We start from the raw sequence: 230686 nt of genomic DNA, 5'->3' as shown, positions 1-230686 counted from the left end.
ACTGAATCTGCGCCTTGCGGTTTTGAATCTGGATGGTGTGCGGCGGACAGCTTTCGGCGCATTTTCCGCATCCGATGCATTTTTGTATGTCGATAATCGGTTTTGGAGAAAGCAGATGACGCGCAGTCCAGCGGACAGCCGGCTGTAAAAAGGAAGGCACATTGCCAGAAAAGTCGATGGTTTTGGACTGCGGATGTCGATAATCACGCAGTAAGGTTGGAAGTGCATCTGGATTTAAGATCAAGAGATCCTCGCTTTTATCCGGACAAAGTCCACGTTGGATGGATTCTGCGACCGTAGGTACCTGCTGTGGGGTCATCGCGATCAGGTCACACAGAAAGCGGTCTAAACAGAATGGGTTTTGAGAAGCAATCAGAAATCCGTTTTTTCGTACCGAACCGCCAGAAGGGCCATTTCCCTCCATCGACTCAACTGCATCCATGACGGTCAGAACTGGTGCGACAGTCTGAGCAAGGTCAACAAGCATTGAGCAAAATTCCCGTTTGTTCTGGTAGCGGTAGTGAAGCTGTGGCTTTTGCAGTCCGGGAATACATCCAAACAGATTTTTTACTCCACCGGAAAGTCCGGTCATACAGTGAGTTTTCAATTTTCCTACCGAAACAATGACATCAGCCTTCCGAACGGGGTCAATGAGGTTAAACTCCTGACAGAGTTTTGGGTTTTTAGAAGGAACAGTGCCGCTGCCGGTTTCCAGATTTAAGACGCAGCCGCTTTTTTTGGCAACATCCTCCATCCCACACGCCGAATAGATGGAGCGCAGCTGGGAAGGGGTATATAATCCGCCTGGAGAGTCAGCCAGCACGATTTCAGCAGCTCCAGCACGTTTTATCCATTCGATGATCGAGAGAATAACCTGAGGATGGGTCGTGGTCGCTTCTTCTGGACGGCGGCGCATCAGAAGATTTGGTTTGATCAGAACCTTTTTCCCTTCAAAGAGCGCAGAACTGATAGAAAGTTCTGAAAAAAGGCGCTCTACTGCCTGTGCAATCAAAGCTTCTTCATAGGAAGAGGCTTTCACCATGGCAATCGGCGGAAAGGAAAAGGTGGAAGATTTCATTTGATTTTGCATGGCAGATACTCCTCGTTACATTAAGCGCAGCATACGAGGTTCTCTCTTTTTATAAAAGGCAAAGTGAGAGAAGCCGGCTTCTTTTGCCATGTCGATTGCGACATCCAGTCCAGCGCCAAGATCCTGAGCGCGGTGTGCATCCGAACCGAAGGTAAGCAGTTCTCCGCCCAGTTCCCGGAAGAGTTTTACATATTCCAGAGTAGGGGAGGTTTGTCCAATTTCACGGCGAAGTCCAGCTGTGTTGATTTCCAGCGCAAGGTTTTTATCTGCAAGTGTTTTTAAGATTTCGCGGATAACCTCTTCATAAGGCTTCATATCTACCGGAATCTGATATTTTCCGATGATGTAGCGCAGGGGATAGGTCATATGGGCAAGAGTGTCAAATCCGCCCCACTGGCAAAGTTCCAGCATTTCCTCAAAATAACGCTGAAGGATCAGCTCAACATTGAGACCGGAAAAATCAATGTAGGCAAAGTCGTCCATATCGCGGATGCAGTGCAGAGAACCGATGACAAAGTCAAAGCGATAGCGGTTTAAAAGACGATCCGCTTTCTGGAAATTTCTGGTTGCCTGCCCCAGTTCAATGCCGCTCATGACAAGCAGACGGTTATCAAACGCCTGGCGGGATTTTCCTGTTTCGATAAAGGAATTTCTCAGGCAGATGTCGGCCTGAGCTTCGTTTAGTTCCATCTCATAGTGGTCGGTGATGCAAAGTCCCATCAAATCTTTTTGCTGTGCATTTTCACACAAAAAGGTGATGGAATGCTCCCCATCATGGGAGTTATCGGAATGGACATGGCTGTCAAAAAGGTTTACGTACATATGTTTTCCTCCTTATGATGGTGATATGATTTTATGTTCGTTTCTGAAAACATTTATATAGAAAAGTTTACTGATATTATAGCATCATTTTTCTCCTTTGTCCCCCATTTTGTCAAAGGCAGGGATAGATTTTTTTAATAAATTAAAAATCCCTTTTTGTATAAAGCTTTTTTAGGCGGCAAGACTTTTGATATCAACAAGATGACGGAGGGATTTCGATGAGAAAAACAGAACAAAACTTAAGGTTTATTTATAAGATGTCAGACGTGCTGGAGAAAAACTTTTTTGCGGTGTTTGCAGCAGTTTTTCTGGCAATTTTACTGGCAGTGACGCTTGCAGATCAGGTTGTCTTTGCAAAGGGATGCAGGGAACTTTACGATGGTGTTTTGCGCTTACATATCCTTGCAAATTCTGATACCCAAGAAGATCAGCAGCTAAAATTAAAGGTGCGGGACCGCATTTTGCAGGAAGCACATCAGCTGGGGCTTGGTTCTGGCTGTGAGGATCTGGAGTCGGTAAGTGCTCAGGCAGAACAGATGCTGGACAAGCTGGTAGCTGCTGCCCAGGATGAGCTTTTGAAAAATGGAAGCGAACAAAAAGTGACTGCTTGTGTGACCAAAATGTATTTTGACACCAGAGAATACGAAGGATTTACCATGCCGGCAGGGGAATATCATGCAGTACGATTTACTATTGGAGAAGGAAAGGGGCACAACTGGTGGTGTGTGCTTTTTCCACAGATGTGTTTGCCGGTAGCGTTTGGGGAACCGCTGGATGATTTGGGATTTTCCGATGAAGAACTTCGGGTGTTAAAATCCCGTCCGCAGTATGAGCCGAGGTTTGCCTTGCTTGAGTGGGCTTATTCTATCAGGGAAAATTAGGCGCTGCTCTTGACAAGAAGCTGGGGGAAGGATATAATTTGAAACGGAAAAAGGCGGAGAAAAGAAGAATCCTGACCCAAAACGGCTGACAGAGAGAAACCCACAGGCTGAAAGGTTTTGCCGATCAAAGCAGGAGTGCCATCTTGGAGCCGGCGGCGAGGAGCTGCACGTGATTCCGGCGTTAACGGAAAGACAAAGAGGCAGGGGATATTTATATCCTTCTGCAATTTGGGTGGTACCACGGGAGTTTTGAACCCTCGTCCCAATTGGGACGGGGGTTTTATGTTTTTCTGGGGGTAAAATCCAGTGTTATTTCCACTCTGCCTTGCGGAATCTGTTTAAAGTTAAAAGTTAAAGGAGAAATGAAACTGATGAAATGGACAGGACTTAACGAACTGCGCGAACAGTTCTTATCCTTCTTCGAGAGCAAAGGTCATACCCGTATGCCAAGTGCATCTCTTGTTCCAAAGAACGACAAGAGCCTTCTGCTGATTAACTCCGGTATGGCTCCACTGAAAAAATACTTCCTGGGTCTGGAGACTCCTCCGAACCATCGTGTTACCACCTGCCAGAAATGTATCCGTACTCCGGATATCGACAGCGTTGGCCATGATGACCGTCACGGCACCTACTTTGAGATGCTGGGCAACTTCTCGTTCGGCGATTACTTCAAAGTAGAAGCAACTGCATGGGCATGGGAATTTTTGACTCAGGTTCTGGAAATTCCGGCAGACAAACTGTGGATCTCTGTTTATGAAGAGGACGATGAAGCAGCACAGATCTGGACTGAAAAGGTTGGTATTCCTCCAGAACGTATCGTTCGTTTCGGCAAAGAGGATAACTTCTGGGAACATGGTTCCGGTCCTTGCGGTCCTTGTTCGGAGATCTACTTCGACCGCGGCGAAGGCGTTGGCTGCGGCAGACCGGAATGTAAGGTTGGCTGCGACTGCGACCGTTTCATGGAAATCTGGAACCTGGTATTCTCCCAGTTTGACTCGGATGGCAACGGTCATTATGAACGTATGCCAAAACCAAACATCGATACCGGTATGGGTCTGGAACGTCTGGCTTGCGTTATGCAGAATGTCGGCAACCTGTTCGAGGTAGATACAGTACAGAATATTATGCAGCACATCTGCCGCATTGCAAATGTTACTTATAAGAAAGATCCAAAAGCAGATATTTCCCTGCGTGTTATCACCGACCACATCCGTTCTACCACCTTCATGATCGGCGATGGTGTTCTTCCTTCCAACGAAGGCAGAGGATACGTTCTGAGAAGACTGCTCCGCCGTGCTGCACGTCATGGCAGACTGCTCGGTATCGAGGGCACCTTCCTGCATGAAGTAGCAAGAACTGTTATCCAGGAAAACGAAGGTGCATATCCGGAACTGCGTGAAAACGAAGATTACATCGTAAAGGTTATCAAAGCAGAGGAAGAACGTTTCCAGAAGACCATCGACCAGGGCATGGAACAGCTCCAGCAGCTGATTGCTTCCTTTGATGGTAAGGGCGGCGTTCTCTCCGGTGAGGATGCATTCCGTCTGTACGATACCTTCGGCTTCCCAATCGATCTGACCCGCGAAATTCTGGGCGAACAGAACATCACCATCGATGAAGAAGAGTTCACCCGTCTGATGAATGAACAGCGTGTTCGTGCAAGAGAAGCAAGAAAAGATGTCAGCGGATGGAGCACCGATTCCATCGACCTGACTGCTCTGGATGCAACCGAATTTACCGGCTATCAGACTCTGACTCAGGAAGCTTCCGTTCTGGCAATTGTCCGTGACGGCAACATCGCAGACAGCGTTGAAGAAGGTCAGGGTGCAACTCTGATTCTCAACAAGACCTCCTTCTACGGCGAATCCGGTGGTCAGGTTGGAGATACCGGCGTGATTGTAAACGGCGACAATGTATTCACCGTTGAGGATACCAAGAAAGACCACGAAGGTCACTTCATGCATATCGGTACTGTAACAAAGGGCAGCTTCAATACCGCTGACACTGTTACTGCACAGGTAGATGCACAGCGCCGTCGCCGCATCATGTCCAACCACTCGGTATGTCATCTGCTCCAGCTGGCTCTGCGTCAGGTACTGGGTACCCACGTTCATCAGGCAGGTTCTTACTACGATGAGCATCGCTGCCGTTTCGACTTCAGCCATTTCTCTGCTATGACTGCTGAGGAGATTGCAAAGACACAGGCTCTGGTCAACAAGATGATCCTCGAAGGTCATCCAGTTGTTGTGGAAGAACTTCCAATTGCACAGGCAAAAGATAAGGGCGCAATGGCTCTGTTCGGTGAAAAATACGGAGATATCGTAAGAGTCTGCACCATGGGTGACTCGGTTGAGTTCTGCGGTGGTACTCATGTTCATGACACTGCTGAGATCGGTGTATTCAAGATTATCTCCGAGTCCTCGGTTGCAGCTGGCGTAAGACGTATCGAAGCTGCTACCGGTATGGGCGTACTGGAACTGCTGGACAACGCAGAAAGTGTAATTGGTGCAGTTGCTTCCGAATTTAAAGCAGCAGGTCAGGCAGAGGTCGTTGCAAAAGCACAGTCCGTTGCAAAAGAGCTCAAAGCTCAGGCAAGAGAGATCGAGTCCCTGCAGGCACAGCTTGCAAATGGCAAGATCAAAGAGCTGTTTGAAAACACCGTTACCGTAAAAGGTATCAGATACATCCATGCAGTCCTCAAGGATACTGCTTCTGACAGCCTGAGAACTCTGGGTGATCAGGTGAAAGCAGATGCTCCAGACGTAGTAGCTGTTTTTGCAGCATCCAACGAAGGTAAAGCAAGCGTACTGGCAGTCTGCGGCGCTGATGCAGTTAAAGCAGGCGCTCATGCAGGTAAGCTCATTAAAGAGATCACTGCACAGCTGGGAGGAAAAGGCGGCGGCCGTCCTGACAGCGCAATGGGCGGTGTAGCAGATCTGAGCAAAGCAGAAGAAGTTCTGTCCGGTGTTGCAGGTATGCTCGAAGGAATGTTAAAATAAGAGAGTAAATAAGTTCCCCCTGTCGACTGTGACCAGCCGGCAGGGGCGGCTATTTTCATCTTTTCAATAAAAAATCAAGGGAGGTATTTTGATGTCCGATTGTTTATTCTGCAAAATTGCAGCGGGAGAGATCCCATCCAAAAAACTGTACGAGGACGATAAGATCCTCGCATTCTATGACATTTCCCCAATTGCTCCGGTACATTTTCTGGTAATCCCAAAAGAACACATCCAGAGCGTTGACATGGTCAATGAGGAAAACAGCGCAGTGATTGCCTACATTTTCCAGAAAATCGGTGAGATCGCAAAAGAAGCAGGACTCACAAACGGTTATCGTGTGATTTCCAACTGCGGAGCAGATGCAGGTCAGACCGTACCACACATCCATTTCCATGTACTGGGCGGAAAAGAACTCAACTGGCAGGTATAAGTTTTAACACAGATAACTGCCAAAAAAGAAAGGATGACACAGATGGATACTTATCGTTTGCAGGTAGCGGGACTGGAGCGTGACCTTCCGGTTTGTCCGCTGGGAAATGGTGTGTCGATTGCAGGATTTGTTATGTTCTCTGATGTAGAACTGACCATTGCCTGTGCAACTGAGCTGTTAAAGAAACTGCCGGAACATGATGTTCTTCTGACAGCGGAGTCAAAGGGTATTCCGCTTGCCTATGAGATGTCCCGTCAGAGCGGAAAACGCTATATCCTGGCAAGAAAGAGCAAGAAGCTGTATATGAAAAATGCCGTTGAGGTTGACGTTCAGTCGATCACAACTGCAGGTTTGCAGAAGCTCTATCTTTCCGGCGAGGATATGGAGTACCTGAAGGGAAAACGTGTACTGCTGGTTGACGACGTTATCAGCACAGGCGAGTCTCTGCGTGCACTGGAAAAGCTGACCGAAAAAGCCGGCGGCATTGTAGCAGGCAAAGCAGCAGTTCTGGCAGAGGGTGATGCATCAAAACGTGATGATATCATCTTCCTGGCACCGCTTCCATTGATTCACGAATAATATAATAAGATAAAGAAAAAGGACTCCGTATGGAGTCCTTTTTCTTTGTTCGGATATCATTAGGAAAGTTCGAGAGCACCGGTATAAAGCTGATAATAGGTGCCTTTTTTGGCGAGCAGTTCTTCGTGGTCGCCTCGTTCGATAATGCGTCCGTGCTCCAGAACCATGATTGCGTTGGAATTTCGGATGGTGGACAGACGGTGTGCAATGACAAATACGGTACGTCCGTACATCAATGCATCCATACCGCGCTGAACGATTGCTTCGGTACGGGTATCAATGCTGGAAGTAGCTTCGTCCAGAATGAGTACCGGAGGATCGGCAACAGCGGCTCTTGTGATGGAAAGCAACTGGCACTGACCTTGTGAAAGTTCTCCGCCATCTCCGGTGATAACGGTGTTGTAGCCATCCGGGAGACGTCTGATAAACTGGTCAGCATTTGCCAGTTTTGCAGCCGCATAAACCTCTTCGTCGGTTGCATCCAGATTACCATAGCGGATATTTTCCATGATAGTTCCGGTAAACAGGTGAGTATCCTGCAAAACGATGCCGAGGCTTCGGCGCAGGTCCGCTTTTTTGATCTTGTTGATGTTGATTCCATCGTAGCGGATTTTGCCATCCTGAACGTCGTAGAATCGGTTGATCAGGTTGGTGATGGTTGTTTTACCTGCACCAGTTGAACCAACGAAAGCGATCTTCTGACCTGGTTTTGCGTACAGTGTAAGGTCATGCAGAACCATTTTGTTTTCGTCGTAACCAAAGCTCATATCGTAGAAACGAACGTCACCTTTTAACTGGGTGTAGGTGAGGGTGCCATCATGATGTGGATGTTTCCATGCCCAGGTTCCGGTACGTTCTTTGCATTCATAAAGGTTGCCGTCATGGTCAAATGCGGCATTGACAAGGGTAACATAGCCGTCGTCCTTTTCCGGTTCCTCATCGATTAAGCGGAAGATACGTTCCGCGCCGGCAAGCGCCATAACAATCGAGTTAAACTGCTGGGAGATCTGGCTGAATGGCTGGTTGAAGCTTCGGGTCATCTGCAGGAAGGTTGCGATGGTTCCCAGTGTCAGCGGCGCAATACCGGTAATGGCAAGAAGACTTCCGATCAAAGCGGTTAGAACGTAGTGCAGGTTGCCAAGGTTGCCCATAATCGGCATCATGATGTTTGCGTATTTGTTTGCGCCGGTTGCGCTTTCACAGAGTTTTTCGTTTAATACGTCAAACCCGTCTTTGGTCTGCTGCTCATGGCAGAATACCTTGATGACCTTCTGACCGCTGAGCATTTCTTCAATGTAACCGTTGACAGTACTGAGGTCATTCTGCTGGGCAATAAAGTATTTTCCGCTCTTGCCGCCAATTTTTTTGGTAAGAACGAGCATGACCAGCACCATCAAAATGGTAATCAGTGTCAGGTGGACACTCAGAGTCAGCATGACGATGAATACAGTAATGACAGAGATCAGTGCTGCAAAGGTCTGCGGGATGCTCTGGTTGATCATCTGACGCAGGGTATCGGTATCGTTGGTGTACAAACTCATAACTTCACCATGAGGGTGAGTGTCAAAAAAGCGGATTGGAAGAGTCTGCATGTGAACAAACATCTCGTCACGGACACGTTTGAGCACGCCCTGACCGATATTAACCATCAGTCGGTTATAGATATAGGTGCAGAGAACACCAACATAGTAGATAACTGCAAAAATAGCAACAGCATATCCAAGTGAAGTAAAGTCAGGATTCTGCTGACCAATCATTGGTGTGATAAAGTCATCGATCAAGAACAGCAGGAACAAAGGACCTGCCATACCGGCAATCGCACTGATAATAATGGCGATTACAACGATCAAAAACTGCAATTTAAAGGTGCTTGCCACATATTTCATCAGGCGAAGCGCTGTTTTTCCGTAGTTTGGTTTATTTGGTTTTTCGTTTCTCATTCTTCTTTTGCCCCCTTAACCTGCGACTGGTAAACTTCCTGGTAGATTTTGTTGGTTTTCAGCAGCTGCTGTGGGGTATCAAACGCATCGATGTGGCCGTCATCCAGAACGATAACTCGGTCAGCGTCCTCGATGGAAGAAATACGCTGCGCGATGATGATCTTAGTGGTATCCGGAATTTCTTCACGGAATGCTTTTCGAATCAAAGCATCTGTCTTGGTATCAACGGCACTGGTGGAGTCATCCAGAATCAGAATTTTTGGTTTCTTTAACAGTGCGCGGGCGATACAGAGACGTTGTTTCTGACCACCGGAGACGTTGGTTCCGCCCTGTTCAATATAGGTGTCATATCCATCCGGGAAGCTGCGTACAAATTCGTCTGCCTGAGCAAGCTTGCAGGCTGCAACCAGTTCTTCATCCGAAGCATTCGGATTACCCCAGCGAAGGTTTTCTTTGATGGTGCCGGAGAACAAAACGTTTTTCTGAAGAACTACCGAAACCTGATCACGCAGGCTTTCAATGTCGTAATCGCGAACATCCTTGCCGCCGACACGAACCTGACCGGTTGTGGTGTCGTACAGACGCGGAATCATCTGAACCAGTGTGGTTTTAGCGCTTCCAGTTCCGCCGATGATGCCGATGGTCTCACCAGAATGGATATGGATGTTAATATCTTTCAGTGCAGATTTGTCCGGATCATTTACGTAGCTGAAGCTTACATTATCGAAGTCGATAGAGCCGTCCGCAACACTGTTGAGCGGATGTGCAGGGTTTTTTAAATCGCTTTCTTCATCCAGAACTTCGACGATTCGGTTTGCGGAGCTTTCTGCCATGATGATCATAACAAATACCATCGAGAGCATCATCAAGCTGGAAAGAATCTGGGTGGCATAAACGATCATGCTCATTAACTGACCGGTTGTCATGGTGCTGCCCACAATCATCTTGGCAGCCATCCAGGAGATCAGCAGAATTGCAGTATACATGGTAAACTGCATCAAAGGAGCATTGAGTGCGATAATTTTTTCTGCTGTGCGGAATTGATGATATACTTTGTCTGAAATGTTGTAGAATTTTTTATCCTCAAAATCTTCTCGGACATAGGCTTTTACAACACGGATTGCACTCAGGTTTTCCTGAACGGTATTGTTTAATTCATCATAGGTGCGAAATACCCTTTCAAAGTAAGGGTGAGCTTTAATAGCAATGAAGAACAGTCCAATTCCCAAAAATGGGATCGCAAAGAAAAATACCATCGACAGTTTCATGTTGATGCCCATTGCCATGATCAGGGCGAAAACCAGCATCAGTGGTCCGCGAATGAGGACACGAATGACCATCTGATAAGCGTTTTGAACGTTGGTGACATCGGTGGTCAGTCGTGTAACCAGGCTGGCAGGGGAGAACTTATCAATGTTGGAAAATGAAAAGTCCTGAACATGATGAAACATGTCGTGACGGAGATTCTTGGCAAATCCTGCCGAAGCTGTCGCTGCATATTTTCCGGAAAGTGCACCGAAGCACAGCGAGGCGATAGCGGTAATAATCAGGATAACACCAAGGCGTACGGTATAGGAGAGATTGTTTTGCTCCAGTCCCATGTCAATAATCCTGGACATAAAGAATGGAATCAATACCTCCATGATAACCTCAAGGGTTACAAAAATCGGGGTCAGCAGAGAAGCCGTTTTATATTCTCGTACCGACCTTAACAGTTTTTTTATCATGAAAAAACCTCCTCTATTTTAGGAACCTAAGTATTAGAAAAACACAATCTGCAAAATTCTCAGATTCCCAATTGGCATTTGATGATATTATTTTATTATATTTAAAATTCTAATTAGAAACCTAATTAGCTTCCTAAGTTATTAGGCAAATTTGTCCATTATCAGGACAAATTATTCAGCATTTGTTCCACAACGCGATAGAAAACTTTCATATCTTCAGGTGAAATGCCGTGTGTCAATTCCTCTTCAAAGCAGGCAAGGTCATGGGTTACCCGATTTTTGTACTGGAGTGCTTTGGGCAACAGAACGATTTTTTTTAGGCGTGCATCATAGCTGACTGGTTGGCGGGAAATCAAACCATTTTGCTCCATTTTTTTCAAAATTTCGCTGGCTGTTGGAGGACGCAAAGAAAATGCTTCTTCAATATCCCGCTGAAAAACATCTTCGGATTGTGCGAGTATAAAGTGAAGAATTTTTCCCTGAGCACCACTAAATTCACCGTTAAAATTAAAAGTATCCATTCTGCGGCGGATTTTGTTGGAAAGCTGGCCAAGATAACGACCGGCGGAAGGAGAGGTTTGCATCTGTATGCCCCCTTTCATTACTTAGGTTCCTAAATAGTGTACTGTGTTTTAGACAAATTGTCAAGTAGGGAATTTGTTAACATTTAAAGAAAAAGCGGGAATTGTGTTATAACAATTCCCGCAAAAAATTTACAGTGTATTGTGTACGATTTTTCCATCAATGATGGTCATGCGGCAGAGACTTAAGCTGCTGAACGGGTGACCGTCAAAAATTGCAATATCCGCATCTTTTCCAACTTCCAGAGAACCAACGCGGTGATCAAGCTTGAGTGTTTTGGCAGGATTGATGGTAATACCTTCAAAAGCTGCCTGTTCGCTCAATCCGTGACGCATCAGCATACCGATGGTTGCAGGGAGAATGGCGGTTTGGGAGCCAGTATCAGCAGTCAGGGAAATGGTTAGACCAGCTTCAGACAGGATGCCAGGATTTTCCAGTTTCATGTTCCAAATTTCCTGCTTGGATGGATGCCAGAGATACGGACCGATGGTGCAGCGAACATTTCTTGCCTTGAGTGCATCGGTGATCATATAGCCCTCGGTACAGTGTTCGATGGTGTAGTCCAGATGGAATTCCTCTGCAACGCGGATAGCGGTCATGATATCGTCCGAGCGGTGCGCATGGATGCGGCAGCGCATCTCACCACGAACAACCGGAACCAGTGCCTGAAGCTGGAAGTCTGGTTCTGGAGCTTTGGAAGGGTCCAGCTCAGCAGCTTTCAGGCGATCAGAATAAACCTTTGCTTTAAACAATGTTTCGCGCATCAGCGAAGCCAATCCCATACGAGTCATTGGATATTTGCGGTCGGTACCATAGCAGCGCTTTGGATTTTCACCCATTGCAAATTTCATCTGCTCGGTTCCCGGAAGAATCATTTCTTCGGCGGTCTGTGCATCACGAAGTTTGATGACAATGCCGGTGCCACCGATGACGTTAGCAGAACCTGGCAGAATGCAGACAGTAGTAAATCCGGCATCCCTTACCTTGCTGATAGCATAATCGTGTGGGTTAACTGCATCCATGGCACGTACCTGAGGGGTGATTGGACTGCTCATTTCGTTGCCGTCCAGTGGGATAGATGGATTGGTACTCGGTTCATTGAAGTTGGAAATATGAGTATGGCAGTCGATCAGTCCCGGAGTAACCCAGCAGCCAGAAGCATCGATCACCTGTGCATCGGAAGGAATCTCGATATTTTCACCGACAGCCAGAATTTTTCCATCCTCGATCAGGACAGTGCCGTGTTCAAAAGTTTTATCGGTAACAGTAACAACTTTTCCGTTTTTAATAGCAATCATCTTTGCTCGCTCCTTTCCTTACAGGGTGTTTTTGTAGATCTCGCCATCGATCATAACCAGACGGCACAGACTCATGCTGTCAAATGGGTTACCGTCAAATACAGCAATATCTGCATCTTTGCCTGCTTCCAGGGAACCGATGCGGTCATCCAGCTGCAATACTTTGGCAGCATTGATGGTGACACCTTTGATTGCATCCTCAAAGGAAAGTCCGCGGCGGATAAAGAAGCCGATTGTCATTGGCAGAACAGAGGTCTGAGAACCGGTGTCAGCGGTCAGACAAAGAGTGATGTTTTCTTCCTTGCTCAAAATACCAGGATTATCCATGGTGCGGTTGTGGATTTCCAGTTTGCTTGGAGAGGTCAGATGAGGACCAACAACACATTTTACGTGTTTTTCGTTTAAAACGTCCTTGATTTTGAAGCCTTCGGTGCAGTGCTCGATGACATAGTCAAGGTTATATTCTTCTGCGATGCTGATGGCAGTCAGAATATCGTCCGAGCGGTGTGCATGGATGCGGCAGCGCATCTGTCCGCGTACAACAGGGACAAGAGCATCCAGTTTAAAGTCTGGTTTTGGTGCTTTGGAAGGATCATCTTTTGCTGCAAGAAGAGCATCGGAATAGATTTTTGCGTTGTACAGGGTTTCGCGCAGAATAGCGGCGATTCCCATACGGGTCATTGGCATCTGTTTACGGTTTCCATAGTTGCGTTTTGGATTTTCGCCAAAGGCAAATTTCATCTGCTCGCTGCCTTTGATTGCCATTTCTTGTGGAGTATGGCCGCGCAGTTTGAGTGAGATGCCGGTACCACCGATCACGTTGCCAGAGCCCGGGGTGGAATAAATGGTGGTAAATCCAGCCTCGCGAACCGGAACGATAGCATAGTCGTCTGGATAAACGGCATCCATTGCACGTACCTGTGCCTGGATTGGACCGCTCATCTCGTTGCCATCGTACATGCCGGGCAGTGTACCTGGTTCGTTAAAGTTGCAGATGTGGGTATGACAGTCAATCAATCCCGGGGTGACCCAGCATCCTGAAGCGTCAATGACCTGTGCGCCTTCTGGAATTGTAAGATCGGTACCGATTGCCTTGATTTTTCCATCTTCGGTCAGAACGGTTGCTTTTTCATAGGTCTGTCCGGTTACGGTGATGACCTTTCCGCCTGTAATCGCTGTTATCATAAAAGAAACTCCTCCTTCTCATAAAAGAATGATGGATAATTGTTTTATCATGAAAAAACCAACTGTATCATAGCACAACAGGATATAAAATGTAAATAATGAAGAATAATTTTCATGGTTTAGACGTATTTATTGTTTAAAATAAATAATTTTCCTTTCTGATTTTTGAAAGACAGTCGACATATCCAAACCAAAGAAAGAATAGGATAAAAGAAAGGGGAGGGAAAGCAAAATGGGCTATTCATCACGTGACAAAAAGAAAAAAATAGAAAAAGATGACCGCTTTTTCTCAATGTTGTGTTTTCAGATCAGTGTCTGTCTGGTAACGTTAGCGGTTTTCTTCTGTGCAGTTCAGATGGGAGGAGAAAATAAGGCAGCAGCACAGGAATCTGCAGCCTTGCTTTGTGGGGAGCAGGCAGAAACTTTGGTGGAATGGGAAGGGCTTTTTAAAAAGCCAAAGCAGTATTGCAATATGGCTTGGGAATCGGTAAGTCATTTCTTTTCGGGAGGAGCTTCCGAAATACTGGAAAAACTAAAAGATTTTTTATCCGAACAGATTGTTCCGCCGGAAAAACTGCCGCAGGAAGACCTGCCTCCTGTGGTCGGAGAGAGCGGAGCAGGAGGGGAATTTCCTTCTTCTGACTTGAGAAAAGCAGCAGAAGGAACGACACTTGCGCCCTATCAGCTGACAGCGCAGATGATTTCTCCGGTCAGCGGACTGGTGACCTCGATGTTTGGATGGAGAGAACATCCGGTCAGCCATCAGGACGACTTCCATAAGGGGGTCGACATTGCAGCTGCGATGGATACTCCGATCTTGGCGGCTCTGCCGGGAGTGGTGGAAGAAACCGGATATTCCGAAAGCTATGGAAATTTTGTGGTACTGCGTCATTCAGATCGGCTGAAAACCACCTATAATCATTGCAGCAAAATTCTCGCTTCGCAAGGGGAACAACTGGCAAGGGGAGATCGAATAGCGCTGGTTGGCAGCACAGGAATTTCGACCGGACCACATCTCCATTTTGAAGTGGTAATAGAGGGACTAAAAGCAGATCCACTGCTCTCCCTTGAGGTGGAAGAATATGAGGCATAGATGTTTTCCGAAAATTGAAATGAGCTTCTGGTTCTTTTTGGGATTAAGCTTATTTTTGCTTTTTGATCAGGGAAATCTGGGGAGCATGTGTGTAGCGGCAGTTTTGCTGCATGAGCTGGGGCATATAGCAGCTATGACACTCTTGGGGGTAAAAATCCAGAGAATCCGGTTGACGCCATTTGGAATTGACCTGGAGCGGGGAGAGGAAGGATCAATCCGGTCAGAGCTGATGATTCATCTATCTGGTCCTCTTACAAACCTTTGTTTGGCAGTTTTGCTTGCAGGAATGGGAAAGTTTCATTTTTCTGCGGTTAACTGTGCTTTGGGATTGTTCGAGCTGTGTCCTCTGCCCACGCTGGATGGAGGTCAGGCAATTTTTTGTCTGATCCAGCAGCTGTTTTCTTTAGAAAAGGCACAAAGATGGAGTAGCATATTAGAAACAACCAGTTTTGTTCTGATTTTCACTTTAGCTGGAATCTCATTTTTTATGAAGCAAAACCTCACACTTTTATTTTTGTTGTTTGGCATTTCGGTTTCACTGTTTCAGAAAGAGTCAGGAATCAAAGGAAAAATCAGAAAAGGAAAAAGGCTGTAAGAATTTCTTACAGCCTTTTTTATCTAGCAGTATTAAACTTTCTTTACAGTCAGGACTTTGAGCACATCGACAGCGCCTTGAATATCTTTTACGCGGTCGTTGATTTCGTTGACACTCTGGAATTTTTCCAAAGTATTTCTCTGTCCGTCAAACAGTTGACGCATTTCCTGCTGAATATCGTTTTCCTGAATACTCTCCACCTTTTTCAGGCGCTTTTCTACAGCATCCAGAGTTTGTGCCAGTCCTTTGATGTCTTCGCGTCCGGTTTTAACCTCCGCTTTCATCTCGCGCACTTCATCCTTGATTTCGCGCACTTCATCCTTGATTGATTTGATCTCATATTTGATCGGGCCAAGTTCGTTTGTCAGCTTGACATCCAGAAGCTGGCTGATCGCGTCCATCAGTTCTCTGTCAATCATGATTTGTATTCACCGCCTTTATGGTTTATTATACCTGATTTGGAAGTTGTTTGCAAGAAAGAAAGCATTTTTTCTTACAAACAGAAAATTTCATTTGGATTCCATCAGGTCGATGATGCGGTAAAGGGCGAGCAGAATGAAACCAAAAAGGCACAGGAAAAGCATCACATAAGTTTCGGGTTGATTGAGATTAAACAATATCCCGCCTAAAATCTCATGGATTCCCAGTGTAACTGTGAAAACAAAACAGAGGAGGGATACAACAAAAATGATTTTGGAAATGTGTTGTTTTATTAAGTGTTCTTCTGAAAAGGAATGGTCTTTTTCACAAAGATATAGGAATTTATTTTGTCCGAGTAGCCTTCTTCTATAAATCCAAGTTTTTTTAAGAGGGAAATACTGGGGATGTTTTCCTTTTCCACCAATCCGACAATATCCATTCCTGAATATTGTTCTTCGATGGCACAAAGTACCTTGTTCAGTATCTCGAAAGCATATCCCTGACGCTGAAATTGATAGGATATGGTATAGCCCAGTGTAAAACAGGGGTCATGCTTATTATAGAAACAGGAAAGATCCCCGATGAGCTGGTTGTCTGTCAGGCAGATGGCGTAGTGCTGTTCTGGCTCTTTGGAAAGAAAAACAGACTGATGAAACTTTTGAATAAAATCTTTGAGATACTCTCTGGAAGTGTTTTCCCAGTGCTGATATCGTGCACAGTCAGCATTGTTCCGATACAGATAAAGGGTATCTAAATCATCTGGGGACAGATTTCGAAGAATCAGCCTGTCAGTCTGCAAAAATGTTGCCATGAGTCTCATTCCTTTCTGTAAAGGGGTCTTGCCTTAATTTTATTCTACAAAATTTTGGGCATTTTTACAAGATTTATTGGGAGGGACAAGCCTGCGATGGACGTTGATTTTTTAGGAGAAATCATGTAAACTAAAAAGATGAATAAGCCGAAAACAACGAGAGTTTTAAGATTTTGGAGGATCCTAGATGAAACGAGAACAGCTTGAGCAGATTTTGCTGGATGTACAAAAACCTGCACAGTATATCGGCGGAGAACTCAACAGCGTGATGAAGGACAAGAGCAAGGTTGATTGTCGTCTGGCTTTTTGCTTCCCGGATAAATATGAGGTGGGAATGTCCCATCTTGGCATGAAGATTTTGTATTCGCTGTACAACCTGCGGGAAAACTGGTGGTGTGAGCGTGTGTTTGCACCGGATGCAGATATGGAACAGCTGATGCGTGAAAAAAATATTCCGCTTTATGGTCTGGAAAGTCTGGACCCAATCAAAGATTTTGATTTTGTGCTGTTTACCTTGCAGTACGAGATGAGCTATACTGCAATCCTCAACATGCTTGATCTGGCAGGACTGCCGGTTCGTGCAAAGGACAGAACCGGCCTGTCCCCAATCGTAGCGGCAGGCGGTCCATGTGCGTGCAACCCGGAACCAATTGCTGATTTTATCGATCTGTTTATCATCGGTGAAGGCGAAGAGGTCAACATCGAAATCACCGATCTGTATATGCAGGCAAAAAAAGAAGGTTGGAGCAAACAGCAGTACTTAAAGGAAGCTGCAAAGATCGGTGGTGTCTATGTTCCAAGTCTGTATGATGTTTCCTACAATGAGGACAACACCATCAAAGCAGTTACCCCGAACTGTGAAACTGCACCGGTAAAGGTGAAAAAGCGCATTATTGCAGATCTGGACAAGGTGTTTTATCCAGATAAATTTGTTGTTCCGTTTATCAACATCGTTCATGACCGCGCAATGCTGGAAGTACAGCGCGGATGTCTGCGTGGATGCCGTTTCTGTCAGGCAGGATTTATCTATCGCCCGCTGCGCGATAAGCACTATGACACCCTCAACAAGGATGCACACGGTCTGTGCGACACCAGCGGTTATGAGGAGCTGTCGCTGACATCTCTTTCCACCAGTGACTATAAGGAAATTGAACCACTGCTGGACGATCTGCTCAACTGGACAACTGATGAAAAGGTCAGCCTTTCTCTGCCGAGCCTTCGTGTGGATAACTTCTCCAAAGAGCTGATGGAGAAAGTATCCAGACTGAAAAAGAGCGGCCTTACCTTTGCGCCGGAAGCTGGAACCCAGCGCCTGCGCGATGTTATCAATAAAAATGTAACCGAAGAAGAACTGATGAATACCTGCCGTACCGCATTTGAGGGCGGCTATACCTCGGTAAAACTTTATTTCATGATGGGTCTGCCGACCGAAACCATGGAAGATATCGAGGGAATCGCAAACCTTGCACAGAAAGTAGTCGATCTGTATTACAGCCTGCCGACCCGTCCAAAGGGCAGGGCAGTAAGCGTTTCCATTTCCTGTGCATGCTTTGTTCCAAAGCCGTTCACTCCATTCGAGTTTGAGGCACAGGACAGCATGGAACTGCTGAGAGAAAAGCAGAAACACCTGCTTGCAAGCGTAAAATCCAAAAAGATCAGCGTCAGCTATCATGATGCGGATGTCAGCTTTATCGAAGCGGTGCTGGCAAAAGGTGACCGCCGTCTGGGTGATGTGATTGAAGCTGTCTGGAAAAAAGGAAGCCGTCTGGATGGATGGTATGAGTACTTTGATCCGCAGAGATGGTATGATGCAATGGCAGAACTTCAGATTGATCCTGCTTTCTATGCAAATCGCCGCAGAGAGTATGATGAAGTAATGCCTTGGGATCACCTGGATTTCTGCGTCAGCAAAAACTTCCTGATTCGGGAAAACAAGCTGGCGAGAGAAAACGTTACTACCCCACAGTGCCGTGAAAAATGTTCGGGCTGCGGTGCAAGCCAGCTGATTCAGGGTGAATGCTGCAGCGATAAAGTGGTTTATGAAAGGGAAGTCCTTCCAATCGAACCGCCGCGGCCAAAGGTTGACCCGGCACTGCTGCTGGAGCAGCCACAGAAGGTCAGATTGTTCTTTACTAAGCTTGACCGTGCAAAATATATCTCCCATCTGGATATGAACCGCTGTATGAGCCGTGCATTAAAGCGTTCGGGACTTCCAGTTTGGTATACCGGTGGATTTAACCCACACATGTACCTGACCTTCCCGCTGCCGCTTTCGCTGGGCTGTGAGAGTGTTTATGAGTGCGTTGACCTCAAGATGACACAGAAGGTTGATTTTGACACCATTGCACAGAAGGTCAATGCCTGCCTGCCGCCGGACATTCAGGTGTTCGCTGCCGGTGAACAGAAGATGGACCAGAAGGAAATTGCTTGGGCAGATTATGAAATCTGCTTTGACGCACAGGACGGCTTAAAAGAAAAGCTGGAAAACTTCTTTAATCAGGATGAAATCAAGGTAATCAAGAAGACCAAGAAGGGCGAAAAGGAGATCGACCTCAAGCCGCATTTCTCCCTCCTTTCGATGGAAGAAAAAGATGGTGTCCTGACTGCTATGATGCGCTTTGCAACCGGCATCGAGCTCAACATCAATCCAACACTTCTGCTGGATAACGCACCATTTGAACTTCGTGTTCAGTCGCTCAAACGTCTGATGGTCTATAATAAGGAACTCAAATCTTTCTGCTAAGACCACAAAAGCAGGAAGATAGGTGGATTTTGGATTGTGCAAACCGGGGAAAATGGCGGAATAAGCGGCGTTGTAAGAAAAAAATCTTGCAATCGCGGATAAGTCATGATATAATACTCGGGTATGCAACAGTTTCCGTCTGGAAAAGGGGCTTTGCTTCTTATTCAAGATGAGTGTTGATGCACAATCTGCAATATGAAAACTGTTAAGGTTTGAAAAGATTGCGACATTCAAAGTGGATATTCCTCTGCAACAGAGCAACAAGCCAGCATGAATATCTGAAAATTTAAGGAGGAAAAGATCAATGGACGCATTACAGAAAATTTCCCAGTCTTGCATGAAAAACGAACTGCCATCTTTCGAAGTAGGTGACACTGTACGAGTACAGGTTAAAATCAAAGAGGGCGACAAAGAAAGACTTCAGGCTTTCGAAGGTACTGTTATCGGTATCAAAAAAGGCGGAATCAACTCCACCTTCACCGTTCGTCGTATTTCCCACGGCTGCGGCGTAGAAAGAGTATTCCCAATGCACTCTCCTAACGTTGCTGAAGTTGTTGTTACCAGAAACGGTAAAGTTCGCAGAAGCAAACTGTACTACCTGCGTGACCGTGTCGGCAAAGCTGCAAAAGTTAAAGAACAGATTCGCTAAGTTCGCGCAAAAAAGGGACAGTTTCTTCTGTCCCTTTTTGTTTTTTATTCGGAAAGAAAGCGTTATTACGTTTTTCTTTTGTTTATGATGATAATACTACTGCCTGAGGGAATATCCACAAGGCAGATCAGATAGAGGAGGACACCGGATGGAGAACCAAAACAAAAAAAATATCCCTGCACAGCCGGAATTTTCTGGGGAATTATCCCCAGAATACAACATGGGGGAAAAAGATAGCAAACAGAAAAACAGAGTGAAGGAAATTTTGGAGTATGCCGAATCCCTGACGCTGGTTTTTGCTGTGATGCTGCTGATTTTTACTTTCATTGCCCGTCCGGCAACAGTAGACGGAACCTCGATGCTTCCAACCTTGGAAGATCAGGAACGCCTGGTGATTTCCAATCTGTTTTATGAACCGAAAGCAGGAGATATCGTTGTTTTGTGCGGAGAGGCGGACAAAGAAGAGGGCCGCACTCTGATCAAACGAATTATTGCGACCGAGGGACAGACGGTAGACATCGATTTTGAAGCCGGTGAAGTTTATGTGGACGGAGAAAAGCTTTCCGAGCCATATATTCTGGAACCGACCTATCTGGATGAAGGAACAGAATTCCCTCTGACCGTACCGGAAGGAGAGATCTTTGTCATGGGTGATAACCGAAATGGTTCCCGTGACAGCCGCTCCACCACCATTGGCACCGTCAAGGAAGAATATATTGTAGGAAGAACTTTATTCCGTTTCTTCCCGTTTGACCGCTTTGGAAAAATCGGCGATACCGGAAGACTCAATATTGTTTCCGCAGAAGAATAAAAAGAGTAGTCAGGGCAGAATGAAGATTTTGCCCTGATTGTTTATCAGGAACTTTTGAAACTATATTTTGTAGTCAAAACAGGAGGAACTATGCAGAAAGAACAGCAGACAGCTCCGGAAATGGAAGAGGAGCAGGAATATCTGACCCAAACGCCGAGTATTCAGTGGTTCCCGGGACACATGGCAAAGACCCGCCGCGTGATGAAGGAAAGCCTGGGACTGGTTGATATCGTGGTAGAACTGCGCGATGCCAGAATTCCAAAAAGCAGCCGCAATCCGGAAATCGAAAAAATTATCGGTGATAAACCACGTCTGGTTGTCTTTAACAAGGCAGACATCGCAGACCCTGCCGTTACCAAAGAATGGCAGGAATATTATAAAAGCCATGGAGTGCGGACTCTGGCACTCGATTGCCGTTCGGGCAGAGGGTTAAAGGAACTGGTACCTGCAGTAAGGGATACCTTGTCTGACCTTCTGGCAAAAAGAAAAGCAAAGGGAATGGAAAGCCGTCCGATCCGCATGATGATCGTAGGTGTTCCAAACGTTGGAAAATCCTCCCTGATTAACCGTCTTGCAGGAAGCAAGCGGGTAAAGGTAGAGGACAGACCGGGCGTTACCCGTGGAAAACAGTGGGTTCGTCTGGAAAGCGGCATCGAACTTCTGGACATGCCAGGTGTTCTGTGGCCAAAATTTGATGATAAGCAGGTTGGAGAACGTCTGGCTTATACCGGAGCAATCAAGGATGACGTTTATGATCTGGAATGGGTTGCAATGCGCTTTTTGGACCTGCTTCGCAACCGCTATCCAAAACTTCTGGAGGAACGCTTTAAGGTGACACCGAATGACTCGGAAGGTTTGGAGCCTTATGATTTGCTGGAGTTGGTCGGCAAAAAACGCGGTATGATGATGTCGGGCGGTGTAGTTAATACAGAACGTGCTGCTATTACCGTTTTGGATGAGTTCCGTTCCGGTAAAATCGGACGCATTTCGCTGGAGCGTCCTCACACTGCAGTACAGGATTCCTCCCAGCAGCTGTAAAGGAGAAACAGATGCAAGCAACACAAACAGCAGCATTGACCGCCTTTCTGATCGCTGCAGTTGCAGCGATCATGTCTGTACGCGAAATTATCAGGCTGTACAAAGAGCCACTGCCGGATTATGTGAAATCGGTTGTGGAACAATCGGAAGATCAGACTGCATGCCGGCGTTTTCTAGTGCGGGAATACACGATTGCCTATCTTTTCTTTTTGTTTACAGCATTGTGTATTGCGGGAAGTTTTCTGGTTCCGTTTGGATTTATGGATCTTTTGGTTCAAATTGGACTGATTGCGGGAGTGCTGTGGCTTGTTTCGGTGCGCTTTCGTCAAAGGCGGTTTATCAAACAGGAGGAGTCAAAATGACAGAAAAGCCGGATTTATTTTTGTTTGACCAGCAGGTGCGCGAGGAAGGCTTTTTGACGGTATGCGGAGTGGACGAAGCCGGAAGAGGTCCTCTGGCAGGATCAGTGGTGGCAGCGGCAGTTATTCTGCCGCCAAAGGAAGACCTGCTGGAAAAATGTCCGCTTCTTGCCGGATTAAATGATTCCAAAAAGCTTTCAGAAAAGAAGAGAGAAGCCTTGTTTGAACCAATCAAGCAATATGCACTGGCATACGGAATTGGTGAAGCAAGTGCACAGGAAATTGATGAACACAATATTTTGCAGGCTACCTTTCTGGCAATGGGACGCGCGGTGGAAAACCTAAAGGAAAATTTTAAGCTCCAGCCGGATATTCTTCTGGTGGATGGAAACCAAGACCCTAAAATCATGGACAACACCCGAACCGTAATCAAGGGGGACGCAAACTCTGCTTCCATTGCAGCAGCATCTATTCTGGCAAAGGTGACAAGGGATCGGGAGCTTGTAAAGCTGGATGAGATTTATCCTCAGTATGCTTTTAAACAACACAAGGGCTATCCAACCAAGCTGCACTACGAACGAATTTCAGAATATGGAATCAGTCCGGTTCATCGCCGCAGCTTTTTAAAGAAGATTTTAAATGGATAACAAAAAAACAAAAAGATCAACCGGTCAACTTGGAGAACAAGCAGTGATTGAATATCTCTTAAAGAAGGGATATACTATAGTTGACCATAATTATCACGCAAAGTGCGGCGGCAGGGAAGAAGTCGATATTATAGCCTGTGATGGAGATGTTCTGGCTTTTGTGGAAGTAAAGACCCGCAAAAAGGATTCGTGGCTTTCTGCCATGGATGCACTGACACCACAAAAACGAAGAAGGATCTTTACGGGAGCACAGAATTTTCTGATGACCCAAGAAGGCTATGAACGGTTTCAGCCGAGATTTGATGTCGCGTGTGTGACAACAGAGAATGGAATGGTCACATCGGTTGATTATTATGAAAATGCTTTTTCACTTTGTGACATTGAATATTAAGTAGGGAGGAATGAGTAAGATGAAATTGTTTGACCTGCATTGTGACACAATTGAAAGAATGGAAGAACTGGGAGAGAATATGCTCACAGATAAAACACAGCTGAGCTTAAAATATCTTCCAGAGATTGAGAAATGGTGCCAGACTTTTGCAATCTTTATTCCGGACAGCAAAAGAGGAGCAGATGCTGTGGAATATTATGAGAGAGTTCGCGCTTATTTTCACAAGATGCTCAAAGAGCACCATGGTATCGTAGAGATGGTTAACACTCCTTCTGACATCGAAACAATCACCGCAAAGAAAAAGTGTGCTGCAATCCTTTCGGTAGAAGGTGCAGCAGTGCTGGACGGCAAGCTGGAAAATGTTGAAAAGCTTGCAAAAGACGGCGTCAAGATGATGACTCTTACCTGGAATGGAGAAAACGAGCTTGCTTCCGGTCACAAAAATCCGGAGATGGGCTTTACCGATTTTGGCAGAGAGGTTGTCAAAGAGATGGAAAGACAGAACATCATCGTGGATGTTTCCCACCTCAATGATAAGGGCATGGAACAGCTGATGGGCGGTATCGCAACCAAGCCGATTATCGCAACCCACTCCAATCTACGCTCCATCTGCTCCCACAAGAGAAACCTCACCGAAGAAATGTTCCAGTACATTGTGGAGCACAAGGGTCTGGTTGGTTTGAACCTGTTACATAATTTCGTGTCCGACAATGAAATGAAAGATTCCAAAGCAGAGCTGTTCTGCCATGTATACCGTATGCTGGAGCTGGGCGGCGAAGATGTCATTGCCTGCGGCAGTGACTTTGACGGCGGTATCGAAAGCCAGATGGACAATCCGGCAAAATTTGCATCGTTTGGAGAGTATATGCTGGAAAACGGAATCAGCCGCCGCATTGTAGACAAAATCATGTTTGAGAATGCGCTGCATTTCTTTGAGGAAAATGTCAGATGATGAGAAATAAGGATTATTTTAAAGAAATGGGACTGGACCCGGCAAATCTGGGAAAAAGCCTGGATGCAGCCAGCGACCGCATTTTTATGTTCAATCGTTTTTCAGAGGAAGAAACCTTATTCCGCTTTAAATCCCGCAAGGTAAAATACCGTGTGGTATCCCAGCAGAAAAGGACAGAGAATACCATCAGTTACTAGGAGGGTATTCATGTTAGTGAATCGGAAAATCGTTGATGAATTTTTGGAAGGAAAGGATATTTCCAGAGAGTGGATTTTCTCTGAAATCCAACAGGGCGAGTATCTGTTCGACCTGTCAGATCTTAACGACAAACAGGAAGAGGTTAAAAAGCTCACAGATAAAATTTCTGACATGTTGGCTCATTTTAAACCAGATAATGAAAAATTTTATCGACAGCTGTTTCCTGATTTTGAAAAAGAACTGGCAGATTGTGAAGTTATGCTGACAGTCGGTGTTCCGGCTCCTTATGACGCAATGGTAATCGAACGAAACGACAGCAAGATCATTGTGTTTGATATGGGGCGCTTTTTGAGCTATAAGGACCCACAAGGATTTGCGCAACAGATGATGACCCATGAAACAGCACATGCCATGCTCCATAAAAAATGGCAGCTGAAAGAAACGGCTTCCTATCAGGAACAGCTTCGTTTTCTGTGCTTTGATGAGGGATTTGCACATCTGCTTGCCTGCGGCAAAGAAATCGCTTCCTTCGATGCATCAATGTGGATACAGGAACATTATGAGCCTGCCCTTGCACAATTGCATCAGGCACTTACCTGTGAAGACGAATCACAGCAGGAAGAGTGGCTGTATCGGGCTCAAACTGGACGATATTGGGATAAGTTTGCAGCAATTGCCGGAAAGCTGTATCTGATCAGCCACCTCGATGAGTTGGAGAAGATTTATCTGGAAGGTCCGCAAAAGTTTATGTCCCCAATCTTTGACACTTTGGAAAGGAACTGATACATGTCGCTTTTTGTGATCGGAGATACCCACCTGTCCTTGTCGGTCAACAAGCCGATGGACATTTTTGGCGGCTGGAAAAACTATATGCAGCGTCTGGAAGAAAACTGGCGGGCGATTATAAACAAGGAAGATACCGTTGTGATTCCGGGCGATGTGTCCTGGGGCATGAGTCTCGAAGAAGCCCGGGCAGACTTTGCTTTTCTGGATGATCTTCCGGGAAAGAAAATCCTGATGAAGGGCAACCACGATTACTGGTGGACCACCAAGGCGAAGATGGATGCTTTTCTGGAACAAAACGGATTTTCCACCCTGACCATCCTGCACAATAACAGTATCAGTGCCGAGAGGATCAGCATCTGCGGTTCCCGAGGCTGGATGTTTGAGCAGGGACAGGCGCACGACAAAAAGATCATCTCCCGTGAAGCCGGCCGCATCAGAGCTTCCTTGCAGGACTCACAGCGTTTCAGCGATCAGGAAAAGGTTTTGTTCCTCCATTATCCGCCGATCTTTATGGAGGACAGCATTCCGGAATTTCTGGAAGTGATGAAGGAATTTTCGGTAAAACGCTGCTATTATGGTCATATCCATGCACAGGGATGCCGTCACGCTTTCCGCGGAGAGTGGGATGGGGTCCAAATGGAGATGGTTTCGGCAGATTTTCTTGGATTTTGCCCGAAAAAGATTGGATAAATCGCAAATAATTCCCTTTAATAGGTGGAATTTCTAAAAAGAATATGCTATAATTGTTTGGATCATTCTGCAAAGAAGATTCTTTGACAAGAATAAAATTGTGCCGTTCTTTTTTGAAGATGGGTCTGTTCCGATGAAAGGATGACCAGGGAGTGTGTGAATAGCATCGCCTGGGTCCCAAGCTGCTTGGCAGCCTCGGTATAGGAGGGACCCTTGCAGTCGGCGATGTTCATTTAAGACAGCTTGATTCGGATTCGGCACAGAAAAAGAAAGGAATGTATATAAAATGAGTTTGACTTCTGTAAACAAACTTGAGAACAACACAGTAGAACTGGTAGTAAGCGTTAGCGAGGAACAGTTCCAGGATGCGCTGAACAAAGCGTATAAAAAGAAAGTAAAATCGATTGCACTGCCAGGCTTCCGTAAAGGTAAAGCTCCAAAGGCAATGATCGAAAAAATGTACGGTAAAGAATTCTTCTATGACGATGCAATCAACATGGTATACCCATCTGCATACGAAGCAGCAGTAGAAGAAGCAAACATCGAGCCAGTTGACCGTGCAAACGTTTCTGACCTGCAGGTAGAACAGGGCAAAGGCTTCAGCTTCAAAGCTACCGTTACTGTAAAACCAGAAGTTACTGTTAAAAACTATAAAGGCATCAAAGCAGAAAAAACTGTTGAAACCATCATGGCTGCTGACGTAAATGCTGAGCTCGACCGCATGAGAGAAAGAAACTCTCGTCTGACCAACGTAGAAAGAGCTGCTAAGAACGGCGATACCGCTCTGATCAACTTTGAAGGCTTCAAAGAAGGCGTTGCTTTCGAAGGCGGCAAAGGCGAAAACTTCCCACTGGTTCTCGGTTCCGGTCAGTTCATCCCTGGCTTTGAAGAACAGGTTGTTGGCCATGCAGCAGGCGATGAGTTCGATGTAAATGTAACCTTCCCAGAAGATTACCATGCAGAAGACCTCAAAGGCCAGCCAGTTGTATTCAAAGTAAAAGTAAACGCTGTTCAGGAAAAAGAACTGCCAGCTCTGGACGATGAGTTCGCTAAAGACGTAAGCGAGTTCGATACTCTGGCTGAACTGAAGAAAGACGTAAAAGAAAGACTTCAGAAAGAAGCTGACAATAAAGCACAGGTTGACATGGAAAACAGCCTGATCTCCACCGTAATCGAGAACATGGAAGGCGAAATTCCACAGTGCATGTTCGAAAACAAGATCAACGAGATGGTTAACGATTTCAGCTACCGTCTGCAGTCCCAGGGTATGAACCTCGACCTGTACCTGCACTACACCGGTTCTGACATGAAAGCATTCCGCGAAACCTTCAAAGAATCCGCTGAAAGACAGGTTAAGATCAGACTGGCTCTGGAGAAGATCGCAGAAGTTGAAAACCTGACAGCTACTGCTGAAGATATCGAAGCTGAGTACGAGAAGATCGCTAAGAACTACGGTATCGATGCTCAGAAAGTAAAAGGCATCCTGCCAGAAAAAGAGATTGCAAAAGACGTTACTGTTAACAAAGCAATCGACCTGGTAAAAGAATCTGCTGAAGTTACCGAGAAAAAGGTAAAGAAGACAGCTTCTAAATCCAAGAAAAAAGCAGAAGGCGAAACCGCTGAAGAAGCAGCTGACGAAGAATAATTTTTCGACAATAATCGGATGAATTATCCGAAACGGGTCTGATTTTTAAAAATCGTTCATAAAATATACAACAACTGTCTCACAGTATCGTGTATAATGAGAAACGATAAAGAACAGCCGTTTGCGGCCGGCAGAAAACGCCGGTCGCATTTTTTATGAAAAACTTCGATTAGACGGAGAAGAAATCGGCAAAGCTCTAGTTGACTTTACTTTTGGACCAAAATCTGTAAAATTGGTTTTGAGTCAAAGGATCACGATATTTTGTTTTTGACAGAGAAAGGGAGGTTTTGTCAAATGGCATTAGTACCATATGTAGTAGAGCAGACCAACCGTGGAGAGCGTTCTTATGATATTTTTTCCCGACTGCTCAACGATCGAATCATCATGTTGTGTGATGAAGTAAACGACGCGACAGCAAGTCTGGTTGTTGCACAGCTGTTATACCTGGAAGGCCAGGACCCAGATAAGGAAATCAGCCTTTATATCAACAGCCCAGGCGGTTCGGTAACTGCTGGTCTGGCAATTTATGATACCATCCAGTACATCAAGTGCGATGTTTCCACTATCTGCATGGGTATGGCTGCATCGATGGGCGCATTCCTGCTTTCTGCAGGAACCAAAGGCAAACGTCTTGCCCTGCCAAACTCCACCATCATGATTCATCAGCCATCTGGCGGTGCACAGGGTCAGGCAACTGATATGCGCATCCACACTGAATGGATTCTGGATACCAAGAAGAGACTGAACAAAATGCTTTCGGAAGCAACTGGACAGCCACTGGAAGTAATTGAACGCGATACAGAACGAGACAACTTTATGACAGCACAGCAGGCGCTGGAATATGGATTGATCGACAAAATTATTGATAAACGATAAGGATCGGTGTTGCGGCAATGCCAAGGAATGATGACAAGATATTAAGATGCTCGTTCTGCGGAAAATATCAGGACGAGGTAGAGCGTATGATTGCCGGTCCGGGCGTATGTATCTGTAATGAGTGCATCGAGCTGTGTCAGGAAGTGCTGGACGGGGAAAAATCCCGCAGCACAGAGCCAAAACAGAAAAAAGAAGCAGCAACAGATACCGTTCCAATGCCAAAGCCACAGGATATCAAAAAGGTACTGGACGAATATGTAATCGGACAGGACCGCGCAAAAAGAGCTTTGAGCGTGGCAATCTACAACCACTACAAGAGAATATTCTTAAAAGATAATGACGACAGCGTAGAAATCACCAAGAGCAATGTTCTTTTGGTTGGACCAACCGGTGTTGGTAAAACAATGCTCGCACAGACGCTGGCTAAGACCATGAACGTTCCGTTTGCAATCGCAGACGCGACCACTCTGACCGAAGCAGGTTATGTTGGTGAGGACGTCGAAAATATCCTCCTGCGACTGATTCAGGCAGCAGATTGGGATATCGAACGTGCACAGACCGGTATCATCTACATTGATGAGATCGATAAGATCGGCAGAAAATCGGAAAACACCTCGATTACACGAGATGTCAGCGGTGAAGGCGTACAGCAGGCTCTGCTGAAAATCATCGAGGGAACCGTTGCAAATGTTCCACCAAATGGAGGCAGAAAGCATCCAAATCAGGAATTTTTGCAGATCGATACCTCCAAGATCCTCTTTATCTGCGGCGGTGCGTTTGACGGAATCCAGAAGGCAATCGAAAGCCGTGTTGCAAAATCTTCTCTGGGCTTCGGTGCACAGATTCAGGATAAAAAACTGGTAGAGCAGGATGTTCTGCTTGCTCAGATCACCCCTCAGGACCTTGTAAAATTTGGCCTGATTCCGGAGCTGGTTGGTCGTCTGCCAATCATTGCAACCCTGACTGGTCTGGACAGAGAAACTCTGGTTAGAATCCTGACCGAGCCAAAGAACTCTCTGGTTAAACAGTACAAGAAGCTGTTTGAACTGGAAGGAGTACAGCTTGACTTTGAACCGGATGCTCTGGAACTGATTGCGGAAAGAGCAATCGAGAGAAAGACCGGTGCGCGTGGTCTGAGAGCGATTATGGAAGAAGTGCTGGATGGACTGATGTTTGATTCTCCATCTGACCCGACCATTACCCGAATCGTTGTGACCAAACAGGGAATCGAGGACAAAACTTCCTTCGATTATGAACATGACCCATTTAAGAAGCCGGTCCGCATGATGATTCCGGTTTCTCACGAAAAGGAAAAAGCTTCCAAAGGTCACAAGACATTTGCTTAATAAAACTTGTTTTCTATGCAAAAGGAACGTCTGCTGCTTTACACAGACGTTCCTTTGCTATATAATAAAAAGATAAGGTTTCAAAAAAGATATGCGGACAAGCCGTAAGGGCGGTGCGTCCGTAACAGATAAGTTTATGATTTGCAGATAGATAGAAAGAGAAAAGCCCTTTTGGGAGAAAGTCTTTCCTCTGAAGAAGAAAGGTGATAAGAATGACCCAAGAACAGATTCAAGTGACCGAAGTGCAGACCCTGCGCCTGCCAGCGATCGCGATCCGTGGTCTGGTCATGTTTCCAAAAATGGTGCTCCACTTTGATGTGGCACGCCAGAAATCCATCCTTGCACTCAACAAAGCGATGCAGGGCAACCAGAAAATCTTTCTGGTAACACAGAAAAACAGCCGGATCGAGCATCCGAAAAAAGAAGATCTGTACACCGTCGGTGTAGTGGCAAAGGTAAAACAGATTCTGAAAGCGCAGGGCGAGGTTGTCCGTGTGGTGGTGGAAGGTGTTTATCGTGCTCGTATGTGCGAGCTGATTACCGATGATCCGTTTTATGAGGTAATGTGCGAAGAAATGCCGATGGAGCCGGTGCAGGAATCCAAACAGATGACCATCGATGCTTATATGCGCATTGTGAAGGATCTGTTTGAAGAATACTGCTACTATGCACCCAAAATGCCGAAGGATCTGATTGTCAATATTATCGGTTCGGAAGATCCGGTTTATGTCAGCGAGTATCTGACCCAGAATCTGGGATTCTCGCTGGAAGACAAGCAGACCATTCTGGAAGAGTCCAGCATCCGCAAACGTCTGGAAATCCTGTCCACCCTGCTGCGCAAAGAAAATGAGATTCTCTCCATCGAGCGCAGCATTGCAGAACGGGTAAAGGATCAGATTGACCGCAATCAGAAGGAGTATTACCTCAGAGAGCAGCTCAAGGCAATCCATGCGGAACTGGGCGATGACGATGAGGGCGATCGCGAGATCGATAAATACCGTGAAAAATTAAAAGAGATTCATCCGGATGAGGAAACCGAGAAAAAGATCAGTGAGGAGATCAACAAGCTTTCTAAGATGATGTTCAATAGCCAGGAAGCGATGGTTTCCCGAAACTATCTGGACACCTATTTTTCTCTGCCATGGAATGTCATGACCGAGGACAAGCTGGATGTCAATGCGGCAAAGGAACGTCTGGATGCAGACCATTATGGCTTGCAGAAGGTTAAGGAAAGAATCCTGGAAATCCTTGCAGTAAGAAAGCTTGAGCCAAATATTAAGGGACAGATCATCTGTCTGGTTGGCCCTCCAGGTGTCGGAAAAACATCCATTGCAAAGTCGATTGCAGCGGCAATGGGAAGAAAATATGTCCGCATGAGCTTGGGTGGTGTGCGCGATGAGGCAGATATCCGTGGTCACCGCAAGACCTATATCGGTGCAATGCCGGGAAGAATCGTCTCTGCTATCAAGCAGGCAGGAAGCATGAATCCGCTGATGCTGCTCGATGAGATCGATAAACTGGGCAGTGACTACAAAGGAGATCCATCCTCTGCACTGCTTGAGGTACTGGACTCCGAACAGAACTTTGCTTTCCGCGACCACTATCTGGAAGTGCCGATGGATTTGAGCAACGTGCTGTTTCTTGCAACTGCAAACGATCCTTCCGGTATTCCGGAGCCTTTGTATGATCGTATGGAAATCATCAACCTCTCCAGCTATACCAGAGAGGAAAAATTCCAGATTGCAAAGCGTTATCTGGTTCCAAAACAGGTAAAACGTCATGGATTAAACGGACGAACCTGCCGTTTTAACGATGAAGCGCTGTACAACCTGATCGACCACTATGTGCGGGAAGCAGGCGTACGTACCCTCGAGCGAGAGATTGCATCTATCTGCCGTAAGAGTGCAAAAATGATTGTGGCAGGCGAGAAAAAGAGCTGTCATATCAGCAGCAAGATGCTCGAATCGATGCTCGGTCCACAGAAGTTTAAAGACGACGATCTTCAGAAGGAAAATCTGGTTGGTGTTGTCAACGGACTGGCATGGACCGCAGTCGGCGGTGAGATTTTGCAGGCAGAAGTTGCAGTTGTGGATGGAAACGGCAAACTGGAACTGACCGGTTCGCTGGGCGATGTCATGAAAGAATCAGCCAAAGCTGCGATTACCTGTGTTCGTTCCCTGTGCGACCAGTACGGAATCGACAAGGATTTTTACAAGAACAAGGATATCCATATCCACTTCCCGGAAGGAGCCGTTCCAAAGGATGGACCTTCTGCCGGTGTTACTATTACCACAGCACTGGTATCGGCGTTGGGACAGATTCCGGTACGCCATGATGTCGCTATGACCGGCGAGATCACCCTGCGCGGAAGAGTTCTTCCGATTGGCGGACTGAAGGAAAAAACTATGGCAGCTTACCGCAACGGTATCAAGACAGTAATTATTCCAAAGGCAAATGAGCCGGACTTATATGAAGTAGACCCTGTTGTTAAGGAAAACATCCGCTTTGTGACAGCAAAAGAAATCAGCACTGTACTGGAGACTGCACTGATTCCACTGCCTGCACAGTGCCTGGAAGAAAAAAATCCACAGCAGGAAAGCGCTGCACTGGTGGAAAAGGCGGTTGTTGCAGAACATCCGTGTCTGAACGCATAAAAACAGCGGCTGCAACAGCAGCGTTACATACAGAAAGGAAAAGGCACGCATGAATTATCATAACGTAGTCTTTGAAACATCTTTTGGTAAGGCAAGTCAGCTGACCAAGTCGGACCTTGTCGAGATTGCTTTTGCCGGCCGTTCCAACGTCGGCAAATCCAGTCTGATCAACAAAATCTTTAACCGAAAAGCGCTGGCACGCGTCAGCGCAGTTCCGGGAAAAACCGCAACCATCAACTTTTTTAAACTGGAAAATGTCCGCTTTGCAGACCTTCCGGGCTATGGATATGCAAAGGTTTCCCACGGAGAAAAACAGCGTTGGTCTGATCTGATTGAAACTTACTTTAACAGTGATCGCAGAATCGGCCTGGTTTTCCAGCTGGTGGACATGCGTCACTCGCCGACCAAGGATGACCTGATGATGATTAACTTCCTGATTGAGAATGAGCTTCCATTTGTCATCATCCTGACCAAAAAGGATAAGCTCTCCAAAAAGCAGCAGGACGAACGCCTGCAGGCACTGCAGAGCGAGATCCCGTTTGCTGACCAGATCCACATGATTCCATTTTCAGCAATCAAGGGAGATGGCGTGGAGGAAATCAGGGAAATCATCGATGAGATTGCAAACGATGCGCTTGCAAATGACGAGCTGGAAGAAGAAAACCAGCAGCAAGAGGATGAATTGTGTTAATATGCCTATGGCAGAGGCAGTCTGTGGATAGGCAAAACAGGAAGCTTCCTGTTTAGTAGAGGATTGTGGAAAGGAAACTGTGTATGAAACAGTCAGATTGTTTAAAGGTAAACGGACAGGGACATCTCACCATCGGTGGATGCGATACCGTTGAGCTTGCAAAGGAATATGGCACACCGTTGTATGTCCTGGATGAATCAGGAGTTCGTGCAGCATGCAGAAGCTATCGTGATTCCATCGACCGCTTCTATGGCGGAAGAGGCAGAGTTTGCTATGCAAGCAAAGCATTTTGCTGCAAGGAAATTTGCCGTATTATGGACAGCGAACAGATGGGTCTGGATGTTGTATCAGAAGGAGAACTGTACACTGCACTGGCAGCGGGTTTCCCGGCAGAAAGAATCTGCTTTCATGGAAACAATAAAACCGATCACGAGCTTTGCTATGCACTGCGGGAAGGTGTCGGTCTGATCATTGTGGACAACGAATATGAGCTGATGAGACTGGATCGTTTTGCAGATGAGCTTGGCAAGAAAGTTTCGATTGCATTTCGCATCAAGCCTGGCGTAGATGCGCATACCCATGATTTTGTGCGCACCGGTCAGATTGACAGCAAGTTTGGTGTGGCACTGGAAACAGGTGAAGCGATGGAGATCGTGAAAAAGGCACTGACACTCCAGAATGTTGTGCTCAAAGGGGTACACTGCCACATTGGTTCCCAGATTTTTGAGCTGGAACCATTTGAGCTTGCAGCTCAGAGAATGATCGAGTTTATGGCACAGGTCAGAGAAGAGACCGGATATACCATTGAAGAGCTGGATCTTGGCGGCGGCTTTGGTATCTGTTACACCGAAAAGGATGCTGCACTGCGCTATGACAGCTATATGGAAAAGGTATCGGTTGTAGTAAAAGAAACCTGTGAACGCCTTTCCTTTCCACAGCCATTTATGATGCTGGAGCCGGGACGTTCCATTGTTGGTTCTTCCGGTATTACTCTGTATACCGTTGGTTCCATCAAGGAAATCCCAAATATCCGCACCTATGTTGCAGTGGATGGTGGTATGACCGATAACCCACGCTATGCGCTGTACCAGTCGGAATATGAGGCAGTTGTGGCAAACAAAGCAGATCAGCCAAAGACCATGAAGGTAACTCTGGCTGGAAAATGCTGCGAAAGCGGTGACCTGCTGGGCGAGAATATGCCGATTCAGCAGGTAGAGAGCGGTGATCTTGTCGCAGTTCTTTCTACCGGTGCTTACAACTATTCGATGGCGTCCAATTATAACCGTCTTTGCCGTCCAGCAGTGGTAATGGTTAAAGACCATGCTTCCAGAGTGATCGTCAAGAGAGAAACGATGGAAGACCTTGTTTCAAACGATTTATAGTTTTCATCTTTGCCATGACAGGAGTTTTCCTGTCATGGCTTTGAGATTTTACAGATCATTTTTAACTTCCAGCGACTTTTGGTGCTGTTTGTACAAAAAGAAAGCACTTTCTAGAGCTAACTGGATAATAATTTTTTATGTTCTGTAAAATGTTATTCTTTGTTCTTTACTTTAGTATCATAAAATGCTAAAATTGGTGTTGACATAAAGGGCAGGAGGACATGGAAATGAATTCTAAACTAAAAGAACTCAATGTGGAGTTTCTGTTCCAGGCAATTTTAAAGCTGGAAACAATGGAAGAGTGCTATCAATTCTTTGAAGATCTGTGTACTGTTCCGGAGCTCAGAGCGCTGTCCCAGCGTCTTTTGGTGGCAAAGATGCTCGATGAGCACAGAGTATACAGTGATATTGTAGCGGAAACTGGAGCCAGCACAGCAACGATCAGTCGTGTCAATCGTTCACTCAACTACGGCTGCGATGGTTACCGTATCGTCTTTGAAAGGTTAGAGAAGGATCATGAGTTATAATACCTTTGCAAACTTTTATGATGGTCTGACCGGAAATGTAGACTATCCAAGGCGGGCAGCCTATTTTGACAGCGTGATTAAAAAATATAATCCGGATGCGTCGATTCTGTTGGATCTGGCATGTGGTACCGGAACGCTGTCCATCGAGCTTGCAAAGCTTGGTTATGATGTGGTGGGCACTGATGCCTCTGCTCAGATGCTTTCAGAAGCGATGCAGAAAAAGGCCTGCGCTCTGTACGGAGAAAATTTTGAGCGCGAAGAACCATCCGATCCGCATATCGAAAAGATTTTGTTCCTTTGTCAGCCGATGGAGGAACTGGACATGTATGGTACGATTGATGCAGCGGTGTGCGCACTGGACAGCATCAACCATGTAACCGATGAAAAAACGGTGCAGAAGATTTTTGACAGGGTAAGCCTGTTCTTGAATCCGGGCGCCGTGTTTGTTTTTGATGTAAACAGCGTCTATAAGCACAGAGAAGTGCTGGGCAACAATGTTTTTGTCTTTGACAGGGACGAGGTTTACTGTGTTTGGCAGAACAGCTATCAGGAAGAAAATTTTCAGGTTCAGATGGACCTGGATTTTTTTGAGTACGATGAGAGCACCGACACCTATACCCGCACCAGTGAGAGCTTTTGCGAGCGAGCTTATACAGATGAACAGGTTCGCGAATTTATTCAGAAAAGCGGATTAAATCTGGTGGCAGTGTATGCAGAAGACAGCTTTGATCCGGTGCAGGAAGATACCCAGCGTATCATCTATGTAGCACAAAAACCAGTACAGAAAAAATAAGATAAACGAGGAACAAAAATGGGAAAGATTGTAAGGACAATTTCGAGAGACGGCATGGTAATGTGCTGTGCGGTGGACAGCACTGATGCGGTTGCACGTATGGAGCAGATCCATAAGACCTCGGCGGTAGTCACTGCAGCGGAGGGCAGACTGCTGACAGCAGCATCCATTATGGGCACCATGCTCAAGAGCGCCAACGATTCGGTGACTCTGCGTGTGGAAGGAAATGGACCAGTTGGTATGCTGATCGCTGTTTCGGACGGAAGCGGCAATGTAAAGGGTTATGTTGGCAATCCGATTGTAGAAATTCCGCTCAAGCCATCCGGCAAGCTGGATGTTTCGGGTGCAGTCGGAGAGGATGGCTTTTTATATGTCATCAAAGATATGGGCATGAAGGAACCATACGTCGGTCAGGTTCCAATTGTTTCTGGAGAGATTGCTGAGGATATCACCAATTACTATGCAACCAGCGAACAGATCCCAACAGTTTGTGGTCTGGGCGTTCTGGTTAACCCTGATCTGACCGTTTCGGCAGCAGGCGGCTATCTGCTCCAGCTGCTTCCAGGTGCGGATGAGGAAATTATCAGCCATGTGGAAGAAAATATCAAAAAACTTCCGCCAGTTTCCTCAATGATCAGCCAGGGAATGACTCCGCAGCAGATCGCGTTTGCAGCTTTGGACGGCTTTGAGCCAAACGTGATTGACGAATATGAGATGGGTTATGTCTGCGATTGCTCCAGAGCAAGGGTAGAACGTGCCCTGATCAGTTTGGGACAGGCAGAGTTAAAAGAGATTGAGAAAGAAGAGAAAACAATCGAAGTGGGCTGCCAGTTCTGCGATAAAAAATATAACTTTACCCAGAACGATATCCGTAATCTGATCAAAGCAATTCAGAATAAGTAAAAAAAAGACCTCCGGGAAGATCCGGAGGTCTTTTTTAAAAAATTTTTTATATCAGGAAACATTTGAGAAATGGCAGCATAGAATGAAAATGTAAACGATAAAAAACAAAATAAAAACGATGACAGCAGCAAATTTTTTCTGAAATATCTGTTTTAATCCTTGAAAAACCGGCATAAAATGGCTTAGTTAAGCGAAAAACAAGACTTTTTTAAAAAATGGAAATTTTTTTCAAAAAAGTGTTGACATTTTCGAAATCTCATAGTATAATAATCTACGTTGTCAGGACAACAACGGCGAACGAAACGCCGAAGGGCTGATAACGAAAAATGTGGGAGCTTAGCTCAGCTGGGAGAGCATCTGCCTTACAAGCAGAGGGTCACAGGTTCGAGCCCTGTAGTTCCCACCATATGGCCTGGTAGTTCAGTTGGTTAGAACGCTAGCCTGTCACGCTAGAGGTCGTGGGTTCGAACCCCATCCAGGTCGCCAGCCTATTTTAGGTTATGCCTTTGTAGCTCAGTTGGTAGAGCAGAGGACTGAAAATCCTCGTGTCGTTGGTTCGATTCCGACCGAAGGCACCATTTGCGGGTTTAGCTCATCTGGTAGAGCGCCACCTTGCCAAGGTGGAGGTAGCGAGTTCGAGCCTCGTAACCCGCTCCATATGGCGACATAGCCAAGTGGTAAGGCAGAGGTCTGCAAAACCTTTATTCCCCAGTTCAAATCTGGGTGTCGCCTCCAAAGACCGATTCCGATTGGAATCGGTCTTTTTTTTATACCTAAAAATAACTGATCTCTTTTGTAAGATCAGTTTTAAAGCAAACAGAAAAAATTACATCACCAAAGAATTTTCTGGAAGTTGCAAGAAAAAGTACCAACCCGAAAACAGAAAAAATATTGTGCAAAAGACAGTTTTTGACAGAAATCGACATTGTTTTTGAATAAGATTTAATTAGAAATCAAAAAACTTTAAAAAATCATGAGATTCTGGCAAAGAATCCACCGGATACTCTTGCAAAGGGTCAGAAAATATGATAATCTATTTCCAGAAATTTCCAATTATTGGTAAATGTTGGAAAATAATATTGAGGAGGAAAAGTTTATGGAATCTAAATTGAAAATCTTAATTTCTGACGATGATAAAGAATTTTGTGCGAGATGTACGGCAACTCTTCGTTCTTCCGGCTTTGAAACAACCATTGCACCAAGAGATGGACAGCTGATGCTTCAGATGATTCGTGACTATCAGCCGGATCTGGTATTGATGGATGTGTTTATGCCATATTATGATGCAATCGGCGTGATCAATCAGGTGAAAGAATCGGGAATGCGCATGCCGATTTTTATGGTAATTTTAAATTATAACAATGTGATGCTGGAACGGGAATTGGTAAATTCAGGTGTTGCTTATTGTTTCTTAAAGCCGATCGATCCACAGTTGGTAGCAGAGAGAATCTTTCAGCTGACCGGAAGAAATGGGGCAGAGAAAGCCGAAACACCAATGATACCAACAAACCGTCCAAATCTGGAAGTGATGGTTACCGAGATCATCCATCAGATCGGTGTACCTGCCCATATTAAAGGATATCATTACTTACGAGATGGCATTGTTCTGGCAGTTAAAGATCACAACATGATTAACTCTGTAACCAAGCTTCTGTATCCGACCATTGCAAAGATGAACAATACCACTTCCAGCCGCGTAGAGCGAGCAATCCGTCATGCTATTGAAGTTGCATGGGATCGCGGTGATGTAGATGTGCTTAACTCCTATTTTGGTTATACCATCCGCAACAGCCGTGGAAAACCGACCAACTCTGAATTTATCGCAATGATTGCGGACAACTTGAAGCTCCAACTGAAAAACGATCAGAAATTTGGGAAATAATCCACAAAGATATCTTGCTTAAACCTCCTCCTCAATCAAAAGGGGGAGGTTTTTTAGAGGATTTTTCCAAAATAGTTTGCAAAACAACCGGGATGATATAGACAAAACGCGGAGAAACGGCTATACTGGGAAAAGTGAATTTTTTATCAAACTCATACAGGGGGTTTTTAGGATGAATAAACCAGTTTTGGTTGTTCTTGCAGCGGGAATGGGAAGCCGTTACGGCGGATTAAAACAGATCGATCCAATGGGAAAAAATGGAGAAAAGATTCTGGATTATTCGGTATATGATGCAAAGCGTGCAGGCTTTGAAACGGTTGTTTTTGTAATCAAACCAGAAATGGAACAGGAATTTGAAGAAGCAGTTGGAAAACATCTGCGCAAACATATCGAGGTAAAATACGCGTTCCAGTCTTTGGATAAACTCCCGGAAGGATTTTCTTTGCCGGAAGGAAGAACAAAGCCGTGGGGAACCGGACATGCGGTTCTTTGTGCGGCTGATGTCATTGATGCACCGTTTGCTGTCATCAATGCAGATGACTACTATGGTCCAAAAGGCTATCAGCTTCTGTTTGATCTTCTGAGCAAGGATGGGGAAAGCTGCGCAATGGTAGCTTATCCTCTGTGCAGTACTGTTACCGAAAACGGACATGTTTCCCGTGGTATCTGTGAGGTAAGCGAAGACGGATATCTCAAGACAGTCACCGAGCGGACCTGGATTGAATCGGGTAAGGATGGAATCGGATACAGCGAGGATGAAGGAAAGACCTTTACCGCGCTGGACCCTCAGGTTCCGGTATCGATGAACTTCTGGGGATTCCCACAGAGCGTCTTAAAGCAGGCTAAGGAAGGTTTCCCACTTTTCCTGGAAAAGGCACTCAAAGAAAATCCGATGAAAGCAGAATATTTCCTGCCATCCATCGTCAGTCGCATGATCGAAAAGGATGGAGCAAAGGTTCATGTGTTAAAGAGCAGTGACCGTTGGTACGGTGTTACCTATCAGGAAGATAAGGAAACGGTTGTAAAGGCATTTGAACAGATGACTAAGGAAGGCTTATATCCACAGCCACTCTGGCAGGAATAAGCGGGAAAAGGCAGAAAGGGAACGACAGATGGAGAAAGAAATCATTGAGCAGGCACTGAAGTCCTGGAAAAAAATCGGTGAAGTAGTGGAGTTCATTCCGTACGGAAGCGGACATATCAACGATACCTTCCTTGTGACAACCAAGGAAAAGCAGTATATCTTGCAGCGCATCAATACCAATACCTTCCGCGATGTGGATGGTTTGATGAGCAATATCGATGAGGTAACCTCCTTCCTGCGTGAAAAAACACTGGAAGAGGGCAAAGACGCTGACAGAGAAGCAATGAGCGTTGTCCGCTGCGACGATGGGGCACGCTATACAAGAGATGATCAGGGAAATTGCTGGAGAATGCTGTCCTACATCGAGCACAGTGTCTGCCTGCAAAAAGCAAGAAATGAACAGGACCTGTTTGAGTGTGCTGCTGCATTTGGAAAATTCCAGTATCTACTTACCAGCTTCCCAGCAGAGAAATTAAGCGAAACTATTCCTCAGTTTCATGATACTGAAAACCGTTATCGCAACTTTGAACAGGCAGTTGCAGAGGATAAAATGAGAAGAGTGGCTTTGGTACAGCAGGAAATCGAGTTTTTGCGCCAGAGAAAAGAAGACTGTTCCTATATGGTAAACCTGCAGAAGAGTGGTCAGCTTCCTCTGAGAGTAACTCATAACGATACTAAGCTCAACAATGTTCTGCTGGATGAAACCACCATGAAAGGTCTTTGCGTAATTGACCTGGATACCGTTATGCCAGGACTTGCTGCAAATGATTTTGGAGACACCGTTCGTTTTGGAGCAAACGACTGTAAGGAAGATGAAGAGGATCAGAGCAAAGTTCACTTCCTGCTGGATTTATACAAGGTTTGTGTCAAGGGATTTTTGCAGGAAGCAGGTCCAATCCTGACCGAGAAGGAAATCATGACCCTGCCATGGGGTGCAAAACTGATGACATTGGAGTGTGGTATGCGTTTTCTGACCGATTATCTGGATGGGGACCACTACTTTAAAATCAGCCGCACCCATCAGAATCTGGATCGTGCACGCACCCAGTTTACTCTGGTACGCCAGATGGAAGCATGCTGGGACGAAATGGTAGGAGCTTCAAAAGAGTATCTTGACGCAAAAAATCAGTAACCACTTTGCAAAAGGCAGAAAAAGGATTATACTGAAAGAAAAAGCGAAAAGAGGTCTTGTCTATGCGGTATGATCAGATTATCTACTATCCACCTTTTGAGCGGCATTCTCTCCTTTTGCAGGTTACCTGCGGATGTTCGTATAATCAGTGCGCTTTCTGCAACATGTATAAGACAGTCGATTTTGAAGTTATTCCACTTAAGCAGATTATTGCAGATTTAAAGGATGCTTCCGGCTACAATCCTTACACCGAGCGTGTTTTTCTGGTCGGAGGAGAACCACTCTGTCTGCCTTTTGAGCAGATGAAGGAGATTTTGACACAGATTAAAAAATATCTGCCATACTGTGCGTGTGTGTCGATGTACGCTTCGATTAAAAATCTGCGTGATAAGACGGTGGAACAGCTCAAAGAACTGCATCGTCTGGGACTGGGATTTTTATATATCGGTTTGGAAAGCGGAAGCGACCGCATTTTAAAGCAGATGAAAAAGGGACATACGGCTGCCGAGGCAGTGGAGCAGCTTAAAAAGCTTAATGAAGCACAGATCCCATTTAATTCGATTCTGATTTATGGTCTGGGTGGAACCGGCTGTGCAAAGGAAAATGCAGTGGAGAGCGCAAAAATGCTCAATCAGGTTCGTTCTGCCAACATCATCATGATGAATCTGACGGTTTTTCCGGATACGGAACTGGAAAAGTGGTGCAAGGACGGAAGTTTTGTGCAGGCAAGCGGCAGAGAGCGCATTGAAGAACTGGCTTATCTGCTGGAAGCACTGGAGCTGACCACACCGACAGGATTTTCCACAAGCCATGTCACGAATCCGGTCATGATTACCGGTACACTGCCTTATGATAAGGAAAAGATGCTGGAAGGCGTATATAAAATGCTGGGCAGCGGCAAAGAAAGCGATCTGCATGGCATTGTTTCAATCAGTGATGCAGCAATCGAACGATAATTGTTTTTGATAAGAAGAAAGAGGCATTCCGATGGGGGATGTCTCTTTCTTTTTTATCGTTAAAAGGTAAATTTTTACAGCAGCGTAAATTTCTGTAAATTGGCTGGTTCTCTCTGGAATCTGTGGCAAAATCATGTTATACTGACAATATCCGGCAAAAGTGGGGACAGGTGATTGGGCAGACAGCACAGGAAAAAGGCTCAGGATTTCGTTGCCGGATAGGGAAGGATGTTTTCATGCAGAAAAAAAGTGCAAACAAAAGATTAAAAACAGCAGGATGTGCTGTTTTGATTGCAGCATCGCTGCTTTCTGTACCATGCTATGCTGTCAGGGTACAGCCAATCGCGCAGGACGGCGTGGTCAATCAGATGTACGGGACAGACGAGCAGGAAATGCAGTTGTACCGGGCGGTCAGTCAGGCGGTCAGCGAAGGAAAAAAGACACTGGACTATACCTTTAAGACACCAATCAAAGATAAGGATACCTTCATCGAACTGTGCCGTCAGGCAGTTTATCAGGTGCGTCGGGACTATCCGGAAAGTTTTCTGGATAACCACACCGATTTCATGTATTACTACGATCAAAACGGCTATAACCGGGTTGTATTTGAGTTTGGCTATTTAAATCTCAGCAGCAAGCAAAAGCAGGAGCTTTTGGACGAGGTAGATCGTATTGTAGCACAGGGAAAAGAAAAGACCAGCAATACAGTAGAGCTTCTCCAATATTTTCAGGAGACCCTGCGGGCAAAGAACGAGTATGACATGCAGGCAGCCAAAAGCGATTCAGATCATTACCCGACAGCTTTTCATGCCTATGGAGCACTGATAGAGGGAAAATCGGTTTGTCAGGGATATGCTTATGCGTTTAAAATGCTCTGTGATAAAGCACAGATTCCATGCTGGATTGTGACAGGATACTACCGCGAGCCGCACGCATGGAATTATGTCTGGCTGGATGGAGAGTACTATCAGGTCGATGTGACTTGGGACGATACCAATAATCGTGCCAGCGATTCTCCTTATTTCCTGGCAGGTCAGGATTATGCAAAGGACTATGTAGTCGAAGATAACAGCGCTCCGGGAGTTCTGGCGGAACATTCTTATTTTGAACAGAACAAAACCCAGATACAGAAAAAGGACACTGCGGGACAGGAAAAGGAATCATCCCGTTCCCAAAGCCTTTCCTCCAGTGCCAGAGCATAGATAATGCAGGAAATTTGACAGAAAAGAAGGGGTCAACATGTCGCAGAAAAGAATTAGGGACTATGGCGTTATCGTAGGAGAGCTTCCAACCGGAAAGCTTAACAAGATCACCGATGTCAAAGGGGTGCGTGTGGGACATTGTACCATTGACAACGAAGAGCACAAAACCGGTGTGACCGTTATTATGCCGTGCGAGGATAATATCTTCGCTAACAAGATGCTGGCATCCAGCTTTGTCTGGAATGGTTTTGGCAAAACGGCGGGCCTGGTCCAGATTGAAGAACTGGGAACACTGGAAACGCCGATTGCTTTGACCAATACCCTGAACGTCGGTCTGGTCCATGATGGTTTGGTGGAATATATGGTTCAGCGGTGTGAGCGGGATGGTGTAACCATGAAGAGCATCAACCCGATTGTTGGAGAGTGTAACGACAGCCACCTGAACAATATCTGCAAACGGGCGGTAAAACAGGAGCATGTTTTTGAGGCAATTGAGTCTGCAAGCGAAGATTTTGCCATGGGGGATGTCGGTGCCGGAAAAGGAACCATCTGTCATGGATTAAAGGGCGGAATCGGTTCAGCTTCTCGTGTGATCGAGATTGATGGAAAGCAGTACACCATCGGATTTTTGGTACAGTCAAATCATGGCAGACTGGCAGACCTTACGGTACATGGATGCAACATCGGAAAGAAGATTGCAGAACTTGCAGATGCTCCGAAAGGCGAATCGGATAAGGGAAGCATTCTCATGATTGCAGCGACTGACCTGCCGGTCAGCGAGCGTCAGCTGCATCGAATCCTCAAACGTGCCAGCGTAGGTCTGGCAAGATTGGGAAGTTTTGTCGGACATGGAAGCGGGGAAATCATGATTGGATTTTCCACAGCGAACAGAATCCGCTTTGACGAGCAGTCGGTTCAGACCAGAGAGGTAATTCCGGAAGGAAAGATTGATCTTGCATTCCGCGCTATTGCAGAATGTGCAGAAGAAGCGGTTCTGGACAGCATGTACTGTGCAAAGGAAACAACTGGATTTGAAGGACATCATGTAAACAGTCTTGCGGACTGGTTAGAAGATAACCGAATCAAAGAAATGTTATAGCAGCAAACAAGAAGGGTGGTTTCACCCTTCTTTTGTTATAAAAGGGGGTCGAAAAACCAGTTTTCCGGTTGCCGCATCTTTCGTTGGGTGCTATAATAAAGAAAAATGATTTTTGTCATGCACAGTATAAAATGTGTGTGGAATGAATAAGAAAAGTGGGAGAGAGCGAAATGGCGTTTGTGGAATTTCATAATGTGAAAAAGACTTATCACACCGGTGAAATCAGCATTGACGCGCTGCGCGATGTTAATTTTCAGGTGGAGAAGGGCGAATTCTGCGTTGTAGTAGGCGCTTCCGGTGCCGGAAAAACGACCATTCTCAATATTCTGGGAGGCATGGACAGTTTAAGTGAAGGCTCTGTTTTTCTGGATGGAAAGGAGATCTCGGCATACAATAAACGCCAGCTGACCGAATATCGCCGTTATGATATTGGGTTTGTGTTCCAGTTTTACAATCTGGTGCAGAATCTGACTGCGTTAGAAAATGTGGAACTGGCAGCGCAGATCTGTAAAAATCCTTTGCCGGCAGCTCAGGTTTTGGAAGCAGTAGGGCTTAAGGACAGGATGGGAAACTTTCCGGCGCAGCTTTCCGGCGGTGAGCAGCAGAGGGTTGCGATTGCAAGGGCACTTGCCAAAAATCCAAAGCTTTTGCTCTGCGACGAGCCTACCGGTGCGCTTGACTATAATACCGGTAAGGCGGTACTGAAACTATTACAGGATACCTGCCGCCAAAGCGGTGTGACCGTTATTGTTATTACGCACAACCAAGCGATTACTGCGATGGCAGACCGCATCATTACCGTCAAGAGCGGTACGGTCGTAAGCGAAGAAATGAATTCACACATTATACCGGTTGAGCAGATCGAATGGTAGAATCTGCTGAGCAAAAGAGGGGGATCGAATGGGGTCTTCAATGACAAAGACCACCCTGCGCGAGATACGGCAAAGTTTGGGCCGTTATATTGCGATTTTGGCAATTGTCGCGCTGGGTGTCGGTTTGTTTTCGGGACTGAAAGTTACCCGAAGTGCAATGGTAAAAAGTGCCCAGCAATATTTTGATGATACCAATTTTTATGATGTGCGCCTGTTGTCCACCATCGGTTTTGATACGGATGCAGCAAGGGAACTTTCCAGAGGAGAACGGATTTTGGACGCACAGGGGGCAATCTCTACCGATGCCCTTATTATGGATGAACAGGGATCGCAGAACGTTCTGAAGGTACACAGTTTGCTGGATAATCAGAATACGCCGGTACTGGTTCATGGCAGAATGCCGCAGTCGCCGACGGAATGTGTCGTGGATGCGCAGGCTTTTGGGGAAGAGTCGATTGGCACCATTCTGACCTTATCGGAAGAAAATGATGAAGATACCGATGAGATGTTTGAGCAGAAAAGCTTCCGGATTGTTGGAACGGTCAACTCTCCATACTATGCAAACTATGAGCGAGGAACTACTTCGCTTGGAAATGGTACTATCCAGGGATTCATGCTGATTGAGCGTGAGGCATTTGACTGTGACTATGATACGGAGATCTTTGTCCGGATCAATACAGGAGATGCTCAGATTTATACGGATGAATATGATGATGCTATTGACTCGATGGAGGATTGGCTGGAAGAGTTTGCACAGCAGAAAGCGGATGAGCGATATGACCGGCTCAAATCAGAAGGAGAACAGCAGCTGGTAAATGCTAAGGAACAGCTTGCAGAAGAGGTAAGACAGGGAGAAGGTCAGCTGTACGACTCCAAAACAGAGCTTGACAGTGCAAAAACGGAGATTCAAAGCAGCAGAGCCCAGATTCAAAGCGGACAAATCGAACTGGATAACGGAAGAAACCAGCTCAATCTTCAGGAACAGGATCTTCTTTCCCAAAAAACAGATCTGATTTTAAAGAAGCAGGAAGTGCTTTCTGGACTGGATCAGGTTGCAGCTTTAAAAAACCAGGCACAGTATGATGCTTCTTCTTATGCACAGGTCTTAGCGCAGGAGCAGGAACTAAAAGCCAGCCTTCTGGAGATTGAATCGGGACTAAATGAGATTGAAGCTGGTCTGGCACAGATTGAACAGAGCAGGCAGGAATTAAACGATCAGCAGGCACAGCTGACCGATTCCAGTATGCAGGTAGATCAGGCGCAGCGGGAGTATGATGCAGGATATCAGGAATATCAGCAGGGTATTGCCGATCTTAATACCAGTACAGAGGATGCGCAGGAAGAATTGGATGATGCACAGGATGACCTGGATGAGATGGAAGAGCCGGATGTTTATGTTCTGGATCGCAACACCAATATTGGTTATGCAAGTTTTGATAACGACTCCGCGATTGTAAACGGTATTGCAAATGTTTTCCCAATCTTCTTTTTCCTGGTAGCGGCTCTGGTCTGCATCACGACCATGAACCGAATGGTAGAGGAACAGCGAACCCAAATTGGTGTACTCAAAGCGCTGGGTTACAGCGAAGGGGTCATCATGGGAAAATACCTCTTTTATTCCGGAAGTGCTGCAGGACTGGGATGTCTGCTCGGATTTTTTGGCGGCTCCATTATTTTCCCATTTGTTATCTGGCAGTCCTATGCGATTATGTACACAATGGGAGATATCCTGTTTGTATTTGACAAAAAACTTGCACTGATTTCGATGGCGGCATCGATGCTTTGTTCCATGGGTACCACCTATTTCAGCTGTCGATATGAGCTGGCAAGTGTTCCGGCACAGCTGATGCGTCCAAAAGCACCAAAGGCAGGAAAACGAATCCTTCTGGAATACATTCCGATTTTGTGGAATCAGCTATCTTTCCTAGTAAAGGTTTCGATCCGAAATGTCCTTCGCTACAAAAAGCGTTTCTTTATGATGGTCGTTGGTATCAGTGGTTGTACAGCATTGCTGGTAACAGGATTTGGTGTCAAGGACTCAATTGCTGATGTAGCGGGACAACAGTTTGGTGAAATCCAGACCTATGGTATGAGCGTTTTGATGAATGAAGACTACACGCAAAGTGAGTGGGAAGAAGTGGAAGACTATCTGCGGGAAGAAACCCAAGGATATACCCGGGCGGCAGAACGTTCGATGGATGTTCAGCTGGAAGATGGAACGACAAAATCCATCACTTTGGTCATGCCGGAGAATGTCTCTCAGATTTCTGATTATTGGAACCTTCATACAGAAGATGGCACACCAATTGCATATCCAGAGGAAGGTCAGGCGGTACTCAATCGTGAATTTGCCCGTCGAAATGGAATTGAAATCAACGATGTAATTTCGCTGAGCGATGAAGACGGACACGAATTATCCCTGCGGGTAACCGGTTTGAGTGAAAACTTTGTTTACAACTATCTGTATCTGACAGCAGAAAGCTGGGAAGCTCAGACAGGGGAAGAGGTAGAATACCGCAGCATCTATATCAATACTCAGGGAGTAGCGGATGAACATGTACTGCTCGCTCGTCTGATGAACTTTGACGCAGTCAGCAGCGTTACCGTCAATGCAGACACTCTGGATAAATTTAACAGTATGATGTCAAGCCTTGACTATATCGTGCTGCTAATTATTATCTGTGCAGGTTCTTTGGCATTTATCGTTCTTTACAACCTGACAAATATCAACATTACCGAGCGTATCCGTGAGATTGCAACCATCAAGGTGCTGGGATTTTATCCGACTGAAACGGCATCTTATGTATTCAGGGAGAATATATTCCTGACAGCAATCGGAGGAGGAGCAGGCCTTTTGCTGGGTAAGTGGCTGCACTGGTTTGTTATGGAACAGATCAATATTGATATGGTAAGTTTTGCACAGGTGATTCGACCACAGAGCTATCTTTACAGTATTGCACTGACCTTTGTCTTTGCATGTATTGTAAACCTTGTCATGTTTGGAAAACTCGAAAAAATCAACATGGCAGAGTCGCTCAAATCGATTGAATAATGAAAAAAACAGGCAGGAAATATCCTGTCTGTTTTTTTATGCATAATCAAAAAAACATTCTGAAAAATGCGTGAAGTTTGTTTAAATTGTTGTAAAAATAACAATGACGGAATTCTTGTAAAAAAATGTATATTTTCTATTTTTAGCAATAAAATGAAAGAAAACCTGTAATACTTTGTAGATATAGTACATTTTAAAACAGAAAAATATAACATATAGATAAATCCTATCGAAATTTGGCATTAATTGATAATTTTTATATTTATTGATTTTAAAAATAATTTTAGTTATATTGTTACAGTAAGTGGAAATTTCCTGCAGGAATCAAGTTGCCCAGTTTCCTCATTGGCCAGAGGTTATCAGGGGTTGTTATGCTTAAATTTTTAGGGGGATCTATTTATGAAAAAGAGACTGCTCAGTATCCTGTTGTGCTGTGCAATGGCTGTTTCCATGATGACCGGCTGCGGTAATGTGGATTCAGAAGAACTTGCAAAATCGCAGGCAGCAGCATCCGGAACAGAAACCACCACTGCAGCAACAGAAGAAAGCAGCGAGGGTGAAAAAACAACAGCTTCCAATACATTCACAATTGCGATTGAAGCAGATACCGGAAATACACTCAATCCATTTACCTCCACAGACCGTTATGGATTGATGACAAACAACATGCTCTTTGCACCTCTGGCAAGAATGAACACCGATGGCAGCATTGATTATGTTATTGCAGACAGCATTGAAACATCCGAAGATGGTCTGGTTTATACTGTTAAAATTAAGGAAAACCTCAAATGGAGCGATGGCGAACCACTGACAGCAGAGGATGTTGTTTACAGCTACAATGCTGAAAATGAGGCAATGCAGACCTTCTATGTAAACGGAGCACCGATTACATTTGAAAATCCAGACGATCTGACTGTTGTTATTACACTCCCAGAAGTAAGTGCAAATGCAATGGAACTGCTGACTTCGGAAAACTTTGTTCTCCCAAAACATGTTTTTGAAAGCAAGGGTACTTTTGACATCAACCTGCTTCAGGATGAAATCGTTTGCAGCGGACCATATACTTTGAAAGAATACCAGGCTGGACAGCATCTGTATTTTACCAAGAATCCAAACTATGCTCTGGGTGAGGCAAAAACAGAGAATGTTGTCTTCAAGATCATTGAAAAAGCAGATACTGCATCTCTGGCTCTCCAGAATGGCGATATCAATGCGTGGATTGGTCTTCCAGACACCATTGGTCCTTTTGAAGATAACGAAAATTACAACATCAACAACTACAGCGAAGGCCGTGTTGCTTACATCCGTCTGAACACAGCTTCGGAAAATATGCAGGATATCAATTACCGTAAAGGTATCCTGAAAGCGCTGGATCGTGAAGAGATCATGACCGCTGCTTACACAGATCCTGAATTCTTTGTACTGGGATATTCTTTCCTGCCAAAAGGTAATAAGTATTACACCGAAGATCTGGAAAAATATGAGCAGAACATTGAAGAAGCAAAAGAGCTGACTGCAAACGGTCCAAAAGAGTTGACCATTACCTATGTAAGAACCAATGCAACAGAAGAAAAAATGGCACTGGCAATTCAGGCTGAGCTGAAGGAAATCGGAATCAATGCTCAGATCGAGGGTGTAGAGCAGGCAGCATTCATGGATGTTGTTCTGGAAAGAGAAAACAGCCCATACGACATTATGATTGGCGGATATGTTATGGGTATTGACCCTTATGCTTATGCTTCCCTGTTTGTATCGGATCAGGAAGGCATGATGAACATGATGAATTACGACAATGCAACAGTCAATGAATTGTTTGTAAAGGGTAATGCTACACTGGATGAAACCGAACGCCAGGAAATTTATACACAGGCACAGCAGGCAGTTATGGAGGATGCAATCTTCTATCCTCTGGGAACTAACCTGAGAACCCTGGTTACTACATCGAATGTAGGTGGAATCGACGAGGCAAAACTGGTTCCAATTTATACCTTTAGTGATCTGTCTAAGCTGACGATGGAATAATATTGGATAAAAAGGGATTGCCGTGCATCAGTCACAGCAATCCTTTTTTTATGATCAAAATCTGGGAGGAAAAGATATGCTCAAGTATATAGGGAAACGGATTTTGCAGGCAATCCCGCTTCTCTTTGTGATCACGGTGATCTGCTTTACTTTAATTAATCTGGCTCCATACGATGCGGTGGATTCCATTATTACACCGGATATGACACAGGAAGAAATTGAATATCGAAAAGAAGAATACGGGCTGAATGATCCGGTTGTGGTACAGTACGGAAAATGGCTTCTGAATCTGCTGCAAGGGGATATGGGTTATTCTCTGGTTTCCCACACCAGTATTAAATATGACCTGATTATCCGGATTCCGGCCACAATTTCTCTGGTTCTTCCTTCCTACATTACAGCATTTCTTCTGGCAATTGTGCTGGGATTGGTTGCAGGAAGCCACAAAAATCGTTGGCAGGACAAACTGATTGATGGATTTTGCTCGATTGGTATTGCAACACCAACCTTCTGGTTTGCAATGATTTTGATGTACTTGCTGGGTTATAAATGGAAGCTGCTTCCGTTGATGGGAATGCACACCATTGGTATGGAAGATTCTTTTGCTGATTTTATCCAGCATTTTATTATGCCATATATCGTTTTGACCATCGGATTTTTGCCGGACCTGACAAGATATGTTCGTGGTTCCACCATTGGACAGCTCAAAGAGGACTATGTTTTGGTTCAGCAGGCATTCGGAGCTAAGAAAGCAGAGATTTTGTTTAAGCACGTCAGCAAAAACGTACTGCTCCCGCTGATTACCAAGCTGGGTATGGCGTTGCCGATGCTGGTAACCGGTGCTGTTATTACCGAAACTATCTTCTCCTGGCCGGGAATCGGTCCTTACTTTGTTAAGGCAATCCAGTCTTTGGATTATCCAATCGTTATGAACATTCTGGTTTTATCCGGTACATTGGTTATCCTGGGCAATCTGTTATCCGATATTTTATACTGCCTGACAGACCCACGAATCAAGTCGATGAAATAAGGGAGGACTCAAACCATGAAGAAGAAAAACAGACGTTTGGAAAACGTCCTCTATGAACTCAGACACAACAAACAGGCAATTTTTGCGGCAACGTATCTGCTGGTTATTATTTTAATCAGCATCTTTATCGTGTTTGTCAATGTGGACCCGGATGCAATCGATGTAACCAATAAACTTCAGGGCCCTTCTGCTGCACATTGGTTTGGTACCGATGAAATGGGCAGGGATTATCTTGCACGTGTACTGTATGGCGGCAGAGTATCGCTGCTGGTTGGTGTATTGGCAATGCTTACTTCAATTTTCCTTGGTGTCAGCATTGGCATGACAGCGGGTTATTTTGGCGGTTTGGTCGACAATATCCTGATGCGACTGGTTGACATTTTTTCCTCCATTCCGTGGATTATCATGGTAACCGTTGTTGGACTGTTGTTTAAAAAGGGACTGTTTTCCATCGTTATTGTAATTGGTTTGTTCAGTTGGATGGAGATTGCAAGACTGGTGCGGTCGGAAGTGCTTTCATCCAAAGAAAGAGAGTATGTTCAGTACGCAAAATTTATTGGGGTTAATCCTTTTTCCATTATGATAAAACATGTTCTTCCGGCAGTGTTCCCAACCATCATTACAGCAGCAACAGCAATTATTGCAAGCGCAATTATGACCGAAAGTTCGCTGAGCTTTTTGGGATTGGGTGTTCAGCAGCCAATGTCCAGCTGGGGAAGCCTGCTGCAAAGTTCGCAGCAGTACCTGCAAAAAGCACCTTATATGGCGATCTTGCCAGGCATCCTGATTATTTTGACAGTATATTCGTTTAATAAACTTGGAGACGTTCTGCGTGTATTTGTAGAACCAAAGATTACGGCAGGTGAGAAGAGTGAATAATAGTACAATTTTGCAGGTGGAAAATTTAAAAACTGTATTCAGTAGCCGTGGTCAGGAAGTTCAGGCAGTCCGTGGCGTCAGCTTTGAGGTAAATAAGGGAGAAATTGTTGGTCTGGTTGGAGAATCCGGAAGCGGAAAGAGCGTTACCATGAAGGCAATTCTTGGAATCCTGCCGGAAAATGCAAAAACGAGTGCGGATGTCCTGCGGTTTCAGGATAAAGACCTGCTTTCGTTAAACGAAGAAGAGTACCGTAAAATGCGCGGCAAAGAGATGACGATGATTTTCCAGGACCCGATGACCGCATTAAATCCTTTAAAGAAGATTGGAGCTCATCTGGAAGAAGTAATCATGCGTCACAGCAGCTGCAGTAAGACAGAAGCAAAAACTAAAGCAATTGAGATGCTGCGACGTGTTGGAATCCCAATGCCAGAAACCAGAATGAATCAGTATCCGCACGAGTTTTCTGGTGGTATGCGTCAGAGAGTTCTGATTGCAATGGCGTTGGCATGTGAACCAGAACTTCTGATCGCAGACGAGCCAACTACAGCGCTGGATGTGACGATTCAGGCACAAATTCTGGATCTCCTGAAAGAACTTGAGGAGCAGTACAATACGTCGATTGTTTTGATTACCCATGATATGGGCGTTGTAGCAAATGTCTGCACCAAGATCGCGATCATGTACGGCGGTCTGATTATGGAATGCGGAACAACAGATGAAATTTTCTATGAACCAAAGCATCCTTATACCAAAGCGTTGCTCCGTGCAATCCCGTCGCTTGATCTGAAAGAAGGAGAGCGGTTAAAGTCGATTGAAGGTTTGCCGCCGTCCTTGATTAACCCTCCAAAAGGCTGTCCGTTTGCAGAACGCTGTGAATTTGCTCAGCCAAAATGCTTTGAACAGATGCCTGAATATCAGAACTTTAGCCAGACACATCGGGCAATGTGCTTTTTGTGTGAACAGGAAGGGGAGGAAACAAGGTAATGAGCCAGCAAGTATTGATATCGGCCCAAGACCTGAAAAAATACTTTCCGGTCAAGGGATTTTTAGGTGGTAAAACAAAGTATCTGAAGGCAGTGGATGGTGTTACTCTGGATATTATGAAAGGGGAAACATTTGGTCTGGTTGGAGAATCCGGTTGTGGAAAATCTACCTTAGGCAGAACACTGATCAGAATGTATGATGTAACCGGCGGAAAACTTTCCTATCAGGGAAAGGATATCACCAATGCCAAACCATCTGAAATGAAGGAATTCCGCAACAAGATGCAGATTATCTTTCAGGACCCGTATTCTGCGCTGAATCCATTCTGGAATGTGGAAGAAATTTTGAGTGAGCCTCTTGCACAAATTGGGATGGGTGCAGGAGAGCGAAAGGAACGAATTGAATATCTGCTTAATAAGGTTGGCATGAAGCCGGATGATATGCTGAAATTTCCATATGAATTTTCCGGCGGCCAGCGTCAGCGAATTGGAATTGCTCGAGCTTTGAGTGTGAATCCGGAATTTGTTATGTGTGATGAGCCGATTGCTGCCTTGGACGTTTCCATTCAGGCACAGGTGGTTAACATGTTGGAAGATTTGCAGCATGAAATGGGCTTGACCTACCTGTTTGCTGCACACGACCTGTCGATGGTACGCTACATCAGCACCAGAATCGGTGTTATGTATCTGGGAAATCTGGTAGAAGTGGCAAAGAGTGACAATCTATATGATCGTCCGTTACATCCATATACACAGGCACTTCTTTCCGCAATCCCGATTGCAGACCCACGTGCAGCAAAGACAAGAAAGCGTATCAAACTGCAGGGAGAATTGCCAAGCCCGATGGATGTGCCGCAAGGCTGTCGTTTTGCACCGCGTTGTCCTTATGCGACCGAACAATGCAAAACACAGCGTCCAGAACTGCGTGAACTGGAAAGCGATCATTTTGTGGCTTGCCACTACGCAGAAAAGTTTGCAGATTAAAATAAGATATTTGTTTGATAGCAAAAGTAAAAGCCTCCATAGTATGTGAAATGACTATGGAGGCTTTCTTGTATTGGAAAGAATGGTATGATATATTGTTTGATAGAAAGAGTGTGCAATAAAAAAGTTTTAATCAGGAAATGGGGGAAACGGTGTGAAGATCGCAGTAGTGATGGATTCCTTTAAAGGAAGTATTTCTTCTCTGGAAGCAGGACATGCAGTAAAAAAGGGAATCCTGAAGGCTGATCCGGATGCACAGGTCGAGGTACTGCCAATTGCTGACGGCGGAGAGGGCACAATGGAAGCACTGGTGCTGGCTAAACAGGGGAGCTATCGTACCCTGCAGGTAAGCGGGCCGCTGGGAGAAACGATAAGTTGTCTGTATGGGTTGATAGATGCTCAGACAGCAGTGATTGAAATGGCACAGGCAGCAGGACTTCCTCTGCTTCCAGAGTCCAAAAGAAATCCGATGAACACAACAACTCGAGGTGTGGGTGAGATGATTGCGGATGCAATCAAACTTGGCTGCCGCAATTTTATTGTTGGAATTGGCGGAAGTGCCACCAATGACGGCGGTGTTGGAATGCTTGAGGCTTTGGGTTTTGAGTTTCTGGATGGTCAGGGAAACGAAATTCCCATGGGAGCAAAGGGGCTGGAATTTCTTTCAGAAATTCAGCTGCAAAACCAATTGCCCAAACTCAAAGAATGCAGATTTCGTGTAGCCTGTGATGTAAGCAATCCTCTGTGTGGGGAAAATGGATGCAGTGTCATTTACGGGCCGCAAAAAGGTGCAGATCAACGGGAAATTGCGCAAATGGATCAATTTTTAAAACAGTATGCTAACCTTGCAAAGAATAAAATCCCTGATGCAGACGAAACAGCACCGGGTTCAGGCGCGGCAGGTGGTATGGGGTTTGCTTTTAGAACATTTTTAAGTGCAACATTGGAACCGGGAATTCAGATCGTAATGGATGAACTTAATATAGAAGAACTTTTTAAAAGCAGTGACCTTATCATCACCGGAGAAGGAAGATTAGATGGACAAAGCTTGATGGGGAAGGTCCCGATTGGAGTGGCAAACCTGGCAAAGAAATACCATAAGCCGGTTGTTGCCTTGGCGGGGAGTGTGACAAAAGAAGCAGGAAACGGCAATACCTGTGGGATAGATGCATTCTTTCCGATTGTCAGAGAATGCATTACACTGGAAAAAGCGATGGAAAAAGAGACTGCAAAAGAGAATTTGGCATTGACCGCAGAGCAGGTCATCAGATTGTGGAAAGCAGCTCAAATTAGGGGATAAAAATACATGCAAGATAGTCTATGCTTTTTTGCAAGGATAGCGGTTAATGCAAGGAACGATAATCGCATTTCTGACACTGCATTAGGGTATTTTCATTTTCTTCTCGATGATAAGCACCAGCCCAACGGCAAATGCTTTGTAAAATAGGAACGACGGATAACCCTTTTTCCGTCAGGGAATATTCCACATGGGGTGGAATTTCATCAAAAGAGGTGCGTTTTACAATATCATTTTTTAATAATATTTTTAATGTGGATGCCAGAACAGCATCAGAAATGTTGACCATCTCTATTCGAAGCTGACTGTAACGTAGGGACTTCTTCTCGGCAAGAACGCAGATAATGCGCGAATTCCATTTACCACCAAATATTTCCAGTCCATATTCCAACGGACACCGAATATCTTTTTCCAATTTGGGTTGATACATATAAAAGTTCCTTTCCAATTTGTTTTATATTGATTTTATTATAGAGAGAATGCTTTCTCTTTACAAGTTACTATGAAATTTATTAGTAACTTATAAACTTCTTTCTGTATTTACCTGGGCTGTTCAATCTCTTATGATAAAAATAACCTCAGAAGATGAGAGTACAAAATATTGAAATGGAGGAACAGAATATGTTAAACGAAAATGTGGTAAATTTATTAAAAGAACAGCTTTGGTATTTAGGAACTTGTGATGGGGATATACCGAATGTCATTCCTGTTGCGTTTAAAGATGTGACAGAAGATGGAAAGCTTATTGTTGGTGATGTTTTTCTGAAAACAACTCTTCAGAATATTCGAAAAAATGAAAATATTGCAGTATCGGTAAGTAATGGAATGACGCTTGAAGGATACCAAATCAAGGGTAAGGCAGAATATTTGGAACAGGGAGATATTGTAGAAAAATTTAAGACGATGGTAGAGGACATGTTTCATGGTGCAGCGACAGCAAAGGGAGCTTTGGTAATCACACCGGAAAAGGTGATCGTAACAACACCGGGAGACAATAACAATAAGGAGCTGTAAAGAAGGAGAGAAGGATGCTCAGATTGATTTTGCCAGGTTTGGCAGATAAGTCCAATGTCATGGATTTTCGAGAAGAGTTTTGTAGCCGGGGAGAACGAATCAGTGGAGGAGTTGGATTAGAGCAGGCGGAAGACTACGCGAGATGGCTTCGAAAAGAGTATATTCCCCATTATGGAAAGGTGGAGGAACTTGTTTTTCTGGCATTGAATGAGAAGGGTAGAATGGTTGGGATTTCAGATATTAGACTGCAAAATAATGAGTTTATTCTACATTATGCAGGACAAATCGGGTATAGTGTTCGCCCATCCGAGAGAGAAAAGGGATATGCGACTGAAATTTTGAAGCTGACCCTTCAAAAAACAAAAAAATTGGGATGGAAAAGCGTACTCGTTACCTGTAATGAACCAAATCTGGCTTCTGCCCATGTGATCGAAAAAAATAACGGTATTTTGCAAGAAATTGTGCCGCATCCAGGCTTTCCAAATGTTAGAAAATATAAAATAAATATTTAGAAATAAGATAAAACAGGAGTGTCCTTTCAAAGATACTCCTGTTTTGTTGTTACAAACTTTGGTCTATTGAAAAAGAATTTGTAGCGCGATATAATAATCAAAGAAAGCAGTGGAAGTTTTATAAAAGATGACCGCTGCTTTTATTTTGCAGAGGATGAGGTGAGCTGGTGGCTTATCAGATTGCAATATGCGATGACAGTGACAAGGATGCTGCCTTCGTACAAGAGATCCTGACACAGTGGGCTCAGGATCGGCAGATCGAAATTTTGGCAAGACGCTTTCCTTCCGCGGAAAGTTTCCTGTTTAAATATGAAGAAAATAAGGAATATGACATTCTGTTGCTGGATATCGAGATGGGGCAGATGGATGGTGTGACCATGGCAAAGCAGGTGCGGAAAGATAACGAAGCAGTACAGATTATCTTTATTACCGGTTATTCTGATTATATTGCGGAAGGGTATGAGGTAGCGGCACTGCACTATCTGATGAAACCGGTTAACCGGGAGAAACTGTTTACAGTGCTTGACCGCGCACTGGATAAAAGAAAACAGCAGGAACGTTGTCTGAATCTGGAACTGTCCGGTGAGATGGTGCGAATTCCCTTTTATGATATTCGTTATCTGGACGTAAGGCAAAACTATGTGACCGTTCACGCAAAGGAAGATTATACCGTAAAACGTCCACTGGGAGAATTTGAAAAGGAACTGGATCAGCGCTTTTGCCGGGTGGGCAGGGCGATGATTTTAAATTTAAAGTATATCCAGAGGGTAACCAAAACGGAGGTCCGTCTTTCCGATGGAACAGTTCTCCCGCTTCCAAGGGGAGCTTATGAACCGCTTAACCGCGCTATTATTGCGTATGCGTAAAGGAGAATCAGCATGTCCTTTTTTTCAAAACAGATCGACAAACGAATTGCTGTCTACCAGCGGGAACTGATCGAAACGCATTATCGGGAAGTGGAAAACATGTACCGGCAGATGCGTGGCTGGCGGCACGATTACCGCAACCATATCCAGACGATGAAAATTCTGGCGGCAAACGATGATTTGCAGGGGCTCAAACAGTACCTGGATGAGCTGGATCATGATCTTAATACACTAGATCTGGTGGTAAAGACAGGAAACGCAATGGCAGATGCGATATTAAACAGCAAGATTTCTCTGGCACGTGCAAAGGATATCAATGTTCATGTAGATGCGCACATTCCAGTCAAACTCAAGATGTCTGAAATTGACCTGTGCTGCATCATTGGTAATCTTTTTGACAATGCCATCGAAGCAAGTCTTGCGCTTCCGGAAGAGGAGCGGATGATCCGTGTCTATATGGATATGAAAAACACCCAGCTTTATATTTCATTTACCAACTTTACCGCTACCAAAAAGCTCCAGAAGGTGGGAAAGGGATTTCATACCACAAAGGGAGAAGGTCATGGTTTTGGCTTGGTGCGTATCGACAATATTGTGGAACGCCTGGACGGATATCTCAGCCGTAACAGCGAAGACGGCGCTTTTACCACCGAAATATTGATCCCGCAGGAGTGATTTTTGCAATTCGTCACCCAATTTGAACGATTCGTCCCCGAAATGAACCGGGGGCGAATTTTTGTGTTAGACTACAGTCAGAGGTGAGAAGATTGAAAGAAACAAAAGAGATCAAAAAATCAAAGTACAATATGTGGCAGAATACCGGTTTTATGCTGGGGATTGCCTGGAAGTATGACAAGAGTGTTATCTGTTTGTGTATCGCGCTTGCGATGGCAACAGCAGGTGTGACCATCACAGAGCTGCTGATTGCACCGATGATTCTGCAAAAGGTGGAAACGCAGGCACCGCTGGGACAGCTGGTTACAAGCATTCTGGGATTCAGTGTGGTTCTGATGGTTCTGTCGGGAATGAAAGCATATCTGACAGCAAATACCTTGTTTGGCAGGGTAGGTCTTCGAACAAAGTTTATGATGATGATTTCCAGAAAGGATGCGCAAACCTCCTTCTCGAATATACTGGATACCGATTTTCTCCAGATGGAGGACAAAGCGATGCGTGCCTGTTCCAGTAATGGAGAAGCGACCGAAGCTATCTGGACAACATGGACTGATATCCTGACCAATGTTCTGGGATTTGTGGTTTATCTGGCTCTGTTATCTAATTTAAATCCGGGACTTATCCTTGTGGTGCTGGCAACAACAATCATAGGATATTTTGTCAACAAACGCATCAATGAGTGGGGATACCGCCATCGCGAAGAAGAAATCCAGTATAACAAAAAGATGAATTATGCATATCACACATCGGTCGATCGGGCCTTTGCAAAAGATATCCGTATTTTTGGCCTGCGAACCTGGGTGGAAGATGTCTGGAACAGCGCATACTCTCTGTATCGGGCGTTTTTGGAAAAAAGAGAAAAAATTTATCTCTGGACCAATGTGATTGATCTGATGCTGGCGTTTGTACGAAATGGAATTGCCTATGCCTATTTAATTGGATTAACCCTCAATCAGGGACTGCCGGTATCGCAGTTTTTGCTCTACTTTAATGCGGTCAGCGGTTTTACCCAGTGGGTAACCGGAATTCTCGATCAGTTTTCTATCCTGCACAAGCAGAGTCTGGATCTATCCACAGTAAGAGAGCTGTTGGAGTGGCCGGAACAGTTCCGATTTGAGGACGGAGAGCCTCTTGCAAAGGATCTTGATAAAGAATATGAGATCAAGCTGGAAGATGTATCCTTCCGTTATCCAAAAGCAGAAAAGGATACCATTTCTCATATTAATTTAACCATTCATCCAGGAGAGAAACTCGCGATTGTTGGTTTAAATGGAGCCGGCAAAACCACTCTAGTAAAACTGGTCTGTGGATTTTTGGACCCGACTCAGGGAAGGGTGCTGCTCAACGGAGAAAACATCCGCAAATATAACCGCCGTGACTACTATAAACTGTTTGAAGCAGTTTTTCAGGATTTTTCCGTTTTGGAGGCAAGTGTTGCCGAAAACGTTGCTCAGCGAGTAGAAGATATCGATATCCCGAAAGTGTGGAGCTGTTTGGAAGAGGCAGGATTGACCGAAAAGGTACGTTCTCTGCCAAAACAACTGGATACCAAGATCGGACGCAGAGTGTTCGAGGATGGCGTGGAACTGTCCGGCGGTCAGACTCAGCGCCTGATGCTGGCAAGAGCACTGTACAAAGATGCACCGTTGCTGGTGCTGGATGAACCAACCGCAGCGCTCGACCCAATTGCAGAAAATGACATTTACATGAAATACAGTGAAATGACTCACGGAAGAACCTCATTGTTTATCTCCCACCGTCTGTCATCTACTCGATTCTGTGACCGCATTCTGTTTATGGAACACGGTAAAATTGCAGAAGAAGGAACCCATGACCAGTTGCTGAAACTGGGCGGAGGATATGCAAACCTGTTTGAGGTACAGAGCCAGTATTACAAAGAAGGGGGTCATCATGATGAGCAGCATCAAGATGAAAAATAATCATTTTCGTCTGGCATGGGAAAGAAATCTGCGCACATGGAAAATATGGTGGAAGCTTTGTCCGAAATTCTTTGTTTCCTGTACATCATATTCGGTATTCAAAGCACTGAGTCCTTATGTTACGATCTGGCTTTCCGCGCAGATCATCAATGAACTGGCGGGAAGTAAAAACCCGGAACGTTTATTCCAATTGGTTTTGATTCAGCTTGTATCCGCAGCTCTGCTTGCCCTCTGTACTGGTATGCTTAACCGTTGGTTTAACTGCGAAACAGACAGTATGAGAAGAAAATACGACCGAATCTGGATGGAAAAGATGATGAAGCTGGATTATGCAGATATCGATCGTCAGTATGTTTATGAACTCTACTCTCAAGTAAAGCAAAATGAAAATTGGGCCGCCTGGGGATTTTATAAGAGTACCGACATTTTTCAGAAGATGGTGCTGGCGACACTTCGGATTTTCGGCGGTATTGCTCTTTCGGTCAGCCTGTTTGTTCTGCCAGTTCCTGCTGGCAGTGGAGCACTGACCCTGCTCAATCATCCTCTTTGTGCTTTGTTGATGATTGTATTCATGCTGGGCATTGCTTTTCTTTCCCCAATATGTGCCAATAAGAGTGATGCGTACTGGAATAGATATGCTTCAGAAGCAAGATTTGGAAATCGTTTGTTTAATTTTTACAGCTTTTTAGGAGAAGACAGAAAACGCGAACCAGATCTGCGTATCTATCAACAACAGGAAAATGTCTGTGAAAAATATTTGGAGCAAAATATTAGTTTTTCTAAAGCTTCTGCAATCTCAAAAGCAGCACGTGGACCGATGGGCTTGTGGATGGCAACCTCTCGGGCAATCTCAGTTGTTTTGACCGGCGTAGTTTACCTGTTTGTCTGCCTGAAAGCCTGGGCAGGTGCATTTGGTGTCGGTTCGGTTACACAGTATGTGGGTGCAATCAGCAGCCTGTTTCTGGGAATCTCCGACCTGCTTGAACAATTTGGAACCATGCAGGCAAACTCGGAATTCTTGAAAACCGCCTTTGAGTTTCTGGATATTCCGAATAAGATGTACCAAGGCAGCCTGACCACCGAAAAACGCTCCGATCGCCAGTATGAAGTGGAATTTCAGGATGTATCCTTCCAGTATCCTGGTACCGAAATCTGGGCACTGCGCCACGTCAGCATGAAATTTAAAGTAGGGGAACGCCTTGCTGTCGTAGGCATGAACGGTTCTGGTAAAACCACCTTTATCAAACTCCTTTGCCGCCTGTATGATCCGACCGAAGGAAAGATTTTGCTCAACGGCATTGATATCCGAAAATATAAGTATGAGGATTATATCAACATCTTTTCCGTTGTATTCCAGGATTTTAAACTGATGGCACTGACCCTTGGCGAAAATGTGGCGGGAAGCAAACAGTACGACAGGGAAGCGGTAACGTTGTCGCTAAAAAACGCCGGATTTGCAGACCGCATGGAACGGATGCCAAAGGGCCTGGAAACTTATCTATACAAAGATCTGGAAAAAGATGGCGTTGAAGTTTCTGGCGGCGAAGCACAGAAGATTGCGATTGCCAGAGCACTTTACAAGGATGCTCCATTTATCATTCTGGATGAACCGACTGCTGCCCTCGACCCGATTGCGGAGGCAGAGATTTACAGTAAATTTAACGAGATTGTCGGCGACAAGACCGCAATCTATATCAGCCATCGTCTTTCCTCCTGTAAGTTCTGCGATGAGATTGCGGTATTTCATAATGGAAGCGTGGTCCAGCAGGGTACACACGAAAGTCTGGTAGCGGATGAATCCGGCAAGTACTATGAACTGTGGAACGCACAGGCGCAGTATTATACCGAAGAAGAAACCCAAACAGCATAAGAGAAAGGCAGGTGAAATTCACCTGCCTTTTATGTTTTACTTTTGCGAGGAAAGTTTTTTTGCCAGACGATAATCTTCCGGCGTGTTCATGTTAAAGAGAATGTTATCGGAAAAGTCTTCCGGAAGCTTGGCAACAGCATAATTTGTTTTTTGTACAAAATCCATCACCTTATACTGATGGCTGCAAAGTGACTGCTCAAGCTGCGGCAAAATCCGTTTTCGATAAATTCCGCACAGAGGATGAATTTTTCCAGTGTGATCCTGACAGATCAGCACATCTATCTGCTCACAGAGCTGCTCTGTTAGAAAAGAGATAAGCTCAGACGAGAAACATGGAAGATCGCAGGAAACGCAGAACAAAGCCTCTTTTTGGGTTTTGCTTAGTGCAGCATGGATTCCTGCCAGAGGACCGCAATCGTCAAAAATATCCTGTACCAGCTCAAAAGAAGGAAACAAAGTGGGAAGTGGCTGATTAATCGAAAGAAAGATTGGCTCAAAACGTGAAAGCTCCCGACATAATCTCGAAAGGATGGATTGACCATCCACTTCCAGCAAAGCCTTGCAGCTTCCCATTCGTTTGGATTGTCCACCGGCAAGAATTACCGCGGAACATTGCTGCGTTAAAATGGACATGATTTCTCCTTACAGATTCGTTTTATCTTGGATTTTTTCCACGCGGCAAGGAACCGATTTGATGGTGAGAAAGCCGGTGATTGGGTCGTGGTATTCCAGACTGCACAGATCATTGACGTTGCCTTCTTTCCATGGCTTTGTCATATAAGAACTGCCGCCGCCATGTGGAATATGGATGGCGTGACGTGCCATACCGCAGATTTTTGCCTTATATTTTCCAGAGCCGAATGGGGTGGTTACCAGTGCCATTTCGCCGTCTTGGATTCCCAGTTCCTTGGCATCTTCCGGGCTGATGTCCATCAGCGGATAAGGTTCCACTGCTGCAACAAAAGGATGGTTTGCACCGATTACACCCATTCTGAAGTTGCTGCGCGCGCCGCTGGTCAGGGTAAATGGAAGGTCAGGACGGTTTAGTTGTGGGATGCTGCGAATGTCCGAGTATACCGGGTAAGGACTGTATCCGTTTTGTTCCAAATAAACCGAACAGATTTCCAGTTTTCCGGATGGCGTTGGGAAACCGGGCTGACCGTCAGCACGCAGGTCACCGGTTTTGTATTTTTCATACTTTCTTTCCTTTTTGATTTTACTGCCAAGATGGACCGTAGTAGGAATCGTACCCTGCTGCAGCCAGCTGCAAAATTCCTCTTCAGTCTGCGGATATTCTTCCCCAAATCCCAGGCGTTTAGCCAAAGCGGAAAGGGTCAGAACATCGTTGCGCGCTTCTCCAACAGGAGCGATAACCGGCTGCTGGATTTGTGGACCGTTTGGCGTGGACACCAGCATCGGACATTCGTACATAGTACAGGAAGGGAAGACAACATCAGCATAGCGGCAGTCCTCGGTCAGGTTGCGTTCCAGAACGATCAGACAATCGAGCTTTTTGTAAGCTTCCCGCCAGGTGTTGCTGTCAGGATAGCTTAGAATTGGAGAACCACCGATTAACAGCAGGCTGCGGACCGGATAAGGATCATCCTGTAAAACTGCTTTAGGAAAACAGGAAAACTGTCCTGCACCCATAAAGCGATAGAACATTGGAAATTCCTTTACCCCGATGGCAGGGTTATCTTCTGGAATATCCTTGAGCTGGAAGGTCGGTAGCTTTTCAGCGTTGAGATAGATGCCGCCCTTGACATCCAGTTTTCCAGTGATTGCCCAGAGAATAAAGATAGCGCGGCTGTTTTGAATGGCGCTGAGCTGATATTCCAAACCGGTATAGGAAACCAGAGAAATTTTCTGAGTGGAACAGAACAGGTCGGTCAGTTCTGCAATCTGTTTTGTCGGGATGCCGCACCAATCAGACAGTTGCTCAAGAGACAGAGAGCTTAAATACTCTGCAAATGGGTCAAAGCCGCGGGTATAATCTCTGACAAAGTCGTGGTCGTATCTGCCGCTTTCCACAATCAGTTTGAGCATTGCCAGAGCGAGGGCACCATCTGAGCCAGGTGTAATGGGAATCCACTGGTCGGCAATTTCGCCCAGTCCAGTGCGGCGGGGATCGATGACAATCAGTTTTGCTCCTCGCTTCTGTGCAGCCTTGATGCGCTGGAGCATGAGCTGAGGTCCGTCATCGGTAAAGGAGTTCTTTCCCCAGGCAATGATATAATCGCTGTGTTCCACATCCTGCACCATCTGATAGGTGTACATGCCAAGAACAGTGATTGGGGTAACTGTGCTGGAAGCGATGTTGCAGATGGAAGCGGTACACATATCATTTGGGGAGCCAAGGTGAGCAAAGAATGGGGTCTTGGCAGAAGTACCCATACGGGTGACCGGAAGCCGCAAAACACCGCGTCCGAAGTAGGAGGCAAGTGCCCGGGCACCGTAGGTCTGCTGTACTGCCTTGAGTTTTTGAGCAGCAAAGTCCAGCGCCTCTTCCCAGCTTGCCTCACGGAATTTTCCTTCTCCTTTTTCGCCTACACGGATAAGCGGCTTTTTCAGCCTCTGTTCTCCGTACAGGATATCCGGCGCGTGAACCCCGCGAAAACACGCTCTCCCGCGAGGCGATTCGCGGTCAGGTTCTACTTTTACGATTTTTCCATCTTCTACTGTCAGAACAACTTTACAGTTTCCCTGACAGATACCACAGGTTGCTTTTACTTGCATAAAATCCCTCCAGAAAAGCTATTGATAAAAATTATAGAATATCCATGGGAAAAGTCAATCTGTATAGATTTTACTGATAAAAGGGAAAAAGAAGATAGATAAAATCATTTCAATTTAAGACGAAAGGAAAGATGTTGTTGCAGTAGCTGTTTCTTTAAAAATATGCTACAATAGGAAAAAACATAAGGAGGAAAGTTATGAGGATTATTATTTCTCCTGCTAAGAAAATGAATGTGGATACCGACAGCCTGCCCCAACAGGGATTGCCGGTGTTTTTATCAAAGACAAAGATCCTTTTGCAGGAGCTGCAAAACAAGGATCTTCCGGAACTGAAAAAACTTTGGAAGTGCAGTGACAAACTGGCACAGACAAGCTTTGAGCAGCTTTGGAAGATCAAGCTTGAGGGCGTGCTGACTCCAGCAATCTTAGCCTATGATGGAATTCAGTACCAGCATATGGCACCTGCGGTGTTTAATGATCAGGAGCTTTTGTACATTCAAAACCATCTGCGCATTTTGTCCGGATTTTATGGAGTAGTGCGTCCGATGGATGGGGTTTCTCCCTATCGTCTGGAGATGCAGGCAAAGCTTGCGGTACAGGAAAGTCGGGATCTTTATGATTTTTGGGGGGACAGCATTGCAAATGAGCTGTTTTCTCAGACAGATACCATCATCAATCTTGCTTCTCAGGAATATAGCCGATGTGTCAGCCGTTATCTGAAAGAGGGAATCCGTATGATTACCTGTACTTTTGGGGAAGAGATTGACGAAAAGGTGATAGAAAAAGGAACACTGTGCAAGATGGCACGGGGAGAGATGGTGCGTTTTATGGCAGAAAACCAGATCGAACAGCCAGAAAAACTGCGTGAATTCTCCCGAATAGGATATTGTTTTTCCGAAAAATATTCGGATAGTACAAACTATGTTTTTTTAAAAGTAAAATAAACATGAGATAGAAAGGGGTATTTATTATGCTGGAACCAAACACCAAAGCACCTGATTTTACCTTACCAAATCAAAACGGAGAGATGGTGAGTCTGTCTGACTTTTTTGGGAAAAAGGTAATTTTATATTTTTATCCAAAGGATAATACACCGGGCTGCACCCGTCAGGCATGCGCTTTTGCAGCAGCCAATGCAGAGCTGGAGGAAGCTGGAGCTGTTGTTATCGGAATCAGCAAGGATTCGGTTGCATCCCACCAAAAGTTTGTGCAGAAACAGAATCTTCCGTTCATTCTGCTGTCTGACCCGGAGCTTCAGGCAATTGAGGCTTATGGAGTATGGCAGGAGAAAAAGCTGTATGGCAAGGTAAGCATGGGCGTTGTGCGCACCACCTACCTGATTGATGAGCAAGGTATGATTGAAAAGGTGATGCCAAAGGTAAAACCGGATACCAATGCTGCTGAGATTCTGGAATATTTAAAGCAGACAAAAGAATAGTTACAAGATAAAAAAGGAGCAGTCAAAGACTGCTCCTTTTTGCTGCATTATTTTTCATGGGAAGAACATTGCGGATTGGTCATCTCAAAGCGGTCATCAATGTTTTCTGCTCCCCAGTCGCACATTAGTTCCAGAATAGGAGAAAGGGAACGTCCCTTAGGAGTGATGGAATATTCGACCTTGGGAGGCACTTCGGCAAATACTCTTCGTTCGATCAGACCATCGTTTTCCAGCTCCCTAAGCTGATTCGTCAGGGTGCGCTGGGAAACCTGTGTAATCTGTCTCATCAATTCACTGAATCGTTTGGTTCCGTCACGAATCAGACAGTCCAGAATCAAAGGCTTGCATTTACCGCCGATCATTTTTAAGGTTACTTCCATCTCGCAGGTTACCTGTATTTTATCCATAATCCCTCCATGGTGAAATCAATTTCACTAACTACAAAAAAAGTGCGTTCTTGTTTAGATTGAGTAAAAAGAATATAATAACAGTATAATCGTTTTTTAAGACTTTGTAAATATCAAGGATGAGAGGAAGAGGTAAATGGAAGCAACACAGCAACGAATGACCGAAGGATCGATTTGGAAAAAAATCACTTTTTTTGCATTACCGATCTTTTTGGGAAATCTGTTTCAGCAGATGTACAACACCGCAGACTCTTTGATTGTGGGAAACTTTTTGGGCAGCAACGCTCTGGCAGCAGTCAGTTCTTCGGGAAGTTTGATCTTCTTGCTGATCGGTTTTTTAAGTGGTATCGCCATTGGAGCCGGCGTTGTCATTTCCCGATATTTTGGTGCAAGGGATGATGAGAACGTACAAATTGCAATTCACACCACCGCAGCTTTTGGTCTGGTTGCAGGTGTGCTGATGACTTTGGTGGGAGTTCTTCTTTCACCACAGATTCTGGTGTGGATGGGAACACCGGATGCAGTTATGGATGAATCGCTGACCTATCTGCAAATCTATTTTATGGGTTCTTTAGGGTCAGTTATGTACAATATTTTTGTTGGAACGCTGCAGGCAATGGGAGACAGCAAGCATCCGCTTTATTATCTGATTGCTTCTTCTATTGTCAATGTTGTGCTGGATATTTTGTTTATCGCTGTTTTTCATGCAGGAGTAGGAGGAGCTGCACTGGCTACCATTATCTCCCAGTTCCTCAGTGCATTTTTGTGCATGTTCCGTCTGATGAAAAATAAGGGATGTGAGAAACTTTACCTGCGAAAAATCCGTTTTAACTGGGAAATGCTCAAACAGATTGTTCGATTTGGTCTGCCTTCTGGTATACAGAACTCAATTATCGCACTTGCCAATGTAGTGGTACAGTCCAACATCAACTCGTTTGGCGAGATGGCGATGGCAGGTGTCGGAGCCTTTTCCAAGATTGAAGGGTTTGGCTTTTTGCCGATTACCAGTTTCACGATGGCAATGACCACCTTTATCAGCCAGAATCTGGGTGCAAAACAGCATGAGCGCGCAAAACAGGGCGCAAGGTTTGGGATTTTCATGACAGCACTGCTGGCGGAGCTGATCGGTGTTGTGGTATTCATTTTTGCACCACAGCTGATCGCTGCTTTCGATTCGAACCCGGCAGTGGTGGAAATCGGTGTGGAGAAAGCCCGGACATCGGCACTGTTTTTCTTCCTGCTTGCTTATTCTCATGCGGTATCTGCTATTTTAAGAGGAGCAGGAAAGGCAGTTGTCCCTATGATGGTTATGATGATTTTCTGGTGTGTCGTCAGGGTAGCATTTTTGATGATAACAGTGCCGCTGACACACAGCATCCAGATGCTTTACTGGGTTTATCCATTGACATGGGGCTTAAGCTCTCTGGCATTTTTGTGGTATTACAAGAAGGCAGATTGGCTGCATGCCCTGGATTAAAATATGTTATAAAATATATGCCGATTTTTAACGGCAGGAACAGGCGGTAAAAATGAAATACAGAACACTGGGAAGAACCGGACTGAAAGTAAGTGAAGTTGGTCTGGGAGGAGAATGGTTTAATGGATTAAGCGAAGAGGAGAGCATCCGTATCGTAGATGCGGCGGAGCAAAACGGTGTCAACTATATCGACATCTTTATGCCGCAGGCTCCAACCCGCGATCATCTGGGAGCAGCTCTCAAAGGCAGAAGAGAGAAATTTTTGATACAGGGTCATCTTTGTACCGTTTATGAAGATGAGCAGTACACCCGAACCCGTGATATTGAAAAAACCAAACGCTCCTTTGAGGATCTGCTGCACAGATTGCAGACAGACTATATCGATGTTGGAATGATTCACTATGTGGACAGCGAAGAAGATTTCCAGACTGTGTTTGGCGGGGAAATTATAGAATATGCAAAGGAACTTAAGGAGAAAGGTATTGTCCGTTATCTTGGAATGAGTTCCCACAACCCGCATATTGCTAAAAAAGCAGCAGAGACAGGGTTGATTGATGTGCTGATGTTCAGTATCAATCCTGCCTATGACCTGGAAAGCCCGGAGACCGACATCAATGATCTGATGGATTTTAAAGGTATGGGTGAAAACGGCTGGGTTGTGGATGAAGCAAGACAGGAGCTTTATTCTTACTGTGAGTCTGCTGGAGTGGCAATCACAGTAATGAAGCCTCTGGCTGCAGGCACACTGCTGAGTGCAGAAGCCTCCCCGTTTGGTGTGGCAATGACCGTTCCGCAGTGTATTCAGTATGCACTGGACCGAAACGGAGTGAAGTGTGTAATTGTAGGCTGCCACAGTGTCGAAGAAGTTCTGCAGGCAGTTTGCTATGACCAGCTCAGCGAACAGGAACGCAGCTATGCCCACATTTTTGCTTCGGGAAATCAGATTAACATGACAGGAAGATGCATGTACTGCAATCACTGCCAGCCTTGTCCGGCACACATTGACATCGCAGCAGTTACGAAGTTTTTGGATCTGGCAAGCAGCCAGCCGGAGGTACCGGAAACGGTGATGCAGCACTACTGGTCGTTGAATGCGACAGCAGCAGATTGCCTGATGTGCGGAAGATGTGAGCCAAATTGCCCGTTTGGAGTAAAAGTTCGTGAGAATATGAAAAAGGCAAGAGAGCTGTTTGCAAGATAACAGAATTTGAAAAAAGCCGGAAACACAATTTGTGTTTCCGGCTTTTGTTCTTATAAAGTAACAACAGATTCGCAGCAGCGATAATCGGTATCGAGCTGATTTGCAATCACTCTTGCCTTGAGGTTTCGCTTGGTACAGATACTTCCTTCTGGGTGTTCATCGGGATTGAGATCTTCTGGCAGCACAAATTTGATACATTTGAGCTGAACATCCCGACATCCCGGTCCATCATGAGATGGAATTGTAAAGGTTTTCATGCCGCGCTGATATTCCATGCCTTCCTCATCTGTTTCGGTCAGGATGATGGCAGCCGCGACACGTTTGCCGGGACAGATATTTTTGATGGTCGCGCTTACTTCAACGATTCGTCCCAGAGATTCCATATAGGTTTCCCCAAGGTCAACAATGGAAGCGTCACGGCAGTTGTCTACTGAGAGGTCAACCGGTTCGGGACATTCTTCCGGATAGATCACGATATCACAGTCGACCATGACAGAAGGGTCCGGGAAGATGACGACGTTGCCTTCATTGTCAGTATAGGTGATGGACTGATTTACCTTCTTTAATCCGGCAGTATTGGTGATGTGGCGAATACCAAAATCCAGCAGCGCACTTTCGGTTGTGGAGACACCCAGTTCCGGAATGGTCCAGATGATGGTTTGGGGGTCACTCATCGAAACGGTACCTTTGTTTGGCTGGCCGATATCGGTGATGGAAAAATCACTGTTGAGCACTTCGTCAATACGAATGTTGGTAGCACCGGTTTTGCTGATATTGGCAGCAAGTTCGGCAAACAGTTCTTCCAGATCTGCCGCATCAGGTGTAACAGCGACGTGGGTGGCGTCGGGGTCACTTGCCCAGGCATTCAGGACACTGACATCGATGCCGTCCGAACCAATCAGGCCGATGCAGTAGATAACGATGCCGGAAGCTTTTGCAGCCTCTGCGACCGGCAGCGGAGGGGAACCAGAGGTGGTTTTACCGTCGGTGAACATGACGATAACCTTCTGGCTGGAAGAGGGGATGGTGAAGAGCTGGGATGCCTGGAAAAAGGCATCAGCATGGTTGGTGGAGCCGCCGGCAACCAGACTGTCTACAGCGGATTTCAGGTCAGCGACCGATGTGATAAGCGGTGCATTGACCGTAGCGGTGTCCGAAAAGCTGACAATACCGATGCGGCTGCCAGAGCCGATCTGTCCATCCTTGTTCCCATCAGTTGCTTCATCAATGATATCGATGAAGGTTTTGGCGCCTTCCTTCATGCTGGCAAGCGGAGTTCCGCTCATGCTGCCGGAACGATCCAGCACCAGAACGATGTCGGCGGGATTTTCTAAAATATCAGGTGCGGCGGTGATAGCAAGAGAAACTCTGGCGGTTCCGTCACACTTCATGGTATCAACGTTAATTTTTTTATTGGAACTAATGATGCCCATAAGATTTCCTCCTAATGGTATTAAACCAAATGGTTCAATCTATCTTATGCGGCAAAACGGAAAAAGGTGGATGATGGGGAGGGTAGAGAAGTTATCGTTTTTAGTTTTGAAAGCGGAGTATCAGCTTTGTAAAAGGGCTGTTTGCAAAGGGAGTTTATAGATTTTTGATGGAAACAGAAATTTTTCTGCTGACAGTATCAGACTTGTTTTTCTCATACATACTTGCAGGAATACTAAATATAAGAAAACCCCCGATTATCTGTCGGGGGTTTTACATAAAGGAGAGTAAAATAAGAGAGTATAAAGTAATGTACGAAAGAATCAAAGAAATTAGTCCATTTTTCCGCCGACAACGGTTGGAACAGCGTCATCCGGAACAGGACAATAATAACCGCCTGCTGCACGTTTTTCAAATTCCTCTTTTGCCTGTTCCAGGTAACGAGGATTCTCAAACAGCTCAATTGCTGTTGCAGCCAGTACCTTTCCAGCAGTAAGCAGACCCTTGTGACCGATGGAGGTCTTTCCACAGGAGACATTCTGCCAGCTGTGACCAGGTGCTTTGGAAGGGAAGGTAACAACATTGATCTGTGCGGTTGGGACCAACCAGCTGACATCACCAACATCGGTGGAACCCATTCTCTGACGGGTGCTGAAGTGGTATGGGATCAGGAAGTTGTTGAGCGGAATGGTTGCATGCTGGCTTACCTTGTCGACCCATGCAGCGATCTCTTCGCTTTCGTCGCAAGCGTCGCCAGGGAGGTCGTCGTTTGTCATTTCATAAGAGGAGATAATTGCTTTTGCATATTCTTCTTCCTCTTTAGTATAGGTAGGAACACCAACTTCATTGAAGTTTTTCCAGAGCAGAGTTTCCAGAACCATGTTTGGAACGGTGTTGGAACATCCATCAATAAAGCGTTTCTTTACGCTGGTTTCTGTCATCAGGGCAGCGCCTTCTGCAATTTTGTCCACCCGTTTTTCCAGTGCTAGTGCGTCTTTTGCAAGCTGGGAACGAACCATGTACAATACCTGAGCGTGTGGCTGAACTACGTTTGGAGAGTTGCCGCCTGCATCAGTGATAGCGTAATGGATTCTTGCACTGTCCGGCATGTGTTCACGCAGGAACTGTACACCAACATTCATCAGTTCCACAGCGTCCAGTGCTGAACGTCCCAGTTCCGGTGCACCGGATGCATGGGAAGCTACGCCGGTAAATTTATATTCTACCTGGATACAGGTGTTGCAGGTTCCCGAAGTAACCTGATTAACACTGCTTGGATGCCAGGTCAGAGCAGCGTCCAGTTCTTTCCAGATGCGGTCACGTGCCATAAATGCTTTGGCTGCGCCGCCTTCTTCACCAGGACAACCATAGAAGATAACGGTTCCGGAATGGCCGTCTTCCAGATATTTTTTGACAGCGAAAGCAGCTGCCATAGCGCCTGCACCCAGCATATTGTGACCGCAGCCATGACCACAGCCGTTTGGAACCAGTTCCTTGCGCTCGGTAGCTCCGCCGATCTGAGAAAGACCGGACAGAGCATCATATTCAGCCAGAATTCCGATAACTGGCTTACCGCTGCCGTAGATTGCTTTAAAAGCAGTCTTGATGCCGGCAACCGGTGTTTCTACTTTGAATCCGGCATCCTTTAATACTTTACAATAGAGTTCTGCCGACTGAAATTCCATCAGGGAAAGTTCGGCATATTCCCAGATTTTATCGGAAACATCGGTAAACAGGGAAGCATTTTGATCGATGACATCCAGATATTTTTTGTTGTCCATTTGGAAAACCCCCTAGTACAGAACCTTGCTCAAGAATTCCTTGGTTCTTGGATTTTGTGGATGGGAGAAGATTTCGTCCGGAGAACCTTTTTCAGCCAGAATACCGTCATCCATAAAGAATACACGGTCAGAAACTTCTCTTGCAAAGCCCATTTCATGTGTTACGATTACGGTGGTCATACCATCTTTTACAAGGCTTTTGATAACGTTTAAAACTTCACCAACCATCTCAGGGTCAAGTGCGGAAGTTGGTTCGTCAAACAGCATTACGTCCGGTTCCATTGCCAATGCACGAACAATGGCAAGACGCTGTTTCTGACCACCGGAAAGGCGCTGTGGGTATTCATCATACTTGCTGGAAAGACCAACTTTATTTAACAGTTCTTTTGCCATCTCGACAGCTTCGTTCTGTTTTTTCTTTCCCAGCAGAACAGGAGCCATTGTGATGTTTTCTCCCACGGTCATGTGTGGGAAAACATTGAAGTGCTGGAACACCATGCCCATCTTCTGACGATGGAGGTCGATGTTGACGCCTTTTGCAGTGATGTCTTCACCTTCAAAAAGGATTTTACCGCTATCAGGAATTTCCAGGAGATTCAAGCAGCGAAGGAAGGTACTCTTGCCGCCGCCGGATGGTCCGATGATGGAAACAACTTCTCCTTTGGAGATATGTTCGCTGACACCCTTGAGAACCTTGAGTTCACCAAAACTTTTATGTAAATCAGAAACCTCAATGAGGTAATTTGGATTAGTCACTTGTTTTTAATCTCCTTTCCAGAACAGCAATTGCTTTCGAAAGAGTAAAGGTCAGTACGAAGTAGATAACGCCAATGATGATCAGAGGCTCAATCGAGAGATAGGTAGCGCCGTTGATGGTCTTGTACTGGGTCATCAGGTCACCAACAAAGAAGGTGGATGCCAGGGAAGTTTCCTTGATAACCGATACAAACTCGTTGCACAGTGCAGGAAGAATGTTTTTGATTGCCTGTGGGAAAATAACCTTCATCATGGTCTGACGGTAGTTAAGACCCAGAGAACGTGCAGCTTCGGTTTGACCTTTATCCACCGCACTGATGCCGGCACGAATGATTTCGGCAACATATGCACCAGAGTTTAAACACAGCGCAAGCAGGATAGAAAAGGTTTTGTCGATAGAGAATGATGGAATCATCATCGGCAGCAGGAAATAGAAGAAATATAACTGCAGCAAAAGTGGTGTTCCACGGATGATTTCAACATAAATGGTGGCAATCAGATTAAGTGGTCTGCAGTTTCCAACTTTCAGCTTGCTGATTCTCATCAGAGCAAGCAGGGAACCGATAATGATACCAAGAAAAACAGTGATTGCACTGAGCAAGAGGGTGTTTCCGGTGCCGACCAGGAAAAGGTTCCAGTACTTTTCCAGCAGTCGGCCTATGTTATTAATAATATCCAAGGTGATTTCCTCCCAGTAAAAACACTTATTCGTTTACTTCGATGCCGAGAGATTTTGCAAGCTCGGTTGCTTCAGCTTTCCATTCCAGGTACAGGCCCTGTTCGTTAACTTCTTCGATGATCTCGTTTACAGCTTCCAGCAGTTCGTCTTCGCCTTTCTTAACAGCAGCTACGTTGCCTTCGCTTTCCCACTCGAACATGAAGTCACACAGTGCGATGTCATCATAGTTTTCCATCAGGAGTTTTGCGTTGCTGCCGTCCGAAGCCAGTGCATCGATTTTGCCGGTCTGGAGCATCAGTACGCCGTCGTTCAGGCTGCCGATTGGCTCAACGTTTACATCCTCAGGAAGCTGGGAAGTTACCAGATTCTGCTGCAGAGAACCGTTCTGAGCACCAACTGTTTTGCCGGAGAAGTCTTCTGCAGAGGTGTATTCACTTGCTTTGTCTGCAGGAACCAGAAGGCCCTGACCGTTGTCCTCATCATCCATACCAAATGGAGTGGTCAGTCCCATGCTTTCCTCACGTTCTGGAGTTTTAGCAAATCCTGCGATTGCGATGTCTGCCTGACCGGAAGTGATTGCTGCCTGAACAGCACTGAAGTCCATTGCCTGAATTTCCAGCTCTACGCCAAGTTTTTCAGCGATATATTTTGCAAGCTCGATGTCACAGCCAACATATTCTGTTTCACCGCTGCTGATGTTTTCAAATTCCAGTGGAGCAAAGTCCGGGCTGGTTGCCAGTACCAGTTTGCCGGATTCTTTGATTTTATCGAGTCGGCTCTGGGAAGAACCACATCCGGTCATAGTAGCTGCTGCCAGTGCTGCACAAAGAAGTGCGCTGATTACTTTTTTCATGTTTTTCATTGTTATGTCCTCCTCAGAAGTTCGATCTCGGAAGATCGATGTATTTTTATTAAAAAGTATGTTATTATTATACATTTTATTTCAAAAAAGTAAAGTGAAAAAATGCATAAAGAAACCTAACTTTTTCATTATTTTCTATAATTTATGCATAATTACTGATAAAATATGCAAAATAAGCAGAGAGAAAAGAATAGAATATGCAAATTTATAAATGGATTTTAATACATTGTATGGTATAAAAAAAGAGGCATCTGTTTTCACAGATACCTCTTGCTTATAATTCCTGACGACCTTCCAGAGCCCGGAACAGGGTAACTTCATCGGCATACTCCAGATTGCCACCCATCGGAATACCAGAAGCCAGTCGTGTAACCTTTACACCCAAAGGCTTTAACAGGCGAGCAATATACATTGCGGTTGTTTCTCCCTCCACGGTCGGGTTGGTGGCCATGATAACCTCCTGAACACCGCCCTGCTGAATACGGGCAAGGAGCTGGCGAATAGTCAGATCATCCGGACCTTTCTGGTTCATCGGGGAGATCAGACCATGAAGCACATGATACAGTCCCTGATATTCACGTGTTTTTTCGATAGCCATTACATCGCGGGGACCTTCCACCACACAGATCATGCTGTGGTCACGAGCCGGATCAGAACAGATCTGGCAGACCTCACGGTCGGTCAGATTCTGGCAGACCGAGCATGGCTTAATCTTTTCGTGTGCTTCCAGGATGGTGTCGGCAAATTCCTTTGCCTTGTCGTGCGGGAGATTTAATACATAAAAGGCAAGCCGCTGGGCCGTCTTTCTGCCAATGCCCGGCAGGCGGGCAAACTGTTCAATCAGGCGGGTCAGCGGCATTACATCATACTTCATCGATTAAAAAATACCTGGCAGGGAAAGACCGTTTGTGATCTTTTCCATCTCGGTGGTGTGGATTTCTTCCACTTTGCGGATTGCTTCGTTTACAGCACCGATGATCATGTCCTGCAGAATTTCAACATCTTCCGGATCAACTGCTTCCTTTTTGATGTTGAGGGAAACAATTTCTTTCTTGCCGTTGATGGTGCATTCTACCATACCGCCGCCTGCAGAAGTGGTGTACTCTTTTTCATTGAGCTCTTCCTGAGTTCTTTCCATCTCTTCCTGCATCTTCTGAGCCTGTTTGATCATGGACTGCATATTCTGTGGACCGCCGCCCATACCTTTTGGAAGTCTAGCTTTCATTTTTTGTTCCTCCTATTTTGTTTTAAGCGTACCTCAAATTAAGATTGCTTAAATTTTGGATTCTATTTTCCAAAAACAGAAAAGCTGTTTTTGATAACAAATTAATTTTCAATCGAAATATCCACCCCAAGATTCTGTGCGGTAGACAGGATGTCCTCCAGAGGATCATCCTTTTTTGCTTCATACTGATCCTTCTTAAACGGACCGATGCGCCAGTCTCTGCCGCTGCCTGCAATCAAAGCCTGATGAATGGATTTTTTCGCGTACTCATTGGTACGGATCATTTCCAAAAATAATGGATTGTCGCAGTCAATCAGAATGATTTCCTGATATCGGTAAGCAGTGGTGTTGATTAAAGCACCGTGCAGGGCATTATTGGTATGCCGCAGAGCATCCAGCACCTGAGGCCACTCCTCAAAGATGCTTACCTCTTTTTTGGATGGAGAGGGGAGAGGCTGAATGTCCGCGGAAGGAGCTGTTGAAGTAACTCCTGGAGCAGCCACTGGCTGTGCGGTTTGATTTACTGTGTCTGCAGAAGGCTTCTCTACCGATACCTGAGCGGTTTGTGCAGCAGAAGAAGCGATGGAAACCATACCGCTTTTCAGTTGATTTTCCAGTTTGCTAAGCCTAGCAAGAATGGCATCGACCGAACGATCAAGGGAAGGATTGGACAGCTTGATGACTGCCATCTCCAGCTCGGTTCTTGTCTGTGAGGTCTTGCTCATACGGGAAAGAGTATCCTGCAAAACGGTCAGCGAGTAGAGAATCTGTCCCATCGAGTAGCGGGAAGCCTGTTCGGTCAGCGCCTGAATGTCCTGTGACAGTCCCGGTACAAAATCAGCAGGGGATTTTAATGCCTTTGCCATCATCAGTCCACGATAATGGGAGATCAGCTGTACACACATCTTTTCAAAGTCAATCGAGTTTAAAAACATGGTGTCAATCTCTTTTAATATCGCCGGAACATCCTGTTTTAATACAGCATCCGCAATTGAGAACAAACAGTCAGACATGGCAAGTCCCGCACTGGAACGAACATGCTCTGCGGTGATGTGTTCCTGCTGATTTTCCGGATTTCTGGCATTGCTGCGGCAGACATCCAAAAGGGAAAGCGCATCACGCATGCCGCCTTCGGCAAGACGGGCAATCAGGGAAGCGGCATCCTCATCAATCAGGATGTTTTCCTGCTGGCAGACATATTTGACCCTTTCGGCGATGACCTTAGGGTCAATGCGGCGAAAATCAAATCGCTGGCAGCGGGAAAGGATGGTTGCCGGAATTTTGTGAACTTCGGTGGTTGCGAGAATAAAGATAACATGCTCGGGTGGTTCCTCCATGATTTTAAGCAGTGCATTGAAAGCACCAACACTGAGCATGTGGGTTTCGTCGATGATATAGACGCGGTATTTGGTAACAGCAGGAGTAAAGTTTGCTTCTTCGCGCAGCTGACGGATGTTGTCCACACCGTTGTTGCTGGCAGCGTCGATTTCGGTGACATCCAGAATGGAGCCGTCGTCGATCCCTTTGCAGATGTCGCAGACACCGCAGGGATTGCCGTCCTGCTGATTCGGGCAGTTTACTGCTTTGGCAATGATTTTGGAGCAGGTTGTTTTGCCGGTTCCGCGTGAACCGGTGAACAGATAGGCATGTCCAACCCTGCCGCTGGAAATTTCCTGCTTCAGAGTCACAGTAATATGTTCCTGACCAACAACGTCATCAAAGTTTTTTGGCCGGTATTTTCTGTATAGTGCCTGATACATCCTTTCTGCCCCCAATAATCGATTATTCGAAAAAAGCAGGACGCACCAAAGCTGAAAACATGTCCTTGATCACACGGAAATGCAGGTTACCTGCGGCGCACAGAAGTTGCCACTTAATGCTGCTCGGTTCCCCGCCTGACATGGTTCATGGAACCCTGTCGCACAGGACCAACATTTCCGCATGATAAAAAACACGTTTCGCCTGACGGTACAGCCCTGCCACACGAATGAGCGGTATTATTAAATCATGCTTTTGTATTATACTATATATTTTCCAAAAAGGCAAGAACATTTTTTAGAAATTACGGTAGGGAAATTGCAGGGAGAGAGAAGCTGTAGTAAAATGAAAAAGTATAAATGGAGGGAAAGACAATGGAGTATATGGGAAATCGAAACTTTTGGGAGCAAAAATTTTTGTCAAGGTCAGACTCTCAGCTGCCGCCGGAAGCACTTTTAATTGAAGATGCTGCCTTTTTTAGGGAAAAAGGTTCTGTATTGGATCTTGCCTGCGGAGATGGAAGAAACGCACTCTTTCTTGCAGGAAATGGATTTGAGGTAACGGCGGTCGACTTTAGTGAAGCTGCGCTCAATCGGCTGAAAAGGTTTGCAGAGAAGGAAAGACTTACTGTATATACACAGCAGATGGATTTGTGCTGTGAGGAAAATTTTGATTCCTTGGGAAAATTTGATATGATTGTGTGTAATCACTATCGATTGCTTTCTAAGACAGCAATGCAGTTAAAAAAGCATCTGACTAAGAATGGAGTCCTCTGGATCAATGGTTTTGCAGAATGTCCGCAGGATAACCCGGCGATTCGTCAGAGTGACCTGATTGTGAAAGAGGACTATCTGCAAATTGGGTACCAGCTAGAAGATGAAAAAGAATATCAGGTGGGAGAATACAAGTTTATTCGCCTGATTTTAAAAACAGAAGGTGCGGATTGTTAAGATAACATACCAGCAAAGAAAGGAAATCACGATGCGGATTTGTTTTTGTGATGATGAAAAAAGTTTTCATGCAGTAGTGGAGAATATGATTCAGAAGTGGTCCGGGGAAAAAGGAGTTTTGTGCGAGGTTTTTCATTATGACAGCGCGGAACAGATGCTGTTTGAAAATGAACAGAATTTTTCGTTTGATTTGATCCTGCTCGACATCCAGATGGGAAAAATGGATGGTGTAGAACTGGCAAGAAAAATCCGAGAGCGGGACAACCATGTAATGATCGCCTTTTTGACAGCAGTTGGAGACCATGTCTTTGAAGGATATGAGGTGCAGGCGGTGCGCTATTTGATGAAGCCTTTGCAGCAGGAGAAGTTGTCGGAACTTTTGGAACTTACTGCCAAGGCTTCTCAGAACAACCGAAAGTATCTGATTCTGGAAGTGGGCGGAGAAAAGGAAAAGATATATCTTGAGGATATTTTAGCAGTTGAATCTCAGGGGCACTATTTAAACTTTCATACGATGCGGGGAAATCTGGAACAAAAAGGAACTTTGGCAACAGTGGGTGAAAGGCTGGACGACAGCTTTGTGCAGAGCCACCGCAGCTTTTTTGTAAACCTTTCACACGTGGTTCGGATTACGAAAACAGAATGCAGCCTGGATAACGGGGAAACAATTCCGGTATCCAGAGGAGCCTACAAAAAGCTCAACGAGGAGTTTATTCGTTTTTATCGGGAGGCGATTTTGTGATCTGGACAATCTTAAACCTTCTCTGTCTTGTTTTGGTGAGCGTTTATCTTGCAGTTTGCTTAATCAAACAAAGGGGAATCAAATGGGGAGCGATTTTGCTGCTTCCAGTTTTGGCAAGCGGTGTGCTGTTCTTTTTCCATTTCACCACCTGGTCTATTCTGCTCCTTGCAGGGGTGGGTTTTGCCATGCTCCATCTGGGAAATCAAAAGGTATCGTGGATATTTTTGTGCCTGTTTTATCTGGTGGAACTTGGATTTTGTGGACTTGGACTGCTTTCGCCTCAGCTTGTACCACAGCTGGGACTGATGATGACTTTGGTATTTTTCCTTGCAGAAAACAACCAGCGCTTTTTGCGCAGAAGCTATGAGGAAAGTATGATGGAATACCAGAATCAGGTAGTCAAAAAGCAGGTAGAGGAGGTGCAGAACCTTTACCTTACTATGCGGGGATGGCGGCACGATTACCACAACCATATTCAGGCACTCAAAGCCCAGCTCGGGATGGGGCAGTATGAGCTTGCGACAGAATATCTGGGAAGGCTGGAGGAAGATCTGGACGATATCCGCCAGATGGTGGAAAGCGGCAATGTATCGCTGGATGCAATCCTCAACTCTAAACTTTCTTATGCAGAGAAAAGGGAAATTTCCCTTAACTTTAAAGCGACTGTTCCGCAGAAACTCACAGTCAGTGACATCGACCTGTGTGTCCTGATTGGAAATCTGATCGACAATGCGGTGGAAGCCTGCGAAAAACTGCCGGTGAAGGATCGATTCCTGCGGCTGTATATCGGAGTGTTCCGCAAACAGTTATATATTTCGGTGACCAATGCCACCAATGAGCTGGTGCGGAAGCTCGATGACGAATATATCACAACCAAACGCGGCAATCATGGACATGGACTCAAGCGAATTAATAATACCGTAGAAAAGTACGGGGGATTTATTAACCGCAAAAATGAACCGGGCGTCTTTGCAACCGAGATCATGCTGCCGCTGTAACCCCTGTCCGGATACAACCATGCAATTCGTGCACGAAAAACGACCATTCGTGCACGAATTGTGTTTTGTACGCAATTTTATGCTAGGATAAAGGCAGAGAAAGGAAGGGGAAAGAATGAAAGCAAAACAGCAAACCACTTCACAAAATAAACAATACAATATGTGGCAGAATATGATCTATGCTTATCGCAGGGTAGCAAAAGTTTATCCGATGATGATTGTGTTTACGATACTCAGCATTGTGTTGTCTGTTCTTCTGCCGGTTATCAACAATGTGCTTCCGGCTCTGGTAGTGGCAATGATCGAGCAGGGAAGCATCCGGCGATTTTTGCTGATGCTTGCCATTCTGGGGGTTGTGACCGCTGGTGGAAAATGGATGTTAAATTACTCCAATCGGGAAACGGAACAATATATCACCTCTTTTCGATTTCAAACGATGATTCTGGAGTTTTATGATAAGGTCATGCGGACTGGATACCACAACGTTGAACCACACCAGAAACAGATTGATTTTCAAAACGCATTTTCTGCTTTAAATGGAAATAACTGGGGAATCGAACAGATTTTCAGAAAAGCCCCCTTGTTTTTCTTCCATTTGATTGGCTTAATTATGTATGCAGGAATCCTTTCTACCATCGACTGGAAAATCCTTCTGGTGCTGTTTGCCATGACTGTTTCCTGTCTGATTTTTGAGCGAATTTCCTATCGCTATCAGCAAAAGACAAGGAAAGAAGAGGGAGAATATCATCAGGCAACCTATTATCTGGGGGAGTACTGTTCTGCGCTGGAAAACGCGAAAGATATCCGCCTGTATGGAATTGAAAACTGGTTCCCACAGCGTTTTGAGCAGTTAAACCAGAAAATCAAAAAGCTCAGCGCAAACATCTGGGGCAGGATGAAGCTGATGGATATTTCCAACAACCTCTTTTTGGTTGTTCGTGACCTGCTTGCCTATGGGATTTTGATTGGACAGGTACTCGATCATACGCTCAGTGTGGCGGAATTTACCTTCTATGTAGGAATGATCGCCGGATTTACCACCTGGCTTACAGGACTGGTGGAGAACTACGGTTATCTGAGAAAGGCAAGTTTGCAGCTGGGATACCTGAGAAACTATATGGAGATGGAAGACGGAAAGCGGGAGAAAAGCGGTACAGGTGCTCCGCTTTCTTACCCACTGTCCATTGAATTTAAAGATGTTTCCTTTACCTATCCTCAAACAGAAAAACCGGTGCTGGAACACTTAAATCTTACCATCAGACCCGGGGAAAAGATTGCGCTGGTTGGACAAAATGGTGCAGGCAAAACAACGCTGGTCAAGCTCCTGACCGGATTATATCAGCCAAGCAGCGGAGAAATTTTGCTGGGCGGAAGAAATATCCAGTCCTTTTCCAGCGATGAATATTTTGAGCTGATCGGAACGGTATTTCAGGATCCGTTTTTGATGGCATTTTCCATAGAACAGAATATTGCCTGCTGCGACGAAGAAAAAATAGATCATCAGAGGGTGAAGGATTGTCTGAAGCGTGCGGGACTCTGGGAAAAGATCGAGTCTTTGCCCAAAAAGGAAAAGACCCCTTATTCCAAGGATCTGTATGCTGACGGTGTGGCCCTTTCCGGCGGTGAGATTCAAAAGATGATGCTTGCACGCGCTCTGTATAAGGATGCTCCGGTCATGGTGCTGGATGAACCGACTGCTGCACTGGACCCTCTGGCAGAGGCAGATATGTACCAGAAATACCATGAACTGACCAAAGAAAAGACCTCTGTGTTTATCTCTCATCGTCTTTCCAGCACACAATTCTGTGACAGGGTGTTCTATCTGGAAAATGGAAAGATTGTGGAGGAGGGAACCCACCAGCAGCTGATGCAGCAGGGTGGACAGTACGCAAAAATGTTTGCCTATCAGGCATATTATTATCAAAAGAAACTGGGGGCGAAACCAGATGAAGAATAAAACAGCAAATCCATTGTGGCAAAAGATTGTTAGTCCGGAAGCAGTTGCACTGATGAAACTGGTTCATTCCTTTCATCGTGGAATCCTTCCAGCAGAGATTGGAAAAAACATGCTGGAAGCGCTCAAGCCATTCATCAATATCGTTTGTTCGGCGCTGATTTTGGATGGACTGATTGCAGGTGAAAGTGTAGCATCGGTGATGAAGATTGTCTGCTGGATGGTCAGCTTAAATTTGATAACGGCACTGCTGATTGCTTTGTTGGACTGGCTGCGGAAAAGCTATCTGGATGTCTGGTGCATCTCGCAGAAGAAGTTTTCGGAGCGTGCACTGCAGCTTGACTATGAGCGTCTGGAAGAAACCGAGACCCGGGACATGATCCGCATGCACGATGAAACCAGAAACATGTACGGTGGAATACCCGGCTTTTGCGAGGATGTCGGAAGAACGGTCAAGAGCTTTTTCTCAATTGTTTATTCATTTGGCTTGATGCTGCCATTTTTCTTTACCAGAACGGTGCAGGGAAAAGGAATGGTCGCCTACCTGTTTACCTCTCCAGTTTCTTCGGTTCTGGTACTGGCTGTCCTGACTGCTTCCATTTATTTTTCCCTGATATTCTTTAAGAAAAAAGAGAGAAAAGTAAAGGAATACTGGGAATACTCTCTGGATTTTACCAGAAAGTTTCGGTATTATCATTTTCTCATCAGCAAGTATCAAAACGGAAAAGATATTCGTTCGTATCACATGTCCGATTTACTTTATAAAGGATTTCAAGAAGTCGGAAAGGGATGCAGCGCCTTTCTTTCCAGACAGGCAAAGCTGGAGGAAAGAATTGGCGGAAATATCATTATCATCAGCCAGATTGCAGTACCATTGTTTTATATTCTGGTAGGCATGAAAGCACTGTTTGGTGCCATTACAGTCGGCAGCATTTTGCAGTATGTCGGTGCGCTGAGCAGCTTTTATGAATCCTTCACCTCTCTGATGACCGATCTGACCGAGATGAATATCTGTGCTAACTATTCAAAGTGTGAGATCGACTTCTTTTCCATCGAGAACAAAAAGTATGAGGGACAGCTTCCGGTAGAAAAGCGGGACGACAATGAATATGAACTGGAGTTTCGGGATGTTTCCTTTGCTTACCCGGGAACAGAGAAAAAGATTCTTGACCACGTTTCTTTTAAATTCAAAGTAGGCAGCAAGCTTGCACTGGTGGGAAAAAATGGTGCTGGAAAAACGACCTTCATTAAGCTGCTGTGCCGCTTGTACGACCCGACCGAAGGACAGATCCTGCTCAATGGCATCGACATTAAAAAGTACGATTATCAGGAATATCAAAGCCTGTTTTCCGTGGTGTTTCAGGATTTTAAGCTGTTTTCCTTTGAGCTGGGTCAGAACGTAGCGGCAAGCGTTGACTATGAGGAAGAGCGTGTCTGGGACAGTCTTGATAAAGCAGGAATTGGAGACCGTGTCCGCAGGATGAAAGAGGGATTGCAGACCGTACTGTATCAGGCAGGGGATGACGGCGTTGAAATTTCCGGCGGTGAGGCACAGAAAATTGCGATTGCAAGAGCTCTTTACAAGGATGCTCCGGTGATTATTCTGGATGAGCCAACTTCTGCTCTTGACCCGATCAGTGAATATGAGATTTATTCCAAATTTGACACACTGGTTTCGGATAAAACTGCGATTTACATCTCACACAGGATGTCCAGCTGCCGATTCTGCGATAACATCGCAGTGTTTGACAACGGTACCGTGCGGGAAATGGGAAGCCACGAGTCCTTGATGAAGAAAAAAGGATTGTATTATAAAATGTGGGAATCCCAGGCAAAATATTATAGTGAAAAACAAATGGAAGAGGTTCCGTCGTTTGCCGGATAATTTTGAAAAAGTGCTCGAAAGGCTGACAGCTTTTTGGGCACTTTTTTATTTTCCTTTGAAAAAACAGCATCATGTTAAAAAAATATGAACTCTTTTTAGCGGTATTGACAATAAGAGGAAAGAAGAATAGAATACTTAGGTATGATAATTAACTATCATAATTATGGAAGTTAAATAATTTGTCGGAAAGGAGAAAAGAATGCAGGAACATAACCGCGCAATGCGGATGTTTAAAGCGATGGACCGCATGCGAAAAGCATGGGGAAGTCTGGCGCCATCGCAGATCAGCAAATCCCAGATGGGAACTCTGCTTACCCTCCGTCATGGGGGAACGGACCCGATGAAGGAAACCGACCGGGACCCATTTGAACCGATGACCCTTTCCGAGCTTGCCGCTGTCATGGGACAGAGTATGCCGGCAGTCAGCCAGCGAATCAGCAAACTCGAACAGATGGGCTATGTTCAGCGCATACCGGATGAAAAGGATAAGCGCACGACCTGGATCAGATTGACCGAATCCGGTGTTGATTTAATGGAACGTGCCTGTCAGGGCATGGTAAAACGACTGGATACGATCATGAATCAGCTGGGCCAGGAGGATACCGAGACCATGTTCCGTGTACTAGACAAACTGGCTGAAATTATGGAACAGTCGGTTGACCAAGACACAAAATAACAACCGCCTTTTTCTTTCCGGAGACTGTGGGAACAGAAAACAAAAATCGGAAAGAGCGAGATAAAACAATAGATGAGTAGGAGGAAATCAAACAATGCTGAAACTCAAGCGATATTTAAAACCGTATATCGCGCTGTTGCTGGCAGCAGTAGTGCTCCTGTTCGGGCAGGCAATGCTGGAACTGACACTGCCAAACTACATGAGCGATATCGTTAATGTCGGTTTGCAGCAGGGCGGCATTACCCAGTCTGCACCGGAGGCAATTGACCAGCAGAGCATGGCAATGATGCAAATCTTTATGTCTGAAGAGGATCGCGAAACCGTTAATGGAGCTTACAGAGAACTGGAGGAAGGAGAGGAGCTTTCCGAACTTCAAAAGACCTATCCAAACCTCAAATCTGGAGATTACGTTTTGATTGAGCAGCCGGCTGAAGGAATTGATGGAGCATTTTCCCGCGCATCCTATGCGCTGGTGAGCCTCATTGAAGAGATGAATGCTCAGCAGGAAGGCAGCGGCGATATGCAGCAGGTAATGTCCAATCTGGCAACCATGATGCAGCAGCCGGAAGGAATGCAGATGATTGAAGATGCCATTGCAGAAGCTGCAGTTACACCGGAAAGCATGATTTCCCAGACCGGTCCGGTTATGGTTAAGAGCTTCTATCAGCAATTGGGAGCAGATACAGATGCCATCCAGACAAACTACATTATTAAAGATGGACTGAAAATGCTGGGATTGACCATCCTTCTGACCGGATGCGCAATCGGTGCAGGTTTCTGTCTTGCCCGTCTGGGTGCTGGCGTCGGCAGAGATCTTCGCCGCGATGTTTTTGCAAAGGTTACCTATTTTAATAACAGTGAGATGGATCAGTTCTCCACTGCAAGCTTGATTACCCGTTCCACTAACGATATTACTCAGATTCAGAACTTCTTGAGTATGGGATTTAGAATGATGTGCTTTGCTCCAATCATGGGTATCGGCGGTATCGTGATGGGACTTTCCACCTGTGTAAGCCTTGCATGGGTGCTGGCTCTGGCTTTGATTGTAATGCTGGGCCTGATTATGACACTTTTCAGTGTTGCACTTCCAAGATTTAAAAAGATGCAGACTTTGATTGATAAGTTAAACCTTGTCAGCCGTGAAGAACTTTCCGGTATCATGGTTGTGCGCGCGTTTGCAAATCAGAACTTTATGCAGGAACGCTTTGACAAAGCAAACAAAGATTTGACCAAGAATACCCTGTTTGTAAACCGTGCAATGGCTACTATGATGCCAGCCATGATGTTTGTTATGAACGGTATCTCGCTGCTTATCGTTTGGTTTGGCGGCAAACAGATCGCACAGAGCAATCTTCAGGTTGGCGATATGATGGCATTCATTCAGTATGCAATGCATGTTATCATGAGCTTCCTGTTCATCAGCATGATGTTTATTATGGTGCCAAGAGCATCGGTATCTGCTGACCGTATCAGTGAGATCCTGACCACCGAAAACAAGGTTGCAGATCCGGAAAAGGGAACAGAAAAACACCTTGGCCAAAAAGTGAAAGGTGTTGTTGAGTTTAAGAACGTTTCCTTCCGTTATGATGGTGCGGACGCAGATGTTTTGGAAAATATCAGCTTTACAGCAAAACCGGGTGAAACAACTGCTTTTATCGGAAGTACTGGTTCAGGTAAATCCACCCTTATTAACCTGATTCCTCGTTTTTATGATGTAACACAGGGCAGCATCACCATTGATGGTGTGGATGTCCGCGATTTGAGTCAGCATGAGCTGAGAGAAAAAATTGGTTATGTACCACAGAAGGGTCTGCTCTTCAGCGGCACCATTGCAACAAACTTGCGATACGGTGATGCAGAAGCTTCCGACCAGACACTGCAGGAAAGCGCAGAGGTTGCACAGGCAACAGAGTTTATCAGTGCGCTGGAAAACGGATTTGATACTGAGATCAGCCAGGGTGGTACCAACGTATCGGGCGGTCAGCGCCAGAGACTTTCCATCGCAAGAGCGCTGGTTAAGAAAGCACCAATCTATATCTTTGACGATACCTTCTCCGCACTGGACTTTAAGACCGATGCGAAATTGAGAAAAGCGCTGAAAGGATATACCGAAAACTCGACCGTCTTTATTGTTGCACAGCGTGTTTCCACCATCATGCAGGCAGAACAGATTGTTGTTCTGGATGAAGGTAAGGTTGTCGGTATCGGAACACATAAAGAGCTGCTGGAAAATTGTGAAACCTATCGAGAAATCGCACAGAGCCAGCTTTCAAAGGAGGAATTGGCATAATGGCAGGACCAAGAGTAGGAGGTCGTGGACCTCATGGAATGATGCCTGGCGAAAAAGCCAAGGACTTCAAGGGAACGATGGGAAAACTGCTTACCTATCTGAAAAAGTTCCTTCCAAGCATTATCCTGGTGCTTGTCTGTGCAGCAGCCAGCACCATCTTTTCCATCTTTGGACCAAAGATTTTGGGTCAGGCAACAACCAAACTGTTTGAAGGTTTGATTGCAATGCTGACCGGAACCGGAAGCATCGACTTTCATGCAATCGCTCAGATTTTGATTTTCCTTGCTTGCCTGTATGTAATCAGTGCGCTGCTTTCTTATGTACAGGGATGGATTATGTCCGGTGTGGCAACCAAGCTGAGTTATTCGATGAGAAAGGACATCAGCGAAAAGATCGATCGGATGCCGCTTGCTTACTTTGACCGTGTTCCGCACGGCGAAGTGCTCAGCCGTATCACCAACGATGTCGATACCATCACCCAGACACTCAACCAGAGCCTTTCGCAGATCGTGACTAATATTACCATGATGATCGGCGTACTGTGCATGATGCTTTCCATCAGCCCGGTTATGACCTTGATCGCACTGTGTATTTTGCCGCTGAGCGTTGTGATCGTCAGCATTGTTGTCAAGAACAGCCAGCCTTTCTTCCGGAAACAACAGGAATATCTGGGTCATGTAAACGGTCATGTAGAAGAGATGTACGGCGGTCATGTCGTTGTCAACGCTTTTAACGGTCAGGAAGAAAGTATTGCTACCTTCAAAACCTTAAATGAAAATCTGTATCATGCAGCATGGAAGAGCCAGTTTCTTTCCGGTATGATGATGCCTCTGATGAACTTTGTCAGCAACCTGGGCTATGTTGGCATCTGTGTGCTGGGCGGATTTTTGAGCCTGAACGGCTCCATCACTGTCGGCGACATTCAGGCATTTACCCAGTATGTTCGTCAGTTTACCCAGCCAATCACCCAGATTGCAAACATTTCCAACGTCCTGCAGCAGACAGCGGCAGCAGCGGAACGTGTATTTGCATTCCTGGAAGAGGAAGAAGAACCGGCAGATCCAAAAGATTCGCTCCCATCCGAAGCAATCGACGGTTCGGTTTATTTTGCACATGTTCACTTTGGCTATGTGCCGGAAAAAACCATTATCAATGACTTCTCCGCTATCATCAAGCCGGGAACCAAGGTGGCAATCGTTGGTCCGACCGGTGCCGGCAAGACCACAATGGTAAAATTGCTGATGCGTTTTTACGATGTCAGCAGTGGTGCTGTTCTGCTCAATGGATATGATGTTAAGCAGTTCAGCCGCAAAAACTTGCGTGACTCCTTTGGTATGGTACTGCAGGATACCTGGCTGTACAATGACACCATCCGGGAGAACATTCGTTTTGGCCGTCTGGATGCTACCGATGAAGAGGTAATTGAAGCGGCAAAAGCAGCTCAGGTTGACCACTTTGTTCGTACCCTGCCGCAGGGTTATGACACTATCCTCAATGAGGAAGCAAGCAACGTCAGCCAGGGTCAGAAACAGCTTCTTACCATTGCCAGAACCATCCTTTCTAATCCAAAGATCCTGATTCTGGACGAAGCAACCTCCAGCGTTGATACCAGAACGGAAATTATGATTCAGCGTGCAATGGATAAGCTGACCGAAGGAAGAACCAGCTTCATTATCGCACACCGTCTGTCCACCATTCGCGATGCAGATGTTATTCTGGTTATGAAGGACGGCGATATCGTCGAAACCGGAAACCACGAAGAACTGCTTGCAAAAGGCGGATTCTATGCAGAACTGTATCAGAGCCAGTTTGCAGATATGAAAGAAGAATAATGTTTGGCAGAGCTGCTTTCCAGAAGGAAAGCGGCTCTGTTTTTTACGTGAAATTTTTAACAAAACCCTTGACAAGCAGGCGTTTTTTCGATACAACATAAAAGAGATGATAAAGATCATCAAATCAGATCGTTGTCTTCTTTAAAGTTAAGAAGAAACAGCGAAGAAAGGAAGATGAAGGATGGAAATACTTCATTTGTTGGAAAAGCTCACCCAGAATTGCGGCGTTGCAGGTTATGAAAAACCAATCGCTAACCTTCTGGAAGATGAAATAAAGGATATCGGTCCGGTGCGCCGTACACCGCTTGGCAGCCTGATCTGCACCGTAAAACAGGAATCACCTGACAAACCGCATGTTGTGCTGGAAGCGCACATGGACGAGATCGGTTTGATGGTATGTGATATTGACGACAGAGGATTTTTGAAAGTTACCCGTTGCGGCGGTATTGACCGCAGAGTTGCAACAGCATCTACGGTCATCATTCACGGAAAGAATGGGGATCGCCGCGGTATCGTTGCTTCGGAAGAGCAGAATCCGGCAAAGAACCCGACCTTGGAACAGCTTTATGTTGACGCAGGTGTAAGCCGGGAGCAGGCGGAGAAAGAATTCCCAATCGGAACCCGCATTTCCTATATCGGAAGCTTTAAACACCTTCTGGAAGGCAATGTGTCCAGCAAAGCGCTGGATGACCGCTGTGGATGTGCAGCGATGATCACTGCAGCAAGAATGCTCAAGGATATGGATACCGACTGTTCGATTACCCTGCTGCTGAGCGTTATGGAAGAAGTTGGTGGTATGGGCGCTGCGACCGGCGCAAACGCTCTGCAGCCAATCACCCACTGTATCTCGGTAGATGTCAGCTTCGCGCTCACACCGGAGCTTCAGACCCATCAGGGCGGCAAGCTGGGTGATGGACCAATGGTAGGACATAACCCGATTCTGAGCCGTGAGGTCTCGGAAGATATGGCACAGGTCGGAACAGAGCAGGGAATTACCCACCAGGTAAAAGTATATGCTGGCTATCGCACCGGTACGGATGCTGACGGTATTATCCTTGCCGGAGCTGGCGCGAAGGGCGCATGTACCTGTATCCCACTGCGTTATATGCATACACCGGTTGAGGTTATCAACGCGGCAGATATGGAAAATACCGCAAAACTTGCAGCAGCTTATGTTGCTCAGAAAGTTCGTCCGGAAGGGGGATGCAGATAATGAATACAACTACCTTGATTGAAAAACTTTGTATGGCAGACGGCATTTCCGGAAGGGAAGAGCAGGTAAGAGAGCAGATTATTCAGGTGATTGACGGACACTGTGACTGGAAAGTGGACGCAAGGGGAAATCTTATCTGCCACAAAAAGGGAAACAAACAGGCAAAGAAAAAAGTTATGATCACCGCTCACATGGATGAAGCTGGTTTTATGCTGACCGGTATCCGGGAAGATGGACTTCTTTCCTTTGCTAATGTCGGTGATATCGACAGCCGTGTTGTACTGGGCAAAGCTGTCCGCATTGACAGCAAAACAATCGGCGTCATCGGAACAAAGCCGATTCATCTCCAGACCAAAGAGGAACAGGACAAGCCAATGCCGCTGTCTGAATTGCTGATCGATATTGGTGCATCCAGCAAACAGAGTGCAGAATCAGCAGTTTCTCTCGGTGCACAGATTACCTTTGCAGGAGAAGGCGTTGCAGAGTTTGGAGACGGCTATCTGACCGGAAAGGCAATGGAAACACGCTGCGTTTGTGCAATGCTTGCTCAGATGTTGTGCGAAGACTGGGAATATGATGTGGATGTCGTATTTACAACCAGTGCACTGACCATGACTTCGGGTGCAGCAAATGCTGTATTTGCATTAAAGCCAGATGCTGCATTGGTTCTCCACAGTGTACAGGCAGATGATGTGCGCGGCGGAAAATCTTCCTGCTGCCTCAAAAAAGGCCCCGTTGTTTCGCTGAGCGAACAAATGGCATACTACGATCTGGATTTGTACAATAAATGTATACAAACAGTAGAAGAAAATAGCCTTGTTTGTCAGAAGATGGAGCGCAATACTGCTAAGACAGAAAGCCGCTCGGTACAGACCTCCTGTCAGGGTGTTCCAGTTCTGGCTCTCGGTATGCCTTGCCGTTATCCATATTCCATCTCGGCAATGATTGCAAAAGAGGACCTTGAGCATACCCGTAAGCTGATTTTCTCTTTGCTCAAAACAATAGAAGAAAAATAAAATTTCCGGGGAAATGAAAAACAGGAGCTGTAAACAAGGCAGCTCCTGTTTTTTTATGCAGAATCTATTGATTTTCTGTATTGTGTAACAAGAGAAAAAAGAGAGAAAAAGGGGATAAAAGTAGAATAATAGAACAAAAAGAAAGGACTAAAAATAGTAAATCAGCACAAAAGAGAAAGATTTTATCTATAGAAAAAAACAATTGATTTATTTTTTGAATTTGATTTGACAAAAAAAGATGGCTAAAATTACATTGTGACAAAAAATATGTGAGTGTTTTATTGCAAATACAATCACATTACTTGGGATCGGGGATGCAGGAATGGAAAGTCTGTTGGAAGTCAAAAATCTGAAGGTATCTTATCATAGCTATGAAGGAGAAATTCAGTCAGTCCGAGGGATTTCCTTTACTGTAGACTTTGGTGAGACTATTGCGATTGTCGGGGATGCAGGATGTGGAAAATCTGTTGCGGCAAAAAGTATTCTGGGGCTGATTCAGAAACCCTCCGGTGAGATCAAACAGCAAAGTGAAATCTGGTTTAATGGAAAGAATATTTTATCCTACACACCGCAGCAGTGGCAGGCGTTGAGGGAAAAAGAGTGTGGCCTGATTTCCCGGGAGCTGTTTTTATCGCTCAATCCTGATTTGCCGGTAGGCCGCCAGCTCGTCGAGCGAATCATGGCACAGACAAGAAAACCCAAACGGGAAAGCTGCATTGAGGCACAGAATCTGTTTAAACTGGTGGGAGTTGATTTCCCAGCAAAGCGCCTGAAACAATACCCTCGCGATTTTTCGGGAACAATGCGTCAGCGGCTGATGATTGCCTTTGCATTAATTTGCAAACCAAAGCTTCTGATTGTGGATGAGGCGGCAGATGTGGATACCAAGCAGATGAACGAACTGCTGAAAAATTTGCAGCGGGAGCGGAAAATGGCGGTGATTCTGATTACCAACCATATCCTTTCTGCTTTTGAGATGGCCTCAAAAATCTTAGTGATGCATGCAGGCAAGGTAGTAGAAGCAGGAGACCGGGAAAATGTGTTTCTTCACCCGCGTCATCCGTATACCCAGATGCTGATCAGTGGAAAAGAAGAGATGCCGAACCGAACAGGAAGCATGGAAGAAAAACCGTTTCAATGGATAGACCTGCCAAAAGGATGCAGCTTTCATAACAGATGCAGTCGATGTATTCGGATCTGTACCCTGCACGAACCGCCAGTTTTTGAATTTGAGGATGGACACACTGCCTCCTGCTGGCTGTATCATCCTTTGGCAGAGGAAAAAGATATGAGATGAACAAAAAGTGCCGGAAATATCCCGACACTTTTTTCTTTATCTTTCTTTGTGTGAATGTTTGGAATGTTTTGCAGCCTGTTCCAAAGCGGCTTCCAGTGTTTCGGTCAAGAGGCGCAGTGTTTTGATGCGGGCATAATACTTGCAATTTGATTCAATGATATGCCATGGAGCATAGGTTGTGCTGGTCTTTTGCAGCATTTCATTGACAGCAACTTCGTACTGATCCCACTTTTCACGGTTGCGCCAATCTTCATCGGTAATCTTCCACTGCTTGTCTGGATTCTGCTGACGTTCCTGAAAACGAGCAAGCTGTGTATCCTTGTCGATCTGAACCCAGAATTTCAGGATGACAGCACCCCAATCGGTGAGCTGCTTTTCAAATTCATTGATTTCGGTGTATGCGCGCTGCCAGTCATTTTCCTTGCAGAAGCCTTCCAGACGCTCTACCATCACCCTTCCATACCAGGTGCGGTCAAACAGGACGATGTGTCCACGTTTGGGCAGATTCTGCCAGAATCGCCACAGATAGTGGCGGGCAAGCTCATACGGCTTTGGAGCAGCCACCGGGATTACCTGATAACCGCGCGGGTCCAAAGCGCCGGTAATGCGTTTGATGTTGCCGCCTTTTCCAGCGGCGTCCCAACCTTCATAGGCAAGGATTACCGGAATCTTCCAACGGTAGATCTGGTCATGCAGCTTCGCAAGCTTTTTCTGATAGAATTTCAGCTGTTTTTTGTATTCTTCCCGGCTCATTTCCTGATCAAGCGGAATGTCAGCAAGCAGCGGCATTGTGACGAGAGGGAAGGTTTTAAGCTTAGGGTCGTATTGTGGGTCAGTCTGGCTGATTGGCAGAATGCCGGCTTCTTTTTCCATCAAAGCCTGTTCGATGGAGGAACAGAGGATTTCCAGACAATCAATTTCGGACTGTTTGCGATGGGTCGAGTCGATGACATGCCACGGGGCAAACGGAAGGTTTGTTTGTTCCATGAAGGACTGAAAATCTTCCAGACAGGTGGAATAATGATGATTCTGCCAGAAATCATGCTCGCTGACCCGCCAGCTGGTGTCTGCATTTTTTCGAAGATGCTCCAGGCGCTCCTGCTGCTCTTTTTTATCGATATGCAAAAACAGCTTTACTAAAAGATATCCGTTATCGCAAAGCTGACGTTCAAAGATTTTAATTTCTTCCAGTCGATCCAGATATTGCTGGACACAGATGCGTCCAGCTTGGAAATCCCGAATCGTTTCATCCATCCATCCGGAGTCCAGGAAGATAAATTTTCCATTTTCCGGAATGTTTTTCATGTGGCGGTATAAAAACGGTTTGGCAAGTTCCTCTTCGCTGGGGGAAGAAACAGAGATGACCCTAAAAAACCTAGGGTCCAACTCCCGAATCATCGAAGAAATTCGGCTGCCTTTACCGGAAGCTCCCCAACCTTCTACCAAAACCAGAACAGGAAGCTTTTGCTCCTGAATTTTCAGCTGCAATTCTCCCAATTTTGCGCGAAGCGTCTTGATTTTTTCCTTTTTCTCCTCACCACTTAATGGAGAATCAGGGGAAGAAAAGTTCTTTAAATTAATATTTTGACTGGACATAAGCACCCTCCTGTTAAATGGAAATAAAAACCGCGTAATGTATGATTAGAACATATTGTTATCATGAGAAAAGAGTGGTATACTTTAGTAAGGTTTAAGTTTATTCTACGCTTAGAAAGAAACAGTAAAACCAACAAATAGAAAACATTTTATGAATATGTGGAGGTTATTATGGGTAAGAAAGTAATGGTAAGCTTTTTGGCAGCACTGATGATCGCATCTTCTTTTTCCACAACTGCGTTTGCAGCTCTGGGAAAAACAGATACTGTAGCAAAAACACAGCAGGAGCAGCAGGAAACAAAGAAGAAAGTGGTAAAGAAGAAAACTGCATCCAGCAAAACAACCACAGATGAAAAAGAGACCGACTGGAAAGAAGAAATGCTGACTCTGGTAAATGCAGAGCGCAAAAAAGCAGGACTTTCTGCGCTGAAACTGGATGAAAAAATGTGTGAAGCTGCTCAGGTACGTGCAGAAGAATGCCTGAAAAGCTATTCTCATACCCGTCCAAACGGAAAAGAACTGACCACTGCATTGGATGAAGCAGGGGTAAAATATAGCTACTGGGGCGAAAACATCCATGAAAAACAGACCTCTGTAAAAGGAGCAATGGAATCCTGGATGGACTCCGAAGGCCACAAAGCAAACATTCTGGGTAAAAACTTTAACAGCGTTGGTTTTGGTCGTGTAAAAGACAAAAACGGCAAATATTATATGGTTCAGATGTTTGCAAAAGTAAAATAAGTCAAAATAAAAAATAGACGGATATTTGGGCTGATTGTGGAAAAAATAAGCCAATAATGCTGATTTTGTCCGGATGTGACGAGAAGATGACGAAAAAAGAACAGGAAATTTTGCATTATTTGTAAACATTTCTAAACGTTTTTTCTTTTCTGATTGACAGACGCTCACTAAGATGATAGGCTTAAAACAGTGAAAAGAGCAATTTCATTTTCCTTAAGAAAGGTTGTGTTGAAATGAACTGTGTAAAAATTTCCGAAGCCGAATATCCGTTAATGGAGTATATCTGGGAGCATGCACCAATTTCCGCATCTGCTCTGGCAGCATATTCTCAGGATGCATTTCACTGGAAGAAAAATACAACTTATACTGTCATTAAAAGATTGACTCTGAGAGGGGCTCTGGAAAGACAGGAACCAGGTTTTATCGTAACCCCATTGGTTACCAAACAGCAGGTTCAGCAGTCTGAGCTGGAAAACCTGTGCAATCGTATTTTTGCCGGTTCTTCCAAGGATTTCATCCTTTCCTTCATCTCCAGAGAGAATGTAAGCGAAGAAGAACTTGCTCAGATTAAGCAGACAGTAAACGAATATCACCGCTAAACAAAACCCGGTGATAGACCATGGAATGATAGACCATGAAATGGTCGGAATATTTTATTTAAAACTCACAGGTAATTTATGTTGCAAAAAGGCCTCACTACTGGATAAGTTCCAGCGGTGAGGCTTGTTTTTTTACTCTTCATGATGTTGTGGATGAGGGCGGCGCTTGAGCAGAAGCTGGGCCACTGTAGCTAAAAGGGCGCTCATGTTGGCAACTACCATCAATACAGTGAGGATCAGCTCGAAGAAGATCCATCCTTTTACTTCAAAGATCATAATGAAGGCCTGTGCCAACAGGACAAGTGTGTTGAAGGTCAGGCGCATTGGATGGAAGTGCATCGGGATAAATCGTCTGGTATCGATGACGCGCAGAACAAAAACGACAAAGTAGCTCAGGAAGGTTGCGAAGGCTGCACCGTTTACACCGAATATCGGGATAAAGAGGAAGTTTAAAACGACATTGATAACGGCACCGATACCGGTTGTAATAAAGTTTAGCATACTCTTCTTTTCCACCATGTAGACGCTGCCCAGGAAGGTGGACATACAGGAAAAGATAGTGGAGAGGAGCAGAAGCGGAATGTATTTCCAGGACTCATAGAAGGAATCCGAAACCAGAATCATGGTGATTACCTTGGAGAACAGGATCAATCCGGAAGCGGCAGTGCAGATCAGAGATTGATAGAACAGGAAAACGCGGGTAAAGAAGGAAGCGCGCTTGTCCGGTGAATCGCTGACCGCAGACATCTGCCAGGCATCCATAAAGATGTTGGACATCAGTACGATGATGGTTGGAATTTTATAGGCAACTGCAAACAGACCGTTGTATTCTTCTCCCATAAAGTAGGCGATCATATAGCGGCTTGCCATATTGTTGACCCACCAGAAGATGGAGTTTGGAATCATCGGAATGGAATAACGCAGCATTTCCCGGCTGGTGGACAGATTCAGTCCCCGGATATGCAAATACCGGCGCAGACCAGCGACATAGAACAAAAACAGGGTGGACAGGGTGTCAGCCGAGATCATGGCAAGCATGTATCCATTGATTCCCCATTTCAGAACAACCAGATACAGCACGTTAAAAAAGATGGTTGTCGCGGTGGAAAGCAGACCATCAATTGCATACAGTTTAACATAGCCTTTAGCGCGGACAAACTGGGAACAGAGGGAGCGCATTGAGGACATCAGCACGAAAACATAGATCATCATGGTGTTTTCGTTGAGATATGGAACATGAACCAGGATCGGTTCCAGAATCAGCAGGATTATAAAGCCAAACAGAATGGTCAGGAAACCGGTCGTGAATACATCACGTTTCTTATAATACTTGTCCAGTCCAAAGCGGATGATTCCGTTTACAATACCGCATGAAACTAATGGAAGCAGGAAATTGCCGACCTGCACCATCAGGTCGACCGTTCCGTACTGGGCTTCGGAAAGCACTTTGGTGTAAAGCGGCATCAATAAAAAGACCAGCACCTTTGAACTGAAAGTGCCGATTGCAAAGATAAAAGTATTGGATATAAGATTCCGATATTTATTCAAAATAATTCTCCTGACATCTGGAAATAAGTTTAGTGGAAATATCTGTCAACACAGCGCACCTATTATAGCATTTTTTTATTCAAAAGAAAATGGTCGGAAAGATAACTTTCGTTTTCTTGTGCAAATATGCAATTTATCGGAAAAATGTTTTTCTATTTTAGGGAAATTTTCAGAGAAATCTCTTTTTTTCAAAAAAATGATGGGAAAGAAAATGTGATTATGTTATAATACATTCGCTTGAAGTTATTTTCTGGATCTGGAAGAAGAGATTTCCGGGTCAGTTTTATAGAAAAAGTATACTGGTTTGGATGTAGAGGAGATGGGATGATGAACAATGACCAGCTGTTGGAAATAACGACAGAGATCGGCTGGAAGCTGCTAAAAAGCGGAGCAGAGATTTATCGTGTGGAAGAATCGATTCGAAGAATGCTGGCTGCGTATGGTTTTCCGGAGGCGGAAGTGTTTTCAATCCCCTCCTGTATTATTGTAACAATCAATGATGAAAACGGACATGCCCTGACCCGCTTAAAGCGAATCCACGGTTCTGCACTTGATTTTGACCGGATTGATCGGCTGAACAATCTGTGCCGGCATATCTGCTCAGAAAAACCGGATTTAGAAACCATCCGAACTTCGCTGGATGAGATCATGGGAAAGAAGGACTATTGCTTCTGGACCAATATGTTTTTTACAGCTTCCATTTCGGCATCCTTTACATTATTTTATGGAGGAGCATTCCGCGATTCCTTTGTTTCGTTCTTTATTGGAATCATGCTTTTTCTGCTTCTGTCCATGCTGGGACGTTTTCACACCAACAGCTTTTTCCAGAACATTTTAGGAAGCGCACTGGTGGCAGGATTTTCCCTTTGGACAACTGCTTTGGGATGGACCATCCACTATGATAAAATGATTATTGGTACCCTGATGAATCTGGTGCCGGGAATTGCCATTACCAACGTGATGCGTGATATCTTGGGAGGCGACCTGATTGCAGGTATCATCAAGCTGGTGGAATCTTTGATGGTAGCAGCCGGCATCGCACTGGGAGCCGGTATCGCAATCTCTACGCTGCGGTTCTTCTTCCCGGGTATTTAGCAAAAGGAGGGAAAGATGATGATTGAAAATATACCGGTATTTATCTATACCTTCCTTGCCTGCTTTTCTTTTTGTTTTATCTTCAAATTTCACAAGCTGTCCCATATGATCGCGGCAGCAACGGGAGGAATGCTCAGCTGGGTGTTCTATGTTGCGTGTGCTCCTCTGGGAAATGACCTTGCACAATATTTGATTTCTACCATTATTGTTTCTGCCTATGCAGAGGTAATGGCGAGGGTGTTTAAAGCTCCCGTTACAGGATTTTTAACGATAGGAATTCTTCCGCTGGTACCGGGAGGCGGTATCTACTACACCATGGAATACTGTGTATCCGGAGAGACTTCCCAGTTTATTGAAACAGGTATTCACACTTTTGCAATTGCAGGTGCTTTGGCGATTGGCGTACTGGTTGTATCGTCTCTGGTCAGACTGTTTCATATGATGAGATTATATCCACGGATCAAAGCAAAATTTGTTTTTCTGTCAAAAACACTTCATCAGAAAAAAGAAAAGTGACGAAAAAAGACTTCGGTGATTGTAGGAATTTTATATTTCTGTTTGTCGAAATGCTGATAATTTTTCCTAAAAAGCCGAAATGTGAGTGAAATGTAAATGATTTTAAAAATTCTCTATTGTTTTTTAAAATATCCATGCTATACTCTATAAACGTATATGTATGAATATTTTGTAAAAAGATATGGAGAGTTATTGTGATGGAAGATTGTATTTTAAAAATCAACCTTATTGTGTTCATTACTTTGACGATATTCTATCTGTACCAGTTTATTTATGTCGCGGTTGTACTTTTTAAAAAGCACAAGGAGCGGCAGCATACACTGTGTCCGTTTCATCGTTACGGTGTTGTTATCGCAGCAAGAAACGAAAGCATGGTCATCGGAAATTTGATTCGCAGTATACAAAATCAAACTTATCCGTCAAAGCTGATCGATATTTTTGTGGTGGCGGATAACTGTACAGACAACACAGCACAGATTGCACGGCAATTGGGTGCAGTGGTGTACGAACGCTTTAACAAGGAGCAGGTTGGAAAAGGCTATGCTCTGGATTTTGCGTTCCGCCACATTGCGCAGGATTATGGCGCAAATTACCATGATGCTTATCTGATTTTTGATGCGGATAATCTGCTTGATTCCCACTACATCGACGAGATGAACGTGGTGTTCAGTCAGGGATATCAGATTATCACCAGTTACCGCAACTCCAAAAACTTCAGTACCAACTGGATTACTGCCGGTTACTCCCTGTGGTTTTTGAGAGAAGCAAAGTACCTCAACAATGCCCGCATGATGCTGGGAACAAACTGTGCGATTTCGGGAACAGGCTTCCTGCTCAGCAGTAAAGTTGTTCAGAAATACGGCGGCTGGAAATTCCACCTGCTGACCGAGGATATCGAATTTTCGATTGTCAACGCAATCGAGGGAGAACGTATCGGTTATTGCGGCAAAGCAATTTTGTACGATGAACAGCCAACAACCTTCCGTCAGTCCTGGACACAGCGTCTGCGTTGGTCCAAAGGATTTTATCAGGTTATCTGGAAATATGGAACTTCTTTGATTTCCAAACTGGTCAAAGATAAGCGTCATCCATTTTCCTGCTATGATATGTTCATGACCATTGCACCAGCAACCCTGGTATCTCTGGGCTGTCTGATTTTGAACATCATATTCTTGATCATTGCAATCATTCAGCCACATTATTTGGGTGATGCAGTTGCGGTGGCATCCAAGGCGATTTTGTTCTCTTTTGTAAACTTCTATATCGTCCTGTTTGCAATGGGTGCTTTGACTACCATTACAGAATGGCACCAGATCAAAGCCTCCACAGCAAAGAAAATTTTCTATACCTTTACCTTCCCGATCTTTATTTTTACCTACATTCCGATTTCGATTGTAGCGTTGTTTAAAAATGTACAGTGGACACCGATTGTACATACCGTTAGCAAGTCGGTGGAAGAAATGAAATAATAACAGGGAACCCTGTAAAATGAGCCTTCGGTCTGTTGCGGACCGAAGGCTTTATTTTTTGCGTTATGGCAGCTCAGCGGTTTTGTCCGAGACCAAAGCTGATGGACAGGGCGTGGTTTACCTGGGACATGGAATTTGCATCCAGGCTGCCCATTTTTTCCCGCAGTCTGCGTTTGTCGATGGTGCGGATCTGTTCGAGCAGTACGACGGAATCTTTGGAAAGGCCACAGTTTTTGGAGTCCAGCTCAATATGGGTGGGAAGCTTGGACTTCTCTTTCTGGCTTGTGATAGCCGCCGCGATCACAGTAGGGCTGTACCGATTGCCAACATCGTTCTGTACAATAAGTACTGGACGCACGCCGCCCTGCTCTGAACCAACTACCGGACTGAGATCCGCATAATAAATGTCTCCTCGTTTCACAATATCACGCTCCGACGTTTTGTTTCATTTGACTTCGTCTTTATTGTAACCGGAAAATTCTCCGGTTAATCATCCCCATAAAATTTTTCTGTCCATACTATCCTATGGCAGATACAGAAAAATGTTCAGAAAAATCAGGACAAAATACAGCCGCTCTGCATATACTGATTGCCGTTTTTGAGATGGACAGGAATTTCTGAAAAGATTACAGTACTTTTTTGATGTTTTATCTGATTTTTGCCTTGGGGATTTTTTTAACAGGGGAGGGGTGAGAAGTTTTGTTCTTTATGCTTCTGGCAATTTCCTCCGTCAAAGAAAGAAGACTGCCAGTTTTGGAAAAAGCGGAGAAAGGATTCTGCCAGATGTTTGGAGAAAAGAACGGCAGTTTTTAGAATATTAATAAAATGAACAATAAATAGGTTAATAATAAGACAAATATAATCAAAATATATAAAAATCAATGAAAAACTGGAAGAAACATCCGCTTGAAAAAGAGCTTGCCGCCCACTATAATAGCCTCAGGACCTAACGAAAAGACAAACGTAAAAATTAAAATTCTCAGGAGGCAACTCAAAAATGAAAAAATTTGTATCCATGTTTTTAGCAGTATGTGCTCTGTCCAGCATGAGCGTCAACGCATTTGCACAGCAGGCAGACGCAATCAACGTGACATCGGACGAAAAGCTCAAACTTTCCTTCGGTGAGGAAACTTTCAGTGAGCTTCTTCTTCCAGGAGAGACCTATACTTATCCTCTGTACATCGAGGAAGACGGTAAGGTAGTTCCGCTGACCGATGAACATCTGGAAAACGTAAGAATCCGTACCGAGATGAAGAATGGTAAAAACGCGGTAGCATCCTTCAAGGTAGAGGAAGAAGACGATGTTTACCAGCTGGAAGTGACCACAGAAGCTGGATGGCCAACCAAACAGACCGAAGTAGAGGGCGCTGTAAAAGCAGTAAAACGCTCGAATGGTCAGGTTGTAGGCAGTGCAGAAGCTGAACTGACCGTTGGTTACCCAACAATCAGCGAGGAAGCACTGGAAGCTGCAAAAGATGGCGAGTACATCTTTGTGGAACCAGCAACACCGGTTATCACAACCGAGCAGTTTGCAACGATCGACGAGTATGCAGATGGTGACAAAGTGACCTTCACAAACGGAATGTGGAGATATGAAGTGCGTGTATCCGGTCAGGAAGGCGTAAACATGCTGTACAATGAGCGTGCAATCAAAGAGATCTCTTCCAAGTTTGAGGATCAGAACTTCAAATATGTTTCCTTCCCAGGTGGCCCGGCATTTGACTTTACCGGCACTATGACCATCGATGTTTCGGATGAGATGGAAGATTTCGGCGGAAACTTCTATGTTTACCGTTACCTCAGAGGCAAGCTGGAGAGAATCGATGCAACCATCAACAGCGATGAGGAGACTGTATCCTTCGAGACCAAGAATCTGGGCAGATTTGTGCTGACCGATAAGGAAATCGCAGACGGAACCATCGTAGATGAGAGCTTCGTATCCCAGCCGGAAACAAAGCCAGAGTCCAAACCTGAAGCAGATCAGGATGAAAGTCACATCCCAAACGAAAGACCAACTGAGCGCCCATCCGGCAATGTTTCGGAAAGCAATGACTATCAGTCCGGTACTTCCAGCGAGAGCAACAAGGTAAACCCAGATACCGGTGCAGAAGATTTTGTTTCCCTGGCAGCAGGTGCAGCAATCCTTTCTGGTGCAGCAGCAGTTGTTCTGGGCAAAAAGAAACGCTAACCAGTTAATTTAAGAATAGAAAAGTCCATCCTGTGAGTCAGAGCCGCACCAGAAATGGTGCGGCTCTGCTCGTATTGCAAAAAGATATTCTGATGGGAAAATCAGGAAGGATCATGAAGCAGCGGTTGACATCGGGTGACAAAACTTTTATAATGAAGTTGGCTCTAAGCTGTCAATTTTTAACGGGGCAAGCGTCCCTTAAAAGCATAGTTTTGTTCAGAATATGAAAATACAAAGGGAAAGGATGTCTGTTATGGCTTTAGAAACTGTTCACGAATTATTTGATTTTATCGAGAATTCCCCAAGCTGCTTCCATGTTATTGATAACGTGAAGGCAGAACTGAAAAAAGAAGGTTTTGAGGAACTTTGCGAAAACAAAAAATGGGAGATCAAAGAGGGCGGAAAATATTTTGTAACCCGCAACCTTTCTTCTGTTATCGCATTCAAGGTTCCTACCAAAGATTTCAAATCTTTCCACATTGTGGCAAGCCACAGTGATTCCCCAACATTCAAAATTAAAGACAATCCGGAGCAGTCTGTCAAAGGCAAATACGTTCAGCTCAATACCGAGCGTTACGGCGGCATGATCTATTCCACATGGTTTGACCGTCCGCTGTCCGTTGCAGGCCGCGTTATGGTAAAAACTGAAAAAGGTGTACAGACCCGTCTGGTCAACATTGACCGCGATCTGCTGGTAATTCCAAACCTGGCAATCCATATGGACCGCACTGCAAATGATGGCATGAAATACAACCCACAGACAAACCTTCTGCCGCTGTTTGGTGATGCAGCTTCCAAAGACACCTTTGACAAGCTGGTTGCAGAGGCTTGCGGCGTAAAAGAAGAGGACGTTATTGCAAGCGATCTGTTCCTGTACAACCGCACAAAACCAGTTGTATGGGGCGGACACAACGAGTACATGTCCTGTGCAAAACTGGATGACCTGGAATGTGCATTCTCTTCGATGAAAGCATTCATCAAGGGCGGCAGCAAAGAAAGCGTATCCGTATGTGCAATCTTCGACAACGAAGAGGTTGGCAGCAGCACAAAACAGGGTGCAAATTCCACCTTTATGTATGATGTACTGCGCCGCATCAACCAGAATCTGGGCAGAAGCGAAGAGGATTACTACACTGCAGTTGCATCCAGCTTTATGCTTTCTGCTGACAATGCGCATGCACTGCATCCAAACCATCCAGCAGTTACCGACCCAACCAATCTGGTATTCCTGAACGAAGGTATTGTTATCAAACACAATGCAAACCAGAAATACACCACCGATGCGGTTTCTTCTGCATTATTCCAGAGCATGTGCAAAGAGCATCAGGTTCCGGTACAGAACTTTGTAAACCGTTCGGACATTGCAGGCGGTTCCACACTGGGCAACATTTCCAACTCTCATGTATCGCTGAACACCGTTGACATCGGTCTGCCACAGCTGGCAATGCATTCCAGCTACGAGACTGCCGGTGTACTGGATCTGGACTACATGATTTCCGGTATGGAAGCATTCTACAACAGCACCGTTATTGCAAACTGTGACGGAGATTACGAAATCAGATAATATTGCGGGGAAGTATCCCTATATCAAAACGGGTTTGGAACAGAGGTTCCAGACCCTTTTTTTACAAAGGGGGAATGTGACCGTGTGGGCGGCACAAACCCACAAAAGAGGGTAGTTTGTTATGTGGGGTTATGCACCCCACGCCCGCACATCCTTTCTTTTTACGAAGAAAGGATGCAAAGACGTATCAAAGAGGAAGTGTCCTCTTTGAAATCACCTCGGGGGGAAGTTTCCCCCACAGTTACTTCGTGACGTTCCCCCTCCGTTTATCACAAAGCTTTGATGTATCACTGGGGGAGTCGAGAGGGGGCAATGCCCCCTTTCTGTCGGAGGTCAAGGAACCAAGAGGTTCCTTGTGTGTCTTTGGTAACTTTCTTCACATAAGAAAGTTACCGCGGTGTGGAGCGCGTAGCTCCACAAAATAAAAAAGCTTTCAGAAATTAGGTTTGAGGCAGAAAGTAAAAAGCAAAAAGAAAGAGCTTCCGTTTTTATTCGGAAGCTCTTATTTCATACGTTCGAATAGTTTTAAAAAAAGGCTGGCATCTTCATCATACATACAACGAATATAATTAATTGCTTTTTGCTGTGGTGTAGTATTTTCACAATCTTCGTCAAAAAATTCTTGAGGAGTAACACCGAGATATTCACATATATATAAAAACTCGCTCATAGAAGGAAGTGCTTTTCCACAAGCAATGCTATGAATGTAACTGGCACTGTGTCCTAAATCTAAACTCATTTTTCTTTCAGAGATATTTTTTAACTCACGAAGTTGAGTTATTCTGTCGCCAATAAATCGCTCGTCGATGTCTGCCACTCCCTGTTACGTAAATTTCTAATAAATATAATAAACCTCATCAGAAGAAAAAACAGACGATTATAATATTAGTTTTTATGAAAATAGAGAATTTAATCGTCTATTTTTCAGATGTTAGAGTTTATAATAGGAATCAGAAAATGTTAGATAAAAGAGAGGAAAAAGAGCATGAAAATCGACTATCAGGCAATCTATGAAAAATTGGCAAAACAAAATGGTGTGACCCCTCAACAGGTGAGGGAAGATATGGCACAGGCAATCCGCCAGGCGTATGAAAACCCAAAGGATGAAGAAACTAAATGGTTCCAAAAACAGGTTCCCTGTAAGGGACAAATCCCGACACCGGAGGAAATGATGGACTTCGTCTCGCAGTGCTGCTCCGAAAACGAAAATCAAACCTTCTTCGTTAGCTGAAATAAAAAAGGTGGGTGCTTTTGGCACTCACCTTTTTACGTTAGGAAACAATTGCAAATTTTTCTGGCTGACCTTCCTCTTCTTTCAACTTCTGGTCAATTCGGGTAAGCATTTTTTCTTTGTCATCCGGTAGGGTTCCGCGGATGCGAAGCTCTAGAAAATCGTGGAAACCATCATAAATAAGTCCCGGTACATCCAGTAACTCGATTAGATGACGGTCTTCAATCAGATTGTCAACCTCGCTTGCCGGGGTAAAGCGTCCCGCTTCAAAATCTTTGTATAGAGGAGCACGCTTGTGTAAGAATAACGAAAAGTTTGTGATTCGCTCCGGATGGGTTCGGTTAAAAAATTCTGCGGTCTTTTCCGCGTTCTCGATACCGCGGCCTTTTCCGGCAATGCCGGTCATGATGTGCGCGTTGAAAATAAGCCCCGCATTCTGCATTCGCTCAATTTCCCGGTATGCCTGTTCCAGCGTGTGGTCCTTTTTGGTAGAGGCAAGAACATCGTCTAAGCCGCTTTCGATACCTAAGTATAGCCGGCGAACGCCTTCACGGTATAATAGCTTTAATTCTTCGTCCGACTTGTTGTGGATGTTGGTGACAGTGGCATCCATGTTGACCATCTCGCAGCCCGGAAAATAGCGGTGAATCAGCGAGAGGATGGATAAAAGGTGAGAGGTTTCGAGGCCGAATGCGTTGCCATCTCCGAGGAATATCTGTTTAGGATTTCCACCGGCTTGATGAACACGCTTGATTTCGGCTTCGACCTGCTCCAGCGGCAGCTGTCGATAGCTCAAATGTTTAAACAGGGTGCAGAATGTGCATCGATTATAGGAACATCCTACCGCAACGGGGAGCATAAATGACGATTTTTCCATTGGCGGACGGCAAATTTGACCTTCATATTCCATACAGAAACCTCCTTTTTTACTTCTCTGATTGTTTTTATTTTATCACGAATGGGCAAAGATAACAAGAAGCCGCAGTCGCTCCTCCTATTGATAATCTGAATAGAAATTTCTGTATGAAAAAAGCGCACCGGAAAACCGATGCGCGTCTTTTTATGGTTTAATTTTTCTACATTCCAGATAGAAGCGTTTGTCCATTGCCTGACCCATCGAGAAGGTCTTGCGCGGCAGGATGCCATCGATGAGGATGGTCTCAAACAGCGATTCCTTTGGAATGGATGGGAACAGGATGCCCACATTGTCCACCTGAGCTGCCAGCTGGCGAACGATGTTTTCGCCGTGGACATAATCGACCTTGCCGGAAAACTCCTGAATATAGTGGTCGATGAAGTTCTGTACCGTTCCGGTCACCACGTTGGAGGATGGGTCCGCAATCCAGATGCGGCGGGTTTCTTCCCCGATTACGCAATCAAAGTATTGCTGTCCCTCCTGTGGAGTGAAGGAGATGTTGTGAACCCTTCCCAGATGCTGGAGAAAATTGAGGGTGTCCACACCGAACACGACACGGTTGATCGGCTCAAAATCAAAGGAATCGTCATGGATGTTGACGATTTCTGCCAGTGTGTAGCGGGCAGGATGATTTTGCAGCTTCTGCTCGGACAGGGTGCGTTTGAGATTATCATAGTGCAGTTTTGCGGTAGCAAGCGAGTTGTTGCCGTCGCCCACTGCATAAACAAAGATGCCTTTGTCGGTAATGCCGTACTTTTTCTCCATCTCTTCCATCGAAGCCAAAGCAGTCAGTGCCTGATCGATGCGCTCAGACTGCTCCGGAGTTACCAGATAGCCGCTGATGTTGCCGCTGTCCTTCATCAGCTGGAAGGAATAAAGCGGCTGCATCTGATCCAGCTCCTGCTCCAGGAAGGAAAAGACAGTATTTTGACGGTCATCAATCAGCAACATGCTGTGTGAGACTTCCAGAGGGGCAACTTCCCGGATGGTCAGCCTTGGCTCGATACGGTTGTGAATGACACCTTCGGTAGCGCGTACGGTGGTTTTGGAACCAGGATGAAATTCATACTGTTCCAGATCGACCACACCAATCAGACCATGACGAACCTTGCCGTTGCTCAAGGTACGGCGGGTATAGATATAGTCGTGGACCTCGTGGAAAATATGCCGGCGCAGATAGGTGCGCATTGCACGATTGACAGCTGCAATGTGCTGATCGAGATCTTCGCTGTTGAGATTAATTTCAGGCACAATCATATTCAGGGTAGAGGGTTTTGTTTTGACAAGAGTTTCTACCTCATGCCAATACTGCGGCTGAGAAGTATACTGGTCGCAGGCAATGACACTCCAAGCGGTGAAGTCCTCTACATCAGGAACCAAGATATCGCCTTTGGAAAAACCGGTACTGTTCACGGTTGCGTTCCTCCTAAGTCATAACAATTCATACAAAACAATAACCACTTATCAATGGTATTGTAACATGTTTTTTAAATAGATTCCACGTTGTCTATTGAAAAAATCAATAGAAGATCGCGCAAAATCCCCATCAGGATTTCTGTGTTCTCCTTTGGTATTATGCTGGGTTTTGTGTGATATTTCAAGCAAGATGCAGTTAAGCATCGTTAAATCTGCTGGGAATAAGAATTGGATTCACAACAATAATACCATATTTTTCATAAAAATACAAACAGTTTCTACGAATTTATTTTTAGAAAATGTAAGAACTTACATCCAAAAAGCGGGCATTGCCCAGAAGGTCACGCTGGGAGTAATCGAAAAGAAACGCAATTGGTCGATTTTGTAAGGTGATCGGGTCAAACGAAAGAATCTGGAGGTGGGATTCTTTTGCCAGCTGCTTGGAGTCATGGTTTTGGCGGGCAGGGAAAAGCTGTGCCATCAAGGATTCATTGCGGTAAAAATCGCGAATCTGATCCTTATATACAAGATTTTGCTCGGTGGATACCCAATCAGGCAGTTTCTTCGGTTTGGTGTGCAGACACAGGTCAAACAGGCACAGGTCGTGCAGCAGAGGAAGCTGGGAAGCTCTGTCCGGATGGCAGGAAAGATAGTAGTTTTTTAAGGTAGTGCAGCGATCCTCAAAGCTTTGTGGAATCAGACGCAGACCATTTGCAACCTTCCATTTTCCAAAATTGAGGAAAAAGGAGAAAACAGACTGCTCCTGGTCGAGCATCCAGCCGATCTGATGGGAGAACAGCCCGCTGTTGTAGTAGTCCTCCACAACCGTTTCCATATCTTTAAGCAGCATCAGATCATCATAGGAAATCCAGTTGGTTCGGATGACCTGAAAAGGCGCCTTTTTGCTGTATACAAGGCCATATTCTCCGGCAGCCTGTGCCATATAGGAACCTTTGAGCACCTTTAAAAAGCCCAGCTGCATCTGCTGTGGGCGAATCTGCATGACAGTATCAAAGCTGTTGCCAAAGCTTTCCAGGTTTTCGTATGGAAGACCAGCAATCAAGTCCAGATGCAGATGGATATTTTTGGCTTCATCCAGCTTGCGGCAGACTGAGAGCAGGCGCTCGGTGTCGGTGGTGCGGCGGATTTCCCGAATGGTGTCTGGATTAGTCGACTGTACGCCAATTTCAAACTGGAACAATCCGCGGCGAACCGTCTTGAGAAATTCGATCATCTCGTCGTCAATCAGGTGAGCAGTCAGTTCAAAATGGAAGTTGGTGATGCCGTTGTCATGTTCAGAAAGATACTTCCAGATTGCCATGGAATATTCTTTGGAACAGTTAAAGGTTCGGTCTACAAATTTGACCTGACGTACCCTTGTATCCAGAAACTTTTGCAGCCGCTCGAATACCATCGGAAGCGGCATGTAGCGAACCCTTCCGGCAACCGAGGAGAGACAGTAACTGCAGCGGAACGGACAGCCGCGGATAGATTCAAAGTAAAGAATCTTGTCGGACAGAGACTCCAAATCCGGATAAGGGAAAGGAAGCAATGCCATGTCAAGCAGCTGTGCTTCCGGGTTTGTGTGGATGGTGCCGGATTCATCCCGCCACACCAGAGAGGATACCTCCTCGATCGGGCGTTCTTTTGCAAGGTATTGTTGGAATTCCAAAAAGGACTGTTCCCCTTCTCCGCGCAGAATGCCGTCGAGTGCCGGATTTTCTTCTAAGATCTGCTGGCTTTGATAGCTGACTTCCGGTCCGCCGGCAATGATGGTAACATCAGGGCAGATACGACGGTACTCTTCCGCAAGGTCGAGCATCATCTCGATGTTCCAGATGTAACAGGAAAGCATCAGAACATCCGGAGACTGGCGATAAATTTCGTCGAGGATGTCGGGCAGATGCTGGTTGATGGTGTATTCGCAGATCTGGCAGGGATAGCCGCGCTGTAGCGAAAATTCATGCAGATAGCGCACAGCAAGGTTCGTGTGGATATATTTGGAATTGAGTGCGGTCAAAAGGACCTTCATCTTTCATTCGCTCCTTTATCGATAATCCGTTTGGGATCAGAAATCGTCCTGTATTAAAATGATACCACAGGAAGAAAGGATTGAAAACAGGAAAGAGGACACATTTTGATTAAAATGCGGCAGGCTGGAAAGACTAGGAATGAATTGATGAATCAGGAGGAAATGACATGACACAGGAAACCAGAGTAGCAAGAATTGGGATATATACGGACAAAATGGTGCTGTCGGTGATGGAACAGGATGGAGAGGGAAAGTCTTTTTGCCTGTACCGAAAAGAAACACAGGAAGACTTTTTGGGAAAACGTGATCAGGTTGATCGGGAGAAACTGCTGATGGAAGCGGGCAAAATGATGGAATTATCACAGAAGCTGCTGTGCGATCAGACAGTTTGTGTGGGATATGGACTGCTTCGATATCAGCCGGATGATTTCAGAAGGGAACTGGAACAGAGTCTGGGAATGCCAGTACAAACTGTTTCTGGAATTCGTCAGGCACAGGCAGCGAAGTCTGGTATGATGCAAACATCGCAAAAAGATGATACCGTTGGAGTATTTAGTTCGGATTTGAGTACACAGATTTTTATGATGGACGCACAGGAAGGGACAGAGCAAAGCTTTCCTATCGGATGGAGAAGTGTTGCCCAGAGATATTCCGGAATCATTCCAAACAGAATGGAGGAAGAAGAATTAAGAAGAGAAATCAGGGATATTTTTTCTTCTATCCCGACACTGCATCGCGGTGGAGTATCTCAAATCAGGGTAGCGGGAATGGATGGACTGCATCGATTTGTTTTGCTGCTTTCCGGCAGCATGGACAAAAACAAAGAGGGTGTAGTGTTAGAACAGGAACAGCTGGGCAGTATCCTGCGTTTTTTGCGAAATCCATCTCTGCACTGGATGCCGGTTTTAGAACAGGCAAGCGGTATTTTCCCACAGAAGGTGTTTTGTCAGCTTTTGATTTTGGAATCGGTTCTGAAATCAACACAGGCAAAAAAGGTGACACTTTGCAAAATCTGCCTGGAAGACCATCTTTACAAAGAGGAGAGATTAGTAGTAAAATAATATTGAGTAAAAATTTACAAATAGGGATTTCGCTTTAAAAAGTGCACAATGATGGGCTTTAAAAAGAGGAAAGTTGTTTGCGAAAACTTAAAAATCCGCTTTTTCATCGGGAATTTTAAAGGATGACTTGACAAGTGGACGCAATGCTGTTATAGTGATACTACATTAATAGGAGTCTGGAGGTGAGAACAGTATTGGACAAAGAAAACAAAATAAGTCAGCAGGTCTCCTGTTCTCAGGATTGGGCTCCTCTTGCAAAAGGCAGCCGCGTAGGGGAATATCGTATCGTTGAAGAAATTTCACATAACGGGCAGAGTATCACCTATCAGGCGCAGGATTGCGTGATTGGGGATACAGTTCGGATTCAGGAGTTTTTTCCGTTTCGTATGGCAAGACGGTGCGAAGACGGCTGTACCGTTGAACCGCTGCCAAACTGCCAGACGCAGTTTAAATATTTTCGGGCTTCCTTTATGGATTTGTATCAGACACTGGCGGGAGAAAAGGAAAATCCATGCCTCATCCCGATCATCCAGATTTTTGAGCAGAACGCCACCGTCTATGTGGTGAGCGAATATTTGGGGCTGCAAACACTGGAAGAACATCTGCAGCAGCAGGGCGGAAAGGAAAGCTGGTGCCGGGCAAAACGTTATCTGATGCCGCTTTATAACGCTCTATCTCATCTTCATAAGAGAGGAATCACCCATCAGGGACTCAGCCCGCAGAATATCTTTCTGGATCAAAATTTGAACCCGTATCTGAGCGGCTTTTCCCTTTCCGAGATCCGTACCGCACAGGGAGAGCTGGATTCAGAGCTGTTCTCAGGCTACTCCGCTCCGGAACAGTATCATCTGGAAAGCTGGCAGGGAAGCTGGACCGACGTTTATTCCATTGCTGCGGTCACCTACCGTGTCCTGACAGGTAAGGTTCCTCCGGACGCGGGCAGCATGCTGGATGCATCCGGAATGAAAAAGCAAGAACCTTTGACTCCTGCAATTGAGCTGGATGCAGACATCCCGGAGAATGTTTCTGAGGCTCTGGAAACAGCAATGCAGCCGGACCGAACCCGCCGCTATGAAAGTGTGGACGGCCTTTTAGAAAAGCTTCTGGAAACAGTCTCTTCTAACACAGCAGTGTTTCGGGTGGAAGATACATCAAACCACAACACAGTGCATCTGCCGCAGGCAGAAGAGGATAAGGCTTCCCGTGTAAAGGCAGGAAGTGTCTACCTGTTGATTACGATGGCTGCGACATTGCTGGTTCTGGTTGTGGGTGTGCCAAAGATGTATCGATATTTTAACAGCACCTGGGAAGCACTTTCCCGGGACTATTCCCTGGAAGGGGAAGAGGATCAGAATGACACTCCGCAGGAAGAACAGACACAACCGGAAGAAGTGTCTCATAAGGTCGAAAATTTTGTAGGGAAAAAAGCCTCCGATGTTTTAAATAATACCAAGTATGAGCAGTGGTATTATTTTGAAACGGTGGAAGAATATAACGATAACTTTGCAGCGGGAACCATCTGCGACCAGTCGCTTTCTTCCTCGACTGCAATCAGCCGTAAAACGACGATAACACTGCATGTCAGCAAGGGACCGGAAAATGAACCGCTTCCTGAGCTTTCCGGAAAGACACTGGAAGAGGCAATCCAGATCCTGTCAGGGATGGGAAAACAGTGGATGGTTGTTCAGGGAAATAACACTTCGGTGGAACCAGGACAGATTTTCCGCACCGATCCTCCGGCAGGGACACAGCTGAGCAAAAACAGCAGCGATACCATTTTGCTGTATGTTGCAGTTGAGCAGCCGGAAACAACACAACCGGAAGAAGAACCGGAAGAAGAGGAAGACGAGGGTGTCGAGGTCCTGAGCCAGAAGAGCTCTGACCGGAAGGTCATCAAGAAAAAGAGTACAGAATAGGGTTTATTTAAGGAAAGTCTCAGACTTTCCTTTCTTTTTTTGTAAAAGCGACTGCGGCAACGATTGAAATTAGAAATGATATGTGATACAATAAAGTGCGAATGAAAATTAGCAGAAACTGTGTAAGAAAATGCAGGAAGGGAATGATCTTTGACGATGAAGTTAGGTTTTTCGACATTAGGCTGTCCTCAGTGGGACTGGGCAGAAATTCTAGGGACTGCAAAGGATATGGGGATTGACGGTATCGAGATTCGTGGCGTCGCCAACGAGATCGACCCGATGAAGATAACAATTTTTGATGAAGAACATCTGGAAGAAACCCGTCGCCAGCTCAACCAGTCCGGTATTGAGATTCCGATGATCGCTTCTTCGGTTACTCTGGGAGAAAAACCGGGAAGTGAAAAGGGCGAGCTTCAGATGCAGCAGGCAAAAGATCAGATTGACTTTGCCGCAAAAAATGAAATCCCATTTGTTCGTGTTCTGCTGACCTTGAACCCACAGCCAATCCAGGCAGATTTGGAAACAGCAAAGGTACGTTATCAGGAGCTGTGTCACTACGCAAGAGATAAAAAGGTTCGAGTATTGATTGAAACCTGCGGACTGCTCTCTGACTCGGTCAAAATGGCGCAGTTTATTGCCGGTGCAGATGAAGAAACCCGCGGCGTTCTTTGGGATATCCAGCATCCATACCGTCACTGCAAGGAGACACCAAAACAGACCGTGGCAAATCTGGGAAAAGAGATCCGTTACGTTCACGTGAAGGATTCGGTTGTTACCGAAAACGGAGAAACCGAATACCGTATGATGGGCTTGGGAGATCTGCCGGTATTTGATGCAGTGCGCGAACTCTATCGTATGGGCTATGATGGCTATCTGACACTGGAATGGTTAAAGAGATGGCGTCCAGAATTAAAAGATCCGGATGTAATCTTCTATCATTTCCAGACTTATATGGAAACTCTGCTCGCAGAAGTGGAAAATGAGAAATAAAAAAAGCTCCGCATGATTTTTTCATGCGGAGTTTTTCGCAATCAGAGGTTAATCAGCCAGAAAGCAGGTCAGCACACCGGAAAAGGGAGTATAAAATGAATCTTCCTCCTCTTTCGGCATGGTTTGCTGCGGCAAAGACAGCGATTCTTTGGGTGTGGCCTGTACTGGTTTTGGTGAAAAAGCGGACAGAACAGAAACGATCATCAATAAAGTAAGTGCGGATTTCATCAGTAACCCCTCCTGAAAAACACAATTTTAACCTTAGACACAAAGAAAAGTCCCTTCTGTTATGATAGTATAACAGAAAGGACCGGAGAAAGTTGTCGCAGAAAAGCGTCTTTATTCGGAATATTCCACAGCATTTTCGGTGGCAGGCTGAATCGAATCGATCAATTCCAGAATCTTTTCGGAGTTGCTGGAGCGGGTTGTAAACAGGTTTACGTTGATGACGCCATTTTCGGTTGTCTGATAGTGGATAAAATAGAATCCGGCAGCGCTGCCCTCGTTAGCGCCAGCAGAATAGGTGAAGGTCATCGAGAACATACCGTTTTCCTGTTCATCAACATCCTTTGTCATGTTGGTGATGGTAGGGTCGGCTTCACTTGCGGATTCCAGCGATTTTACGGTGGTTTCCAGCTGGGTCATACTCTGTTCGGAGGTATCATAGAAGATATATCCGCGGCTGGATGGGTCATCCGGGATGGTGACGGTCATATTGTTGGAGAGAGGATCATAATAAACAACGAATGGGTCCTCAACGGTGATCTCAAATCCGCTGTCAAAAATTTTGTAGCATCCCTGAGAGGAATTGTCTTCCGGATTTTCGGAGTCGGACGATTCTTCCTTGGATTCTTCGTCCTCGTTTTCCTCTTTCTGATCTTCTTCATTTTCTTCCGAAGAAGTTTCATCAGATGGAGAATCATCGGTTTCTTCCTGAGGAGTTTCAGAAGATTCCTCTTCCTGATTTTCTGTTACAGGAGATGGATCCTCATTGTCATCAGGATGATCCGAAGCAGGACGGGAACATCCGCCAAGAAGTACCAGACAGGCAAGCAGCGCAGTCAATAAGATTTTTTTCATCCTCATTAGGATTCCACCTTTCCAGATAATATCAATTCTTATTGTATCATAACTGAAATTGTCTGTAAACGTCGAAACAGGGCATTTTTAGGAAAAGAGGGGAAGAAGCAAAATGAAACGAGTTGTTATATGGCTTAAAACAGACAGGCAGGATGCCACACTGAGCGAATTGGGAAGACAGGCTGCCTGGGAAGCTTTGTGCTCCTTTACAGGAGAAACCAGGGAAAAATTGGAACGGTCAGGCGTGATGCTCAAAAAACATTCTAATGGAAAACCGTTTTTTGAGGGAAGTCATATCGGCGTTTCGATCAGTCACACCAGCAAGACAAAAAAAGCAGTAGCGGTAGCAGCGATATACGAAGGGGAAGTCGGCGTGGATATTGAGGACGCATTGCGGGAAAGCTGGAAGGTTGCAAAGAGAATGTTTTCACAACAGGAGCAAGACTGGGTGCGGGAACATGAGGATAGCGGATTTGCACGGATATGGACCTTGCGGGAAAGTTATGCCAAATGGACCGGACTGGGGCTTGCAAAGATGCCGGCAGTGGAATTTTGGATAGAAGAAAACGGAGACATCCGATGCAGCGATACAGGGTGCAGTGCCTTCAGCTTTTGCGTGCCGGATGAAGAATGGCGTATTTCCTGTATAACGGATAGGCAAGACAGGGTGGAAATGGAAGTCTTTTTGGAAGGAAAAATATTTTTAAAAAAATATTGGAAAAATGCTTGACAAATAAAACATCATCATGTATAATAATCTACGTTGTCGAGTGACGGCGATGCCGAGCAGAGATAACAAAGATAAATGCGGGTGTAGTTCAATGGTAGAATCCCAGCCTTCCAAGCTGGTCGCGTGGGTTCGATTCCCATCACCCGCTCCATAAAATGCGCCAATAGCTCAGCTGGATAGAGCAACTGCCTTCTAAGCAGTAGGTCGGGAGTTCGAGTCTCTCTTGGCGCGCCATATGGTGGGTATGGCCTAGTTGGTTAGGGCGCCAGATTGTGGCTCTGGAGGTCGTGAGTTCAACTCTCACTACCCACCCCATGAAAAAAGGCTTTTATTTAAAAGCCTTTTTTCTATATCTAACCTGAATATTGGGCTGTCGCCAAGCGGTAAGGCACAGGACTTTGACTCCTGCATCCCGTGGGTTCGAATCCCGCCAGCCCAGCCAAATCTGAAACCTCAATAAATCGCTTAATCATGCGGTTTGCTGGGGTTTTATTTTTAAATATAGAAAAACTTTTGACGACACTTTGACGACACGTGTGTCCGAATATCAGTAGTGAAGATGTCTGTCAATCATCAAAAATCAAGCGCTTCAGAGTAATTTCTTTAAAAAATAAAAAAAGCCTGATAAGAAATCTTTTTGATCTCTTATCAGGCTTTTTTTATTTTAATCTTCCATTTGGACGCTTGCCAGACGAGCGGACATTGATAAAATGACCAATTGCAACGCCTGCCAGAGCGATTACCATATAAAACATCATCATTGGCCAGACACTGGTATCGTAGAATAAAAAGACGGTTGGCAGAAAAAAGATGCCGACCAAAAGCGGATAATAAATCTGGAAACCGTTTTCTTTGCCGCAGAGAATGCCGCAGATAAAACTCAGTACCGGAAAGATAAAGAGCAGGGTCAAAGATAAAAAGGTAACGGATGGAACGGCCAGCATAATGATGGGGAAAGCAAAAAAGGCTGTCAGCGTTCCAAGAGCGCAGTCAATCATGATTTTAGGGTTTTTCATGGGAATTCCTCACTTTCAGTATTTGAAAATAAGTATAACATATCAGGGGAAAGCTTGCAATCGTCTGCATATTAGGGACAAAACATTCATAACATTGGGTAGAGAAAAAGGTGCACACAAAAAGAAAGAGAGGTTATGATTATGGAATGTAATGCAACGAGGCAGGCAGTCGGCGTAAATGAAACGGTGTTCGATTCGATGGCAGAGGTACCGCTAGAAGCTGACATTATGTTGCCGGATTATTGCCCTGATATTGTGAAAATTCTCAAATGTTCTTTGGATTCCTGTGTAAAATCAACCCATACGCAGGGAAGACAGCTTTGTCTGGAAGGAGTGTGCAGTGTTCATATTCTGTATCTGGGAGAAGACGGCTCCGGCACATCGTCCGGCGGGGAACTGCGGATGCGAAGCATCGACTATAAGATTCCCTATACCAAAAAGCTGGATTTAAAGCAGGAAGCAGATCAGGTGCTTGTCTTTCTGATGAAGGATTCTTGCTACTGCAACTGCCGCGCTGTCAGCAAGCGCAGAATGGAGCTGCGGGCATCACTGAGCTATAAGATCTGTGCAGTGAGCTGTATGCAGATGCAGGCGGTTACCGATGCAGTGGATGATACAGAAAATCCAATGGGAATCCAGCTGCGCAAAAAAACATTGGAACAAAACAGCTTTGTCACCCAGAGCAGAGATATCATGGAGGTTAACGAGGAACTGGAACTTGCAAGCGGAAAACCTGCGGTCAGAAACCTGATTTCTTCACGTGTCTGTGCAGTGATGAACGACTGTAAGCTGATTTCAGGAAAGATCATTACGAAAGGTCAGCTGAATATCCAGATTCTGTACACACCCAACCAGTCAGAAAACGGCAGAAACAATGTGGAACAGATGGAGTACAGTCTTCCCATCAGCGGGGTAATCGATGCGCCCGGAGCGGATGACAGCTGCAACTGTCTGGCAGGGTATTCGGTTTGTGAGTATGAGCTCTCTCCAATCGCAGACCAGGATGGAGAAAATACGTTATTCCAGCTGAGAGCACAGGTGGTCATGAATGCTCAGGTCTGCAGAAAGACACAGGTATGTCTTGCAGATGACTGCTATTCTACCAGATATGCCTGTGAAGGAAAAACACAGGCAGCCAACTTCTTGAGCATGCTGGATGCAGTAGAACAAAGATCAATGTATAAGGGAGAAATCGAGCTGCCGGATGGTATTGAGAACATCATCAGCGGATGGGGAAGTGTAGAAGGAACATCGATTCGACAGGAAGAAAGCGACGAAACACAGGAAAAAACGGTGGTTGTTGCGGTGAAACTGAATCTGTGTCTGCTGGCGCTGGATCAGGAGGGAGCAGTCCAGTTTTATGATAAAACCGAAGATATGGAGATCAAGATTCCACTGCATGATCTGCAGGAGCAGATGAAACTGATTTTCTTCCCGCAGGTATCGGTACAGAGTTTTGACTACAACCGGAATGGAGAAAATCTTCAGGTACGCTGCGAGGTTATGGTGCATGGCTGTCTTGCAGGATTAAAACGATGCTGCGTGATGGGTGATATTGAGGTAGACCAGACCAAGCCCGTTGAACGGGAGGATGATTGTTCCCTCACCATCTATTATGCGGATGCAGGAGAAAATCTGTGGGAGATTGCCAAACGCTATCATACTGCAATGCAGTCGGTAATGGAGTCAAACAGTCAGGTGGAACTGGGTGAAAGTGGAAGTATTTCAAAACGGGAGATGCTTTTGATTCCGATTTTGTCCCACTAAAAAAGAGCCGAAACCAATCGGTGAAGAGAATAAAAGGAGGAGAGACAGCAGATGGATAGCCGTAATATTTACAGTGACATCGCCAACCGAACGGGCGGTGATATTTATATCGGAGTGGTCGGACCGGTACGGACCGGAAAATCGACCTTTATCAAAAAATTCATGGAAAACCTCGTAATCCCAAATATCGAAAGTGAGTTTTTCCGGGAAAGAGCAATCGATGAGCTTCCGCAGTCCGCAGCAGGAAAGACCATCATGACCACGGAGCCTAAATTTATCCCGGAGGAAGCAGTTCGGATTACGCTGGACAACAATGCAAAGCTCAATATCCGCATGATAGACTGTGTGGGATATATTGTTCCAAGTTCGCTGGGCTATGTGGAAAATGAACAGCCGCGCATGGTCATGACACCGTGGTTTGATCAGGAAATTCCATTTAACATGGCAGCTGAAATCGGGACACAGAAGGTCATCCAGGAACATTCCACCATTGGACTGGTGGTCACTTCGGATGGCTCAATCAGCGACATCCCAAGGGAAGAGTATGAGGAAGCAGAAGAAAGGGTAATCCGGGAACTTCAGGAACTGGAAAAACCATTTGCAGTATTGCTTAACTGCGCAAATCCAAACACCGCTCAATCTAGAGAATTGGCAGAACAGATGCAGGAAAAATATGGCGTTCCAGTTCTTGCAGTGAACTGTCTGGACCTGACCGAAACGGATATCCGCCATATTCTGTCCAGTGTGCTGATGGAATTCCCAATTAAGGAAATCAAGGTGAACATTCCACGCTGGATTCTTTCACTTGCACAGGGACATTGGCTTAAAGATGCTCTGTATCAGGCAATCTGTAATTCCTGCGGTGAGATTCACCGAATCAATCATGTAGCAGAGAAACTAGGAGAAATCAAAAACTGCGAGTATATTTCACAGGCGCAGGTAACTGGAATGGATTTAGGGCATGGAAAGGTCATGCTTTCCATCACCGTTCAACCAAACCTCTTTTACGATATCCTTGGGGAAGCTACCGGACTGGAAATCGGCGGAGAAGAAGGCTTACTGCCTTGTCTTTGTAACCTTGCCCGCATCAAAAAGGAATATGATAAAGTCAAAGGCGCTTTGGAGGAGGTCGCAGCGACCGGATATGGTATCGTGATGCCTTCGCTGGAAGAACTGAGCCTGGAAGAGCCTCAGATTGTAAAACAGGGCGGAAGATATGGCGTAAGGCTGAAAGCCTCTGCACCGTCCATCCACATGATGCGCGCGGACATCACCACAGAGGTAAGCCCGATTGTGGGAAGCGAAAAACAGTCCGAGGAGCTGGTTATGAGCCTGCTTCAGGAATTCGAGGATGACCCGCAGAAGATCTGGGGCAGCAACATTTTCGGAAAATCGTTGCATGAGCTGGTCAACGAAGGTTTGCACAACAAGCTTTACCGTATGCCCGCCGATGCAAGAATCCGGATGCAGGAGACCATCGAACGCATTATCAACGAAGGGTGCAATGGGCTGATCTGCATTATTCTGTAAAAAAATCCCGAGAGCAGTTTTTCCTGCTTTCGGGATTTTTGTTGCCTATAAAATAACGGGGGCATGCTCAAAGGTGGGGCGGTGAGGGATCGAGATCATGGGGCCATGAATTTCTTCCTCAATTACCGGAAGATAGCGGTCAAGCAGCTCCTGTTCCAGTGCTGTTTTGGGGTGACAAAACAGTTCCTGATAGCGAAGCTCTGCTGCCTGAACCGAAATTCCGAATATCCCACAAAGATCTTTTGGAGAACGCACGACCTTGCGGCGCACCAGTTCCTCCGCTACGATCGAAGGGACCAGGAGACTGGCAGCAAAGGCGTTTGCCTGCGCTTCTTCTGCAGGTCCATCGCTGGTGTGTCGACAGCAGATATGACCGATTTCATGGGCGACCGACCATCGTTTTCGGGCAGAGCAAAGGATAAAATTGTTGTAAAGGATGAGATAGAGCGGCCCTTTTTGCAGAACAACGCAGTCCTTGGCGGATTCCGACATGAAATCTTCCGGCGACAATCCAACGCAGCTGGCATAGTGCTGGATGGAATCGACCAGAATGGTGCCGTTGCAATTAAGATGAAACGGGTCCGTCCGGATGGAAGTGATGTTCTGGCGCAGCAGAAGCTTGATGGCAAGCTGCTGGGGGCGGGCAAAATTTAGCAAAAAAATCCCTTGCTTTCTCAATTCTCAATCAAAAGTTTTTGTGTGATTTTGCAAAACAAACGTTATTTTGAGGAATCGCTGTTTTCAATTCCCATTGCTTTGAGATAGATGTCAATGGTGTCGCTGAAATTTTTTAAGATGCGTTTGCGGTCCTCCTCCGGAATTTTCTGGGTGTGGCGCGCAAACATGACAAGATCCGGATCAGAGAGAAAATCCTCGATATCTTCCGGTGCCGGCAGACGGTGTTTGCGGTCGGTCTTTCCAAGAAGATAATCCTCCGAAACGTTGTAAAATTCAGCGATTTTTTTCAGGTGTTTTAAATAGGAATGGTTAGAACCATTCTTCCAGTTGGTGATGACGTTACCGGAAATCCCAAGAAAATCGGCAAGATCTTTGCCGGAGCCGTACTTATTTCCCATACATTCCAAAATTCGTGTCAGAACGATATCCATCATCAAACCTCCTTTTAGATCGTCAGTGTCAAAAAGGGATACATTTTGTCCCTGACCTTATCATATCGGATTTTTGGAAAAAAGACAAGCGCAAAATCACACAAAAAGACGGGTAAAAATTGAGAAATCTGTTTGAAAAGGGAAAAGATCAGACAATTTCCTTTTCTTTGTTTTCGGCAAGATAACGTTCGATTGCTTCGTCAGAATAGGAGAGGAGCTGTCCGAACGTCACAGCGATTTCCTTTCGTGCCTGTCCATGATAATTGCCGGATTCGATGAGCTGCTTTTTCTTCTCTTTCAGCGAAAGATAAAGCTGAATATCCTCCTCTTTCCGGTAATAGATGATATTGAATTTTCCTTTATTGAGGGAAATTGGAAACAGGTCGGTGAGCAGCGGGCTTTCATCAAAGTAAAAATGGTTTCCGTATTGTGCGCAGATTTTTTCGGAAAATGGAACAAGGCCCAAAGCCTCTTCTCGTGTACTGACAGGATGACTTAGAGCAATCCGCTTTACGCCGGCTTTTACCACTTCGTTAAAGGCATCAATAACGCCGCATTGATAGGAAAACAGGTCGAGAGAATCAAGGTCTTTCATAAAAAATCTCCTTTGCTTTTTTAAAAATTATAACACTGTACGCGCATAAAAGGCAATTGTTTTTATAAAGGCGGATTGACAGTACGGTTTAAAATCCCTATCATGATAATAAAGAAAAAAGGGAGGGTTTTGTGTGCAAGTAGAACACCTGTCTTCTGATTATCGGGTCAGCTTATTAAGTAAGAAGGATGTTCCTAAAATCTATCAGCTTTATCAGGGAAATCCATTGTATTTTGAACATATGAAGACACAGCCGACACTGGAAAACACCGAGGAGGATCTGATCGTTCTTCCCCCGGGAAAGCAAAAACAGGATAAGTTTTTTGTTGGTTTCTGGGAAAAAGAAAAATTGATTGCGGTGCTGGACTTGATTGCTGCCTATCCCAACGCACATACAGCGTTTATTGGTCTGTTCATGGTTGCAAAGGAGGAGCAGGGAAAGCAGACAGGAAGCAAAATCATCTGTCAGCTGCTCAAACACCTCAAACAGGAAGGCTTCTCGACAGCAAGACTTGCCTATGTCAAAACCAATCCGCAGAGCGAGCATTTCTGGAAAAAGAATGGATTTGTTTTAACCGGAGAAGAAAAAGATCAGGGTGACTATACTGTTGCACTGATGGAAAAAGTGCTGTAAAACAATAGGAAGACTTGAACAGACAAGTCTTCCTATTGTTGCAGTTGTATGGAATTTTAACAGGATTTTGAGATTAGAGGGAGGTGACTTTTCGATTACGACGGCGCATATCGAAATATCCCATCAAAACAGCCCAGACATAGGCACAGGTTTTTGGAATCATCAGCATACCAATTAATGGGATGCTGTCTGCCCAGAGTACCACAGGGATGTAGAATCCAAAACTGAGTACAATGGAAAGCCACATCCAGGCAAAAGCGCGGTCTTTGCTCTGCTTTGCGCTTCGGTAAAACAAAATGATGATGAGCAGTCCCAACAGGGCAAACGGAATATTGCGATAAATGCCCCAGGAAAGCGGAGCGTCTGCCTGTGTCCATGCATTTTGTGGGAACATGCACAGCACGATTCTTGCAGCAGCAAGCAGGTAAACAATCCAGGTGATAGTGTTGTTGCCCTGAATCTTATATCGAATTCGCCATACATAATACAGCAGGACATAAAAGATGGTCATAGTGATGGAGGTGATCCATTTTCCGATTCCCAAAGCCGCAGTAAAGGAATCCAGACCGGTGGTGCAAAGTGCCAGTGCACGCGGAATCAGGTGGAAGGCGTCACCAGCTCCCAAAGTTACTGCCATGATGCCGAACAATTTATACTGTTTGTTTCCATGACTTTTTAAAATCATCTGGATACCAACAGTGATGACCAGAGTCAAATAGATAATGTCAAATACGGTTTCTGCAATTGCCTGCATAAAATTCATCCTTTCTGATTTAAGAGTTGGATTTTTCCTGTTGTGCTTTCAGGAGAGTATGGTAGTTTTGACAGTTAAACCAAAACAAAATACCTGCCAGAAACAGGGACGACCCAAGACCAGAATAAAAGACAGCGATAAACTGTTCCGGAGCAATGCCGGACAGACGAAGGGCAATCCCACCGCCAATCATAAAAGCCATGATAAAGAAGGCTTTTCGGTCAAAGAATTTTAGGAAAAAGTGGGGAATGTCAGGATAACTGAGGATTCTGGCTGTGTGTTTTTTGACCAGCTTTCCAAAGACAAACTGCCAAAAAAGTGCAAACACTACCAGAGATAACAGAAAATTGAGTATCGACAGATAGGGCGGATAGGCAAGTACCCCAATTCGAAGCACGTTAAATCCAGCCGCTGTCCAGACGATTCCTGCTAGGAACAGCAAAACCCTTTTGGATACTTTCATGAAATCACTCCTTTTCTGAACATTGTTCATTTTAAGTTCTAGAAAAATCATCCCATTTTCGGGATGATTTTTAGGAAAGATAAATGCTGCGTCGAATCATCTCCACAAGGGTGGAACTGTCAAAATCACCGCGCACTAGTGCAGCAATTAAATGAGAAAAAATGAAATCCACAAACTTCTCGGGAGAAAAGCTTATATCAAAGGCATCTGGTTTTACCAGAACATCCTTTTGCAGAACAAGCAGCATATTTTGCAGGATTGCCTGCCAGGAATTTTGCATCAGCTGCTGACCTCTTGGCTTTTCTTCCTGAGAAAAGTTCATCGAATGCAGCGCAAAAAATCCAGGATACTTTTGATAGCCCTTTTTGAGATTTTCGAACAGCCACTCGATATATTCCACAAAAGAGCAGCACACGAACGGCCGACCGGAATTGTGGAAAATCTCGCTCCAGATACTTTCGACCGTAGCGGCGACCAGTTCTGATTTGGAATCAAAATAGTTGTAGATCGAGCCCACCGATACCCCACAGGCAGAAGCAACCGAGCGAATATTGATCGAATTTAATCCTTCTTCCCGAATGAGCTTTTTGCTTGCCTCCAAAATGATTTCTTTGGATGTGACAACGGTATTCATCCTGATTCCTCCAATCTGAACAATGTTCATTTTAAATAAAAAAGCTGTATTTGTCAAGAGGAAAAAGAAAAGCAGAGCATGTAAAATCATGCTCTGCCATAATGGGATGATTAGATGCCCATCGAAATTCCCATTGCTTTTGCGGACAAAACCTCTTCGCAGTCAGGGGAAACAGTCTTGAGCTTGCCGGCAACCTCACTCAGCGGTACTGGAACTACCTTGTTGTCGCGCAATGCAACCATGTAACCAAACTGTTTGTTTGCAATCAGGTCAGCGGCAGCAGTTCCAAAGCGGGTGGTCAGCATGCGGTCATAAGCACATGGAGAGCCGCCGCGCTGGAAATGTCCTGGAAGGGTGACGCGGATTTCCTGTCCGGTGCGCTCAGCAATTTCGTTAGCTAAGCGGTAGGAGATGGAAGGCTCTTTCATGCTGGCGCGGGCAGCTTTAAACTCTTTCTTGGAAAGTTTTGCCTCTTCCTTCGAAAGTGCTCCTTCTGCAACAGCAAGGATGGAGAACGGCTTTCCGTTTTTCTTACGTGCCTTCAAAACATCACAGACCTTATCTACATCGTATGGAATCTCAGGAATCAATATTACATCCGCACCGCCGGAGATGCCGGCATAAAGGGTCAGCCAGCCAACCTTGTGACCCATTACCTCAACGATAAAGACACGACCATGAGAGGATGCGGTGGAATGGATACAGTCGATGACATTGGTTGCAATATCAACAGCGCTCTGGAAGCCAAAGGTCATGTCAGTTCCCCACAGGTCGTTGTCGATGGTTTTTGGAAGGCTGACAACGTTGACTCCGTTTTGTGCAAGGAGATTGGCTGTTTTGTGGGTGCCGTTTCCACCCAGAATAACCAACGCATCCAGCTTGTACTTTTTATAGGTTTCCAGCATTTTGTCCAGCTTGGTTTTACCATTATATTCTTCCATTGGGGTGCACATTGTTTTAAAGGACTGACGGGAAGTTCCCAAGATGGTTCCGCCCAGTGTCAGGATTCCAGAAAAATCGGAAGGGGACATTTTTTTCAGGTCACCCTCGATCAGACCGCGATAACCATCGCGAATGCCATAGATTTCAACATCTTTTCCAAAGCGGAAATAAAGCGATTTGGCAACACCGCGCAGCGCAGAGTTCAGTCCCTGGCAGTCGCCTCCGCTTGTCAGCATTCCTATTTTCATAACATTACCTCCTGTTTCTGAAAAACGCATAAAACGTTTGATTGCTCATAATTCTAGTATAAATCTTTACGAAGCAAAATACAACGAAATTCTATGTAAAATACTGGACAGAAGAAGGTAATGATTTTATAAAATGTGAACGGATAGATAGCGATGCACTCCAATTTTTTACAGGTATAAACTACAAAAAGCTTCCCAGACTAGTCTTAGAAAAATAGATGGGAAGTGGATATGTGTACTGCAATAAAGTGGAAATCTGCGGCGTCAATACCTCAAAACTGCCGGTCTTGAAAGAAAAAGAAAAGATTGAACTTCTCAAAAAAAGCCGTCAGGGGGACAAACAGGCAAGGGAAGAATTGATTTCCGGCAACCTGCGGCTGGTGCTCAGTGTGGTGCAGAAATTTTCCAACCGCGGCGAAAATCCTGATGACCTGTTTCAGGTCGGTTGCATCGGTCTGATGAAGGCAATCGACAATTTTAATCCGGAGCTGGATGTTCGGTTTTCCACCTATGGCGTACCGATGATTGTGGGAGAAATCCGCCGCTTTTTGCGGGATAACAATGCAATCCGCGTCAGTCGTTCGATGCGGGATATGGCTTATCGGGCGATGCAGGCAAAGGAAAACTTTATCCACGAGTTTGGCAGAGAACCGACCATCGAGGAGATTGCAAAAAAACTTGAGTGCAAAAAAGAAGAGGTCGTACTGGCGCTGGAATCGGTGGTAGACCCTGTTTCTTTATATGAGCCGGTCTATTCAGATGGGGGAGATACCATTTTTGTGATGGATCAGGTGGGAGATTCCAATGACGATAGGGATTGGCTGGAAGAAATCAGTCTGCGCGATGCCATCCGCTCTCTGGGAGAGAGGGAAAAGAAGATTCTGACCTTGCGCTTTTTGGCAGGAAGAACCCAGACCGAAGTGGCACAGGAGATCGGTATTTCTCAGGCACAGGTGTCACGTTTGGAAAAGAGTGCGCTGGAACGGATCAAAGGTCAGATGCGGGAGGATTGACAGCCGCTTTTAAGGGTGATATGATACAAAAAACATCGGGGAGGCGACAAAAAGGGATGGACAATCAAAACCATGCTATCATCAATCATGTTATCGTTGAGCGGGCGCGTCCGGAAGATGCGGCAGAACTTCTGGAATTTACAAAGACAATCGGGGCACAGACCGATAACCTGACCTATGGTGCAGAAGGAGTCGGAGCCAGTGTGGAGCAGGAAGCGGACTTCCTCAAAGGCTTATATGATTCTCAGAAAGAAATTTTTCTGGTTGCCAAAGCTGATGGAAAAATTGTCGGTACAGCAAACTTTGCAGCCTCTCAAAAGCCGCGGCTATCTCACCGCGGGGAAATCGGAATATCGGTGGAAAAATCCATGTGGGGACAAGGAATTGCAACTATGCTGATGCAGCGGTTAATTGACTTTGCAAAAAATCAGGCGAAGGTGGAACTTATCTCGCTTGAAGTCCGCAGTGATAATGCAGCTGCCATCCACCTGTATGAGAAATTTGGTTTCCAAAAGTACGGAACCTTCCCGGGATTTTTGAAGATCAATGACAAATGGATCGATGCCGATTGCATGGTCCTTTCTCTGCGCTGATGGAGGGGAGCTTTTGATGGAACAAAAGGAAAAATTAAGACAGCTTGCAGAAGACATCCCGGCTTTATGTCTTGCTATGAAGGAAAAGGATACCTCATTTTTGGCCAAAATATTGGCGGGAACAGCGGTCATTTATGCGCTTTCGCCCATTGACCTGATTCCGGATTTTATTCCGGTCATTGGCTATCTGGATGACCTGATTTTGCTGCCCCTTCTGGTGGCGCTGACATTAAAGCTAATCCCAGATGAAACATTCGAGCGATGCAGGGAGCAGGCAAGGCAGATGTACCAACAGGGCATGAAAAAGCACTGGTATTATATGCTGCCGATTATTTTGATTTGGGCTATCTTAATTTTGCTTGTGGGAACACTGCTGTTCTTTTAAAAAAGGAGTATTTTGATGGCAAACTGGAATCCGTGGCATGGGTGCCGAAAATACAGCGAAGGCTGCCAGAATTGCTATGTGTACTGGATTGATCAGGCACATGGAAAAAATGCGGCACAGATTTTTTTAAACAAGGACTTTGACCTGCCCATGCGCCGAAAACGGGATCGAAGCTATGTGATTTCACCGGGCAGCATCGTTTATACCTGTTTTAGCTCCGACTTCTTTTTGGAGGATGCGGACCCTTGGCGGGAACGTGCCTGGGAGATGATGCGCTGGCGTCAGGATCTGTTTTTCCTGATGATTACCAAGAGGATTACCCGACTGCAGCAATGTTTGCCGCCTGATTGGGGAGAGGGATATTCCAATGTACATATCTGCTGTACGGTAGAAAATCAGCGGCAGGCACAAATCCGGCTGCCGGTTTATCAAAAAGCTCCCATCCGGCATAAAAGTATTATCTGTTCTCCTTTGCTTGGACCAATCGATCTTTCTCCCTATCTGGGAGATTGGGTGGAAGAGGTGGTGGCAGCAGGTGAATCCGGTGAGGAAGCTCGTCCATGCCACTATGACTGGGTGCTGGACCTGCGCCGGCAGTGTGTGGAAAAGCAGGTGCCGTTTCATTTCATGCAAACTGGTGCACGGCTGGTAAAAGACGGAAAATGCTACCGCATTGCAAGACGCTATCAGCACAGTCAGGCAAAGGCAGCGGGGATTGATTTTACTCCTCCTGGGAAAAAGTCTCCATTTGAGAGAACAGAAAATTTTTTTGATATCCAAACAGAATCAGAATAAAAAGGAACGCATTTGCGTTCCTTTTTCTTTTGCATTTCAGAGTGGTTTCAGCTTCTCCTGATATAATAAGGATGAAAAATCATTCATAAAAAGTTTATAAAAATCCATCTTGACCTGGAGTTTACTCCATGGAATAAGATGAAATTAAAGTAAAGAGGTGATCAGATGGACAACCAATTGAAAAGAATAACAGCCGTTTTATGCACGATTTTTCTGCTGAGCGGGTGTCATTCCGATATCCAGCAGACACAAGCAAAAGAGGATACTACCTTGCAGCAAGAGACACAGGAAGTGTCGCTGCAATTGCAGGATGAGCCGTTGATAACCGAAGAATTTGAGGGTACACTGACCTTTGCAGATACAGGAGATTTGCAGGAGGAACAAAAAGAGCTGATTAATCTCTATATGAAGTGGTATTATGATTCCCTTGCAAAAGAAGAAGTGGAGCAGCTGCCCGACATCTTTGTAAGCGGCGAGCAGGCACAGATAAAACTGGAAACCAAAATTTTGGGCTATCAGCTTTTGGTTCGCTCAAGTCAAAAGTCAGATTTGAGTTTGACAGGATATCAATCTGTCTTTTCAGTCGAAGAGATGGAAGAAGAGGAAAATGGGGATATTACGGTGCGGCTTTCGGAAGACAGTACGCAAAATTTTGCCCAGTTTGAGCAGGTGGATTCGATTACGACGGATATCATCCATATTTTTCGCTTCCGCAAGACGGATGATGGATGGAAAATTTACCGCCATGTCAATTATAATGACCGCCTGTACTGGACTGTGACAGGGGACCACCGCCAGTATATGAATGGTGAGCTTTCGCAGGAGACGGTCTTAGCCAATATCTCGGAGGGAATAGAAGAGAAAAAAGCGCTGCTGGAGCAAAATATCCAGCACAGAGATCAGGCGGGTGCTGACAAAGAAGAAACAGCGGTCAAGATTTCGTATGATCGTCAGGCTGCAATAGAATATGCACAGACATGGGCACTGGACCGAAATGAAGAATGGGCAGACTATTCGATGAATGGAGGAAATTGCCAGAACTTTGTATCCCAGTGTCTGCTTGCTGGAGGAATCCCGATGGATACTCAGGGAGAATCTGTCTGGAAATGGTACGGAGATACGCCGAACAATCTGCCAAACATGCAGGGGCGTTCCGCTTCCTGGTCCGGTGTCGACGAATTTTTAAACTATGCCCGGGAAAATGAGGGAAGCGGTCTTGCAGCGATTGTGGATGCTTCCTATGATACAGGTGAAGTTGGAGATGTTTTGATTGTCGGATATGGAGAGGAAGAACTTTATCATGCCGTCATGATTACGGACGTTGTGACCGATGAGGATGGGAACGTAATCGATTATCTTGTTTGCTCCAATACAGCTAATCAGAAGAATTATCCAATCAGCGCATACGGGTATACTTATCAGGTATTGATCAAAATTTTAGGAAGCAACTAACAAAAGGGGATAGACTGCACATCTATCCCCTTTTGTATTCCTGGTTATTTTTCTAAAAATGTGAAACTTTCGCTGATGACTGCCTTTTCCTTGGTGAACTGATCGATGACATCTGCATCCGAAGTACCTGGTTCAAATGGATTGGACTGGAGCGGATACATGACAACGACGCGTCCGTTTTCGGAGCTTCCCAGTTCGACCGGAATTGGACCGTTTTGCTTCTGCATGTTTTCCCATGACTGGCTGCTCATCTCTTCCAGTGTCAGGATATTAGCCTGACCGCTTTCACCCTGATAGGTAACAGAGACGATGTTGACAGTTTCTCCGTTATCATCTCGGGTATCGGTGGTGAATTCTGCATTTTTCTCGATGCAGGAAGGCAGCTGTACAGAAAATCCGAGTTCGCTGTTTTCGTACAGGAAGCTATCTGCATCGGCACTTTGTGTGCTGGCAGAGTTTTCATCCGGATTTTCAGAGGTTTCTGAGCCGGATGGCTGCTGGTCTTCGTCGTTGGTTTCATTTTCGGAGGATTGTGGTTCTTCCTCCTCAATCACTTCCTCGTTCTCTGCCTGTGTATCAGAAGATTCTTCTGTGGCAGGACGTGGATCGGATTCAGATTCTGTTCTGGATGTACAACCGGACATCATCAGAATCGAGCAGACAAGAAGTGCGACCAGTATCTTTTTCATTGTTTTTTTCATGATGGTTCCTCCTTAAAAATAAGGTAAAAACAGGATCTCTTTACTGAAAATATGCGCAAGGCTCTAAAAAAGCTGCAATCAGAAAAAGACAATATAAAAATCTGTGACCCCAAATTATGCGCAGACAGCAACATCCGAGCCAAACGGAGTTAAAGCTAACCTTGCAAATTTAAAGCACTGCATTCCAAATGGGATTCCCACGATGGTGATACAGAAAATCAGTCCGTGGATAACAGCAGAAATAGCAAGGGCAAATCCACCGAAAATCAGCCACAGAATGTTGCACAGAAGGGAAGGTGCTCCTCCGCCGTAGACAATCACCTTTCCAAATGGAAAGAAGGCAAGTCTTGCAAATTTAAAACATTGTATGCCAACCGGAATTCCGATAATGCTGATGCACCAGACAAGTCCTACCAGAGTCCATCCCAGTCCCATCCAAAGTCCGCCAAACAAAAACCAGATCAGGTTGCCAATTGTTTTCATATTCATTCTCCTTTGTTATTGCACATGTTTTTGCGTGTTCAATCATATAACGCAGGACGGGTGTAAAATATTTCAGAAAAAAATAGAACAATTTGTAAAGAAAATAAAAAGAATCAATCAGGATAAATTCACTAAAAAAACAATTTAAAAGGTAAAGATGTTGTGGTATACTGAACATAACAAAATAAAAAAGAGGGGTGTATCTACAATATGAGAGAGACCGTTTCCTTAAAAAAACAGTATGAGATCATCGACAATTCCCTGCGGTATAGAATTCATCATCTGCTGCCAAAGCTGATGGAAGAGTGTGGCATTGATCTGTGGGTAATTTTGTGCCGGGAATATAACGAAGACCCAGTATTTCGTACCATGATCCCTTCTCTGTGCCTGACAGCGAGAAGGTTGTCCTGCCTTGTTTTTGTCAACGGAAAAGATGGCTTTGGAGCATATAACTTTGGACGACCAGATGAACGTCTGGCAAAAATCTATACACAGGGCTATACCGATGCCAGCAAGGATCAGTTAAAGGAGCTGGCAGCATTTATCCGGGAACAAAATCCAGCAAAAATTGCGGTGAACACGTCAAAACTTTCCGGTATCTGTGATGGACTATCCAAAGAGCTGTATGATCAGCTTTATGAAGCGCTGGAAGAAGCGGATCGGGAAAAGCTGTGCAGTGCTTATCCGTTGGCGACCCGATGGATCGAAGCCAGAACGGAGGAGGAACTTTCCCGTTACCGCACTGTTTATGCGCTTGCCATGAATATCTGTGAAGAGGCATTTTCACGCAAAGTCATTACCCCTGGAGTGACCACCACGACCGAGGTGGAGGAGTGGATTGCACAGGAGATCAATCGTCTCGGACTGACCTTCTGGTTCAGCCCGCATGTTGATATCCAGCGCAAAGGAATGCCTGGCGTTGGCAGCTGCGGGGACATTATCCAACATGGGGACCTGTTGCATTATGATGTAGGAATTACATACTTTGGGCTTTGCTCGGACAGCCAGCGCTTGGGATATGTTTTAAGAGAAGATGAAACAGAGGTTCCGGATTATTTGAAGAAGGGTTTGGAAGTTACCAACCGTTTTCAGGACATCGTTGCACAGGAACATATTGCAGGCAGGACTGGAAATGAAATCCTGAAATCCAGCCTGGAACGGGCAAAACAGGAAGGAATCCGCGCAATGCTGTATTGTCATCCAATCGGTTTTTATGGTCACAGTGCCGGTACAGTGGTAGGTCTGTGGGACAAACAGGAAGGTACCGGTGCTTATGGGGATTTCCCTCTGCACTACAATACCTGTTATGCACTGGAACTTAATACCGAAAGTACGGTAGCGGAGTGGGACAATCAGCTGGTTCGTTTCTGCGCAGAGGAAACCGTTGCTTTTACCGAGGATGGAAAGCTTTGCTATCTGTATCCGGGTAGAGAAAAAATCTTTGCAATTTAACCTTGATATTATGCACAATTCGTTCTATAATAACGGAAAGTGCAATTTAGCGCTTTAGAGTGATAACATGAAAGGACGGGATTGCATGGATAACTATGTAATTACGATTGCCCGGGAATATGGAAGCGGCGGAAAGACGATTGGAAAGATGCTGGCAGACCATCTGGGAATCCCATGCTATGATATGGAGATTCTGCGAATGGCTTCGGACGACAGCGGCATCAATGAACAGCTCTTTGCAAAATCGGATGAGCAGCTCAAACGTCCAATTTTCTTCAAGCCATCCAGAAGCGTTTATACCGATGAATTGATTCCGCCAGGAAGCAAAAACTTTGTTTCGGAAGAAAATCTTTTTAACTATCAGGCGAAGATTATCAAGATGCTGGCAGACAAAGAGTCCTGCGTCATCATCGGAAGATGTGCAGACTTCGTGCTGAAGGATCGGCCAAATGTGCTGAAAGTCTATGTACATGCGCCGTTTGAAAACTGCGTTAAAACAACAATGGAGATCCGAAATCTGGATCAGGCAGAAGCAGAAAAGTTTGTACGCAAGGTTGACAAACGCCGCGGTGATTATTACCGCTATTTTACCGGACGTGACTGGAAGGATGCAGATAACTATGACCTGTGTCTGGACAGTGCAACACTTGGCTGGGAAAAATGTATGCAGATTGTAAAGGCTTATCTGGAAATCAAGATGAGCTGAGAAAAGAATCTGATGAGAGGCAACAGCTATTTAGAAATATTTCTAAATAGCTGTTGCTTTTTCTATTTTAAGGTGCTATAATCTATTTAGAAAATTTTCTAAATACCTTTTAAAAGGAGTGAGTATTGTGGGACTGGCAGAAACGTTCAAAGCTCTTTCTGATCCGGTAAGGAGAGAGATTCTGCTGCTTTTGAGAAAAGGCAAAATGTCCGCGGGAGAAATTGGGGCACATTTTGATATGACAGGTGCGACGGTTTCCTATCATCTGTCCCAGTTAAAGAAAGCGGAACTGATTTTGGAAGAAAAAAAGAAAAACTACATTTATTATCAATTAAACACCAGTGTATTTGAAGAAATCATGATGTGGATTGCACAGTTTTCCCATCAGGATGAAAAGAATGATGAAAAGGAAAATCCATAATCAAAAAGGAATGCTGTGTCTGGAAGAGAGGGATTATGATGAAACAGACAAACGAAAGGACAGTTCGGAATATCCGATTTTGGAGAGTAGCGGTTGTACTGCTGATGTTGATTCCGTTGCTGGAGGTTCTCATTTTGCTGCCGTCATTGCCGGATACCATAGCGGTACATTGGGGAGTAAGCGGAACACCTGACCGATATGGAAGTCGATATGAACTGCTGATTCCAGCTGCGATCGTTATTTTGGTGGGGAGTCTGCTGCTCAAAGATTCTTTTGGCAGACAACCTAAAGGAATTAAGGCAGGAGGGCTTTTGACTCTGGCAATCTTTAATATAATTCAGCCGATGATCTTGTACATGACGGTCAATCCGCAGATCAATATTCTGGATCTTTCCTTTGGAAGGGTGGTTTGCGGTCTGATGTCTCTTGTGATTATTGTGACCGGAAACTATCTGCCAAAGGTTTCGTGGGAATATAGGTTTAAGAGGAAACACGGATTTCGCACCCGTTATGCTCTTTCGGACGAGAATGTCTGGATGCACACGCAGCGTTTTGCCGGATATGCCTACATTACAGCAGGATTGATTGGCCTAATATCGGCTGTCTTTTTGCCGGATCTTGCTTGTGTTATTGTGCTGATCGTCAGCATGATTTTGGTAAGCATTCTCATCTATTACTATTCCTGGAGCATCTGGAAAGAAATGCAGGATAATCTGGAAAATTTCAGACAAAAATAAAAATTTTTACAAAATTTTTCTTTACTCTGGACAAGGAATGTTGTATAATGAAGTCAGCTTAAAGTTTTCGGAAACGGAAAACAGGCAGACTTTGTTTTAGGAGGAGAAAAAATGTTTAAGAAGATCCTTTCTGCAGTTCTTGCCATGACAATGGTACTGAGCATGGCTGTTACCAGCTCTGCTGCACTGGGCAAGACTACAAGCAAGACCACAAGTGAAAAAACTACCAGCACTACTACCACCACAACAACAACCAGCAAAACTACCACATCCTCTAAAGGATATGATTTTTGCAAAACTCAGCTTGCAGGCAACAAACTTGCTCTTGCAATGCATGATGCTTTTGTAAGTGGTCTGCGTGCAAACAAAAATAAAATTACTGTAAGCATTAAAGGTTATACTGAAGCTCAGGTTTATAACGCATTCCAGACTTCCGTACAGATGATTTTTGACGAACATCCAGAAATCTTCTGGCTGGATCCAACCAGACAGAACATCGTAATCAGCGATGACCACAACACCCTGACCTTCTACCCACGTCCAACTACCGCTTATGGTACACCTGACAAAACCGGTGAAAAAGCTTCCAAGCTCAACACAACTGCAATCAAAAACACCACAACAAAGATGAACAACGCAGTTGCAAAAATGACTGGTTCCACAAGATATGCTCAGGTAAAAGCAATCCATGATGCAATCGTTAACGGTACTCAGTACCCAGCTAACCCAGATAAAGCAACTCACAATCAGCATCAGGCAGTAGGCCCACTGGTTGAGGGTAAAGCTGTTTGCGATGGTTACGCAAAAGCATTCAAATATGCTTGTGACCAGAAAGGTATCCCATGTCTGATCGTTGTTGGTAATGCTACAAACAACCTCGGCGAAAAAGGTACCCATGCTTGGAACTATGTTCAGATGGATGACGGCAAATGGTATCAGGTTGACACCGACTGGGATGACCCACAGACCAAAGGCGGCAACAGCAAGAGCGTTCTGATCTACGATTACTTCCTGACCGGAACCGTTAAGAACGACAAACGTGTAAAAGATTCTACACAGAAATACCCAACTCTGGCAACCGCTAGCTACAAAGCAAAATAATCGCTATGACGATTCAAAATAGGGTTCCGATTTCGGAACCCTATTTTTTTCAAAAAAATTATAATTTTTTGAAAAAAGGTGTTGACAAAACAAAAAACATAGGATATAATATAAAACGTTGTCACGACAGACAGCAAACCAGCTTCGGGAGCTTAGCTCAGCTGGGAGAGCATCTGCCTTACAAGCAGAGGGTCACAGGTTCGAGCCCTGTAGTTCCCACCAGACTTATTAGCTCAGTCGGTAGAGCACCTGACTTTTAATCAGGGTGTCCGGAGTTCGAGTCTCCGATAGGTCACCAAAACCCCATCACAATGTGGTGGGGTTTTTCTTTTGTAAATTACAAAAAAATTAGTATCTGTCAAATATATGTCAAAGCGGTGGTTTTCCACCGCTTATTTTTGTTTAATATTTCACAAGTTTTCTGTTGCCCTGAAAGCAGAATATATAGTATAATGAGAATTAAAGAAAAGTATCATTTCGGAGTGAATATATAAGAAAAATATTTCTTGGAAATGAATTTTAAAATATTAATTATAGAATTCATGAAAAAGTATTTTGTAGGACAGAAGAAATGATATCTCAAAACTATACAGAACATAATGCCCGCACCATTGATCAGTGGGTTCGCGATGGATGGGAATGGGGGAAGGAGATCGACCATGAAACCTGGGAGAAAACCAAACAGGGAAATTGGTCAGTCTTACTGACACCAACAAAGCCGGTTCCAAAAGAGTGGTTTTGTACCATGCAGGGAGCGAAGATTCTTGGCCTTGCCAGCGGCGGAGGACAGCAGATGCCAATTTTTACGGCGCTGGGTGCAGAATGTACGGTATTGGATTATTCCAAAGAGCAGCTGAAAAAAGAAGAGATGGTTGCTGCAAGGGAAGGCTATGAAATCCAACTGGTTCAGGCAGATATGACAAAACCACTCCCTTTTGATGACGGGAGCTTCGATTTGATTTTTCATCCGGTCTCTAATTGTTATGTAAAGGATGTCAAACCAATTTGGAAGGAATGTTTCCGTGTTCTGAAAAAAGGCGGCATTCTGCTGGCAGGTTTTGACAATGGTTTCAATTATCTGTTTACCGGAGAGGATGAAACAACCATTCATTATTCGCTTCCATTTGATCCGCTACAGAATCAGGAACAGTATGAGGACTGTGTCAAGCATGATGATGGTTTTCAGTTTTCCCATACGATTGAGGAACAGATCGGAGGACAGCTGGAAGCAGGATTTATCCTGAAGGGAATCTATCAGGATACCAATGGTACTGGATTTTTGCATGAGAAGAATGTGCCAACTTTTTATGCAACAAAGGCAATCAAGCCATAAAATATTGTGAAGAGAGTAGAAGATGGAGGAATTTACGATGAAGAAAATTGGATTTATTGGATGCGGCAATATGGCAGGAGCAATTATCGGCGGAATTATCTCGTCTGGTCTGCTGAAAAAAGAAGAAATCATGGGCGCAGAAATTTTTGAGGCTGCAAGAAAAAATGTTGCACAGAAATTTGAGATTGAAGTAACCGATGATAACAAAAAACTGGCAACCGAAAGTGAAATTATTGTTCTGTCGGTAAAACCACAGTTTTATGTAGAGGTTATTGAAGAAATCCGCCCAATCATCTCGAAAGATACCATCGTTCTGACCATTGCTCCTGGATTTTCTCTGGATAAGCTGGCAGGACTGTTTGCAAAAGGTCAGAAAATCATCCGTGCAATGCCAAATACTCCAGCACTGATTGGAGAAGGTATGACTGCTGTCTGCCCAAACAAGAACATTACAGCAGATGAGCTGGAATGGATCAAAAAACTGCTGGCAAGCTGCGGACGTGTAGAGGTTGTAAAGGAATACATGATGGATGCGGTTGTTTCTGCTTCGGGCAGTGCACCAGCTTATGTTTATATCATGATTGAGGCTATGGCAGATGCTGCTGTTATGGACGGTATGCCAAGAGCAAAAGCATATCAGTTTGCAGCACAGGCTGTTGTGGGTGCTGCAAAGATGGTTCTGGAAACAGGAAAACATCCAGCAGAGTTAAAAGATGCAGTTTGTTCTCCAGCAGGAACTACCATTGAAGCAGTGCGTGTACTGGAAGAAAAAGGTTTCCGCAGTGCAATCATCGAAGCAATGAGAGCTTGCGCAGACAAATCCCATCGCATGGCATAATAACAGAAAATCAATAGAATCAGAGGAAAAAGCAGCAGTTAAAAACTGCTGCTTTTTTTTCGTATTTCCACCTATTTCAACAGAATTATTGTAATGTAAAAATAGTTTTTACTCAAATGTTAATAAATCTTTACAAGCTTCATTTTTACTCTGGAAAAATAGTTGACATTCAAATACCGATTCATGTAAACTATATGCGGTAAGAGAGCGGACAAAATGTCGTCATGATGAAATCGTGAAAATATTTGTCCCGTTAAAGGAGGAGAAGAATGGTTCGAAAACAAAATGATCTTGGAAAAGATGATATCAAACAGCTTGTAAAAAGACTTGCAATTCCGTCGATGCTTGCACAGTTTGTCAACGTCCTTTACAGTATCGTTGACCGAATGTACATCGGAAACATCAAGGATGTCGGAGAAATTGCTCTGGCGGGAGCAGGAGTCTGCGGGCCGATTGTAACGCTGATTTCCTCCTTTGCATTTTTGGTCGGAATCGGCGGAGCACCGCTTCTGGCAATGCGCATGGGTGAAGAGGATCAGGAAGGTGCGGAAAATATCCTGGCAAACTGTTTTGTAATGCTTCTGGTATTGTCCGGAATCCTTACTGCATTGGCAATTGCTTTTCGCGAACCGATGCTGATGTTTTTTGGTGCCAGTGAACAGACCTTCCCATATGCGAACAGTTATCTTACCTTTTATGTTGCGGGAACTGTTTTTGCGATTTTGACGGCGGGACTTAATCAGTTCATCACCTGTCAGGGTTTTGCAAATGAAGCGATGTTGACCACCATTATCGGTGCGATTATGAACATTATTTTGGACCCTGTTTTCATCTTTGTTTTTGGAATGGGTGTTAAAGGTGCGGCGATTGCAACCGTTATCTCTCAGGCTTGTTCCTGTATGTTTGTTCTCTGGTTTTTGTTTAGCGACAGAGCACATGTCCGCATCAGCTTCAAGGGATATTCTTCCCGAATTATGCTCCGTGTCCTCTCGTTTGGCTTCTGTCCATTTATTATCATTGCCGGAGACAGTGTACTGATTATTGCACTCAACACCGTTTTACAGAAATACGGTGGGGCACAGGGCGACATGCTGATTGCCTGTGCAACGATCGTACAGAGCTATATGCAGATTGTAACCCTCCCGCTCGGCGGTATCACCAGCGGAACGCAGCCGATCTTGAGCTTTAACTATGGTGCAAAAAATATTGACCGCATCAAAAAAGGGGAAAAGCAGATCGTCAAGATTGCATTTTTATTCTGTCTTATTATGTTTATCATTTCCCAGACAATATCGGGCGTGTTCGTTATGCTGTTTACCCAGGACCCAGCCTACATCGATCTGTCGGTTTGGGCAATCAAGGTATTTACCTTTGGCGTTATTCCGCTTGCGTTCCAATATGCTTTTGTGGACGGACTTACCGCCTTGGGAATTGTTAAGATTTCGGTTTCTCTTTCGGTATTCCGAAAAGTGTTGTTCCTGGTGCTGACCCTTTTGTTCCCAGTTTTCTGGGGAGCAAGTGCAGCATTCTATGCGGAGCCGGTTGTCGACATTTTCTGCGGCATTTTCAGCAGCATTATCTTTCTTTCTATGATCGGAAAGATTCTGCGCAAACGAGAACAAATGCCGGATGGTCAGTCGTTATATTCTTAAATTATGCAAAAAAGGCAGCTTGGAAACAAGCTGCCTTTTGATTTTATATGTATAAGAAAAAATGAAAGATTGTGGGAATATGGGAACAACGCTCCTGTGGCACTTCAAAATAGAAACGATAGGGGCTTTTGAAGCTTTCTGCTGCGTCCGCATATTAGTGTGCGGACGCACTACGGTGTACCCATAAACTGTAAGTGTTTTTCGAAAGATTTTTATGTCGAATCAATCAAATTTTTTCATTAAAACAAAAAAAGAAGTTCCATTTTGGAACTTCTTTTTGGCGGAAAGAGAGGGATTCACTCCGTTACCCCTCGCCTAAAAACAGTCCACCGGACTGTTTTTCCATAAAAATTAAAAATTTTTATGTCGGCTCAATCGAATCCCTTCCCATTTCATATAAAAAAAGAGTCTCCACAAAAGTGAAGACTCTTTTTTGGCGGAAAGAGAGGGATTCGAACCCTCGGTGCCTTTATAGGGCACACACGATTTCCAGTCGTGCGCCTTAGACCAGCTCAGCCATCTTTCCATAGATGTTATTCGCTGCGTACACTCAACTCGCGAGTGCTTTTATATTATAGCAAAGCGGAATGAAAAAGTCAAGCATTTTTTTAGAAAAAGATGGAATTTTGTAGATTGATGTTTTCACCAGATATTTTTGAGCCTCATACAATGGATACAGAACTGTTTTTAAGGGGATGATTGTTTGCTTTTTTCCATTTTCCAGGCGTTTTTTCTGGTGTTGGCGCTCAGTCTGGATACCTTTACCGCGGGGGTTGCGCTGGGGACCCAGAAAATCATGGTGCCGTTTCGGTCTGTATTAGCTATCAGTCTGACCTGTTCTGCAAGTTTATGGCTTGCAATCTCGTTGGGTGGATGGATTGGAAACTGGATTTCACCGCGTACAGGGGCTGTTATTGGCTGTATAATTCTAGTCATGATGGGAAGTGTACGTCTGTTTGACGGCGTCATCAAGGAACTGCTCCGGCGATGCTGTGAGAACAAAGAAGGAATGGTTTTTTACCGGAAAAATCTCAAAATCTTTTTGCAGGTCTGCGTCGATTCTGCTCAGGCGGACTTTAACCGTTCTCAGTCACTGTCTGTACCGGAGGCAATCAGCCTTGCAGCAGCGCTCAGCGTGGATGGTCTGGCAGCCGGTGTGGGTGCCGGAATTCTGGATGTCAGTCACTGGTTGATTTTTTTGATTGCAATGTTTATCAATCTTTTTGCCGTTCATCTGGGCTGTCGAACGGGAATCCGCTTTTCCAGAAAGCACGAACAGGACATTAGCTGGGTGGCAGGGGCTCTTTTGATTGTGCTGGGACTGATAAAGCTCATTTAACCAAACACTCTTTGTTGATTCGACAAAGAAATATGGTATAATGAGGTATCATATAAAAAAGGACAGGAAAACAGGAAGGAGAAGAAAAATGCCGGATTGCAGGGAAGAAAATCAGAGAGGACGGTTGACGCTGTCGTTTTATGAAGAAGAGAAGATCGGCAGTTTTTTGCTTCTCTTCCACAAGAAGGGAATTTATCGCCTGACCGATTTTCGCTTTGAAAAAGAAACCACAGAGGAAAAAAAGAATGAGATCTGGCAAAGTCTATGTGGGGAATTATACCGCAGACAGATAAAGCTGCTGCTGGAATGCCGGGGCGCACAAAGCTGGTTTGCAGAGCATCCAGAACAAAAAGAACTTCTGGCAAATGTTAAGGAAAAGCCGGGCTTCTGATAAGCTTTTGGGCGGGCAGGATGCCCGCTAAGCGTGCAGCCCGCTGAACGGGGGCAGTCCGAAACGTTCAGAAAGTGAGCGGAACAAAAGATGCTGTATAAAATGGGGAGCGAAAAACAGGAATGGCTACAGCTGTTCTCTGGCAGACTCGATATATTCGGCAGCACTGTGTCGAATGTGAGCAATTTCCTCTTCGGTAAGCGGTCGTCTAACCTTTGCCGGGGAACCAAATACCATCGAACCGTCAGGGATGACCATATTTTGTGTGATGAGCGCTCCAGCTCCTACAATGCAATTATCCCCAATGATAGCACCGTTGAGGATAATGGAGCCCATGCCGATGGTACAGTGGTTGCCGATGGTGCATCCATGCAGGATCGCACCATGTCCAATTGTGATCCCTTCGCCAACAATACAGGGGAATCCGGCATCAACATGGATGGTGCAGTTGTCCTGAACGTTGCTTCCTGCACCAATCTGGATTTGGTCTTTGTCTGCACGCAACACAGCGTGATGCCAGACACTGACATCAGATGAAAGAGAGACCGCCCCGGCAATGACCGCAGTAGGTGCTATCTTGCAGGAAGGGTGCAGAGATGGGGAATGGCTGCCAATAGGATACAGCATGATAAAACTCCTTTCCAAAAGAAAAAGGCAATTTCCAACAAGGGAAATTGCCGATAGGTTTTCATTAAATACAGGTGAATGAGGTGTTGAGTAGACGCTGTTCACATCTGCTTTTCATCATGAGGTAGAATTTGCTTCCAATCAAAGAAAGATGCTCGTCATCCGGTTTGCCAATCATTTTTGCCCAGCATCGACCGATCTGCACCGCTTTTTCTTCCGGGAAGGAATGGCGGTTTTCGTCCAGACACATCTTGTAGACAGTGTAGGAACGATACTGCGAGAAATTTCCATAGTTATAAAAATCAGGAAGACGCAGAGAGAGGATATCGTTAATCTGTGCCAGAACCAGATTGAGAAGGATGGAATCCTTGATAAAATGGCGGACACAGTCCTCGGTGACAAACAGGTACAGCATCCGGACATGATTTAATTCCCAGGAAGTAAGATAAGAGTATTCCAGCTCCGGACGGAAGGAGAGGATATCTTCTCCCAAAAGGGAGCCGAGATGCCGCGCGTGTTCAATGTTGTGCGACTGTTTGTGCTTAAAATAACGGTCGATTTCTTCTTCCGAAGGGTCAAGGTTTGCAGAGCTGGATTTGCCAAAGGCCAGACGAACCCCTTCCTCGTCGCAGGCAGTCTGCTGGCAGAGACAAAGAGAATCAAGGAGTCTGGCAGGCTGTTTGCGACACAACCAGAACGCACTGAGCAGAAAAAGAAAACTGCATGCAGTAAAGACGCAAAGCGTCCAAACGATCTGCGGTTGGCTAAAAACAAATGGTGTCATGTCAGAACTCCTTTCCTCCTGTTGGGGGTTTGTCCCAACTCTGCTTTGTGTGAAAGCAGGATTTTTGTCAGATTATCTCTGGCTGAGATATGCCTCCAGTGCATGAGCCAGCTGATCTGGACAGGATGTGGATTTTGGTCCGCACTGAATGCCTTTAACGCGTTCAATGACGTCCTGTGCTTTCTGTCCGCGAATCAGAGCGCTGATTCCTTTCAGATTTCCGTTGCATCCGCCGATGAACTGTACATTTTTGATGATGTCGCCGTCCATTTCCAAAATAATGTTGCGGGCACAGGTTCCTTCGGTATGGTACTCAAAAGACATGTCTATCATCCCTTCGCAAAAAGATATGTTAACGAATCTATTTTAACAGATTCATCACCTTTCTTCAAGTTCTTTTGCGCGGCGGAAGATCTTTTTCAGGTTGTCTTCATCTGTGACACATGTTCCCAGCGGATTTGCCTTTCGGGAAGCATAGCTTCCATGAAAATCAGTTCCTCCGGTAACAATTAGGTTGTTTTCCTCACACAGCTTCAGGAGAACCTGCTGGTCTTCTGGGGTGTTGCGCGGATGATATACTTCGATTCCATCGATCAGTCCAGAAGGTGCCAGATGCTTTACCAGATCCATCGAACGGTAAACGCTTGGATGCGCAAAAACAGCGACACCGTTGGCACTTCGAACTGTCTCCAAAACCTCATCAAGCTTTGGGTAAACGGTTTTAACCAGACATTTTCCGCCCTTATCTGAAAAGAGTTCCTGATACAAAGGACCATAGATAGCGGTGTCATACCCCAGATCCAGAAGAGCCTGCATGATGTGTACCTTATAAATCGAGTTGCTTGCCGCAGCATACCGCAGGATATGTTCCGGGGTTACCGGGAAATAGCGGGTTACCTGTTCGATCATCTGTTCTCCAGAACGACGGCGTTCTTCCAGCGTGCGGGCAAGCAGACCTGCCAGACGGTCCGGCTTTTGCGGAAGATAACACAGAATATGGACTCTGCGTCCGGTTTGTTCATCGTAGGTGGAAATTTCCACACCAGGAAGGATGGTGATTCCGTAGCGTTTGCCCAGAATCTCGGTTCGGGAGATACCGGACATGGTGTCATGGTCGGTCAGGGCAAGAACGTCCAGTCCTGCCCGTTTGGCATAAAAAACAATATCTTCCAGGCTGGTGGAGCCATCGGAAAGTTTACTGTGACAGTGCAGATCGCCGATCATAAAACAGTCACTCCTTTATATAAAAGATACAGGAAATACAAAAACCATGTGTTTATTATATACCTGTTGAGGATTTCTGTCTATCATCCATTTCATTTTGCCCTAAGTGGCAAAAACAGGAATTTTTGCAAGAGAGTTTGGCGGGTGCTTAACAAGAGCATGTTTTTTTGGTATAATAAAAAAACAAGTTATGATCAAAAAGGGCAGGGATTCGGGTTTATGAACTACAGCATCAATTATTCGAGCTTTTCATCGGTGTTTGCTCTTCCGACACTTTCGGAGCAGACTTTGTGCATCGCTTCCGGACAGGCACTGAGGGTACTGTTGTATCTGATGCAACATCAGGCACAGATGAAAACGATTCAGCCGCAGTATCTGGCAGACAGGCTGCTTCTGGATGTTTCTCAGGTGCTGGAGGCTCTGGATTTCTGGGCAGGAGAAGGAATTTTAAACAGAGATTCCTCCGCGCAAGCGGTGCAGCAAACGACTGCGTACACTGCACCACAGCCGACATCCCGACAGACATCTTCTCCTGTGTTGCAGCAGCCAGTTTCCGTAGCGGCAAAGGAACAAAATGCGCGGGTATCGATGGGACTTCGCGCACAGAAAAAGACCATGGCGATCGATGAGATCCACACATTGGCAAAGGATGATAACAGCATTCAGCAGCTTGTGGATGCTGTACAGGTTCAGATGGGCAAGGTGCTCACCCGAAGCGAGATTGAAACAGTGGTGTCATTTTATACCTACGCTGGTCTGCCGCCGGAATATATCCTGCTTGCAACCGCTCACTGCTGTTCACAAAACAGAGGAAATGTGCGTGCACTGTCAAAGCTGCTTACTGATATGATGTCCGAACAGATCTATACTTATGAGCAGGCAGAGGAATATCTGACCCGCCGCCAGCAGCAGGACAGCGCACAGGGACAGGTGCGGGCAGCATTTGGTATTCACGACAGGAGCCTAACAAAACAGGAACAGAAATATATCGACACCTGGTTTATGGAATATCATTTTGATATCTCGATGGTTAAACTTGCCTATGAGCGCACCATCGACCAGATTGGAAAGGTTTCATTTCCTTACACTAACAAGATTCTGACAAGCTGGCACGAAAAGGGAATCACCAATCCAAAGGATGCAGTCAACGAACGTCAGAGCGCTAAGGCAATGGCAAAAACAGAGGCATCTTCTATTGATTTTGACCAGATCCAGCAGTTTATTACGTACGGTGGGGTAAAGCCGGAATAATATTTTTGAGTATGGAAGGACAGAAAGGTCTTTGATAGAAGATGAAGGGCTTTGAAAGAAACGACCGCTGGTTTTCTCTGTGCGGTTTAAACTGTGCGCTGTGTCCGATGTACCTGGGCAAATACTGCCCTGGATGCGGACAGGGAGAGGGGAACCAGTCCTGTGCGATTGCGCGGTGCAGCTTAGAACACGATAAGGTGGAATACTGCTTTTTGTGCAAAGAATACCCCTGTTCTAAATATCAAAATATTGATGAAGCAGACTCATTTATTACCCATCAAAATCAGAAAAAAGATATTGAGAAAGCAAGAATCATCGGCATAAAAGCGTATTGTGATGAGCAGAAGCGAAAAGAGCAGATTCTGCACTTTTTGCTCGAACAATTTAATGACGGACGAAAAAAGACCTTATACTCCACTGCGGTAAATCTTCTGGAAGAAAGCAGACTGGAGGACATGATTTGCCAGCTGCAGGATGAGCAGATTTTAAAACAGCCGCTGCGGGAAAAGGCAGCTGCCGCGTCGCGGCTTCTCAAGCAGGCGGCAGAAAGCCAGGGAGTTTCATTAAAGCTGCGCAAAGTATCCAAATAGTGAGAGTTTGAGAGTTGTGTTTTAGATTAAAAGGAGGAAGTGTATGGGTTACCCAAGGGAAATTTATCAGCAGGCGTCAGCGGTGCTGTCAGCACGGCGCCAGCAGGCAAACGAACAGACGCTGATGCACCGGCGGGAGATCTACGCACTTCTGCCTCAGATAGAAAAATATGATAAGGAGCTTGCCCAGATTGGAATGAAGACTATTCAGGCAGTGGCAGGTTCACCAGATCAAGTGGAAACCATCATCGAACGATTAAAGCAGCAGAGCCTTGGACTGCAAAAGCAGCGGGATGATCTGCTTGCAGCGGCGGGATTGCTGGAGGTATATCGAGATGATGGGCATACCTGCAAGATATGTAAGGACAGCGGCTATGTCGGCTCAAAAAAATGTGAGTGTTTTCTTGCTCTGCTGCGGGAAGCGGCATTTGATTTTCTGGGAGCAACGCGCCCGCAGGACTGCCGCTTTGAAAACTTTTCACTGGACTATTACAGCCCGAACCCTCTGGCAAATGGTGTGATTCCGTATCAGAGGATGAGCCAGATCAAAAAGTTCTGCATGGAGTATGCACAGAATTTTTCAGCGGATACCCAAAAAAGAATCGGTCATCACGTCACTGCGTCCCCAAGCCTTCTGTTTTTGGGCAACACCGGACTTGGCAAGACCCATCTTTCGCTGGCGATTGCCGGCGAGGTTATCAATAAGGGATATGGTGTCATCTACGGTTCGGCACAGAATCTGCTGGCAAGGCTGGAAAAGGAGAAATTTTCCTATTCCAATCAGGAAGAGGAACAAAGCTATCTGTCACTGGTGCTGGAATGTGATCTGTTGATTCTGGACGACCTTGGAACCGAGTTCTTAAGCCAGTTTGTAACCTCAATGATTTATAATATCATCAACACCAGACTCCTGGAGGGAAGACCGACCATCATCAGTACCAATCTTTCCTTCCCGGATATCAGCAAGCGATATACGGACCGACTGGCATCCAGACTGTTTGGCGGCTATACACAGTTTGAGTTTATTGGACGGGATGTTCGGATTCAGAGCAAGATTATGGGGTGAGTTTATGTATACCGAAAAAGAGCGGGCAAAGCTGTTGATTCAGGCGGCAACGGTGATTTCCACCTACCCCGAAATCGAGGGGATTGTACAGGTCGGTTCGGGTGTGGAAAAATTTCCGGATGAATATTCGGACATTGATCTGATTTTATCGACCTTTCTTCCCGAACAGGTTCCGATGCTTCGGGTCAGACTGGATAAATTGTTTAACGATGCGCTTTATATCCGGCAGAAAGAACTTCCGCAGGGAATGTTTCTGTATGTTTTTCTGCGCAACGGCCTTGAGTTTGATGTCGTGCTTCTTCCTACCGAGGCGCTGCAGGTGCGTTCGGCGCAGTGGAAGATTTTGACGGATAAGACCGGAAAGGTTTTAAACCGGATGCACAACTCCCAGCTGGAGGGGATGGACCAGCAGACCTTCCGCGATACCCTGCTTGAGTGGGAGTTTGAGATTATCTATGCTTTGCGGGGAATTTTGTTTGAGATCCAGCGGGAAAACTTTCTGTATGTTCTTTCCCGTATGGAGTTTGTCCGCGATAAACTGGTGCGGTTAGAGTGTTACTACGAAAAAAAGGAACAGCATCAGTTTAAGGACTACCGCACACTAGATCGGGATTTTCTGTTTCGACTGCAGGCGACCTACCCGAGAGAGTTCGCGCGCCAGCCGATGTTAGTGTGCACGCAGCGCCTGCTTCAGCTGTTTTTAAAACAGCACAGTGACAATAATATGTGGGAAATCGACAGCAGAATGCTGGACATTTTGAAGATATAAGGAGAGAATGAATGATAACAGCATTGCTTGAAGTCGCACAGACCGATCTGGTGGAAGAGGTCGTTACAGTCAGCGGTCAATTTAAACAGAATCTGTATGGGCTGATTGAAAAGATCCTGAAAAACCGGGGAAATATTCTGTGGGCACTTTTTTCCATTCTGATTATTATTCTGCTTGCAAGACTTGCGCTGAAAATCGTGTCATCGGTGACAACGAAGGTCATGCAGAATGAAAAATATCAAAATAATACACCGGTGGCAAAGCGAACCCGAACGCTGATGACCCTGTTCCGAAGTGTTGCCCGTTATGCCATCTACTTCTTTGTTTTTCTGATCGTGCTGAGCATCCTGGGAATGGGAAAACCGCTCAATAACCTTTTGGTCACTGCGGGAATCGGAAGCTTGGCAATCGGTTTTGGTGCCCAGAACCTGGTTCGTGACGTGGTATCGGGAATGTTCATGATTTTTGAAAATCAGTTTTCTGTCGGGGATTATATCAAGATCGACGATGTTGAGGGAACCGTAGAAGCGACTGCCATGCGAGTGACCTATCTTCGCTCGGCCAAGGGTGACCAGATCATCATTCCAAACGGAACCATCACCCGTGTCATCAACTATAACAAGGGAACTTCGGTGGCCTCTATTACCGTTTCCACTGCCTATGAGTCGGATACCCGCAAGGTCATAGAGCTTTTGGAACGAGCAGTCAACAAGTATGCGCAGGAATATGCAGAGCTCATTGAGGAACCTCCTTTTGTACAGGGAATTATCAATCTGGGAGAATCCAGTGTCGATATCGGAATTATCTGCAAGGTAAAGCCGATGAAGCAGTGGGAAGTGGAGCGCGGAATGCGCCTTGCCATCAAAGAGATGTTTGATGCAAACGGAGTTGGATTTCCATATCCTCATCTGGTCACGGTTCCTTATGAAAAGCCGGCTGACTTTGTCGGCAAGGAAGACATCTTTGTGGAGAAAAAAGACCTGCACCAGGATCTTGAATCCTGGCAGCAGGTGGATGCCGATGCGGTGGATATATAAGAATCAAAAAAGCCGGGAAAAACCGGCTTTTTTTCTACCCTTATTTGCATGCCAGATGGATTTCCTGTTCGTCCGGAGAAAAGTCGCAGACGAGGGTGCTGTCTGGCAGAAGTTTTCCACTTAAAATCATCTCGGCAGCAGGGTCTTCAATCATCTTCTGGACAGCGCGGCGCAGCGGTCTTGCTCCGTACTGCGGGCTGTATCCCTTGGCGCACAGCTGTTTTCTGGCAGCAGGAGTACACTCAAGAGAAACATCCAGCGCTCCGATGCGCTGAGAAAGCTGATTAAGAAGATTCTGGCAGATCTGGTCGAGCTCATTTTCTCCCAGTTTATAGAACAGGATGGTCTCATCAATACGGTTTAAAAATTCAGGAGAGAAATGGTGCCGCAGTTCTTCCATAACATAAGATGAGGTCTTGGAGGAAAGTCGGGAACGATCTTCCGATTGATGCAGCTCAAATCCTAATGGGCCTTTTTCGAAGAAGTAACGCGCACCAAGGTTTGAGGTCATGATGATGACAGCATTTTGAAAGCTTGCACGCCGTCCCTGCGAGTCTTTGAGGCTGCCTTCTTCCAAAATTTGCAGCAGGAGATTGAGTACATCCGGATGTGCCTTTTCCACTTCATCCAGCAGCACGACCGAGTATGGCTTGCGGCGGATACGATCGGTGAGCTGGCCGCCTTCCTCAAAGCCGATATATCCGGGTGGCGAGCCGATCATGCGGGACACCGAGTGCTTTTCCATATACTCGGACATATCCAGCCGGATCATACATTCATCCGAGCCAAACAGTTCCTCGGCAAGGGCTTTGCACAGCTCGGTTTTTCCTACGCCGGTTGGACCCAGAAAGAGGAAGGACGCGGCAGGACGGTGCGGGTCGTTTAGCCCTACGCGGGAACGGCGGATTGCACGGGAGACCGCGCTGACTGCTTCCGGCTGTCCAATGACCCGTTTGGAAAGATTTTCTTCCAGAGAAAGCAGCCGACGGGACTGGTCTGATTTGGGAAGCAGGCGAGACATCAGGGAGGAGACTTCGATGCCGGTGCTTTCCGAAACGATCTGGGCAATATCTGAAGCGGTGACAGGGCGCTTTTTGCAGCTTTGTCGGCGCTGGAGCTGCTCAGAAAATAGCGTCAGTTTTTCCAGAGCCTGAGACTCCTGATCACGCAGGATGGCAGCCTGTTCAAAATCTTGACGGAGGATTGCCGCCTCCTTTTTTTCTTTTAAGTCGAGATAGGTTTCATCCAGCCGGCGGTAGTCGCTGTTTGGCTTGCAGCAGTCCTGCTGGGCGACCTTGGCGGAGGCTTCATCCATCAGGTCGATGGCTTTGTCCGGAAGAAAGCGTTCGCTTAAGTAGCGGCGGGAAAGACGTACAGCTGCTCCGATTGCTTCTTCTGTGATGTGTACGCCGTGATGCTGTTCATAGCGGGGAAGAATGCCGCGCAGAATCTGGATTGCCTGCTCTTCGCTGGGTTCTTCGACCAGAACACTTTGAAATCTGCGCTCCAGTGCAGAATCCTTTTCGATATAGCGGCGGTATTCTGCAATGGTGGTTGCGCCCATCAGCTGGATTTCTCCGCGGGAAAGCTGGGGTTTTAAGATATTGGCGGCATCAATCGAGCCTTCGGCGGCGCCTGCACCGATGATGTTGTGGATTTCATCGATAAACAGGATAACATCCTTTGCCTTGGCAGCCTCATCCATCAGATTTTTAACCCGTTCTTCAAATTCGCCGCGGTATTTTGTCCCTGCCACCATCGAGACAAGGTCCAGCGCAATCAGCCGCTTGTTCTGTAAGACCTGCGGAACCTTTCCCTGTGCGATGCGCTGGGCAAGCCCTTCGGCAATAGCGGTCTTTCCAACACCAGCCTCCCCAATTAGGCAGGGATTGTTTTTGCTTCGGCGGGACAGAATTCGAACTACCCGTTCGATTTCGTTTTCCCGCCCGATGACAGGGTCGAGCAGTTTGTTTTTGGCTTTTTCGGTCAAGTCGCGACCGAATTTATCCAGCAGGACGGTGTGATAAGATTCTTTTTTTCTGGAAAAGCTCTGGCTTCCTTCTGACTGTCCCAGGGGAAGGGTGCTGGAGAGGTCGCCAGAAAAATCCATTGCCTGACAAAGCTGGCGATAAAGAATGATAGGATCTGCACCCAGCTGGGCAAGAAAACGGACGGCGTAGCAATCCTTTTCCCGAAGCAGGGACATCAGGATATGTTCACTGCCGACCGTTTCGCAGTTGTTTTTTCGGCTTTCCAGAATGCTCTGTTCCAGAATACGGCGGCATCTCGGGGTCATATCGGAAGGAGAGAGCTTGGACTGGATGCCCCGCCCCACCGTTTTGATCAGCAGGTCAAGCACCGCTTCTGGCTCCACTCCATTTTGTGTCAGACAATGATAGGCGGCGCCGCTGTCTTCCAGCAGCAGACCGAGGAGAAGATGTTCACTTCCGATATAGGTATGTCCCAGCAGACACGCCTGCGAGAGCGCAAGGTTGACTGCATCATTGGCGCGGGGGGTAAATCCGCGGAATCGAAACATAAGGTCACCATCCTTTGAAATTTTGTTTCAGAATAGAATCACACTTTTTGTGGCGGATGCTTATACTGTTAATGAACAGCGGAAAAAACGTTTGCAAAACGCTTTTGAGAAGGATGACAGGAAAAATACATCACGAGCGCTGTCCTGACATAGCAGAATATTGGATTTGACCGGCGATTTATTCCGAAAACAGGTTAAAAAATGTTTTGCATCTTCCAAAAAAGTCAGTAACCGTTTTTCACCGTTCTTCATAGTATAGTCTGAAATCAATCATTAGGAGGTACTTATTTATGTACGGTAACAATAACTGGTGGATTCTGATTCTCATCCTGATCTTCTGCTGTGGCGGCTGCAGCTTTAACTGCAATGGCTGTGGATGTGGCTGCAATGGCAGCTCTTCCAACAACAGCTGCGGCGGCAATAGCTGCGGTTGCAACAACAACTGTGGCTGCAGCTGTAACTGCAACTGCTGCTGCGACTAATCGCATCGCCAGATAGGGTTGGGAAGGATTCCCAGAAGCAAAAAGCTCGGAAACTTGTTTTCCGGGCTTTTTGTGTATGATTTTATAAATGTCAGTAATAATATAAATTATGTATGAAACGAACTTTTTGTAAAGAAAAGGGTAGAATGATTGATTTTAGTGAAATTTTGCACTATGATACATTTATACATAAAAAATGTTTTGGAGAAAAGGAGTGGGATGACATATGAACGATATAAAAAATCCAAAAACAAAAAAGCCGATGATTTATTATTACGTCATTGCGCTGCTGGTTTTTATGCTGCTCAATACTTTCTTGTTCCCAAGTCTGTTTCGCCGCACCGAGCGTGAGGTCGATTACAGTACCTTCATGAATCAGCTCAATGAAGGTCAAATTCAGCAGGTAGAGGTTCAGGATCAGAAAATTGAGTACATTCTGAAAGACCAGGAAGACTGGAATATCTATGTTACCGGAAACATGGGTGACCCGAATCTGGTGGACAAACTGGAAGCTGCGGACGTCATCTATGGCAAGGAAATCCAGGAGCCAATGTCGCCGCTGCTGTATCTGCTGATCAGTGTCGGCTTCCCGATTCTGCTGTTTGTTGGAGTAGGGCAGCTGCTTTCCAGAACCTTGCAAAAGAAAATGGGCGGAGGAAATGCCATGACCTTTGGCAAGAGCAATGCAAAGGTCTATGTGGAAGCACAAACTGGCAAAACCTTTGCCGACGTTGCCGGTGAGGATGAAGCGAAAGAAGCACTGGGAGAAATTGTTGACTTTCTGCACAATCCGAAGAAATATGAGGCAATTGGCGCACAGATGCCAAAAGGTGCACTGCTGGTAGGCCCTCCAGGAACCGGTAAAACCTTGCTTGCAAAAGCAGTTGCCGGTGAAGCGAGCGTACCATTCTTTTCTATTTCTGGTTCGGAATTTGTAGAGATGTTTGTTGGTGCCGGTGCGGCAAGGGTCAGAGATCTGTTCCGCCAGGCACAGGAAAAGGCACCATGTATCGTGTTTATCGATGAGATCGATACAATCGGTAAAAAACGTGACAGTGGTGTAATGGGCGGAAACGATGAACGCGAACAGACCTTGAACCAGCTGCTGACCGAGATGGACGGCTTTGATGGTAAAAAAGGTGTTGTGATTCTGGCAGCTACCAACCGTCCGGAAACTCTGGATAAGGCGTTGCTCCGTCCAGGAAGATTTGACCGAAGAATCCCGGTTGAATTACCTGACCTTGCAGGCAGAGAGGCCATTTTGAGGGTTCATGCAAAAGATAAACAGATGGCTCCAAATATTGACTATTCTGTTATCGCAAGAGCAACTGCAGGTGCTTCCGGTGCAGAACTTGCTAATATCGTCAACGAAGCTGCACTGCGTGCGGTACGAAATAACCGTACACAGGTTGAACAGGGTGACCTGGAAGAAGCAGTGGAAACAGTTATCGCAGGTTACCAGAGAAAAAGTGCTGTGGTATCAGAGAAGGATAAAAAGATTGTGGCATACCATGAAATCGGACATGCGCTGGTGGCTGCAATGCAGAAACATTCTGCTCCGGTGCACAAAATCACCATTGTACCAAGAACTTCCGGTGCACTGGGCTACACCATGCAGGTAGAGGAAGAGGATACCTTGCTGATGAGCAAGGAGGAAGCGATTGATAAAATCACAACCTATACCGGCGGAAGGGTGGCAGAAGAGGTTATCTTCGGTTCCATCACCTCGGGTGCATCCAACGATATCGAACAGGCAACCAAGCTTGCCCGCGCGATGGTTACCCGTCTTGGTATGAGTGATAATTTCGGTATGATGGCATTGGAAACAGTGAACAATCAGTATCTGGGTGGGGATGCATCGCTTGCCTGCTCAGAAGAGACCGCTGCAAAAATCGATCAGGAGGTTTGCACCCTGATTGCACAGTGTCATGATCATGCAAAAGAAATCTTGCTGCAAAACATGCCAAAACTTCATGAGCTAGCTTCTTATCTGCTGGAAAAGGAAACCATTACCGGCGAAGAGTTTATGGAAATTTTAAATGCTCCGGTAAAATCTCAGGAAGAACAAGAGTAAAATAGTCAAAACAAAAGGCTGTCAGTATGAAACTGACAGCCTTTTTTATATTATTTTTTAGACGGATATTCCATAATTCGGGTAATGAAATTTAAGTTTAACAATTCTTCGCCGCGTTTTGTCTGGAGCAGGATCGCATCGTCATCCACTTGGGTGATCACGCCGCGTGCCTGAGAATCAAAGTAATAGATAATGCAGTTTTTTCCAAGAAAACGTTTGGCAAGTTCCATCATTTGTAATCGCTCCTTTGACCCAGTGAATCGAATCTGCTGCTGAAACATGAGCATCTTTCTCCGATGAAGCAGAGGCAGAATGATCATGAAAAAAATGAGCAACGCAGCAATGGTTGATGAGTTCAAAATCAATCACCTCATTGATACCTGATAATGGAAATATATCATATCCCTGCCTGATTTGCAAGAAAAGAAAAATGGCAGTTTTCAAAAAAGAAATGGGAATTAAAGAATAAGAAACCGGCATATCTTTTAAAATAATACCACAAAGAAAAGTAAAGTAAAGAAAATAAAAGAAAAGGAAATAAAACAACAGAAAATAATAATAAAACAGGAGTTATAGTAGTTGTTGCAGGGTGAAACAATGTGATAAATCATAGATACATGCTTTACAAAATAAGAAGATTGGTATTTGTCGTTTGTTCTCGGGAAATATTGCAGACAGCAAAGGGCAGGATATGGCAGGATTGGCAATTTCCCGCGTGCAGAAGAAAAGAAATTTAGAATTCTCCAAAATTCTGGCGGGAAATGAAGCATTCGGTCGAAGTGATATGAGCATAAAAAAACAGAGCCTTTCCCGAAAGAAAAGCTCTGTTTGGTTTTATGTGGATTAACTTAGAGGCTCTGCAGAATCTCGTTGTAGATTTTGTCTGCCAGAGGAAGAGCCTTCTGGAGGATTTCCTCGCCTTTGGTGCGGTATTCATTTACGAATGCCTCGTCGCGGATGCCGCCGAGATTGATCAGAACATTGAGCCATGCGCCCTGTACAGCGGATTTGAGGTTGAGGGATGCAACACCCAGATCGCTTGCAGCGTTGGTGTTAGTGCAGCCTAAGCCCATTTCAACTACAGTGAGCGATTCCAGACACAGCTCCATAATGGAGTATGGAACCAGAGTAGCTTCCTTGAGTGCTTTCTGCATTGCTTCCTTGCGGGCAGCTTTTTCCTCGTCAGTGGATTTTGGCATTGCAAAAACAGCAGATACACCATCAAAAGCTTCGGTATCGCGGTCGATGCCGTTTACCAGCTCTTTGGTGAGTTTATCAGCGCGATCGAAGATCTGCTGAACCTTTTCTTCATATTCAGCGTATTTTGGTTTGCCCAGAGTGAGAGCAGCAACCATTTTGGAAAGACCAACGCCCATTGCGCCAGCCAGAGCAGAAGCAGAGCCGCCGCCCGGAGCAGGTGCATCCGAAGCAAGGACAGAGATAAATTCATTAACTTTCATTTCGGTCAGTTTCATCGGAAAATCATCCTTTCAAAAGATAGGAGGTCATAAAAAAGTTTTTGGTAGTTGAAAACTTGTTTTCTAACTTGCTTTTCTTCAAAAAGCTCATGGGGGTGCGGGGGCAACGCCCCTGTGACACTTCACAAAAAATATAAAAATCGATAGGGGCACAGTCCCTGTTTGGGGCTGCCGCACGTCAGTGCGTGGCACACGGCAAGTGTGCCTAGCGTACAGCGATGTGTCGCGAAAGCCAGAACAGACAGCTGCCTGTATTTACACAGGCAGGGTACTGCCGTACCGCAGCACCAAAATAGAATCCAGCCTCTATCGTTTTTGATATTTTTATTATTTTATTTTGGAGTGTTTCGCTCACTGCGGTGAGCGACTAAAGGCTCTGCCTTTAGAATCCGCCACCTTTTGAAAAAGGTGGACGAAAACTTCTGTTTTTGTCCTCTCACTACCCGTCTTTGCGCCGTAGGCGAACAGGGTGCAGGCTCAGCCTGCTTTTTGAAAAAAATTGAGTAAAACTTTTATTTTACAACCTTACCATTTTTAATTACAGTCTGAACCAGATTGTTTCCGTAACGGTAGAAGATAAAGTTCAAATTGTCTGCATCCCAGATCAGCAGATCAGCCTGCTTTCCGACCTCGACAGTGCCGATCTGGTCAGCTTTGCCGATAGCTGCAGCAGCGTTTAAGGTGGCAGCAGTCAGAACTTCTTCTGGGGTCAGTCGGTAACGATAGCAGGCAATGTTCATTGCAAGCTGTAAGGAAAGGTTCGGGGTCGAGCCCGGGTTAAAGTCGCTTGCAACTGCGACTGGAACACCTGCTTCTACCATCTTTCTGGCAGGAGCAAAGGTTGCACCCAGATAGAAGGAGGTTGCCGGCAGCAGACAGGCAATTGTGCCGCCCTTTGCCATCGATGCGATTCCCTCATCCGGGCATACAATCAGGTGTTCGGCAGAAACTGCACCGATCTCTCCGGCAAGAACTGAGCCGCCGATTGGGTCGATTTCGTCCGCATGGATTTTAGCTCCCAGTCCATGTTTTTGAGCAGCAGTGAGGATGCGGCGGGATTCTTCGGCGGTGAATACACCGGTTTCACAGAACACATCGCAGAAATCAGCCAGTTTATGCTCTGCGACATAAGGAAGCATCTTGTCGATGATGAGGGAGAGATAACCCTCACGGTCATCCTTATACTCTTCTGGAAGTGCATGAGCTGCCATAAAGGTGGAAACAAGTTCGACTGGCTGGCTTTCCTGCAAGCGTTTTACAACGTTTAGCTGTTTTAATTCATTTTCAAAGTCCAGACCATAACCGCTCTTTGCTTCACAGGTTGTGGTTCCCAAAGAAAGCATGGTGTCAAGGGCTTTAGCTGTTTTGTCAAACAGTTCATCCTCGGTTGCTTTTCTGGTGCTGCAAACGGTGGAAAGAATGCCGCCGCCCTGCGCCAGAATGTCCAGATAAGGCACGCCATGCAGCTTTAATGCAAGCTCGTGTTCACGCCAACCGCCAAAGACAAGGTGAGTGTGCGCGTCTACAAGGCCTGCTGTGACCAGTTTATTGTTCGCATCGATAGTTTTGCAGCCGTCACAGCGCAGATCAGCAGGAACTTCACCCTCTCCGACAGCAACGATTTTGTTCTCTTCTACAGCAACATAAGCGTTTTCGATGATCTGGATTTCGCCCTGTGCCTTGCCGCCATGGGCAGAATTGCCGCAGGCGGTGGCGAGCATACCGATATTATAAATCAACAGGGAAGGTTTCATGGTAGATCCTCCTTTTTTAAAATTACAGGAGGTGTTTCTCCATAACCTGATTGTCTTTGTCGAAGTTTTCCAGCTTCAGATAGTATTCAGCGGTTTCAACCAGAGCATCCATTGGAACAATACCGATCAGCTCGGAACCGATGATATGTACGCCGTATCTTGCAGCTTCGAAACGAACAGTTTCATAAACGCGGTAGATTGGAGTCTTGGTGTAGTTGGTCATATTGATAGAAACCTGAGCGGTGTTTCTTTCTTCCAGCATAACACCGATGGATTTTACCCAGCGCATACCACCGGAGGATTCACGGATGGTTTTTGCAATCTTGTTAGCAATCTCAACATCGGAGGTAGAGAGGTTGATGTTGAAAGCAACCAGTGGGAAGCGTGCGCCGACTGCAACGATACCAGCAGTTGGATGGATTTCATGGTTGCCGTAGTCTGGGTACCACTGTGGGTCTTTGAGTTTTTCCGGCATTGCTTCAAACTGACCTTTGCGGATTGCAGCGAGGTTTCTTCTGTGTGGAGCAGTAGCGGATTCTTCGTACAGAGTAACCGGCATACCCAGTTCTTCCCAGATTCTCTGACCTACTTTTTTGGAAATTTCGATACATTCTTCCATTGGAACATCCTTAACTGGAGTGAATGGGATAACGTCAACTGCGCCCATACGAGGATGTTCACCGTGATGTTTGGTCATATCGATCTTTTCAACACAAGCTTTTGCAAAGCGGAAAGCAGCCTCTGCCATCTGGTCAGGGTCACCAACGATGGTGAACACGCTGCGGTTATGGTTTTCATCAGAGGAGTAGTCCATCAGTGCAACGCCCGGAACACTGCGGACAGCATCAGCGATATATTCGATTACTTCTTTATTTCTGCCTTCAGAACAGTTTGGTACGCATTCAATAATTCTTGCCATAGTAATCAGACTCCTTTATGGAAAATAAAAACTTCAAAATGAAAAAGTTTTTGGTTGAGCTTTTTTCAAAAAGCTCATGGGGGTACGGGGGTGAAACCCCTGTGACACCGTACAAAAATATAAAAATCAATAAAGGTATTAGTCCCTGTTTGGGGTTGCCGCACGTCAGTGCGCATCTGCACACACTTGTGCAGATGGGAAGCACCTACCGCCCGTCTTTGCGCCGTAGGCGAACAGCAACCAGGCTCAGCAAGTACCAGATTTAAACTGGTACTGTCAAAAATCATCCACAGGATAATTTTTGAGGACGGTTTGTAATCGAAATCGGTTCTTGGACCCCTTTTCACTTGCAAAAGGGGTCCAAACCCCCGAAAATGCGCTTTCACGGATAAAGAGTTTCGCTCACTGCGGTGAGCGACTAAAGGCTCTGCCTTTAGAATCCGCCACCTTTTTCAAAAGGTGGACGAAAACTTTTGTTTTCGCCTGCTATTTTGCTTCGTGATGACCGGTCATGGTCTTAACAGCCTTTGCAACGATTTCATCATCTGCAATGTAAGGCAGGGTAACATGATACTGACCTGGATGGGACTGGTTAAATTCAACACAGGTTTCAATCGAGTGCTCGTTTCTAGCCCAGGAACGACGTGCAACACCGCTCATAACGTCCCAGATCATCGAAACTTTCAGGATCTCATCCACGCGTGCGGAACCATCCAGAACCATACCGAAGCCGCCGTTGATCGCTTTACCGATACCGGTACCGCCGCCGTTGTGCAAAGCAACCAGGCTCATGCCGCGTGCGCAGTTTCCTGCAAAGCACTGAACTGCCATATCTGCCATAATGTTGGAACCATCCTTGATGTTGGAGGTTTCACGGAAGGTGGAGTCTGTACCGGAAGTATCATGGTGGTCACGACCGAGCATAACCGGACCGATCTTGCCCTGACGAACCATTTCGTTGAATTTGAGCGCGATCTTGGTTCTGCCGTAAGCGTCCTGATACAGGATACGGCACTGGGTACCAACAACCAGTTTGTTCTTCTTAGCATCGCGAACCCAGATCCAGTTGTCGCGGTCCTGATAACGTGCGTTTGGATCGATGCATTCCATTGCAGCAGCATCAGTTGCATCGAGGTCTTCCGGTTTACCGGACAGGCAGCACCAACGGAATGGACCATAGCCGTAGTCGAACAGGCATGGGCCGAGGATGTCTTCAACATAGGATGGGAAGATGAAGCCGTCTACTTCGTCGTGGCCGTTCTTGCAGATTTCTGGAACACCAGCATCATAAACTGCTTTCAGGAAGCTGTTGCCGTAGTCAAAGAAGTAGGTTCCCTGTTCATGCATCTTGCAGATCAGCTCATAGTGATGGCGCAGAGTTTTGTTTACAAGTTCCTTGAAGCCTTCTGGGTCTTTGTCCAGCATTTCGGTACGCTGTTCAAAGGTCAGACCCTGTGGGCAGTAACCGCCGTCGTATGGTACATGGCAGGAAGTCTGGTCGGAGAGCAGGTCAACGTGGATGTTTTTCTCCAGTAGGAATTCCAGCAGGTCAACAACGTTGCCGTGGTAAGCGATCGCACAAGGCTCTTTCGCTTTCTGTGCTTCCAGTGCCCAATTCAGTGCTTCTTCCAGACTGTCGGTGTATTTATCTACCCAGCCCTGTGTATAACGGGTCATGATACGGGAAATGTCAACCTCAGCAATGATCGAAGCAGCGCCAGCAATATCAGCAGCTTTACCCTGTGCACCGGACATGCCGCCCAAACCGGAGGTAACGTACAGTTTGCCTGCGAGGTTGCCTTCCTTCGGAACGCCTAGAACCAAACGACCAGCATTGAGCAAGGTGTTGAAGGTACCATGTACGATACCCTGTGGACCGATGTACATCCAGCCGCCGGCGGTCATCTGACCATAGTTTGCAACGCCCAGAGCAGCAGCACGGTTGAATGCCTGCTGATTATCGAACATACCGATCATCAGACCGTTTGTGATGATGACACGAGGAGAAGTCTTGTGGGATTTAAACAGACCAAGTGGATGACCGGATTCAATAACGAGGGTCTGATCATCGGTCAGAACTTCCAGATATTTTTTAATCAGGCGGTATTGCATCCAGTTCTGGCAAACCTGACCGGTTTCACCATAGGTGGTCAGTTCGTATGGATAAAGCGCAACATCAAAGTCGAGGTTGTTGTCGATCATAACCTGGAAAGCTTTGCCTTCGATGCAGTTACCTTTATACTGGTCGATTGGCTTGCCGTGCAGTTCACCCTGTGGGCGGAAACGGTAGCCGTAGATGCGGCCATGCTCATCCAGCTCTTTTGCAAATTCCATTGCCATCTGTTCATGGTGGTCAGGATGGATATAGCGCAAAGCGTTTTTGATTGCGAGTGCCTTATCGGACTCGGTCAGATGAGATTCTCGTCTTGGAGCGCGGCGAATACCCTCAACGAATGTTGGATATTCGGGAAGTTCATAGTCGAGCTTGATAATCATAGCGTCCTGTGGATTGTAGTCCATAATAAAACCTCCTGTTTTTATGAAATGAAATGGTATTAAATAAAAGGAATTGTATGTAATAAATAAAGTTTTTGGTTGAGCTTTTTTCAAAAAGCTCATGGAGGTACGGGGGCAACGCCCCTGTGACACAAAACAACAAAATATAAATCAATAGTGGCACTATCTCTGTTCGGGGCTGCCGCACGTCAGTGCGCATCTGCACGCAACGGTGCAGATGGAAAACGGAGCTGATTCCAGCCGTCAAAAATCATCCACTGGATAATTTTTGAGTTTGCTCACTGCTCGCAATCGGTTTTCGAGAACCTTTTCTCTTGCAAAAAGGTTCTCGAGCTCTCCCAATGAGCGCCTGACGATAAAGAGTTTCGCTCACTGCGGTGAGCGACCAAAGGCGTTGCCTCTGGACACCACCACCTTTTGAAAAAGGTGGACGAAAACTTTTGTTTTCATCGAATGAGCGAGTGTGTTAACGCGAGCGATTGCCGTGTGCTGAAACTGCAATTTCACACGAAACCAAAGCGCGAAACAGGGTCCAGGCTCAGCCTGGTTATTCGAAATCAGCAACAGTTTCTCTTACAATGTCGAGTAGTTCACCGCTGCGAACCAGTTTTTCACATGCCTTGATATCCTGCCACAGTTCGCGGTCGGTTTCATAGAAAGCAACATCTTTGCGGACACGGTCATAAACCTTCTGATGAACTGGGGAAATGCCCTGTCCGTGGGTGTTCAGTCTGCGGCGGATGTCGATTGCCTGACATGCGGTCAGCAGCTCGTCAGCCAGTACAGAGAGTGTATTCTGTACAATCCAGCCGGACTTTCTTGCAGCGGTGGTTCCCATCGAAACCATATCCTCCTGGTTTGCGGAAGATGGGATGGAGTCTACCGATGCAGGATGAGCCAATACCTTGTTTTCCGAAACCATCGAAGCTGCGGAATACTGAACGATCATATAACCGGAGTTAACACCGCCCTCGGTGGTGAGGAATGGAGTCAGACCGTTAGAAAGTGCGGCATTGACCATGCGCTCGGTGCGGCGTTCGGAAATGTCTGCAATCTCCGAGCAGGCGATACCCAAAAAGTCGAATGCGAGAGCCATCGGTTCGCCATGGAAGTTTCCACCGGAGATAACATTTTCATCGTCCAGGAAAACAAGCGGGTTGTCGGTAACGGCATTGAGCTCGATGGATACTTTTTCTTTTACATATTCGATTGCATCGCGGATTGCACCATGTACCTGTGGAATGCAGCGCAGGGAATAAGCATCCTGTACGCGATCGGACTGGCAGTTTTTCAGAATTTCGGAGCCTTCGGTCAGCAGACGGAAGTTTTTAGCAACCATCATCTGTCCTTTGTGGCCGCGAACAGCATGAACACGTTCGTCAAATGCATTAAGCAGACCGGTTAAGCCCTCCATAGTCATGGAGCCGATCAGGTCAGCAAGCTGTGCAGCACAGATAGTATCATACAGGGAAAGGGTACCTACGGATGTCATAGCGCAGGTTCCGTTTGTCAATCCCAGACCTTCCTTGCAAACCAGTGTATCCAGTGTTTTGATGCCAGCTTTTTCCATTGCTTCGCCGCCGTCCATCTCAACACCCTGATAAACCGCTCTGCCCTTACCAAGCAGCGGCAGGGACATGTGTGCCAGCGGAGCGAGGTCGCCGGAAGCACCCAGAGAACCCTTCTGTGGAACAACTGGATGAACGCCTTTATTGAGCATTTCTGCCATCATGGTAACCAGTACAGGGCGAACGCCGGATACGCCGCCACACAGAGCGTTTGCACGCAGAAGCAGCATGCCGCGGACAACTTCTTCGGAATAAGGATCGCCGGTAGCGGTGCAGTGGCTCAGAATTAGATTAGTGGAAAGAGTGTTGGACATCTCTTCTGGAACAGCAACGCGGGCAAAATCGCCAAAACCTGTGGTGATGCCATATGCAACACGTTTTTCGGAAGCAATTTTTTCGGCAAGATCACGGGATTTCTGCATTGCATCCAGAGCTTCTTTGGCAACACTGACTTTTGCGCCAAATCGTGCAACTGCAACAAATGACTCGATTGTCAGACTGTGACCGTCGATGACAACATCTTTGATGATAGATGGATTCATAATCATTTTGACACTCACCTTTTCTTAAAAAATAAAATCGATTCAATGTGGAAAAATATTTCCTCTTTATATTCAAGATAACAGATGGATCAGGTAGTGTCAAACAAAAACATGGTTTTTCTCTATAAATTTTCTGTATTTTTTAAACTAGGGTATGTTTATCTGTATAAAATGACGGTGATTTTTCACAAAGATAACGTAATTTTTTAAGCAATATGTTATCATGTTATCAGGCTAAAGTGAATAAAAAAGTCGAGGCAGTCTTAAATTACCTCGATAATAGAATCTTTTGAATCTTAATTTTATAGTTAACACATTGTGGTAAGTTTAGTTTAAGCAGATTAGTTTCCAATGTTTGTTTCGATTTATCTTTGGTATCAATTAAGACTCATGCCAAGTTCTGTGGTTCCCTGCACGACTACAAATCAGGATAAATCAGTCTCCAGAAAATCCCTGCGAAATCTGATAAGGAAAGATACTTCTTTATTAAAAGAAATACTTTCCTTCAAAAGTTTTCATGCTTGTTGAGAACTTATGTACTTACAGAGTTAACTTCAGAACGATTTTCTAGCGGGACAGCACCACATAAGGAGCAGTAATTTTTGAAACGTGGGATGGATCTCCCTTTTAGACGAACAAATGTGCAAAAACACAAAAAATAACAGGATGATTTTTAACAAAAGGTGATCTTTGATTAAATTTTAACTATAAAAGATTTAAGAAATTCAATTGGTAAAAGCCACAAAGTTTTTTGAGTTTTTTGTGAAAGCACACAATTTTTGTAAAAACCAATAAAAAAATGCTTTAAAATAACTTGTTTTATTGACTTTTATCCAAAAAACTGATATCATATTCACAACAACTACAGGAAAGAAATCCTGTAGAAATTATTTTGCAGATAACAAAAAGTGATGGATTCACATCGCAATGATGAATCCAAAATGTTTTCTGCAACAAAACAAAGGAGAGATTTTCCATGAAAAAGATTCTTGCGCTGATTCTGGCTGGCTGTATGGTATTATCCATGGCTGCTTGCGGTGGCAGTGAAACTGCAGCACCAACAGAAGAAAACACAGCAACCACAGAGGAAACCAAAGAAGAGGCTCCTGCTGAAAAAGCAGAAGAAACTGCTGAAGAAGTTGCTGCAGAAGTTCCAGCTGGCGGTAAAGTCGGCGTATGTATTTACAAATTCGACGACGCTTTCATGACTACATACCGTAACGCTCTTCAGGCAATCCTGGAAGAAAAAGGCTATGAAGTATCCGTTGTAGACGGCAACAACGACCAGGCAAAACAGACCGAGCAGGTTAACACCTTCATTACTCAGGGCGTTGACGCACTGATCATCAACCCAGTTATGACATCTGCTGCTGACACTATCATCGCAGCTGTTAAACAGGCAAACATCCCAACCGTACTGATCAACCGTGAGCCTACCGCTGAACAGATGGCAGCATACGACAAACTCGTTTATGTTGGCTGTGACGCAGCTCAGTCCGGTACCTTCCAGGGCGAAATCATTCTGGAAACCGAAAACAAAGGTGATATCAACGGCGACGGTAAAGTTTCCTACATTATGATCCAGGGCGACCCTGAAAACATCGACGCTCAGCTGCGTACAGAATACTCTGTAAAAGCTCTGACCGATGCTGGTATGGAAGTTGAACAGCTCGACCTCCAGCGTGGTGACTGGGACCGTAACAAAGGTCAGGAAATCGCACAGAACGACCTTGCAAAATTCGGTGATCAGATCGAAGTTGTATTCTGCAACAACGACGATATGGCAATCGGTGCTCTGCAGGCTATCCAGGCTGCTGGCCGCACTGTAAACGAAGACATCTACCTGGTAGGTGTTGATGCTCTGGATGCAGCTCTCAACGAAGTTGTTAACGGCAACCTGACCGGTACTGTACTCAACGACGCACAGAGCCAGGCAACACAGGCAGTAGCATGCATGGAAGAACTGCTGGGCGGCAAAACATATGCTGAAGGCGAACAGTCTGTTTACGTTGACTATGTCAAAGTAACTCCAGACAATGCAAGCGAATTTATCAAATAATTGGTAACGGCACAATAGTTAAGAATTTCGGGGTGCGTGTGCGCAGGACGCACACGCACCTTTCTTAATGTTGTGAAAACCAATAAGCTGAAAATCAGCAATTTAAAGGCCAGTTTTCTGGCAGGAAAAACTATTTGCGTCAGCTGATTTCAGAAGCAGGAAACCAAGTTTTGGCTTGTTTCTGAAATCAACTGACGGCATTTAGACGCAGAGGGAGGCAAGTGAGTTGTCTGAATATCGTTTGGAAATGCGTGGTGTCGTCAAAACCTTTCCGGGTGTTAAGGCATTGGACCATGCACAGTTAAGACTGCGTCCGGGCACGGTACACGCACTGATGGGAGAAAATGGTGCAGGTAAATCTACCTTGATGAAATGTATGTTTGGTATTTACCACATGGATGAAGGCGAGATCTACTATGAGGGAGAAAAGATCAAGATTTTGAACCCTCTGGATGCACTGCACAAAGGTATCGCCATGGTGCATCAGGAATTGCAGCCAATTCCAGAGCGCAGCATCGGTGAAAACATTTATGTTGGCCGCTATCCGGTAAAATCTTATGGACCAATCAAAACGATTGACCATAAAAAGATGTACGAGGATGCAGCAAGAGTTTTAAAGGAAGTTCATCTGGATTTTGATCCTAAGGCAAAACTGGGAACTTTGAGTGTATCCCAGATGCAGCTGGTTGAGATTGCAAAAGCAGTATCCGCTGACTGTAAGGTACTGATTCTGGATGAGCCAACCTCTTCGTTGACTGCGGCTGAGGTAGAGGCTCTGTTTACAATCGTAAACGAACTGCGCAGCAAAGGCGTTGCAATTGTATACATCAGCCACAAGATGGATGAGATTTTGAGAATTTCCGACGAAGTTACCATCATGCGAGATGGTCAGTATATCGGAACCTGGGCAGCGAAAGATCTGGACATTGACACCATCATCACCAAGATGGTTGGTCGTGAGCTGACAAATCTTTATCCAGAGCGTCACAATGTTCCGGGTGATGTTGTATTTGAAGTTGAGGATTTCACTTCGATCAATCCAAAGAGCTTCCGCAATGTCAGCTTCAATGTGCGCAAGGGTGAGATTCTGGGTGTAGCTGGTCTGGTTGGTGCACAGCGTACCGAATTGATGGAAGGTCTGTTTGGCCTGCGCTGCCACTCCAAGGGTCATATCCGCTATGCAGGAAAAGAATTGACCATCAATCAGCCTGCGGATGCGATTAAAAAAGGAATTGCGATGCTGACAGAAGACCGCCGCGCAACCGGTATTCTGGGTGTTCTGTCGATTGCAGATAACGTTTCCATCGCTTCGCTGAACAAATATCTGGTCGGCGGCATTATGCTGGATGATAAAAAGATCGAAAAACTGGTACAGGATAATGTAGCAAAACTTTCGATCAAAACACCATCTTCCAAGACACTGATTCAGTCTCTGTCGGGTGGTAACCAGCAGAAAGTTCTGATCAGCCGTTGGCTGGCAAACGATCCGGATGTCTTTATTCTGGATGAACCAACCCGCGGTATCGACGTCGGCGCAAAATATGAAATTTACTGTATTATTGAAGAACTTGCACGACAGGGTAAGTCTATTATCATGATTTCTTCCGAAATGGGCGAACTGATCGGTATGTCTGACCGCATCATGGTTATGTGTGACGGTCGAGTTACCGGATTTATCGATGGAGATAAAGCAAACCAGGAGAATATCATGGAACTGGCTACACAGTTTGAATAAGGAGGAAATAATTCATGGTACAAGCGCAAGTGAAAGGTAGTCCAATTACATCAAAAAGTGTAAAAAACTTTTTGTCCAATAACGCGATCATTATTTTGATCGTACTTCTGGCACTGGTTGTTGGTATCAGCACCGATAACTTCTTTAGTGTCAACAACTTTAGAAACCTGGTTGTAAACGTTTCCCCACGTTTCATCATTGCCTGTGGTGTATCCGGATGTCTGATCACTAAAGGTACCGACCTGTCCGCTGGACGTATGGTAGGTTTGTCTGCATGTCTTTCTGCAATGCTTCTGCAGAGCGTAGACTACAGTGCTCGTATGCTTCCATGGCTTCCAGATATCCCGGTTATCGGCGGTCTGATTATTGTATTGCTGATCTGTGCTATTTTTGGTGCAATCAGTGGTTGTGTTATCGCTTTCCTGAAGGTTCCACCATTCATCGCTACCCTGGGTATGCAGACAATCGTTTATGGTCTGTGCAGCGTTATCACAAACAACCAGCCAATGGGTGGTTATAAACAGAGCTACACCAACGTTGCAAACGGTTCTTTCTTTGTCATCCCATATCTGGCACTGATTGCACTGGCAGTAGGTATCTTCATGTGGTTCCTTTACAACAAGACCCGCCATGGTAAATATATGTACGCAATCGGCGGCAACGAAAGTGCTGCACAGGTTGCCGGTGTCAATGTATCTGCAACTCTGATTCGAATCTATGTTCTGGCTGCTGTTATGTACGCTCTGGGCGGCTTCCTGCTGGGTGCAAAAGCAGGTGGTGCTTCTACAGCAACCGGTTTTGGTTATGAGCTGGAAGCTATCGCAGCTTGTACTATCGGCGGCGTATCCACCAACGGTGGTGTTGGTCGTGTCAGCGGCGTACTGGTCGGCGTACTGGTATTTGAAACTTTGAAGATTTGTCTGCAGTTCCTCGGTGTAGACCCAGCTTACACCTTCATCGTACAGGGTCTCGTTATCATCGTTGCAGTTGCACTCGACCTTCGTAAATACCTTGCTAAGAAATAATATCAGCTTGGAAAATACAAAGCTTTGTGCTGTCTGTTTTATCAGTGTGTAATGAGATAGCATAGGAAAAATACGGGGAATTCTGACATCAGAAGATTGGCGGAATTTCCCGTGTTTTCTTTTTGGAAGGGAGGTTTATGGATGGACAACCGGGAAGAGGATCTGGCAAAAAAAGAGGAACTTTTGCGGGAGAGAGAAGAAGCTCTGCAAAAGAGAGAAGAGCAGCTAAAAGAAAAAGAAAGTCAGATGCAGTCCAGTAATGCCAAAGAGAGATTTTATGATAATTTTCGGAATGTTCCGGTCAAGTATATCGATTATTTGATTGCAGCTTGTGGGGTTGCGATTGTAGTTTGTGTTATTTTGGGCATGATGAAAGGCAGAGGAATCTTTTAATTGTAAGCGCAGTGAAGGCTGCGCTTTTTCTTTTGGAAAAATATTATTTTTGGGGAAAATCCTTTATTTTCCACAAATGTCTGGAAAATAAAGAAGGAGTATGCTATAATAAATCTATCATACGAAACCATTTGATTCATTTGAAAAATGGTTTTGACAGATGGAGAGGGGGAGAGCAGATGAGTCCTCGAAAACTGCTCTGTCAAAGAGGTCCGGTGGGATACTGGATTTCTTTGCGCAAGGAATATCTCCTGCGTGATCTGAAAACCTGCCTGAGTGGGGAGCATTATGCAAAACATTTGGACCCAACGCCGCTGCCTTGTCTGGTAAAAGGGCATACTTCCTTGCTGATGCGCCATCTGCATGGAGTGGAGATGCAGTTGCAGGAAGGGAAAAAGGTTAACCTTCAGATTGCAGCGGCCAAATTAAACGGAATTATCATTGAGCCGGGACAGACCTTTTCCTTTTGGGGGTTGGTGGGACATCCAACCGAGAAAGAAGGATATACTCAGGGGCTGGTAATTGCAGGAAGCCAGATGAAAGCAGGAATTGCAGGAGGGCTGTGTCAGCTTGCCAATATGGTACACTGGCTGGTGCTCAACAGTCCGATGACAGTGACCGAACTGCATCATCACTCTGATGCACTGTTTCCAGATGAGCGCAGGACTGTTCCCTTTGGAACAGGGACTTCTGTCTTTTATAAAAATATCGACTATCAGTTTAAAAATACGACAGATCAGCCGGTACAGCTGCTGTTCTGGTTGAGCGATACTGATTTGTGCGGAGAACTGCGGACCACAAAACCATTTCTATACCGCTATCGGATTGTGGAGGAAGATAACCATTATCGCAAAGAAGCAGATGGCTGGTATCGAATTAGCAAGGTGTACCGCAGGGTGATTGATCGGGAGAGCGGACAGGAAGTAGCAAAGGAACTGGTGCTGGATAACCATTCCCGCGTTATGTATGATCCAAAGCTTATCCCACCAGAACAAATCCGTCAGGATTAGGTTTGAAATCGAGGGGAAAAAGAATGCTCTTAGAAGCAATAGCAGCACATGCAAAAGAACATCCAGACCGGATAGCTTACCAAAATCAAGAGGAAAAATTAAGTTATCGGCAGCTTTGGGAAAGGGCAGCGGCTTTGTCGGTGTGGTTAAAGAAGGAAAGCGGTCCAGTCATGATATTCGGAGAGAAGGAAATCGGAATGCCGATTTCCTTGTTGGCTTGCCTTATGGCAGCAAGACCATATCTTCCCGTAGATCCCGGGCAGGCGATAAAGCGAATCGAGCAAATCTATCAGCAGTCTGGGGCAAAGACAATCCTCACCTGCGGGGAGTATCCGGCAGCAGAAAAACTGGGTGCCATTTTTCTGGGAGAGAGATACAGTGAATATCATGAATCAGGAGAAATTAGTTTGCCGGATAACCCTTTACGGGATGCCTATTGGCTGTTTACTTCGGGAAGTACCGGAATGCCCAAAGGCGTACGAATTTCTCTTGCTGCACTGGAAAATTTTGTTGAATGGATGTTGTCCATACCAGCTATTGCAAAATGTGGTCAAGGAATAACGGTCAATCAGTCGCAGTTTTCCTTTGATCTTTCGGTAGCGGATCTTTGGCCTTGTTTTGCCGCAGGTGCGACTGTTTGGGCACTGAAACGGGAAGAACAGCAGGATCTGACGGTGTTATACCGCACTTTGCAGGAAAGCAGTGCAGTACGTTTGACCTGCACGCCGTCTTTTATACGCTTGTGTTTGTGCGATGAGATCTTCAGTCAGCAGCTGATGCCGCAGCTAAAGGCCATCTTTCTTTGTGGAGAAGCACTTCCCTCCCGCACTGTGGAAACGCTGCATGAACGATTTCCGAAACTTAGCATTATCAATGCTTATGGTCCTACCGAGGCAGCCTGCGCTGTTTGTGCGGTAGAAGTGCAGGAAAGATCGGGCACACTTCCAGTTGGAGAGGTAAAGAGCGCAGCGTCAAAATTGCTCATATTGGATGAAGATAAAGTGCCGTTGCCGGAGGGGACTCCGGGAGAGATTGCCATTGTCGGAAAGAGTGTCGGCAACGGTTATGTTGGAGCTTTTCAAGGCGGATTTGGAAGCTTTGCAGGAGAAAGGCTTTACTGTACCGGAGACAAAGGGATGATTCGGGATGGATTGCTCTGGTATCTTGGAAGAATCGACCGGCAAATCAAATATAAAGGATACCGGATTGAACCCGGAGAGATCGAAGCGGCGCTTTTGTGTTGGAAAGAAGTAAATGCTGCGGTGGTACTGCCGATTCAAAAAGCAGGAGAAGTGCGGGGACTTGCAGCGATTGTCGAGTGGAACGGGAAAGGACTGCCGCTAAGTGAATGCAAACAGCGACTGCTTTCTGCTTTACCTTCCTATATGCTGCCAAAAAGATGGATTGCAGTAGAAAAAATGCCGATGAACGAGCGGGGGAAATGTGACTTTCATGCACTGGAGAGGATGTTGCAGGAATGAATGATATGCAGTTGGAACAGGCAGTAAAAAGTTTACTGGTGGAAGCCTGCGGCAGTGAACAGGCGCTGGAAGATGGGGTCGATCTGCTGGACAGTGAGTTGCTGGATAGTCTGGGGTTTATCTCCCTGTTGGATGGACTGGAGGATATCGGCATCTCCATTCAGCCAACCCAGGTAGACCGAAATGAGTTTCGAACTCTGGATGGAATTTTAAATCTGTGCAGGAAATATTTGCAGTAAACAAACTGCCGCAAAGACTTTAATTTTTGTCTTTGCGGCAGTTTTTGTTTATTGGAGAGTATGTATTATAAGAGAAAAGGGATCAACAGAGAAAAATAAAAATACAACAAGAAAATAAATGCGTTAAAATTACAAATAGTAGGATATTTCGATGCTGTTTTTCTGACGATCAAACACGACTTTTTCAATCAATGAACGCAGCAGGATGTTTTTCTCCTTTTCTGAGTTGTTCGGGTCTTTTAAAAAGGCAAGAAGGGAAAGAGACTGATTGCTGACATAATGGCGGTTGTCATCTAAGCTGGGGTTGGAAGAGAGACACAGTTTTTCCAGTTGTTCTTGCAGCTGACGAATACAGGCGGTTCGTTTTTCCTTGCTTCGGGAATACTCTTTCAGAGTATCAACACCTGCTTCGTAGGCTTGCTGAATCCGTTTTAATTTCATCTGTTCCCGTTCCAACTGGTTTTGCAGAAGGGTAAAAGGGTCAATACTTGGAGCAGATTTTGGCAGATTCAGTTGAAAGCGGCTTTCTGCAAAGTCGGTCTGTATGGTGGAAAGAACCAACTGGGTCAGATGTTCCCGGTTGATTGCATGGGATACGCTGCACCGGCCACGGGCATAGGCATTGCATTGAAGAGAGCTATTGCCGCTGTTTACCAGAGTCGAGCCGCAGCTGCTGCACCGCACCAGTCCCCGAAGGGCAAATTCATGTTCGGGGATGACGGCGGATTTTGCCTTTTTTTGATAGAGTGTTTTTAACTCTTTGATTCGTTTCTGAACAGCATTCCAGTCATCAAGGCTTACCAAAGCGGGATGCTCACCATCGGAAAGAATAGCGGAGTTTGGCAAGACACTACGTTGCATCTTTGTACCCGGATTCCAGTGGATTTTCCCGATATACACAGGATTTTTTAAGATATATTCGATATTTCGGCTTTCCATCCGATTGCCAAATCGGGTGCGAACATCCATTTGGTCAAGCTTTTGCGCAATTTCCCGATAGCCCATGCCGGACAGAAAATCGGAATAGATCATCTGTACCAGCAAGGCAGTGTCTGGATCAGGAAAATAGCGTTTGTTCTCGATGCGATAGCCAAAGGGAGCGTAGGTCAGGGGCTGGCCCCGGCGGGCTTTTTCCGCCATACCGCGGGTCACTTCTTCGGCAAGGTTTACGCTGTAAAATTCGTCCATCGCCTCAATGATCGCCTCGGTGATAATGGACATCTTGTCATCACCCAGATTTTCGCTGATTGAGATGACCTCGATTCCCAGTTCCTTGCGCAGCATAGACTTGTAAATGATGCTGTCCTGACGGCTGCGGGCAAAACGGGAATACTTCCAAACCAGAATTGCATCAAAAGGTTTGGGCTTCTTTTTTGCGGTGGAAATCATTCGCAAAAACTCAGGACGTTTTACGCTGTATCGGCCGGAACGCCCCTCTTCTTCTATAAAGATGTATTCCTCTGGCAGGGTAAAGCCGTTTGTTTTAGCGTAGCGGTGAATCTGTACAAGCTGGCTGTCAGGGGAATATTCCAGCTGGTCATCGGTGGAAACACGGATGTAAGCAGCAGCAATTTTCATACATAACCCTCCTTTTTAAGAAAGGATATGCAGCTGTTATCCCCAAAAAGAAGGATAGTATCATAAAAAACAGAGCGGAAAGCATAGGATGAATGGGAGGTGTGCGTCGTGTCGGGAAAAAATTTCAGTGCAACAAGTTTTATCCGTCTAAATGATGAAACGGTATTGCCGGTGAGCACGGTTTTATATGTCCAGGGAAATAAGATACAGGAAGAACACCATATTTTAGCAGAGGAATGGGAAAAAATGGTTCAGGAGATGATGGAGCGTGCAGGGAGAGTGATGTCCGATTATATCGGCACACAACATTTAGAAGGAGAAAAGAAGAGTGAGAATGAAACACTTTTTTGACCGGATTTAGAATAAGAAAAGTTTTTGGGTAAGACGAGATAAAAAATTTTATGAAACAGAAGGAAAGTTGTATTTTTTAATGCAACTTTCCTTTTGTTTTTGGGTATGGATGAAGGGAGGACAGGCTGTTTTGACAGCAGAGAGATGAAAGTAAGATAGGAGGGAGTAAAGATGTGGACAAATCACAAGAACAGGAAGATTTGAGATGACATACTTTATAAAGGGGGAGATAATTTTTGTCGAAACGTATCTGTTTGTGTAACTGTCAGTAAATAAAGTGAAGAAAGGAGAATGGTAAAATGCCGATTGTAACAGGAAAAACGCCAGAGGGACTTATCAAACACGCTCAAAAAGCATTCAATGAAAAATGGTGGTATGTCTGGGGAACCTTTGGCAACAAACTGACCGAGAGTCTTTTGGAAACAAAAGCCAAACAGTACCCGCTTTATAATGGAGGAGCAAACAAAGAGATCCACAAAAAACACCTTGGACAGACAGCATGTGACTGTGTGGGGCTAATTAAAGGTTACTGTATGTGGTCTGACAAAGAAAACAAGCCGATCTACCGAGCGGATCTCGACTATAATACCGGAATGATGTACGATGCTGCTACCCGAAAAGGGACAATCGACACCATCCCAGAGCGCGCAGGAATCTGTGTTTATATGCAGGGACATGTTGGGGTCTATATTGGAAATGGATGGGTAATTGAGTGTGCCGGAAATCGCGGCGCAGTCAAAACCCCACTGCGAGGAAGAGGTGCAACAGCCTGGACCCACTGGATGGAGTGTCCTTTCATTGATTACAGCAAGATAGAAGAGGAGGTGGACGATATGGCAAAATATCTGCCCTATACGGTAGAAGTGAAAACCTTTTCCAAAGCACATGATTTAGCAGAAGGACTGTGCAGCAAACTTGCAGACAAAGGATACTATGCGTTTGTTTACAGTGTAAAGGAAATAGATCGTGTTTGTGTAGGTCGTTTTGACACAGAGAAAAAAGCGCAGATCACCTGTGATGACCTGAAGAAAAAGGGTTTTGCAGGAACAGTAAAAACAGTATAAAAGATGACAAAAAGAAAGGAAGGAAAATATGCAGGATATTGATATTACCCAGATTGTTGCCGCGCTGATCGGACTGCTTTCGGTGCTGGTAACAAGTGTGATTGTGCCGCTTATTCGTACAAAGCTTACCAATGTTCAGTGGGAAACAGTAAAGAATTATGCACTGGCAGGTGTGCAGGCAGCGGAGATTATTTTTGATGCACAGGGAAAAGGAGAAGAAAAGCTCGAATGGGTGAGCAGCTATATTGAATCGCAATGCCAAAAACATGGAATCAAGATTGATATGGATACTGTTCGAATTGCCATCGAGAATGCCTGGAAAGACTTGGGGCTGGATACAAAGCACAGAACAAAAGAGGCGGTATAAAATGGTGGAATGGCTGGCAAAATATTGGCTGGAAGCGTTGTTTTCGGGAATTTTGACCGGACTGAGTTTTATCGTCAAGATGATGTGGAATCGACAAAAACAGGAAGACTGTCGGCAAAAGGCAATTGAGTTTGGAATTCAGGCACTGCTGCGTGATCGGGTGGTGCAGGCATATTATCATTACACCGAGCGTGGCTGGATCACTCTGCACGGTTTGGAGGCTGCCGAGAAAATGTACACCGAGTATCATAATCTCGGCGGCAATGGTACAGTAACCAAGTTGATGGAGGATTTGCGGGAGCTTCCAGTAAAAGACAGGGTAACTGTGCTAAAGGACAAAATGAGTCCTACAGATTAATAAAATGGGCGCCTTTCTGATAAAAAAAGGCGCCCATTCTTTTCATATCTTATTGCAATTGGGTGGTCCAGATGGAGAGCTTGGTGCAGCGACACGATACTTAAGCCAGCGTTACACTGCTCCATGGGGACAGATCAAAGCAGGGCTGACCGATATTGGTACAGAAGAGCTGGCACATATTGAACTGGTCAGCGCAATCCTGTACCAGTTGACCAAAGGATTGAGTGTGGAAGAAATCAAGGAAGGCGGAATGGAAGCTTACTTTGTCGATCACACAACCGGCATCTATCCGCAGGCTGCATCCGGTGTTCCTTTTTCCGCATCCACCCTTCAGTCGACCGGAGATATTATTTGTGACTTGGTAGAAGACCTTGCAGCAGAGCAGAAAGCGCGTGTCACCTACGACAATATCTTGCGACTGGTGGATGATCCGGATGTCAGGGAACCAATCAAGTTTTTGCGTGCAAGAGAAATTGTACATTTCCAGCGGTTTGGTGAGATGCTTCGAATTGCGCAGGAGCAGCTGGACAGCAAAAACTTTTATGCATTTAATCCGGAGTTTGACGTAAACCGAAAAAACAGACAGAAATAAAGTGTCAAAAAAATATAAAACAAAAACGGACGCACAATAGAAGCGTCCGTTTTTGTTTTGTAAAAAAGAGAGTTGGAGAATCTTTTGTATGTCAGCATTTATGCGGACATCTGAGAAAAATGGTGAAACAATTGAGCAAGGTTTTCTGAGGAAAGGCAGGAACAAACGTTTTTCAGGGTTTGTTCTGGAAGTTGAGAGAGCAGTGCCATTGCACATTCCTGAGCATCAAATTCACTTAGTCCAAGGCTTTGAAAAACAGGACATAATTGATGATACTGCTCTTCATACTGCTGAGCTAATTCGTGTCCAAATGGAGTGATGTGCAGCGATTTGTCCGGAGCCTGTTCGATCAGCCCTTCTTTGCAAAGGGAAGAAAGCATTTTGCAGACCGAAGCTCTGGAAATTCCCAACTGTACGGCAATATCGATGCAGCGTACGCGGGAAGAAATTTTTAACTCGGAAGCTCGTTCCAAAGCTGCGATTGTCAGCAGGTAGCGCAATTTGCCGGAGGTCAGTTTCATGTCGATCAGGCTCCTTTCAGAGAATTAAAATTTAAGCAGCAGTCTTGGCAACTTTCAGTTTTCTGGTGCGTTCTTCCGGGTTTGGACGAACCATCAGATAAACCATGGCAGCCAGAAGGATAATGCCAACAACCGTTCCAAGTCCGAAGGTACCCCCCAGCAGAAGGTTGCCAATCTGGTAGATAATCAAGGATACAACGTAAGCAAAGAGACACTGATAGCCAATTGCAATCCAGGTCCATTTGCCGCTTCCCATCTCACGACGGATTGCACCGATTGCAGCAAAGCAAGGAGCGCACAGCAGGTTAAAGACAAGGAAGGAGTATGCAGAAATCATGGTGAAGTTCTGTGCAAATACCGACCACATCTCATCGCCGTTTTCTGCTACCTCAGCAAAGCCATAAAGGATTGCCATAACGCTTACCAGGTTTTCTTTTGCCACCAGACCAGCAAAGCTGCCGACTGCGGCTTCCCAGTGTCCCCATCCAAGAGGAGCAAAGATTGGTGCAATTACGCGGCCGATAGAAGCCAGAATGGAATCTGGAGTTTCGACCATCTGCAAACTGAAGTTAAAGTTGGAAAGGAACCAAATGAGTGCGGAAGACAGGAAAATAATGGTACCTGCCTTACGGACAAAGGCTTTGGAACGATCCCACATGTGGATCAGAACGCCTTTTACGCTTGGAATATGGTAAGCTGGAAGTTCCATAACAAATGGAGCAGGGTCACCGGCAAAGAGTTTCGTTTTCTTTAAGATGATGCCGGAAACAATGATTGCAGCAATACCGACAAAGTAAGCGGAAGTTGCAACCCAGCCAGAACCATGGAACAATGCGCCGGAAATCAGACCGATGATAGGAAGTTTTGCAGAACATGGGATAAAGGTGGTTGTCATAATGGTCATCTTGCGGTCGCGGTCATTTTCAATGGTACGGCTTGCCTGAACAGCAGGAACGCCGCAGCCCAGACCGACCAGCATTGGGATAAAGGATTTACCCGACAGACCAAAACGACGAAAAACACGGTCCATGATAAAGGCAATACGTGCCATGTAACCGCAGTCTTCCAAAAGTGCGAGCAGCAGGAAGAGAACCATCATCTGAGGCAGGAAGCCAAGTACAGCACCGACACCGGCGATGATGCCATCCAGAACCAGAGACTGGAGCCATGGAGCGGTATTGGCAGCGGTGAGCCATCCTTCCACTGCTGGAGGAATTATTTCGGTAAACAGAACATCATTGACCCAGTCGGTCATCATCGTTCCCACAGTGGAGATGGAAAGATAGTAAACTACAAACATGACCAGCGCAAAGATAGGAAGCGCAAGAATGCGGTTTGTAACAATCTTATCGATTTTATCGCTGGTGGTAAGTCTCTGTTTTGTCTGCTGTTTCTGATAGCAGGTTTTGAGAATGCGGGAAATTGCCTGATAGCGCTCATGAGTGATGATGCTTTCTGCATCGTCATCAAATTCACGCTCGGCTTCCTGACGCAGCGCTTCGATCTGATCCAGTACAGCTGCGGAAAGATTGAGCTGTTCCATTGCTTTTTCATCGCGTTCAAAAAGCTTGATTGCAAACCAGCGAAGATTGTTTGGATCACAGTTTCCGGCAATCTGTTTTTGAATCATTGCAAGAGTTTCTTCCAGTTTTGGGTCGAAGGAAAGCGGTTTTGGTGCAAGCGATTTTCTCTGAGCAAGGGTCAGCGCTGCTTTTGCAACCTCAGCGCTTCCTTCTCCTTTCAGAGCACTGGTCTCGATAATCTGACAGCCAAGAGCCTGTGAAAGCTTTGCAACGTCAATCTTATCTCCATTTTTGCGGACAAGATCCATCATGTTCAGCGCAATCACCATTGGCACTCCAATTTCCAGCAGCTGGGTGGTCAGATAAAGATTTCGTTCCAGATTGGAAGCATCCACAATGTTGATCATTGCGTCAGGATGCTGGGTGACCAAATAGTTTCTGCTGACAACTTCCTCCAATGTGTATGGGGAAAGGGAGTAGATGCCTGGTAAATCCTGAATGATTGCCTGTTTGTTTGCTTTGAGCTTTCCTTCTTTTTTTTCTACTGTAACACCTGGCCAGTTGCCGACGTACTGGCTGCTTCCGGTCAGGTCATTAAACATGGTTGTTTTTCCGCAGTTTGGATTTCCTGCTAATGCAATTTTGTACTCCATGGTCCATCCTCTTTTCTTCATTGCAGTTATTGCTTGATTAGCAATTGCTAACTTACATTCAAAAAATTATGCTGTCACTTCAATCTGCTCGCAGTCAGCTTTTCGCAAAGAAAGTTCGTAGCTGCGGACATTCACTTCGATTGGGTCTCCCAGAGGAGCAACCTTTCTGACAAAGACCTCGGTTCCTTTGGTCAATCCCATATCCATGATGCGGCGCTTAACAGCACCTTCTCCATGCAGCTTGACGATCGTAACCGTCTGGCCGGGTTTCACATCCTTTAATGTTTTCATCACAATCCCTCCTGATTATATTACACACTCATCCATTCTGATATTGGGGATGCAGTATGATTCTTACAACATAACTCTCTGTGCCATCGAGGCATCCAGAGCAATTCGGCTGCCTTTAATGTTCAAAATGAGGTTGCCGCCATTGGATGAAATAATGGTGACTTTTTCTCCAGCGACAAAGCCAAGCTCTGCCAGATGCTGACGGACATCATCTTTTCCGGTGATCCTTTGAATTACAGCAGTTTGACCAACAGATGCAAAAGTTAATGGCATCATAATTCCTCCCTCACTTCATTTCATATAATTAGCTAATGCTAACTTTTCTTGCTGGTGTAAGTTTAGCACAGACTAACTAATATGTCAATCAATATTAATAAAAATGTGTTAGCTTAGGATAACTTATAAAATCTGATTGACAAACCACTCGACAGATGATATATTATAACTAAAATATATCGTAAAACGATATATCAGGAGGCGATAAAATGGAACGAATGCAGCCATTGACCGACGCGCTGTTTTATGTACTGCTTGCACTGCGTCAGCCAAAGCATGGATATGGCATTATACAGGAAGTACAGGAACTGACCAATGGAAGGTTGGTACTTGGGGCAGGAACATTATATGGAGCGTTAAAGATGCTGGAGGAACGGGGATGGATCTCCCTTTACAGTCAGCAGAATGATTCGAGGAAGAAAAAAGAATATTTAATTACCGAAGAAGGACGAAGGGCTTTTTTTGCAGAGTGTGATCGATTAACCGAGATGTTAAATAACAGTCATCTGATGCGGGAGGAGGAAGCAGAATGAAAGAAAAACTGGTAAGATGGAAGTTTTATTTTGATAAAGATAAAGAAGAGCAGTGGCTCAACGAGATGGCAGATAAAGGATGGAATATGAAAAAAAACTGTTTGGGAATCTATATCTTTGAGCATTCTGATAAAAGACAGTATACATATCGAATTGATATTCTGCCGGAGGATGAACAAGAAAAAGAGGAGTACCTGACTTTTTTAAAGGAAGAAGGAGATATAGAGATAGTACAGCAAAGATTATTTTGGGTAGTTTTAAGAAAATTATCGGATAAGGGTGTTTTTGAGCTATACAGTGATGCAGAATCCAAGAAACAACAATACAGGAAAATGGAACAAATATTTTATGTTCTGTCAGGAGTATGTTTTTTCTTTATGTTTTTTACAGCAATCCCAGCAGTAAAAAAAGATCATGCACTTATTATTTTGCCAATGTTTCTTGCTGTTCTAGGTGTGATAATGTTAAAGCAAGCGAGAAAAAACAGTCAAAAAAGAAAAAAGTTGGAGCAGTGTGCTGCCGATTTATTCTAGAATAAAAGATATACGATATTCTTATTCACGCGATTCTGGAAATCAGTTTGTCTGAACAAAAGATTAATTTTTATTTCAAAAAAGATATTCAAAAATAAAACACCCTCTGTTCTCAAGTCTTGTGGGAAAAGAGGATGTTCAAAATTTGTAGCGAAGCCTAGTCGTTTTTTCTTGCAATGCGGCAGGGATTGCCGTAAGCGATCACATTGCTTGGAATATCTTTGGTAACGACACTTCCTGCGCCGATAACCACGTTGTCCCCGATGGTGACGCCCGGCATAATAATAGCTCCTCCGCCAATCCATACATTGTCCCCAATGATAACCGGGGCAGTTCTGGTTTTGCAGAATTCAAAGGAACCATCTGGCTTAGGCTCCCCAAAGCGTTCTCTGGCGTTTGTGGGGTGGAAGGCAGTGTAAATCTGGACATTTGGTGCAATCAGGGCATTATTGCCGATCACAATTTTGTTGTCGTCCAGAAAGGTGCAATTCATGTTGACCTCGCAGTTGTTTCCAAAGTAAATGTTGTTTCCGTAGTCAACATAAAAAGGAGCTGTGATCCACAAATTTTTGCCTCGCCCGCCGAGCAGTTCGCTGAGGATGCGGTCTTTTTCTGCTAGATTTTCAGAATCGGTATTGTTGTAATCTCGGGTCAGATTTTTTGCTTTGTGCCACTGGGTCAAAAGTTCTTTGTCGCCGCAGTCGTATAGCTCTCCTGCCAGCATTTTTTCCCGTTCGGTCATGTGATTTCCTCCTGAAAGATAAAGTTGAAAGATAAAACAATTGCCCTTCCTCAAAACATCAGGAAAGGAAGGGCAATCTTTTTTAGTGTCTAATACCAAGGGTTTGGTAAAAAGGGAACAAGGGCATTCCAGATAACTGCAAGAATGATGTCAGTGCCGCCCATCAGCGCAATAAAGGTAAAACCGGAAACAGTTAACAGGTTGATACCGCAGATCAGTAACTTTAGCCAGATTGATCGAAAGGACAGGCAGACAAACAAGGAACCGTAGAATGCGACCCACACAAAATGAAATGGATCGATTGGGGTACCGGTAAGAAACAGGTAGCACAAAAGAGGGAAAAGAAGGGAAATGCAGAAAAGTATCGTTTTGAAAACCGGATTAGTTTTGCAAAATAACAGGATCTTTTTTATGATAAGTATCCCTCCCTTTTTTACAGTTAGATTCTTGCAAACTGTGCTTCGTACAGTTCCTTGTAAATACCGTTTTCTTTTTCCAGCAGCTGAGCATGAGTGCCGCGTTCCTGAATGCCATCACGGTCCATAACGATGATTTCATCTGCATGCTTGATGGTGGAAAGTCTGTGTGCAACCACGATAGTGGTACGGTTCTTACACAGTTCGTCCAGCGAATCCTGAATGTAGTTTTCGGTCACATTGTCTAGAGCGGAGGTCGCTTCATCCAGAACAAGGATTGGAGGATTCTTTAAGAAGACACGTGCAATCGAGATACGCTGTTTCTGACCACCCGAAAGTTTGACACCGCGCTCACCGACAAAGGTTTCATAGCCTTCTGGAAGGCTCATAATGTAATCGTGGATGTTTGCTTTTTTAGCAGCTTCAATGACTTCTTCACGGGAAGCACCCAGCTTGCCGTAGGCGATATTGTCAAAGATGGTTCCGGTAAAGAGGAAGACATCCTGCTGAACAATACCGATTTTCTGGCGAAGGGAAGAACGGGTGACGGTGCGGATGTCGTGACCATCTACCGAGATGCTTCCGCTGGAAATCTCATAGAAACGAGGAATCAGGTGGCAGAGAGTCGTTTTACCGCCGCCGGAAGGGCCGACAATAGCAACCATCTTGCCCTGCGGGAAGGTGAGCGAGATGTTAGAAAGTACCTCTTTGCCTTCATCATACTGGAAGGTAACATTGTCAAAGGTGATCTCGCCCTTAACATCGGTCAGTTCCTGCGCATGCTCATCTTCTTTTTCCGGCTGTACGTTCATCAGTTCTTCAAAGCGAACATAGCCGGTGATGGCGTTCTGGAACATTTCGACAAACTGGATCAGCTTCTTAATTGGGGTCACGAACATGTTGATAAACAGCATGTAAGCAACCATATCGCCGACAGTGATGACACCGGCATAAACGCAGTATCCGCCGCCAGCCAGAATGATAACATTCATCATGGCAGTCAGGAAGTTGGTACCAGAGAAAAACTCTGCCATAACGCGGTAGGCTTTTTCACGAACTGCAACGTAGCGCTGGTTGTTTTCATTAAACTTTTTCTGTTCTTCTGCTTCTCCGGTAAAAGCGCGGGCAACACGCACGCCGGCAATCGAGTTTTCCAGACTTGCGTTTACTTCCGCAATTTCGATTCGGTTTTTGCGGAAAGCAACGGTCATTGCAGTGCGCTTTTTCACGATGAATAAAACCAAAAACGGAATCATGATAAAGGTAAGCAATGTCAGTGGAACGTTGACAGTACACAGGATAATGAAGGAGCCAATGATGGTTACTGCTGAGATAAACAGGTCTTCCGGACCATGGTGAGCAAACTCGGAAATATCCATCAGGTCGTTGACGATTCGGGACATGATGACACCGGTTTTGTGTTCATCAAAGTAGGAGAATGGAAGTCTTTGCAGATGGGTGAAGACGTCGCGGCGCATGTCTGCCTGCATGCGAACACCCACAACATGACCCTGATACTGCATGATATACTGCATAATGGTCTGGATGATATAGATGACCAGAAGCGCTGCACACCAGGAAAAAATCAACTGGAGATTTTTGTCCGGAATGTAGGTGTTGATGATGTTTCGGGAAATGACAGGGTACATCAGGTCGCAGCTGGCCGCAATCAGCGCGCATACCATGTCCAGTACAAACAGCTTCCAGTGCGGTTTGTAGTAGCGGGCAAACGATTTCAGCATGATAACACACTCCTCACATACTTTTTACATTCCTTTCTATCATACACGATTCTGTATGTTTTTTCAATCCATTGTGAAAGGATAGACGTAATCTCTGAAAAGAATGGTCAAAGTAGAATTTGTATGATAGAATAAAAGAAAAAGGGCAAATTTTAGGGGAGGGAGAAGCATGAGAAAAAAAGAAATACGGCTTTATAATCTGCTGTTTCCAATCTGGATGTTTTTTATCTGGCCGAGTGTTTTGTGGTTGATTCTGCTGCCGGCAAATTTTGTGATCGACAGCGTGGTGCTGCTTTTGGCAATGTATGCTCTTCATCTGGAAAACCGGCTATACCTTTGGAAAAAAAGCATTGTTCGGATTTGGCTGATTGGCTTTCTCAGCGACTTTATAGGTGCAGCACTCATCTTTGTTCTGATGCTTGTTTCGGATTGGCTGAAACTGCCGTTTAATCTGATTTTATTCCCGGCAACAACGATAATCGCCATTCCAGGAGTGTTGCTTGCGGGAGTACTGATTTTCTTCTTGAATAAACGCTTTTCCTTTCAAAAATTGCAGGATGAGCTTTCTGGTGAGCAGATTCACAAACTTTGTCTTGCTTTGGCGATTTTTACAGCACCGTATGCAATGTTTATCCCGTTGTACGGCTAATCAAAAAATGGAAAAAAGAAAACCTCCACGGAAAAGTGGAGGTTTTTTATGTTTTTACAGATAGACTGCGATTTCTTCCGCAGCTTGATTTTCAAATGGAACTTTTGTAAGTAGTTGGTCAATCTGGCGGCAGTATTCCTGCGGATTTGTAGTGTAGCAGTTCATGTGTTTTGCACCTTCTACCGGACAAAAGGTGATGTTCGGGTTTGCCTTGGCAATTTCCTTACTCATCGAGCAGGGGACCAGCGGATCTTTTGTGCCATGGAACAGGAGGACAGGAACCCGGATGTTTTTGGCAGCCTGCACCGCAGAGATACTGCTCATGTCCACGCCTGTTTTAGTTTTGATAATCAGCTTGACCAGCGGGAGCAGAAGTTTTGGACTCAGAGAACTTCTCTTTTGAAACTGAAGGGTCATCATGCTGTCCCAATCAGAGAAAGGACAGTCAGCGATACAGAACAATGGTTTGTTTTCCAGCGGCACTGATGGAGAATTTGCTTTTTCCATGGCAAGCAGCGCAGTGACCGCACCCATGGATTCCCCCATGATACCGGTACGTGCCCGCTCAAAGCCGTTGAGTCGTGCGTGGCGGGTAATCTGTGTCAGCCACTCCAATGCATCGTCACTTTCCAATGCACCAAAGGTGATAAAATCGCCCTGACTTTCTCCCTGTGCCTGCTGGTCAGGTACAAGGACATTGAATCCTCGTTCGAGCAGCATCGGCAGATATTTGAGCGCACCGACCCAAGGATAGTTGTAGCCATGCAAAAACAGAATGTAATGGTCAGTCTGAGCTGAGGCAAGATACAGACGGGCAATCAGTTCCTGACCGCGGGCATTCTTTAAAAAGAGCTTATCGTATTTTAAGTCCATCAGAGAACGGTCAATATGGTTGCGGGTGATTTCCTGGCTGAGGACCGCACCGTAGCTGATGTCTCTTGGAGCAATTGCTTCCAGCGCAAGTTTGATGGCAATATGCCGTCTGACAGAAAGAATCAGCAGCAGAATCACAACAAATACAATCAGTAAGATTAACATGATATTAAGAACAGGCATTCTTTCACCTCATAAAGTAACATGGATTTTATACGGATGTATTATAACACAGATTCTGGCAAAAGAAAAAAACTTTTTGTGAAATCTATCAGGCTTTTCGACAAAGAAAAACCGCCTCTGCCGTTTTCAGGTGCAGAAGCGGTAAAATAATACCGAAGATGGACTAATCCAGAAGTCTGCCATCGGTCGAAATGACATGAACCTGCCATGGAATCAGTTTTCCGCAGTCGGTCAGTGCTTTTTTTAGAGCTTGTTCCAATCCGCCGCAGCAAGGGACTTCCATTCTCACAAGGGTAACGCTTTTAATATTGTGATTTTTCAAGATAGCGGTCAGTTTTTCCGAGTAATCAACCGGGTCAAGTTTTGGACAACCAACCAGTGTAATGCGATTTTTGATAAAGCGGTTGTGAAAATCGGCATAGGCAAATGGGGTGCAGTCCGCCGCAATCAACAGATGTGCATTTTCAAAGTATGGTGCATTGGGAGCAACCAGACGAATCTGTACTGGCCACTGCGAAAGCTGGCTCTGCATTGGCTGAGAGAAGGAGTCAGCGGCATTGACTGGGGTCGGGCGAACAAAGGTTTTGGCGCGGGAACTGGGGCAGGAATGACCGCCGCAGGGAGAAGCAGCTGATTTTGATTTTTCGCCCTGTCTTGCCTTGACAGCCTCTTCATCATAAGCAGCGGCCTCTCTTTCAATAATGCGGATCGCATCCATTGGACATGCCGGCAGGCAGTCGCCAAGACCATCACAGTAATCATCGCGGATAAGTTTAGCTTTTCCATTTATCATGGCAATGGCACCTTCGTGACAGGCTTTTGCGCACAGACCACAACCATTGCAGCGTTCTTCGTTAATAGAAACAATCTTTCGAATCATACTTTTCTTTCTCCTTATAGACTCAATTACAGTTGAGGATAGATTTGTTAACACTAGGATACTATAATATAAAGAAAAAAGCTGTTGTTTTTCCAACAAAATAAAAAGAAGGGAAATGAAAAATGGAAAACAAAAATCTTACAAAGATTGCCCTGATGCAGGGACTTAATGAACAGGAGATTTCGCTTATTTTAAATTGCCTTCAGGCAAAGATAAAAAAATATGAGAAAGGTGAGACCATCTTTCAGGAAGGGGAGAAAATTGAGGAGATCGGAATTATTTTTTCCGGAACAGTGACGGTCCAGCGCAATGATTACTGGGGAAATCGTTCCATTGTGGCTCTTCTAGGGGAAATGGATGTGTTTGGTGAGACCTTTGCCTGTCTTAACCAAGCCTCGGATGTGCAGGTCATCGCGGAAGAAGCAAGTGAGATCTTGTTTTTACAGGTAAATCGTGTCCTGACAACCTGTTCTTCTTCCTGTCAGTTTCACAATCGACTGATTCGGAATCTTCTGGAGATTTGTGCGAAAAAAAATTACCAGATGAACGTCAAAGTGGACATCCTTTCTCAAAAAACAACCAGAGAAAAGCTGCTGACCTTTTTGTCCCGACAGGCCATTCGTTTGGGAAAACAGCAGTTTGAGATTCCATTTAACCGTCAGCAACTGGCAGATTATCTTTCGGTCGACCGAAGCGCTATGACGGTGGAGCTTGGTAAGTTAAAAAAGGAGGGGATCATTGACTTTCAAAAAAATGTATTTGCCCTTAATCGGTAAGGAACGGAAGGAAGAACACTGGGGAAAGAAAAAAGGATGTTTTGATAATAGATAAATTGCAGCAGTTGGCAGATTGTTTTTTAAAAAAGAAGCACTTCGCTTGAGAAGACAGGCAGTGATAGTCTCGGAAAGAGAGGAACCATGGGGATTTTGCGGGCATAGTTTGTTGATGTAGACCAAAGTCTGCACAATAACAAAACCCAGAAAAGGAGCGATCAGACCATGCTGTTTCAGCGAGAGGATAAAGAGAACACCAGCGGATGCGCGGTGTTTACCAGTCAGCCGATTTCCCTGGCAATGGCCTATGTGCCGCGGCAGGAATGGGAAGATTTATACGAAGCAGGTTTGGGATTAGAGCGGGGAACCATTTTTTCTCAGCTTGACAAACCATTTATCGGAGAGGAGGCGGTTTTGAATGCAGGCAAACATGCAGCAAAGTAACATCCGTCAGGTACTGATGAAACGAATTCAGATGTGCGAATTTGCCCTGATTGAAGCCGGACTCTTTCTGGATAGCCATCCGGATGACCAACAGGCTTTAAAATATTACAGCAAGCATCAGCAGCTTTTAGATCAGGCAAAAGCAGAATATGTAAAACAATTTGGTGCATTGGAACCGACCGTAATGGAGGGAGACACCAGATGGAACTGGGTGGATGATCCGTGGCCGTGGGATCTTGAACACAACCAAAGTGCGGCAGAAAATCCATCACAGAGATAGGAGGAAGAGATCATGTGGACATATTCAAAAAAACTGGAGTATCCGGTTAAGATTGCCCATCCAAATGCGGCTGCTGCAAAAGTAATCATCTCTCAGTTGGGTGGACCCAATCTCTTTAAGATATTGTTTTTATTTGAAACTGCTGTAAACCTTGACAGGAGTTTTCTTAAATCGGAGTAAAAAGAATCGCTTGCAATTCTATGATTTCTTCCTATTAAAAAATGGACAAACAAAATCTGTGCAAATAGGGCATATTATAACATTAACATGCCTTGTGCATCAAATATTGGGAGAAATCTGGAGGAATGAAACGATGTATTCAGCAATGGTATTGGTGGCACTGTGCAACATGATTTATCTGGCGCTTCACGTGACCGGCAGCGGATCTTTTCCAAAGCCCCTGTCTAAGGAAGAGGAAGAAGAGTGTCTGGAGCGCATACAGGAAGGGGATGAGCAGGCAAAAAACAAGCTGATTGAACACAATCTGCGCTTGGTTGCCCACATCATCAAGAAATATTACGCCAGCTATCGGGATCAGGAGGATTTGATTTCGATTGGCACAATAGGACTCATTAAAGCAGCAAACAGCTTTAACAGCAGCAAGGGAACCAAGTTTGCGACCTATGCAAGCAGATGTATTGAAAATGAGATCCTCATGCACTTTCGGCAGAAGAGAAAGAGTATGCAGGACATCTCCATTAGCGACCCGATTGATATTGATAAGGATGGAAATTCCATCACTCTGATGGATATTGTGCAGGACGATGAAAACATCCTGGACAGCATTGACCTGAGCATCCAGTCACAGAAGCTCTATCACTTTATCGAACAGAATCTGGAACCAAGGGAGCAGAAAATACTAACCTATCGGTATGGATTATACAATGTCCGTCCTCTGCCGCAGCGTGAGGTGGCTAAAAAGCTGGATATTTCCCGTTCCTATGTGTCCCGCATCGAGAAAAAAGCGTTGGAAAAACTGAAAGATTATTTTAATGAAACGACAGCCTACAACAGATATTAGAAAAATGCACACCTTTACTGGGTGTGCATTTCTTTACATTGACAATATCGAATATCGATATTATAATCAAAGTAGAAATATCGATATTCGATATAACTTGAGATTAATAGAAAAGAGGTGACCTGGATGCCGAGAGAAAAATTTCAGATACTGACCGAACAGATGTTTTATATTCTGCTCTGCCTGCGGGAAGAGTGCTGTGGAACCGATATCATGGAAAAGGTACGGGAAATGACCAAGGGCAGGGTAATGATCGGGCCAGGTACGCTGTATAACCTGTTGGAAAGCTTTGAGGAAGTGGGAGCAATCCGGCAAACCCGGGCAGAGGGCAGGAAGCGGAATTATATCATTACCTACGAGGGTAAGGCGATGCTCAAAGAAGAATATCAGCGGCTGCAAAAGCAGATGCAGGATTATGAGCAGTTCATGCGGGAGGAGGAAGGAGTATGAAGGTAAGATATCGGATGGAAGGATTCAGCTTTTACGATTATGACAACATTACGATTCATCTGGAGAAGATGGCGCAGAAAGGCTGGATGCTGGAGAAAATTTGGAATGGATTCTGGAAATATCGCAAAATCCAGCCGCAGAAGCTCAAATTTGCGGTGACTTATTTCTGGGAAGCCTCGGATGAAAATATGCAGCACACCGAAAATCAGGAGATCTTTCTGGAATCCTGCGAGCAGGCAGGCTGGAGGCTGTGCGCTGAGTGGATGCAGATGCAGATTTTCTACAGCGAGCAGGAAAATCCCATTCCAATCGAAACGGATGAAGCGGCAAAACTCGATAACATCCATCTCTGCATGAGACAGCAATATTTGAAAACGAATCTATTCCTGCTTTTGATTATGAGTGTACTGTCCTTTTCTTCTGGGGTAAACCTAATCAAAACCCCACTGTCCGCATTGACGATTTCCTCAATTTTTTGGGGAACCGTCTTCACAGTGGCTTTTCTGGTATATTTGCTGTGGACCATCTTGGGGTATTGGAACTGGTATCGTGCGAGCAAAGCATCTGTCCGGTCAGGCGGCAGGTGTGTGACACTTACTCGATGGAATCATTGGGTGACAAAAGGATTGATTCTGCTCTCTTTTTTCGCAGTAGTGCTTGCGTTTGTAACGATTTATCCTTTATCAGATCGCATCTATGTTATGGTCCGTATAGGCCTGTTTCTTTTTATGGTTGCTATATGCAGCTGGCTGAGAGTCTGGATGAAAAAGAGAAAAGTAAATCAGTCGCTTTCCACACTTGTCATGGTCGCAGTTAGTGTGGTTTGTGCAGCAGGAATCCTTTCTTGGGAGTTGGGCTGGGAGAAAAGTGTTTGGAAAGAAAAATTGGACCCTCAGCCGGTTGATATCTACCTTTCCAAAGATGGAATCGAATGGGAAGTTTATGATGATCAAATCCCGCTGCGGGTGGAAGATATGAAAGAAATGGAAGAAACCGTTTACAGCTATAAGTGGACCAGAAAGGACGAGAGTATCCTTGCAAAGTGTTATGCAGCGGCGCAGAGAGAACGGGGAGAAACCAATGCTCCGGAACTTTATTATCAGATTGTGGAGGTAAGGCTGCCGGTTCTGTATGATCTTTGTCTGAACGGTTTGCAACAGGATGATTGGTGGGTCGAAGATGAGGAATTTTTTCCAATTGAGGATGAACGATGGCAGGCAGACCGAGTCTATCGGAAATATGCGGTTGCTGGAGCGGAAAAAACACCGCTCAATGAATATCTTATTTGCTGGGATCGATTCCTTGTCAGAATCTCACTGGATTGGGAACCGGACAGCGAAGATATCAAGGTGATTCGGGAGAAACTTTCTGCTCCCGTACTGGAAAGAAAACTTTGATAAAAGGCTTAACTGCTGGTTAATTTTCTGCGGATTTTCTTAACAACGACTCGATTGTACAGGAACAGTCCTCCTGTTATACTGAAAGCAGAAAATATAAACAGGAGGGATTAACATGAAGATGAACGAAGTGATCCGCAAATACCGAAAGGAACGGGGATTGACACAGGAGCAGGTAGCGGGATATCTGGGGGTATCTACACCGGCGGTCAATAAGTGGGAGAGCGGAAGCAGTTACCCCGACATCACATTGATTCCAGCGTTGGCAAGGCTGCTGCGGGTGGATTTGAACACCCTGATGTGCTTTCAGGAAAACTTAAGTGAGCAGGAGATTGCTGCCTTTGCCAATCAGGTTTATGAAACGATGCACCAGCAAGGATTTGCATGTGGGTTTGCGCAGGCAATGGAGAAAATACAGGAGTATCCAAACTGTGACAAACTGATCTGCATGATAGCAAGTGTGCTGGAAGGCGGACTGATCTTCTTCCGGGTGGAGGAAAAGGAAAACTATCAGCAGCAGATTGATGCACTGTATCATCGTTTGTTAGACAGTGAGGACACAGCGGTTCACAATACAACCAGAAGGATGTTAGTTTCCCGCTATATCACACAGCAGAATTATCAGCAGGCACAACAGCTTCTTGATGAGATAGAAAACGAGCGCCCTCTGGACAAGGTCTATCTCCAAGCTCAGCTGGATACGGCACAGAAAAATTACCCCAAAGCAAAGGAAGCACTGGAACGAAAGCTCTTTTCCGAGATTACGGAAGTGCAGTCTATCCTGCTGTCTTTGATTGATATTGCATTAAAAGAAGAAAACATCCAGCAAGCAGAGCGGTTGGCAGACATTGCATCAGCCAGTGCAGATGTTTTTGAGCTGACGCATTATGGAAAATACAGCACCTACTTTCAGATTGTCATGGCAAAAAAGGACAAAGAGCGGGCATTTGCGCTGCTCACCCAAATGCTGTCTGCTTTACAGGAAAAGTGGGAACCGAAAAAAACAACGCTTTATCAAGATCTTCCGCAAAAAGAACAGGATTCCAGTTTAGGGAATATGCTTGCAAAATCCATCCTTCGGGAAATCAGGGATTCCGGAGAAGAAGGGCGCTTTTTGTGGGAAGATGAGCGCTTTGCAAAGCTGTATCGGCAGTATGTGGAAGAATAAGAGATGGGGCATCCTTAAAAAAGATGCCCCATCTCTTGTTTTGACGGATTACAGTTTAGAGGTTATTGTAGAACTCCCGGTATCTCTCCTGAGTGATTATGTAATGTTTGAAGAGACTGTCTTCTCCAACAAACTCAAAGCCCACCTTCTCCAGCACGTGCTGGCTGCGCGTATTTTTGTGGACAGCATCGGCAAACACTACGCGCATCTTCAGCTCCCGGAAAGCATAGTCGAGCAACAGCTGTTCGGCTCGTGTACCGATACCTTGGTTTTTGACAGAATTATTTTGCAGATGAATCGATAGTTCACACTCCCCATTTTCAAGGTTGATATGTTTGAGAATGACTTCTCCAACTGGCTTGCCACAGCGCATGATGAAAAAATCCCTGCGGTCAGTGGAAGCTTTTTTTGCATGGTAGCGTGCATCAACCTTTTCCGGGTCATATTGATATGGGGTGTACTGGCTCATGTCCATGAAAAGATCGGGATCGGATTCAAACTGGCGGTAGTATTGATGCATCAGCTCAGGGGTAATTTCATGTAGAGAGATCATGGCTGTCTCCTTTCAGGCAGTGGGCGATGTGGATGTCAAGGTCAGTGTAGCATATTCAGCACAATTTTTCCAGTCTTATTCTCCGGGATGGGACTGCTTTTATCATAAGGATTTACATAGAGTAGCATAATAAATTATTATGGATAAATCGGGATGCAAATACTATCTTTATGATTAAAAACGGAGTATAATAAAATTGTATGTGTAAAGGGGATCACAGAAAATAGATCCGGGGAATCAAAACTTGAACAGAAAAGAAAGAGAGGCATCCCATGAAAGTACTGATTATCGGGGGCGTTGCTGCGGGAACCAAAGCAGCAGCCAAATTAAAACGCATGAATCCGGCAGCGGATGTTACCATCCTCACCAAGGGAAAGGACATTTCCTATGCTGGCTGTGGCCTGCCATATTATGTTGGTGGACTGATTCCAGAAAAAGAACAGCTGATTGTCAATACACCGGCTAAATTTACCGAGCTGACCGGTGCAAAGGTTCTGGTAGAAAGAGAAGTTACCTCTCTGGATGCATCCGCAAAACAGCTGGCTGCAAAAAATCTGCGTACCGGCATGGAAGAAACCTATTCTTATGATGAATGTGTCATCGCATGCGGTGCTTCTTCGATCGTTCCTCCGCTTCAGGGCGTATCTCTGCCAGGCGTATTCACCATGCGCACCCCGGATGACGCAATCGAGCTCAGAGACTATGTTGAGCGTACCGGAGCAAAACGTGCAGTAGTCGCAGGCGGCGGCTTTATCGGTCTGGAAGCAGCAGAAAACCTGGCTGCAAAAGGTTTGAGCGTTACCGTAATTGATATGGCAGATCAGATTATGCCTGGATTTGATAAAGAGATGGCAGATTACGCAAAACGTCATCTGGAGAAAAAAGGCATCAAAGTTCTGCTTAACACCCGTCTGGAAGCTGTTCTCGGCGATTCCAAAGCAGCAGGCGTAAAAATTCCGGATGGAGAACTCAAAGCTGATGTTGTTGTTATGTCTCTGGGCATCCGTCCAAATACTGCATTCTTAAAAGATACTGGTCTGGAAATGATGCCAAACGGAACCATTCTGGTAGACAGCCAGATGAAAACCAATCTGCCAAACGCGTATATGCGGCAGGTGACTGTGTCTGCGTAACCAACCGTCTGACCGGCGAGCGTGCATGGTCTCCAATGGGTTCCTCCGCAAATATGGAAGGCAGAACTCTGGCAGAGGCAATGTGTGGAGAAGACAGCAGCTATCCGGGCGTTCTGGGTACCGCTGTTGTAAAACTGCCAGAACTCAACGGCGGCCGCACCGGTCTGAGCGAAGAAGCTGCAAACAAAGCTGGCTATGATGTGATCTCGGTTGTGATTGCAACAGATGACAAAGCACACTATTATCCAGGTGCAGGTATGTTTATCATCAAGCTGATTGCAGATAAGAACAGCCGCAAACTGCTGGGTGTTCAGGTACTGGGCTCCGGTGCTGTCGACAAGGTTACCGATGTCGGTGTTGTTGCTCTGACTATGGGTGCAACCATCGACCAGCTGCAGAACATGGATATGGCTTATGCACCTCCATTTTCTACTGCAATCCATCCATTTGTAACTGCAATCAACGTGCTGAAGAATAAACTGGAAGGCAAGATGGACAGCATGACACCGGCAGAATTCATGCAGGGCAAGGCAGAGGGCTACCGTATTGTAGACGCTGCTCTGATGCCAAGCATTTCCGGTGCACCATATGTTGATCTTAACACCGTTACCGGCGAAGTAAAAGGACTGGGCAAAGAGGAAAAACTGCTGCTGATCTGCAACAAGGGTAAACGTGCATACCTTCTGCAGAACCGTCTGCGCTTCTTTGGCTATACCAATACAAAGGTTCTCGAAGGCGGCCTGGCAGTCAATGTTATGCCAAAACAGAGCGGACAGGTTACTGTAAGTGCAGAGGATATCAAGAGAGTAAAAGCATGGGGCTTTTTGCATAATAAAGGAACCGATAATTTCAATGCTCGTATCATCACCCGCAACGGTAAGATCACTGCAGAAGAAAGCCAGTGCATCACCGAAGCTGCACAGCGCTTTGGTAACGGCGAAATTGCAATGACCTCCCGTCTGACTATCGAAATTCAGGGTGTACCTTATGACAAGATCGATGATCTGCGTGCATTTGTAGAAGAGTACGGTCTGGAGACCGGCGGTACTGGCTCCAAAGTTCGTCCGGTTGTTTCCTGTAAGGGTACCACCTGTCAGTATGGTCTGGCAGACACCTTCGATCTGTCCAACAAGATCCACGACAGATTCTTCAAAGGCTATGCAGATGTCAAACTGCCTCATAAATTCAAGATCGCAGTTGGCGGCTGTCCAAACAACTGCGTAAAACCAAACCTCAACGACCTGGGTATCGTTGGACAGAGAATCCCAGGCTTTAAAGCAGATCTGTGCCGTGGATGCAAAGTTTGTCAGGTTGAAAACGCATGTCCTGTAAAAGCTGCAAAAGTAGTGGATGGTGTTCTGACCATCAATAAGGATATCTGCAACAACTGCGGACGCTGCATCAATACCTGCCCATTCAAGGCAATGCCGGATGGACAGTATGGCTACCGCGTATATATCGGCGGACGTTGGGGCAAGAAATATGCACACGGCAGACCGCTGGACCCTGTATTCACTTCGGAAGAAGAAGTAATGCAGATCATCGAAAAAGCAATCCTGCTGTTCAGAGAACAGGGTGAAACCGGAGAACGTTTCTCTGATACTATCGAGCGTCTGGGCTTTGAAAATGTTCAGGCACAGCTTCTGGGCAACGAACTGCTGGAAAGAAAAGATCAGATTATCGGAGCAAAACTCCATCTGGTTGGTGGAGCTACCTGCTAATAATCTTTATAAAAATAAAAAAAGATGGCTGGATTGTCCAGCCATCTTTTTTTGTGCTTCTAAAAAGATTGGATTGGATGGAATATCCGGGTTTTCTGTCAGATGATGTCGAAATGTACAATAACAAAATCTTGTGCATAAGACAGGATAAGACACAATTTCTTGTGGTTTTTCCTAAGCAACGGTTGCAAAACGAAAGAAGAACGTTTATAATAGTACAGGAAACAGATAGAGTTCATTCCAAAGGGGATTGAAAGATGAGTCGATTTGAAATTGTGACAGGAGATATTACGACTGTTGCTACTGAAGCAATCGTCAATGCGGCAAACAATACTCTGCTGGGAGGCGGGGGTGTTGATGGTGCTATTCATCGTGCAGCAGGTCCACAGCTTTTGGAGGAGTGCCGCAAGCTGAATGGCTGCCCGACCGGAGAAGCAAAGATAACCGGTGGATATCAGCTGCCGGCAAAATATGTGATTCATACGGTCGGTCCAATCTGGCAGGGCGGCCAGGCAAACGAGGAAGAGCTGCTGCGCAGCTGTTACCGCAATTGTTTAAATCTTGCGGCAGAACATAACATAAAAACAATAGCATTTCCGTCCATCAGCACGGGCGCTTATCATTTTCCGGTCAATAGAGCGGCCGAAATCGCAGTGTCGGAGATTATGGAGTTTTTAAAAAAGAACGATACCATCGAGAAGGTACTGTTTGTCTGCCATGATGAACGCACAGAAATTGTTTACCACATTGCGCAGGATCAATATCAGACAAAACGATAGAAAAAAGAGCAGGAGGAATACCTGCTCTTTTTTTGTGAAGTAAGAGCAAAAGGAAGAGAAAACGAGCAATCGGAAGAAATCGGGAGCGAGCGGAATAGACTATAGATAGAAAATCGAACGCCTTTGTCAAAAAAAGACTTTTTTGACAAAGGGCGGATATTGTTTCGCAAAGCAGTTTGTGATATGATAAATCCATAGAGAACGACACAAAATTTATTACTGGAAGCTTTCAAAATTTGTTGTTCCTATCAGAAAAGGAGTTGAAAAGAATGAGTAGTTTTATGCTATCTGCTGCACCGATTCTATGGCTAATCCTCGTGATTTTGCTGATTGTGCTGGAAGTTGCCACCTATCAGCTGGTGGCGATATGGTTTGCATTAGGAGCTGCCGCAGCACTGATTGTTTCTCTGTTTGAACTTTCGGGCACTGCACAGATTGTGGTGTTTATTGCAGTTTCAGCTCTCAGTCTTATGGCAAGCCGTCCTCTTGTAAAAAAATTGCAGTCTGCGCCGAAACAGAAGACCAATGCAGACCGTATTGTGGGTCAGACCGCAAAGGTGATCCATCCAATTACACCTGATCAGAAGGGTAGAGTAATGGTGGATAATCTTGACTGGGCTGCCGCAGCACAAAACAGGGGAGAGAGTTTTGAAGTTGGAGAAGAAGTCTCCATTGTCCGCATCGAAGGCGTTACTGTTTATGTTCAAAAGCTGTAACAAAAACAAAATTATAAAATGATATTTTGAAAGGTGGAAATTTTATGACAGCAATCATTATTATCGCTATTTTGATCATCGCTATCTTGGTTTTGCTTGTTTCCTGTATCAAAATTGTTCCTCAGTCGATGGTATTTGTTGTAGAACGTCTGGGTTCCTATTATCAGACATGGGAAAACGGTTTGCATTTCAAGGTTCCGTTTTTAGACCATATCGCAAAAAAAGTTTCCTTAAAAGAGCAGGTTGTTGATTTTAAACCACAGCCAGTTATTACCAGAGATAACGTAACCATGCAGATCGACAGCGTTGTATTCTATCAGATTACCGACGCAAAACTGTTCACCTATGGTGTAGAACGTCCCATTTCCGCAATCGAGAATCTGACCGCAACCACCCTGCGTAACATCATCGGTGAACTGGAACTGGACCACACCTTGACCTCCCGTGATGTGATCAACACCAAGATTACCACAACACTGGATACGGCTACCGATAAATGGGGCATCAAGGTAAACCGTGTTGAGCTGAAAAACATCCTGCCTCCTGCAGAAATTCAGGACGCAATGGAAAAACAGATGAAGGCAGAACGTCAGCGCCGTGAATCTATCCTTCGTGCAGAAGGTCAGAAACGCAGCCAGGTTCTGATTGCAGAAGGTGAAAAAGAAGCAGCAATCCTGAAAGCCGAGGCAGAAAAACAATCTGCAATCCTCAAAGCAGACGCAGTGCGTGAAGCAAAAATCCGCGAAGCAGACGGTGAAGCTACCGCTATCCTCAAAGTTCAGCAGGCTTATGCAGACAGCTTGAAGATGTTAAACGAAGCAGCACCGACCGACAAGGTGCTCACCCTCAAGAGCTTCGAAGCCCTTGCAAAAGTTGCAGATGGTCAGTCCACCAAACTGATTATCCCAAGCGACATGCAGTCTCTCGCTGGTCTTGCAGCATCGGTAAAAGAGATTGTTACAGACAAAAAGACAGAAGAAACCAAATAGTTTTTATCTTAAAAATAAGTGCCTGTTTTCAGGCACTTATTTTTTTAACAAAACGAAAGAAAAACAAAAGAAAATTGCAGAGAGTTTTTTGTACGAAGAAAAGGAAAGGCAGCAAACACAGCAGAAGAGAAAAATATTTTGTCAGAACATGGATAATATGAACAAATATCCACGGAAAACAAATGAAAAATTAAAATACCTGTACGATTTTTACAAGTGCTGTTGCAGGACACTTGCATTTTAGACGGGATTCAGATAAAATAAGAATATCAAATTGATGTAAAATCCAACACCCCTGTAAGGACAGAATGGAGGAAGGAACTGTGAAAAACGACACTATTTTTCGTTGGCAGCATTGCAACTGGAATAAGTGTAGCCAGCAGTGCACTTCTGAGCTGCGACAGGGGATCGTGTGCGCTTTTTGCACAACAGGTGCAGGATTTTTACAGACAACAAGACTAAAATACAGGTAAAGTGTATGCTGTGGCAGGAATTGTCGCAGCATTTTTTAATTGGAGCTGTTTTGTGTACAAAATTCTCCAATTGGAACAGGAGGAAAAGAAAATGGCAAACGATACTGCAAAAAAAGTTGCGGTTATCATGGGAAGCGACAGCGACCTTCCAACCGTAAAACCAGCAATCGATAAGCTCAAATCTTTTGGTGTAGAGGTAGAAGCTCATGTTATGAGCGCACACCGCACCCCTGCACAGGCAAGTGAATTTGCAGCAAATGCAAAGGCAAATGGCTTTGGTGTTATTATTGCAGCAGCAGGAAAGGCAGCTCATCTGGGAGGCGTGCTTGCAGCACACACCACTCTGCCAGTAATCGGTATTCCGATTAAGTCCTCCACTCTGGATGGACTGGATGCTCTGCTTGCAACAGTACAGATGCCATCCGGTATCCCGGTTGCTACCGTTGCAATCAACGGTGCAGAAAATGCAGCGATTCTGGCAGTTCAGATGCTGGCACTGAGCGATGAGCGTCTGGCACAGGAACTGGTTTCCATGAAAGAAAAAATGGAAAAATCCGTCATGGAAAAAGATAAGAAACTTCAGGAAGAACTGGGCTGCTAACAAAGTCTCAAATTTAATTTGAATAGAGAAGCCGGACAAACAACATAACGGCAAGAGAAGCTATGGAGGTAATTACAATGAAAAAGTGTGAAATGCTCTACGAAGGAAAAGCAAAGAAAGTTTATACCACAGAAGATCCAGAGCTGTACATCGTTGATTACAAAGATGATGCAACTGCTTTTAACGGACTGAAAAAAGGTACCATCCTTGGTAAGGGCGCAATCAACAACCGCGTTACCAACCATCTGATGAAAATGCTGGAAAGCAAAGGCATCCCAACTCACTTTGTAGAACAGCTGTCCGACCGTGAAACTGTTGTTAAAAAAGTAAAAATTGTTCCACTGGAAGTTATCATCCGTAACATCGCAGCAGGCTCCATGTCCAAACGTCTGGGCATCGAAGAGGGAAAAGTACTGCCTGTAACCGTTCTGGAATACAGCTACAAAAACGATGATCTGGGCGACCCACTGATCAACGATTACCATGCACTGGCAATGGAACTGTGCACCAGAGAAGAACTGGATCAGATCGCAAATTATGCACTCAAGATCAACGAGATCCTCAAAGAGTACTTCAAAGAAGTTAACGTTGATCTGGTAGACTTCAAACTTGAGTTTGGTAAACTGTCTGACGGTACCATCGTTCTGGCTGACGAAATCTCTCCAGATACCTGCCGCTTCTGGGATGCAACCACCCATGAAAAACTGGACAAAGACCGTTTCAGAAGAGACATGGACAACGTTGATGCTGGATACCATGAAATTCTCAAGAGACTTCTTGGCGAATAATTAAGGTTAACAGAGTTTGTTTTAAACCGGCTTCAAAAAAAGTTTGAAGCCGGATGTGTAATAAAAACAGAGAGGTCAAAACTGTTTTTAACTTAGAAAAACAGAATTGATTTGTATGAATTGGAAAGGGGACTTTTTGATGTTTGATCAGATTCATGAAGAGTGTGGCGTTTTTGGTGTATACTCTCCGGAAAGCACAACCAGTGTTGTCGGAGACACCTATATGGCACTTTATGCTCTTCAGCACAGAGGTCAGCAGAGCTGTGGTATTGCTGTCAACGATGATGGTATCATCAGATCTTACCGTGATCTGGGTCTTGTACCGGATACCTTTAATCAGCGTGTGCTGAACGATCTGGGCAGCGGCAGAATGGCAGTAGGTCATGTTCTGTACGGCGCAAGCAATCCGGAGCGTGCAGATGCACAGCCACTGGTTGTTCGCCATATCAAAGGAAGCATGGCACTGGCTTTTAACGGTGCTCTGGTAAATGCGCTGGAACTGAAAGAAGAGCTGGAGCTCAAAGGCGCAATCTTCCATTCCAATTCGGATGCAGAGATTATTTCCCATGTTATCATCAATGAGCGTCTGCACACAAATTCCATTGAGGAAGCAATCGAAAAAGCAATGGACAAGCTCAAAGGAGCTTATTCGATGGTTGTTATGTCCCCACAAAAACTGATGGCAGTCAGAGACCCACAGGGTATCAGACCGCTTGCAATGGGTAAAATGGGCGGCGAGATTGTTTTTGCTTCGGAAAGCTGTGCATTCGACAGCATCGGTGCAAAGTTTGTACGAGATGTTCGTCCGGGCGAAATCATTGTTGTTGACAGAAGCGGTGTTCGTAGCCTCGAAAGCCACTGTGGACAGAAGAGCGGTCTGTGTGTATTTGAATATGTATACACTGCTCGTCCGGATTCGGTGATCGAAGGCGAAAGCGTTCATATGGCAAGAAAACGTGCAGGTGCATTCCTTGCACAGGAACATCCGGTAGAGGCAGATATCGTTATCGGCTCTCCGGACTCCGGTCTGGATGCAGCGCTCGGCTATGCGGAAGAGTCCGGTATTCCATACGGAATCGGCTTTATTAAAAACCGTTATATTGGCCGTACCTTCATCCTGCCGACTCAGAAGGAAAGAGAACGTGCAGTTCACATCAAACTTAATGTTCTCGAAGCAGCAGTAAAAGGTAAACGTGTTGTTCTGGTCGATGACTCTATCGTAAGAGGTACCACCAGCATCCAGATTACCAAGATGCTGCGCGATGCCGGAGCAACAGAAGTACATCTCCGTATTTCTTCCCCTCCATTCATCAACCCATGCTACTTCGGTACTGACATCGACAGCAAAGATAAACTGATTGCCTGCCGTATGTCCATGGAAGAAATCCGTCGTACACTCGACGTAGATACTCTGGGTTACCTGAGCATTGAACACTGCGCACAGATTGCACGCACCACAACAGGATGTGAGTTCTGTATGGGCTGCTTCACCGGAAAATATCCAATCGATGTTCCGGAAGAAAAACCATGTGACAAATTTTCTCAGAAGCTCTGCAACAAATAAAAGCAGAGTGGATTAACAGGAAAGGATTTAGACGATATGAGCGAGAGTTTCAGCGAAAGCTATAAGGCAGCCGGCGTAGACGTAACAGCCGGATACAAAGCAGTTGAATTGATGAAGGCACACGTTGCCAGAACGATGACAGCAGGCATGATGACCGGAATCGGTGGATTCGGCGGCGCCTTTGAGCTGGATCTGACCGGTATCACCAAACCGGTTCTGGTTTCCGGTACAGACGGTGTTGGCACAAAACTGAAGCTGGCATTTATGCTCGACAAGCATGATACCGTTGGTATCGACTGTGTAGCAATGTGTGTAAACGACATCATCTGCTGCGGAGCAAAACCACTTATCTTCCTTGATTATATCGCACTGGGCAAAAACATCCCGGAAAAGGTTGCAGACATCGTAAAAGGTGTTGCAGACGGCTGTGTTGAAACCGGATGTGCTCTGGTTGGCGGCGAAACCGCAGAAATGCCAGGCTTTTACCCAGTTGACGAATATGACGTTGCTGGATTCAGCGTTGGTGTAGTGGATAAGGACAAGATGATTGATCCGGAAAATGTTGAGGTTGGCGATGTTCTGATCGCGCTTCCATCCTCCGGTGTACATTCCAACGGTTTCTCTCTGGTAAGAAAGGTATTTGATCTGGAGAACACACCAAGAAACATCTTCAAAGAGTTTAATGGTTCCACTCTGGGCGAAACCCTGCTTACCCCAACCAAGCTGTATGTAAAACCAATGCTCAAGCTCATCGATGAAGTTAAGGTAAAATCCATCGTCCATGTAACCGGCGGCGGATTCTATGAAAACATTCCGCGAGCACTCAACAGCAGAACAAAAGCAGTGATCGACCGCAGCAAAGTTCGTGTACTGCCAATCTTTGAGGAAATCCAGAGAGTCGGCGAAATTCCAGAACGTGATATGTTCAACACCTTTAACATGGGTGTCGGCATGATCGCAATCGTTTCCAAAGAAGAAGCTGACAAAGCACTGGAAGTTCTCAAGGCAGCAGGAGAAGATGCTTACATCATCGGCGAAGTTCAGGCAGGAGAGAAAAACATCGAAATCCTTTAATCTGACTTGATTGGATCAAAAAGCAGACGCGTCATAAATTATGTGCTGCGTCTGCTTTTCATTTTAAAACAAAAGGGGCAGCTTTTATGGTTAAAATAGCAGTGTTGGTTTCCGGCGGCGGAACAAACCTTCAGGCACTGATTGACCGTCAGCAGGCAGGAGAGCTTGGATGTGGACAGATCAGCCTGGTCATCAGTTCCCGGGCAGGCGTCTATGCCCTGGAGCGGGCAGAAAAAGCCGGTATCGAGTCGATGGTGATCAGCCGAAAAGAGTGCGGCAGTGCAGAAAACTTTGATAAAAAGCTTGTTTCTGAACTGAAAAGCCACGGCATTGAGCTGGTGGTGCTGGCAGGATTTTTAAGTATTCTGGGTAAAGAAGTGATCGACGCTTATCCAAACCGCATCATCAACATTCATCCGTCTCTGATTCCATCCTTCTGCGGAAACGGTTTTTATGGACTCAAGGTACATGAAGCTGCGCTGGAGTATGGTGTCAAGGTAACTGGTGCAACGGTACATTTTGTCAATGAAGTGACCGACGGCGGCAGCATCATTCTGCAAAAAGCAGTTTACATCGAACCGGACGATACACCGGAAACCTTGCAGAGAAGGGTTATGGAGCAGGCAGAGTGGGAGCTTTTACCAAAAGCGACTGCAATGCTCTGTGAAGAAATTCAGAAGGAAAAAGACAACAAATAAACAATTTTGGGTGGAGGAATCTCTTATGAAATACGTAAATCTGGCAGAAGAACTGCGCGGCAACACCTATCCTGGCAGAGGAATCGTTCTGGGCAGAAGCGAGGATGGCAAAAAAGCAGTTATTGCTTATTTCATCATGGGCAGAAGTGAAAATAGCCGCAACCGTGTTTTTGTAGAACAGGAAGGCGGTATCCGCACTGAGGCATTTGATCCTGCAAAACTGGAAGACCCATCCCTCATCATTTATGCTCCAGTCAGAGTTCTCGGCAAACAGACTGTTGTAACAAACGGTGACCAGACTGATACCATCTATGATTTCCTCAAAGAGGGCAAATCTTTCGAAGAAGCACTGCGCACCAGAACCTTTGAACCGGATGCACCAAACTTTACTCCTCGTATCTCCGGTCTGGTAGAAGGCTTTGATTACAAACTCTCGATTCTCAAGAGCAACAACAATGATTCTTCCAGCACACGCAGATACTTCTTTGAATACACCGATCCAAAAGCAGGAGAAGGTCACTTTATCCATACATACAAATGTGATGGCAGCCCGATCCCATCCTACGAAGGAGAGCCAACTCCAGTTGTAATCTCCGGCGATATCGATGCGTTCACCAGCGAAATCTGGGAGAACCTCAATGCAGACAACAAGGTTTCTCTCTTTACCCGCTTTATTGATGTTGAAAGCGGCGAAATCGAAACCAGAATCATCAACAAGAACAAATAGTCGATCGGAAAACAGAACTTGTTTTAAGGAAAGGATGGATTTTTTATGGCAAACGAACTGGCTTTAAAATATGGATGTAACCCAAATCAGAAACCGTCCAGAATCTTTATGAAAGATGGAAGCGAACTTCCAATCAAGGTTCTCAACGGTAAACCAGGCTATATTAACTTCCTGGACGCATTCAACAGCTGGCAGCTGGTAAAAGAACTCAAAGAAGCAACCGGACTTCCGGCAGCAGCTTCCTTCAAACACGTTTCCCCAGCAGGCGCAGCAGTTGGTCTGCCGCTTGATGACACCATGAAGAAAATCTACTTTGTAGACGATCTGGGTGAGCTTTCTCCAATTGCAAGCGCTTATGCAAGAGCAAGAGGCGCAGACAGAATGTCCTCCTACGGTGACTTTATCGCACTGTCCGATGTTTGTGATGAATGCACTGCAAGAATCATCAAACGTGAAGTTTCCGACGGCGTCATCGCTCCAGGTTATACCGAAGAAGCTCTGGCAATCCTCAAGGAGAAACGTAAAGGCAGCTACAATGTAATCGAGATCGATCCTTCCTATGTTCCACAGGAAATCGAACACAAAGATGTATTCGGTGTTACCTTTGAACAGGGAAGAAACAACCTGAAGATCGACAAAGAGCTGTTCAACAATATCGTTTCCCAGAACAAAGAACTGCCAGAAAACGCAAAGATCGACCTGCTCATTTCCCTCATTGCTCTTAAATATACCCAGTCCAACTCGGTATGCTATGTTAAGGATGGTCAGGCAATTGGTATCGGTGCTGGTCAGCAGTCCAGAATTCACTGCACCAGACTGGCTGGCAACAAGGCTGATATCTGGTACCTGCGTCAGCATGAAAAGGTAATGAACCTGCCATTCAAGAAAGATATCCGCAGAGCTGACCGTGACAACACCATCGACGTTTATATCTCTGATGATTATATGGACGTTCTGGCTGACGGTATCTGGGAAAACTTCTTCACCGAAAAACCAGAACCTCTGACCAGAGAAGAAAAACGTGCATGGCTGGATACTCTGACCGGTGTTTCTCTGGGTTCGGATGCGTTCTTCCCATTCGGTGACAATATCGAAAGAGCACACCGCACCGGTGTACAGTACATTGCAGAACCAGGCGGCTCGATCCGTGACGACAACGTTATCGAAACCTGCGATAAATACAACATGGTTCTGGCATTCACCGGCATCCGTCTGTTCCATCATTAATCGAAACCAATCAAGGGGAAGGAAGATTTCCTTCCCCTCTTTTGAAACTATCTGACAGGGAAGGAAGATTGCTATGAAAATTCTGGTAGTAGGCTCCGGCGGCAGAGAACACGCAATTATCCGCAAATTAAAACAAAGCCCAAAAGCAGAAAAAATCTATTGCTGTCCAGGTAACGGCGGTATCAGCGCTGATGCACAGTGTGTGGACATCAAAGCGATGGACATTGAGGGAGTTGTAAACTTCTCCAAAGAAAATGCGATCGATCTGGTTGTTGTTGCACCGGATGACCCGCTTGCAGCAGGCATGGTTGATGCACTCAACAAAGAAGGTATTATGACCTTTGGTCCAACCAAAGATGCTGCACAGATCGAGGCAAGCAAGGTTTTCTCCAAAAACCTGATGAAGGAATTTAATATCCCAACTGCTTCTTATGAAGTATTTGATGACCCGGCGAAGGCACTTTCCTATATTGAGGAAAAGAATGAGTACCCGGTAGTTATCAAGGCAGACGGTCTGGCACTGGGCAAGGGCGTTATTATCGCTGCAAACCATGAGGAAGCAAAAGAAGGTCTGCACGAGATCATGGAAGAAAAGGTATTCGGTACCAGCGGCAACCATGTTGTTGTGGAAGAATTCCTGACCGGACCGGAAGTTTCTGTTCTGGCATTTGTGGATGGAAAAACTGTTGTTCCGATGGTTTCTTCGATGGACCACAAACGCGCTCTGGACGGCGACAAGGGTCTTAATACCGGCGGAATGGGTACAGTTGCACCAAATCCATTCTATACCAAAGAAGTTGCACAGGAATGTATGGACAAGATCTTCAAACCAACCGTTGCAGCAATGCAGAAACTGGGAAGACCATTTAAAGGTTGTTTGTACTTTGGTTTGATGCTGACACCAAAAGGCCCATATGTCATTGAATACAACAGCCGTTTTGGCGATCCGGAAACTCAGGTTGTACTGGAACTGCTGGACAGCGACCTGGTTGAAATTATGGAAGCAGTATATAACGGAACACTGACCGAGGATATGGTTCACTTCTCGGATGAGAAGGCTGCCTGCGTCATCATCGCAAGCGGCGGCTATCCAAAATCCTACCGCAAGGGTCTGCCAATCAGCGGACTGGATGCACAGGGTCAGAGAGATGGCGTGAGCATCTATCATTCCGGTACCAAGCTAAGTGATGGTGTTTACTACAATAACGGCGGACGCGTATTGGGTGTTACCGCAAGAGCAGACAGCCTTCAGGCTGCGCTCGACAAGGCGTATGAAAATGTAGATGCAATTTCCTTTGAGGATTGCTTCAGCCGCCGTGATATCGGCAAACGTGCTTTGTCTGCATTAAAATAAGAAAAAAGGCTGCCAGTTAATGGCAGCCTTTTTTAATAGATTCAATTTCTTTGTCAATTTCTGCAAACACTCTACTCAGTTCAGAGGAAATTCTTTCTTTGGAAATAGTGTTGTATTTGGGACACCAAAAATTATAAAGATGTTTTACTTCTTCTGTTATCTTTAAATCAGAAGAACAGGAAGTTAAGCATGAAAATGCAAATTTGTTTGCATCAGCTTCATACGGCAAAGAAAGATATAAGTCAGTAAAATATGCTTCTTCTCCAGATAGTTTTACATGATACCAGTTGTTATCCACCAGCTTAAAGCAGTTCCCATCGTATTGAATAATATAAGGGAGACTTTTGATGAGTTCAGGTGAAAACAGATCACTTCGCTCATATTGAAGCACATGACGAAATTCATGAAAAAAGTAATACAGAGCTTCTGTGGAAGAAGGTTCTTCCAGGAACTTTTTATTGAGGAACAGACAACTGATTGTGTGGTCGTAAAGTCCACAGGCAGTTTCATATCCAGATGGCATATCAAAAGAGATTTCTGTAGAAAGCTGGTATGATTTCTTTAAATCAGATAGCAAGGAAAGAATAATTTGAATACGCTCATCCGCAGAGTATTTACTCCAAGTATCTAAAGAAATGTGATGGGATACAATAGATAAGATTTTAGTGTCCGATAATTTCACTATTTAATCTCCTCTGCTTTCAAATATTTGCTCGGCTTGTCGGTATACAGAATTGCCAGACGATGCAGAGCACGGGTACAGGAAACATACAGGAGCTGACGGTCAAAATCGTTGCGATAGTTTTTATCATCAACATCACAAAGAATGGCAGCGTCGAATTCCAATCCTTTTGCCATGTATACTGGCATCAGCATAACACCGGAAAAGATCTCTTTTTGATTAATATCCATCAGATGAACCGGAATCTGGTCTTTGAGCAGGGCGTGCAGCTGATTTGCCTGTTTCTGGCTCTTGCAGATAATGCCGATGGAAGCAAATCCTTCTCCGAGGTATTCTCTGGTCAGCTCGATGATGCGCTGTGCCATTTTGTTTCGGTCGTCACACTGTTCGAGAAGCGGCGGCTGTTCGTGGCGGTCGAAGCTTTCCATATCGGTACAATCATGCAGGAATCGACGGGAAAATTCGTTGATTTCATAAGAACAGCGGAATCCCTTGTTTAAGGTAATCAGGCAGGAAGTCTTCTTATCCAGAATTTTGGCAGTGTCGCGATAGAACTGAGGACCTTCCAATTTTTCAATGGTCTGATTGTAGTCGCCCATGATGGTGTAGCGGGCAGAAGGGAACAGTTTTTTGAGGATGTGAAAATGTATCGGATAGTAGTCCTGTGCCTCGTCCACAACGACCTGTCGGATATCCGAATAAAGATCGGTGCCAAACAAACCCAGATGTAGATAAAACAGCGGCATTGCATCCTGATAGGAAAGGTAAGGGGAAGGATCAGTGATACGTTGTTGTGCAAGGAAGAGGATTTCATCCATTTGCTCTGGAAGAGAAAGTCCTTTTGCCATGCGAAAGAAAAGGTCACGGTCGCAAAGGAGCTTTTGAAACAGCTCCATACTGTCGAGGGTGGTGAATTTTTTGATTTGATGCTTGATACGGGTACACTCTTTGATGGAGAGCAAACGACCAAACTGCTTTTTATCGTAAAGGTGCTGGATAAAGGTTCCAGAAAAATTCTGCAATTTTTTAAGGCGCTCTTCCCGGCGGACTTTGTGAATCTGGGTCCAGAGACGTTTCTCCAGCAGCTTCAGTGCGCCGTCCAGCGGTGCGCGGCGGCAGGCTTTTTGTACAAAAGCGCTCATCTCTTCACGCGTTTCCAGCAGCTTTCCATTGTAGTACAGGTCCGTATATGGAATCATGCGGCGGATATAGTAGGAGATATATCGCTCAAGAATCTGCGCAAAAGTTTCGGAAGAGAAAAATTCTACCGATTCATGCAACAGTTCTCTCTCTTTTTTGGTGTTGGCACAAACCATCTGTTCCAGTAGCTGGCTGCGCGGAATCAGGCGAAAATCAGTGCTGCACGCTTTGGAGAACAGTGCCTCAAAGGTAAGGCTCGCGATGTTTTCTTCGCCCAGCTCCGGCAGGACGTTGGAAATGTAACTTCCAAACAGATTATTCGGAGAGATGATGACGATGTTGTTAGCATACAGTTTTTGGGTGACGCCTTCGTAAAGGAGAAAGGCAACACGGTGCAGAGCAACCGAAGTTTTGCCGCTGCCAGCAACACCCTGAACAAATACCAGCTCATTTAAGGTGTCGCGGATGATCATATCCTGCTGGCGCTGAATGGTTTCTACGATGGACTTCATTTGTGGGGAAGCATTGTGAGAGAGTGCTTCACGCAGCATGTTGTCCATGATGTTGACGTCAGAATCAAAAAAGTAGTTGAGGGTGCTGTTTTTGATTTCGTACTGACGTTTGAGCGAAACCGTTCCATGGATTGTACCAGAAGGAGCCTGATATTCTACCTTTCCTGGTTCGTAACGATAAAATAAGCTTGCAATCGGAGTGCGCCAGTCATAAACATAGGTCTCATAGCTTTCCTCATCTTGAATGTTGGACAAGCCGATGTAGATTTTTTCGGCAGGATAGGATTCATATCCATTTTCAGTGAAGTCAATCCGTGCAAAATAAGGACAGTCCAATGCCTGACGGTAATGATCGATGCGCTTGTGCGCAGCATCATACCGTGCAGATTGTGCCTGAATCGATTCAAGTGCCTGATGAGCCTCCACGACATTGTCAAAACCACCGCGGAAAGATACATTTTCCCACATTTCCTTGCGCGCAGAGATGATCTGATCTTTTTCATCGGAACAATCTGCTTCTTCCCGAGTCAGGTTTTCTTTTATAAAGGAGCAGGTCTTTTCCAGATACTGCTGTTCAACCAGAAATTCTTTTTCGTATTCCATAAGAGCCTCCTTGCCCTGTCAGAAGAGATTCCTTCGCCGGAAAGAGTACTTCCTGCTGGCTGAGCGGAACCTTATAAAAAGCAAATAAAAATATTTTCATACAATATCTTTTTATTATAGCACGATGATATTAAAAAAACAATTAAAGAAGCAGAAAAACGAAAAAACCGAAAGGGGAAGTCCAACGGACTTCCCCTTTCGGCTGTGTAATAAAAAATAGAGGACGACCGGCGTTACCGGTCAGAAGATTTCTAAAAAAGGTGTCAAAAACATCTTTGTTTTTGAGTAACTTTATTATAATCCCTTTCTAGTAAAAAGTCAATAAAAAATTGAGAAAAAATAAAATTAAAAATAGCCGTAATACACAAAATGAAAACTTTGGGTGAAAAGGACAGAAAAATCAGAATTTTGCTTGTGTTTTCATGGTATTTCACATATAATGATTTTATAAAGATGATGGACGGCTGTCCATCTATTTTTATTCACCTCAATTATGATGAGGGGTAAATTTGACAGGAGAGAGTAAAAAGGAGGAAGAAAAATGGCAAAAGGAAAAAAGACAACGTCGATTGATATGACCGAAGGTAATGCGTATCGACTGATTATCAGTTTTACGCTGCCGCTCCTTTTGGGAAATGTCTTTCAGCAGCTGTACAATATGGTGGACAGCATTGTTGTCGGAAATGTAATCGGAGATCAGGCACTGGCTGCGGTAGGTACAGGATTTCCTGTTATTTTCATGCTCAGCTCTTTGTTTATGGGAATTGGTACCGGTGCAACCATCATGATTGCGCAGTTTTACGGAGCAAGAGATCTGGAAAAGGTAAATCAGACGGTTAATACCATCTATACAGCGCTGATTATCGGTATTATTCCACTTTCTCTGATCGGTATCTTTTTGAGTGAGCCGCTTCTTCGCTTGATGCAGGTTCCGGATGATGGAACCCTTGCAATGGCAAAGACCTATATGATTATTATTTTTATCGGTATCATCGGTAACCTTGGATTTAACATCAACTCCGGTATTTTGCAGGGTTTAGGTGACAGCCGCACTTCGCTGTTGTTTTTGATGATTGCAACGGTAATCAATATTATCCTTGACCTGGTATTTACTATTCCGATTAAACTGGGTGTAGCGGGTGTAGCACTTGCAACCATCATTGCACAGATTGCATCTTGGCTGTTTGGTGTGTTCTATATTAACCGCCGTTATGATTTTATCAAGATCAAGCCACAAAAATTCTATTTCCAGAAAAACCTGTTTGTGCAGGCAATGAAGCTGGGTATTCCATCCGGTATCCAGCAGGCACTGTTTTCCATCGGTATCATGTTCATGCAGTCTCTGGTTAACAGCTATGGTTCCAACTTTATGGCAGGATTTAACGGTGCAAACAAGATCGATACCTTCGCATTCCTGCCGGTACAGAGCTTGTCCAACGCACTGACCACCTATACTGGTCAGAATATCGGAGCGGGCAACCAGCACCGTGTTAAGGAAGGCGTTCGCGCATCCATGATTTTGTCGATCGGATGCTGTGTTGTTATAGGTGCACTGCTTTATCCAACCAGTGCATTTATGATGCAAATGTTCAGCCATAACCCGGAAGTAATCGATGCCGGTGTCGCTTATCTGCACGGTGTTTTGCCGTTTTATTCTTTGCTTGCAATCAGCTTCATGTTCAACTCTGTTTTAAGAGGTGCCGGAGATATGATGATTCCAATGATCTCCTCCTTTATCAGCTTGTGGCTGGCAAGACTGCCTGCTGCTTATCTGATTGCAGCATGGTTTGATAAGGAAGACATCTATTATTCCTATGCAGTAGGCTGGGTACTTGGCCTGTTGATTTCCGGTATCTACTATGCAAGCGGAAAATGGAAACACAAGAGCATCGTTTCGAAATTAAGGGAGGTAGAAACGGCATGATCGACTGGGAAAAGATGATTGCAAAGGCAGAGTCGGTCTGTAATCCAAGGGAATTATCTCAAAGTTCGTTTGCAGCATCGGTTGGAGCAGCGATTGTTACCGAGCAGGGAAACATCTATACCGGTGTTTGTATTGATACTCCTTGCTCAATGGGATTTTGTGCAGAGCATGCTGCAGCCGCAGCAATGATAACTGCTGGAGAAAACCGGATTTTGGGCGTGATTGCAGTGCATAAAAAGGAAGATGGAAGCTTTGAGGTTATTTCACCTTGCGGACGATGTCGGGAATTTTTGTGCCAGCTGCACGATGACAATCATCTGGCACAGGTAAAGCTCAGCGATCGCGTTGTCACTTTGGATGACCTGCTGCCGTTTCGCTGGAAATAAATTGTTTTGACAGAAAGGAAGAAAGAGATTGGGAATCAGGGAAATCAGAAAGTCGTATAATCGTCTGGGATGGTCAATGCTTGCCTATATGGCAATCTATCAGTTTATGTCGCTGCCATTTTTGCTGCTTGTCAAGCAGTTCTGGCCTGAACTACTTTCTGAAACCTGGTTTAACCTAATCCTCAATGAGGTAATCCAGTATGGCATAGCGCTTCCAGTTGCCGTTTTGATTATGAATTCGGCGAAAGCGCCAAAGCCACAGGAGGTAAGGCCACAAAGAAAATACAGGCTTTCAGCAGGAGAGTTTGTGCATTATCTGATTTTAAGCATCGGACTTTTGTTTTTGTTTAATATTGTAGGAACCTATCTGAACTACCTGATTTCTCTTGTGAAAGGTTCTCAGGCTGGCAATATCGTGGAGCAGAGCCTGACTTCCTATTCCATTCCGCAGGCATTTTTGCTTACAGTCATTTCTGCACCAATTGGAGAGGAGCTTTTGTTCCGTAAATGCATTTTTCGTGCAGTCGGATGTTATGGAGAAAAAGCATTTCTTTTTACCAGCGCATCCTTGTTTATGCTGATGCATGGAAATGTGATTCAGTAGCCTTATGCTTTTGCAGTGGGACTTGTATTTGGCTGGGTTTATCTGCGTACAGGTTCGATCTGGTACAGTATCTTTCTGCATGCGATTGTCAACTTTGTTGGCGGTATTCTGCCGCTTTTGGGAGAAGATGTTCCGGCAATCATGGTAGGATTATCGATACTCTATCTGGTTAGCTCCGGATATGCAATCTGGATTATTTGGAGAAAGCGATATTTCCGTGTTAGAAATAAACCGGAGCTTGTGGAAGGAGCGCTGGATGCAGCGTTAATTAATCCGGGCATGATGCTGTTTACCGTAGCTTCCTTTGTGATGGCAGGATATATTATATTGTACTTATAACCAATAACGAAACACCCCGAACGGATCAAGACGTTCGGGGTGTTGTTTTTTTATGGATTCGTTTACCGTTTTTGTTTGTGTGCTGTGTACCCCAGCACGATATTTATACAGCTCAGAAGCAATGCGATTGTTTCTGCAAGGAGCAGGTAAGGATATACCAAAAGGGCAGATACAATCTCTAAATGCAGGGAAAGCAGCAGAGCAGCGATCCACAGCAGAGAGAGAATAAAAGCGATTTTGGCATAGATTCCGGTTTTGTTCCAAAGGCGGAATAATGCAACAAAGATGACGGCAGCAATCAAAACCAGAATGATGGAAAAAATCAGCGTATTCTGTGGTGTCAGATAGTTGTGCATCCAGTAGGTTCGAGTAAATCGAAGATGATGGTTAACACCAGCTTTTTTGGTGGTAAGAGTCTGAAGAATATAGACAGCACCCAACAAAGCAATCTGTATCAGACAAAACAGCAGGTAAACGGCTTGGCGTAATTTTTTTGTTTTCATCATGAGTTACTTCTGTGCCGGATCACCGGTAATATATGGATTTCCTTCATTGCTCCATGCAATCCATCCATCGCTGTACAGGGAAACATCGGTCAAGCCCATGACCTGTGCATCCCACAGAACTTCAGCAGCACGCCAGCCGCTTCCGCACATGAAGGAAAGGTGATTGTTGGTATCAATGCCGCATTCGTCCCACATAGCCAAGATTTCATCAGCGCTTCTCATGGTCTTATCCAAGTTGCGATAGTAGGACATCGAGCTGGAGTTGTTTTTGCCGGCATAACCGAAGACAGCACCTTCAATACGTCCAGCAATGCTGTGATAGCTGTAACCGGTGCTTTCACCGATAAATTCTTCCCAAGTACGGTTGTCGACCAAGGTGAAGTTATCCTGTGTAAGCAGCTGTTTTACTTCATCGATTGTATCAATCAAATCAGGGTTTGCAGGAGCGGAAATGCCAAAATCAGTTTCTTTTTGTGGTTCATTTGCCTGTGTCTCCAGATCATATCCTGCATAATTCCAAGTGGTAAGGCCGCCGTTCATTACGCGGACATCCTTGACACCGAGATACTGACAGATAACAGCAAATCGGGAAGCTGCCAGAGGTTCCGGACCAGTTGCGATGACGCAGTCATTTGCAGTAATACCATTATCCAGCAACAACTGAACAAGGGTTTCATCGTCTGCAAGACGCCACTCCTCAATGCCGTCCACATAAACTTTTGGAGGTTCAAAAGAGTCGGTATTGATGTGAACGGAAGTAGGAACGTGACCATCCAGATAGCCCGAAGCTTCATTGTCGCCCCAACGAACATCTACAACGACAATTCGTTCAGCATCGGTGAAGCCCTCCGGAACATTACCATTGACGATTTCGTGAACCAAGCTGGCTGGAAGCAGCAGATCATAATTTGGATAGGATTCCATTTCAAGGGTGTCGTCGTTAATCCACTCATTTGCATCATAGGTGGAGACATTTTTGATACCTTTGGAGATCAGATAGTCTGCAACAGCAGCTGCATCGGTTCCGTTGGTATCATAAATAATAACGTTTTTGTCCTCGGTCAGTTTTTTGTTTTCGAGGTATCCGTTCAGAACTTCTTCTCGGCTTTCGCCTTCCAGATTACCTTCCTCATCGTAATCACAGGTTAGCCAGTCTGCGGAGAAACTTTCTGCTCCCTTGATGTGGCCGCCGCGGGCAGCACCGTCAATCTGCCAACCATTATAGGCATCGCTGATACGGGCATCCAGAACGATCGAGTTTTCATCCTCCAAAGCAGCCTTTACGTCATCAGTAGTTGCTGTTTTGACAGTAATTTCTTCCGATTCCGGAGCGGAATCTTCGGTTTGTGTTGATTGTGTGGTGTTGGTACTTTCCTCAGAAGAGGTTGTCTGATTGCCGGCTGCACATCCGCCTAAAATGGTGGTGACCATGGCAGCACACAGCAGCAGGCTGAGAATTTTGCGCTTCATAAAAAGCCTCCTTACTTTAATTTCGTCCATATCTTATCATTATTGATTATGCTTCTCAAATAGATAATAAAAATAGCACTTTGTGTCAAATAGAAAAAAATAATAGGAAATAAAATACAAAGATAGAAAAGATGCTATAAATCTTTATAAAAAATATTTTTATTAAAAAACAAATAAAACTTAAAAATAAAATAACTGGTCAAAGAAGAGTAAGAAAGGGAAAACAGGGTAATTAAAGTTTTGAGAATAATTAAAATATTTTTCTTTCATTAAATATTTTAATAGAAAAAGATGTAGCTTTTCTATTTATGAAAATTGTAAGAGAAAATATTTGAAATGCTAAAACATATTTTCTTAAATAAATAGAATAGATAAAAATAAAAAAAGTCATATTTTGTCAAGTGCAAATATTATAAAAAATATAAATCTATTATTGAGTTCGAATAGAAAATAACAATTTGATATTCACATTGAAGTATGTCAATATAAGGTGAAGGAAAGATGAAATTGTAGAAGAGGGTGTAATAACCATGAAAAAAACAAAAAGAATTCAGCAGATAATCGTGTTGGTGCTCATTGCTGCGGCAATCGCCAGCTACTTTTTAGTCGAACCAGTGAAAACAACGTTGGATCAGATTTTCAGCATGTTTGCAACTGGTGACTTTGCGGTAGTCAAAGACTTTGTGGAATCCTACGGACCATATGCAATGGCGGTTTCGGCGTTGCTGATGATTTTCCAATCATTGATGGCACCACTGCCAGCTTTTTTGATTACCTTTGCAAATGCAAATCTGTTTGGATGGTGGCAGGGAGCGATTCTATCCTGGAGCAGTGCGATGGCAGGCGCTGCTTTATGTTTCTGGCTTGCCAAAGTGCTGGGAAGAGAGGTAGTGGAAAAGATTACCAGTAAGACCGGACTGGAGCAGATTGATGTCTTTTTTGAAAAATATGGAAAACAAAGCATCCTGATCGCTCGACTGCTGCCGTTTATGTCCTTTGATATTGTCAGCTATGCGGCGGGTCTTACCTCAATGAAGTTTTGGCCGTTCTTTATCGCAACCGGTATTGGTCAGCTGCCTGCAACAATCGTTTATTCCTATGTTGGCGGAATGCTGACCGGTGGTGCAAAGCTGTTTGTAACAGGTTTGCTGATTCTGTTTGCATTATCTGTACTGGTTGTGATGCTGCGACAGATTTATCAGGCAAGACAGAAAACGAAGTCTGAAAAGAGCAATACTGTAAAATAGGCGTTTTAGAATGAAGAAAATAAAATTAATCGTATTTATCTTACTTGTAGCGGTGATCCTGATTCTGGATCACCGTTTTGGATGGTCCGGATATCTGGGAAATCTGGATAACTTAGGTTTTCTCAAAGAAATGGTGCAGCAAAACCTGTGGCAGGCGATGCTCATCTATCTGGTAGTGACAGTGGTCGGCTGCGTGGTGCTTGCACTGCCAGGGGCCACTTTTGCCTTGTTTGCGGGTATCCTGTTTGGTCCATGGCTGGGCATCTTGAATTGCCTAGTTGCGACCACCTTGGGAGCATCGGCAGCTTTTTTGACAGGACGTTTTTTCCTCAAAGATTCCATCAAGCCCATCGCACAGAAAAACCGATATCTCAAAAAATTACTTTTTGATTCGAATCCCAAAAGTGAGCTAGTGGTGCTGATGATTACACGGCTGGTTCCGTTGTTTCCATATAATCTGCAAAATTTTGCCTACGGCATAACCGATATCAGTTTTTGGAAATATACCATATATACCTTTGTTTTTATGTTTCCGGGGGTTTCCTTTTTTACCATTGGAGCTGCTGGATTGACGGCGACAGAGGGACGTGTCTGGTATTTTGCAGTGGCGGGAGTGCTCTGCTTGCTGGTGATGGGGGCAGGGTATCTGCTTAAGAAGCGCTACCTGTCCGAAGAGATGCCAAAAGAGATATCAAGAGAGATGTCAAAAGACATGGAGGAAAAGCAATAGAAAGGAAGGCTTGTCGGTGAAACAGGCATTGATTTTGTTTACGAGAATTCCCATTGCAGGTAAAACCAAAACAAGACTGCAAACGGCACTGACACCGGAACAGTGTGCCCAGGCACATAGTGCTTTTTTGCAGGATGTTGCGTCATCCTGTTTATCACCACTGCAGTGGGATCTGCTGGTGTTTTATGGGGAGGAAGGGCCGCTGTCTGTTTTACAAGAGCTGTTGCCGCAGCAGAAAGATTTCTTTTTGCAGCAGGGAAAAACACTTGGCGAAAAAATGGACAGGGCAATTACCGATACCTTTAAAATGGGCTATGACCGCTGTGTGCTGATCGGTGCGGATTTGCCATTGATTAATCGGGAGATCATTGCACAGGCAATGCGAGTTTTAGAAGAAACCTCACTGGTGCTTGGACCAACGGTTGATGGAGGGTATTATTTAGTAGGAAGCACAAAGCCCTGTCCGGAGATTTTCAGCGGGCAGTCTTACGGTGGAAGCAGTGTCTTTGAAAACACAGTGGCAGCTGCCCGAAAAGCAGGTTTGCGTCTGGGCACAGTTGCTACGATGGAGGATATCGACCAACCGGAAGATCTTCGTAATTTTGCAGATAAGTTAAGCATGCAGCCGGAGGAAATTTGTCCCCATAGCCGCCGCTTTTTGCGGGAACTTGGATGGATATAAAATAGAAAGGAAACAGCATGAGTTTTACCATACAGCAAATCGAACAGTATGCAGCGTCAAAAAGATTTCGGGAAGGATTGGCTATCCCGTCAGGAAAATCCATGGAATTTTCCATGCTGGGACAGGGAGAGTATAACATCAACTACCTGTTTACCCATCCGGTAAATGGGCAGAAGTTGGTATTGCGAATCAATACCGGAAGTCAGATGCATCTTCCGGATCAGATCGGATATGAATATTACGCCTTAAAACTGCTTGAAAACAGTACAAGAACGCCAAAGCCTTATTATCTGGACAGTGAAAATCATCTTCTGGTGATGGAATATCTGCCGGGGCGAGCACTTGACTATCATACAGATCTTAAACTTGCAGCAGAATGTCTGGCACAGATTCATTCGGTCAGTGTCCCAGAGAATTGTCGTTTGCTTTGTCCGGATGATCCGTTGGACGCAATGCTGGACGAGTGCCAGCAGATGGCAGAGATTTACCTGCAGTCGGATAAGGGTGAGAAAAAAACAAAGGAAATGCTCTGTCACTTACTGGATGCAGCAAAGAAGCACGGCAAAAAGGAACAACAGATGTCCCGATGCATCATCAATACAGAACTAAATTCCGGAAATTTTCTAATTAACGGTGAAGGGAAAAATAACTATCTCATTGACTGGGAAAAACCATTGATCGGGGAAGCTGCACAGGATTTGGGGCATTTTCTGGCACCGACCACGACCTATTGGAAAACAGATGTTCTGCTGACCAAAGAGCAGAAATACGATTTTGTAAAGCAGTATCAAAGCTGCTGCAAAAATACTGTGGAGTATGAAGAACTTCAGTATCGGACTGATCGGTATGAGACGATGACCTGTCTGCGAGGAGTGACCTGGTGTGCGATGGCTTGGGTGGAGTACCAAGACCCGAATCGACCGATTCAGAATCAGGCCACCTACCAGAAAATCCAAGATTATATGACAGAGGATTTTCTAAACTGGATCTGGAACAGTTATTTTGCGTGATGGAGGAAACAGGATGGCAAAAATATCGTTGATTGTTCCGGTACTCAACGAAGTACAGAAGATTGACGGATTTTTAAATCAGTTAAAAGGACTGCCCGGGGACTGGGAAGCAATCTTTGCAGATGGTGGCAGCACTGATGGGACTACGGAAAAGATCGCAGCGCATTATCCGCTTATACACGCTCCGAAAGGACGGGCACGACAGATGAATGAGGGCGCCCATCATGCCAGCGGAGAAGTCTTTCTTTTTCTGCATTGCGACAGCCTGATTCCGCAGGATCTGTGCGCACAGGTGGAGGAAGTATTAAGCAGAGGTTATTCCTTTGGATGTTTTCGCATCCGATTTGACAGTCGCCATCCATGGATGCGCTGCTGTTCCTTTTGTTCTAATCTGCGTGTCCGACTGCGTAAAATAGCATTTGGAGATCAAGGCATCTTTTTAACACGTGAATTGTTTGAGCAGATTGGCGGTTTTGCAGATCTGCCGATTATGGAAGATTACAAGCTTTCGATAGACTTAAAAGGAAAGTATCCGCTGGGGCAGACCAGAGGATATCTGGTAACCTCGGCGCGAAGATTTGAGCAAGGCGGAATGCTGCGCACCATGTGGAAAATGCAGGTTTTGCAGCATCGGTTCCGCAAAGGAGTTTCCGCACAGGAGATTGCGCGGCAGTATCGAGACATTCGCTAGAAGAAAGGAGCAAACAGGATGGACTGTATCCATTGTGGAAACTGTACCCGTCACTGTGACTTTTTAAAAAAATATCAGCTGGATTTGGAAGGGTTTTCTCAACATCCTGAACTTGCTTATCACTGCTTTTTGTGTGGGGAATGTACTGCCTGCTGTCCAAAAGGGATTGATGGCAGAGAGATTGCGCTAAAGATGCGCTGCAAAAAGGTGGAAGAACAAAACGGTGTTTTCAGCAAAGTTCCTGAAATAAAGAGACAGAAGATGCTGGTGATGGAAAAGAAAAACTATCTGTTCCGCAACTATCGGCATAGCACCTCTGGCTCTGTGTTGTTTCCGGGGTGCAATTTTCCATCCTTTTATCCGAAAACGACCCAAAAGCTCATCGATTTGCTTAAAGAGCGTGCCGGTATGGGAGTTGTGATGGACTGCTGTGGCAAGCCTATTTTTGAGTTGGGAATGGAAAAGGAGAGCAAAGCCATCTGTGATGGACTTTCCAAACGACTGCATCAGGCAGGAGTGACCGAGCTTGTGGTGCTCTGCCCAAACTGCTACGCTTTTTTAAAGGAACACTTCGACATTCCGGTAGTTAGCATCTATCAGAAGTTACTAGAACTTAATTTGGTACGGCCGCTGAGAAAGGAGTTTTTCCCGCTCTATCTGCCTTGTCCGGATCGGCACAGCCGCGAGATGTTTGAGAGTTTTGTACCGCTGCTGCAAGGGCAGATTGAAGAAATCAAGGGAATCCAGTGCTGTGGGCTGGGTGGCTGTGCTGCAGCATATGAACCGGAGATTTCCACAGGATTTGGACAGAAAATGAAAGAGCAGAAACTTTCAAAAACTTATACTTATTGTGCTTCCTGTGCAGGAAATTTTTCCCGTGCAGGCTGTCAGGAAGTGCGTCACCTGCTGGTAGAGCTGCTTCAAGCAGAGGAACAGCCGCCGAAAGGTGTGAGATCACTTTTTAATCGAGCAAAATACAAACTGCTGTAAACAAATTTATAGATCAAAAGAAAGGGTTTTAATCGATGAAACGAAACTCAATCATCAGGAAAGGGACAGCACTGCTTTTAAGTCTGCTGATCTGTCTGGGAGCCAGCGGCTGCCAAGCAAAGGAAGAACAGGCAGAATTGGATTTAAGTCAGACCAGCTTTGAAGATTTGGTCGAACAGGCAAAGGGCAGTACCGTCAGCTTTTATGGATGGGGAGGCGACGAACTGATCAACAATTGGATTGATACAGTTTTCGCACCGCAGATGAAGGAAAAATATGATATCACCATTGACCGTGTGCCGATGGACATTGACCAGATCCTCAATAAGCTTTCCTCGGAGGTTCAGGCAGGAAAGAGGGACGGCAGCATTGACATGATCTGGATTAACGGCGAGAATTTCTTCTCCGCGAAGGAAAATAATCTCCTGTATGGTCCGTTTACCCAGGCACTGCCAAACTTTAAAAATTATGTAGATGAAACCTCCAGCGATACCTGCTACGATTTTGCTTATCCGATTGAAGGGTATGAAGCTCCTTATGGAAAGGCTCAGCTGGTGCTGATTAACGACAAGGAAAAGACACCGGAGACCCCTTCCAACGCGCAGGAGTTGCTCGAGTTTGTCAAAAAATATCCGGGACAGGTGACCTATCCGGCACCTCCTGATTTTACCGGAAGTGCGTTTGTGCGCAATATCATTTACGAGTTTGTTGATCCCGAAGTCTTTGTGGATATGGAGGCAGATAAGGAAAACGTAAAAGCAGCAATTGAACCGGCACTTGCTTATCTTCGGGAGCTAAATCCTTATTTGTGGAAGCAAGGCAAGAGTTTTCCTGCCACGGTAGCACAGCAGGAAACCATGTATATGGACGGAGAACTGTTGTTACATATGCGCTATGAGTCGTATTGGATTGCGACTGCGATCGAAAAAGGAATGTGCAGCCAGACCAGCCGAAGCTTTCTATTTGACAATGGAACTATCGGCAATACAAACTTTGTTGCAATTGCTCAGAATGCTTCCAATAAAGCAGGCGCACTGGTAGCAATCAACGAACTGCTGAGCCCTGAAATTCAGGCATCGCGCTACGATCAACTCAAAATTCTGCCGGTGCTGGATAACGACAAACTCTCCGATGAGGAAAAGTCGCTCTTTGACGCGGTAGATCCGGGTCCGGGTACCATCCCACAGGAAGAACTGTTGGAAAAACGTCTGCCAGAAATGCCGGTCAAGCTGGTTCCAATCATTGAAGAGCTCTGGCAGGAGGAGGTAGTCGGCAAATAATGAAGAGACAGCGCCTTGTGCCGCTTTTGTTATTGCTGCCGTTTTTGTTTCTGCTGGCAGTTTTTTTGCTGGGACTTTGCAGCGGACTGGTGCAGAGCTTTGGTATTGTGCCACCACTGGGTTTGACCGAACCGACGCTGCGCTACTATCAGGAATTGTTTTGCTCTGATGAACTTTGGCGATCGCTTGGTTACAGTTTATACCTGTCGGTGGTGTCTTCGGTGCTGGCAGTGATAGGCGGTGTCCTGCTGTGTTCGGCCTTGGTGCTGAGTGGAAAAGCAAAAGGACGCAACAAGATGGTTGGAATGCTGCAACTGCCGATTATGCTGCCGCACGTGGTGGTAGCACTGTTTGCAATGAATCTGCTTTCGCAGAGCGGATTGCTTGCACGTCTTTTGTATGCATTGGGAATGATCAGCGGTCAGGAAAGTTTTCCTGATTTACTATTTGACCAGGCAGGCGTCGGGATTATCCTGTCATATTTGTGGAAGGAAATTCCGTTTGTTGCTTTTTTTGTGGTAACCCTAATGGCAGCAGTCAATGAAAATCTGGGGGAAGCTGCCCGAAATTTGGGAGCATCCCCGATACAGGCATTTTTTCGTGTGACATTGCCGCTGTGTATGCCGGCAATCAAAAACGCCTTTTTGATTGTGCTTGCATTTTCCTTCGGTGCTTATGAACTGCCGTTTCTGCTCGGTCCAACCACTCCAAAAGCGTTGCCGGTAGCGGCCTATCTGGAATACATCTCACCGGATTTGAAAAATAGGCCCCGGGCAATGGCAATGAACAGCATCGTACTGTTTATCAGTTTAGGAATGGCATGGCTATACTATTGCCTGTTCCAGCAGAAGATGATCCGGTTGCAGGGAGGAAAGTCGGATGAAGAGTAAATTGTCTTTATGCTGCAAAGGAATCGTCTGGCTTGCAATGTTTGGTGTATTGCTTCCGCTTATTGTACTGCTGATCTGGTGCTTTACCGAACGATGGGCGTGGCCAGAGCTTGTTCCGCAGGTCTTTTCCTTGCGTGGTCTGCGCGAAGTGCTGGGAAGTCAGGCACTGATGATTCTGCATTCCAGCATCCTGCTTTCGGCGACAGCGGCATTGATTGCAGTGGTGGTGGGACTGATGACTGCGCGTGCTATTGTTTTTTACCAATTTCCGGGACAAAAACTGCTGTTGTTTGCTTCCATGCTGCCCCTTATTGTACCGACTACCGTCTTTGGTATGGGAATTCATCTGCTGTTGATTCGGGTGGGATTAAGCGATACAGTGCCGGGGGTGATTCTGGTGCACGTGATCTGTGCCCTGCCGTATACGGTCAGCATCATGACCGACAGCACCCGTGCGATTGGGAAAAAGCTGGAAGAACAGGCAAGAGTGCTGGGTGCAGGTAGCTTGCGAGCATTCTGGAGTGTAAGTATGCCAGCGCTGATGCCGGCAATCTTTTCTGCACTGGCAATGGCGTATATCACTTCATTTAGTCAGTATTTTCTTACCCTGCTCATTGGTGGGGGCAATGTCAGAACCTTTACGGTAATCATGGTGCCCTACCTGCAAAACGGTGACCGCACCCTTGCAGCAGGTTATACCACTCTGTTTTTGCTGATTACGGTGCTGGTATTTTTGGTGTTTCGCAAAATCGTACAAAGATTTTATCCCTGTCTGGAACAGAACAGGGAATAGAAGGGAGAAAAACGTTTGGAGCTGCAACAACTTGTACCCGAACTGGAGATACGGGACCTGATCGTCTCGATGCACAAAAAAGAGATCCTGCACAAAATTAACCTCACCGTTTATAAAGGGGAGATGATTTCGTTGCTGGGACCGTCTGGCTGTGGAAAAAGCACCTTGCTGAAAACAGTAGCGGGACTGTTAGAAGCGCAGGGGGGAGATGTGTGCATCGAGGGCAGTTCGGTGCTGAATATGCCTACCGAAAAGCGGGGAGCAGTGATTGTATTTCAGGATCTGAGACTGTTTCCAAACCTCAGTGTAGAGGGTAATATTGAATTTTCGCTCAGACTCAAAGGAATCTCTCGTTCGCAGCGGGAGCAGCGGGTCAGAGAGCTGCTGGAAATTGTGAAGCTTCCGGGAATGCAAAAAAGGAAAATCAATGAGCTTTCCGGAGGTCAGATGCAGCGGGTGGCTCTGGCAAGAGCACTTGCTGCGCAGCCGAGATTGCTGCTGTTGGATGAACCATTTTCCAGTCTGGACGAACAGCTGCGGGAACAGATGCGCAGCTTTGTGCAGGAACTGCATCAGCGCACACAAACCACGATTGTGATGGTGACCCATGACAGGGAAGAAGCGCTGTCGATGTCCGATCGCATTGCTCTGATGATTGATGGACAGATTGTGCAGGTAGATGTTCCGGAAAAAATCTACCGCCGTCCGATCAACAAGCGTGTTTCCGATTATTTTGGAGGTTGCAGTTACCTGTCCGGTCAGGTAAGAAACGGAGTTTTCTATCATCCTGCACTGCAAATGCCGGTATCAGGTTATGCAGATGGTGATTGGGTGGTTCGTATCCTGCCGGGAATGGTCCATTTGTGTGAGGATGGCAATTGGAAGGTGACCAAGGTTTGCTATCAGGGAGAATCCAGCCTTGTTACCCTGCAAAGAGAGGACAGTATACTGACAGCAAGGGTTATGGAACCGCCTGGTGTGGGAAAAATGTGCGGGGTTCGGGTGGATGCAGAAGAACTTCTCCTGTTAAAACAGGAACCCTGTGTACATACAAAATAAAGAGGGAAAGAGGTGCTGATGTCAAGAACATCGGTACTGAAAATAAAAAGATGTTTTAAGCAAAGAATTTGTTTAAAACAAAAAGAAAGGACGATGTACTTATGAAAAAGATTCTTGCGTTGTTGTTGGCAGCACTGATGGTCGGCAGTATGATGACCGGATGCACCAAGCAGGAGGCGACATCAGGAGAGGAAAGTGCTCAGACTCAGCAGACCGAGTCGGAGGCAAAAGAGGAACCAGTGGAAGAGGAAACACAGGCTGCTTTTACCGGAGCATACATTGCAGATCCTGAGTATATTAAGAGCAAAATTGGCAGTGAAGATGTCATCTTTATTGATGCCCGCGGCGCAGATGCTGCAAAAAAAGGTACCATCGAGGGTGCAATTGCAACTGCATGGCAGCCACTTGCACGCTGTGCACAAGGAGCTTCCGGCGATGAGATGTGGGGAACGATCCTGCCACTCGATCAGCTCAGCGAGGTCTTGAGTTCGATGGGTATCACACCGGATAAAGAGATCATCCTTTTCTCGGATGGTAAGGATGGATGGGGCGATGACGGACGTATCGCTTGGGAACTGCTTGCTGTCGGTTTTGAGAATGTAAAGATTGCAGACCGCGGTTTCTCTGCGCTGAAAGAAGCAGGTGTTCCAACCCAGAAGGGTGCAGCAGAATTTACTCCTGCCGAAGTGACCGTTTCTGAACTGGACGAGACCCATCTCATCAATACCGATGCTCTGGTAGAAACCTATGACAGCGTTAAGGTTGTGGATGTACGTGCTGACGAAGAATATAACGGCGAAGTTCTGTATGGCGAAAAAGCTGGCGGTCATCTGCCGGGTGCAATCCATATCCGATTTACTGACCTGTTTAATGATGATAATGTTTTAAAATCCAACGAGGAAATCACCGCAATGTTCGAAGAAGCAGGTCTTTCCAAAGATGATAAAATTGTAACCTATTGTACTGCAGGTATCCGTTCTGCTTACATGCAGATGGTACTTGAGATGTGCGGTTTTGAAAACAGCCTCAACTACGATGAATCCTATTACCGCTGGTGCGCAGTTCAGGATGTTGAGTAACAAAACAAAAATACGGATACAGCTGGCCGCTTGGGTTGTGCTGTTGCTGGCAGCCGGAGCAGTTGTGATATTTCCACAGCTGCGTTCGGCATTTCTGGCAAAGGTGATGCTGTTCACCCAGAAAAGTCCGCAGACCTTGGCAGGTGCGCTGCGTTCGGTCGGAAGTTGGCAGCTTGGTTATGCGATGGTATTGGCAGTGTTTCGGGAAATGTTCCTTCCATGGATTACACCGATTCTCACCATCGCAGATACCATGGTGTTTGGAACAGTGCCCGGAATGATGGTTGCATGGCTTGGCAATATGATTGGTGCAAGTATATGTTTTGCTCTGTCCAATCTACTGTTTTGCAGAAAGAGTCTGTGCTTACCTTTGCAATCTGCTGTGCAGCGTTGGGGCAGTATAGGCTGTGTTGTTCTGCTGTTTTTGTTCCCAAGTGCAGGTGGTATAGCAGGTTATCTGATGGGCTTTGGAGGGTTGCGATGGAAACAATGGTTTTTGGGTATCGCTGCCGGTGAATTTGCCGTGACATTGGTATACGGCTTCTGTTGTTCTCCTTATGTAACGACTCTTCCGGACAATATCACATGGATGATGAGAATCATAGCTGTTATTCTGGCTGTAGGGACAATAGCGGTACACCGTTTTAAAAATTCACATCAAAAGATAGAAATAAAAAAGTAAAGCTGTAAGTGTAAATCAAGGGGAGCACTGCAACCCAGTGCAATCCCTTGTCAATAAAACAATGGAGGTACATGTATCATGAAAAGAGTATTTGCAATGCTGCTGTGCGCGATGATGGTTGCTGGTATGATGGCAGGATGCACACAGAATCAGCAGACTTCTGCAGATCAGACAACTCAGCAGACAGCTACAGAAGAAACCAAGGAGGAAGAAAAGACAGAGGAAACTTCTGCTGAATCTTCTGAAATCAAAGCTCCTGAAAAGGATGTTGAGATGCAGTACATTAGTGTAGAGGATGCAACAAAGGTGCTCGACAGCGACGATTATACCTTCCTGGATGTCCGTAAAGCAGAAGACTATAACACTTCCCATGTTCCGGGAGCAGTTGGTGCTGATATGGATGCTGCCAAGAACGGTGACTTTGATGCTGGTGTTGCAACCATGCAGCAGGCAACAAAGGATGTAGACAACAACTTGGTCGTTATCTGCTACACCGGCAAGAGCTATGCGCAGGCGACCACCAATGTTCTGTCTGCTCTGGGCTATGATATGTCCAAAGTCTACACATTGGAAGGCGGATTTAAAGCATGGACTCAGGCACAGCCGGAAAATGTAGAGGTATCTGCTGAAATTAAAGCTCCGGAACAGGATGTTGAGATGCAGTACATGAGCGTAGAGGATGCATCCAAACACCTGGGTGAAGAAGGATACACCTTCCTGGATGTTCGCAAGGCAGAGGATTACACCGCTTCCCACATTCCAGGAGCAGTTGGCGCTGATATGGACGCTGCTAAGAGTGGTGACTTTAATGCAGGAGTTTCCACCATGCAGGTAGCAACCCGCGATTTGGATGATACTCTGGTTGTCATCTGCTATACCGGCAAGAGCTATGCACAGGCAACTACCAATGTTCTGTCTGCTTTGGGTTACGATATGTCCAAAGTCTATACATTGGAAGGTGGATTTGAAGCGTGGACAGAAGCTTATCCAGATAATGTGGAAAATAACTAGTTTATAAGCTGCAAATTAGAATTCTCATAAGAGACCAACACCGGACATCCAGAATAGGGTGTCCGGTGTTTTTGTTAGAGGTAAGTATAGAAAAAGAAGCCAGCATCAAACGATGATGGCTTCTTTGCGTGACAAGCAATGGTTTATTCGTAGATTGGGTATTTGCTGCAAAGCTCAGTGACACCGGCACGGATTTCATCTGCTTTTGCTTCAAAGTCAGTTGCTGCCCATTTAATGAATTTTGCAACAGCAGCCATATCTTCTTCCTTGAAGCCTCTGGTTGTGACAGCAGGAGTACCAACACGCAGGCCGCTTGTGATGAATGGGCTCTGTGGGTCGTTTGGAATCGCGTTCTTGTTTGCAGTGATGTATACTTCATCCAGACGTTTTTCCAGTTCCTTACCGGTGATGTTCATGTTCTGCAGGTCGATCAGGATCAGATGGTTGTCTGTACCGCCGGAAACCAGACGGAAACCTTCGTTAGTGAGTGCAGTTGCAAATGCCTGTGCATTCTTTACAACCTGTTCCTGGTAAGCTTTGAATTCTGGTTTCAGTGCTTCACCAAAGCATACTGCTTTTGCAGCGATGATGTGTTCCAGAGGACCGCCCTGTGTGCCAGGGAATACAGCTTTGTTGATCTGTTTTGCAAGAGATTCTTTGCAGAGAATCAGGCCGCCTCTTGGACCACGCAGTGTCTTGTGTGTGGTGGTGGTGACAACATCAGCGTACAGAACAGGGTTCTGATGCAGGCCAGCTGCAACCAGACCAGCGATATGAGCCATATCGACAAAGAGATAAGCGCCGACTTCATGCGCAATCTCAGCAAATTTATCAAAGCGGATTTCTCTTGGATATGCCGAAGCGCCGGCAACAATCATTTTTGGCTTGTGTTCCAGAGCGAGCTCACGAACTTTATCGTAGTTGATTCGTTCTGTGTCGTCCAGGCTATATGGGATAAAGTTATAGTATGTACCGGAGATATTGACCGGGCTGCCGTGGGTCAGATGACCGCCATGAGCGAGGTTGAGTCCCAGAACGGTATCTCCCGGTTTTAACAGAGCAAAATAAACTGCGATGTTTGCGCTTGCACCGGAGTGTGGCTGAACACAGGCATGCTCTGCCGAGAACAGTTTTTTCGCACGTTCAATCGCAATATTTTCAACAACATCGACGCACTCGCATCCGCCGTAGTAGCGTTTGCCAGGGAAACCTTCCGCGTATTTGTTGGTCAGAACCGTTCCCATTGCAGCCATAACAGCTTCGGAAACGATATTTTCAGAGGCAATCAGTTCGATATTTCTTTTCTGGCGGGCATATTCCGCTTCGATAGCTTTGCCTACTTCCGGATCGTGCTGCGCGATGAAGTTCATAATTTCGTTTACCATTCCATAAGCCTCCTTAAAATTTGGGTAAAAAATGACCGGATGGATGGAAAAACCTACAAAACCTGACGGGGAAATGCCCTCTTCCCGTCCATCCGGTTAAGCAACATGAGAGCTGACTCTCACCTTAAAGTTTGGGGACAAAGTTAACGCTTTTTCGGAGCAAGATGGATTGCCATACCATGAACATCCTCGACCGCTTCGGTGATGGCTTCACAGAAGGTTGGATGAGGACGGATGACAGAAGCTAACTGAGAAACAGTAAGGCCGTTTACAATCGCGGTGGAGAACTCGGAAACCAGATCGGTTGCGCGGGAGCACATCAGTTGGGCACCCAAAATGACATCGGTATCCTTGTGTGCAAGGATCTTGATGAATCCACGTTCCTGCTCATCAATGAGCGAACGTCCGTTGCCGGTCGTGATAAATTTTCCTTTTTTCACCGGGATAGACTGTTGTTTTGCTTCTTCTTCGGTAAGGCCGACCGAGGCAATCTCAGGGTCGGTGTAAATACAGCCGGGAACTGTATTCAGCTGGATTGGCGGCTCTTTTCCCGCAATGATGTGTGCTGCACAAATTCCCTGTGCACTCGCCATATGAGCCAGCTGGATTTTTGCGGTGACGTCGCCGATCGCATAGATCGAATCGACACTGGTGCGAAAATGCTCGTCTGTTACAATGCGGCCGCGCTCCATCTCTAACTGGAATCCTTCCCCAAACAAACCTTCTGTGTTGGGGCGTCTGCCGATTGCCACAAGAACCTGAGCTGCAGGGACACTCTGAGCTGTTCCTTTCTGAGTAAAGTGGCAGATCAGTTTGCCGTTTTCCTGTTCAAGCTTTTCCACCATGGCGCCAGTATAAATTTCGACACCGCGTTTTTTGAGAGTCATGCTTAAACTCTGAGAAATTTCCCGATCCATCGTTGGAAGAATTCGCTCCATTGCTTCCACGATGGTCACTTTGCATCCAAAGGAGGAGAAAACACTGGCAAATTCCACGCCAATGACGCCTCCGCCAATAATCAGAATTTCCTGCTCCAAATGCTGAGTACAGGATGGATCCTCAAGCAGTTCATCGCTGGTGATGACATTTGGAAGGGAAAGTCCGGGGATCGGCGGACGTGCCGGAACCGAGCCGGTTGCAATCAGGATGTTTTCTCCATAAAGGTGCGTTTCATCCCCCTGGTCTAATTGTACATCATGAGCAGACAAAATGGAAGCGGAATTGTTAAAAAAATCTATTTTATTTGCACGAATCAGCTGCTCAATTCCAGTGCGAAGCTTTTCGACGACCTCCTGTTTTCGGTCGTGAACCTTAGACCAGCTGAATGTGGTGTTTTCTGTGTGAAGACCAAACAGGTCGAATCGGGAAGCGTCCCGATAAAGCTGTGCGGAGTGGAGCATTGCTTTGGTAGGAATGCATCCACGGTTTAAACAGGTACCGCCCACCTGGCGGCGTTCAACTAAAGCGGTGGAGAGACCGAGCTGTGCGGCGCGGATGGCTGCTTCATAGCCGCCAGGACCTGCACCGATTACGATGAGCTGATATTGTTTCATGAAAAAGCCACCTTTCGTGAGAATACCGTTATCAATGAGAATCAGAGGAATTTTGCTGATGCATCAGACTGCAGATATCAGAAAGAATCTGGTTTTGCGTCTGGTTAAAAGAAAGTTTTTGCAATTTCAGGAAGATGTACTCCGGTTCAAACCGACAGCCAATCAGTTTTTGTGATAAGAGCTCAATCCAGTCAGCGTCCAGAGCATCGGAATACAGAAGAGCATCCTGAATGATTCCTTCGTTGATGTGAAGCTGCATCTGAATTTCTCCCCAGTCAAAACGTTCATTTGCTTCCCAGCTAAACTTAATTTTTCGCCCGAATTTCCATTCCCAGGAGGAATATTGGTTGTACAGCGCCATGACCCGTTTGTGGTCGATCGCAGTTTCCGGGATGGGGAGAGGGGAGAGGTGGTAAACTTTTGCAAAAGCTTCCAGAAGTTTTTGTTGCATCTCTTTGGTTGTCAGGGAAGGAACAAAATCACAGAGGTTGCATACACGGGAAGAGACCGAAGAAACACCCTTGGAACGCAGCTTTTTTTCTGATACATTCAAGTAATGTGCGACCTTCTGCGTGTCAACATGAAGCATCAAAGTGCCATGATGATAGGAGTTTTCGCCTTTTTGGCAGAATGCGTTGCCGGAAAACTTTTTTCCATCAATGGTGATGTCGTTGCGGCCAGATTTCTGTGCGTCAATTCCCAAACTGCGCACTGCCTCCAGAATGACCGACATCTGACGGGAAAGGTCATAATCTTTGGTAGGAACAAGAAAGGTGAAGTTGAGATTCCCTGTATCGTGGAATACGGCACCTCCACCGGAAAGCCGGCGGGCAAGATGCCCGCCATCCTGTTCCAGTTCCTGAAAGCGGCATTCCTTCCAGGCATTTTGGTTTTTGCCAATTACAACGGTACGTTCGTTCTGCCACAGATACAGAATCATCTGCCCGGGCTGTACCGTATCCAGGAGGTATTCTTCGATGGAAAGGTTCAGATAAGGGTTTAGGGAATTGCCGATATAATAAGAAAGCGTTTCGATCATCTAAGGATACCTCCTGAAATGAATAATTTATTCAAAGGAAAAACGAAGCTTTGGATTTCTTGCAGCACCAACCTCGTCCAGACGACGAACCGGCGTATGCAGTGGCATTTCATGCAGGGATTCCGGCTGTTCTATCGCAGTCTGATAGATGCTGCGGAATACTTCGATTGCGTGGTCGAGAACCTCGCGAGGTTCTGTTTCGGTCGGCTCTACCATAAGTGCTTCATGAACGATAAGAGGGAAGTACATTGTTGGTGGATGGATTCCGTTGTCCAGCAGAGCTTTTGCAACATCCATCGCAGAAACATCCTTTTCCTTCTTAAGTTTTTCCAGTGTCATGACAAATTCGTGCATACATCCGGTGTCGAATGCCATGTCATAAAGATCCTTGAGGTGATTCATCATGTAGTTGCAGTTTAATACTGCGTTAGAAGAAGCCTCTGGGATACCTTCTTTTCCAAGTGTCAGGACATAGGTCAGAGCTCGAACGACAACCAGGAAGTTTCCATAGAATTCCTTGACAGAACCGATGCTCTGTGGATTATTGCGGCAGAAGTGATAGCCATTTTCATCCTTGCAGACAGTTGGGGATGGAAGGAACGGTTTTAAGAATTCTTTGCATCCAACTGCACCGGAACCAGGACCGCCGCCGCCGTGTGGGGTGGAGAAGGTCTTGTGCAGGTTCAGATGGACAACGTCAAATCCCATATCACCCGGACGAACGATTCCCATGATGGCGTTGAGGTTTGCGCCGTCGTAGTAGCAAAGACCGCCTGCTTGATGGACGATGGAGGTAATCTCGGAGATGTTCTGGTCAAAGAGTCCGACTGTGTTTGGATTGGTCAGCATCAATCCTGCGGTATGTTCATCCGCAGCCTGACGCAGAGCCTTGGTGTCAACGCATCCGTTTGGAAGGGAAGGAATGCTGACTACCTGAAAACCTGCCATCGAAGCAGAAGCAGGGTTGGTGCCATGTGCAGAGTCTGGAACCAGAATCTTGGTACGGTCATGATCACCGTTTGCCTGATGGTAAGCTTTAATCAGCATCAGACCGGTCAGTTCACCATGGGCACCTGCTGCAGGCTGGAAGGTCATAGCATCCATGCCGGTAATTTCGCTAAATAATTTGTCAGCAAGGCTCAAAACTTCCAGACAACCTTGGGCGGTATGTTCCGGCTGAAGTGGATGGATTTCGGTAAAGCCCGGAAGAGAAGCAATTTCTTCATTGATCTTCGGGTTATATTTCATGGTGCAGGAGCCAAGCGGATAAAAACCATCATTGACACCATGAGTCTGTTTTGCAAGCTCGGTGTAATGGCGGCTGATTTCGTTTTCACTCAGCTGTGGAAGATGGGGAGCCTGTGCCCTGCAAAGAGAAGCGTCCAGATTGATGTCATCGCAGGCTGGAAGGATGGTGCATCCTCTGCCCGGATGGCTGCGTTCAAATAACAGTTGCATTACATAAGCTCCTTTCTGATGATATTAACGACCTTGTCAATTTCCTCTGTGGTGTTCTTTTCAGTTGCGCACCAGAGGATGTCGCCGTTCTCAAGAGGATATCCGCCAAGGATTCCTTCTTTTTCCAGAGCAGACAGGATGCGGTCGCTGTCTGCCTGTTCGGTAACAAATTCGTGGAAGAAGGTACCAGTGTATTTTAACTGGATGCCAGGGATACAGCAGAGTTTTTCTGCCAGAGTGTGTGCATTTTGATAGCATATCAGGGCAGCACGGCGCAGTCCTTCTGGTCCCATTGCTGCCAGATAAACCGAGGCAGTCATAGCGCACAACGCCTGATTAGAACAGATGTTACTGGAAGCTTTTTCGCGGCGGATGTGTTGTTCTCTTGCCTGCAAAGTCAGGACAAAAGCGCGTTTTCCATCCACGTCGGTGGTTTCTCCAACGATTCTGCCGGGGAGTTTTCGCATCATAGCGGAGGTTGCTGCCATAAAACCAAGGTATGGACCGCCAAAGGACAGTGGCATACCCAAAGGCTGACCTTCTCCAACAGCGATATCAGCACCCTGTTCGGCGGGAGTTTTGAGTGCACCGAGTGCAATTGGATTGCATCCGCAGATGAGCTTTCCGCCTACCGAATGAATCAGCTCAGCAGCTTTTTCTACTTCTTCCAGCTGACCAAAGAAGTTTGGACTCTGGACATAGACACAGGCGGAAGTTTTTTTGTCAAGCTGGGAAGCGATGCTGTCCCAATCAGTTTTGCCGTCCTTATGTGGAACAAGGACAAGTTCATGTCCGGCAGCCCAGCAATAAGTTTTAATGACCGAAATAGTGTCCGGATGTGCAGCCTCGGAGCAGAAAACAACCTGACGGCTGCGTTCACAGCACATATTGACCGCTTCTGCGGCAGCGGTAGCGCCATCATAAACCGAAGCATTGGAGACATCCATGCCGGTCAGCTCACAGATCATGGTCTGGTATTCAAAGATAGACTGCAAAATTCCCTGGCTGATTTCAGCCTGATATGGTGTGTATGCGGTGACAAACTCCTCTTTGCTGACAACGCTCTTTACAATGGAAGGAATATAATGGCTGTAAGCACCGGCACCGCGGAAGATGGTGCCAAAGATGTGGCTGTGAGAAGCGATATCCTTCATGGTGCGGCTGACTTCCATCTCGGATTTACCGGATGGAATGTTCAGCTCGCTTTTCAGTTTCAGCTCGTCTGGAATGTGGGCAAACAGCTCATCGATGGAGGAAAGCCCGATCGATTCGAGCATCTCCTTCTGCTCTTTTAAAGTGGAGGGAACGTAGGAGCCCATATTATTCCTCCTCGCTTAAAAATTTCTCATATTCTTCGGCAGAAAGCAGTTCTTCTTTGTCGGATACTTCGTTTACCTGAATCATCCATGCAGCATAAGCGTCCTGATTGATGTTTTCTGGATGATCGAGCAGTTCTTCATTG

218 protein-coding genes, 12 tRNA genes, 1 other RNA gene and 3 pseudogenes (2 of these 234 running past the window's edge) are annotated in these 230686 nt (G+C 45.4%); 161 read left to right on the top strand and 73 right to left on the bottom strand.

Annotation, left to right across the window (positions count from 1 at the left end; translation table 11 throughout):
- Together BQ5375_RS13065 and BQ5375_RS13060 are read right to left on the bottom strand one after the other, a co-directional pair.
- Positions 1-1090: the 5' portion of a DUF362 domain-containing protein gene (locus tag BQ5375_RS13065; protein ID WP_022133768.1), read on the bottom strand. It extends 77 nt beyond the left edge of the window; the window shows 1090 of its 1167 coding nt (coding positions 1-1090); its start codon is at positions 1088-1090; the stop codon falls past the left edge of the window.
- 15 nt (positions 1091-1105) lie between these two features.
- Positions 1106-1912: a histidinol-phosphatase HisJ family protein gene (locus BQ5375_RS13060; protein ID WP_022133769.1), complete on the bottom strand. Its 807-nt coding sequence runs from the start codon at positions 1910-1912 to the stop codon at positions 1106-1108.
- 218 nt (positions 1913-2130) lie between these two features.
- Between BQ5375_RS13060 and BQ5375_RS13055 the strand changes: the two genes are divergently transcribed.
- The 4 genes from BQ5375_RS13055 (at position 2131) to BQ5375_RS13040 (ending at position 6801) form a co-directional block, all read left to right on the top strand.
- Complete coding sequence (locus BQ5375_RS13055) at positions 2131-2793, top strand: stage II sporulation protein R (protein ID WP_083687631.1); 663 nt, start codon at positions 2131-2133, stop codon at positions 2791-2793.
- Between the two features lie 371 nt (positions 2794-3164).
- The gene (gene alaS, locus BQ5375_RS13050) at positions 3165-5792 is read left to right on the top strand and encodes an alanine--tRNA ligase (RefSeq protein WP_076918053.1); all 2628 of its coding nucleotides are present in this window, start codon (positions 3165-3167) and stop codon (positions 5790-5792) included.
- A gap of 91 nt (positions 5793-5883) precedes the next feature.
- Entirely contained in the window at positions 5884-6222 is a 339-nt protein-coding gene (locus BQ5375_RS13045) for a histidine triad nucleotide-binding protein (RefSeq protein ID WP_022133608.1), read from the top strand.
- A 42-nt stretch (positions 6223-6264) separates the two neighbouring features.
- A complete protein-coding gene (locus tag BQ5375_RS13040; RefSeq protein WP_022133609.1) occupies positions 6265-6801 on the top strand; it encodes a phosphoribosyltransferase family protein in 537 nt (178 codons plus the stop codon).
- Between the two features lie 59 nt (positions 6802-6860).
- Here the strand turns inward: BQ5375_RS13040 and BQ5375_RS13035 are convergent, their stop codons facing one another.
- The 5 genes from BQ5375_RS13035 to BQ5375_RS13015 all read right to left on the bottom strand — a co-directional run bounded on the left by BQ5375_RS13035 (position 6861) and on the right by BQ5375_RS13015 (position 13533).
- Entirely contained in the window at positions 6861-8741 is a 1881-nt protein-coding gene (locus BQ5375_RS13035) for an ABC transporter ATP-binding protein (protein ID WP_076918052.1), read from the bottom strand.
- Positions 8738-10468, bottom strand: a complete 1731-nt coding sequence (locus BQ5375_RS13030; protein ID WP_076918051.1) for an ABC transporter ATP-binding protein — start codon at positions 10466-10468, stop codon at positions 8738-8740. Before BQ5375_RS13030 ends, BQ5375_RS13035 begins: the two co-directional genes overlap by 4 nt.
- 161 nt (positions 10469-10629) lie before the next feature.
- On the bottom strand, positions 10630-11052 hold the full coding sequence (locus BQ5375_RS13025; RefSeq protein ID WP_022133613.1) for a MarR family winged helix-turn-helix transcriptional regulator: 423 nt from the start codon (positions 11050-11052) through the stop codon (positions 10630-10632).
- A 129-nt stretch (positions 11053-11181) separates the two neighbouring features.
- The gene (locus tag BQ5375_RS13020) at positions 11182-12348 is read right to left on the bottom strand and encodes an amidohydrolase (protein ID WP_076918050.1); all 1167 of its coding nucleotides are present in this window, start codon (positions 12346-12348) and stop codon (positions 11182-11184) included.
- Positions 12349-12366: 18 nt separating this feature from the next.
- Complete coding sequence (locus tag BQ5375_RS13015) at positions 12367-13533, bottom strand: amidohydrolase (protein ID WP_076918049.1); 1167 nt, start codon at positions 13531-13533, stop codon at positions 12367-12369.
- A gap of 232 nt (positions 13534-13765) precedes the next feature.
- Between BQ5375_RS13015 and BQ5375_RS13010 the strand changes: the two genes are divergently transcribed.
- Both BQ5375_RS13010 and BQ5375_RS13005 read left to right on the top strand, forming a co-directional pair.
- Positions 13766-14626 (top strand): M23 family metallopeptidase, encoded by an 861-nt coding sequence (locus BQ5375_RS13010; protein WP_076918048.1) that lies wholly within the window; start codon positions 13766-13768, stop codon positions 14624-14626.
- Positions 14616-15221: a site-2 protease family protein gene (locus tag BQ5375_RS13005; protein ID WP_076918047.1), complete on the top strand. Its 606-nt coding sequence runs from the start codon at positions 14616-14618 to the stop codon at positions 15219-15221. The genes BQ5375_RS13010 and BQ5375_RS13005 overlap by 11 nt, the downstream gene beginning before the upstream one ends.
- 32 nt (positions 15222-15253) lie before the next feature.
- Here BQ5375_RS13005 and BQ5375_RS13000 read toward each other — a convergent pair whose 3' ends face one another.
- Both BQ5375_RS13000 and BQ5375_RS12995 read right to left on the bottom strand, forming a co-directional pair.
- Positions 15254-15640: an Mce/MlaD family protein gene (locus BQ5375_RS13000; protein ID WP_022133618.1), complete on the bottom strand. Its 387-nt coding sequence runs from the start codon at positions 15638-15640 to the stop codon at positions 15254-15256.
- Between the two features lie 293 nt (positions 15641-15933).
- Positions 15934-16452: a GNAT family N-acetyltransferase gene (locus BQ5375_RS12995; RefSeq protein WP_076918046.1), complete on the bottom strand. Its 519-nt coding sequence runs from the start codon at positions 16450-16452 to the stop codon at positions 15934-15936.
- Between the two features lie 187 nt (positions 16453-16639).
- Here BQ5375_RS12995 and BQ5375_RS12990 point away from each other — a divergent pair.
- The 40 genes and pseudogenes from BQ5375_RS12990 to BQ5375_RS12800 all read left to right on the top strand — a co-directional run.
- Positions 16640-18475: pseudogene (locus BQ5375_RS12990) on the top strand (TIGR03960 family B12-binding radical SAM protein); the annotation flags it as partial.
- Between the two features lie 9 nt (positions 18476-18484).
- A complete protein-coding gene (locus tag BQ5375_RS14570; protein WP_268876808.1) occupies positions 18485-19195 on the top strand; it encodes a TIGR03936 family radical SAM-associated protein in 711 nt (236 codons plus the stop codon).
- A 304-nt stretch (positions 19196-19499) separates the two neighbouring features.
- The gene (rplS, locus tag BQ5375_RS12985; RefSeq protein ID WP_022133621.1) at positions 19500-19844 is read left to right on the top strand and encodes a 50S ribosomal protein L19; all 345 of its coding nucleotides are present in this window, start codon (positions 19500-19502) and stop codon (positions 19842-19844) included.
- A gap of 148 nt (positions 19845-19992) precedes the next feature.
- Positions 19993-20655: a signal peptidase I gene (gene lepB / locus BQ5375_RS12980; RefSeq protein WP_022133622.1), complete on the top strand. Its 663-nt coding sequence runs from the start codon at positions 19993-19995 to the stop codon at positions 20653-20655.
- Positions 20656-20745: 90 nt separating this feature from the next.
- Positions 20746-21693, top strand: coding sequence for a ribosome biogenesis GTPase YlqF (gene ylqF, locus BQ5375_RS12975; RefSeq protein WP_022133623.1), 948 nt, complete (start codon positions 20746-20748; stop codon positions 21691-21693).
- A gap of 11 nt (positions 21694-21704) precedes the next feature.
- Positions 21705-22055 carry a hypothetical protein gene (locus BQ5375_RS12970; protein WP_076918045.1) on the top strand — a complete coding sequence of 117 codons (351 nt, stop codon included), beginning with the start codon at positions 21705-21707 and terminating at the stop codon, positions 22053-22055.
- Positions 22052-22699: a ribonuclease HII gene (locus tag BQ5375_RS12965; protein WP_076918044.1), complete on the top strand. Its 648-nt coding sequence runs from the start codon at positions 22052-22054 to the stop codon at positions 22697-22699. Before BQ5375_RS12970 ends, BQ5375_RS12965 begins: the two co-directional genes overlap by 4 nt.
- The gene (locus BQ5375_RS12960) at positions 22692-23090 is read left to right on the top strand and encodes a YraN family protein (protein WP_076918043.1); all 399 of its coding nucleotides are present in this window, start codon (positions 22692-22694) and stop codon (positions 23088-23090) included. The genes BQ5375_RS12965 and BQ5375_RS12960 overlap by 8 nt, the downstream gene beginning before the upstream one ends.
- 19 nt (positions 23091-23109) lie before the next feature.
- Positions 23110-24042, top strand: a complete 933-nt coding sequence (locus BQ5375_RS12955; RefSeq protein ID WP_076918042.1) for a dipeptidase — start codon at positions 23110-23112, stop codon at positions 24040-24042.
- Positions 24039-24239 (top strand): hypothetical protein, encoded by a 201-nt coding sequence (locus BQ5375_RS12950; RefSeq protein ID WP_076918041.1) that lies wholly within the window; start codon positions 24039-24041, stop codon positions 24237-24239. Before BQ5375_RS12955 ends, BQ5375_RS12950 begins: the two co-directional genes overlap by 4 nt.
- A 10-nt stretch (positions 24240-24249) precedes the next feature.
- Entirely contained in the window at positions 24250-25023 is a 774-nt protein-coding gene (locus BQ5375_RS12945) for a hypothetical protein (protein WP_076918040.1), read from the top strand.
- A 3-nt stretch (positions 25024-25026) separates the two neighbouring features.
- Positions 25027-25716: a metallophosphoesterase gene (locus tag BQ5375_RS12940; RefSeq protein ID WP_076918039.1), complete on the top strand. Its 690-nt coding sequence runs from the start codon at positions 25027-25029 to the stop codon at positions 25714-25716.
- 286 nt (positions 25717-26002) lie between these two features.
- Positions 26003-27361: a trigger factor gene (gene tig / locus BQ5375_RS12935; protein ID WP_022133631.1), complete on the top strand. Its 1359-nt coding sequence runs from the start codon at positions 26003-26005 to the stop codon at positions 27359-27361.
- Positions 27362-27655: 294 nt separating this feature from the next.
- Positions 27656-28237 carry an ATP-dependent Clp endopeptidase proteolytic subunit ClpP gene (gene clpP / locus BQ5375_RS12930; protein WP_022133632.1) on the top strand — a complete coding sequence of 194 codons (582 nt, stop codon included), beginning with the start codon at positions 27656-27658 and terminating at the stop codon, positions 28235-28237.
- 17 nt (positions 28238-28254) lie between these two features.
- On the top strand, positions 28255-29583 hold the full coding sequence (gene clpX, locus BQ5375_RS12925) for an ATP-dependent Clp protease ATP-binding subunit ClpX (protein ID WP_022133633.1): 1329 nt from the start codon (positions 28255-28257) through the stop codon (positions 29581-29583).
- Between the two features lie 212 nt (positions 29584-29795).
- Complete coding sequence (lon, locus tag BQ5375_RS12920) at positions 29796-32237, top strand: endopeptidase La (RefSeq protein WP_076918038.1); 2442 nt, start codon at positions 29796-29798, stop codon at positions 32235-32237.
- Positions 32238-32286: 49 nt separating this feature from the next.
- On the top strand, positions 32287-32928 hold the full coding sequence (gene yihA, locus BQ5375_RS12915) for a ribosome biogenesis GTP-binding protein YihA/YsxC (RefSeq protein ID WP_022133637.1): 642 nt from the start codon (positions 32287-32289) through the stop codon (positions 32926-32928).
- Between the two features lie 83 nt (positions 32929-33011).
- A complete protein-coding gene (lysA, locus tag BQ5375_RS12910) occupies positions 33012-34310 on the top strand; it encodes a diaminopimelate decarboxylase (RefSeq protein WP_022133638.1) in 1299 nt (432 codons plus the stop codon).
- Positions 34311-34537: 227 nt separating this feature from the next.
- Positions 34538-34837, top strand: a complete 300-nt coding sequence (locus BQ5375_RS12905; protein WP_022133639.1) for a YerC/YecD family TrpR-related protein — start codon at positions 34538-34540, stop codon at positions 34835-34837.
- Positions 34827-35630, top strand: coding sequence for a class I SAM-dependent DNA methyltransferase (locus BQ5375_RS12900; RefSeq protein WP_022133640.1), 804 nt, complete (start codon positions 34827-34829; stop codon positions 35628-35630). The genes BQ5375_RS12905 and BQ5375_RS12900 overlap by 11 nt, the downstream gene beginning before the upstream one ends.
- Positions 35631-35648: 18 nt before the next feature.
- Positions 35649-36533, top strand: a complete 885-nt coding sequence (hslO, locus tag BQ5375_RS12895) for an Hsp33 family molecular chaperone HslO (RefSeq protein WP_022133641.1) — start codon at positions 35649-35651, stop codon at positions 36531-36533.
- A gap of 330 nt (positions 36534-36863) precedes the next feature.
- A tRNA-Val gene (locus tag BQ5375_RS12890) sits at positions 36864-36939 on the top strand.
- Positions 36940-36942: 3 nt separating this feature from the next.
- A tRNA-Asp gene (locus BQ5375_RS12885) sits at positions 36943-37019 on the top strand.
- A gap of 16 nt (positions 37020-37035) precedes the next feature.
- Positions 37036-37111 (top strand) — tRNA-Phe (locus BQ5375_RS12880).
- Positions 37112-37114: 3 nt separating this feature from the next.
- Positions 37115-37190, top strand: a tRNA-Gly gene (locus tag BQ5375_RS12875).
- 3 nt (positions 37191-37193) lie between these two features.
- Positions 37194-37268, top strand: a tRNA-Cys gene (locus BQ5375_RS12870).
- 361 nt (positions 37269-37629) lie between these two features.
- The gene (gene spo0A, locus BQ5375_RS12865; RefSeq protein ID WP_022131909.1) at positions 37630-38415 is read left to right on the top strand and encodes a sporulation transcription factor Spo0A; all 786 of its coding nucleotides are present in this window, start codon (positions 37630-37632) and stop codon (positions 38413-38415) included.
- A 172-nt stretch (positions 38416-38587) separates the two neighbouring features.
- On the top strand, positions 38588-39499 hold the full coding sequence (locus BQ5375_RS12860; RefSeq protein WP_022131910.1) for a nucleotidyltransferase family protein: 912 nt from the start codon (positions 38588-38590) through the stop codon (positions 39497-39499).
- Positions 39500-39527: 28 nt separating this feature from the next.
- Complete coding sequence (locus tag BQ5375_RS12855) at positions 39528-40631, top strand: phosphotransferase enzyme family protein (protein WP_022131911.1); 1104 nt, start codon at positions 39528-39530, stop codon at positions 40629-40631.
- A 62-nt stretch (positions 40632-40693) separates the two neighbouring features.
- The gene (locus BQ5375_RS12850; RefSeq protein WP_022131912.1) at positions 40694-41587 is read left to right on the top strand and encodes a radical SAM protein; all 894 of its coding nucleotides are present in this window, start codon (positions 40694-40696) and stop codon (positions 41585-41587) included.
- Between the two features lie 236 nt (positions 41588-41823).
- A complete protein-coding gene (locus BQ5375_RS12845; RefSeq protein ID WP_022131913.1) occupies positions 41824-42789 on the top strand; it encodes a transglutaminase domain-containing protein in 966 nt (321 codons plus the stop codon).
- Positions 42790-42826: 37 nt separating this feature from the next.
- Positions 42827-43888 carry a P1 family peptidase gene (locus BQ5375_RS12840; protein WP_076918036.1) on the top strand — a complete coding sequence of 354 codons (1062 nt, stop codon included), beginning with the start codon at positions 42827-42829 and terminating at the stop codon, positions 43886-43888.
- 170 nt (positions 43889-44058) lie between these two features.
- On the top strand, positions 44059-44760 hold the full coding sequence (locus BQ5375_RS12835; protein WP_022131915.1) for an ABC transporter ATP-binding protein: 702 nt from the start codon (positions 44059-44061) through the stop codon (positions 44758-44760).
- A gap of 28 nt (positions 44761-44788) precedes the next feature.
- Positions 44789-47812 (top strand): FtsX-like permease family protein, encoded by a 3024-nt coding sequence (locus BQ5375_RS12830; protein WP_076918035.1) that lies wholly within the window; start codon positions 44789-44791, stop codon positions 47810-47812.
- A 399-nt stretch (positions 47813-48211) separates the two neighbouring features.
- Entirely contained in the window at positions 48212-49834 is a 1623-nt protein-coding gene (locus BQ5375_RS12825) for an ABC transporter substrate-binding protein (protein ID WP_076918034.1), read from the top strand.
- A 76-nt stretch (positions 49835-49910) separates the two neighbouring features.
- Positions 49911-50864, top strand: a complete 954-nt coding sequence (locus BQ5375_RS12820; protein WP_076918033.1) for an ABC transporter permease — start codon at positions 49911-49913, stop codon at positions 50862-50864.
- Positions 50865-50879: 15 nt separating this feature from the next.
- Positions 50880-51743: an ABC transporter permease gene (locus tag BQ5375_RS12815; RefSeq protein WP_076918032.1), complete on the top strand. Its 864-nt coding sequence runs from the start codon at positions 50880-50882 to the stop codon at positions 51741-51743.
- Positions 51736-52728, top strand: a complete 993-nt coding sequence (locus BQ5375_RS12810; protein ID WP_076918031.1) for an ABC transporter ATP-binding protein — start codon at positions 51736-51738, stop codon at positions 52726-52728. The genes BQ5375_RS12815 and BQ5375_RS12810 overlap by 8 nt, the downstream gene beginning before the upstream one ends.
- The gene (locus BQ5375_RS12805) at positions 52728-53711 is read left to right on the top strand and encodes an ABC transporter ATP-binding protein (protein WP_076918030.1); all 984 of its coding nucleotides are present in this window, start codon (positions 52728-52730) and stop codon (positions 53709-53711) included. The genes BQ5375_RS12810 and BQ5375_RS12805 overlap by 1 nt, the downstream gene beginning before the upstream one ends.
- Before the next feature lie 154 nt (positions 53712-53865).
- Complete coding sequence (locus BQ5375_RS12800) at positions 53866-55011, top strand: glycerate kinase family protein (RefSeq protein WP_076918029.1); 1146 nt, start codon at positions 53866-53868, stop codon at positions 55009-55011.
- Positions 55012-55054: 43 nt separating this feature from the next.
- Here the strand turns inward: BQ5375_RS12800 and BQ5375_RS12795 are convergent, their stop codons facing one another.
- Positions 55055-55438, bottom strand: coding sequence for a winged helix-turn-helix transcriptional regulator (locus BQ5375_RS12795; protein WP_022131923.1), 384 nt, complete (start codon positions 55436-55438; stop codon positions 55055-55057).
- Positions 55439-55629: 191 nt separating this feature from the next.
- Between BQ5375_RS12795 and BQ5375_RS12790 the strand changes: the two genes are divergently transcribed.
- The 6 genes from BQ5375_RS12790 to BQ5375_RS12765 all read left to right on the top strand — a co-directional run bounded on the left by BQ5375_RS12790 (position 55630) and on the right by BQ5375_RS12765 (position 61885).
- Positions 55630-56022: a pyridoxamine 5'-phosphate oxidase family protein gene (locus tag BQ5375_RS12790; RefSeq protein WP_022131924.1), complete on the top strand. Its 393-nt coding sequence runs from the start codon at positions 55630-55632 to the stop codon at positions 56020-56022.
- A 14-nt stretch (positions 56023-56036) separates the two neighbouring features.
- On the top strand, positions 56037-56534 hold the full coding sequence (locus tag BQ5375_RS12785; RefSeq protein WP_022131925.1) for a GNAT family N-acetyltransferase: 498 nt from the start codon (positions 56037-56039) through the stop codon (positions 56532-56534).
- A gap of 167 nt (positions 56535-56701) precedes the next feature.
- Positions 56702-57400 carry a LytR/AlgR family response regulator transcription factor gene (locus BQ5375_RS12780; protein WP_022131926.1) on the top strand — a complete coding sequence of 233 codons (699 nt, stop codon included), beginning with the start codon at positions 56702-56704 and terminating at the stop codon, positions 57398-57400.
- Positions 57401-57412: 12 nt separating this feature from the next.
- Positions 57413-58075, top strand: a complete 663-nt coding sequence (locus BQ5375_RS12775; RefSeq protein ID WP_022131927.1) for a sensor histidine kinase — start codon at positions 57413-57415, stop codon at positions 58073-58075.
- An 83-nt stretch (positions 58076-58158) separates the two neighbouring features.
- Positions 58159-60015, top strand: a complete 1857-nt coding sequence (locus BQ5375_RS12770) for an ABC transporter ATP-binding protein (RefSeq protein WP_235850004.1) — start codon at positions 58159-58161, stop codon at positions 60013-60015.
- On the top strand, positions 59987-61885 hold the full coding sequence (locus tag BQ5375_RS12765) for an ABC transporter ATP-binding protein (RefSeq protein WP_235850003.1): 1899 nt from the start codon (positions 59987-59989) through the stop codon (positions 61883-61885). Before BQ5375_RS12770 ends, BQ5375_RS12765 begins: the two co-directional genes overlap by 29 nt.
- Before the next feature lie 36 nt (positions 61886-61921).
- On the opposite strand, the gene mobA is transcribed toward BQ5375_RS12765, so the two are convergent.
- Entirely contained in the window at positions 61922-62518 is a 597-nt protein-coding gene (gene mobA / locus BQ5375_RS12760) for a molybdenum cofactor guanylyltransferase (protein ID WP_076918028.1), read from the bottom strand.
- A 9-nt stretch (positions 62519-62527) separates the two neighbouring features.
- The gene (locus BQ5375_RS12755; RefSeq protein WP_076918027.1) at positions 62528-64621 is read right to left on the bottom strand and encodes a molybdopterin-containing oxidoreductase family protein; all 2094 of its coding nucleotides are present in this window, start codon (positions 64619-64621) and stop codon (positions 62528-62530) included.
- A gap of 197 nt (positions 64622-64818) precedes the next feature.
- On the opposite strand from BQ5375_RS12755, the gene yaaA reads away from it, so the two are divergent.
- Positions 64819-65565 carry a peroxide stress protein YaaA gene (gene yaaA, locus BQ5375_RS12750; RefSeq protein ID WP_022131932.1) on the top strand — a complete coding sequence of 249 codons (747 nt, stop codon included), beginning with the start codon at positions 64819-64821 and terminating at the stop codon, positions 65563-65565.
- 26 nt (positions 65566-65591) lie between these two features.
- A complete protein-coding gene (bcp, locus tag BQ5375_RS12745) occupies positions 65592-66059 on the top strand; it encodes a thioredoxin-dependent thiol peroxidase (RefSeq protein ID WP_022131933.1) in 468 nt (155 codons plus the stop codon).
- Positions 66060-66106: 47 nt separating this feature from the next.
- Here the strand turns inward: bcp and BQ5375_RS12740 are convergent, their stop codons facing one another.
- Positions 66107-66466 (bottom strand): winged helix-turn-helix transcriptional regulator, encoded by a 360-nt coding sequence (locus BQ5375_RS12740; RefSeq protein WP_022131934.1) that lies wholly within the window; start codon positions 66464-66466, stop codon positions 66107-66109.
- A 136-nt stretch (positions 66467-66602) separates the two neighbouring features.
- On the opposite strand from BQ5375_RS12740, the gene BQ5375_RS12735 reads away from it, so the two are divergent.
- Both BQ5375_RS12735 and BQ5375_RS12730 read left to right on the top strand, forming a co-directional pair.
- Entirely contained in the window at positions 66603-67943 is a 1341-nt protein-coding gene (locus tag BQ5375_RS12735) for an MATE family efflux transporter (protein WP_022131935.1), read from the top strand.
- A gap of 52 nt (positions 67944-67995) precedes the next feature.
- A complete protein-coding gene (locus BQ5375_RS12730; protein WP_022131936.1) occupies positions 67996-69144 on the top strand; it encodes an aldo/keto reductase in 1149 nt (382 codons plus the stop codon).
- 50 nt (positions 69145-69194) lie between these two features.
- Here the strand turns inward: BQ5375_RS12730 and BQ5375_RS12725 are convergent, their stop codons facing one another.
- The 9 genes from BQ5375_RS12725 to ffs form a co-directional block, all read right to left on the bottom strand.
- Entirely contained in the window at positions 69195-70577 is a 1383-nt protein-coding gene (locus BQ5375_RS12725; protein ID WP_022131937.1) for a vWA domain-containing protein, read from the bottom strand.
- A 330-nt stretch (positions 70578-70907) separates the two neighbouring features.
- Complete coding sequence (locus tag BQ5375_RS12720; protein WP_076918026.1) at positions 70908-72356, bottom strand: M20 family metallopeptidase; 1449 nt, start codon at positions 72354-72356, stop codon at positions 70908-70910.
- Between the two features lie 12 nt (positions 72357-72368).
- The gene (locus BQ5375_RS12715) at positions 72369-73112 is read right to left on the bottom strand and encodes an amino acid ABC transporter ATP-binding protein (RefSeq protein ID WP_022131939.1); all 744 of its coding nucleotides are present in this window, start codon (positions 73110-73112) and stop codon (positions 72369-72371) included.
- Complete coding sequence (locus BQ5375_RS12710; RefSeq protein WP_076918189.1) at positions 73105-73785, bottom strand: amino acid ABC transporter permease; 681 nt, start codon at positions 73783-73785, stop codon at positions 73105-73107. The genes BQ5375_RS12715 and BQ5375_RS12710 overlap by 8 nt, the downstream gene beginning before the upstream one ends.
- Positions 73786-73816: 31 nt before the next feature.
- Positions 73817-74653 (bottom strand): transporter substrate-binding domain-containing protein, encoded by an 837-nt coding sequence (locus BQ5375_RS12705; RefSeq protein ID WP_159438041.1) that lies wholly within the window; start codon positions 74651-74653, stop codon positions 73817-73819.
- 274 nt (positions 74654-74927) lie between these two features.
- On the bottom strand, positions 74928-75527 hold the full coding sequence (recR, locus tag BQ5375_RS12700) for a recombination mediator RecR (protein WP_022131942.1): 600 nt from the start codon (positions 75525-75527) through the stop codon (positions 74928-74930).
- Between the two features lie 3 nt (positions 75528-75530).
- The gene (locus tag BQ5375_RS12695) at positions 75531-75878 is read right to left on the bottom strand and encodes a YbaB/EbfC family nucleoid-associated protein (RefSeq protein ID WP_022131943.1); all 348 of its coding nucleotides are present in this window, start codon (positions 75876-75878) and stop codon (positions 75531-75533) included.
- Between the two features lie 101 nt (positions 75879-75979).
- Positions 75980-77638, bottom strand: a complete 1659-nt coding sequence (gene dnaX / locus BQ5375_RS12690) for a DNA polymerase III subunit gamma/tau (RefSeq protein ID WP_022131944.1) — start codon at positions 77636-77638, stop codon at positions 75980-75982.
- Between the two features lie 76 nt (positions 77639-77714).
- Positions 77715-77813: signal recognition particle sRNA small type (ffs, locus tag BQ5375_RS12685), an RNA gene on the bottom strand.
- A gap of 197 nt (positions 77814-78010) precedes the next feature.
- On the opposite strand from ffs, the gene BQ5375_RS12680 reads away from it, so the two are divergent.
- The 11 genes from BQ5375_RS12680 to BQ5375_RS12630 all read left to right on the top strand — a co-directional run bounded on the left by BQ5375_RS12680 (position 78011) and on the right by BQ5375_RS12630 (position 92489).
- Complete coding sequence (locus BQ5375_RS12680; RefSeq protein ID WP_076918025.1) at positions 78011-78586, top strand: class I SAM-dependent methyltransferase; 576 nt, start codon at positions 78011-78013, stop codon at positions 78584-78586.
- A gap of 31 nt (positions 78587-78617) precedes the next feature.
- Positions 78618-79328 carry a LytR/AlgR family response regulator transcription factor gene (locus BQ5375_RS12675; RefSeq protein WP_022131947.1) on the top strand — a complete coding sequence of 237 codons (711 nt, stop codon included), beginning with the start codon at positions 78618-78620 and terminating at the stop codon, positions 79326-79328.
- Positions 79325-80326: a GHKL domain-containing protein gene (locus BQ5375_RS12670; protein ID WP_022131948.1), complete on the top strand. Its 1002-nt coding sequence runs from the start codon at positions 79325-79327 to the stop codon at positions 80324-80326. Before BQ5375_RS12675 ends, BQ5375_RS12670 begins: the two co-directional genes overlap by 4 nt.
- 115 nt (positions 80327-80441) lie before the next feature.
- Positions 80442-82283, top strand: a complete 1842-nt coding sequence (locus tag BQ5375_RS12665) for an ABC transporter ATP-binding protein (protein ID WP_022131949.1) — start codon at positions 80442-80444, stop codon at positions 82281-82283.
- Entirely contained in the window at positions 82273-84165 is a 1893-nt protein-coding gene (locus BQ5375_RS12660) for an ABC transporter ATP-binding protein (RefSeq protein ID WP_022131950.1), read from the top strand. The genes BQ5375_RS12665 and BQ5375_RS12660 overlap by 11 nt, the downstream gene beginning before the upstream one ends.
- A 199-nt stretch (positions 84166-84364) precedes the next feature.
- Positions 84365-84841 (top strand): MarR family winged helix-turn-helix transcriptional regulator, encoded by a 477-nt coding sequence (locus BQ5375_RS12655; RefSeq protein ID WP_022131951.1) that lies wholly within the window; start codon positions 84365-84367, stop codon positions 84839-84841.
- 94 nt (positions 84842-84935) lie between these two features.
- Positions 84936-87131 (top strand): ABC transporter ATP-binding protein, encoded by a 2196-nt coding sequence (locus BQ5375_RS12650; RefSeq protein WP_022131952.1) that lies wholly within the window; start codon positions 84936-84938, stop codon positions 87129-87131.
- Positions 87131-88963, top strand: a complete 1833-nt coding sequence (locus BQ5375_RS12645; protein ID WP_022131953.1) for an ABC transporter ATP-binding protein — start codon at positions 87131-87133, stop codon at positions 88961-88963. The genes BQ5375_RS12650 and BQ5375_RS12645 overlap by 1 nt, the downstream gene beginning before the upstream one ends.
- A 181-nt stretch (positions 88964-89144) precedes the next feature.
- Positions 89145-90176, top strand: coding sequence for a M42 family metallopeptidase (locus tag BQ5375_RS12640; RefSeq protein WP_022131954.1), 1032 nt, complete (start codon positions 89145-89147; stop codon positions 90174-90176).
- Positions 90176-91192, top strand: coding sequence for a M42 family metallopeptidase (locus BQ5375_RS12635; protein WP_022131955.1), 1017 nt, complete (start codon positions 90176-90178; stop codon positions 91190-91192). Before BQ5375_RS12640 ends, BQ5375_RS12635 begins: the two co-directional genes overlap by 1 nt.
- 322 nt (positions 91193-91514) lie before the next feature.
- A complete protein-coding gene (locus BQ5375_RS12630) occupies positions 91515-92489 on the top strand; it encodes an ABC transporter ATP-binding protein (protein WP_022131956.1) in 975 nt (324 codons plus the stop codon).
- Between the two features lie 36 nt (positions 92490-92525).
- Here the strand turns inward: BQ5375_RS12630 and pap are convergent, their stop codons facing one another.
- The gene (pap, locus tag BQ5375_RS12625; protein WP_022131957.1) at positions 92526-94085 is read right to left on the bottom strand and encodes a polyphosphate:AMP phosphotransferase; all 1560 of its coding nucleotides are present in this window, start codon (positions 94083-94085) and stop codon (positions 92526-92528) included.
- A 171-nt stretch (positions 94086-94256) separates the two neighbouring features.
- Between pap and BQ5375_RS12620 the strand changes: the two genes are divergently transcribed.
- Together BQ5375_RS12620 and BQ5375_RS12615 are read left to right on the top strand one after the other, a co-directional pair.
- Positions 94257-94826 (top strand): CAP domain-containing protein, encoded by a 570-nt coding sequence (locus BQ5375_RS12620; protein WP_022131958.1) that lies wholly within the window; start codon positions 94257-94259, stop codon positions 94824-94826.
- 233 nt (positions 94827-95059) lie between these two features.
- Complete coding sequence (locus tag BQ5375_RS12615) at positions 95060-95425, top strand: BlaI/MecI/CopY family transcriptional regulator (RefSeq protein WP_022131959.1); 366 nt, start codon at positions 95060-95062, stop codon at positions 95423-95425.
- Between the two features lie 132 nt (positions 95426-95557).
- On the opposite strand, the gene BQ5375_RS12610 is transcribed toward BQ5375_RS12615, so the two are convergent.
- Positions 95558-96973 (bottom strand): oligosaccharide flippase family protein, encoded by a 1416-nt coding sequence (locus tag BQ5375_RS12610; RefSeq protein WP_022131960.1) that lies wholly within the window; start codon positions 96971-96973, stop codon positions 95558-95560.
- 324 nt (positions 96974-97297) lie between these two features.
- On the opposite strand from BQ5375_RS12610, the gene BQ5375_RS12605 reads away from it, so the two are divergent.
- The 3 genes from BQ5375_RS12605 (at position 97298) to BQ5375_RS12595 (ending at position 100053) form a co-directional block, all read left to right on the top strand.
- Positions 97298-98068, top strand: coding sequence for a threonine/serine exporter family protein (locus tag BQ5375_RS12605; RefSeq protein ID WP_022131961.1), 771 nt, complete (start codon positions 97298-97300; stop codon positions 98066-98068).
- 15 nt (positions 98069-98083) lie between these two features.
- Positions 98084-98584 carry a threonine/serine exporter family protein gene (locus BQ5375_RS12600; protein ID WP_076918022.1) on the top strand — a complete coding sequence of 167 codons (501 nt, stop codon included), beginning with the start codon at positions 98084-98086 and terminating at the stop codon, positions 98582-98584.
- A gap of 197 nt (positions 98585-98781) precedes the next feature.
- The gene (locus BQ5375_RS12595; RefSeq protein WP_022131963.1) at positions 98782-100053 is read left to right on the top strand and encodes a glycosyltransferase family 2 protein; all 1272 of its coding nucleotides are present in this window, start codon (positions 98782-98784) and stop codon (positions 100051-100053) included.
- 73 nt (positions 100054-100126) lie between these two features.
- On the opposite strand, the gene BQ5375_RS12590 is transcribed toward BQ5375_RS12595, so the two are convergent.
- Positions 100127-100477, bottom strand: coding sequence for a type II toxin-antitoxin system PemK/MazF family toxin (locus BQ5375_RS12590; protein ID WP_076918021.1), 351 nt, complete (start codon positions 100475-100477; stop codon positions 100127-100129).
- A gap of 573 nt (positions 100478-101050) precedes the next feature.
- Between BQ5375_RS12590 and BQ5375_RS12585 the strand changes: the two genes are divergently transcribed.
- The gene (locus tag BQ5375_RS12585; RefSeq protein WP_022131965.1) at positions 101051-102241 is read left to right on the top strand and encodes an LPXTG cell wall anchor domain-containing protein; all 1191 of its coding nucleotides are present in this window, start codon (positions 101051-101053) and stop codon (positions 102239-102241) included.
- Between the two features lie 253 nt (positions 102242-102494).
- Entirely contained in the window at positions 102495-103805 is a 1311-nt protein-coding gene (locus BQ5375_RS12580; RefSeq protein WP_022131966.1) for a M18 family aminopeptidase, read from the top strand.
- 502 nt (positions 103806-104307) lie between these two features.
- On the opposite strand, the gene BQ5375_RS12575 is transcribed toward BQ5375_RS12580, so the two are convergent.
- Complete coding sequence (locus BQ5375_RS12575; RefSeq protein ID WP_076918185.1) at positions 104308-104613, bottom strand: helix-turn-helix domain-containing protein; 306 nt, start codon at positions 104611-104613, stop codon at positions 104308-104310.
- A 177-nt stretch (positions 104614-104790) separates the two neighbouring features.
- On the opposite strand from BQ5375_RS12575, the gene BQ5375_RS12570 reads away from it, so the two are divergent.
- A complete protein-coding gene (locus BQ5375_RS12570; RefSeq protein ID WP_022131782.1) occupies positions 104791-105036 on the top strand; it encodes a sporulation initiation factor Spo0A C-terminal domain-containing protein in 246 nt (81 codons plus the stop codon).
- A gap of 40 nt (positions 105037-105076) precedes the next feature.
- Here BQ5375_RS12570 and BQ5375_RS12565 read toward each other — a convergent pair whose 3' ends face one another.
- From BQ5375_RS12565 to BQ5375_RS12555, 3 genes are all read right to left on the bottom strand, one after another.
- Positions 105077-105946, bottom strand: a complete 870-nt coding sequence (locus tag BQ5375_RS12565) for a radical SAM protein (protein ID WP_022131781.1) — start codon at positions 105944-105946, stop codon at positions 105077-105079.
- A gap of 150 nt (positions 105947-106096) precedes the next feature.
- Positions 106097-107365, bottom strand: coding sequence for a DUF1015 domain-containing protein (locus BQ5375_RS12560; RefSeq protein WP_022131780.1), 1269 nt, complete (start codon positions 107363-107365; stop codon positions 106097-106099).
- Between the two features lie 295 nt (positions 107366-107660).
- Positions 107661-109400, bottom strand: a complete 1740-nt coding sequence (locus tag BQ5375_RS12555; RefSeq protein WP_022131779.1) for a B12-binding domain-containing radical SAM protein — start codon at positions 109398-109400, stop codon at positions 107661-107663.
- A 167-nt stretch (positions 109401-109567) separates the two neighbouring features.
- Here BQ5375_RS12555 and BQ5375_RS12550 point away from each other — a divergent pair, with 167 nt between their 5' ends.
- From BQ5375_RS12550 to BQ5375_RS12540, 3 genes are all read left to right on the top strand, one after another.
- Positions 109568-110461, top strand: a complete 894-nt coding sequence (locus BQ5375_RS12550) for a hypothetical protein (RefSeq protein ID WP_022131778.1) — start codon at positions 109568-109570, stop codon at positions 110459-110461.
- A 182-nt stretch (positions 110462-110643) separates the two neighbouring features.
- Positions 110644-112377, top strand: a complete 1734-nt coding sequence (locus tag BQ5375_RS12545) for a protein kinase domain-containing protein (RefSeq protein ID WP_143529492.1) — start codon at positions 110644-110646, stop codon at positions 112375-112377.
- 156 nt (positions 112378-112533) lie between these two features.
- Entirely contained in the window at positions 112534-113367 is an 834-nt protein-coding gene (locus BQ5375_RS12540) for a sugar phosphate isomerase/epimerase family protein (RefSeq protein ID WP_076918019.1), read from the top strand.
- A 48-nt stretch (positions 113368-113415) separates the two neighbouring features.
- Here the strand turns inward: BQ5375_RS12540 and BQ5375_RS12535 are convergent, their stop codons facing one another.
- Together BQ5375_RS12535 and BQ5375_RS12530 are read right to left on the bottom strand one after the other, a co-directional pair.
- Positions 113416-113595 carry a hypothetical protein gene (locus BQ5375_RS12535; protein ID WP_076918018.1) on the bottom strand — a complete coding sequence of 60 codons (180 nt, stop codon included), beginning with the start codon at positions 113593-113595 and terminating at the stop codon, positions 113416-113418.
- Between the two features lie 111 nt (positions 113596-113706).
- Positions 113707-114453 (bottom strand): hypothetical protein, encoded by a 747-nt coding sequence (locus tag BQ5375_RS12530; RefSeq protein ID WP_022132790.1) that lies wholly within the window; start codon positions 114451-114453, stop codon positions 113707-113709.
- A gap of 106 nt (positions 114454-114559) precedes the next feature.
- Between BQ5375_RS12530 and BQ5375_RS12525 the strand changes: the two genes are divergently transcribed.
- The 5 genes from BQ5375_RS12525 (at position 114560) to BQ5375_RS12505 (ending at position 115619) form a co-directional block, all read left to right on the top strand.
- Complete coding sequence (locus BQ5375_RS12525) at positions 114560-115177, top strand: 4'-phosphopantetheinyl transferase family protein (protein WP_076918017.1); 618 nt, start codon at positions 114560-114562, stop codon at positions 115175-115177.
- 77 nt (positions 115178-115254) lie between these two features.
- Positions 115255-115328 (top strand) — tRNA-Gly (locus BQ5375_RS12520).
- A 6-nt stretch (positions 115329-115334) separates the two neighbouring features.
- Positions 115335-115411 (top strand) — tRNA-Arg (locus BQ5375_RS12515).
- Positions 115412-115415: 4 nt separating this feature from the next.
- Positions 115416-115492, top strand: a tRNA-His gene (locus tag BQ5375_RS12510).
- 51 nt (positions 115493-115543) lie between these two features.
- Positions 115544-115619, top strand: a tRNA-Gln gene (locus BQ5375_RS12505).
- A 217-nt stretch (positions 115620-115836) separates the two neighbouring features.
- On the opposite strand, the gene BQ5375_RS12500 is transcribed toward BQ5375_RS12505, so the two are convergent.
- The gene (locus BQ5375_RS12500; protein WP_022131806.1) at positions 115837-116193 is read right to left on the bottom strand and encodes a DUF2651 family protein; all 357 of its coding nucleotides are present in this window, start codon (positions 116191-116193) and stop codon (positions 115837-115839) included.
- 141 nt (positions 116194-116334) lie between these two features.
- Between BQ5375_RS12500 and BQ5375_RS12495 the strand changes: the two genes are divergently transcribed.
- On the top strand, positions 116335-117960 hold the full coding sequence (locus BQ5375_RS12495) for a DUF3794 domain-containing protein (protein WP_159438040.1): 1626 nt from the start codon (positions 116335-116337) through the stop codon (positions 117958-117960).
- 51 nt (positions 117961-118011) lie between these two features.
- Positions 118012-119490, top strand: a complete 1479-nt coding sequence (gene spoIVA / locus BQ5375_RS12490) for a stage IV sporulation protein A (protein WP_076918015.1) — start codon at positions 118012-118014, stop codon at positions 119488-119490.
- Between the two features lie 45 nt (positions 119491-119535).
- On the opposite strand, the gene BQ5375_RS12485 is transcribed toward spoIVA, so the two are convergent.
- The 3 genes from BQ5375_RS12485 to BQ5375_RS12475 all read right to left on the bottom strand — a co-directional run bounded on the left by BQ5375_RS12485 (position 119536) and on the right by BQ5375_RS12475 (position 121194).
- Positions 119536-120147: an ImmA/IrrE family metallo-endopeptidase gene (locus BQ5375_RS12485; RefSeq protein WP_076918014.1), complete on the bottom strand. Its 612-nt coding sequence runs from the start codon at positions 120145-120147 to the stop codon at positions 119536-119538.
- 62 nt (positions 120148-120209) lie between these two features.
- Positions 120210-120602, bottom strand: coding sequence for a helix-turn-helix domain-containing protein (locus tag BQ5375_RS12480; RefSeq protein ID WP_083687626.1), 393 nt, complete (start codon positions 120600-120602; stop codon positions 120210-120212).
- A gap of 145 nt (positions 120603-120747) precedes the next feature.
- Positions 120748-121194: a hypothetical protein gene (locus BQ5375_RS12475; protein WP_022131801.1), complete on the bottom strand. Its 447-nt coding sequence runs from the start codon at positions 121192-121194 to the stop codon at positions 120748-120750.
- A 133-nt stretch (positions 121195-121327) separates the two neighbouring features.
- Here BQ5375_RS12475 and BQ5375_RS12470 point away from each other — a divergent pair, with 133 nt between their 5' ends.
- Positions 121328-121828 (top strand): GNAT family N-acetyltransferase, encoded by a 501-nt coding sequence (locus BQ5375_RS12470; protein WP_022131800.1) that lies wholly within the window; start codon positions 121328-121330, stop codon positions 121826-121828.
- Between the two features lie 73 nt (positions 121829-121901).
- Here BQ5375_RS12470 and BQ5375_RS12465 read toward each other — a convergent pair whose 3' ends face one another.
- The 4 genes from BQ5375_RS12465 to BQ5375_RS12450 form a co-directional block, all read right to left on the bottom strand.
- On the bottom strand, positions 121902-122582 hold the full coding sequence (locus tag BQ5375_RS12465) for a hypothetical protein (RefSeq protein WP_022131799.1): 681 nt from the start codon (positions 122580-122582) through the stop codon (positions 121902-121904).
- Between the two features lie 19 nt (positions 122583-122601).
- The gene (locus BQ5375_RS12460; protein WP_022131798.1) at positions 122602-123045 is read right to left on the bottom strand and encodes a hypothetical protein; all 444 of its coding nucleotides are present in this window, start codon (positions 123043-123045) and stop codon (positions 122602-122604) included.
- Between the two features lie 70 nt (positions 123046-123115).
- Positions 123116-123679, bottom strand: coding sequence for a TetR/AcrR family transcriptional regulator (locus BQ5375_RS12455; protein WP_022131797.1), 564 nt, complete (start codon positions 123677-123679; stop codon positions 123116-123118).
- A gap of 110 nt (positions 123680-123789) precedes the next feature.
- The gene (locus BQ5375_RS12450) at positions 123790-124869 is read right to left on the bottom strand and encodes a 6-phosphofructokinase (protein ID WP_022131796.1); all 1080 of its coding nucleotides are present in this window, start codon (positions 124867-124869) and stop codon (positions 123790-123792) included.
- Positions 124870-125102: 233 nt separating this feature from the next.
- On the opposite strand from BQ5375_RS12450, the gene sigG reads away from it, so the two are divergent.
- The 5 genes from sigG (at position 125103) to BQ5375_RS12425 (ending at position 129107) form a co-directional block, all read left to right on the top strand.
- Complete coding sequence (gene sigG / locus BQ5375_RS12445; protein ID WP_022131795.1) at positions 125103-125882, top strand: RNA polymerase sporulation sigma factor SigG; 780 nt, start codon at positions 125103-125105, stop codon at positions 125880-125882.
- A 56-nt stretch (positions 125883-125938) separates the two neighbouring features.
- Entirely contained in the window at positions 125939-126475 is a 537-nt protein-coding gene (locus BQ5375_RS12440) for a GNAT family N-acetyltransferase (RefSeq protein WP_022131794.1), read from the top strand.
- A gap of 16 nt (positions 126476-126491) precedes the next feature.
- Entirely contained in the window at positions 126492-126860 is a 369-nt protein-coding gene (locus BQ5375_RS12435; RefSeq protein WP_022131793.1) for a YkvA family protein, read from the top strand.
- Positions 126861-126875: 15 nt separating this feature from the next.
- Positions 126876-127655 (top strand): DUF5131 family protein, encoded by a 780-nt coding sequence (locus tag BQ5375_RS12430; protein ID WP_076918012.1) that lies wholly within the window; start codon positions 126876-126878, stop codon positions 127653-127655.
- A 165-nt stretch (positions 127656-127820) separates the two neighbouring features.
- Positions 127821-129107 (top strand): amidase domain-containing protein, encoded by a 1287-nt coding sequence (locus BQ5375_RS12425; RefSeq protein ID WP_076918011.1) that lies wholly within the window; start codon positions 127821-127823, stop codon positions 129105-129107.
- A 44-nt stretch (positions 129108-129151) separates the two neighbouring features.
- Here BQ5375_RS12425 and BQ5375_RS12420 read toward each other — a convergent pair whose 3' ends face one another.
- Both BQ5375_RS12420 and BQ5375_RS12415 read right to left on the bottom strand, forming a co-directional pair.
- Positions 129152-129808: a hypothetical protein gene (locus tag BQ5375_RS12420; protein WP_076918010.1), complete on the bottom strand. Its 657-nt coding sequence runs from the start codon at positions 129806-129808 to the stop codon at positions 129152-129154.
- Between the two features lie 114 nt (positions 129809-129922).
- Positions 129923-130291 (bottom strand): YccF domain-containing protein, encoded by a 369-nt coding sequence (locus BQ5375_RS12415; RefSeq protein ID WP_076918009.1) that lies wholly within the window; start codon positions 130289-130291, stop codon positions 129923-129925.
- Positions 130292-130501: 210 nt separating this feature from the next.
- On the opposite strand from BQ5375_RS12415, the gene BQ5375_RS12410 reads away from it, so the two are divergent.
- The 10 genes from BQ5375_RS12410 to BQ5375_RS12365 all read left to right on the top strand — a co-directional run bounded on the left by BQ5375_RS12410 (position 130502) and on the right by BQ5375_RS12365 (position 138531).
- A complete protein-coding gene (locus BQ5375_RS12410; protein ID WP_076918008.1) occupies positions 130502-131743 on the top strand; it encodes a M24 family metallopeptidase in 1242 nt (413 codons plus the stop codon).
- Positions 131744-131828: 85 nt separating this feature from the next.
- The gene (locus tag BQ5375_RS12405) at positions 131829-132449 is read left to right on the top strand and encodes a cytidylate kinase-like family protein (RefSeq protein ID WP_022131787.1); all 621 of its coding nucleotides are present in this window, start codon (positions 131829-131831) and stop codon (positions 132447-132449) included.
- Positions 132450-132576: 127 nt separating this feature from the next.
- On the top strand, positions 132577-132870 hold the full coding sequence (locus tag BQ5375_RS12400; protein WP_022131786.1) for an autorepressor SdpR family transcription factor: 294 nt from the start codon (positions 132577-132579) through the stop codon (positions 132868-132870).
- 35 nt (positions 132871-132905) lie between these two features.
- Complete coding sequence (locus BQ5375_RS12395; protein ID WP_076918007.1) at positions 132906-133607, top strand: DUF1648 domain-containing protein; 702 nt, start codon at positions 132906-132908, stop codon at positions 133605-133607.
- 111 nt (positions 133608-133718) lie between these two features.
- Positions 133719-134708, top strand: coding sequence for a transglutaminase domain-containing protein (locus BQ5375_RS12390; protein WP_022131784.1), 990 nt, complete (start codon positions 133719-133721; stop codon positions 134706-134708).
- 146 nt (positions 134709-134854) lie between these two features.
- A tRNA-Val gene (locus tag BQ5375_RS12385) sits at positions 134855-134930 on the top strand.
- Positions 134931-135006: transfer RNA gene (locus BQ5375_RS12380), tRNA-Lys, on the top strand.
- Between the two features lie 273 nt (positions 135007-135279).
- Complete coding sequence (locus tag BQ5375_RS12375; RefSeq protein WP_076918006.1) at positions 135280-136041, top strand: class I SAM-dependent methyltransferase; 762 nt, start codon at positions 135280-135282, stop codon at positions 136039-136041.
- 37 nt (positions 136042-136078) lie between these two features.
- Entirely contained in the window at positions 136079-136879 is an 801-nt protein-coding gene (proC, locus tag BQ5375_RS12370; protein ID WP_235850002.1) for a pyrroline-5-carboxylate reductase, read from the top strand.
- A 269-nt stretch (positions 136880-137148) separates the two neighbouring features.
- Positions 137149-138531, top strand: coding sequence for an MATE family efflux transporter (locus BQ5375_RS12365; protein WP_076918004.1), 1383 nt, complete (start codon positions 137149-137151; stop codon positions 138529-138531).
- A gap of 434 nt (positions 138532-138965) precedes the next feature.
- Here BQ5375_RS12365 and BQ5375_RS12360 read toward each other — a convergent pair.
- Positions 138966-139057 (bottom strand) — tRNA-Ser (locus tag BQ5375_RS12360).
- A 177-nt stretch (positions 139058-139234) separates the two neighbouring features.
- Here BQ5375_RS12360 and BQ5375_RS12355 point away from each other — a divergent pair.
- Together BQ5375_RS12355 and BQ5375_RS12350 are read left to right on the top strand one after the other, a co-directional pair.
- Positions 139235-139870, top strand: a complete 636-nt coding sequence (locus tag BQ5375_RS12355) for a manganese efflux pump (RefSeq protein WP_076918003.1) — start codon at positions 139235-139237, stop codon at positions 139868-139870.
- 88 nt (positions 139871-139958) lie between these two features.
- Positions 139959-140261 (top strand): glycosyltransferase family protein, encoded by a 303-nt coding sequence (locus BQ5375_RS12350; protein ID WP_076918002.1) that lies wholly within the window; start codon positions 139959-139961, stop codon positions 140259-140261.
- A gap of 126 nt (positions 140262-140387) precedes the next feature.
- Here BQ5375_RS12350 and BQ5375_RS12345 read toward each other — a convergent pair whose 3' ends face one another.
- From BQ5375_RS12345 to BQ5375_RS12330, 4 genes are all read right to left on the bottom strand, one after another.
- Positions 140388-140888 (bottom strand): gamma carbonic anhydrase family protein, encoded by a 501-nt coding sequence (locus tag BQ5375_RS12345; RefSeq protein WP_076918001.1) that lies wholly within the window; start codon positions 140886-140888, stop codon positions 140388-140390.
- 64 nt (positions 140889-140952) lie between these two features.
- A complete protein-coding gene (locus BQ5375_RS12340; protein WP_022132849.1) occupies positions 140953-141672 on the bottom strand; it encodes a hypothetical protein in 720 nt (239 codons plus the stop codon).
- Between the two features lie 72 nt (positions 141673-141744).
- Positions 141745-141996, bottom strand: coding sequence for a TIGR03905 family TSCPD domain-containing protein (locus tag BQ5375_RS12335; RefSeq protein ID WP_022132848.1), 252 nt, complete (start codon positions 141994-141996; stop codon positions 141745-141747).
- A gap of 54 nt (positions 141997-142050) precedes the next feature.
- Positions 142051-142896 (bottom strand): PHP domain-containing protein, encoded by an 846-nt coding sequence (locus tag BQ5375_RS12330; RefSeq protein ID WP_022132847.1) that lies wholly within the window; start codon positions 142894-142896, stop codon positions 142051-142053.
- 219 nt (positions 142897-143115) lie between these two features.
- Here BQ5375_RS12330 and BQ5375_RS12325 point away from each other — a divergent pair, with 219 nt between their 5' ends.
- From BQ5375_RS12325 to BQ5375_RS12305, 5 genes are read left to right on the top strand one after another with little or no spacing between them, the layout of a single operon-like run.
- Positions 143116-144147, top strand: coding sequence for a DnaD domain protein (locus BQ5375_RS12325; RefSeq protein WP_022132846.1), 1032 nt, complete (start codon positions 143116-143118; stop codon positions 144145-144147).
- 41 nt (positions 144148-144188) lie between these two features.
- Positions 144189-144737, top strand: a complete 549-nt coding sequence (locus tag BQ5375_RS12320; protein WP_076917999.1) for a DUF3795 domain-containing protein — start codon at positions 144189-144191, stop codon at positions 144735-144737.
- A 43-nt stretch (positions 144738-144780) separates the two neighbouring features.
- Positions 144781-145803, top strand: a complete 1023-nt coding sequence (locus BQ5375_RS12315; RefSeq protein ID WP_022132845.1) for an ATP-binding protein — start codon at positions 144781-144783, stop codon at positions 145801-145803.
- A gap of 4 nt (positions 145804-145807) precedes the next feature.
- Positions 145808-146572, top strand: a complete 765-nt coding sequence (locus BQ5375_RS12310; protein ID WP_076917998.1) for a hypothetical protein — start codon at positions 145808-145810, stop codon at positions 146570-146572.
- Positions 146573-146583: 11 nt separating this feature from the next.
- Positions 146584-147609: a mechanosensitive ion channel family protein gene (locus BQ5375_RS12305; protein WP_076917997.1), complete on the top strand. Its 1026-nt coding sequence runs from the start codon at positions 146584-146586 to the stop codon at positions 147607-147609.
- A 40-nt stretch (positions 147610-147649) separates the two neighbouring features.
- Here the strand turns inward: BQ5375_RS12305 and BQ5375_RS12300 are convergent, their stop codons facing one another.
- Positions 147650-150148: an ATP-dependent Clp protease ATP-binding subunit gene (locus BQ5375_RS12300; protein ID WP_076917996.1), complete on the bottom strand. Its 2499-nt coding sequence runs from the start codon at positions 150146-150148 to the stop codon at positions 147650-147652.
- Between the two features lie 290 nt (positions 150149-150438).
- Here BQ5375_RS12300 and BQ5375_RS12295 point away from each other — a divergent pair, with 290 nt between their 5' ends.
- Both BQ5375_RS12295 and ftsH read left to right on the top strand, forming a co-directional pair.
- Positions 150439-150630, top strand: coding sequence for a hypothetical protein (locus BQ5375_RS12295; RefSeq protein ID WP_022132841.1), 192 nt, complete (start codon positions 150439-150441; stop codon positions 150628-150630).
- Positions 150631-150856: 226 nt separating this feature from the next.
- Complete coding sequence (gene ftsH, locus BQ5375_RS12290; protein WP_022132840.1) at positions 150857-152704, top strand: ATP-dependent zinc metalloprotease FtsH; 1848 nt, start codon at positions 150857-150859, stop codon at positions 152702-152704.
- Positions 152705-152754: 50 nt separating this feature from the next.
- Here ftsH and BQ5375_RS12285 read toward each other — a convergent pair whose 3' ends face one another.
- The 6 genes from BQ5375_RS12285 to hutH form a co-directional block, all read right to left on the bottom strand.
- Positions 152755-152937 carry a hypothetical protein gene (locus BQ5375_RS12285; RefSeq protein WP_022132839.1) on the bottom strand — a complete coding sequence of 61 codons (183 nt, stop codon included), beginning with the start codon at positions 152935-152937 and terminating at the stop codon, positions 152755-152757.
- Positions 152938-153552: 615 nt separating this feature from the next.
- Complete coding sequence (locus BQ5375_RS12275; protein WP_022132838.1) at positions 153553-154179, bottom strand: cyclodeaminase/cyclohydrolase family protein; 627 nt, start codon at positions 154177-154179, stop codon at positions 153553-153555.
- A 515-nt stretch (positions 154180-154694) separates the two neighbouring features.
- On the bottom strand, positions 154695-155936 hold the full coding sequence (hutI, locus tag BQ5375_RS12270; protein WP_022132658.1) for an imidazolonepropionase: 1242 nt from the start codon (positions 155934-155936) through the stop codon (positions 154695-154697).
- A 22-nt stretch (positions 155937-155958) separates the two neighbouring features.
- Positions 155959-156855, bottom strand: a complete 897-nt coding sequence (gene ftcD / locus BQ5375_RS12265) for a glutamate formimidoyltransferase (RefSeq protein ID WP_022132657.1) — start codon at positions 156853-156855, stop codon at positions 155959-155961.
- 486 nt (positions 156856-157341) lie between these two features.
- The gene (locus BQ5375_RS12260) at positions 157342-159351 is read right to left on the bottom strand and encodes a urocanate hydratase (protein ID WP_076918183.1); all 2010 of its coding nucleotides are present in this window, start codon (positions 159349-159351) and stop codon (positions 157342-157344) included.
- Between the two features lie 568 nt (positions 159352-159919).
- Positions 159920-161488: a histidine ammonia-lyase gene (gene hutH, locus BQ5375_RS12255; protein ID WP_083687624.1), complete on the bottom strand. Its 1569-nt coding sequence runs from the start codon at positions 161486-161488 to the stop codon at positions 159920-159922.
- A gap of 970 nt (positions 161489-162458) precedes the next feature.
- Here hutH and BQ5375_RS12250 point away from each other — a divergent pair.
- The 7 genes from BQ5375_RS12250 to BQ5375_RS12220 all read left to right on the top strand — a co-directional run bounded on the left by BQ5375_RS12250 (position 162459) and on the right by BQ5375_RS12220 (position 169424).
- Positions 162459-163541: a galactose ABC transporter substrate-binding protein gene (locus tag BQ5375_RS12250; protein ID WP_022133605.1), complete on the top strand. Its 1083-nt coding sequence runs from the start codon at positions 162459-162461 to the stop codon at positions 163539-163541.
- A 226-nt stretch (positions 163542-163767) separates the two neighbouring features.
- Positions 163768-165276, top strand: coding sequence for a sugar ABC transporter ATP-binding protein (locus BQ5375_RS12245; RefSeq protein ID WP_022133604.1), 1509 nt, complete (start codon positions 163768-163770; stop codon positions 165274-165276).
- 14 nt (positions 165277-165290) lie between these two features.
- Positions 165291-166301 (top strand): galactose/methyl galactoside ABC transporter permease MglC, encoded by a 1011-nt coding sequence (locus BQ5375_RS12240; protein ID WP_022133603.1) that lies wholly within the window; start codon positions 165291-165293, stop codon positions 166299-166301.
- Positions 166302-166442: 141 nt separating this feature from the next.
- Positions 166443-166694 (top strand): hypothetical protein, encoded by a 252-nt coding sequence (locus BQ5375_RS12235; RefSeq protein WP_022133602.1) that lies wholly within the window; start codon positions 166443-166445, stop codon positions 166692-166694.
- A 179-nt stretch (positions 166695-166873) separates the two neighbouring features.
- The gene (locus tag BQ5375_RS12230; RefSeq protein ID WP_022133601.1) at positions 166874-167704 is read left to right on the top strand and encodes a VanW family protein; all 831 of its coding nucleotides are present in this window, start codon (positions 166874-166876) and stop codon (positions 167702-167704) included.
- A gap of 23 nt (positions 167705-167727) precedes the next feature.
- Positions 167728-169185 carry an AMP-binding protein gene (locus tag BQ5375_RS12225; RefSeq protein WP_022133600.1) on the top strand — a complete coding sequence of 486 codons (1458 nt, stop codon included), beginning with the start codon at positions 167728-167730 and terminating at the stop codon, positions 169183-169185.
- On the top strand, positions 169182-169424 hold the full coding sequence (locus BQ5375_RS12220; protein ID WP_022133599.1) for a D-alanine--poly(phosphoribitol) ligase subunit 2: 243 nt from the start codon (positions 169182-169184) through the stop codon (positions 169422-169424). The genes BQ5375_RS12225 and BQ5375_RS12220 overlap by 4 nt, the downstream gene beginning before the upstream one ends.
- Before the next feature lie 129 nt (positions 169425-169553).
- On the opposite strand, the gene BQ5375_RS12215 is transcribed toward BQ5375_RS12220, so the two are convergent.
- A complete protein-coding gene (locus BQ5375_RS12215) occupies positions 169554-171002 on the bottom strand; it encodes a recombinase family protein (protein ID WP_076917994.1) in 1449 nt (482 codons plus the stop codon).
- Positions 171003-171110: 108 nt separating this feature from the next.
- On the opposite strand from BQ5375_RS12215, the gene BQ5375_RS12210 reads away from it, so the two are divergent.
- From BQ5375_RS12210 to BQ5375_RS12190, 5 genes are all read left to right on the top strand, one after another.
- The gene (locus BQ5375_RS12210; RefSeq protein WP_022133598.1) at positions 171111-171353 is read left to right on the top strand and encodes a hypothetical protein; all 243 of its coding nucleotides are present in this window, start codon (positions 171111-171113) and stop codon (positions 171351-171353) included.
- Between the two features lie 299 nt (positions 171354-171652).
- On the top strand, positions 171653-172417 hold the full coding sequence (locus tag BQ5375_RS12205; RefSeq protein ID WP_022133597.1) for an SPOR domain-containing protein: 765 nt from the start codon (positions 171653-171655) through the stop codon (positions 172415-172417).
- Between the two features lie 28 nt (positions 172418-172445).
- Positions 172446-172784, top strand: coding sequence for a phage holin (locus BQ5375_RS12200; RefSeq protein WP_022133596.1), 339 nt, complete (start codon positions 172446-172448; stop codon positions 172782-172784).
- Between the two features lies 1 nt (position 172785).
- Positions 172786-173142, top strand: a complete 357-nt coding sequence (locus tag BQ5375_RS12195) for a hypothetical protein (RefSeq protein ID WP_022133595.1) — start codon at positions 172786-172788, stop codon at positions 173140-173142.
- 4 nt (positions 173143-173146) lie between these two features.
- Positions 173147-173734, top strand: a complete 588-nt coding sequence (locus BQ5375_RS12190) for a manganese catalase family protein (protein WP_076917993.1) — start codon at positions 173147-173149, stop codon at positions 173732-173734.
- Positions 173735-173832: 98 nt separating this feature from the next.
- Here the strand turns inward: BQ5375_RS12190 and BQ5375_RS12185 are convergent, their stop codons facing one another.
- The 4 genes from BQ5375_RS12185 to BQ5375_RS12170 all read right to left on the bottom strand — a co-directional run bounded on the left by BQ5375_RS12185 (position 173833) and on the right by BQ5375_RS12170 (position 176998).
- Positions 173833-174255, bottom strand: coding sequence for a metal-dependent transcriptional regulator (locus tag BQ5375_RS12185; protein WP_076917992.1), 423 nt, complete (start codon positions 174253-174255; stop codon positions 173833-173835).
- Between the two features lie 31 nt (positions 174256-174286).
- Entirely contained in the window at positions 174287-176431 is a 2145-nt protein-coding gene (feoB, locus tag BQ5375_RS12180; RefSeq protein ID WP_076917991.1) for a ferrous iron transport protein B, read from the bottom strand.
- A gap of 66 nt (positions 176432-176497) precedes the next feature.
- On the bottom strand, positions 176498-176722 hold the full coding sequence (locus BQ5375_RS12175; protein ID WP_022133591.1) for a FeoA family protein: 225 nt from the start codon (positions 176720-176722) through the stop codon (positions 176498-176500).
- 63 nt (positions 176723-176785) lie between these two features.
- On the bottom strand, positions 176786-176998 hold the full coding sequence (locus BQ5375_RS12170) for a FeoA family protein (RefSeq protein ID WP_076917990.1): 213 nt from the start codon (positions 176996-176998) through the stop codon (positions 176786-176788).
- 209 nt (positions 176999-177207) lie between these two features.
- Between BQ5375_RS12170 and BQ5375_RS12165 the strand changes: the two genes are divergently transcribed.
- On the top strand, positions 177208-177531 hold the full coding sequence (locus BQ5375_RS12165; protein ID WP_022133589.1) for a PadR family transcriptional regulator: 324 nt from the start codon (positions 177208-177210) through the stop codon (positions 177529-177531).
- Positions 177528-178064 carry a DUF2812 domain-containing protein gene (locus BQ5375_RS12160; RefSeq protein WP_022133588.1) on the top strand — a complete coding sequence of 179 codons (537 nt, stop codon included), beginning with the start codon at positions 177528-177530 and terminating at the stop codon, positions 178062-178064. Before BQ5375_RS12165 ends, BQ5375_RS12160 begins: the two co-directional genes overlap by 4 nt.
- Positions 178065-178221: 157 nt before the next feature.
- On the opposite strand, the gene BQ5375_RS12155 is transcribed toward BQ5375_RS12160, so the two are convergent.
- Together BQ5375_RS12155 and BQ5375_RS12150 are read right to left on the bottom strand one after the other, a co-directional pair.
- Complete coding sequence (locus tag BQ5375_RS12155) at positions 178222-178806, bottom strand: sugar O-acetyltransferase (protein ID WP_022133587.1); 585 nt, start codon at positions 178804-178806, stop codon at positions 178222-178224.
- Between the two features lie 439 nt (positions 178807-179245).
- Positions 179246-180964, bottom strand: a complete 1719-nt coding sequence (locus BQ5375_RS12150; protein ID WP_022133586.1) for an ABC transporter ATP-binding protein — start codon at positions 180962-180964, stop codon at positions 179246-179248.
- A gap of 169 nt (positions 180965-181133) precedes the next feature.
- Between BQ5375_RS12150 and BQ5375_RS12145 the strand changes: the two genes are divergently transcribed.
- The gene (locus tag BQ5375_RS12145) at positions 181134-181613 is read left to right on the top strand and encodes a hypothetical protein (protein ID WP_022133585.1); all 480 of its coding nucleotides are present in this window, start codon (positions 181134-181136) and stop codon (positions 181611-181613) included.
- A gap of 54 nt (positions 181614-181667) precedes the next feature.
- Here BQ5375_RS12145 and BQ5375_RS12140 read toward each other — a convergent pair whose 3' ends face one another.
- Both BQ5375_RS12140 and BQ5375_RS12135 read right to left on the bottom strand, forming a co-directional pair.
- Positions 181668-182669: an alpha/beta hydrolase gene (locus tag BQ5375_RS12140; protein ID WP_022133584.1), complete on the bottom strand. Its 1002-nt coding sequence runs from the start codon at positions 182667-182669 to the stop codon at positions 181668-181670.
- Positions 182670-182832: 163 nt separating this feature from the next.
- Positions 182833-183549, bottom strand: a complete 717-nt coding sequence (locus BQ5375_RS12135) for an ATP-binding protein (RefSeq protein ID WP_022133583.1) — start codon at positions 183547-183549, stop codon at positions 182833-182835.
- Positions 183550-183671: 122 nt separating this feature from the next.
- On the opposite strand from BQ5375_RS12135, the gene BQ5375_RS12130 reads away from it, so the two are divergent.
- The 8 genes from BQ5375_RS12130 (at position 183672) to BQ5375_RS12095 (ending at position 189082) form a co-directional block, all read left to right on the top strand.
- Positions 183672-184325 (top strand): Crp/Fnr family transcriptional regulator, encoded by a 654-nt coding sequence (locus tag BQ5375_RS12130; RefSeq protein ID WP_022133582.1) that lies wholly within the window; start codon positions 183672-183674, stop codon positions 184323-184325.
- 222 nt (positions 184326-184547) lie between these two features.
- Complete coding sequence (locus tag BQ5375_RS12125; protein WP_022133581.1) at positions 184548-184766, top strand: spore coat associated protein CotJA; 219 nt, start codon at positions 184548-184550, stop codon at positions 184764-184766.
- Positions 184741-185046, top strand: a complete 306-nt coding sequence (locus BQ5375_RS12120) for a spore coat protein CotJB (protein ID WP_022133580.1) — start codon at positions 184741-184743, stop codon at positions 185044-185046. Before BQ5375_RS12125 ends, BQ5375_RS12120 begins: the two co-directional genes overlap by 26 nt.
- A 12-nt stretch (positions 185047-185058) precedes the next feature.
- Entirely contained in the window at positions 185059-185226 is a 168-nt protein-coding gene (locus BQ5375_RS14675; RefSeq protein ID WP_022133579.1) for a manganese catalase family protein, read from the top strand.
- Positions 185227-185359: 133 nt separating this feature from the next.
- The gene (gene sigK, locus BQ5375_RS12110; RefSeq protein ID WP_022133578.1) at positions 185360-186067 is read left to right on the top strand and encodes an RNA polymerase sporulation sigma factor SigK; all 708 of its coding nucleotides are present in this window, start codon (positions 185360-185362) and stop codon (positions 186065-186067) included.
- A gap of 126 nt (positions 186068-186193) precedes the next feature.
- Entirely contained in the window at positions 186194-186517 is a 324-nt protein-coding gene (locus tag BQ5375_RS12105; RefSeq protein ID WP_022133577.1) for a PadR family transcriptional regulator, read from the top strand.
- Entirely contained in the window at positions 186514-187914 is a 1401-nt protein-coding gene (locus BQ5375_RS12100; protein WP_076917989.1) for a DUF2812 domain-containing protein, read from the top strand. Before BQ5375_RS12105 ends, BQ5375_RS12100 begins: the two co-directional genes overlap by 4 nt.
- Positions 187915-188029: 115 nt before the next feature.
- Positions 188030-189082, top strand: coding sequence for a helix-turn-helix domain-containing protein (locus BQ5375_RS12095; RefSeq protein ID WP_022133575.1), 1053 nt, complete (start codon positions 188030-188032; stop codon positions 189080-189082).
- Positions 189083-189137: 55 nt separating this feature from the next.
- Here the strand turns inward: BQ5375_RS12095 and BQ5375_RS12090 are convergent, their stop codons facing one another.
- Positions 189138-189635 (bottom strand): GNAT family N-acetyltransferase, encoded by a 498-nt coding sequence (locus BQ5375_RS12090; RefSeq protein WP_022133574.1) that lies wholly within the window; start codon positions 189633-189635, stop codon positions 189138-189140.
- A gap of 272 nt (positions 189636-189907) precedes the next feature.
- On the opposite strand from BQ5375_RS12090, the pseudogene BQ5375_RS12085 reads away from it, so the two are divergent.
- The 12 genes and pseudogenes from BQ5375_RS12085 (at position 189908) to purD (ending at position 203479) form a co-directional block, all read left to right on the top strand.
- Positions 189908-192489, top strand: a pseudogene (locus BQ5375_RS12085) (FAD-dependent oxidoreductase).
- Positions 192490-192746: 257 nt separating this feature from the next.
- Positions 192747-193268 carry an O-acetyl-ADP-ribose deacetylase gene (locus tag BQ5375_RS12080; protein ID WP_022133571.1) on the top strand — a complete coding sequence of 174 codons (522 nt, stop codon included), beginning with the start codon at positions 192747-192749 and terminating at the stop codon, positions 193266-193268.
- A 269-nt stretch (positions 193269-193537) separates the two neighbouring features.
- Entirely contained in the window at positions 193538-193984 is a 447-nt protein-coding gene (locus tag BQ5375_RS12075; RefSeq protein ID WP_022133570.1) for an NfeD family protein, read from the top strand.
- A 44-nt stretch (positions 193985-194028) separates the two neighbouring features.
- Positions 194029-194973: an SPFH domain-containing protein gene (locus tag BQ5375_RS12070; RefSeq protein ID WP_022133569.1), complete on the top strand. Its 945-nt coding sequence runs from the start codon at positions 194029-194031 to the stop codon at positions 194971-194973.
- Between the two features lie 564 nt (positions 194974-195537).
- Entirely contained in the window at positions 195538-196047 is a 510-nt protein-coding gene (gene purE / locus BQ5375_RS12060; protein ID WP_076917987.1) for a 5-(carboxyamino)imidazole ribonucleotide mutase, read from the top strand.
- Between the two features lie 77 nt (positions 196048-196124).
- Complete coding sequence (purC, locus tag BQ5375_RS12055; protein WP_022133567.1) at positions 196125-196835, top strand: phosphoribosylaminoimidazolesuccinocarboxamide synthase; 711 nt, start codon at positions 196125-196127, stop codon at positions 196833-196835.
- 139 nt (positions 196836-196974) lie between these two features.
- The gene (purF, locus tag BQ5375_RS12050) at positions 196975-198399 is read left to right on the top strand and encodes an amidophosphoribosyltransferase (RefSeq protein ID WP_022133566.1); all 1425 of its coding nucleotides are present in this window, start codon (positions 196975-196977) and stop codon (positions 198397-198399) included.
- 36 nt (positions 198400-198435) lie between these two features.
- Positions 198436-199473: a phosphoribosylformylglycinamidine cyclo-ligase gene (gene purM, locus BQ5375_RS12045; protein WP_022133565.1), complete on the top strand. Its 1038-nt coding sequence runs from the start codon at positions 198436-198438 to the stop codon at positions 199471-199473.
- Positions 199474-199559: 86 nt separating this feature from the next.
- On the top strand, positions 199560-200171 hold the full coding sequence (gene purN / locus BQ5375_RS12040) for a phosphoribosylglycinamide formyltransferase (protein WP_022133564.1): 612 nt from the start codon (positions 199560-199562) through the stop codon (positions 200169-200171).
- Between the two features lie 25 nt (positions 200172-200196).
- Positions 200197-200898 carry an IMP cyclohydrolase gene (locus tag BQ5375_RS12035; RefSeq protein ID WP_022133563.1) on the top strand — a complete coding sequence of 234 codons (702 nt, stop codon included), beginning with the start codon at positions 200197-200199 and terminating at the stop codon, positions 200896-200898.
- A 45-nt stretch (positions 200899-200943) separates the two neighbouring features.
- Positions 200944-202125 (top strand): phosphoribosylaminoimidazolecarboxamide formyltransferase, encoded by a 1182-nt coding sequence (locus BQ5375_RS12030; RefSeq protein ID WP_076917986.1) that lies wholly within the window; start codon positions 200944-200946, stop codon positions 202123-202125.
- A 73-nt stretch (positions 202126-202198) separates the two neighbouring features.
- On the top strand, positions 202199-203479 hold the full coding sequence (gene purD, locus BQ5375_RS12025; RefSeq protein ID WP_076917985.1) for a phosphoribosylamine--glycine ligase: 1281 nt from the start codon (positions 202199-202201) through the stop codon (positions 203477-203479).
- 16 nt (positions 203480-203495) lie between these two features.
- Here the strand turns inward: purD and BQ5375_RS12020 are convergent, their stop codons facing one another.
- Positions 203496-204161 (bottom strand): hypothetical protein, encoded by a 666-nt coding sequence (locus BQ5375_RS12020; RefSeq protein WP_083687623.1) that lies wholly within the window; start codon positions 204159-204161, stop codon positions 203496-203498.
- Positions 204161-206416 carry a HelD family protein gene (locus tag BQ5375_RS12015; protein WP_022133560.1) on the bottom strand — a complete coding sequence of 752 codons (2256 nt, stop codon included), beginning with the start codon at positions 206414-206416 and terminating at the stop codon, positions 204161-204163. Before BQ5375_RS12015 ends, BQ5375_RS12020 begins: the two co-directional genes overlap by 1 nt.
- Positions 206417-206957: 541 nt before the next feature.
- On the opposite strand from BQ5375_RS12015, the gene BQ5375_RS12010 reads away from it, so the two are divergent.
- The 3 genes and pseudogenes from BQ5375_RS12010 (at position 206958) to BQ5375_RS14560 (ending at position 209669) form a co-directional block, all read left to right on the top strand.
- Positions 206958-208340 carry an MATE family efflux transporter gene (locus tag BQ5375_RS12010; protein ID WP_076917984.1) on the top strand — a complete coding sequence of 461 codons (1383 nt, stop codon included), beginning with the start codon at positions 206958-206960 and terminating at the stop codon, positions 208338-208340.
- The gene (locus BQ5375_RS12005; protein ID WP_076918176.1) at positions 208340-208726 is read left to right on the top strand and encodes a cytidine deaminase family protein; all 387 of its coding nucleotides are present in this window, start codon (positions 208340-208342) and stop codon (positions 208724-208726) included. The genes BQ5375_RS12010 and BQ5375_RS12005 overlap by 1 nt, the downstream gene beginning before the upstream one ends.
- 76 nt (positions 208727-208802) lie before the next feature.
- Positions 208803-209669: pseudogene (locus BQ5375_RS14560) on the top strand (CPBP family intramembrane glutamic endopeptidase).
- 62 nt (positions 209670-209731) lie between these two features.
- Here the strand turns inward: BQ5375_RS14560 and BQ5375_RS11990 are convergent.
- Positions 209732-210175: a hypothetical protein gene (locus BQ5375_RS11990; RefSeq protein WP_022133554.1), complete on the bottom strand. Its 444-nt coding sequence runs from the start codon at positions 210173-210175 to the stop codon at positions 209732-209734.
- Between the two features lie 3 nt (positions 210176-210178).
- Positions 210179-211645 (bottom strand): rhodanese-like domain-containing protein, encoded by a 1467-nt coding sequence (locus BQ5375_RS11985; RefSeq protein ID WP_022133553.1) that lies wholly within the window; start codon positions 211643-211645, stop codon positions 210179-210181.
- Positions 211646-212175: 530 nt separating this feature from the next.
- Here BQ5375_RS11985 and BQ5375_RS11980 point away from each other — a divergent pair.
- The 13 genes from BQ5375_RS11980 (at position 212176) to BQ5375_RS11920 (ending at position 223789) form a co-directional block, all read left to right on the top strand.
- A complete protein-coding gene (locus BQ5375_RS11980) occupies positions 212176-212892 on the top strand; it encodes a TVP38/TMEM64 family protein (protein WP_022133552.1) in 717 nt (238 codons plus the stop codon).
- A 10-nt stretch (positions 212893-212902) separates the two neighbouring features.
- Positions 212903-213622 (top strand): TVP38/TMEM64 family protein, encoded by a 720-nt coding sequence (locus BQ5375_RS11975; protein ID WP_076917982.1) that lies wholly within the window; start codon positions 212903-212905, stop codon positions 213620-213622.
- A 16-nt stretch (positions 213623-213638) separates the two neighbouring features.
- Positions 213639-214304 carry a TIGR04282 family arsenosugar biosynthesis glycosyltransferase gene (locus BQ5375_RS11970; RefSeq protein ID WP_076917981.1) on the top strand — a complete coding sequence of 222 codons (666 nt, stop codon included), beginning with the start codon at positions 213639-213641 and terminating at the stop codon, positions 214302-214304.
- Between the two features lie 17 nt (positions 214305-214321).
- Positions 214322-215314, top strand: a complete 993-nt coding sequence (locus BQ5375_RS11965) for an aminoglycoside phosphotransferase family protein (RefSeq protein WP_076917980.1) — start codon at positions 214322-214324, stop codon at positions 215312-215314.
- A 13-nt stretch (positions 215315-215327) separates the two neighbouring features.
- Positions 215328-216005: a TIGR04283 family arsenosugar biosynthesis glycosyltransferase gene (locus BQ5375_RS11960; protein WP_076917979.1), complete on the top strand. Its 678-nt coding sequence runs from the start codon at positions 215328-215330 to the stop codon at positions 216003-216005.
- An 18-nt stretch (positions 216006-216023) separates the two neighbouring features.
- Positions 216024-216995: a heterodisulfide reductase-related iron-sulfur binding cluster gene (locus BQ5375_RS11955; protein WP_076917978.1), complete on the top strand. Its 972-nt coding sequence runs from the start codon at positions 216024-216026 to the stop codon at positions 216993-216995.
- A gap of 35 nt (positions 216996-217030) precedes the next feature.
- Positions 217031-218275 (top strand): ABC transporter substrate-binding protein, encoded by a 1245-nt coding sequence (locus BQ5375_RS11950; RefSeq protein ID WP_076917977.1) that lies wholly within the window; start codon positions 217031-217033, stop codon positions 218273-218275.
- On the top strand, positions 218275-219165 hold the full coding sequence (locus BQ5375_RS11945; protein WP_022133545.1) for an ABC transporter permease: 891 nt from the start codon (positions 218275-218277) through the stop codon (positions 219163-219165). The genes BQ5375_RS11950 and BQ5375_RS11945 overlap by 1 nt, the downstream gene beginning before the upstream one ends.
- Complete coding sequence (locus BQ5375_RS11940) at positions 219155-219958, top strand: ABC transporter permease (RefSeq protein WP_022133544.1); 804 nt, start codon at positions 219155-219157, stop codon at positions 219956-219958. The genes BQ5375_RS11945 and BQ5375_RS11940 overlap by 11 nt, the downstream gene beginning before the upstream one ends.
- A 15-nt stretch (positions 219959-219973) precedes the next feature.
- Positions 219974-221017, top strand: coding sequence for an ABC transporter ATP-binding protein (locus tag BQ5375_RS11935; protein WP_022133543.1), 1044 nt, complete (start codon positions 219974-219976; stop codon positions 221015-221017).
- A gap of 101 nt (positions 221018-221118) precedes the next feature.
- A complete protein-coding gene (locus BQ5375_RS11930; protein WP_076917976.1) occupies positions 221119-222096 on the top strand; it encodes a sulfurtransferase in 978 nt (325 codons plus the stop codon).
- Positions 222089-222778, top strand: a complete 690-nt coding sequence (locus BQ5375_RS11925; protein ID WP_076917975.1) for a TVP38/TMEM64 family protein — start codon at positions 222089-222091, stop codon at positions 222776-222778. Before BQ5375_RS11930 ends, BQ5375_RS11925 begins: the two co-directional genes overlap by 8 nt.
- A gap of 78 nt (positions 222779-222856) precedes the next feature.
- Positions 222857-223789 carry a rhodanese-like domain-containing protein gene (locus tag BQ5375_RS11920; protein ID WP_022133540.1) on the top strand — a complete coding sequence of 311 codons (933 nt, stop codon included), beginning with the start codon at positions 222857-222859 and terminating at the stop codon, positions 223787-223789.
- Positions 223790-223932: 143 nt separating this feature from the next.
- Here BQ5375_RS11920 and BQ5375_RS11915 read toward each other — a convergent pair whose 3' ends face one another.
- The 6 genes from BQ5375_RS11915 to gcvH form a co-directional block, all read right to left on the bottom strand.
- On the bottom strand, positions 223933-225174 hold the full coding sequence (locus tag BQ5375_RS11915; protein WP_022133539.1) for a serine hydroxymethyltransferase: 1242 nt from the start codon (positions 225172-225174) through the stop codon (positions 223933-223935).
- A gap of 143 nt (positions 225175-225317) precedes the next feature.
- On the bottom strand, positions 225318-226727 hold the full coding sequence (gene lpdA, locus BQ5375_RS11910; RefSeq protein ID WP_076917974.1) for a dihydrolipoyl dehydrogenase: 1410 nt from the start codon (positions 226725-226727) through the stop codon (positions 225318-225320).
- Positions 226728-226758: 31 nt separating this feature from the next.
- Positions 226759-227766 carry a lipoate--protein ligase gene (locus tag BQ5375_RS11905; protein WP_022133536.1) on the bottom strand — a complete coding sequence of 336 codons (1008 nt, stop codon included), beginning with the start codon at positions 227764-227766 and terminating at the stop codon, positions 226759-226761.
- A 27-nt stretch (positions 227767-227793) separates the two neighbouring features.
- Positions 227794-229224: an aminomethyl-transferring glycine dehydrogenase subunit GcvPB gene (gene gcvPB / locus BQ5375_RS11900; protein WP_022133535.1), complete on the bottom strand. Its 1431-nt coding sequence runs from the start codon at positions 229222-229224 to the stop codon at positions 227794-227796.
- Positions 229224-230543, bottom strand: a complete 1320-nt coding sequence (gene gcvPA, locus BQ5375_RS11895) for an aminomethyl-transferring glycine dehydrogenase subunit GcvPA (RefSeq protein WP_022133534.1) — start codon at positions 230541-230543, stop codon at positions 229224-229226. Before gcvPA ends, gcvPB begins: the two co-directional genes overlap by 1 nt.
- 1 nt (position 230544) lies before the next feature.
- Positions 230545-230686 carry the 3' end of a glycine cleavage system protein GcvH gene (gcvH, locus tag BQ5375_RS11890; RefSeq protein ID WP_022133533.1) on the bottom strand. 239 nt of this gene lie beyond the right edge of the window, so the window shows 142 of its 381 coding nt (coding positions 240-381); the start codon falls outside the window, past its right edge; the stop codon is at positions 230545-230547.

Origin of the sequence: Negativibacillus massiliensis, from assembly GCF_900148495.1 — a bacterium.
GTDB lineage: Bacteria > Bacillota > Clostridia > Oscillospirales > Ruminococcaceae > Negativibacillus > Negativibacillus massiliensis.
The sequence above is the reverse complement of the archived record's forward strand: the minus strand, read 5'-3'. Positions and strand labels throughout refer to the sequence as shown.

Excerpts from the sequence above, each read along its gene's own strand:
- BQ5375_RS12675 (WP_022131947.1), top strand. The coding sequence starts at position 78,618 with ATGCGGATTTGTTTTTGTGATGATGAAAAAAGTTTTCATGCAGTAGTG.
- BQ5375_RS12695 (WP_022131943.1), bottom strand. The coding sequence starts at position 75,878 with ATGAAAGCTAGACTTCCAAAAGGTATGGGCGGCGGTCCACAGAATATG.
- BQ5375_RS12960 (WP_076918043.1), top strand. The coding sequence starts at position 22,692 with ATGGATAACAAAAAAACAAAAAGATCAACCGGTCAACTTGGAGAACAA.
- BQ5375_RS13060 (WP_022133769.1), bottom strand. The coding sequence starts at position 1,912 with ATGTACGTAAACCTTTTTGACAGCCATGTCCATTCCGATAACTCCCAT.
- BQ5375_RS12230 (WP_022133601.1), top strand. The coding sequence starts at position 166,874 with ATGAGTCCTCGAAAACTGCTCTGTCAAAGAGGTCCGGTGGGATACTGG.
- BQ5375_RS12430 (WP_076918012.1), top strand. The coding sequence starts at position 126,876 with ATGGCAAACTGGAATCCGTGGCATGGGTGCCGAAAATACAGCGAAGGC.
- BQ5375_RS12105 (WP_022133577.1), top strand. The coding sequence starts at position 186,194 with ATGCCGAGAGAAAAATTTCAGATACTGACCGAACAGATGTTTTATATT.
- BQ5375_RS12330 (WP_022132847.1), bottom strand. The coding sequence starts at position 142,896 with ATGATCGGCGATCTGCACTGTCACAGTAAACTTTCCGATGGCTCCACC.
- BQ5375_RS12550 (WP_022131778.1), top strand. The coding sequence starts at position 109,568 with ATGACACAGGAAACCAGAGTAGCAAGAATTGGGATATATACGGACAAA.
- BQ5375_RS12740 (WP_022131934.1), bottom strand. The coding sequence starts at position 66,466 with ATGGATAAAATACAGGTAACCTGCGAGATGGAAGTAACCTTAAAAATG.
- BQ5375_RS12605 (WP_022131961.1), top strand. The coding sequence starts at position 97,298 with ATGATGAACAATGACCAGCTGTTGGAAATAACGACAGAGATCGGCTGG.
- BQ5375_RS12655 (WP_022131951.1), top strand. The coding sequence starts at position 84,365 with ATGCAGGAACATAACCGCGCAATGCGGATGTTTAAAGCGATGGACCGC.
- BQ5375_RS12535 (WP_076918018.1), bottom strand. The coding sequence starts at position 113,595 with ATGAAATCCGCACTTACTTTATTGATGATCGTTTCTGTTCTGTCCGCT.
- purE (WP_076917987.1), top strand. The coding sequence starts at position 195,538 with ATGGCAAACGATACTGCAAAAAAAGTTGCGGTTATCATGGGAAGCGAC.
- BQ5375_RS12145 (WP_022133585.1), top strand. The coding sequence starts at position 181,134 with ATGAGAAAAAAAGAAATACGGCTTTATAATCTGCTGTTTCCAATCTGG.
- BQ5375_RS14675 (WP_022133579.1), top strand. The coding sequence starts at position 185,059 with ATGTGGACATATTCAAAAAAACTGGAGTATCCGGTTAAGATTGCCCAT.
- BQ5375_RS12320 (WP_076917999.1), top strand. The coding sequence starts at position 144,189 with ATGAAGGGCTTTGAAAGAAACGACCGCTGGTTTTCTCTGTGCGGTTTA.
- yaaA (WP_022131932.1), top strand. The coding sequence starts at position 64,819 with ATGAGGATTATTATTTCTCCTGCTAAGAAAATGAATGTGGATACCGAC.
- BQ5375_RS12640 (WP_022131954.1), top strand. The coding sequence starts at position 89,145 with ATGGAAATACTTCATTTGTTGGAAAAGCTCACCCAGAATTGCGGCGTT.
- BQ5375_RS12250 (WP_022133605.1), top strand. The coding sequence starts at position 162,459 with ATGAAAAAGATTCTTGCGCTGATTCTGGCTGGCTGTATGGTATTATCC.
- BQ5375_RS12620 (WP_022131958.1), top strand. The coding sequence starts at position 94,257 with ATGGGTAAGAAAGTAATGGTAAGCTTTTTGGCAGCACTGATGATCGCA.
- mobA (WP_076918028.1), bottom strand. The coding sequence starts at position 62,518 with ATGTCCATTTTAACGCAGCAATGTTCCGCGGTAATTCTTGCCGGTGGA.
- BQ5375_RS12820 (WP_076918033.1), top strand. The coding sequence starts at position 49,911 with ATGCTCAAGTATATAGGGAAACGGATTTTGCAGGCAATCCCGCTTCTC.
- BQ5375_RS11930 (WP_076917976.1), top strand. The coding sequence starts at position 221,119 with ATGAAAAAGATTCTTGCGTTGTTGTTGGCAGCACTGATGGTCGGCAGT.
- spo0A (WP_022131909.1), top strand. The coding sequence starts at position 37,630 with ATGGAATCTAAATTGAAAATCTTAATTTCTGACGATGATAAAGAATTT.
- BQ5375_RS12815 (WP_076918032.1), top strand. The coding sequence starts at position 50,880 with ATGAAGAAGAAAAACAGACGTTTGGAAAACGTCCTCTATGAACTCAGA.
- BQ5375_RS12765 (WP_235850003.1), top strand. The coding sequence starts at position 59,987 with ATGATGAGCAGCATCAAGATGAAAAATAATCATTTTCGTCTGGCATGG.
- BQ5375_RS12785 (WP_022131925.1), top strand. The coding sequence starts at position 56,037 with ATGCTCAGATTGATTTTGCCAGGTTTGGCAGATAAGTCCAATGTCATG.
- BQ5375_RS12525 (WP_076918017.1), top strand. The coding sequence starts at position 114,560 with ATGAAACGAGTTGTTATATGGCTTAAAACAGACAGGCAGGATGCCACA.
- BQ5375_RS13055 (WP_083687631.1), top strand. The coding sequence starts at position 2,131 with ATGAGAAAAACAGAACAAAACTTAAGGTTTATTTATAAGATGTCAGAC.
- BQ5375_RS12460 (WP_022131798.1), bottom strand. The coding sequence starts at position 123,045 with ATGAAAGTATCCAAAAGGGTTTTGCTGTTCCTAGCAGGAATCGTCTGG.
- BQ5375_RS12300 (WP_076917996.1), bottom strand. The coding sequence starts at position 150,148 with ATGTTTCGATTCCGCGGATTTACCCCCCGCGCCAATGATGCAGTCAAC.
- BQ5375_RS11960 (WP_076917979.1), top strand. The coding sequence starts at position 215,328 with ATGGCAAAAATATCGTTGATTGTTCCGGTACTCAACGAAGTACAGAAG.
- BQ5375_RS12395 (WP_076918007.1), top strand. The coding sequence starts at position 132,906 with ATGATGAAACAGACAAACGAAAGGACAGTTCGGAATATCCGATTTTGG.
- BQ5375_RS12365 (WP_076918004.1), top strand. The coding sequence starts at position 137,149 with ATGGTTCGAAAACAAAATGATCTTGGAAAAGATGATATCAAACAGCTT.
- BQ5375_RS12565 (WP_022131781.1), bottom strand. The coding sequence starts at position 105,946 with ATGGAATATGAAGGTCAAATTTGCCGTCCGCCAATGGAAAAATCGTCA.
- BQ5375_RS12405 (WP_022131787.1), top strand. The coding sequence starts at position 131,829 with ATGGATAACTATGTAATTACGATTGCCCGGGAATATGGAAGCGGCGGA.
- BQ5375_RS12435 (WP_022131793.1), top strand. The coding sequence starts at position 126,492 with ATGGAACAAAAGGAAAAATTAAGACAGCTTGCAGAAGACATCCCGGCT.
- BQ5375_RS12630 (WP_022131956.1), top strand. The coding sequence starts at position 91,515 with ATGGAAAGTCTGTTGGAAGTCAAAAATCTGAAGGTATCTTATCATAGC.
- BQ5375_RS11955 (WP_076917978.1), top strand. The coding sequence starts at position 216,024 with ATGGACTGTATCCATTGTGGAAACTGTACCCGTCACTGTGACTTTTTA.
- BQ5375_RS12165 (WP_022133589.1), top strand. The coding sequence starts at position 177,208 with ATGGAACGAATGCAGCCATTGACCGACGCGCTGTTTTATGTACTGCTT.
- BQ5375_RS12570 (WP_022131782.1), top strand. The coding sequence starts at position 104,791 with ATGAAAATCGACTATCAGGCAATCTATGAAAAATTGGCAAAACAAAAT.
- hutI (WP_022132658.1), bottom strand. The coding sequence starts at position 155,936 with ATGAAACCTTCCCTGTTGATTTATAATATCGGTATGCTCGCCACCGCC.
- BQ5375_RS12825 (WP_076918034.1), top strand. The coding sequence starts at position 48,212 with ATGAAAAAGAGACTGCTCAGTATCCTGTTGTGCTGTGCAATGGCTGTT.
- BQ5375_RS12755 (WP_076918027.1), bottom strand. The coding sequence starts at position 64,621 with ATGCAAGTAAAAGCAACCTGTGGTATCTGTCAGGGAAACTGTAAAGTT.
- BQ5375_RS12835 (WP_022131915.1), top strand. The coding sequence starts at position 44,059 with ATGGCGTTTGTGGAATTTCATAATGTGAAAAAGACTTATCACACCGGT.
- BQ5375_RS12140 (WP_022133584.1), bottom strand. The coding sequence starts at position 182,669 with ATGCCTGTTCTTAATATCATGTTAATCTTACTGATTGTATTTGTTGTG.
- BQ5375_RS11940 (WP_022133544.1), top strand. The coding sequence starts at position 219,155 with ATGAAGAGTAAATTGTCTTTATGCTGCAAAGGAATCGTCTGGCTTGCA.
- BQ5375_RS12260 (WP_076918183.1), bottom strand. The coding sequence starts at position 159,351 with ATGATTATCAAGCTCGACTATGAACTTCCCGAATATCCAACATTCGTT.
- BQ5375_RS12410 (WP_076918008.1), top strand. The coding sequence starts at position 130,502 with ATGAGAGAGACCGTTTCCTTAAAAAAACAGTATGAGATCATCGACAAT.
- BQ5375_RS13030 (WP_076918051.1), bottom strand. The coding sequence starts at position 10,468 with ATGATAAAAAAACTGTTAAGGTCGGTACGAGAATATAAAACGGCTTCT.
- BQ5375_RS11945 (WP_022133545.1), top strand. The coding sequence starts at position 218,275 with ATGAAGAGACAGCGCCTTGTGCCGCTTTTGTTATTGCTGCCGTTTTTG.
- BQ5375_RS12775 (WP_022131927.1), top strand. The coding sequence starts at position 57,413 with ATGTCCTTTTTTTCAAAACAGATCGACAAACGAATTGCTGTCTACCAG.
- lpdA (WP_076917974.1), bottom strand. The coding sequence starts at position 226,727 with ATGAAACAATATCAGCTCATCGTAATCGGTGCAGGTCCTGGCGGCTAT.
- gcvPB (WP_022133535.1), bottom strand. The coding sequence starts at position 229,224 with ATGCAACTGTTATTTGAACGCAGCCATCCGGGCAGAGGATGCACCATC.
- BQ5375_RS12595 (WP_022131963.1), top strand. The coding sequence starts at position 98,782 with ATGGAAGATTGTATTTTAAAAATCAACCTTATTGTGTTCATTACTTTG.
- hslO (WP_022133641.1), top strand. The coding sequence starts at position 35,649 with ATGGGAAAGATTGTAAGGACAATTTCGAGAGACGGCATGGTAATGTGC.
- BQ5375_RS12650 (WP_022131952.1), top strand. The coding sequence starts at position 84,936 with ATGCTGAAACTCAAGCGATATTTAAAACCGTATATCGCGCTGTTGCTG.
- BQ5375_RS12090 (WP_022133574.1), bottom strand. The coding sequence starts at position 189,635 with ATGATCTCTCTACATGAAATTACCCCTGAGCTGATGCATCAATACTAC.
- purC (WP_022133567.1), top strand. The coding sequence starts at position 196,125 with ATGAAAAAGTGTGAAATGCTCTACGAAGGAAAAGCAAAGAAAGTTTAT.
- BQ5375_RS12035 (WP_022133563.1), top strand. The coding sequence starts at position 200,197 with ATGAAATACGTAAATCTGGCAGAAGAACTGCGCGGCAACACCTATCCT.
- BQ5375_RS12235 (WP_022133602.1), top strand. The coding sequence starts at position 166,443 with ATGGACAACCGGGAAGAGGATCTGGCAAAAAAAGAGGAACTTTTGCGG.
- BQ5375_RS12130 (WP_022133582.1), top strand. The coding sequence starts at position 183,672 with ATGGAAAACAAAAATCTTACAAAGATTGCCCTGATGCAGGGACTTAAT.
- BQ5375_RS12465 (WP_022131799.1), bottom strand. The coding sequence starts at position 122,582 with ATGCAGGCAATTGCAGAAACCGTATTTGACATTATCTATTTGACTCTG.
- BQ5375_RS12080 (WP_022133571.1), top strand. The coding sequence starts at position 192,747 with ATGAGTCGATTTGAAATTGTGACAGGAGATATTACGACTGTTGCTACT.
- BQ5375_RS12495 (WP_159438040.1), top strand. The coding sequence starts at position 116,335 with ATGGAATGTAATGCAACGAGGCAGGCAGTCGGCGTAAATGAAACGGTG.
- BQ5375_RS12030 (WP_076917986.1), top strand. The coding sequence starts at position 200,944 with ATGGCAAACGAACTGGCTTTAAAATATGGATGTAACCCAAATCAGAAA.
- BQ5375_RS13040 (WP_022133609.1), top strand. The coding sequence starts at position 6,265 with ATGGATACTTATCGTTTGCAGGTAGCGGGACTGGAGCGTGACCTTCCG.
- BQ5375_RS12450 (WP_022131796.1), bottom strand. The coding sequence starts at position 124,869 with ATGAAAATAGGAATGCTGACAAGCGGAGGCGACTGCCAGGGACTGAAC.
- purF (WP_022133566.1), top strand. The coding sequence starts at position 196,975 with ATGTTTGATCAGATTCATGAAGAGTGTGGCGTTTTTGGTGTATACTCT.
- BQ5375_RS12455 (WP_022131797.1), bottom strand. The coding sequence starts at position 123,679 with ATGAATACCGTTGTCACATCCAAAGAAATCATTTTGGAGGCAAGCAAA.
- purM (WP_022133565.1), top strand. The coding sequence starts at position 198,436 with ATGAGCGAGAGTTTCAGCGAAAGCTATAAGGCAGCCGGCGTAGACGTA.
- dnaX (WP_022131944.1), bottom strand. The coding sequence starts at position 77,638 with ATGTATCAGGCACTATACAGAAAATACCGGCCAAAAAACTTTGATGAC.
- lon (WP_076918038.1), top strand. The coding sequence starts at position 29,796 with ATGACCCAAGAACAGATTCAAGTGACCGAAGTGCAGACCCTGCGCCTG.
- BQ5375_RS12375 (WP_076918006.1), top strand. The coding sequence starts at position 135,280 with ATGATATCTCAAAACTATACAGAACATAATGCCCGCACCATTGATCAG.
- BQ5375_RS12950 (WP_076918041.1), top strand. The coding sequence starts at position 24,039 with ATGATGAGAAATAAGGATTATTTTAAAGAAATGGGACTGGACCCGGCA.
- rplS (WP_022133621.1), top strand. The coding sequence starts at position 19,500 with ATGGACGCATTACAGAAAATTTCCCAGTCTTGCATGAAAAACGAACTG.
- BQ5375_RS12285 (WP_022132839.1), bottom strand. The coding sequence starts at position 152,937 with ATGATGGAACTTGCCAAACGTTTTCTTGGAAAAAACTGCATTATCTAT.
- BQ5375_RS12315 (WP_022132845.1), top strand. The coding sequence starts at position 144,781 with ATGGGTTACCCAAGGGAAATTTATCAGCAGGCGTCAGCGGTGCTGTCA.
- lysA (WP_022133638.1), top strand. The coding sequence starts at position 33,012 with ATGAAACAGTCAGATTGTTTAAAGGTAAACGGACAGGGACATCTCACC.
- BQ5375_RS12600 (WP_076918022.1), top strand. The coding sequence starts at position 98,084 with ATGATGATTGAAAATATACCGGTATTTATCTATACCTTCCTTGCCTGC.
- BQ5375_RS13045 (WP_022133608.1), top strand. The coding sequence starts at position 5,884 with ATGTCCGATTGTTTATTCTGCAAAATTGCAGCGGGAGAGATCCCATCC.
- BQ5375_RS12955 (WP_076918042.1), top strand. The coding sequence starts at position 23,110 with ATGAAATTGTTTGACCTGCATTGTGACACAATTGAAAGAATGGAAGAA.
- BQ5375_RS11980 (WP_022133552.1), top strand. The coding sequence starts at position 212,176 with ATGAAAAAAACAAAAAGAATTCAGCAGATAATCGTGTTGGTGCTCATT.
- BQ5375_RS12345 (WP_076918001.1), bottom strand. The coding sequence starts at position 140,888 with ATGCTGTATCCTATTGGCAGCCATTCCCCATCTCTGCACCCTTCCTGC.
- BQ5375_RS12840 (WP_076918036.1), top strand. The coding sequence starts at position 42,827 with ATGTCGCAGAAAAGAATTAGGGACTATGGCGTTATCGTAGGAGAGCTT.
- BQ5375_RS12075 (WP_022133570.1), top strand. The coding sequence starts at position 193,538 with ATGAGTAGTTTTATGCTATCTGCTGCACCGATTCTATGGCTAATCCTC.
- ftsH (WP_022132840.1), top strand. The coding sequence starts at position 150,857 with ATGAACGATATAAAAAATCCAAAAACAAAAAAGCCGATGATTTATTAT.
- BQ5375_RS12995 (WP_076918046.1), bottom strand. The coding sequence starts at position 16,452 with ATGGCAACATTTTTGCAGACTGACAGGCTGATTCTTCGAAATCTGTCC.
- BQ5375_RS12415 (WP_076918009.1), bottom strand. The coding sequence starts at position 130,291 with ATGAAAACAATTGGCAACCTGATCTGGTTTTTGTTTGGCGGACTTTGG.
- spoIVA (WP_076918015.1), top strand. The coding sequence starts at position 118,012 with ATGGATAGCCGTAATATTTACAGTGACATCGCCAACCGAACGGGCGGT.
- BQ5375_RS12850 (WP_022131912.1), top strand. The coding sequence starts at position 40,694 with ATGCGGTATGATCAGATTATCTACTATCCACCTTTTGAGCGGCATTCT.
- BQ5375_RS11990 (WP_022133554.1), bottom strand. The coding sequence starts at position 210,175 with ATGATGAAAACAAAAAAATTACGCCAAGCCGTTTACCTGCTGTTTTGT.
- BQ5375_RS12680 (WP_076918025.1), top strand. The coding sequence starts at position 78,011 with ATGGAGTATATGGGAAATCGAAACTTTTGGGAGCAAAAATTTTTGTCA.
- BQ5375_RS12500 (WP_022131806.1), bottom strand. The coding sequence starts at position 116,193 with ATGAAAAACCCTAAAATCATGATTGACTGCGCTCTTGGAACGCTGACA.
- BQ5375_RS12720 (WP_076918026.1), bottom strand. The coding sequence starts at position 72,356 with ATGGACAACAAAAAATATCTGGATGTCATCGATCAAAATGCTTCCCTG.
- BQ5375_RS13015 (WP_076918049.1), bottom strand. The coding sequence starts at position 13,533 with ATGATAACAGCGATTACAGGCGGAAAGGTCATCACCGTAACCGGACAG.
- BQ5375_RS11915 (WP_022133539.1), bottom strand. The coding sequence starts at position 225,174 with ATGGTAAACGAAATTATGAACTTCATCGCGCAGCACGATCCGGAAGTA.
- BQ5375_RS12705 (WP_159438041.1), bottom strand. The coding sequence starts at position 74,653 with ATGAAAAACATGAAAAAAGTAATCAGCGCACTTCTTTGTGCAGCACTG.
- BQ5375_RS11965 (WP_076917980.1), top strand. The coding sequence starts at position 214,322 with ATGAGTTTTACCATACAGCAAATCGAACAGTATGCAGCGTCAAAAAGA.
- yihA (WP_022133637.1), top strand. The coding sequence starts at position 32,287 with ATGAATTATCATAACGTAGTCTTTGAAACATCTTTTGGTAAGGCAAGT.
- lepB (WP_022133622.1), top strand. The coding sequence starts at position 19,993 with ATGGAGAACCAAAACAAAAAAAATATCCCTGCACAGCCGGAATTTTCT.
- BQ5375_RS12730 (WP_022131936.1), top strand. The coding sequence starts at position 67,996 with ATGAAATACAGAACACTGGGAAGAACCGGACTGAAAGTAAGTGAAGTT.
- BQ5375_RS12645 (WP_022131953.1), top strand. The coding sequence starts at position 87,131 with ATGGCAGGACCAAGAGTAGGAGGTCGTGGACCTCATGGAATGATGCCT.
- BQ5375_RS12860 (WP_022131910.1), top strand. The coding sequence starts at position 38,588 with ATGAATAAACCAGTTTTGGTTGTTCTTGCAGCGGGAATGGGAAGCCGT.
- BQ5375_RS12325 (WP_022132846.1), top strand. The coding sequence starts at position 143,116 with ATGAACTACAGCATCAATTATTCGAGCTTTTCATCGGTGTTTGCTCTT.
- BQ5375_RS11985 (WP_022133553.1), bottom strand. The coding sequence starts at position 211,645 with ATGAAGCGCAAAATTCTCAGCCTGCTGCTGTGTGCTGCCATGGTCACC.
- BQ5375_RS12425 (WP_076918011.1), top strand. The coding sequence starts at position 127,821 with ATGGACAACCAATTGAAAAGAATAACAGCCGTTTTATGCACGATTTTT.
- BQ5375_RS13020 (WP_076918050.1), bottom strand. The coding sequence starts at position 12,348 with ATGATTGCTATTAAAAACGGAAAAGTTGTTACTGTTACCGATAAAACT.
- BQ5375_RS12225 (WP_022133600.1), top strand. The coding sequence starts at position 167,728 with ATGCTCTTAGAAGCAATAGCAGCACATGCAAAAGAACATCCAGACCGG.
- BQ5375_RS12805 (WP_076918030.1), top strand. The coding sequence starts at position 52,728 with ATGAGCCAGCAAGTATTGATATCGGCCCAAGACCTGAAAAAATACTTT.
- BQ5375_RS12200 (WP_022133596.1), top strand. The coding sequence starts at position 172,446 with ATGCAGGATATTGATATTACCCAGATTGTTGCCGCGCTGATCGGACTG.
- BQ5375_RS12135 (WP_022133583.1), bottom strand. The coding sequence starts at position 183,549 with ATGATTCGAAAGATTGTTTCTATTAACGAAGAACGCTGCAATGGTTGT.
- BQ5375_RS12555 (WP_022131779.1), bottom strand. The coding sequence starts at position 109,400 with ATGAAGGTCCTTTTGACCGCACTCAATTCCAAATATATCCACACGAAC.
- gcvPA (WP_022133534.1), bottom strand. The coding sequence starts at position 230,543 with ATGGGCTCCTACGTTCCCTCCACTTTAAAAGAGCAGAAGGAGATGCTC.
- BQ5375_RS12420 (WP_076918010.1), bottom strand. The coding sequence starts at position 129,808 with ATGAAAAAAACAATGAAAAAGATACTGGTCGCACTTCTTGTCTGCTCG.
- BQ5375_RS12580 (WP_022131966.1), top strand. The coding sequence starts at position 102,495 with ATGGCTTTAGAAACTGTTCACGAATTATTTGATTTTATCGAGAATTCC.
- BQ5375_RS12155 (WP_022133587.1), bottom strand. The coding sequence starts at position 178,806 with ATGACCGAACGGGAAAAAATGCTGGCAGGAGAGCTATACGACTGCGGC.
- feoB (WP_076917991.1), bottom strand. The coding sequence starts at position 176,431 with ATGGAGTACAAAATTGCATTAGCAGGAAATCCAAACTGCGGAAAAACA.
- clpP (WP_022133632.1), top strand. The coding sequence starts at position 27,656 with ATGGCATTAGTACCATATGTAGTAGAGCAGACCAACCGTGGAGAGCGT.
- BQ5375_RS12965 (WP_076918044.1), top strand. The coding sequence starts at position 22,052 with ATGACAGAAAAGCCGGATTTATTTTTGTTTGACCAGCAGGTGCGCGAG.
- BQ5375_RS12615 (WP_022131959.1), top strand. The coding sequence starts at position 95,060 with ATGAACTGTGTAAAAATTTCCGAAGCCGAATATCCGTTAATGGAGTAT.
- BQ5375_RS12240 (WP_022133603.1), top strand. The coding sequence starts at position 165,291 with ATGGTACAAGCGCAAGTGAAAGGTAGTCCAATTACATCAAAAAGTGTA.
- BQ5375_RS12070 (WP_022133569.1), top strand. The coding sequence starts at position 194,029 with ATGACAGCAATCATTATTATCGCTATTTTGATCATCGCTATCTTGGTT.
- BQ5375_RS13035 (WP_076918052.1), bottom strand. The coding sequence starts at position 8,741 with ATGAGAAACGAAAAACCAAATAAACCAAACTACGGAAAAACAGCGCTT.
- BQ5375_RS12905 (WP_022133639.1), top strand. The coding sequence starts at position 34,538 with ATGAATTCTAAACTAAAAGAACTCAATGTGGAGTTTCTGTTCCAGGCA.
- BQ5375_RS12945 (WP_076918040.1), top strand. The coding sequence starts at position 24,250 with ATGTTAGTGAATCGGAAAATCGTTGATGAATTTTTGGAAGGAAAGGAT.
- hutH (WP_083687624.1), bottom strand. The coding sequence starts at position 161,488 with ATGATTATGAATCCATCTATCATCAAAGATGTTGTCATCGACGGTCAC.
- BQ5375_RS12830 (WP_076918035.1), top strand. The coding sequence starts at position 44,789 with ATGGGGTCTTCAATGACAAAGACCACCCTGCGCGAGATACGGCAAAGT.
- tig (WP_022133631.1), top strand. The coding sequence starts at position 26,003 with ATGAGTTTGACTTCTGTAAACAAACTTGAGAACAACACAGTAGAACTG.
- sigK (WP_022133578.1), top strand. The coding sequence starts at position 185,360 with ATGTATTCAGCAATGGTATTGGTGGCACTGTGCAACATGATTTATCTG.
- BQ5375_RS12845 (WP_022131913.1), top strand. The coding sequence starts at position 41,824 with ATGCAGAAAAAAAGTGCAAACAAAAGATTAAAAACAGCAGGATGTGCT.
- BQ5375_RS12480 (WP_083687626.1), bottom strand. The coding sequence starts at position 120,602 with ATGATGGATATCGTTCTGACACGAATTTTGGAATGTATGGGAAATAAG.
- BQ5375_RS12970 (WP_076918045.1), top strand. The coding sequence starts at position 21,705 with ATGCAAGCAACACAAACAGCAGCATTGACCGCCTTTCTGATCGCTGCA.
- BQ5375_RS12585 (WP_022131965.1), top strand. The coding sequence starts at position 101,051 with ATGAAAAAATTTGTATCCATGTTTTTAGCAGTATGTGCTCTGTCCAGC.
- BQ5375_RS12295 (WP_022132841.1), top strand. The coding sequence starts at position 150,439 with ATGTACGGTAACAATAACTGGTGGATTCTGATTCTCATCCTGATCTTC.
- BQ5375_RS12660 (WP_022131950.1), top strand. The coding sequence starts at position 82,273 with ATGAAGAATAAAACAGCAAATCCATTGTGGCAAAAGATTGTTAGTCCG.
- BQ5375_RS12665 (WP_022131949.1), top strand. The coding sequence starts at position 80,442 with ATGAAAGCAAAACAGCAAACCACTTCACAAAATAAACAATACAATATG.
- BQ5375_RS12015 (WP_022133560.1), bottom strand. The coding sequence starts at position 206,416 with ATGGAATACGAAAAAGAATTTCTGGTTGAACAGCAGTATCTGGAAAAG.
- recR (WP_022131942.1), bottom strand. The coding sequence starts at position 75,527 with ATGAAGTATGATGTAATGCCGCTGACCCGCCTGATTGAACAGTTTGCC.
- BQ5375_RS12900 (WP_022133640.1), top strand. The coding sequence starts at position 34,827 with ATGAGTTATAATACCTTTGCAAACTTTTATGATGGTCTGACCGGAAAT.
- alaS (WP_076918053.1), top strand. The coding sequence starts at position 3,165 with ATGAAATGGACAGGACTTAACGAACTGCGCGAACAGTTCTTATCCTTC.
- BQ5375_RS12735 (WP_022131935.1), top strand. The coding sequence starts at position 66,603 with ATGGAAGCAACACAGCAACGAATGACCGAAGGATCGATTTGGAAAAAA.
- BQ5375_RS12940 (WP_076918039.1), top strand. The coding sequence starts at position 25,027 with ATGTCGCTTTTTGTGATCGGAGATACCCACCTGTCCTTGTCGGTCAAC.
- BQ5375_RS12215 (WP_076917994.1), bottom strand. The coding sequence starts at position 171,002 with ATGAAAATTGCTGCTGCTTACATCCGTGTTTCCACCGATGACCAGCTG.
- BQ5375_RS12160 (WP_022133588.1), top strand. The coding sequence starts at position 177,528 with ATGAAAGAAAAACTGGTAAGATGGAAGTTTTATTTTGATAAAGATAAA.
- BQ5375_RS12205 (WP_022133597.1), top strand. The coding sequence starts at position 171,653 with ATGCCGATTGTAACAGGAAAAACGCCAGAGGGACTTATCAAACACGCT.
- clpX (WP_022133633.1), top strand. The coding sequence starts at position 28,255 with ATGCCAAGGAATGATGACAAGATATTAAGATGCTCGTTCTGCGGAAAA.
- BQ5375_RS12185 (WP_076917992.1), bottom strand. The coding sequence starts at position 174,255 with ATGAAACTGACCTCCGGCAAATTGCGCTACCTGCTGACAATCGCAGCT.
- BQ5375_RS12170 (WP_076917990.1), bottom strand. The coding sequence starts at position 176,998 with ATGATGCCATTAACTTTTGCATCTGTTGGTCAAACTGCTGTAATTCAA.
- BQ5375_RS12310 (WP_076917998.1), top strand. The coding sequence starts at position 145,808 with ATGTATACCGAAAAAGAGCGGGCAAAGCTGTTGATTCAGGCGGCAACG.
- BQ5375_RS12220 (WP_022133599.1), top strand. The coding sequence starts at position 169,182 with ATGAATGATATGCAGTTGGAACAGGCAGTAAAAAGTTTACTGGTGGAA.
- ftcD (WP_022132657.1), bottom strand. The coding sequence starts at position 156,855 with ATGGCAAGAATTATTGAATGCGTACCAAACTGTTCTGAAGGCAGAAAT.
- BQ5375_RS12190 (WP_076917993.1), top strand. The coding sequence starts at position 173,147 with ATGGGCGCCTTTCTGATAAAAAAAGGCGCCCATTCTTTTCATATCTTA.
- pap (WP_022131957.1), bottom strand. The coding sequence starts at position 94,085 with ATGTCCAGTCAAAATATTAATTTAAAGAACTTTTCTTCCCCTGATTCT.
- purD (WP_076917985.1), top strand. The coding sequence starts at position 202,199 with ATGAAAATTCTGGTAGTAGGCTCCGGCGGCAGAGAACACGCAATTATC.
- BQ5375_RS12790 (WP_022131924.1), top strand. The coding sequence starts at position 55,630 with ATGTTAAACGAAAATGTGGTAAATTTATTAAAAGAACAGCTTTGGTAT.
- BQ5375_RS12175 (WP_022133591.1), bottom strand. The coding sequence starts at position 176,722 with ATGAAAACATTAAAGGATGTGAAACCCGGCCAGACGGTTACGATCGTC.
- BQ5375_RS12010 (WP_076917984.1), top strand. The coding sequence starts at position 206,958 with ATGGCAAAAGGAAAAAAGACAACGTCGATTGATATGACCGAAGGTAAT.
- BQ5375_RS12350 (WP_076918002.1), top strand. The coding sequence starts at position 139,959 with ATGCCGGATTGCAGGGAAGAAAATCAGAGAGGACGGTTGACGCTGTCG.
- BQ5375_RS12150 (WP_022133586.1), bottom strand. The coding sequence starts at position 180,964 with ATGCTGAAATCGTTTGCCCGCTACTACAAACCGCACTGGAAGCTGTTT.
- BQ5375_RS12530 (WP_022132790.1), bottom strand. The coding sequence starts at position 114,453 with ATGAGGATGAAAAAAATCTTATTGACTGCGCTGCTTGCCTGTCTGGTA.
- BQ5375_RS12305 (WP_076917997.1), top strand. The coding sequence starts at position 146,584 with ATGATAACAGCATTGCTTGAAGTCGCACAGACCGATCTGGTGGAAGAG.
- BQ5375_RS13010 (WP_076918048.1), top strand. The coding sequence starts at position 13,766 with ATGGGCTATTCATCACGTGACAAAAAGAAAAAAATAGAAAAAGATGAC.
- ylqF (WP_022133623.1), top strand. The coding sequence starts at position 20,746 with ATGCAGAAAGAACAGCAGACAGCTCCGGAAATGGAAGAGGAGCAGGAA.
- BQ5375_RS11975 (WP_076917982.1), top strand. The coding sequence starts at position 212,903 with ATGAAGAAAATAAAATTAATCGTATTTATCTTACTTGTAGCGGTGATC.
- BQ5375_RS13025 (WP_022133613.1), bottom strand. The coding sequence starts at position 11,052 with ATGCAAACCTCTCCTTCCGCCGGTCGTTATCTTGGCCAGCTTTCCAAC.
- BQ5375_RS12275 (WP_022132838.1), bottom strand. The coding sequence starts at position 154,179 with ATGAAACTGACCGAAATGAAAGTTAATGAATTTATCTCTGTCCTTGCT.
- BQ5375_RS12440 (WP_022131794.1), top strand. The coding sequence starts at position 125,939 with ATGGACAATCAAAACCATGCTATCATCAATCATGTTATCGTTGAGCGG.
- BQ5375_RS12195 (WP_022133595.1), top strand. The coding sequence starts at position 172,786 with ATGGTGGAATGGCTGGCAAAATATTGGCTGGAAGCGTTGTTTTCGGGA.
- BQ5375_RS12390 (WP_022131784.1), top strand. The coding sequence starts at position 133,719 with ATGTTTAAGAAGATCCTTTCTGCAGTTCTTGCCATGACAATGGTACTG.
- BQ5375_RS11950 (WP_076917977.1), top strand. The coding sequence starts at position 217,031 with ATGAAACGAAACTCAATCATCAGGAAAGGGACAGCACTGCTTTTAAGT.
- BQ5375_RS12340 (WP_022132849.1), bottom strand. The coding sequence starts at position 141,672 with ATGACACCATTTGTTTTTAGCCAACCGCAGATCGTTTGGACGCTTTGC.
- BQ5375_RS12540 (WP_076918019.1), top strand. The coding sequence starts at position 112,534 with ATGAAGTTAGGTTTTTCGACATTAGGCTGTCCTCAGTGGGACTGGGCA.
- bcp (WP_022131933.1), top strand. The coding sequence starts at position 65,592 with ATGCTGGAACCAAACACCAAAGCACCTGATTTTACCTTACCAAATCAA.
- BQ5375_RS12795 (WP_022131923.1), bottom strand. The coding sequence starts at position 55,438 with ATGTATCAACCCAAATTGGAAAAAGATATTCGGTGTCCGTTGGAATAT.
- BQ5375_RS11920 (WP_022133540.1), top strand. The coding sequence starts at position 222,857 with ATGAAAAGAGTATTTGCAATGCTGCTGTGCGCGATGATGGTTGCTGGT.
- BQ5375_RS12100 (WP_076917989.1), top strand. The coding sequence starts at position 186,514 with ATGAAGGTAAGATATCGGATGGAAGGATTCAGCTTTTACGATTATGAC.
- BQ5375_RS11905 (WP_022133536.1), bottom strand. The coding sequence starts at position 227,766 with ATGATCGAAACGCTTTCTTATTATATCGGCAATTCCCTAAACCCTTAT.
- BQ5375_RS12120 (WP_022133580.1), top strand. The coding sequence starts at position 184,741 with ATGCAGGCAAACATGCAGCAAAGTAACATCCGTCAGGTACTGATGAAA.
- BQ5375_RS12635 (WP_022131955.1), top strand. The coding sequence starts at position 90,176 with ATGAATACAACTACCTTGATTGAAAAACTTTGTATGGCAGACGGCATT.
- BQ5375_RS12125 (WP_022133581.1), top strand. The coding sequence starts at position 184,548 with ATGCTGTTTCAGCGAGAGGATAAAGAGAACACCAGCGGATGCGCGGTG.
- BQ5375_RS12335 (WP_022132848.1), bottom strand. The coding sequence starts at position 141,996 with ATGTCTTTTGAGTACCATACCGAAGGAACCTGTGCCCGCAACATTATT.
- BQ5375_RS13000 (WP_022133618.1), bottom strand. The coding sequence starts at position 15,640 with ATGATTGACAGAGAACTGATGGACGCGATCAGCCAGCTTCTGGATGTC.
- BQ5375_RS13005 (WP_076918047.1), top strand. The coding sequence starts at position 14,616 with ATGAGGCATAGATGTTTTCCGAAAATTGAAATGAGCTTCTGGTTCTTT.
- proC (WP_235850002.1), top strand. The coding sequence starts at position 136,079 with ATGAAGAAAATTGGATTTATTGGATGCGGCAATATGGCAGGAGCAATT.
- purN (WP_022133564.1), top strand. The coding sequence starts at position 199,560 with ATGGTTAAAATAGCAGTGTTGGTTTCCGGCGGCGGAACAAACCTTCAG.
- BQ5375_RS12725 (WP_022131937.1), bottom strand. The coding sequence starts at position 70,577 with ATGGGCATCATTAGTTCCAATAAAAAAATTAACGTTGATACCATGAAG.
- BQ5375_RS12095 (WP_022133575.1), top strand. The coding sequence starts at position 188,030 with ATGAAGATGAACGAAGTGATCCGCAAATACCGAAAGGAACGGGGATTG.
- BQ5375_RS12475 (WP_022131801.1), bottom strand. The coding sequence starts at position 121,194 with ATGAAAGACCTTGATTCTCTCGACCTGTTTTCCTATCAATGCGGCGTT.
- BQ5375_RS12855 (WP_022131911.1), top strand. The coding sequence starts at position 39,528 with ATGGAGAAAGAAATCATTGAGCAGGCACTGAAGTCCTGGAAAAAAATC.